The sequence below is a fragment of the Brevundimonas sp. AC546 genome (genome assembly GCF_979258305.1).
The window spans coordinates 2,795,103-3,012,294 of the sequence record NZ_OZ409849.1 but is presented as its reverse complement, the minus strand read 5'-3'; the positions used below and the strand labels follow the sequence as shown (position 1 = coordinate 3,012,294).

Genomic DNA, 217,192 nt, shown 5'->3' with positions numbered 1-217,192 from the left:
CTTTCTCAAAGACTCACGATCAGCGAGAAGCGGTCACGCGTCAGCCCGCGATGTAAGTGCGCAAACTCGCCGCCTCCTGGGCGTGCTCCGCGATCTGGCATTTCACCACGTCGCCTATGGAGATGACGCCGACCAGTCGTTTGGCCTGCATCACCGGCAGATGCCGGATGCGCCGATCGGTCATCCGGGTCATCAGGGCCGACATCTCCTCGCCCGGCTCGGCGAAGATCACCTTGGCGGTCATATAGTCGGCGACCGGCCGATCCAGCGCCCCGGCGCCATCGGCGGCCAGGGCCTTGACCACGTCCCGCTCGGAAAACACCCCGACGACATGGTCGCCGTCACAGACGACCAGCGCCCCGACCCGTTTCTGCTCCAGCTCTGCGCACGCTCGCGTCACCGTCAGGTCGGGCGCGATGGAGAAAACGGCGTTTCCCTTGGTCTTGAGGATCTCGGCGACGAACATCGCGGCTCCTTCTCTCTATAAGAGACGACCGCAGGGCCGGGATGGCGACAGGGCCGCTCGGGAACCGATGATCGCTCAGCCGGCGTCAGGAAGCAAACGCCCCGGTCAGACGTCGACGACGACGCCCTTGCCGAATAGACGCGCCAGCGGCCCGATTGCCAGGAAGCCGACTACGAAGCCGACCGCGTGGGCTTCCCAGGCGATGCGCGCGCCCTCGGCGCCCGGCGCATAACCGATCAGGCCGGTCACCGCATTGACGGCCATCCAGGCGATGGCCGCGCCGATCACATGGCGGTCGGTCAGAGCCAGCACCCTGCCCTGCCCACCCATCAACCGCGTCGCCGCCCCGATCAGGCCGAACACGGCGCCCGACGCCCCGACCATCGGCTCGGACGAACCCCAGTGGATCAGCCCATAGCCCAGCGCCGCCAGCACGCCGCACGCCACATAGAAGAGCAGGAAGACCGTCGGCCCCATCCTGCCGCCGAACAGCCGTGCGACCGGCGAGCCGAATGCGACCGCCGCGACCGCATTCATGATGGCGTGGGTCCAGCCGCCGTGCAGCAACATGGCCGTCAGCAGTCCGCCCCAGCGTCCCTGCTCCAGATCGGCAGGCGCGAAGGCCATGCTCATTCCCATGTCGGGCAACTGCCGCTGGAAGTAGAACAGCACCGGCATCGACACCGCGATCAACAGCACGACCAGCGGGACGTTGAACGCCTTCTCTCTGGGCGGCTTGCCTTTGGGCGGACCGTCGAATCGACCGTGTGCGTCTGACATGGCGCACAAATGCTCAGTGACCCGCGTCACATCAAGCGCTTCTTAATAACCTTAATGCAGGTTGGGGTGCGGATCTCCCCTGGGGTCCGTCGTTCGTTTGCGCGCGAGGAACCCTGTAATGCCCGCCAAGAGGCTGTTTCTATCCACCGCCGTCATGGCCGTCGTCGCCGCAGCCAGCCTGCCGGCGGCCGCTCAGTCGACCGGTTCCGGGAGCGCCTCTCGCTTCCAGCAGGGCTACGGCGGCGCTCGCTCGGCCGCCAGCACCGCGACTACCGGCTATACCCGCGACGTGAACGGCAATCGCCTGATCGTCAACGGCATCATCCAGTCGGGCGCCTCATCCTATTCCAGCCAGTCAGGCGGCGTCGCCTCGGCCTATGCGGGCGCTGGCTCGTCCAGCAACGGCGGCACGACCATCGGCGGCTCCACCGCCATCGGCAATCAGCTGAACGTGGTGGTCCAGGGCAACCGCAACACCGTCATCGTCAACTCGACACAGACCAACACCGGCGCGATCAACGCCGGCACGGCCCTGAACGGGAACATCAACCTGCCATGAGCCGCCGCCATCTCATCAAAGGGGGAGCCGCTGTCTCGGCCGTCGCCCTGCTGCTCGCCGGCTGCGTCAGCCCGGTCGCGGGTCCATCGGGTCAATATGCGACCCCGATCGGCAATGCGCCGGTGACGGCCAACCCGACCCCGTATTCCGCCGCACTCTATTGCCTGGCCGACTACGCCCGTCGCTACAACCTGCCCTCGCCGCGCATGGCCGTGGGCCGGATCAGCGACTACACCGGCACGGTCTCTTCGGACGGCGGCCGCCAGATCACCGGCGGCGCCTCGCTGATGGCCAACTCGGCCCTGGCCAAGGCCGGCGCGCGGATCGTCGAACGCTACGACACCTCGGTGTCCGAGCTGGAACTGCGCTACGCCAACAACAAGCTGATCGGCGACCAGGCCCCCGACGCCCAAGGCCCCGAGGACACCCAATATCGCCGCATCCTGGCTGGCCAGGTGCCCGGCTCCGACTTCTATGTCGTCGGCGGCATCACCGAGGTGAACTACAACATCCGCTCCGGCGGCTTCGACATCGGTCAGGGCGAGATCAACTCCGCCCGCCCCGGTTCGACCATGCTGAACCACCGCGTCTATGTGATGAACATCGCCATGGACCTGCGCCTGGTCCAGACGACCACGCTGGAGGTCGTCGATGTCGTCTCCTATCAGAAGCAGATCATCGGCCGCGAGATCTCCGCCGGCGTGTTCGACTTCCTGAACGGCAATGTCTTCGACATCTCGGCCGGGACCGGCGGGATGGAGCCGACGCAGCTGGCCGTCCGCGCCCTGGTCGAACGGGCCACGGTCGAGTTCATGGCCAATCTCTATGGGGCGCCCGGTCCCGAAATCTGCCTCAACGCCGCCAACGATCCGCTCGGCGATTCCACCGTCGGTCCGACCGGCGGTTATTATCCGGCCTATCCCACTCAGGACACGAACAATGGCCAGACCCGCGCCGATCCGTCTCGCTGGAATGATAGCCGCGACGGCGACGTTCGCCGTTCTCGCTACTGAAGCGAGCGCGCAGCAGACGCCGGCCTGCGATCCGCAAGCCGGCGAAGCCTGTTCCAGCACCCAGATTCAGACCGGCGACGTCACCGGCCTGGTGGACATCGACCTGTCCGTCGATCAGGTGACCGTCAGCACCAGCGCCCAGGGCAATGCGCTCGCGGGCGGGGTGACGGCGGCGTCCGCCGGCCTGATCTCGCGCCAGACCATGACCGGCGCGACCGTGGCCCGCAGCAATGTGATCGTGAACGGCGAGGCCGACGGTCAGATCAGCGTCGAAACCACCGCGCGCGGCAACTATCTGGGCGTCACCACCGACCGTGCGACCTTCGCCGTCGATGCGACGCAATCCGCGACCGGCGACCGCGTCCAGGCCGGAACCTATGTCCAGGCGCCGGGCGGCCGGGTGCTCCAGGGCGGCTTCGCGACCAGCGCGGCCGTCGCCAACACCGTCGCCATGGGCGGCCCCTCCTCCTCCCTGACCGGCGTGATCGACCAGACCGCCCAGACCACCGTCTTCGCCGAGACCGTCGCCGACGTTCAGTACATCCCCGCGCCCGCGACTTTCTCGTCCCAGGCCGTCGCCAATGCGGTCCAGACCAACACCACCGGCGCCTCGCACCAGGACCTGGCCATCCGGCAATCCAACGCCGCCTCGACGACCGAGGCCCGCACCGACGTTTATGTGGATAACGCCTGGGATCTGACGGTCGGCGCCAACGCCGGCGCCAACCAAGCCATCACGGCCAACGCCGGCGGCTCGATGCTGATTGCAACGGACCAGACCAACGCCGGCCGCGTCCGCGCCGACGCCCGCGTCCAGACCAATCTCCAGGGTCAGACGGTGCTGGCCGCCCGCAGCGTCGCCAACGAGACCGTCGCCGGCAACAACGACATCTATCTGAAGCTGGACAACACCCAGTTGAACTCCGGCGGCGTCGAGGCCAACGCCACCTACGTCGGTGTCAACGGCTATGACGCGTATGTCGGCGCCGACGCGGTCGGCAATGCGGTGACCGGCTACGCCTGTACCCAGTGCGGCGGCGACGTCAACATCACCAACAACCAGACCAACAGCGGCAATGTCACCGCAACCACCAGCGCCACCGTCGGCTCCGGCCGCACCGCCGTCGTCGGCGCCAACGCCGTCGGCAACACCGCCACCTTCTACGTCAGCCGCCCAGGAGGCTGATCCAAACATGACAAGTCGGTAAGGTTCGTCCGTCCGCCTTGCCGGGAAGGCAAGGTCACTTTACATATCCGACGCCGCTCCATCGGGGGTTGCGGTTTCGGAGTGATATCATGCGTTCTGCGCGCCATCTGCTGCTCGTCGCCGTCTCGGGACTGGCCCTGACCACAGGGGCGTTCGCCGCCCCCGCTTTCGCCCAGACAGCCGCCCCCGCCGCCTCGGCCGGCCAGGTCGCGCCGTCCGCCCCCTGGGCCCAGGCCGCCAGCGACATTCCCGCCGATCCGGCCGTCCGTTACGGCCTGCTGCCCAACGGCATGCGATACGCCCTGCTGCACAATGCGACACCTCCGGGCCAGGCCTCGTTCCGCCTGCGCATCGACGCCGGTTCGCTGATGGAGCGCGACGACCAGAAGGGTCTGGCCCACTTCATGGAGCACATGGCCTTCAACGGCACCAAGGACGTGCCGGAAAACGAGATGCTGCGCATTCTTGAACGCCTGGGCCTGGCCTTCGGCGCCGACACCAACGCCTTCACCAGCTTCGACCAGACCGCCTATATGCTGGAGTTGCCGAACACCAAGGACGAGACAGTCGATCCCAGCCTGCACATCCTGCGCGAGATGATGTCGGCCGCGCTCATGGAAACCACCGCCATCGATTCCGAGCGCGGCGTCATCGTCGGCGAGGAGCGCACTCGTGACACGCCGCAACTGCGCGTGCTGAAGACCCAGCTGGGTCTGCTGGCGCCCGGCCAGCGCCTGTCCGAACGCCTGCCGATCGGCGACCTCGACATCATCCGCACGGCCCCGCGCCAGCGGTTCGTCGATTTCTACGACGCCTATTACCGTCCCTCGCGCGCCACCTTCATCGCCGTGGGCGACTTCGACGTGGACGCGATGGAAGCCAAGGTCCGCACGGCCTTCGCCGACTGGAAACCCACCGCCGCCGATGGTCCCGAGCCCGACCTGGGGACCGTCGCCCCGCGTGAGCCCCAGACCAGCATTCTGGTCGAACCGGGCATACAGTCCTCGATCCAGCTCAACTGGATCAAGAACCCCGACCTGGAGCCCGACACCGTCGCCGAACGTGCGGCGGACATCCGTCGTGGCCTGGGCCTGGCCGTGCTGAACCGTCGCCTGGGCGAGATCGCCCGCGCCGACAACCCGCCCTTCATCGGCGCCGGCGCCGGCTATCAGTCGCTGTTCGACAGCCTGGATGCGGGGACCTTGTCGGTCGCCTTCAACCCCGGCGGCTGGCAGCGTGCGCTGGATAGCGTCGAACAGGAAAGCCGCCGTCTGGCGCAATACGGCGTGACCGACGCCGAGCTTCAGCGCGAGATCGCCAACACTCGCACCGCGCTTCAGAACGCCGTGGCCTCGGCCGCGACCCGTTCGACCCCCGCCCTGGCCACCGGCCTGCTGGGCGCCGTCAACGACGACCAGGTTTTCAGCGCGCCCCAGACCAATCTCGACCTCTTCAACAAGGCCGTCGAAGGCCTGACCGTCGATCAGGTCAACCAGGCGGCCAAGGCCGTGTTCGAGGGCCAGGGCCCGCTGGTGCTGTTCAGCTCGCCTGTCCCGGTCGAGGGCGGTGAAGCGGCCGTCACCGCCGCGCTGGAGGCCTCGCGCAACACCCCGATCCAGGCCCGCGCTGTCGAGGCCGAGCTGAAATGGCCCTACGACAACTTCGGCGCCCCTGCCGTCCCGGCGTCGCGCACCGAGGTCGCCGACCTGGGCGCCACCCTGGTCCGCTTCCCGAACGGCACGCTGCTGAATATCAAGAAGACCGACTTCCGCGCCGAACAAATTCTGGTCAGCGCCCGCACAGGTCTTGGCGAACTGGGCCTGCCTGCAGACACCCTGTCGCCCCTGTCGATGGCCAGCACCGTCCTGACGCCCGGCGGCCTGGGCAAGCTCAGCCTGGACGAGATCAACCGCGTCCTCAGCGGCCGGACCTACAGCGCCTCGGTCAACCAGGCCGGAGACGCCTATGTCTTCTCGGGCGCGACCAAGCCTGCCGACCTCCAGCTGGAGCTTCAGGTTCTGGCCGCCTACCTGACCGATCCCGGCCTTCGCGCCGCACCGTTCGAACAGACCAAGGCCATGTTCCCGCAGATCCTGGCCCAGCTGGGCGCCACGCCGCGCGGCGTGTTCCAGCGTGACGCCTCGGGCCTTCTGGCCGGCGGCGATGCGCGCGAGATGACCCCGACCGCCGAACAGATCGCCGCGATCCAGATCGACGACGTCCGAAACGGCGTCCGCTCGGCCCTGGCCCAGGGTCCGGTCGAGATCACCGTCGTCGGCGACGCGGACATCGACGCCGTCATCGCCGCCGTCGGCTCGACCTTCGGCGCCCTGCCCGCGCGCGGCGCCGAACCGACCCCGCCCGCCGGCTCGACCGAGCGCAAGTTCCCCGCACCCGTCGCCACGCCAGTCCAGTTGCATCACACAGGTCCGGCCGAACAGGCGCTGGGCTTCGTCGCCTGGCCGACCACCGATCAGATCGCGGACCGCAAGACCGCGCGTCAGTTGTCGATCCTGTCGGACGTGCTGCAACTGCGCCTGAACGACGAAATCCGCGAGAAACAGGGCCTGGCCTATTCGCCCAGCGCCGGCTCCAGCGCCTCGGACGTCTTCCCCGGCTACGGCTTCATCTCGGTGACGGCGGAAACGCCGCCGGCCGCCCTGCCCAAGCTGTTCGAAACGGTGGACGCCATCGCGGCCGACCTGCGCGACAACCCGGTCAGCGACGACGAGCTGAACCGCGCCCGTCGCCCCGCCGTCGAGCGCATCCGCCGCAGCATGGCCGACAACGGCTACTGGATGACCCAGTTGGCCGAGGCCCAGTCCAACCCGGCCACGCTGGACCAGACCCGCAGCCAGGTCGCCACCCTGGAAGCCGTCACCGCCGCCGACCTTCAGACCTTGGCCCGCCAGTATCTGAAGCCCGACGCCGCCTGGCGCGCCACCGTCACGGCCCAGCCCGCTGCAGCCCAGGCCGCCGCAGCTCAATAAGCGCCCAAGAAAAGGCCCCGGTTCTCGCGAACCGGGGCCAGTCGTCAGGATCGTCGACGGAGAGCCGACGGTCTTGTTATCTCACTTCCCGCCTGATCGGCGGCTGAACGGACGTGTTCGGCTCCCGTTCAGAACACCCGGCCGCCGACGCCGCCGTCCAGAGTGATGACCCCGGTCAGCACGGTCGCGCTCTCGACCTGTTCCTCGCGGTATTCGGTGTATTCCTCTTCGCGGTACATCGTAAGGATCTTCACCCCGGCGCCGTAGCGACGCAGCAGCGAACGCTCGTTGCAGTCGCGCTCGGGCTTCTCGGGACGGCATTCCAGCCTGCCCTCCGGCCCGTACCACAGCGCCTCGTGCTTGCGGCAGGTCAGGGTCGTGCCGTGGTCGAAGCTGATGTCGCCGTTATAGTCCGCGATGGTCGCCTGCAGCCACGTGCCCGACAGGCAGCGATAAAGCTCGCCGTCGAACCCGTCCGCGATCTCGCGATCAGGACGCACCTGCGAGGCGGGGTGCGGCACCTGACGGTCGTCGATGCAGACGGCCTGGATGACGACGCGCTTCATCATGCTGCGGAAGGCGCTGTAGGGCGTGCGGATGGTCTGGGCGACCATGCCCTCGACGGCCAGACCCTGGATCGTGGTCGGATAGGGCTGGTCCACGCTGACATAGGCCGCGCCGCCGCCCCCGCCGAAGCTGCCCGAGAAGCCGCCGGCCCGCGCGTTCAGATACGACCGGGCGCCCGAGTTGGCGTTTGCGCCCGCGTTCGCATTGGCGTTCGCACCCACATTGACGTTCACATTGACGTTGGTGTTGATGTTGCCGTTCCAGTTTCCACCGCCACCGCCACCGCAGTTTCCACCACCGCCGCAGGGCGGCGGCGCAGGCGGCGGAGGCGGCTCGCACGAGGTGCAGGGCGGCGGCTCGCAGCCGGACGTGCATTGCGCCAGGGCCGCGCCGGCGCCCGCCGAGACGGCAAGGCCAGCCGCCAGGCCCAGCATCCATTTCGTGATCCGCAGCCGCATCGGCGGGAACTCCCAAACGTATATTTCGTGTCGACTGGGCAAGACGCCGGCCGATCCTGCATTCACCAAAGCGACAAAAGCCTTTCGTTTCCGTTGATGACGCCTGCGCTTCGGGATGGCGCAATGCCGCATCCGTCTGCTAGACCGCCCGCATAATGACCGTCCGCGTCTCCATTCGCCTGATTTCGATTAGCCGCCCGGCGTAGCGCCGCAGGGGTCAGCCCCGCGCACGCCGGGAAGACCGCCCCGAGACGGGCGAACGAAGACAGCGACATAACTTTCACGACGCCGAGACTCTCCATGGCCGACGCCACCGAATCCACCGCCCGCGACTATCGCGACACCGTCTTCCTGCCCGAGACGCCCTTCCCCATGCGCGGCGGCCTGCCCCAGAAGGAGCCGGTCATCCTGGAACAGTGGGGCGACCTCTACGGAACGCTGCGCGCCGAGCGGCAGAAGCAGAACGCACCCCTCTACGTCCTGCACGACGGCCCGCCCTACGCCAACGGCGACATCCACATCGGCCATGCGCTGAACAAGACGCTGAAGGACTTCGTGGTCCGCAGCCGCTTCCTGTTGGGCTATGACGTCGACTACGTCCCCGGCTGGGACTGCCACGGCCTGCCGATCGAATGGAAGATCGAGGAACAGTTCCGCGCCAAGGGCCGCCGCAAGGACGAGGTCTCCAAGGACGAGTTCCGCGCCGCCTGTCGCGAATACGCAGGCAAATACATCGACCTGCAACGCGACCAGTTTAAACGGCTGGGCATCACAGGCGACTTCGCCAACCGCTACGCCACCATGGACTTCACGTCCGAGGCGGCCATCGTCGCCGAGTTCCACAAGTTCAAGAACTCGGGCCAACTGTATCGAGGGTCCAAGCCCGTCATGTGGTCGCCGGTCGAGCGCACGGCCCTAGCCGACGCCGAGATCGAGTACCACGACCACGTCAGCCCGACGATCTGGGTCAAGTTCCCGGTCACGGCCATGTCCGACGACCATCCCGACGACCTGCTGGCCTTCCGTTCCAGCACCCCGTCCATCGTCATCTGGACCACGACCCCGTGGACCATCCCGGCCAACCGCGCCATCTCCTACGGCCCCGAGATCGCCTATGGCCTCTATGAGGTCACGGCCATGGAAGAGGGTCTTGAGTTCGCGCCCTGGGCCAAGCCCGGCGACCGCCTGATCCTGGCCGACAAACTGGCCGAGGACGTGTTCAAGGCCGCCAAGATCGCCGCCTGGACCCGCGTCTACGACATCAACCCCTCCGGCCTGGAGACCGCCCACCCTCTGGCGGCTCTGGACAGCGGCTACGGCTTCTCCGTGCCGCTGCTGGCCGGCGACCACGTCACCGACGACGCGGGCACGGGCTTCGTCCACACCGCGCCGGGCCACGGCGCCGACGACTTCGAGGTCTGGAAGGCCCACGGTCATCATGAGGTGCCGGACACGGTCGATCCCGACGGCGCCTACTACCCCGGCGTCCCCCTGTTCGCAGGCCTCAAGGTGCTGGAGACCGAAGGCAAGAAGACCGGCAAATTCGGTCCCGCCAACGGCGCGGTGATGGAAAAGCTGATCGAGGCCGGCAACCTCCTGGCGCGCGGCCGGCTGGAACACTCCTATCCCCACTCGTGGCGTTCCAAGGCTCCGATCATCTTCCGCAACACCCCCCAGTGGTTCATCCGCATGGACGAGCCGCTGAAGTCCGGCGACACCCTGCGCGAAACCGCGTTGCAGGCCATCGATGCTGCGGCCTTCCACCCCGCCGCCGGCCGCAATCGCATCCGCTCGATGGTCGAGGGCCGTCCCGACTGGCTGGTCAGCCGCCAGCGCGCCTGGGGCACGCCGCTCGCCATGTTCATCGACAAACACACCGGCCAGCCTTTGCATGACGCCGAGGTCGACGCCCGCATCGTCGCCGCCGTCGCCGAACACGGCGCCGACATCTGGTTCACCGCGCCGGACAGCGACTTCCTCGGCGCCCACGACCCGGCCCGCTACGAAAAGGTCGAGGACATCCTCGACGTCTGGTTCGATTCCGGTTCGACCCACGCCTTCACCCTGGACCCGCGCACGCCGGAGAACGGCTATGCCGGCGACCGCCCGGCCCACTGGCCGGCCGACCTCTATCTGGAAGGCTCCGACCAGCACCGCGGCTGGTTCCAGTCGTCCCTGTTGGAGGGTTGCGGCACCCGCGGGCGGGCCCCGTTCAAGGCGGTCCTGACCCACGGCTTCACCCTCGACGAGAAGGGGGAGAAGATGTCCAAGTCCAAGGGCAACACCACCGATCCCCTGACCATCATCAAGGAAAGCGGCGCCGACATCCTGCGTCTGTGGGTCAGCCTAGTCGACTATTCGGAAGACCAGCGGATCGGCAAACAGATCCTCCAGACCACGGTCGACGCCTATCGCAAGCTTCGCAACACCGTCCGCTATCTCCTGGGCGCCCTGGCCGATTTCGACGAGGCCGAACGCCTGCCGCTGGACCAGATGCCGCCGCTGGAGAAGTTCATCCTCCACCGTTTGCACGAACTCGACGCCCAGGTCCGCACGGCCTACGGCGAATACCGGTTCCAGGACGTCGTGCGCCCGGTGCTGGAGTTCTGCTCCAACGACCTGTCGGCCCTCTATTTCGACATCCGCAAGGACGCCCTCTACTGCGATCGCCCCGACAGCCTGCGCCGTCGCGCCGCGCGCACGGTGATGGACGAGGTCTTCATGCGCCTGACCGCTTGGCTGGCCCCGTTGACCCCGTTCACCATGGAAGAGGCCTGGACGACGCGGTTCCCGGATGCGGGAACGAACTGCGCCCGGGTGATCCCTGAAACGCCGAATGAGTGGAACAACCCGGCCGAGGCCGCACGTTGGGCCGCGATCAACACGGTCCTCGAAGTGGTCAATGAATTGCTGGAAGCGGCTCGCCGTGAGAAGCTGATCGGCGGCGCCCTGGACGCCTGGCCCACGGTCACCGCTCCGGCTTCGGCCTTCGCGCCGTTCGAAGGCCTCGACGCCGCCGAGATCTTCCGCACCTCGGGCGCCGACCTGGTCGAAGGCGAGACCATCTCCGTCACCGTCGCCACCGCCGACCACCCCAAATGCGCCCGCTCCTGGCGCCGCGTCCCCGACGTCGGCTCCGACCCCGCCTACCCCGACCTCTCGGCCCGCGACGCCGGTGCGGTTCGGTACTGGGACGAGACGCACGCCTGAAGATATCCTTCTCCCCTTGCGGGGAGAAGGTCGCTCGCGCAGCGAGACGGATTAGGGGCTCGGCCCCTGGACCAGAACGGATCGAGTGTTCGGCCGCGCAAGGCGTGACAGCGAGCCGAGTCCCGCCTAAGCGTCCCGACATGGCCTACAAATCCCTGCGTGACTTCATCGACCAGCTGGAAGCCAAGGGCGAGCTGGTGCGGGTGTCCGAACCCGTCTCCACCGTGCTGGAGATGACCGAGATCCAGACCCGGCTGCTGAGGAACGGCGGGCCGGCGGTGTTGTTCGAAAAGCCGGTGATGCCGGACGGCACGATCAGCCCCATCCCCTGCCTGGCCAATCTGTTCGGCACGGTGAAGCGGGTCGCCATGGGTGTGACGCTGGAGGGTAAGGACCGGACGACGGCGGGCGAGCTGCGTGAGGTCGGGGAGCTGCTGGCCTTCCTGCGCAATCCGACGCCGCCGCGCGGCCTGGGCGACGCGATGGAGATGCTGCCGTTGATGCAGACCGTCATGTCGATGCGACCCAAGGTGGTGAAGAAGGCGCCGGTGCAGGAAGTGGTGCTGAAGGGCGATCAGATCGACCTGACCGCCCTGCCCGTCCAGTCGTGCTGGCCCGGCGAGCCGGCGCCCCTGATCACCTGGGGGCTGGTCGTGACCAAGGGGCCGTCGGACGACCGCGAGGACGATTTCAACCTGGGCATCTATCGGATGCAGGTGCTGGGCAAGGACAAGGCCATCATGCGCTGGCTGGCGCACCGGGGCGGCGCCCAACACTATGCCCGGCACAAGAAGGCTGGAAAGCGCGAGCCCCTGCCCTGCGCCGTCGTGCTGGGGGCCGATCCGGGCACGATCCTGGCGGCGGTGACGCCGGTGCCGGACACCTTGTCGGAGTACCAGTTCGCGGGCCTCATGCGGGGCGCCAAGGCCGAACTGGTCCCGTGCAAGACCGTGCCGCTGATGGTGCCGGCCCAGGCGGAGATCGTGCTGGAGGGGCATGTCCTGCTGGACGAGCATGAGGACGAAGGCCCGTACGGCGACCACACCGGCTATTACAACTCGGTCGAGAAGTTCCCGGTGTTTCAGGTCAGCGCCATCACCATGCGCAAGGACCCGATATATCTGACCACCTTCACGGGCCGCCCGCCTGACGAGCCGTCGGTGCTTGGCGAGGCGCTGAACGAGGTCTTCATTCCGCTGCTGCGCCAGCAGTTCCCCGAGATCACCGACTTCTGGCTGCCGCCCGAGGGGTGCAGCTATCGGATCGCCGTGGTGTCGATGAAGAAGGCCTATCCGGGCCATGCGAAGCGGGTGATGCTGGGCGTGTGGAGCTATCTGCGCCAGTTCATGTACACCAAGTGGGTCATCGTCGTGGACGACGACATCGACGCCCGCGACTGGAAGGACGTCATGTGGGCCATCTCGACCAAGATGGATCCGGCGCGCGACATCACCGTGATCGAATCCACGCCCATCGACTATCTGGACTTTGCGTCGCCCGAGAGCGGCCTGGGCTCCAAGATCGGCCTGGACGCCACCGACAAATGGCCGCCCGAGACCAAGCGCGAATGGGGTGAGGAAATCCGCATGGACGAGGCCGTGATCGAACGAGTGTCCGACATGTGGGACCGGCTCGGCCTGCCGGGTGATCAAACGCCGATCTGGAAATAGCGCGCAATCAAATACTTGCGATTTATTCGCAGTTAATTGGCGGTTTTCTGCGAACCCAACCTTGGCCGTGACGTTGTCCTTCTCCACGCGGTCAAGCTGAACCTTGACCGGTCCAGGAAGGGAAAACCACATGAAGTCTCGGACAGCTGTAAGCGCCATGGCCTTGGTCTGCGCGATGACGATGGGCCTTGCGGCCTGCGGACAGGGCGACGCCAAGGGCGGGGCCGAATCTCAGTCGGTGAAGGCCGCTGCGGGCAGCGAACTGACGCAGCAGAAGCTGGGACTCTATACCGAAGGCTTCAACAAGCTGATCGACGACAACTGGGGCGTGCCAACGAACTTCGACAATTATCAGAAGCTGGACATCCCGAACGCCGATCCGACCAGTTCGATCTACTTCCCCGAAAACATCACCACGCTGGAAACGGCGATCGAGAAGCTCAAGGAAGGCAAGGCCTTCGCGGGCGGAAACCAGAGCGAACGCGCCGAAGCGGCGGTGAACAAGCTGCTTCCTCAACTTGAGGCCCTGCTGGCCCAGTGGAAGACGCTGGACCCCTATTATGAATCCCGCGCCTATCGCGAGGATGGTCTGGCCAAGGGCAAGGCGGCCCACGCCGCGCTTATGACGGCTTATCAGGGCGCCATCGCAGGCATCGGGGAACTGGACGCCGCCCTGACCGAATACCAGCGCGCCAGCAACGCGGCCAAGATCGAGGCCCTGACCAAGGCCGGTCACCCCGCCGAGGCCAGCCTGATCGACGCCGTACAGAAGGCCGACCATTTCACCACCGCCGTCATCGAAGACAATACGGCCGAAGCGGATCGCCTGCTGCCCGAGTTCGTCGCCGCAGCCGCCAAGCTGCGCACGGCCGAAGCCGGCTTGCCCGCAGACAATGAGAACAAGTCCGAGTTCGGCTCCATCGCCGGTTATATCGACTCGATGATCGGCTCGTGGCGCGACTACAAGCAGAGCAAGAGCGACTATGAGCGCGAGAGCATTGTCGATGACTACAACCGCGCGGTCGAGCGCATGAACGACGTCGAAATGCCCGCCTGACCCAGTCTGCCTGACCACGGGGCGCCGCATCGCCCGACTGGCGATGCGGCGCCAAACGGTCTAGCTATCCTCTCCTGACATCGGGGGATGGCTGTGAGCGCGTTCGAATTCTTCTTCAGCTTCTATGGGCTGCTGCTGGGCCTGTCGGTCGCCGAACTGGTGGGCGCGTTCGCGCGGGTGCTGCATGAGAAGCAGCGGATCCGGTTCGGCTGGCTGACGCCGATGCTGGCCCTGTTCGTGGCCATCGACATCGCCACCTTCTGGAACCAGGCCTGGGTCATCTTCCGGGGCGCGCCGTTCAACACCTTCGTGCTGATCATCTCGCTGGCTATCGCCGCCACCTTCTATGTCGCCGCCAGCGTGACCTTCCCACGGGTGTCGGCGGAGGGCGGCCAGGAGCGGATGGATCTGGACGACCATTTCTGGTCCCACCGGCGGCTGGTGTTCGGCTGTATCCTGGCGGCAAACCTGATCGTGGCCGTTGTAGTGATCATCCTGGCCCAGCTCGATCCCGGCTTCGCCCAGATCGCCAGTTCTGTGCGCCTGTGGGCGGGCGTCGCAATTTTCGTGATCGGCACGGCGACGGCGGCGTTCGCGCCGTGGCGCAGGGTTGCGGTCGGAGCCTTGGTCATCGTGCTGCTCTACAGCCTGTGGGGCATGGCGAACTCGGCCGCATTGCTGGTCAAGGCCGGCGGGTGGGCGCCCGCGTTGGGCGGCGGCGGTTGAAACCTTGCCCGGCCCCTTGTCAGGGCCCTTCTTGTAAGCCGGGCGCAATCGGCTCACGAAAGGCCATGCAGTCCCCTCTTCTGGTTTCGGCCTTCCTTGCCGCCCTTGCCTGTAGCGTGAGCCCCGCCATGTCCCAGACGATCCCAAACACCGCCCCCTGGGACCAGGCCTTCCTGCCGCCCGCGCCGGCTTGGGACGGGGCGTCCAAGGCCCTGCTGCGCAACGCTAGCGACCCTTGGGTCACGGCGTTCGAGGCCGATCAGGGCCATGATTTCAGCCCCAACTACTTCGATACCCGCGCCTGGTTCGACCGTCTGGATCAGGCCAGCGACCTGATCCGAATCGAACAGTTCGGCGTCTCGCCCGAGGGACGGCCCATCTATGCGGTGATCGCATCCAAGGATGGCGCCGCCTTTGATCCGGCCAAGCCCGTGCTGATGATCCAGGCGGGCATCCATCCCGGCGAGATCGACGGCAAGGACGCAGGCATGATGCTGCTGCGCGACATCGCGTTTTACGGCAAGGACGCCCTGCTGGACCGGGTCAACCTGATCCTGATCCCGATCCTGTCGGTCGATGGCCATGAGCGGGCCAGCGCCTATTCCCGCCCCAACCAGCGCGGGCCGCGCATCCAGGGCTGGCGCAATACGGCGACCAACCAGAACCTGAACCGCGACTATCTGAAGCTGGACCAGCCCGAGATGCGCGCCGTGCGCGGCCTGATCCTGAAATACCGGCCGGATCTGTATGTGGACGTCCACGTCACCGACGGCATGGATTACCAGTACGACGTCACCTACGGCTTCAACGGCGAGGACGGGGCGTTCAGCCGCTCGCCGAACGGCTCGGCCTGGCTGGATTCGATCTTCAAGCCGGCGATGAACGCGGCGCTGGAGCGCGAGGGCCATATCCCCGGCGAGCTGGTTTTCGGCATGGATGACGACGAACCCAGGAAGGGGCTTTCGGACGGCGGCCTGGGCGAGCGGTTCTCCAACGGCTGGGGCTCGGCGGCGCATGTGCCGACCATCCTGATCGAGAACCACAGCCTGAAACCGCACGAGCAACGGGTCTTGGGCACCTATGTCTTCATCGAGGAGGCGATGCGGCTGCTGGCCGATCAGGGCGCGGGTCTGAGGGCCGCGACCGATCAGGACAAGGCCCTGCGCCCGGCGCAGATCCCCGCCAACTTCGAGGCCGACGAGACCCCGTCGTCGACCCGGCCGTTCAAGGGCATCCTGTACGAGATGTACGACAGCGCCGCCTCGGGCCGTCAGGAGATCCGCTGGCTGGGCCGGCCCGATCCCGAGCTGTGGCAGATGCCCTTCTATGGCTCTAAGCCGACCCTGACTCTGATCCGGCCGACCGCCTATTGGGTCCCCGGCTATCGCACCGACATCATCGAGCGGTTGAAGACCCACGGGATCGCGATGGAGACGGTTGAGGCGCCGCGCACCGTCAACCTGTCGATGCTGCGTCTGGTCGAGCCCAAGCTGGCCACCCGGACCAACGAGGGTCACGTCCAGGCCTCGGTGAAGACGGTCGAGGTGGAGAAGCGCGACTGGACGTATCCGACCGGCTCGGTCCGGGTGCCGACGGATCAGCCGTTGGGCGACATCGTCGTGTTGCTGCTTGAGCCGCAGTCCAGCGAGAGCTTCTTCGCCTGGGGCATGTTCCCCGAGGTCATGAGCCGGGTCGAATATATCGAGGCCTACGCCATCGCGCCGCTGGCGGACAAGATGATGGCGGCGGACCCCGCGCTGAAAGCCGAGTTCGAGGCGAAGGTCGCAGGCGATGCGGCGTTCGCGGCCGGTCCGCAGGCGCGTCTGGCCTGGTTCTACGAACGCACGCCCTTCTATGACGACCACTATCTGCTCTACCCCGTCGCGCGCGAGGACTGATCGATGACCACTCCCCTGATGTACGCCGTCCAGGCTGCCGCCCTGTGGAGCGGACTGCTGATCCTGATGATGCTGGTGCTGTCGGGCGTCGTGGTCAGCGGACGGCGCAAGCATATGGTGTCGTTCGGCGACGGCGGGAACGCTGACCTGATGGCCGCCAGCCGCGCCTTCGGCAATCTGGTGGAATATGGAACGCCGGGCATGGTCGCCATGTTGCTGCTGGCCGCCGTCGGCGCCCCGGCCTGGATGGTCCATGCGATGGGGGCGACCCTGCTGGCCGGACGCGTGATCCATGCGCTGGGCCTGCTGTTCCAGACCGGGCCGTCGCTGGGGCGGGTTATCGGCATGTTGTTGACCTGGGTGGCGTTGCTGAGCGCCGCCGTGGGCCTGATCGCCTTCGCCGTGGTGTGACGCGGTTGCGGTGCAGCAAGGCGTCCGCCATATCGGGGCATGACTGAAACCCTAACTGCGCCCGTTTCCACCGATCTTCTCAACGACATCGTCAAGGCGGCCCTGAGGGCCGGCGCCGACGCCGCCGAGGCGGTCAGCGCCGATCGACGCTCCCTGTCGGTCGGGGTGCGCAACGGAAAGCTGGAAGACGTCGAACGCGAGGAATCGCGCGACCTGGGCCTGAGGGTCTTCGTGGGCCAGCGCCAGGCGTCGGTGTCGGCTTCGGACCTGTCGTCCGCGACACAGGCGCGGTTGGTCGAGCGGGCGGTGGCCATGGCGCGTCTGGCGCCGGAAGACCCCCATGCCGGTTTCGCCCCCGAGGATCGGCTGGCGCGCGGGCCGTTCGTCGATCTGGACCTGTTCGATCCCACCGAGCGCAGCGCCCAGGTTCTGGAGCAGGTGTCGGCCGAGGCCGAGGCCGCGGCCCTGTCCGTGACGGGCGTGGCGCGGTCGGAAGGCGGACATGCCGGCTGGTCGTCGACCCGCTGGCGGCTAGTGACCTCGCACGGGTTCGACGGCGCCTATGAGGGTTCGGCCTTCTCGTTGGGCGCCGGCGTCATTGCGGAAAAGGACGGGGCGATGGAGCGTGGCGGCGAGAGCCGTTCGACCCGCCACCTGTCCGACCTGCCGGGCGCCGAACGGATCGGGCGCACCGCCGGCGAGCGCGCCGTGGCCCGCGTGGGACCGCGCAAGATCGCCTCGACCACCGCCCCCGTCATCTTCGACAACCGGATGGCAGGCCAGATCGTGTCGCCGGCGCTGGGCGCCATTTCCGGCCCCTCCATCGCGCGCGGCACATCCTTCCTGAAGGACCGGATGGGTCAGCGCGTGTTCGCCGAGGGGGTGACCCTGATCGACGACCCGTTCCGGCCGCGCGGCATGGGCTCCACCCCGTTCGACGACGAAGGCGTGGCGGTCGAGAAGCGCGCCCTGTTCGAGGATGGGGTGCTGACCACCTGGCTGTTGAACAGCGCCGCCGCCCGGCAGTTGGGGCTGGAATCGACCGGCCATGCGTCGCGGGGGCTGGCGGGGCCATCCGGCGTCTCGACCCACAATCTGCACATGGAGCCGGGCGAGCGGGATCTGGCGGGGCTGATGTCGGACGCCACGACCGGCCTGCTGGTCACCTCGATGTTCGGCCCTTCGCTGAACGGCAACACCGGCGACTGGTCCGCCGGGGTGTCGGGCTTCTGGTTCGAGAACGGCGTGATCGCCTATCCAGTCAGCGAGGTCACGGTGGCCGGCAAGCTGACCGACCTTTATCTGCGCATCCAGCGGGGGTCTGATCTGGAGTTCCGGGGCGGGTTCAACGTGCCCAGCCTGATGTTCGACGCGGTGGCCATCGCCGGCAAATGATCGACCTAAACGCCGACCTCGACCTGATCCGCCAGGCGGCCATCGACGCCGGGGCGCTGGCCCTTGCCGAGCGCGAGGCGGGGCTGAAGATCGAGTCCAAGGTCGGCGGCTCGCCCGTCACCAGCGGCGACCTGAAGGTGGACGCCATGCTGAAGGACCGGCTGCTGTCGGCCCGGCCCGAATATGGCTGGCTGTCGGAAGAGACGGCGGATTCGCCCGAGCGGTTGTCGAAGCGGCGCATCTTCATCGTCGATCCCATCGACGGCACCGTCGCCTATATGAAGCGGACGCCGTGGTGGTGCATTCCGATCGCCGTGGTCGAGGACGGCGAAGTCGTCGCCGCCGTCATCCATGCGCCCGAGGTGGACGAGACCTATGTCGCCACGCGCGGCGGCGGCGCCCGACGCAACGGCCGGCCAATCCATGCCTCGGATGTGGATATGCTGGAGGACGCGTCAGTGCTGGGCGATGCGCGACTGATCGAAGCGCCCTATTTCGACGAACCCTGGCCGCCGATGCGGTTCGAGAAGAGGAACGCCCTGGCCTATCGGATGGCGCTGGTCGCCGCCGGCGCCTTCGACGCCGCCCTGGCCCTGACGCCGAAATGGGACTGGGACGTCGCCGCCGGCTGCCTGATCGCCCAGGAGGCGGGGGCCAAGGTCAGCGATCACCACGGGCGGCCGTGGGCGTTCAACCGGCCGGATCCCCGCCAGGCCAGCCTGGTCTGTGCAGCCCCGATCATCCAGCCGATGATCGTGCGGCACTGTAAAAACGTGCCTTTATCGACCTAAGGCGAGGGCGGAAAAACCCCGCCCCACATTGATCCGAGGGCGTTCTCGGCCTATGCCGCGCGCAAAGCCCTCCCCCAGCCTTCTGGCCCAGCCTTCAGGATTTTCGATGACCGATCAGAACGCCATCCCGCCGCAACTTCTGCACATCGTCATCGGCGGCGAGCTTCGTCACCTGGGCGAGCCGACCTTCCGCGACCTGTCGCAGGTCGAGTTCGTCGGCGCCTTCGGCAGCTATGACGACGCCAAAAAGGCCTGGAAGGCCCGCGCCCAGGCGACCGTGGACAACGCCCACATGCGCTATTTCATCCTGCACGCCCACAAGCTGATCGACCCGCGCGGCGACGTCGTCTGAGTGCGACATCGGGGAGCCGAACCGGCTCCCCGATCCGACGTTTCAATCTGTATGCGAGAACGACCATGACCCTGGAACCGCAACAGATCTTTCAACTGGTCAGCCTGCTGGCGGTGCTGGCGCTGTTCAGCTTCTCGCTGCGCGGGCAGATCAACTACGCCCGCTGGTTCAAGAAGTGGGAGGCCGACCGCAAGGCCCGCCGCGACGCCGAACTGGCGGCCGAGGCGCGCGCGAATGGCGAAGGCGGCGAGGAGCGGAAGACCGGTCCCTGGGGCTGAGGCCCAACTCCTCATCAAATTCCGTCACCCTCGGGCTTGTCCCGAGGGCCCACTGTGGCGTTGACGCGATGAGAGAAGCGGGCTTCTGGCTGCGACACATCCAACGTTCGAATGCGCGGCAAGCCGTAGGCCCTCGGGACAAGCCCGAGGGTGACGGGTGGGTAGGTTTCGCCCCTACTCCCGCTTCAGCAGCCGTTCCGTCAGCAGCGTCCCCCACCAGTTGGCCTTGAACTCGGCCCGGATAGCCTTGGGATCGTAGTCGGGGCTGTCGATCCAATCGATGAAGCTGATCCCCTTTGGCTCGATCTCGGCGACGTATTTCTCCAGCGTATAGTCCAGCACGCCGGTTAGCCCCTCGCGCGAGTGCAGGTATTTCTTGGACAGCTGTTTCATGGCGACCGAGATCGGTTCGCCCAGGTGGAAGTGGCGATAGAAGACCGCCATCATCCCGGCCCGGTCTGCGCCGGACTTGCAATGGATCAGCACCGGATACTGGATCGTCTTGAACAGCTCGCGCGCGCGGTGGATGCGCACGGTCTCGGGCGGATCGCGCGAATCGAGCGGGGCGTCGATCAGGGTCAGGCCCAGCCGTTCGCAAGCCTCGCGCTCCAGCCAGTAATAGCCCTCGTCCCTCTCGCCGCGCAGGTTGATGACCGTGCGCACGCCCTTCTTCTTCCAATAGGCCAGCTGGCGCGGCGAGGGCTGGTTGGTGCGCACAAGGTCCGGCCCCAGCCAGTGGGCGTTGGAAAACGCCAGGCGCAGAAACGCGTGGTCGGCCCAGAAATAATGCCAATGCGCCCGAAAACGGCCCATCGCGGTCGAGAGGTCGAAGCGCGCCATGCCCGCCAGATAGCGATCCTGAGCCGCCGCGTCACCTCTGCCGGGTTGACTTAAACCGCAAGCCGTCCGACCGAGAGCCGATGACCGTCGCCGCCTCAGAGACCATGCCCCTTCGCGCCCTGCTGGCGCGGATCTGGCGCGACTACCTGTCCAAACACAAAGGATCTCTGATCCTGTCGGTGCTGTGCGCCGCGGCGACCGGCCTGCTGACGGCGGCGCTGCTGAAGCTGCTGGAGCCGGCGATCAACGGCCTGTTCCTGGGCGGGACCGAGCCGATCAGCATCTTCGGCGTCTTCAGCTTCCCCGCCGACAAGGCGGTGATCTGGATCCCGATCGCCATTCTGACCGTCGCCATGATGCGGACGCTGGCGGCGCTGGGCCAGGCGGCTTTGGTCAACCGGCTGGGCCACACCATCGTCGGCGACATCCAGATCCGCCTGTTCGGGGCCATGATCCGCGCCGACCTGGCGCGTCTGCGCAGCCAACATTCGGGCGGCTTCGTCTCGTCCGTTCTGTTCGACGCCAATATGGTGCGCGAGGCCTTCACCTCGGGCGTGGTCAACTACACCCAGAACCTGCTGACCCTGATCGCGGTGCTGATCTACATGGGGTTCATTGACTGGCAGCTGACCATGGTCGTGCTGCTGGGCGTGCCGTTGGTGGCGCTGGTGCTGCGCCGGTTCGGGCGCAAGACCCGCAAGGCCGCCGTCGGCGCCATGGCCGAGACCGAGAACCTGTCCACCGCCCTGATGGAGAATCTGGACGGGGTTCGCCTGATCAAGATCGAGAACCGCGAGGCCGCCGAACAGGACCGCGTCGCCGAGGTGGTGGCGCGACGCCAACGCCACGTGATCAAGGGCGCCAACGCCCGCGCCTTCGCCGGCCCGTCCAGCGATCTGGTGGCCTATATCGTCGTCGCCGCCGTCATGGCCTATGCCGGATGGCGCGCGCAGTCGGGCGAGATGACGGTGGGCGGGTTCGCGGCCTTCATCGGCATGTTGCTGGCTGCGGGCCAAGCGCTGCGCCAGGTGACCAATCTGGCGACGGTGATGAGCGAGGGCTTCACCGCCGCGCGTCGCCTGTTCGGCGCCCTGGGCATCGAGGCCGAGATTCGCGAGGCGCCGGACGCCGCGCCCCTGGTGCCCGGTCCGGTCGAGGTGGTGCTGGACCAGGTGTCCTTCGCCTATGCTCCCGGCGGGGCGCCGACGCTGAATGCGGTGTCGCTGCGGGTCGCGCCGGGCGAGACGGTGGCTCTGGTCGGGCCGTCAGGCGGGGGCAAGAGCACGATCCTGAGCCTGCTGCCGCGCTTCTATGACGTGACGGGCGGGGCGGTGACGATCAATGGCGCCGACGTGCGGTCCCTGCGCATCCACGATCTGCGCGACCATATCGCCCTGGTGACGCAGGAGCCCTTCCTGTTCGACGACACCATCGCCGCCAACATCGCCTATGGCCGGTCGGACGCCACCCAAGCCCAGATCGAGGAGGCCGCGCGGTCCGCCGCCGCCCACGACTTCATCACCGCCCTGCCCGAGGGGTATGAAACGCGTGCAGGCGAGGCGGGCCTGCGTCTGTCGGGCGGCCAGCGCCAGCGGATCGCCATCGCCCGCGCCTTCGTCAAGGACGCGCCCATCCTGCTGCTGGACGAAGCGACCAGCGCGCTGGACACCGAGAGCGAAGCCTTGGTCCAGGCGGCGCTGGAGAGGCTGATGCAGGGGCGCGCCACCCTGATGATCGCCCACCGGCTGTCGACTGTTCGCAATGCCGACCGCATCTATGTGATCGAAGCCGGTCGCGTGGTCGAGGAAGGGTCGCACGACGCCCTGGTCGCCAGGGGCGGCCTCTATTCCCGCCTGGCCCGCCAACAGTCGCTGGACGGCGTCCAGCCCACCGTCGAGACGGTCGCGTGAGGCCGCTGCGCAATCCCATCATCCAGTCCGCCTTGGCCTGGACCCTGGCGCAATGGATGCAGTTCTGCTTCGCCACCATCCGCTGGACGCACGAAAACCGCTCGGTCGCCGAAGAGGTCTGGCGCGCAGGCGGCGGCGTGCTGTGCGTCTTCTGGCATTCGCGCCTCGGCCTGGCTCCCGCCTCATGGCCGCAGGACGAGGCGCAACCGACCAAGGGGCTGATCTCCCTGTCAGCGGACGGTGAGTTCTTCGCCAAGGCGGTCGCGCGATTGGGGTTCCCCGCCGTGCGCGGATCGTCGGCCAACAAGGACAAGAGCGACCGAGCTAAGGGCGGATCTCGGGCGCTGCGTGACGGTCTGAAACAGTTGAAGGTCGGCGGCCTGGCCATCACGCCCGACGGGCCGCGAGGCCCGGCCAATGTCATGGCCGAGGGCTTGCCGCTGATGGCGAAGATGTCCAAAGCGCCGGCTCTGTTCATCGGCGTGTCGTGCAGCCCGGCGATCCGCCTGAACAGCTGGGACCGCGCCGTGCTTCCCCTGCCCTTCGCCAGGGGCGCCATCGTGTGGGACCGTGCCGACTATCCGCAGGTCGCCGACATGGCCGATGTGGTCGCCGACTGGACTGCGCGGCTGAACGCGGTCGAGGCGCGGGCCGATGCGATCACGGGCCTCAAGCCGTGACGCCGCTGCCGCTGATCGCCTACCGGCTGGCGACCCGCGCGCTGGAGCCGCTGGCGCCGCGCCTGCTGGACGCGCGTGCGCGGCGGGGCAAGGAAGACCCCGTGCGGGTGGACGAACGGATGGGCTTCACCCGCGCCGAACGACCGACGGGCGATCTGGTCTGGCTGCACGGCGTCAGCGTCGGCGAAAGCCTGTCGCTGCTGCCCGTGGTCGAGCGGTTCGTGAAGGCGCGGCCGGACCTGACGGTGCTGGTGACGTCCAGCACCGTGACCTCGGCCCGCATCCTGGCCGAACGCCTGCCGGCGGGCGTGATCCACCAATACGCGCCGGTCGATGCGCCGGGCGTGGTGGCGCGGTTCCTGGATCACTGGCGGCCCGGCTTGGCGGTCTTCGTCGAGAGTGAAATCTGGCCCAACCTTTTGCTGGAAGCGCAGCGGCGCGGCGTGAAGCTGGCCCTGGTCAGCGCGAGGATCACCGAAAAGACGGTCGAGGGCTGGGCGCGGTTTCCGGCCTCGGCGCGGGCGCTGACCGGCGCCTTTAATCTAATCCTGCCCCAGGACGCGACTTCGGCCCAACGGCTGGAAAGCATGGGCGCGCGGATCGACGGGCTGGTGAATCTCAAACTGTCGGGCGACCCGCTGCCGCACGACCCCGCCGCCTTCAGCCGCCTGTCCGCCGCCATAGGCGACCGGCCGGTGATCGTCGCCGCCAGCACACATGAGGGCGAGGAAGTCGCCATCGTGCGGGCGCTGGACAAGTTGGGCGATCGTGTCTGCCTGATCCTGGCCCCGCGCCATCCCGAGCGGGGGCCGCACATCGCCCAGGCATTGCAGCGCGAGGGTTACGCCTTCGCCATGCGCTCGCGCGGCGAGACCATCGGGCCGGACACCGACATCTATCTGGCCGACACCCTGAACGAGATGGGCCTGTTCCTGCGGCTGGCGGACGTGGTGGTGATGGGCGGTTCGTTCGCGCCCGCCATCGGCCTGCCGCCGGTCGGGGGGCACAATCCGCTGGAGCCGGCGCGACTGGGCAAACCGACGATCACGGGGCCGGATGCGTCCAACTGGGCGCCGGTGACTTCGGCTTTGTCGCAAGCGGGCGGGCTGGTTCTGGTTCAGGCGCCGTCCGACCTGCCCGGCGTGATCGAGCCGCTGCTGGCGGATCTGGACGCGGCCAAGGCCATGGGCGAGCGCGGACGCCGAGCGGCGGTGGAGGCCGGAGGCGGGCTGGACCGGCTGTGGGCGCTGCTGTCCCCGCTAATCCCGCAGAAGCAGGCCCGGCGATGAAGCTGAACACCCCGCGCTGGTGGTATGTCCGCGACAGCAACCACGCCCGGATGACGCGCACGGCGTTGAAACCGCTGGGCTGGATCTGGGCCGCCGTGACTGCGCGTCGGATCGCGCGGGCAGCGCCGGTCGATCCCGGGTGTGCGGTCATCTCGGTCGGCAATCTGACGGTGGGCGGATCGGGCAAGACGCCGGTGGCGCGCGAGACCCTGCGGCTGCTGCGCGCAGCGGGGGTTGAGGCGCAAGGCCTGTCGCGCGGCTATGGCGGGCGGCTGGAAGGTCCCGTGCGGGTCGATTCTCAAATCCATACGGCCGAGGATGTCGGGGACGAGCCGCTGATGCTGGCGCAGGCGTCGCCGGTCTGGATCGCGCGGGATCGCGTGGCGGGCGCCCAGGCCGCGGTCGCAGGCGGGGCGCTGGCCCTGGTGCTGGACGACGGACACCAGAACCCGACATTGAAGAAGACCGTCAGCCTGATCGTCGTGGACGGCGAGACGCGCGGCGACGAATGGCCGTTCGGCGACGGCTCGGTCTTCCCCTCCGGCCCGATGCGCGAGCCGCTGAAGGCGGGGCTGGCGAGGGCCGACGCCGTGGTGGTGATGCTGCCGACCGATGTCGAGGACGCCGATCCCGAACTGCTGGCGGTGTTCGGCGCCCTGCCCGTCTTCGTCGCGCGCCTGACGCCCGAGGGTGCGCCGCCGTCGGGGCCTCAGGTCGGGTTCGCCGGCATCGCCAAGCCGTGGAAGGTCGAGCGGTCCCTGAAGGCGGCGGGATGCGATCTGGCGGACTTCGTCCCCTTCCCCGACCATGCGGCCTATAGCGCCGCCGACATGAAGTTCCTGACAGACCGGGCGGCGGTGTTCGACGCCGGCCTGGTCACCACGGAAAAGGACTGGGTCCGGCTGACGCCCGACCAGCGTGCGCGCGTCACCGCCTGGCCGGTCGTCGCCCGTTTCGAGGACGAGGCGGCTTTCGCCGCCTTCCTGACCTCCAGGATTCAGTCGGCGCGATAGACCACGCCGGACTTCATCACGAACTTCATCCGTTCCAACTCGGTCACGTCCGACAGCGGATCGCCCGACACGGCGACGATGTCGGCAGGCATGCCCGGTGCGATCTTTCCGGCTTCGTTCGAAATCCGCAGGTGTTCGGCGGCGCCGACAGTGGCGGCCTGGATCGCCTCCAGCGGCGTCAGGCCGGCGCGGACCAGAAGCGCAAACTCTTGCGCATTGTCGCCGTGGGCCGAGACGCCGCTGTCTGTGCCGAAGGCGATCCTGACCCCACCCTCATGCGCACGGCGCGCCATGTCCAGCATCTTGGGTCCAGCCTCCAGCGCCTTTGCCGTCTGGGCCGGTGTGAAAAAGTTGTTAGGGCCCGACGCGACGCGAGCCACGAAATCGCCAGCCAGCAGGGTCGGGATCAGCCAGGCGCCGTTCGACTTGAACAGGCGGATCGACTGGTCGTCCAGATAGGTGCCGTGTTCGATGGAATCGCCGCCTGCCCGCAGGAAGGCGTTGATGCCGTCGACGCCGTGGGCGTGGGCGGTCACCTGGCGGCCCATGCGGTGGGCGCTCTCGACAATGGCGGACAGCTCGGGGTCGCTGAACTGCTGGTTCAGGCCGGCGGCGGTGTTGGACAGGACGCCGCCCGTCGCGGTGATCTTGATGATGTCGGCGCCGGCGCGAACCTGGGTGCGGACCGCGCGCATGCAATCCTCAGGCCCCGAGCAGATGCTCTCGGACGACAGCAGGTGCATGACGTCCTCGCGATAGCCGTTGACGTCGCCATGGCCGCCGTGGATCGACACCGACGATCCCGCCGCGATGATGCGCGGTCCGGGCACGTCGCCAGTCTTCACGGCATTCCTCAGGGCGAAGATCGCCTGGTTCGATGCGCCCAGATCCGCCACGGTGGTGAAGCCGGCCATCAGGGTCCGGCGGGCGTAGCGTGCGCCGACCATGGCCTGGTCCGCCTCGGACAGAGTGACCTCCTCCAGCCGTCCATTCGGGTTCTGCTGGCTAGTCAAATGGACGTGGCTGTCGATCAGTCCGGGCAGGACGAAGGCCTGTCTCAGGTCCACGACCTTGCCCTGAGACGCGTCGCCGACGAAGCCGTCGCGCACTTCGACGACTTGGTTCCCTCTGATCACGAGAGTTTTATCGCGCTGCACAACGCCGTTCGACGGGTCGGCCAGCAACCTTCCGGCTGCGACGAACGTTGTCGTGGGTTCGGACGAAACCCCAACGCCCGTGGGGCTTTGCTGGGCGTTGGCGCTCATGGCCGACGCCATCAGCGCCGCCAATGCGATTCCGAAACGCTTCATCGTTTTCTCCCCGCGACACGTTGGCCGCAAAAATGCCCCACAAGGCTCAGGTTGCCTCGCCCGTAACCAACTGAAACAAACACGCCTCAAGACCAACCGCAACGAGGGCGTCGCATGCGGCTATCGAGACGAGGGCTAATCCTGGGTGGATCGGCCATGCTGGCGGGATGCGCCAGCGCAAGCGCCACGGCGCCGTTGACCACGGCTCAGACCGGAACCCCGATCGCGATGCCTCAGGTCGGATTGCCGACCATCGAGACCGCAGCACTGACGCCTCCGCCGCTCGATCCGCGCGGTCACGTCCGCAAGGAGTTGATGGAGCGCGCCATGACCGCGCTGGACACCCATCACCATCGCCTGCCGCTGCGCGACCGGATGTATCTGGTCGATTTCCAGAAATTCTCGGGCGAGGAGCGGCTATACGAAGTCGATCTGGTCGCTGGCGAGGTCAAGGTCCTTCGCACCTGCCATGGTCGCGGCTCCGATCCGGCCCACACCGGCTTTGCCCAGCGGTTCTCGAATACGCCGGATTCCAACATGTCCTCGGTCGGCGCCTACGCGACGGCGGGCGCCAACTGGGGCGCTCAGCAGGGACCGAACGTCCTGCTGGACGGGCTGGAATACTCCAACGACAAGGCGCGCGCGCGAGCCATCATCATCCACGGCGCCGACTATGCCGACCCGGACTTCCTGGCGCGCGAAGGCAAGCTGGGCCGCAGCTACGGCTGTTTCTCAGTCGCCCACACCGACCTGCCAGGATTGCGCGAACGCATGGGCGAAGGCCGGCTGCTGTTCGCGGCGGCGTAGGGCTTAACGCTCGGGCCGTCGGGCCGAGTGCCGGATGGTGACGACTTCCACCCGATCGGCCAAGATCGCGTATCGGATCAGATAGGGCTTCACGAGCGTCAGTTCGCGCGTTCCATGAATAGCGGGCCGCCCTCTGTCTGCAAAATGCGCGAGGCTCTCGGCAGCCGCTTTCAATCGAATAAAGAAACGCGCCGCTGCGGCTGGATTGAAGTCGGCGATGTAGAGGCTGATGTCCTCCAGATCGCTCAGCGCCTGATCCGTCCAGACGACTAGCCGCATTTCGGCCGGGGCAGAGGATTGGCTGTTGACCAGGATTCGACCCAACGCATGACGGTTTCGTTGTCGACGACACGTCCTGCAGCAGCGTCCGCCAAACCCCGCAAGGTCGCCGCTTCGTCCGCCGCATCGTCAGGCGTGGAGAACAGGTCTTCGTCGTCGTGATCTAATGCAGGATCAGCCATAGGCCAGACCCTACCACACCCCGCCGATACGGTCAGCCCCGCTCCAGCGCCCGCCAGCCGATGTCGGAACGGTTGAAGCCGCCGGGCCAGTCGATCTTCTTGATGGCGGCATAGGCGCGTTCCCGCGCCTGGGCGATGTCGTCGCCCTCGGCGCAGACGTTCAGGACGCGACCGCCTGAGGCGGCCAGCAGCCCGTCGTCGCGACGCTTCGTTCCGGCATGGAAGACCTGAACGTGGGGCCCGAAATCCTGATCGGCGCCGCGGATGATCGAGCCTTCCAGCGGGCTGTCGGGATAGCCCTTGGCGGCCATGACCACGCAGATCACCGTCTGGGGCTTGAAGGCCGGCGAGGCCAGGCCCGAGACATCGCCGCGCGCGCAGCCCAACAGATAGGGCACGATGTCGCCGGCCATCCGCATCATCAGCACCTGGCATTCCGGGTCGCCGAAGCGGGCGTTGAACTCGACCACCTTGGGGCCTTCGTCGGTCGCCATCAGGCCGGCATAGAGGACGCCGCGATAGGGGGCGCCTTCCTCGGCCATCTTGCGGATGGTCGGCTGCACGATCAGCTCGTCGGTCTGCTGCACCAGGTCGGGCGTGAAGACGGGCGCGGGCGAATAGGCGCCCATACCGCCGGTGTTGGGCCCCAGATCGCCGTCGAAGGCGCGCTTGTGGTCCTGGGCGCCGCCGAACAGCAGGGCGCGCTGACCGTCGCACAGGGCGAACAGCGAGCCCTCCTCGCCGTCCATGAACTCCTCGATAACGACGCGGGCGCCGGCCGCGCCGAAACGGCCGCCCAGCATCCGTTCGATCTCGGCCTCTGCGTCGGGACGGTCGGGGCTGATGGCCACACCCTTGCCGGCGGCCAAGCCGTCGGCCTTGATGACGTAGGGCGGCTTGAACACGTCCAGCGCGGCCTTGGCGTCCTTGACGGTGTCATAGACGCCGTAACCGGCGGTCGGGATTTCGTGGCGCTCGAGGAAGGCCTTGGAAAAGGCTTTCGAGGTTTCCAGCTGCGCCGCCTTGGCCGTGGGGCCGAAGCAGGGGATGCCCGCCGAGGCCAGACGGTCGGCCAGACCAGCGGCCAGCGCCACCTCGGGTCCGACCACGACCAGGTCGGCCTTCATCTCGCGCGCCAGGGCGGCAAGGCCGTCGGCGTCGTCGGCCTTGATGGCGCGAAGCTCGCACAGCTTCTCGATGCCGGGGTTGCCGGGCGCGGCGATCAGGCGCGTGACCAGCGGCGACTGGGCGATCTTCCAGGCCAGGGCGTGTTCGCGGCCGCCCGATCCGACGAGAAGAATGTTCATGAGACCGGGCAATGACCGGCCGTCGCCGGCCGGTCAAGCACCCGTCAGACTTAACGCTGAATTCAGCGTGCGGGCGGCGTCCAGGCCGGCAGGGCCTGAAGCTGGCCCGGCGTCAGGTCGGTGACCAGATCCCTGTCGCCGTTGCGGTCGATCGGCCCCACGTCGCCAACGGGGACCAGCACCTTCATGTCGCCCGGTCCCTCCAGCTCGACCACCAGATGGGTCAGGGCGCCTGAGGCGTCCAGCACCAGGGTTTCGACATCGCCCAGATTGACATCGGCGCGCGAATACAGGTCCGCGTCCTCGAGCTGTTCGCGGGTCATGTTGAAGGCCAGGGCGGCGTTCGATGCCGCCGCATCGGCCTGTTGGTCCGGCAGGGCGACGGGCGCAGCGCCGGGCGCGGGCGCCTGGACGACATCGTCGTCGCGATCCGAACAGGCGACGACGGAGCCGGTTAGGCAGAGGACGGCGGCGAGCGGAATGAGACGGTTCATGGACTTCCTGACGATCTAGAGCAGGGCCGAGACGACATAGACGCCCAGTCCCAGCAGAATGATGCAGCCGACGATCAGCCACGGGCTCATGGCCCCGCCCTCAGCCGCACGTCGCGACAGGTCGCGCTCATGCGGGTCCTGGTCGGACGGGTCGGTGTCTGGTGGGTCGGCGGCCATGAAAGTCGAACGGCGCGGCGCGCGCGGCGTTCCCGCGCGGATCGACGCAGGCTAAGATGCTTCGATGAGCGACAACTCCTATGTGTTCGAAGGTCCGGCCGAGGCCCCTGCCCCGCGCGACAACAATCCGCCCCTGTCGATCTCGGAGCTGTCCTTTGCGTTGAAGCGCACGCTGGAGGAGCGGTTCGGCCATGTGCGGCTGAGGGGCGAGATCTCCAAGGTCAACCGCCACGCCTCGGGCCACATCTATTTGACGCTGAAGGACGACAAGTCCGCCATCGACGGCGTGGTGTGGAAGGGATCAGCGCGCGGCCTGGGCGTCCAGCCCGAGGCCGGGCTGGAGGTCATCGTCACCGGCAAGATCACCTCCTACCCGGCGCGGTCGTCGTATCAGATCGTGATCGAGAGCATGGAGGCGGCGGGGGCTGGCGCCCTCCTAGCCCAGTTGGAGCGGCTGAAACTTCGCCTGCGCGAGGAAGGTCTGTTCGAGCCGGGCCGCAAGAAGACCCTGCCCGCCTTCCCCGCCGTAATCGGCGTGATCACCAGCCCCACGGGCGCGGTGATCCGCGACGTGCTGCACCGGATCGCCGAACGCTGGCCGTGCCGCGTCATCGTCTGGCCTGTCGTGGTCCAGGGCGAATCGGCCTGCGGTCAGGTCTCAAACGCCATTCGCGGCTTCGATGCGATGACGCCGGACGGGCCGATCCCACGCCCGGACCTGCTGATCGTCGCGCGCGGCGGCGGGTCGGTCGAGGACCTGTGGTGCTTCAACGACGAAGGCCTGGCGCGCACGGTGGCGGCGGCGCGCATCCCCATCATCTCGGCCGTGGGTCACGAGACAGATACGACCCTGATCGACTTCGTGTCGGATCGGCGGGCGCCGACCCCGACCGGGGCAGCCGAGATGGCGACGCCGGTTCTGGCGGACCTCAGATATGCCGTCGCCGATATGGACCGGCGCATGGTCCAGGCCGGTGGTCGGCTGATCGAGGATCGACGCACGCGGCTGCGGGCCGTGGCGCGCGGCCTTCCGGCGCGGCCGGAGGATCTGCTGGCCCTGGCGCAACAGCGGCTGGATCACGTGTCGAGCCGTCTGGGGTCGGGGCTGCAACGCAACGTCGCCCTGCATGAACGACATCTGGCGGTGACGGGCGGCAAGCTGAGCCCGGCACTGCTGCGAACGCGGATCGAGCGGGGCCAGGACCGGCTGCGGGGCGCCGGCGACCGGCTGGGCGCGGCCCTTCAGGCCGGCGTGGCGCGAGGCGAGCGGCGGCTGCTGCAGGTCTCCGCCCGCCTGTCACCCGAACCGCTGCACCGGCGGCTGGATCAGCGCGAGGCCCGACTTGCGGCGGTCGGCGTGCGGCTGGACGGCGTCATGCCGCGTCGGCTGGAGCGGGACGCCGACCGTCTGGCCGCCCTGTCGCGGGCGCTGACGACGCTGGATCCCGGCCGACCCAAGCCCGGCTTCGCCCGCGTCGAGGATTCGGACGGCGGCTGGATCACTTCGGCCAGGGCGCTGGAGGCGGGTCAGGCCGTCCGGCTGGTGTTCGGCGACGGGTCTCAACCCGCAACCATCGACGGCGGCGAACCCCGCCCGGCGTCGCCGCGTCCGATCGTCAAGCCAAAGCCGCCCGCGGCCGGTCAGGGCAGTCTGTTCTGAAGCGCGCCGTTTTCCGCTTCGTCCCTGCGCCGCTTCCTGCTAACCGCCGCCGCATGAAGATCTCTCGCCTCGCCCTGACCGCCTACGCCTTTGCGCTGCTCATCATCGTGCTGGACCAGCTGACGAAGGCCTGGATCATCGACGGCCTGATGTTGCACGAGATCGGTCGCGTCCCGGTCCTGCCGCCCATCCTGAACTTCAGCTGGGTCGAGAACACCGGCGTCAGTTTCGGCCTGTTCGGCGGCGGCGAGGCGCGCTGGGGCCTGGCGATCTTCTCCATCGTCGTCTCGGCAGGCCTGGCCTGGTGGGCGACCCAGTCGAACCGCCGCCTGCTGATCACGGCCATCGGTTTCGTCATGGGCGGGGCGCTGGGCAATGTGATCGACCGGATCCGCTTCGGCTATGTGGTCGACTTCATCGACTTCTCGGGCACGGGCGTCTTCCCCTGGGTGTTCAACGTCGCCGACAGCGCCATCACCATCGGCGTGGTCCTGCTGATTCTGGACAGCCTGATCTCCGACAAGCCCGCGAAAGCCTGAAGGGGCTTTCCATTTTTCGAGCCTGATTCACGGCCTCGGCGGGATCGCCGCCTCGGCCGATCAGGCTCCGAGGTTGGCGTAGCCCCCGAAAAGTCGTAATCACCCCGTCTTCACTATGCCGACTGCGCCCCTTCGGCGCTTCTTGCATCAGCCGACCAGAGCCTGAAACCATGCGTATCCGCAGTGTCGCCGTCCTGACCCTCGTCGCCTCCTCCGCCCTCGCCGTCTCGGCCTGCGGCGGCCTGAAACAAGGCATCGGCCTGACCAAGGTCGTGCCAGACGAGTTCGTCACCGTCTCCACCGCCCCGCTCAGCATTCCGCCCGAGTACGGCCTGCGCCCGCCGGCGCCGGGCCAGCCGCGCCCGCAGGAACTGGCTCCCGAAAGCGCCGCGCGTCAGATCCTTCTGGGTCAGCGCCAGGCCGTCACCCGCACGCCGGGCGAGCAGGTCCTGGTGGCCCAGGCCGGCGGCGAACAGGCCGATCCCCTGGCCCGCTATGTCATCGACGACGAGTTCGGCGATCTGGCGCACAAGGACGAGAGCTTCGCCAACCGCCTGATGTTCTGGCGCAAGGACGACGCCTCGACCCAAGCCCCCACCACGCGTCAGACCGCCGAGGGCCAGAAGACCATCGACGCCACGACCGAGGCCGCGCGTCTACAAGCCCTGACCGGCGGCCAGCAGGCCATCACGATCCAGCCGCGCCGCAGCGGCGGTTTCAAGCTGCCCGGCCTGTAAGACGAAACAGCGGACGCTTGCCACGGCAGCGTCCGTCTTTATTGTAAACGGACCTGACCGGAGCCGTTTGCATGACCGACACCCTCGATATCGCCGCCCTGTCCGGGGTCGAGCAGCTTCGCCTCGGCCTGACCGGCGGTTTCATCGCGCCGATCGCGCGCACCGTCGGCTTCGAACTGACCGAGGTCGAGGAAGGCCGCGTGGTCTTCGAGGCCATCCCCACCGCCGCCGTCTACAATCCGCTGGGCAGTGTCCACGGCGGCTGGATCGCCACCGTGCTGGATTCGGCCTGCGGCTGCGTCGTCCATTCGACGCTGCGGCCAGGTCAGACCTATACGACGCTTGAGCTGAAGACCGTCTTTCACAAGGCGCTGACAGCAGGCACGCCCGTTCGCGCCGAGGGGCGGATCGTCCAGGCCGGCCGCCGCGCCGCCTTCGCCGAGGCCGATCTGCGTGGGACAGATGGCAAGCTGTACGCCACCGCCACCTCGACCTGTCTGGTCATGGAGCGTTAAGCGGCCAGCAAGCGTTTGCCGCGCCTCGCTTTAGCCGCTATCAGCGGCGAGCGTTGATGATCGGCCGCCGATCATCGTGCGCCCTCTCTCGCTGTCGGAAAAATAAGCTGATGCGTCGCGTGTTCACCGCCCTGGCCGCCCTCTCGATTGCGGCCTCCGCCCTGCCGGTCGCCGCCGAGGCCCAGACCTCGCCCCGCGACCGTGGGGGACAAGGCCAGCAGGCCTCGGGCGAAGAGGCAGCTCCCAGCCGCGCGCCGCGCATCGCCCCCTTGCGTCGCCGCGCCAATGCCGGCCCCTGCCCCTATGTGAAAATCCTCTACGACGCCGCCCGCTACGTCGAGCTGGAGGGCGGTCGCGCCGCCATTTCCAACGTCGGCTACACCGGCGAGATCGAAGGCATCACCTCGGACTGCGAATATCGCGAGGCCGATCCGATTCGCGTCGACATCGGCATGCTGTTCCAACTGGGCCGCGGGCCTCAGGCGACCAGCGACCAGCGCACCTATCGCTACTGGATCGCCGTGACGGAGCGGAACAACGCCATCCTGTCCAAGGAATATTTCGACCTGCCGGTGAACTTCGAAGGCCAGCGCACCGCCTCGGTCACCGAGGAACGCACCATCGTCATCCCGCGCGCCGGCGTGGACACCAGCGGCGGCAACTTCGAGATCCTGGTCGGTTTCGACGTAACGCCGGAAATGGCAGAGTTCAACCGCTCGGGCAGCCGCTTCCGCGTCAACGCCGGCGCGACGCCGGCCGCGCCTGCCCCTGCCGCCGCACCGAGCGAATAAATGGCTGATCTGAAGACCGTCCTCAGCGAAGCGGTCGCCGCCGCCTTCGCCGCCGAAGGCGTGGATGCGGCCCTGGCCCGCGTCACGCCGTCCGACCGTCCTGATTTGGCCGACTTCCAGTCGAACGGGGCCCTGGCCGCCGCCAAGGCGCTGAAAGCCAATCCGCGCGAACTGGCGACAAAGATCGCGGACCGCCTGACAGCCGATCCGCGCTTCACCTCGGTCGAGGTGGCGGGACCGGGTTTCATCAATCTGAAGCTCTCTGACGCGCTTCTGTCCGAACGCGCCGCCGAGGTCGCGGCCGACGCCGAGCACGCGGGCACCGCTGTCGTCGCCGATCCGCGCAAGGTGGTGATCGATTTCGGCGGTCCGAACGTGGCCAAGCCGATGCACGTCGGTCACCTGCGCAGCGCCATCATCGGCGAGAGCCTGAAACGGCTGTTCCGTTTCCGCGGCGATCACGTCACCGGCGACGCCCATTTCGGCGACTGGGGCTTCCAGATGGGGCTGCTGATCGTCGCCTGCGGCGACGAAGGCCTGGCCGAAGGTTTCATGGCCGAGGGCGACGGCCCCTTCCCGGCCGACAGTCCCGTGACCCTGGCCGACCTGGACCGGCTGTATCCGCTGGCCGCCGGCAAGGCCAAGGAAGACCCGGCCTTCCGCGACCGCGCCCGCAAGGCGACGGCCGAGCTGCAGAACGGTCGTCCCGGCTATCGCGCCCTGTGGTCGCATTTCGTGGCGGTCAGCCGCGAGGCGCTGAAGCGTGAATACGGCGACCTGTCGGTCGATTTCGACCTGTGGAACGGCGAGAGCGACGCCGATCCGCAGATGCCCGAAATGCTGGCGCACCTGAAGGCGACCGGCCTGCTGGTCGAGGACGACGGCGCCCAGGTGGTCCACGTCGCCAGGCCCGGCGAGACCCGCAAGAAGAAGCTGGCCGACGGTTCGGTGGTCGAGGCCCCCTCGCCCCCGCCCCTGCTGGTGATCAGCTCGGAAGGTTCGGCCATGTACGGCACCACCGACCTGGCCACGATCCTGGACCGCAAGAAGGCTCTGTCGCCCGACCTGGCCCTGTATGTCGTCGACGAGCGGCAGGCCGAACATTTCGAACAGGTGTTCCGCGCCGCCTATTTAGCCGGCTATGCCGAACAGGGCGCGCTGGAGCATCTCGGCTTCGGCACCATGAACGGTCAGGACGGCAAGCCCTTCAAGACCCGCGCGGGCGGTGTTCTGAAGCTGCGCGACCTGATCGACCAGGCGACGGACAAGGCGCGCGAGCGTCTGCACGAGGCCAAGCTGGGCGATGACCTGACCCCTGCCGAGTTCGAGGCCATCGCCCACAAGGTGGCCATCGCCGCCCTGAAGTTCGCGGACCTGTCGAACGCGCGCACCACCAGCTACGTCTTCGACCTCGACCGGTTCATGAGCTTCGAGGGCAAGACCGGGCCGTATCTGCTGTACCAGTCGGTCCGGATCAAATCGCTGCTGCGCAAGGGCGCCGAACAGGGACTGACGCCCGGCGCCATCGTCATCGCCGAACCGGCCGAGCGCGACCTGGCCCTGACGCTGGACGCCTTCAACACCGCCGTGTCCGACGCCTACGACAAGCGGATGCCGCACCTGGTGGCCGAGCACGCCTATCGCGTGGCGCAGTCCTTCTCGAAATTCTACGCCGCCTGCCCGGTGTTGGTCGCGCCGGACGAGGCGACCAAACGCTCGCGGCTGGCCCTGTCGGCGGCCGCATTGAGCCAACTGGAAATCGCCCTGAACCTGCTGGGGATCGACAACCCGGAGCGGATGTAGGTTAGACTGGGCGATGTCCTCCCGGAGATCGCCCATGTCGCTCGACACCTATATCGCCGGCCTGCCCAAGGCCGAACTGCACCTGCACATCGAGGGCAGCCTCGAACCCGAACTGATGTTCGAACTGGCGCAGCGCAACGGCGTCGCCATCCCCTATGACAGCGTCGAGGCCGTTCGGGCGGCCTATGATTTCTCGAACCTGCAGGACTTCCTCGACATCTATTACGCGGGCGCCGCCGTGCTGCTGACGCGCCGGGATTTCGAGGATCTGGCCTTCGCCTATTTCCAGCGCGCCGCCGCCGACAATGTGCGTCACGCCGAGATCTTCTTCGACCCCCAGACCCATACCGACCGGGGCGTGCCGTTCGGCGTGGTGGTCGAGGGGCTGATCGCGGGCATGGACCGGGCCAAGGCCGAACTGGGCGTGTCCTCCGGTCTGATCCTCAGCTTCCTGCGTCACCTGACCGAAGACGAGGCCTTCGCGACCCTGGAGGCGGCCAAGCCCTATCTGCATCATTTCATCGGCGTGGGACTGGATTCGTCGGAGGTCGGTCATCCGCCGTCCAAATTCCAGCGCGTCTTCGCCGCAGCCCGCGACCTGGGCCTGAAACTGTGCGCACACGCCGGCGAGGAGGGTCCGCCCGCTTATGTGCATGAGGCGCTGGACCTGCTGAACATCGACCGTATGGACCACGGCAATCGCTCGATGGAGGACGAGGCCTTGGTCGAGCGGCTGGCGCGCGAGCAGATGACCCTGACCGTCTGCCCGCTGTCGAACCTGAAGCTGTGCGTCGTTGACGACCTGAAGGACCACCCGGTGCCCGAGATGCTGCGCCGGGGCCTCCACGTCACCCTGAACTCGGACGACCCGTCCTATTTCGGCGGCTACGTGAACGACAACTACAGCCGACTGGCGGCGGCGGTCGGCCTGACGCGCGAGCAGGTGACGCTGCTGGCGCGCAACAGCTTCGAAGGATCGTTCCTGGGCGATGCGGAGAAGGCGGCGCGGATCGCGGAGGTGGAGGCGTACGCGAAGGCGAACTGACCCCTTTCGTCATCCTCCGGCGAGCGTAGCGAGACCGGGGGACCCAGCGGCGCGCGCGAGCGCGAACCTGTCACGAGCCTAATGTCCTACGGCCGTGCGGTGGATGGATTTCGCCTTCGGCGCCGCTGGGTCCCCCGCTCTGCGCCGCGAAGGCGCGGCTTGCCGGAGGATGACGAAAGAAGGAGTCAGCCCAGCAGTTCACCGGCCTCGATCTCCACCACCCCCAGCGCCCGAAAACTGTCCCGTGCCGCCGCCTCGGTCTGCGGGGCGATGGCGCGACTGGCGTCGGCGATCACCACGGCGTCGAAGCCTTCACGCACCGCGTCCTCAGCGGTGAAGCGGACGCAGTAGTCGAAGGCCAGCCCTGCCAGGAAGACACGGCTCACGCCCAGTTCGCGCAACAGGCCGACCAGGCCCGTCGGCGTCTTTTGATCGTTCTCGAAGAAGCCGGAATAGCTGTCTACCGCCGGATTATAACCTTTGCGGATCACGGCCAGGGCCTTGCGAACCGTAGGGGCAACGTCGGGCTGGAAATCGGCGCCGAGCGCGCCCTGAATGCAATGATCCGGCCACAGCATCTGGCGGCCATAGGCGACCTCGATCTCGGTGAAGGGCGCCGCGCCGGGGTGGTTGGAGGCGAACGAAATCTGGTCCGGCGTGTGCCAATCCTGCGTCACGATCACCCGGTCGAACCGTTCCGCCAGCCGATTGATCAGCGGCATGATCCTCGCTCCGCCCTCGACCGCCAGAGAACCGCCCTCGCAGAAATCGTTCTGCGGGTCGATGACCAGAAAGGCGTCTGTCGCCGCGATCTGCATCACACGCCCGCGTAGGCGTCGATCTCGTTGGCCGAGCCGAGCGCGACCGGGATGCGCTGGTGCAGATGCTCGGGCTGCACATCCAGGATCGGCTGCACGCCGTCCGTCGTCGCCTTGCCCCCGGCCTGTTCGACCAGAAAGGCCATCGGATTGCCCTCATACATCAGACGCAGCTTGCCCGGTTTGTTCGGCTCGCGTTTGTCCCACGGATAGAGGAAGACCCCGCCACGCATCAGAATACGGTGCACGTCCGCGACCATGGCGGCGACCCAGCGCATGTTGAAGTTTTTGCCGCGCGGACCGTCCTCGCCCTTCAGCAGGTCGCCGACATAGGTCTGCACCGGCTCGGACCAGTGGCGCAGGTTCGACATGTTGATGGCGAACTCCCTGGTGTCCGGCGAAATGGCGATGTCGTCGTGGGTCAGGATCCAGTCGCCCTCGTTCGACAGGGTGAACCCCTTCACGCCTGTGCCGGTCGTCAGCACCAGCATGGTCTGCGGGCCGTATACGGCATAGACGGCGGCGACCTGATTGCGGCCCGGCTGGAGGAAGTCGGCCTCGGCCGGGGTCGCGGTCGCGGACTTCAACACCGAGACGATGGTGCCGACGGGGGCGTTGATGTCGATGTTGGACGAGCCGTCCAGCGGGTCGAACAGCACCAGATATTCGCCCCCAGGATTGGTGGCCGGCTGGACCTCGTCCATCTCTTCCGACGCGACGCCGGCGACGACGGGGCTGGCCAGCAGGGCGTCGGTGAGCATGTCGTTGGTCATGACATCGAGCTTCTTCTGCTCCTCGTCCTGAACGTTGATCTGCCCTGAGGCGCCCAGCGCCCCGGCGAGAGCGCCGCCGGCGACCACGTCGCTGATGTCGGCGCAGGTGGCGGCGACGACGGTCAGGACCGTCTTCAGACCCTCCGGCGCATCCAGGTCGGCGATATGGGCGTCGAGGCTTGTGCGGGTCATGCTGTCGATCCGGTTCTAGGCTTTGCCCGTTCTTGGAGGGCGGGACGCGCAACGGCAAGACAGAAACCCTCTCCCGGTGGGAGAGGGCTTGAGCCTCGGAGAGCCGCAGGCGATCCGTAAGGCGAAAGGGTGAGGGTCGGGCGGTGCGAACTGGCCCACGACCCGCCCCTCATCCGGCCCTGCGGGCTACCTTCTCCCAACGGGAGAAGGACTCATTTCATCAGATCGGCAGGATCGCCGTTCCGAACGCCCGCTTCAGTTCATGCGCGGCGAAGGTCTGGGCCGCCATCGCATCCGGCAGCACCATCGCCATGCCGAAGAACTCGTGCGTCGAGCCGTGGAATGTCTTGTGGCGCACATCGACGCCCGCCTGTTCCAGCTTCTCGGCCAGCAGTTCGCCCTCGGTGCGCAGCGGATCGATCTCGGCGCAGATGACGGTCGAGGACGGCAGGCCGGCCAGGTTCGCCTTCTCGACGATGTTGATGCGAGAATCCTGAGCGTCGGCTTCATTGGCGAAGATGTGCTTCACGAACCACTGCATCATCGGCTTGTTCAGCGGCTTGGCGTCGGCGTTCTCGACATAGGACTCATTGTCCATGTCCACCCCCGCGACCGGATAGACCAGTACCTGATGCTTGGGCGCCGGCAGACCGGCGTCGCGCGCCATCATCGACACGCCGATGGCCAGGTTGCCGCCGGCGCTCTCGCCCATGACCGCCACCTTCTGCGGGTCGCCGTTGAAGCTCTGGGCGTTGTCCAGCACCCAGCGATAGGCGGCCAGGGCGTCGTCGTGGGCGGCGGGGAACTGATGCTCCGGCGCCTGGCGATAATGGACCGAGACCACGATCACGTCGGCCATTTTGGACACGCCGCGCGGGCCGCCGTCATAGACGTCCAGATCGGCGATCACGAAGCCGCCGCCGTGGAAATAGACCACGACCGGGTGCAGCTTGTTCTCGGAATGGTCATGCGGCTTGTAGATACGGGCCTGGATTGGGCCGCCGGCGCCGGGAATGGAGATGTCGGTGATCTTGACGCCCAGGTCGTCGGCCTTCGGATCCTTTCCGGCCTTTCGCAGCAGGGAATGGACGGCGTCGGTCGGGGTCGGCTGCTGGCGCGCTTCGGCCGGCGACAGGGTCTCGATCGGCTTGCCGCCAAGAGACGCCAGTTCGTCCAGCACCATCTGCATCGGGCCGTCGGCCTTGGCGGGAGTGTCACGCGGCTTGTCGTTGTCGCCGAACAGCTTGTCTATAATCGACATTTTGGAATTCCTGGGTTTCGAAAGAGGGTTCTTAACGACAACCCGCCCCACGCATCCTTGTTCCCCGACCGCTTGACTTGGGGCCAGAGTCGATGCCTTAGGTCGAGCGCTCTCGCGGGAGAGTTCGGAGTCTGGAAACAGGCCTCGACGCCGAAGGCGCAACCGCCCCGGAAACGCTCAGGCAAACGGACCGCGACAGCATACGGACGCTGGAAAGTCGCTCTCGATGGGCGCGCCGACGGAGCAAGGCGACATGATTTGGTCGCCGGAATCTCTCAGGCTTCAGGACAGCGGGGGCGCGAGGACGGCGGAGCTCCGCCACAACACGCGACCGTGAAAGCCTGAACCATGACCGACCAGACCCTGAAGACGACCGCTCTGAACGCCGCGCACCGCGCGCTGGGGGCCCGCATGGTGGGTTTCGGCGGCTATGACATGCCGGTCCAGTATGAAGGCGTTCTGGCCGAGCACCGCTGGACCCGCGAACACGCCGGCCTGTTCGACGTGTCGCACATGGGCCAGTGCAAAATCACCGGCGCGGACGCCACCGCCCAGTTCGAACGTTTCGTGCCCGGCGACTATGAAATCCTGAAGGCCGGCAAGCAGAAATATTCGCTGCTGCTGAACAAGGACGGCGGCATCATCGACGACCTGATGGCCGGCCGTCCCGACCATGACGGGCTGTTCGTCGTCGTCAACGCCGGCAACAAGGACGAGGACTTCGCCTTCTGGGAGGCGAACCTTGAAGGCGACGCCAAGCTGACGGTTCTGGACCGCGCCCTGATCGCCATTCAGGGCCCGGAAGCCGCCGAGGTCATGGCCGCGCACGAGCCGATCCTGGCCGAGATGGGCTTCATGGAATGCGCCCGCCTGATGCTGTTCGGCGCCGACTGCTATGTCTCACGCTCGGGCTACACCGGCGAAGACGGCTATGAGATTTCGGTCCCGGCCGACCAGGCCGAGCGCATCTGGAACACCATTCTGGAAGACGCCCGCGTCAAGCCGATCGGCCTGGGCGCCCGCGACAGCTTGCGTCTGGAAGCCGGCCTGCCGCTGCACGGCCACGACATCGACCCGACCACCTCGCCGGTCGAAGGCGCCCTGACCTTCGCCCTGTCCAAGTCGCGCAAGGAACGCGCCGACTTCAACGGCGCCGAGCGGATCATGCACGAATTGGCCGACAGCCCCTCGCGCGTCCGCATCGGCCTGATCGTCAAGGAAGGCGCCCCGGCCCGCGAAGGCGCCGAGATCGCCGACATGGATGGAAACGTCATCGGCAAGATCAGCTCGGGCGGCCCCTCCCCAACCCTGGGCAAGAATATCGCCATGGGCTTCGTGCCTCCCGCTTTTTCCGAGCTGGGCGCGGACCTGAAGGTCATCGTGCGCGGCAAGACCGCCGCCGCCGAAGTCGTCGCCATGCCCTTCGTGGCGCAACGCTATTACCGGAAGCCGAAGGCGTAACGCCCTCTCCTTCCGTCACCCTAGGCCTTGTGCCTAGGGTCCAGAAACACCGACGCCCGCCGTCGGATCACGGCTTCCGACACCGGGAGTCTGGATCTTAGGCACAAGGCCTAGGATGACGAGTTAGAGACAACACAGCCTGCTCCGGCCGGCTTCATTGAGGACAGACAGATGAAGTTCACCAAGGATCACGAGTGGGTCAGCCTGGACGGCGACATCGCCACCGTCGGCATCTCCAAACACGCCGCCGACGCCTTGGGCGACGTGGTGTTCGTCGAGGTGCCTGAGGTCGGCAAGACCGTCGCCAAGGGCGACAGCTTCGCCGTGGTCGAGAGCGTCAAGGCCGCCTCCGACGTCTACGCCCCCGTCTCGGGCGAAGTGGTCGAGGCCAACGACGCCCTGTCGACCGCCCCGGAAACCGTCAACTCGGCCGCCGAGGCCGACGGCTGGTTCGCCAGGATCAAGGTCTCGGACGCCTCGCAACTGGACGCCCTGATGGACCAGGCCGCCTACGACGCCTTCCTCGCCAGCCTGTAAGCGCCAGTGTTCACCGTCTTCTTCCGCAACTCGACGACGACGCCGTCCCAGCCCGGTTTAGGCCAGCTGGTGCAGGCGGCGCTCGCCGAGGCGGGTGCAGAATGGACGGGCGTGGAAGCGGAGCTGCGTCTTACGGACGGCGCGGTCCTTTACCTGTTCGGCGAGGACCTGAGCGACGGCATGCTGGCGGAGTATCCGGTGCTTACCGATACCGTGGCCGAAGCCCTCTATCGTATCGCCGACCGGACGAGCGCCTTCATCATCGGCGATCTGTTCAATCCCGTCGCGCTACGAACCCATGCCAGCGATGGCGAAGTGCGGGTTGCGGACATGAATATTCTGGGCCCCGATACCATCAAAGGTCCAGAGCAGTTGTACGCCGCGCTAGCTGAACTTTCGCCGAACGCCGAACAGCAAGAACCGGCGGCCCAGCGGAAGGTATTGCCCGTCCGCAAGCACCAACAGTCCTCTTCGCTGTTCTCAAGATTATCTGACCTCCTCTTCGGAAAATCCGTCTGATGCGCTACCTCCCCCTGACGCCCGACGACCGCACGGCGATGCTCGCCGCCATCGGCGCGAAATCGATCGACGACCTGTTCGTGGACGTGCCCCAGTCGGCGCGGCTGGACGGCCCCGTGGACCTGCCGCGCGTGGCGGGCGAGTTGGAGGTCGAACGCGCCCTCTCGGCCATGGCGGCCAAGAACGCCTCGGCCGGCGCCGTGCCCTTCTTCTGCGGCGCAGGGGCCTACAAGCACCACGTCCCGGCGACGGTGGATCACGTGATCCAGCGCTCGGAATTCCTGACCAGCTACACCCCCTATCAGCCGGAAATCGCGCAAGGCACGCTGCAATATCTGTACGAGTTCCAGACCCAGGTCGCCAACCTGACCGGCATGCCGGTGGCCAACGCCTCCCTCTATGACGGCTCGACCGCCATGGCCGAGGGCGTGCTGATGGCGACCCGCGTGACCCGCCGCAACAAGGCGGTGATCTCGGGCGGCGTCCACCCGCACTACGTCAAGGCGACCGAGACCGTGGTCCACGCCGTCGGCGTCGAGACCCTGGCCCTGCCCGCCGCTGTCGATGCCGAAGCCGCCGTGATCGACCAGATCGGTCCCGACACGGCCTGCGTCGTCGTCCAGACCCCCAACGTCTTCGGCACCGCCACCGACGTGACCAGGATCGCCGAGGCCGCCCACGCCGCCGGCGCCCTGCTGATCGTCGTGGTGACGGAAGCCGTGTCGATGGGCCTGCTGAAATCGCCCGGCGAGATGGGCGCCGACATCGTCGCAGCCGAGGGCCAGTCGATCGGCAACGCCCTGAACTTCGGCGGTCCTTACGTCGGCCTGTTCGCCACGCGCGAGAAGCTGATCCGCCAGATGCCGGGCCGCCTGACCGGCGAGACCGTGGACGCCGACGGCGAGCGCGGCTTCGTCCTGACCCTGTCCACGCGCGAGCAGCATATCCGTCGCGACAAGGCCACGTCGAACATCTGCACCAACTCGGGCCTCTGCACCCTGGCCTTCACCATCCACATGAGCCTGCTGGGCGAGACGGGCCTGCGCAAACTGGCCCTGCTCAACCACGAGAAGGCCGTGGCCACGCGCGACGCCTTGGCCGCCATCCCCGGCGTGGAAATCCTGACTTCGCGCTTCTTCAACGAGTTCGCGGTGCGCCTGCCCAGGAACGCGGCCGAGGTCGTGGACGCCTTGGCCGGTCACCACATCCTGGCCGGCGTGCCCTATAGCCGCCTGGCCCCCGACGCCGGCATGGACGATGTCCTGCTGGTCGCCGCGACCGAGACGACGCTGGATCACGACATCCAGATCCTCGCCAAGTCGCTCTCCAAAGTCCTCGGCGCGTAAGGGATAACGACCATGAGCACCATGAACACCGTCGGCCGCCCGACCGCCCCGAACGCCGTGACTTCCAGGCCCGCCACCCTGACCGGCGGCCGCGGCCTGTTGCAGGACGAGGCCCTGATCTTCGAGGGCGAAGGCTGGGGCAAGACCGGCGTCGATCTGCCGGAACCCAAGACCGACGGTTCCGACCTGGGCGACCTGGTCCGCAAGGATCCGATCGGCCTGCCCGGCCTGTCCGAGCCGGAAACCATGCGCCACTATGTGCGTCTCAGCCAAAAGAACCACGCCATCGACCTGGCCATCTATCCGCTGGGCTCATGCACGATGAAGCACAACCCGCGCCTGAACGAGAAGATGGCGCGCCTAGCCGGCTTCTCCGACATCCACCCGCTGCAACCGATCTCGACGGTGCAGGGCGCGCTGGAGCTGATGGACACGCTGGCCCACTGGCTGAAGACCCTGACCGGCATGCCCGCCGTCGCCCTGTCGCCCAAGGCGGGCGCGCACGGCGAACTGTGTGGCCTGATGGCCATCCGCGCCGCCCACGAGGCCTCGGGTCAGCATGAGAAGCGCCGCAAGGTGCTGGTGCCCACCAGCGCCCACGGCACCAACCCGGCCACGGCCGCCTTCGTCGGCTATACCGTCGTAGAGGTCGCCCAGACCGAGGACGGCCGCGTGGACGTCGCCGATCTGGCCGACAAGCTGGGTGACGACGTCGCCGCCATCATGGTGACCAACCCCAACACCTGCGGCCTGTTCGAGCGCGACATCCTGGAGATCAGCCGCCTGACGCACGAGGCCGGCGCCTACTTCTACTGCGACGGCGCCAACTTCAACGCCATCGTCGGCCGGGTCCGCCCCGGCGACCTGGGCGTCGATGCGATGCACATCAACCTGCACAAGACCTTCTCGACGCCGCACGGCGGCGGCGGTCCGGGCGCGGGTCCGGTGGTGCTGTCCGAAGCCTTGGCGCCCTTCGCCCCGGCCCCTTGGGTCGTGCATGACGACAACGGCTATCGCCTGGTCGAGCGCGAGGAGGACGAGGCCGTTCAGGCCTTCGGTCGCCTGTGCGCCTTCCAGGGCCAGATGGGCATGTATGTGCGCGCCCTGTCCTACATGATGTCGCACGGCGCCGACGGCCTGCGTCAGGTGGCGGAGGACGCCGTCCTGAACGCCAACTACATCAAGGCCCGCCTGTCGGACCTGATGTCGGCGGCCTTCCCCGACGGCCCCTGCATGCACGAGGCCCTGTTCGACGACGAATGGCTGAAGGGCACGGACATCACCACGCTCGACTTCGCCAAGGCGATGATCGACGAGGGCTTCCACCCGATGACCATGTATTTCCCGCTGGTCGTCCACGGCGCCATGCTGATCGAACCGACGGAGACCGAGTCCAAGGCCGAACTGGACCGCTTCATCCACGCCATGCGCTTGCTGGCCGAGGCAGCGAAGGCTGGCGACGTCGACCGCTTCAAGGGCGCCCCCTTCCATGCGCCGCTGAAGCGACTGGACGAAACCCGCGCCGCCCGCTCGCCGGTCCTGCGCTGGTCGGCTCCAGCAGGGTCGAACCAGGCGGCGTAAATATAAGCCCCGTCATCCTAGGGCTTGTCCCTAGGATCCAGACTCCCGGTTTCGACGAGCGCGCTCACTGCGGACGCATCGGCAGTCTGGATCCTCGCCACAAGGGCGAGGATGACGGCGGTTAAACAGCGATCTCTAACCCGCCGCCCGTCTCAGCGCCGCGAAGGCCGCGCGTCCGAACGTCTCGGGCGGTGCGTCGGGATTGGCCAGCCACGCGTCCAGCGACAGCTTCATGATGCTGACCGCCGTCCCGGCGACGACGCGGCAGGCGATGTCGTCGGACGCCAGGCCCTTGCGCGCCGCCAGGGCTTCGGCCAGCAGCCGCTCAACCTGTTCGTATTTCGCCTGGTCGCCCGCCCTCAGCGAGGGTGTGCCATGGATCAGGATGGCCACCGCCTTGGTCTCCTCGGACTGGGGCTGCTGCGCCAGATCGACGAAAGCGTTCTCCACCATATCCAGCAATGGCTCGTCTGCCGGCCGTGCCGCGATGGCGTCCGCGACCATCTGCGGAAATCCCGCCTTGGCCGAGAACACGATCTCCTCCTTCGACCCGAAATAGTTCAGCAGGGTTCGGCGCGACACATCCGCCGCCTGCGCCACCTCGTCCAGGGTCGTCGCCTCGAACCCCTTGTCGAGGAACAGGCGCATGCCCTCGGCCTGGATACGGGCATGCGTCTCCAGCCGTTTGCGTTCACGCAGGCCTTGATCGTTGACGGAAATCTTTTCTTGCACTTCTTGCATATTTGCACCGGATGCAGATATGCAAGCCGGAACCCTTCGAGACAACATCTTTCTGCGATAGGATAGCGAAATGACGACCTGGACCACAGCCGATATTCCCGACCAGAGCGGCAAGCTGGTCATCATCACCGGCGCGACCGGCGGTCTGGGCCTGGAAACCGCCCTGGTGCTGGCCGAAAAGGGGGCCGAGGTGGTGCTGGCGGCTCGCAATCCGACCAAGGGGGCCGAGGCCGAACGGCTGATCCGCGCGCGCCATCCCGGCGCCGATGTGCGATTCGACCTGCTGGACCTGGGTGACCTGGCGTGCGTGGCCGCCTTCGCTGATCGCCAGCTGACGGCGGGACGGCCGATCGACATCCTGATCAACAACGCCGGGGTCATGGCCCTGCCGACACGGCAGACCACGGCCGATGGGTTCGAGATGCAGTTCGGCACCAACTACCTGTCGCATTTCGCCCTGACGGGCCGCCTGCTGCCCCTGCTGACCCAAGGCCCTTCCAGACAAGAAGGGGCGCGCGTCGTCCAAATGTCCAGCATGGCCCATCGCGGCGGCCGGATTCTGCTGGACGACCTCAACTATGAAAAGACGGCCTACAAGCCGTGGCCGGTCTATCAACAGTCCAAACTGGCCATGCTGATGTTCGCCATCGAACTGGACCGGCGCAGCCAGGCTCAGGGCTGGAACCTGACCAGCGCGGCGGCCCACCCCGGCTTCGCCCGGACCGACCTGATCGCCAATGGTCCGGCCCAGTCGGGCGCCGGTGGGTTGATGATGGCGGCAGGGCGGCTGCTTCAGCCCTTCATCAGCCATTCCGGCGCGGACGGCGCCCTGCCGACGCTGTTGGCCGCCACCTGGCCCGCCGTAAAGGGCGGCGGCTATTACGGCCCCCGACGCATGATGGAAATGAAGGGACCGCCCGGCCCTGCCGAGATCAAGCCTCAGGCTCAGGACGCAGACGTGGCCCGCAGGCTCTGGACCGAATCCGAACGACTAACCGGCGTCCATTACGGCTGAGGCCGTGTCGCAGCGGCCACGGTCAGCGGCCTGCAGCGGATCATGACCAAAGCTTCATTCGCCGGACACCGATCCGCCATCGACGCAGGACCTTAAAAGGGTTGTGGCAAGGTCGTCACGGTCGCCTTTTCCTTTCCCGACGAGGGATCGGGCGGCGGTGGCGACCGTTGTCATGACGGCCTCCCCTCCCCATCTGGCGTATCCGTGACCTCCCTCTCCGTTCTCCTCGCACAGCCTTCGAAACCGCGCAGCCGCACGCTGCGTCTGGTGAAACGCTGGGCGCTGATGATCGGCGGCCTGTTCGTGGTGCTGCTGGGGATTCTGATCGCCCCCCTGCCGGGTCCCGGCGGGATTCCGGTCATCGCCGTGGGCCTGATGCTGATCCTGAAGAGCTCGTTCTGGGCCAAGCGTCAGTTCATCCGCGCCCAATACGCCCGCCCGAAATGGATCTATCCGTTCCGGAGACTCATGCGGAAAAAGCCGGAGTTCGCGCCGGTTTTCTGGCAACAGGCGCTGCGGGCCGAAAAGGTCGTGACCAAGCGGTCCGGTCGTCACCTTTCGCGCGGCCGCAAGCAGGTGCGACGGTATTTCCGCAAGCTTTTCCGCTAGTTAGAGACCATCTCGCGGTTGCGTTGCTGCAACCGCTAACCACAGGAACGTGAACACCAATCTCCCCAGTCAGGCGTATCCTGTCTGCGCGTTATCAGAGAACCACTCATGCGTTGGGAGGCGCTAAGGTCATGATGTCACGCGTAAAAAAGGGCATGATTGCGGGTGTTGCCGCGACCATCGCTGCGTCTCTGCTCGAAGTCCCGAATATGTTCCTCAACTGGTTTGATCCCTTCCAGGGGGTCATCGCCGGTATGATCGGCATGCCGGGCAACCTTGCTGTAGGATGGGTTATCCATGCCATCAGCGGGGTCTTCATCCTGGGACCCTTGTTCGGGATCCTGTGCCCGCGCTTGCCGACCGACACGTCGGAGACGAAAGGCATCGTCTTTGCCGTCGGCGCCTGGCTGGTGATGATGGCGGCCATCGTGATGTTCGGAAACTACCGGACCTTCACGGCGGGTTCCGGCTTTGGCACCATCGCCTGGCTGTTGGTCACCCACGCCGTGTTCGGCATCGTGCTGGGCAATGTCTATGCCCGGCTGGTGGCGCGCGAGAAGCGTATGGGCGGTGTCTACGTCGGCGGCGCCCACGCGCACTGACTTCACCATAGACGATCCAAGAAAAAGGCCCCCGACGGCGACGTCGGGGGCCTTGTTTCATTCAGCGTCACGCCGATCAGTTCAGGCGATCGCCTATCTGGGCGATGGCGCTGTCCAGCAGCGGATCCTTGGCGCCGCTGGCGATGCGGGCGGTCAGGATCTGTTCGGCGGTTCTGGCGGCCAGGTCTGCGGCGGCGGCCTTCACCTCGGCCGAGGCCTGAGCTTCGGCCTGAGCGATGCGGGTCTCGGCCATCTTCTGGCGACGGGCCAGTGTCTCTTCCAGCTTGGCCTTGGTCTCGATCTCAAGACGACGGGCGTCGGCTTCCGCCTGCGCCATCATCTCGGCGGCCTGAGCTTCGGCCTCGGCCTTCTCCTTGCGGATCTGGGCCAGCAGGGCCTCGGCCTCGGCGCGCAGGCGAGCGGCCTCGTCCAGGTCCGCCTGAATCTTGGCGGCCTTGGCGTCCAGGGCCTTGGCGGCGATCTTGGGCACGCCGGCGGCGACCAGGATGCCCAGGAAGATCAGCAGGCCGACGCCGACCCACAGCTCCGGGTTGGAAAGGCTGTAGAAATGGCCGAATTCGAGGAAGGCGGGCATATCAAGCGGCTCCCTTGAGCGCGGCGGCGACGTCGGCAGTGCTCGGCGCCTTGCCGGTCAGACGCTCGACCATGGCGGTCGCTGCGTCGTGGGCGATAGTGGTGACGTTGGCCATGGCCGCGTCGCGAGTCTTGCCGATGGAGGTTTCCGCTTCGGCGATGCGAGCATTCACGACCGCTTCTTCAGCGGCCTGGCGGGCATTGGCCTCTTCGGTCACCCGAGCCTTGGCTGCGGCTGCGGTGGCGCGTGCGTCGGCGCGGGCCTTGGCGACTTCGGCCTGAGCAACTGCGGCCTGCTCGGCGGCTTCGGCCTGAACTTGACGGGCCGTCGCGACGGCCGTGGAAATCGTGTCGGCGCGCTCGTCCATCACCTTGCGCATACGCGGGGCGAAGACCTTGGCGACCAGGAGGTAAAGGACGAAGAACAGGAGCAGCAGATAGGCGATCTGCCCGACCCAGTGCTGGGTCTCGAACTGCGGCAAACCTCCGGCTTCATGCTCGGAAACGGCGTGGGCCGTGTTCTCGGGCATATGTCCGGTTTGAACCGCGACGTCGGCGGCTTCTTCCACCGAAAGGACCGGCGGCGATGCTGAGGAGTGGGCGGCCATGTTCATCCGTCGTGAAAACAGTCGCGGCGGCGCGGACCATCAGGCCGCGCCGCCGCCGGTAGCAGTATCAGGCGATCAGCCCAACCAGGCCAGGATGCCCAGAACGAAGGACAGGATGCCCAGGGCTTCGACCAGAGCGGCGCCGACGAACAGGTTGCCGACTTGGCCGGCGGCAGCCGACGGGTTGCGCAGGGCGCCCGCCAGGAAGTTGCCGAAGATGTTGCCCACGCCGATGGCCGAGCCGAGCATGCCCAGGGTGGCCAGGCCGATACCGAAGTATTTGAAGGATTCAGCTTCCATGATGATTTCCTATTCCGTCTTTAGGTTGGTTGGTTTTTCAGGACTGGGTCGCGGCCTTAGTGGCCATGACCCAGGTTGACCACATCGTTGAGATAGATGCTGGCCAGAACGGCGAAAACGAAGGCCTGAAGGAAGGCCACGAGGAACTCCAGCGCAGTCAATCCGACCACCATACCCAGCGACAGGGCGGCGACCGGCAGGCCCAGCAGGCCCAGACCGCCGGCGGCGGCGAGGCCGCCCATCGACACGACAAAGCCGGCGAAGATCTTCAGCGCGATGTGGCCGCCCAGCATGTTGCCGAACAGACGAAGGGCGAGGGTGATCGGACGCAGCAGGAACGAGACGAACTCGATCGGCACGACCAAGAACATGACCGCCAGCGGAATGCCCGACGGGGCGAACAACTTGAAGAAGCCCAGGCCATGCTTGGCGAAGCCGATGCCGATGACCAGCAGTATGGTGATCAGGGCGAAGGTCGCGGTGACCGCCAGTTGGGACGTCGCCGTAAAGGTCAGGAACAGACCCAACAGGTTCATACCCAGGACCAGCATGAAGATGGTCAGGATGAACGGGAAATATTTGCGACCCTCATGACCGATGATCGAGTCGGTGACGCCGTCGATCAAACCGAACAATTGCTCGCCCGTCGCCTGAAGGCGGCCAGGAACGATCTTTGCGTTCGACGTGACCAGGGTCAGGAAGCCGACGACCAGCACGAAGGCGATCGTCATCGCCATATGCGAATTGGTGAAGGCAAGGCTGGTCTCGCCCACGAGCGGCAGGTTGACCGTACCGAAGTCCAAGCCCTGAAGGGGCGTGACTTTAAACTGATGAATCGGATCGGCCATGGGCCTTATCGGTCCTCGTCTTCGTCGGCTTCTTCGAACGGGATAGGCTTCGCCTCGACCCCCGCCGCCTTCGCCTGCGCCATCAGCCGGTTAGCCGTGCGACGCGCCATGTAAATCGATAGTGCGAAACCCAAAAGGATTCCGCCGATGATGCCCCACGGGGTGGTTCCAAGGAACCGATCCGCAAGAAAACCCAACCCCAGCCCCACCAGAACGCCGCCGATCAGATCGGCGATGATCTTGTAGGCCTCACTGGTCACCTTCTGGGCGGCCAGATGCGCATGCTCCTGCTGAGCGGTGCGCGTCTCCAGCGAGGATGCGCTTTCGTTGAGGCGTTTGATCGCCTCTTCGCGCGATTCCGTCATTGGGGACATGCCTGAAATGCTCAGCGCCGAACGACGTCCGGACGGGTCTGAATTCGGCGCGGAAACTAATCGTGAGCGGCCCATAGGTCAAGGCGTCGTGATCACGCTCTAAACCGTTGTAGAGCCTCGACTTTCGCCGCCTGCGGACAAGCCGTGACGATGCGCCGCTGTTCGCAGCGACAGAATCTCGCCCGTCGCGACGCGGGTCAGATGGCGATCAGGGCCGCAAACGACTAGGTTCACGGCCATGAATGCCCATGTTCCTCCCCCCGCTGCTCCGCTTCGCCCGATTTCGGTTCGGCTGGCGACGCCGCGCGGCTTTTGCGCGGGGGTGGACCGGGCGATCCAGATCGTCGAACGCGCCATCGAGAAGTTCGGCGCCCCCGTCTATGTGCGCCACGAGATCGTCCATAACCGCCATGTCGTCGAGCGGCTGAAGGTCATGGGCGCCGTCTTCGTCAAGGAATTGGACGAATGCCCCGACGACCGGCCCGTCGTCTTCTCGGCCCACGGGGTGCCCAAGTCGGTGCCCGCCACCGCCCGGGCGCGCGAACTGGTCTTCCTGGACGCGACCTGCCCCCTGGTGTCCAAGGTCCATGTCGAGGCCGAGCGCCACCACGCCGCCGGCAAGCACATCATCCTAATCGGCCATGCGGGCCACCCCGAGGTGATCGGCACCATGGGCCAACTGCCCGATGACGCCATCAGCCTGGTCGAGACCGAAGCCGACGCCGAATCGTTCGAACGCCCCGGCGACGCCCCCCTGGCCTATGCAACCCAGACCACCTTGTCGGTCGATGATACGGCGGGCATCCTGAAGGTGCTGAAGCGCCGCTTCCCCGAACTGCCCGACCCGCACAAGGAAGACATCTGCTACGCCACCACCAACCGCCAGGATGCGGTCAAGGTGCTGGGCGAGGGCTGCGAGCTGGTGCTGGTGGTCGGGTCCAAGAACTCGTCCAACTCGGTGCGGCTGGTCGAGGTGGCGATGCGCGCCGGCGCCGGCGCTTCCTATCTGGTGGACGATGCGTCCCAGGTGGACTGGTCCTGGTTCGACGGGGTCCAGACGGTCGGCGTCACCGCCGGCGCCTCTGCGCCCGAGCCGCTGATCGAGGCCCTGGTCGACGCCATCCGCGCGCGGTTCGACGCCACGGTGACCGAGGACGGCGGCGCGCGCGAGACCGTGACCTTCAAACTGCCGCGTCTGCTGACGGCCTAAACCACCGCCTGCAAAGGCAGGGCGACGCGGAAGGTGCTGCCGACGCCGGGTTCGGTCAAGACCTCGATCTTGCCGCCCATCAACGCCGCCAAACCATGCGCCGCCGTCAGTCCCAGGCCGAGGCCGTCGGCGGTGCGGGTGCTGCTGTCGTCGCCTTGGGTGAAGGCCTCGAACAGACGCGTCGCCTCGGCGGGCTCCATGCCGGGGCCGGTGTCCTGGACCTCCAACACCAGTTGATCGCCGGCGACGGCCCGAAGGGTGACCTGCCCCGTTTTGGTGAAGCGCACGGCGTTGTCGCTCAGCGCCGCCATCAGTTTCTCGACATGGACCGGATCGCCCAGCCATTCGCCTTCGGCGGCCTCGACGCCGATCTTCAGTCCCTTGGCCTCGGCCGCGCCGCGGAAGTCGTTGGCGACACGTTGCAGCAGGTTGTCAGGCCGGAACGGCCGTGTCTCCAGCGTCACCGCCCCGTCACGCAACCGCACCACGTCCAATAATTCCTCCACCAGCCGCAGTTGCTGACGTCCCGACGCCTTCAGGATTTCCAGCCGCTCGCGCTGCTGGGGCGTGACCAGGTCCGCCCCGATCACTTCGGCCATGCCCAGGACGCCGTTCAGCGGCGTGCGCAGTTCGTGGCTGACGTTCGACAGGAAGCGGGTCTTGGCCTGGTTCGCCGCCTCCGCCCGCTCCAGCGCCGCCGACAGGGCGACTTCGGACGCCTTCAGACGGCGCACATCGGCGGTCGTGTTCCAGAACAGGGACGCGGTCCCGATGATCAGCACGACGAACAGCAGCAACAACAGGGGGCCCGCGCGGGTCAGGATCTGATAGCCCGGCCGTTCCGGGGCCCAGACGACGCGGCCCAGCAGACCGCCGCCGGCGTCTCGCACATCGACCCCGGTCATGCCCTGAGGCGGCACGGCGTCGCCCGGCTGGAAATGCACATCGGTCAGCGCCAGTCGCGTCCGAAGCGGATCCAACTCCGCCAGAAAGGGCTTGAACGACGCGACGACGGGATCAGACACCGGCGTCGCGCCCGACGCCGTATGTCGAACGACAGTCGAGGCGCCCAGGACATGGATGTCGTCGCCGACGCGCACGAAAGCGGCCTTGAGGCGAACCCCTGCATCCGCCGTCACCGAGCGATCTCGCCCCGAGGCGTCCTGACGCAATCCATCGATCAGCGGCTGGGCTGCACGCCCGAATACTCCACCCTGCTCCGTCATCGCCGGCCGACCGTCTTTGCTGATGCGGAACAGGCGGCCTGTGGCGTCATAGCCCAGGGTGAAGCGATGCTTGTGCTGGGCGGCGTAGAAGGCGCCGAAGTTGCGATCGTACCAGGCCACGTCGCCCGTCGTCATATGATCGACCGCCTCGTCCCAGATCGAGGCCGTGGTCAGGTTTTCCTCTACCATCTCCAGCGCGCGCGTCAGGCGCAACTGCACCAGCGCCTCTTCCTTGCGCGCCTGGTGAGCGTCGATTCCCCGGCTGACCGTGGTCAGCACACCGACCATGCCGATGATGGACAAAAGCATCAGGATCACCGCAATCCTGAACGTGCTCCACGCTCGCCAACCCGATTTGAACACCACGCCACTCATGCAGTCTGGCTTAGACGGCGCTGACTAAGACGGCGTGAACGTGACGTAACGTCAGCGTGTCTCGCCGACGAAATCCTGGGCGAACTCGGGCGCGTCGTCGTCGATGGGCAGACTGCCGTCCTCGTCGTCGGCCTCGGAGGCGCGGCTCGGGTCCGGCACCTCGAAGCCCACGGGCAGCGACAGGTCCAAGAGGCCCGCGGCCTTCATCTCCTGAACGCCCGGCAGGTCGTACAGGGTCGCCAGGCCGAAATGTTCCAGGAATTTGTCCGTGGTGGCATAGGTGACGGGCCGCCCAGGCGTGCGCCGGCGTCCCCGCAAGCGCACGAACCCCATCTCCAGCAGTAGGTCCAGCGTGCCCTTGGAGATGGTCACGCCGCGCACGCTCTCGATCTCGGCGCGGGTGACAGGCTGGTGGTAGGCGATGATGGCCAGGGTTTCCAGCGCGGCCTTGGACAGGCGACGCGGCTCCTCGCGCTCCTGCGTCATCATGAAGGCCAGGTCCGGCGCGGTGCGGAACCGCCAGCGGTCGGCGACGCACTCCAGCTCCACCCCCCGCCCCTCATAGCGGGCGCGCAGGCCCGATATGGCGCGCGCGACGTTGCAGTTCTCGGGCAGGCGCGCGGCGATCTCGGCGGCCGTCAGCGGCCCGGCGGCGGCGAACAACAAGGCCTCGACCCGCCGCTCGATCTCGGCCTCGTCGGGTTGGAAGGCGAGGTCAGACATGAATTCTCCCCGCCATATGACCGTCATCCTCGCCCTCGTGGCGAGGATCCAGACTCCCGGTTTTTCCGAGGGTGCGCCCATGCCAGACACCCGGAGTTCGGATCCTAGGGACAAGCCCTAGGATGACGGACAGAGTGAGAGAAACCATCACGGCGTCAGCTCCAGCGGCTGCCCCTGCCCGCGCCGCTTCAGGAACAGCTCGGCGAACGCCTGCGTCTGTCGAATGTCCATCGCCCCCTCCTTCACCAGCTCCAGACTGGCCGACAGGGTCGAGGCCGTAAAGCTGGCCTGGCTGGGGCCTTCCTCGCCTTCACGATGCGGCGCCACCTGGTCCAGCGGGGTCCAGTCGGCCAGTTTCGGCATGATCTCGCGCAACCAATCGCGCGCGGCCTCCAGCGCAAAGGCCTCGACCCGCTGGCCGGGCGCATAGCGCCGCGCCTCCTCGCGCCGACGCTGCACCACATAGGCGCTCATCAGTTCGTACAGGCTGGCGTCGATCCGGTCGGACGGCACGATCACCGTCGCCTCGGGGTCGCCGCGCGTGAAGACGTCGCGCTTCAACTGGGGCCTCGCCATCAGCTGTTCGACCGAGCGGCGCATGGCTTCCAGCTTCTGCAGGCGGAAGGCCAGGGCGGCGGCCATCTCCTCAGCCGGCGGCTCCTCGCCCTTGTCTTTCTCGGTGCGCGGCAACAGCAGCCGCGACTTCAGATAGGCCAGCCACGAGGCCATCACGAGGTAATCCGCCGCCAGGGCGAAATTCCGCCGCCGCGCCTCATGCACGAAGGCCAGATACTGTTCCGCCAACTGCGTGATCGACAGCTTCAGCAGATCGACCTTTTGGTTTCGCGCCAATGCCAGCAGCACGTGCAGCGGCCCCTCATACCCGTCCAGATCGACGACGAAGGCCTCGCGATCCTCGACCTCGGCGACGGCCGTAAAATCAAGATTGGGCTGGAAAGCTTCGGACATTTCCTTGGCCTAGCGCGCTTCGCGCTGCTTGAGGCCGGGACGGTCTAGGCGGCTCATGCTTGCGCCTCCCCCACGTCCGGCCCCTTGGCGACATCCAGCCGACCGCCCATGGCCTCGAAGAACCGCGCATGGGCCGCCACGGGATCCAGCGGTTCGGGGACGCGAACGATCCGCGCCATCGCCGCCTCGGCTCGCGCCTTCGTCCTGCCCTTCAGCCTGCCGGTCGCCTCGGCCACGGCCTGCATCTCGGCCATGTCGCCGTTGCAGTGCAGGACCACGTCGCAGCCCGCCTTCAGCGACAGATGCGTCCGCTCGCCCAACGATCCGCTCAGCGCCTGCATCGACAGGTCGTCGGTCATGATCAGGCCGGAGAAGCCCAGATGCTCGCGCATCATCTTCACCGCCTTCTTCGACTGTGTCGCCGGCCGCTTCTTGTCCACAGCGGTGAAGACGATGTGCGCCGTCATGGCCAGGGGCATGTCCGACAACGCCTTGAATGGCGCAAAGTCCCAGCCGTCCAGCGTCTCGAAATCGGCATGGACCGTCGGCAGGTCTTCATGGCTATCGGCGAAGGCGCGGCCATGGCCCGGCATATGTTTGATGCAGGGCAGCACCCCGCCCGCCAGCAGCCCTTCCGCTGCCGCCCGGCCCAGCAGGGTCACGGCCTGCGGATCCTGGCCATAGGCGCGGTCGCCCACGATGTCGTGGGCGCCGGGCACAGGCACGTCCAGCACCGGCAGCAGATCGACGTTGATCCCGACCTCGCGCAGGTCGTGCGCCATCAACCGCGCGCCCAACCGCGCCAGCTCGCGCGCCGCCAGCGGATCGTCGGTCGCCTTCAGATAGGCGTTCCCCGGCGGATATTTGGGCCAGTGCGGCGGCCCCATACGCTGGACCCGCCCCCCCTCCTGATCGATCAGGATGGGCGCCTCGGGATCGCCTATCGACGCCCGCAGTTCGTCGGTCAGCGCCCGCACCTGCTCCGGCGTGTCGATATTGCGCCGGAACAGGATGAAGCCCCACGGCCGCGCCTCGGCGAAGAAGGCCCGCTCGTCATCGGTCAGCCGATGGCCCGAACAGCCGTAGATGGCGGCGGAGGTCATATCCCCCTTACCTTACAATCCGTCATCCTAGGGCTTGTCCCTAGGATCCAAACTCCCGGTGTCAGCCGCAGTGCGACCAGATCAGACACCGGGAGTTCTGGATCCTCGCCACAAGGGCGAGGATGACGAAAACGCGTGGTGTCTCACCGAACGATGCAGTCCCGCCCGGCGGCCTTCAGCGCGTTGCAGAAGGCGACAGCCCGCTCGCGCGACAGGCCCGAGAAGGCCGTGCGGTACAGGGTCGAACCGCTGGACGAGGTCACTTCGGTCACGCGCTTTTCGGCGCCCGAGGCGAACGAGCCGAACCGGCCGGCGACGGCGGCGTATTCGCGGTCGGCGATCTCGGTCGAGGAGAAGGCGCCGATCTGCACCGAGGCCGAACCGCCCGCAGCAGCCGGGGCCTTGTTCGCCGGAGCGGCGACAGGCGGCGCGGTCGTCGGACGCGGCGTCGGCGTGGCGGGGGTCGCGGCCTTGGCGGGCGGCAGGCCCTGTCCGGTCGGGGCGGCGGTTGGCGGCGCGGCCGGGCGCGGCTGGGGCGTCTCGGGCGGCGGGGTGAAGGTCACGGGCGCGTCGGTCGTCTCGCCCTCGTCGCGATAGACGCGTACGCCGGCGGCCGGATCGATCGGCTGGGCGTCCACGGGCGGCGCCGACTTCATGTCGCCGACGGGCTGGCCCACGGCGGGCGGCGCGTCGGTCGAGGCGCGCATGCCCGAGCGATAGAAGAAGATCACGGCGACGATCAGCAGCAGCAGGACCACCGCGCTGATGATCAACGTGACCGGCGGGGCCTTGCCCCCGCCCGAGCCGACGTTGCGGCCGCTGCGCGGATCATAGGAATTGCGACGGAACGGCAGGTCGTCATCGGTCGGGGGCGTATAGGCGCCCCGGCCCGGCTTGTTGTCGTCTTCAAAGGACATTGTCGCGCTCCGCCGTCTGTCAGGCGCGCGAATCGGCGCGCCGAACGATCACTCTACGCCCCCGCGTGCATCTTTCGAATCACAGATCGAGGGCGAGGTCGAGGCTGAACAGTTTCTGGTGCACTTCTATGGCGTAACGGTCCGTCATGCCGGCGATATAGTCGCAGACCGCCCGCGCCCGCTGCGTCCGGTCGCGGGTCAGGGCAGGCGTGCTCCATTCCGGCGGCATGACCTCCGGCTCGGCCATGAACAGCTCGAACAGTTGCGACAGCACCCGCCGCGCCTGGCTGCGCGTCCGGTTGACCCGGTAGTGGCGATACATCCGCTCGAACAGGAACTTCCTCAGGATGGCCAGGTCGGCGTGCATTTCAGACGAGAAATCCACCATCGTCCGTTTCGCCGTGCGCACGTCCTCGGTCGTGACGATCCGGTCGTCTTCCAGCCGCCGCGCCGTCTCGGCCAGCACGTCCTCGACCATGACGCCAATCATCCGCCGCACCGCCTCGATCCTCAGCATCCGATCGTCGATGTCGGGATAGTCGCGCCGAACCTGCGCCAGCATAGGCCCGATCAGCGGCACCTGATCCAGGTCCTGCAAGGTGATCAGCCCCGCCTGAACCCCGTCGTCCACATCGTGGTTGTTGTAGGCGATGTCGTCGGCGACGGCCGCGCACTGGGCCTCCAGCGAGGCGAAGGTCCCGAGCCGCAGGTCCCATCCCGCCTCGCCGCCGGCCGCATAGGGCCGCACCACCGACCAGGCCGGTTCGTCCAGCCGGTGCGACACCGGGCCGTTGTGTTTGATGACCCCCTCGACCGTCTCCCAGCTCAGGTTCAGCCCGTCGAACTGCGGATAGCGGTTCTCCAGCTCGGTCACGACGCGGAAGCTCTGGACGTTGTGGTCGAACCCGCCGTGGTCGCGCATCTGCACCACCAGCTCGTCCTCGCCAGCATGGGCGAAGGGCGGGTGGCCCAGGTCGTGCGCCAGAGCGATGGTCTCGGCTAAATCATCGTCCAGCCTCAGCGCATGCGCCAGCGACCGCGCGATCTGGGCCACCTCCAGCGAATGGGTCAGGCGAGTGCGGTAATGATCGCCCTCGTGCGCCACGAAGACCTGGGTCTTCTCCTTCAGCCGCCGAAACGCCGTCGCATGGATGATCCGGTCGCGGTCGCGCGCAAAGGCGGTGCGCGTGCGACTGGCCGGCTCTGGAACGCGGCGCCCCAGGGTCAGGTCGGCGCGTTCGGCATAGGTGGCGAGGTCTGTCTGGCTCAACTCATCAACTTTGAGACTGCTTTGATGCGGGCGGCCCTTTTCGAACGCCCTTGCGGGCCTCATATAGACAGCCGTGAGCACCGTCCAATCCACAGAACCGTCCACACCCGCCTTCAGCGTCGCCACGCGCGCGCCGGAAGGCATCGTCCTGGCCGCCAGCGCCGCCAAACGCCTGGCCAAGCTGGGCGCGGTCGAGGGCAAGACCCTGATGCTGCGCGTCGCCGTCGATGGCGGCGGCTGTTCGGGCTTCCAGTATCGGTTCGAACTGGTCGAGACGGCCGAGGATGACGACCTGCACATCCAGGCCGACGGCCAGGCCGCCCTGATCGACCCCGTGTCGGTCCCGTTCCTGAAAAACTCCGAGATCGCCTACGTCGATGAACTCGCCGGCGCACAGTTCGTCGTCCGAAACCCCAACGCCGCCTCCAGCTGCGGCTGCGGCGTCAGCTTCTCGATCGGATAAGCGCCCAGGCCGTCGCGACGACGGTCGAGGCCAGCAGGGCCGAGAACACCCCATCCCACGCCCCGTCCTGCAACAGCGCGCCGACCAGGCCGATCAGGCTGAGGCCGAACAGGACTATGGGCGTGCGAAAGATGGCCCACAGGCTCAGATCCTTGCGGTTATGATGATGGCGGCTCATGACTTCCGCCGTCCCTTGCCCAGCCACAGGTAGAGACCCGACCCCAGGATCACGATGGTCGCGATGTCCAGCAGCGCCCACAGGATCTTCAGCGCCAACCCGCCGTAATCTCCGAAATGCAGCGGCTGCGACAGCGACAGCGTCTTCACATACCAGGGCATCTGCGCCACCGCCGCCAGTTCCCCTGTCCGCGCATCGATCAGGGCGGGCGTGGTCATGTGCGTCGTCAGCGGCGTGTCGCCATGGAAGAAGACGGCATAGTGGTGATCGGTCGAATAGTCGGTCCCCGGAAACGCCACGAACTGCAACTGCATCCCCGGCAGAGCCGCCTTGGCCCGCTCAACCGCCGCATCCAGCGAGGCCCGCTGGCCCGCCGGCGCCGGGGCGTCATAAGCCTGGGTCAGCTCCTTCAGCGCCGTATCCTTCCAATAGGCCAGGATCGGCGTCGCCAGGGTGTTGACCACCCCCGTCACCCCGACCACCAGCAGCCAGGCCACCGTCACGACGCCCAGCAGGTTGTGATAGTCCAGCCACCGCGTCCGCGCGGCCTTCTTCACCCGCACCGTGCCGAACGGCAGCCGCCGCATGAAGGGCGCATACAGCACCACCCCCGACACCACAGCGACGACCAGCAGCAGGCCCATCGCGCCCAGGAACAGCATCCCCGGCAGACCCAGGAACATGTCGGTGTGAAGCTGCAGCAGGAACTCCATCACAGGATGGCCGGCGACCAGGGGCGCGACCTCGCCGCTGGTCCGGTCGATGGGTTCGAAACTGTATTTTCCCGCCGGGGCGTCAGGCGCGCGGCTGGTGACATTCACCACCGGCCGGTCCTCGTCGAAGCTCATGAAAGCCGGGACCTCGCCCGGATGCCGCGCCAGTCCGGCCGCCAGAACCTCGTCCAGGGTCAGCAGCCGCCCTTGCGGGTTCTTCGGCTCCCACGGTTCGTGCAGCAGCACTTCGTTCAGCTCATGGCTGAACACCAGCGGCAGGCCGGTGACGCACAGCATCAGCAGGAACAGGGTCGAGACCAGGCTCGACCACTTGTGCGTCCAGGACCAGGCGCGGATGGTTCGGGCGTGCATCAGCCGACGCGGATCAGAACTCGGTCGAGACCGACAGGCGGAACGTGCGCGGCGCGCCCAACGTCAGATAGTTCGACCCCGGAAAACCTCCGACCGCGACCCACTGATCCTCGTCCGCGACATTCTCGACCCGCGCGCGCAGCGTCACCGGCTTGTCGCCCGCGACAAAGGCGTAGCGCACGCCCGCATCGAACCGGGTCCAGCTTTCCAGCTCCACCGTATTGGCGCCGTTCGCCGGCTGCGATCCGGTGTGAACGACCCGGCCTTCCAGCGTCAGGCCGTCGATGGCGCGCACGTCCCATTCAAGGTTCACATTGGCCTGGAAGTCCGGCACGCCGATAGCCGACTTACCGTCCAGCGAGGCGTCCAGGGCGCGGGTGATCTCCGCATCCAGCCAGGTCGCGCCGCCCAGGACGCGCAAACCTTGGACCGGCTCGCCGAAGACCGACAGCTCGACGCCCCGGTTCTCCTGTTCGCCGCCTGCCGAATAGGTCGTGCCGTCAAACAACTCGCTGGGCAGGGTCGTGCGGAAGACGCTCAGCGTGCCGCCGAACGATCCGCCGTCATACTTGACCCCGACCTCGGCCTGTTCACCTCGGAACGGCTCCAGCACCTCGCCTGCATTCGATACCGGCGCGCCATTGATCACCGTCGGCGCCGTCTTGCCCGGGATCAGGGCCTCGGAATAGTTGGCGTACAGCGACACCGCGTCGATCGGCCGATAGACCAGGGCGAACACCGGCGTCACCGCGTCGCTGGCATAGCCGCCGTTCCTGACGTTGGTGTCGTAGGTGTAGCCGCGCGTGTCGATCTCCTGATAGCGCGCGCCGATCGTGGCGATCAGCCGATCGTCCAGGAATGACAGCATGTCGGCGACGGCGAAGCTGGTCGTCTTGACCCGCCCGACCACGCCCGGATCGGTTAGCGAGCCCAGGCCGGACGCGGCGGGCGCCGGCACATAGACCGGATCGTTCAGCGTGCCGGCGTCAAAACCTCCAGAGAAGGCGTAGGAGTTCTTCTCGCGCGATTGCACCTGGGCGGCCGAGGCGACCAGACGGTGAGTGATCGGGCCGGTATCGAAGTCCGCCCGCACGCCGATGTCGGCCGAAAACACCTGGTCGCGACGCCCGTTGTCAAACCGGCTGCCGCTCAGCGAGCCGTCGGCGTCAGCGCGTGGATTGGCCAGGCTGTTGCGCTCCTTGCCGTCGCGCGCGCCCAAGGCGGCCCAGACGGAGACGGCGTCGGTCACATCGAACTCGCCCCGCACCGCGCCGAACAGTTGCTCTTCGTCCGTATAGGTCCAGGGCTGGGCGAAGTTCTTGTCCGCCGACGGCGGCGTGGGGATGGCGCCGTTCGGCGTCACCTGCGGACGCGGGTCGTCCAGCCGGTTCGACTGCCAACCCAGGTCGGCCGAGAACCGCGCGCGGTCGCCGCGGTGATCCAGCCCCAGGCCGACGACGCGCATCTCGCGCTGCTCGTGCTCGACGGCGCTCTCGCCATCGCGGCTGGCGACGTTCAGACGCAGGCCCCAGGCGTTGTCCTGACCAAAGCGACGCGACACGTCAGCGGCGGCGTAGATCTCGTCGCGCCCTTCCCAACCCGCCGTCAGCCGCGTCAGGGGCGCCTCGCCCGCACGCTTGGGCACCAGGTTCACCGCCCCGCCCACGCCGCTGCCGCCCGGCGCCGCGCCGTTCAGGAAGGCGGTCGCGCCACGGAAGACCTCGACCCGCTCCAGCAGTTCCGCCGCCACGAACTGACGCGGCAGAACGCCGTAAAGACCATTATAGGTCATGTCGTCCGAGAAGACCGGGAAGCCCCGGATGACATACAACTCCTGGAAGTTGCCAAACCCCTTGGACACCCGAACCGAAGGATCGTTCTGCAACACCTCCGACACGCTGCGCGCCTGCTGATTGCGGATCAGCTCTTCGGTATAGCTGCTGGTCGAGAACGGCGTATCCATCACGCCCAGGTTCCCCAGCAAACCGACCCGACCGCCGCGCGCCACCTGCCCGCCCGCCGCCGGCGCGGGCAACCGCACCTGCGACCCCGTCACGACGATCTCGCCCAGTTCCGTCGCCTCCTGAGCCAGGGCCGGCGTGGCCGCAGTCAGAGCCAGAAGGCTGGCGGCGCAGACGAAATGACGGGTAGAGCGAACCATAGTTTGCAACGCATTCTCAAAAACAGCAGATATGCTCCGCTCTCTACGCCCTGTTGCGAGCGTCTTGCAATGACACGGCGCGAACTGTCGCAGATGGAAATAGGGGATAAGGTGGTGTTCACAGCGCACAGGTTGCGTTTCTCGAACGCCTGACGGAGACCGCCATGCTCATGCTGCCCCCCGCCCTTCTCGCCGCAAGCCTGATCGCCGGCGCGGTCTCGACCGAGATCGCCCTGCCTGCCCAACCCGCGCCCCTGCACGCAACCCTGCTGGCGCCCGACAGCGCCACCGCCGTCGCCGTCATCCTGCCCGGCTCCGGTCCGACGGACCGTGATGGGAACAGCCCGCTGGGCGTCGCCGCCTCCACCTATCGCCTGCTGGCCGAGGGGCTGGCGGAACAGGGGATCGCCACCGTCCGCATCGACAAGCGCGGCATCGCCGCCAGCGCGGCGGCGGGACCGGCCGAGGCCGATCTGCGCTTCGACGCCTACGCCGCCGACGCCCGCGCCTGGGCGAAGGAGGCCGCAGCGCGCGCGGGCCTGCCCTGCGCCTGGCTGATCGGACACAGCGAAGGCGCCCTGGTCGCCCTGAAAGCGGTCGAAAACGACGACAAGATTTGCGGCCTGATCCTGCTGTCCGGCGCCGGTCGTCCGGCCGGCGTGGTGCTGCGCGAACAGCTGGCCACCCTGCCCGAGCCGATGAAAACCCAGGCCTTCGCCGCCCTGACCCAGCTTGAGGCCGGCCGCACCGTCGCCGACACGCCGCCTGCGCTGGCGGCCCTGTTCCGTCCTTCGGTCCAGCCCTATCTGATCTCGTGGCTGCCGCTGGACCCCGCCGCCCTGCTCGCCGCCTACGACGGCCCGGTCTTCATCGGCCAGGGCACCACCGACCTCCAGATCGGCGTAGTGGACGCCCAGGCCCTTGCCGCCGCCGACCCCAGGGCCACGCTGAAACTCTGGGGCGGCGTCAACCACGTCCTCAAGACCGCCCCCGCCGACCGCGCCGCCAATATGGCGACCTATGCCGATCCGGCCTTACCGCTGGCGTCGGGCGTGGCGGAGGATGTGGGCGCGTTCATTCAAGCGAACGGAAGGCGGTAGTTTCGCCTCAGAACTGACCTTCGCAGCGGCGCTTATGGGTAGGAAGCGGACGTTCAGAGTTGCGGCTCGCACGATCGGCCGCTTACTTTGTAAGCCAACGTCTGATCCATCGTCGTCACGTAGCCAACTTTACAGTCATTGGTCGTCCCATCTTGATGGGTCAGCCGGATGAAACCAGACCCCTCACAATTTTCGCGGTTGGCTCCGGCAAAGCGGGCTCCTGATTTTTCCAGCGACCATGTCGGCTGTTTGCACACGGAGACCCTAGCGGACACAACTGGGCTCGCCGCGTGCTGAGTCTCTACGGTATAGGTGTGCCTCACTGGTGAGCAGGCGGAGAGCAGGGCCGCTGATGCGATGATGAGACGTTTCATCGGGGCAGTGTCCTTGACGCTTCGAACGTCCGCAATAGGTCGATTTCAGGCTTGGGTTTCGCAGCCGAAAGCAGACGTTCGCCTACACCTCCCCCGCCGCTCCCCGCGCCTCATCCGCCAAGGCGAAGAACCGCTCCCGCACCTCGGCCGCAAAGGGGTTGTCGCGTTCGATGGCGCGGAAGACGGCGGGGCTGTCGTGGCGGACCATGTCGACGGCCTGCATCAGACGGTCGAAGCTGGCGGTGGTCATGCGCGTCGGCAGGGGCTCCATGGCCATCAGGACGCGGGCGATCAGGTGGGTCAGGCCCTGGACGGTGGCGGCCTCGCGGTCGTGATCCTCGGGACTGACCTGAAAGACCTTCAACCCCAGCGCCCGGCGGCAGAAGGCGGCGACGCGGCGCGCGTCCTTTTCGCCGCGCACCTCGCACACGGCGATACGCAGGCCCGCGATGCCGTCCTTGCCGCTCTGCGGGCCGAACAGCGGGTGGGTTCCGACGATCCGCACGCCGGGCGGCAGGAGGTCGGCCATAGCCTGCGCCGGCTTCACCTTCACCGACCCCACATCAATGACCAGGGCGTCGGGCGCCAGATGCGGACGGATGGCGATCAGCGTCGCCTCCAGCGCCTCGACCGGCACGGCCAGCACCACCGTCGGACAGGCGGCGGCGGTCGCCAGGTCGGTCAGGGTCGCGACGCCCTCGCCGCCCCCGACTCCAGGCGTCGCCGCCGGATCATGGGCCAGGATGTCGAACCAGGGCGACAGATGCCGCGCCGTCAGCCGCCCGAAGGCGCCGAAGCCGATCAGGCCGAGCTTGTCTCTCACCACCGTCACACCCGGCGCCTTCCCACCAACTTCCGTCATCCTCGGGCTTGACCCGAGGACCGGGTGCGGATCGGGCTGTGCGTTCGCCGCCGACGCAATGCGGCGGACCTTCCGATCCTCGGGTCAAGCCCGAGGATGACGGAGTAGAGTTTGATAACGGAGCGAAGCGCCCTCACAGCGTCTCCATGAACCGCACCGGCCGCCCGTGCGCCGATCCGATCAGTTCGCCGTCCTGCATCACCACCCGGCCGCGCACGATGGTCGCCATCGGCCAGCCGGTCGCCTCGACGCCGTCGAACGGGGTCCAGCCGCAGCGCGTGGCCTGCTGGTCGTGCGTAATCGTCCGCTTCGCCTTCAGATCGACGATGGTCAGGTCGGCGTCATAGCTGACGGCCATCCGACCCTTGTTGGCCGTGCCGAACACCCGCTGGGCGCCGGCCGAGGTCAGGTCGATGAACCGTTCCAAGCTCAACCGCCCATTGGCGACGTGCGTCAGCATCAGCGGCACCAGCGTCTGCACCCCCGGCATCCCCGACGGCGAGGCCGGATAGGGTTTGGCCTTCTCCTCTTTGGTGTGCGGCGCGTGGTCGGACCCCAGCACGTCGGCGACGCCCTGCTGCATGCCCCACAGCCACAGGGCGTCCACATGCTCCTGCGACCGGATCGGCGGGTTCATCTGGGCGTAGCTGCCCAGCCGCTCATAGGCCTCGGGCGCGACCAGGGTCAGGTGCTGGGGCGTGATCTCGACGGTGGCGACATCCTTGTGGAAGCGCAGATATTCCATCTCATCCCGGGTCGTGACGTGCAGCACATGGATGCGCGCGCCCGTCTCTTTCGCCAGACCGACCAGGCGCCGGGTCGAACGGATGGCGCTCTCGGCGTCGCGCACCTCGGGGTGGCTGGTCCAGTCGCCTGTGCGGGCCAGACCCCGCCGTTCGACCAGCCGGTATTCGTCCTCGGAATGAAAGGTGGCGCGCCGGCGCACGTTCGACAGGACCTTGCGCACCCCCTCGTCGTCGGCGATCAGCAGGTCGCCGGTCGAGGCGCCCATGAAGACCTTGACCCCGCAACACCCCGGCAGCCGCTCCAGCTCGCCCAGATAGTCCGCGTTCTCGTGCGTGCCGCCGACATAGAAGGCGTGGTCGGTCCACATCCGGTCCTTCGCCCGGACCAGCTTGTCGGCCATGGTGTCCGGGTCGGTGGTGTTGGGATTGGTGTTCGGCATCTCGAACACGGCGACGACCCCGCCCAGGGCCGCCGCGCGCGACCCGGTCTCCAGATCTTCCTTCCACTCCAGCCCCGGCTCGCGGAAGTGAACCTGGGTGTCGATCACGCCGGGCAGGACGGTCAGGCCCGTGGCGTCGAAAGTCTCGCCGGCCGAGGCCTGGCTCAGGTCGCCGATAAAGGCGATCTTGCCGTCGATCACGCCCACGTCGGCCAGGCCGCGCCCCGCATGGTTCGCCACCTCGCCGCCACGCACGATCAGGTCATAGGTCTGGGTCATCATCATCACCGTCACCCTCGGGCTTGTCCCGAGGGCCCATGGCGGCCGTCGCACGATCACCGAAATCGCACGCCGCGACCGACGCTTCAGGCTCGCTTATGCGGAAAGATGGGCCCTCGGGACAAGCCCGAGGGTGACGGAGTTTTTGTTCAGCCCCGCCCCTTCAACAGCCGCATCGACGCCTTCAGCACCCGTTCCCACGGCAGATCCATCATATGCTGGATCGCCTGGTTCAGGCGCGGATCCAGTTTCCTGAACTCTTCATAGGTGCGCGGCCCTCGCACGGCCTCGCCCTTCCAAGGTCCGCGCACGGCCTCGTCAGACGGCCCGAACACCGCCACCACCGGCGCGCCCGAGGCCGTCGCCAGATGGGTCCAGATCGAGTCCGCCCCGACGTACAGCGCCGATTTCGACAGGGCGGCTGCCGTCTGCAGCCGCGTCAGCCTGCCCTGCAGCTCGATCACCCGCGCGCGCGGCACGGCGTAGCGGATGGTGTGCGCCGCCTCGCGATCGATCTCCTCGCCCACGATCATCAGCCGCCCGCCCGCCAGCGGCCCATCGTCGGCCAGAAGCTTGGCCGCCACCTTGGCGTAGCGTTCGGCCGGCCAGCGCTTGCCCATCCATTCCACGCCCGGCCCGACCGCCAGAATGGGTCCGTTCCCGCCCGTCGCCGGGATCAGCGCCTGAACCTGGGCCAGCGTCTCGTCCGACACATACAGACGCGGCGCCGGAATCTCCTCGGGCTCCAGCTTCAGCACCGCCGCCGCCGCCTCGACCGCGTGCGGCCCCGGCGCATCCTTGCCCCGCACCGCCCGCTTGTGCCGCCTCAGCTTGCCCGACAGGTCCGAGCCGCGCATGTCCACGACCAGGCCCCATTTGGTCCCGCGCACCTGGTTCCACAGGGCGATCCATTCGAAATGGCCCTCGCGCTCCAGCACGATCAGCTTCGTCAGGCGCGGCGTGTCGGCGAACAGCGGCGCGCTGGCGGCAGATCCGACGATGGTGAAGGTCGCATCCGGCAGGCTCTCGACCAGATGCGCCAGCACGCCCGAGGACAGCACGGCGTCCTCGGCGTCCGCCTCGGCGATATACAGGATGGGAAACCGCCCGATCATCCGTTGACGGATACAGGGATTCTATCGGGGGTTCAGCGTCAAACGCGTGTTTCCACAGGCAGGTGCCATAGGCTAAAAGCTGCGCCCATGATCCAGACGCCCGATCCAGCCGCCACCGCCGCCCTCGAACGCTTCAAGGCCCAGCGCGTCACGGCCATCTATCGGCTGGACCTGATCGCCAAGGGCGCCACCATTTCCTACGAGGACGGCACGCCCGTGGACATGGTCTCCGAAAAGACCCGGCTCGAAGCCGTCGTCGCCGACATGGACCGCCGCATCGCACAGTTGGAACGCGCCCAAAAGACTGACGCCAAGGGGTGAGCCTTCCCCTTCTCCCCGGCCGGACCTGCGGCGGCTGTGTCGAATGCTGCCGGGTCATTCCGCTGGACCTGCCGGAACTGGCCAAGCCGACCGGCGAGCTGTGCGCCTATTGCGTCGACGGCGCCGGCTGTTCGGTCCACTCCATCCGGCCCAACACCTGCCGCATCTGGTTCTGCCTGTGGCGCGTGGTCGAACTGTCGGACGACTGGCGGCCGGACCTCAGCGGCGTCATCGTCCGCCCCGACGGGGTCGAGGACGGGATCATCACCCTGTACGTCCTGCGCCGCTCGGACTTCCTGGCCTCGACGGAGTTCTTCATGACCGTCGCCGGCTGGGTCGCCGAAGGGATCCAGGTGGCCCTCAGCATTCCCGGCCCGGTCGGAACCTATCCCGCCCGTGCGGTCGTCACCGACTGGCTGCGCCCGGCGATCGAGGACGGCGATCCCGCCGCCTTCCTGGCCCGAGTTCCTGCGCTCGCTCGATACGCTGGCCGAGCACGACTTCCAACCCGACGGCGTCGTTGCGCGATACGCCGTGACAACCCAGGATCGCCCGCCAGCTTAGCCGAAGCTTAAACCCTTGCCGCTATTCTGAAATCTGTGACGCCGCCGCTTTGAGAGACACGCCGGAAATGCAGGCCTGGGACGCGCTGCGACGCCCGATCTGGATGTTCGATCCGTCCGCCATGCGAGGCGTCTATGCGAACGCCGCCGCCCTGACGCTTTGGGGCTCCGACACCCTCGACGCTCTGCTGGCCCGCGACTTCAGCCAGATGTCCCCCGCCGTCCTGGCGCGCACCGAACGACTGGCGCGCGAGACGGCGAACGGCGAGACCCTGTCCGAACACTGGACCTTCTATCCGAACGGCCAGCCCCTGACGGTGACGGCGATCATCTCGACCTACTGGCTGGACGACGGCACGCCGGTCCTGCTGTTCGAGGCCGCCCCGATCGAGGTCGAGAGCGAAGAGCGTCGCGCGGTCGAGGCCCTGCGTCACACCTCCACCCTGATCTCCCTGTTCGACGGCGAAGGTCGGCCGCTGTTCTCCAACCCCGCGGCCTTTGCGGCCTATGGCTCGACCACCCATCCGTTCGAGGCCCGGTTCGCCGAACCCGAGCGCGCCCAGCCCATGCTGGCGGCGGCCCTGTCCGGCGACTTGGCGGCCGACGTCTGCGAGATCGTCACCCGCGACGGTCTGCGCTGGCACCACCTCGACGTCCGCCCGGTGATCGACCCGGTCACAGGGCAGCTGGGCCTCATGCTGACCGAGATCGACGTGACCGAACGGGTTGAAGCCGAACAGGCCCGCGTCGCCGCCGAACAAAAGACCGCCATGGCCGAGGCGCGGCAGAAGTTCCTGACCGACATGTCGCACGAACTGCGCACGCCGCTGAACTCGGTGATCGGCTTCTCGGACCTGCTGTCCAAGGCCGGTCTGGCCGAGGAACACGCCGACCACGCCGCCCGCATCAATGGCGCGGGCCAGCGTCTGTTGTCTGTGGTCAACGACATGATCGATCTGTCGGCCGACAACGTCGTTCCACTGCCGACGCCCGATGCCGTCATCGGCGAACCCGCGCCCACCAATGAAGACGCCGCCGCCCTGCGCGTCCTCTATGTCGACGATCACGACAGCAACCGCGCCCTGGTCATGGCCGTCATGTCCGCCCAAGGTATCCTGTGCGCCACCGCCGACGACGGCGCGCAAGGGGTCGATGCCGCCCGCGACGGCGACTGGGACGTGATCCTGATGGATATCCAGATGCCGGTGATGGACGGGGTCGATGCCACCCGCGCCATCCGCGCCCTGCCGGGGCTGGTCGGCCGCACGCCCATCCTGGCCCTGACCGCCAACACCCTGCCGGAACAGCTGATCCAGTATGAAGAGGCCGGCATGGACGACTGCATCGCCAAGCCGATGAACATCGTCGATCTGGTCACCCGCGTGTCGGCCTGGGGCGCCAGCGACTGGCGCAACTTCGATCCCCTGTTCGATCCCGAGGCCGCCGCCGTCGCCTAAATTCCGCGCGGCGTCTTCTGGACCCGCCGCCCGCGCCCTATCTTGCGCCCATGCCCATCGCCCGTCTCGACAGCCGCGCCCTCATCTCGATCACGGGCGAGGACGCGAAGCCCTTCCTGCACAATCTGCTGACCCAGGACGTAGAGACGCTGGCTGAAGGCGAACTCCGCTTCGGCGCTCTTCTGTCCCCGCCCGGCCGGCTGCTGTTCGACCTGTTCATCCTCGGCCAGGCGGACGGCGTCCTGCTGGATGTCGCGACTGAGCGCCGCGCCCCCCTGCTCCAACGCCTGTCGATGTACAAACTCCGCGCCAAGGTCCAGGTCGCCGCCGACGACCGCGCCGTCTTTGCCGCCTGGCCGGACGCGCCCGAGGGCTTCATCCCCGACCCGCGCACCCCGCTGATGGGCGGCCGTCTCTATGGCGTGGCGACGCCCGACGCGGCCCAGGCCGACTACGACGCCCACCGCCTGTCCATCGGCCTGCCCGACCCCACAGCCGACGCGCCCCAGGACAAGACCTATCCGATCGAGGCCGACTTCGACCTGCTGAACGGCATCGACTTCCAGAAGGGCTGTTTCGTCGGCCAGGAGACCACCTCGCGCATGAAACGCCGGGGAACGATCAAGAACCGGATGCTGCCGCTCGACTTCGACGGCCCGCCCCCCGCCTTCGGCGCCGAGGTGCTGAAGGGCGAACTGCGCGCGGGTGAGATCCTCTCCGGCCAAAACGGATCGGTCATGGCCCTGCTGCGGATCGACCGCCTCGACGGCGACCTGACCGTGGACGGCCGCCCTGTGCGCTTGCGCAAACCCGCCTGGATGGGCGAGGACGTCCTCCCCTCCTCCAACGCGTGAGTCCCCCATGAAGATCGCCGACCAGATCGTCCTCGTCACCGGCGGCGCACGCGGCGTCGGGGCCGCCGCCGTCCGCGCTTTCGCCCGCGAAGGCGCCCGCGTGATCATCAACTGGCGCGCCAGCGGCGAGGCCGCCGACGCCCTGGCCGCCGAAATCGGCGATCGCGCCGTCGCCCTCCAGGCCGACGTGACCGACCGCGCCGCCGTGGACGCCATGGTCGCCGCCGCGCAAAGCCATTTCGGCGCGCCCGTCACCACCGTGATCAACAACGCCCTGGACTACAGCTTCAACGGCGACGCCCGGTCGCAGATGACCGACATCGGCTGGGACGAACTGGCGGCCCAGTTCTCGACCGTCGTGCGCGGCGCGCTGAACGTCATCCAGGCGACCGCCCCCGGCATGGCGGCGGCCCGGTTCGGCCGCGTCGTCAACATCGGCACCAACCTGTTCCAGAACCCGGTCGTGCCCTATCACGACTACACCGCCGCCAAAGCCGCCCTGCTGTCGCTGACGCGCACCGCCGCCGGCGACCTCGGCCCCGACGGGATCACCGTCAACATGGTCTCGGGCGGCCTTCTGCGCACCACCGACGCCAGCGCCGCCACCCCCGAGGCCGTCTTCGACTTCATCGCCGGCATGACGCCGCTGCGGTCCGTGACCACCCCCGAAGAATTCGCCGACGCGGTCCTCTTCTTCGCCTCCCCCTGGAGCCGTGCGGTGACCGGCCAGAACCTGGTCGTGGACGGCGGATTGGTGCGGGACTGAACCACCGTCTCCTCCCCACTTCGTGGGGAGGTGGCGCGGCGCTCCTTAGCGCCGTGACGGAGGGGCTCTTCACCGCATCACCGCCGCCTGTGGGACTTCAAGAGCCCCTCCACCGCTTCGCGGTCTCCCTCCCCATTTCATGGGGAGGAGACGGTCTCCATCCTATTCTCTGAGGACATTCGACCAGATTTCAGAGCCTTATTAACCACCAGCGTCAATCGACCAACCCCTCCTCCAACCGCCCTTACAATGCGCGGGTTTAGGGCCGGAGGAGACGAAAACTTGGACTCGTTGGACTCGTTGGACTGTTTTTTTTCGCAGTCCAACTTCGCCCCGCCAAATTGCACTTTCTTGCACTTTGCACGCGTTTAGCGGGTGCAGTGCAATTCACCTCTCCGCCCCGATTTCAGACAATTGAGACTATTCAGACGGTCTTTTTTTCCACCGCCGAGTCCCCAAATCCCGCCTTCCCCTCACCAGAACAGACTGGCAACCTCCCGCCATGACCGACTCACACGCAGAAGGCCGCTGCGGCTGGTGCGGGACCACCGACCCGCTCTACATCGCCTATCACGACACCGAATGGGGCGTGCCCGAGCGCGACCCGCGCGCCCTGTGGGAGAAGCTGGTCCTCGACGGCTTCCAGGCCGGCCTCGCCTGGATCACCATCCTGAGAAAGCGCGAGGGCATCCGCGACGCCTTCGACGGTTTCGACCCCGAAATCGTCGCCCGCTACGGCGAGGACGACATCCAGCGCCTGCTGGGAGACGCCCGCATCATTCGCTCGCGCGCCAAGATCAACGCGGCCATCCGGGGCGCCCAGATCTGGCTGGAGATGCGCGATAACAACGAAGACTTCTCCGCCTGGCTCTGGTCCTTCGTCGACGGCGAACCGATCCAGACCACCCACGCCGACTTTCGCCAGGCCCCGACCCAGACCGAACAGTCGGTCGCCATGGCAAAGGCCCTCAAGAAACGCGGCTTTAACTTCTGCGGCCCGGTGATCGTCTATGCCTTCATGCAGGCCGTAGGCATGGTCAACGATCACCAGACGACCTGCTTCCGTCACGCCCAGGTTCGTGCGATGGCGGGCCATGGCTAGAGCCCCCTCAAACCCCAAGGCCTTCCCGACCCTCGCGCTGGAGACCGTGCTGATCCAGCGCGTCAACGGTCACGTCTGCGGCGTGGACGAGGCAGGGCGCGGACCGTGGGCCGGCCCCGTCTCGGCGGCGGCGGTGATCCTGAACCCTGACGACCTGCCGCCCGGCATCGACGATTCCAAGGCCCTGACCGAAAAGCGCCGCGCCGCGCTGGAGCCCGAGATCAAGGCCCGCGCCATCGCCTGGGGCGTCGGCTTCGCCTCGGTGGAGGAGATCGAGGACCTGAACATCCTGCACGCCACCGGCCTGGCCATGTGCCGCGCCATCGAGGCGCTTCAGGTCCAGCCGGTCGCGGCCCTGGTCGACGGCAACTACCGCTTCAAACTGCCGTGCGAAATCCAGACCGTGGTCGGCGGCGACGGCCTGTCGCTGTCGATCGCGGCGGCCTCGATCCTGGCCAAGACGGCGCGGGATCGACTGATGATCGATCTAGACGCCCAATACCCCGGCTACGGCTTCGCCAGCCACAAGGGTTACAACGCGCCGATCCACCAGAACGCCTTGAAAACATTAGGGCCTTGCCCCGCCCATCGGCGCAGCTGGTCGCCCATCAAGGCCCTACTTCAGGACGCCTGACGCCGCCTCAGATGTGCATGAAGCCGCCCAGCAGCGCACCCATCAGGGCCGCCACGGCGGCGCCGGCCAGCGCCATCATCCAGCGCGGCGGCGGGCTCAGTTCGGGTTCGAGATCGACGTGCTCGACCGGCTGCGTCGCCTCGTTCGGGCGGCTATAGCGGGCGGCGTTGTGGGTGAAGGTCGGCCGTGCATCGGCCGCCGGCGCATCCCGGCCCCATTCGGCCTCGGCGACACGCGGCGCCCACGAACGCGGTTCCGCCGCCGGCCGGACGCGGTAATCGTCGGTGCGATCGGTGGTCGGATAGGTGTGCGGGCGCGATTGCATAGTACCACAACGACACGCCGCGATTCGCGTTCCGCAACGCTCGCCTGTTGTTTTCCAAATGCTTAGGCGGCGACGGGCAGTTCGACCGGCCGATCCGTGACGACGAACAGGTGTTCGACGTTCCTCAGCCGCCCCACCTGACCGACCTTCTCGCCCTTGGGATTGTGGATGCCGATACGGGCGCCGACGTAACGCGGATGCGCCACTTCCAGCACCTGGACATGGCCCCGCGCCGACAGCATCTCGACCAGTTCGGCCCGGCTCAAATAGCCCTCGTCATTGAAGCTGACGATCAGGTTCGGCGCCTTGACTCGCTCGATCACCGTCCGCAGCGCGGGTCCGATCCCCGGCCGGCTGTTGAAGGGGCTCTTGCGCGTCCTGACGTCCACCCGCTTGTTGGCGATCCCATAGGTCTCGGGCCGGTCCCACAGCACCAGGCTTTCCCAGCAGTGGTAGTTGGCCAGATAGGAATGCTGGTTATAGGGCGGGTCCAGATAGACGAGGTCGGCCTCGACCTGTTCGGCGATCTCGATCGCATCGCCCTGCGTCGCCCGGCATGGCCTGCCGTCCACCGCCGCGACCATGTCCGGCGTCCTCAGCGCCAGCGTCTTCAGCGCCCGGGGCGCCCACTGTTTCATATAGGCCATCTGAACCCCGGCGGTGGAATCCACCCGGTCCGCCGCCTCCATCAAACTGACCAGCACGATGGCCTTCAGCTCCGGCTCCAGCCCCATGGCCTCGATCCGATCGCGCATGGCGTCGATGCGCGCGCCGTTGTCGGGGTGGAAGTAGCGGGCGTCCTGGCAAAAGGCTTGGGTGAACCATCCCGCCTGCGGCTTCACCGTCCGCAACTCGGCCAGCACGATCTCGACCCTCTCGGCCCAGCGGTCGCGATCCGCCTGGACATAGGCGGTCGCCAAGGCGTGGGCATAGGCGTTGTAGTCGTTCGACCAGACCTGAAACCCCTGCTTCTTCAACGCATGACCGACCCGCGCCGTGCCCGAGAACAGGTCGCACACCCGCCCGCCCTGGGGCAGGACGCCGGCGACGGCGCCCGTCACATGGCCCAGCAAGGCGCGCTTGGAGCCGATGTATTTGATCATGACGCGGCGCGACTTATCCGCCCACCATAGCCGGTTCGCGCTCGACAGGGAGAGGCCGCACGAAGCCGAATGCGGTTCCGCGCATTTCCAGACAAGACGCGGTGTGCTGGTGTGCGCATGGTGGCGTGAAACGTTTCCAGGAGCCGAACATGGCGATGACTGTCGCAGACCTGCTGGCCAAGACCCTGGCCTCGGCCGGCGTGCGCCGAATATGGGGCGTCACGGGCGACAGCCTGAACGGGCTGAACGACAGCCTGCGCCGGTTCGACGACATCCAGTGGATGCATGTCCGCCACGAGGAGACCGCCGCCTTCGCCGCCGGCGCAGAGGCGGCGATCACCGGCGAACTGGCGGTCTGCGCCGGCAGTTGCGGGCCGGGCAACCTGCATCTGATCAACGGTCTTTTCGACTGTCATCGCAACCGGGTTCCGGTGCTGGCCATCGCCGCCCACATCCCTTCCTCCGAGATCGGTCTGGGCTATTTTCAGGAGACCCATCCGCAGGAACTGTTCCGCGAATGCAGCGACTTCTGCGAACTGGTGTCCAATCCGGCCCAGATGCCGGGCGTCCTGGCGCGCGCCCTGAACACCGCCGTCGGCAAGGGCGGGGTGGCGGTGATCGTCTTGCCCGGCGACGTGGCCCTGGCTCATGCGCCCGATGGCGCCTCGCCCGACTGGAGCCCGCCGGGCAAGCCCCGCATCAGCCCTGCTCTGTCCGACGTCGCGCGCGCGGCCGAACTGCTGAACGGCGCCGACAAGGTCACCATCCTGGCCGGCAGCGGCTGCGCCGGCGCACACGACCAGGTCCTGGCCCTGGCCGAGGCGCTTCAGGCCCCGGTGGTTCACGCCCTGCGCGGCAAGGAGCATGTCGAATGGGACAATCCCTATGACGTCGGCATGACCGGCCTGATCGGCTTCTCGTCCGGCTATCACGCCATGATGAACTGCGACGCCCTGGTCATGCTGGGCACCGACTTCCCTTATCGCAACTTCTATCCGTCCGACGCCAAGATCATCCAGATCGACCACGACCCGTCCAGCCTGGGCAAGCGCGCCCACCTGGCCCAGGGCGTGGTCGGTGACGTGGCCGAAGCCGTCGCCGCCCTGCTGCCCCAGCTGAAGCCTGAGCGGTCGTCGCGCTTCCTCGACGCCGCGCGCAAACACTATGGCGAAGCGCGAAAAGGCCTGGACGACCTGGCCCGCCTCTCGTCCAGGGGCCGCCCGATCCATCCGCAATATGTGGCCGAGGTCGTCAGCCGCCTGGCCTCCGACGACGCGATCTTCACCGCCGACGTCGGCACCCCGACCGTCTGGGCGGCGCGCTATCTGAAGATGAACGGTCGGCGCCGGCTCTTGGGATCGTTCAATCACGGCTCCATGGCCAATGCGATGCTGCAAGGCATCGGCGCCCAGGCCGCCGCGCCGGAGCGGCAGGTGATCTCCCTGTCGGGCGACGGCGGCTTCACCATGATGATGGGCGATTTCATCAGCCTGACCCAGCTGGGTCTGCCGCTGAAGGTGATCGTATTCAACAACGGCTCGCTGGGCTTCGTCGCCATGGAGATGAAGGCCGCCGGCTTCCTGGACACCGGGACGGACCTTCAGAACCCCGACTTCGCCGCCATGGCGACGGCCATGGGGATCAAGGCCTTCCGGGTCGAGGAGTCCGACCAGTTGGAGGACGCCATCGCCCAAGCTATGGCCCACCCCGGCCCCGCCCTGGTCGATGTCGTCACCGCCAGCCAGGAACTGGTCATCCCGCCCAAGATCAAGCTGGAACAGGCCAAGGGCTTCAGCCTGTTCATGCTGAAAGCCATCATGAACGGTCGTGGCGACGAGGTGCTGGAACTGGCCCGCACCAACCTCTAGCAATCTGGTGCGGGCGGCCGGGCTTGAACCGGCAAGGACTTTCGTCCGGCAGATTTTAAGTCTGCTGCGTCTACCAGTTTCGCCACGCCCGCGAGCCGGTCCGGCTCCTATAGACAGAAGCGGACCGGGTCTCCAAGCGCTCTAGTGCGAAGGGGTCGCGGCGGACGTGGCCGCCGGCTTCATCGCGCGGAAATCCACGTCGGAATCGGCGATCAGCCACAGCAGGCCGGCCCAGGCGGCGACGTTCTGGTTCAGTTGCGCCGGGTCGATCTTATCCAGGGTGTCGTTGGCGGTGTGGTGCAGGTCGAAATAGCGGGTTCCATCCTGGGCCAGGCCAAAGAAGGGCACGCCCAGCGGACCCATCGGGCCGACATCGACGCCGCCTTCGGTCTCGACTCGATCCGAGGCGAGGACGCCGATCGGATAGAGGACGCGGGTCGCGGCCTTCTGGAAGTCGGAGCCCTGGGCGCCCGCGGGCAGGCGCAGGGCGTAGACGCGGTCGGCGCCGAAATCGCTCTCGCCGGCGATGATGTGCTTGTCCAGCGCCGCGCCTTGGGCCTTCGCATAGACGCCGCCGCCGTTGCCGGTCTGGGGCGTCGGCTGGGAGACCTCTTCCGAACCATAGAAGATCACCCGCAGGGTCCGTGCGGGACGACGTCCGCTGTCGGCGATGGCCTTGGCCGCCGCGACCGTGATGGCGCCGCCTGCGCCGTCGTCGATGGCGCCGGTGCCCAGGTCCCAGCTGTCCATATGCGAGCCCAGCACGATGATCTCGTCCGGCCGGGTGGCGCCGGGCAGATCGCCGATCACGTTCTGACTGGTGGTCCGGTAGGTGTGGGCGGTCGAGGTCAGGCGCATCCGCACCGGCTGACCCAGGGCGACCAGACGGCTGACCTGATCGGCGTCGGGCGCGGCCAGGGCGAAGGCCGGGATGGTCGGCTTGCCGTCCACATAGCGGGTCGTGCCGGTGTGGGGCATGCGGTCCTCGTCCGAACCGACCGAACGCATGACGAAGGCCGATGCGCCCTTGGCCGCCGCCACGCCGGGGCCGGCGCCGCGCACGCGGGTCTGGGGACCATAGCCGGAGCCGTCCTGCATGGGGTGCATCTGGCCCAGATCGACATAGACGATCTTGCCGCGCACGGCGGCGTCAGGCGCGGCCTGTAAATCCTCGAAGGTGGAGAAGCGGACGATCTCGGCCTCGACGCCATTGCGCGGCGTGGCGGGCGAATGGCCCAGAGCGGCCGCGACCAGGGCCTGGGCGTGGTCGCCGACGATGGCGGCCGAGCTTTCGCCCCGCTCCCAGCCGACCAGCGGGAACTCTTCGATGTGGACGTTCTGGAAGCCATTGGCGCGTAGATAGTCGGCGGCCCAGGTGGCGGCCTGCTGTTCCGAGCGCGAGCCGGCCGGGCGCGCACCGAACCGCGTCGTCAGCTGGGTGACATAGTCCATGGCGATGTTGGAGCGCATCGCCGCGTCGCGCACGACGATAGCCTGCTCCACCGTCGCGGCATCCTGGGCGTTGGCCACGGGGGCGAAGGCGACGAGACCCAGCGCGACGGCGCTGGCGGTCAGCAGACGGATAGACATGAGGTAGGCTCCGGACTCAGCAAGAGCCGGAACCTAGGTAGGTTCAGTCGTTCTGGAAATAGGGTTCGACCGTGCCCTGCAGCTTCACGGTCAGGGCCTTGCCCTTGCGGTCCACGCGGTTGCCCAGCGCCAGACGGACCCAGCCCTCGGAGACGCAGTATTCCTCGACATTGGTCTTTTCCTCGCCCTTGAAGCGGATGCCGACGCCGCGTTGCAGCACCTCGGCGTCGTGATGGGGGCTGGACGGATCGACCGAGAGGCGATCGGGAGGCGTGTCGGACATGGTCTTCGAGCGAGCTCAGTTTTTCAGCAAGGCGCGGTGATAGACGCGCGCGGGCCTCATGCCAATGCGAAACCGGGCGGCGGCGTGCTTATGGCAGCAGATGATAGTGATGGGCAACGGCGACAATCATCACGGTTCCCGCCGTCGGAACAGCCAGGATGATGGCGCGGCGCAGACGATGCGCGACGTAAAGCAGTTCGCCGATCATGGCGGATCCTCGATGCAGTCTCTCTCTCACGGAGCGTTCGAAGATGATTGGTCGAAGTGTTTCCCCTGTCGAGACGAAACGTCCGCTCAGGGTCACACTTAAGGTTACTGCACAGTTTGGCGCGGCTGGGCGTTGGGGGCGTCAGAGGGCTGATAGGCCTGAGGGCCGGCCGGCGGCGTGGCGGCGGGCGTCGTCGGACGACGCGCAGGGGTCGCAGCCGGGCGACGGGCGGGCGTGGCGGCGGGACGAGAGGCAGCCGGCCGGGGCGTCGGACGGGTGGCGGGCGTAGCGGTCGCAGCGGTCGGCTGAGCGACCGGCGTGGGTGCTGGTGTTGCGGCGGCGGGCGTCGCAGCCGGCGGCGGGGTGGCGGCTTCCGCGGCGGCGGCGCGGGCGGCCATCTGCTGGGCCTGGAAGCGAGCGGCCAGCTTCTCGGTCAGTTCCTTGGCCTGGGGCGCCGTCATCTGTGCCATGATGGCGGCCAGGGTGCGCGGCCGCATGGCGGCGGCGACGGGCAGGCGCACGCGGTCCTCCAGCGTCGCCATGACCGGGGCAGCTTCCTTGGGTCGCATGGCGGAATAGACCTGGACCAGGCGGTCGATCTCGGCCTTCTCGCGCTCGTCCACCTGACCCAGCATCTGCTTCATCTCGGCCTTCAGGGCGGCCAGGGCCTGGATCTTGGCCTCCAGCTTCTGTTCGGCGGCGACCATCAGCGGCAGGGTGGTGGCGAAGTCCTGATCGCGGGCGTCCAGCGCCGCGCGGCGTTGCGACAGCGACTGGATGATCTTCAGTTCGGCGGGCGAAATCCCGGCCTGCTGGGCCAGTTGTTCGGGCGACAGGGCTGAGCAAGTGCCCGGCAGGACAGGTTTGACCGGCGCCCCGGCTGCGGCGGGCGCCGCCTCCTCGGCCCAGGCCTTGGCGCCGTCGAACAGGCCGGGCGCCACGCCGATGGCGCGCACGGCGACCACCCCGCCGATGGCGATGGCGATCAGAGGCAGAAGGCGGGGTAGACGGGCCATGAAATGGGGTTCCGAACTCAGGCGGCGAACAGGTCGTCGTCGAGATTACGACGCGCGGCGTTGAGGCTTTGTTTGGCGGAATGGTTAGCGGAGCGTCCAGCCGTCAGGGCCTGGACGATGGCGGCGATATTGTCGCGACCGGCCGGGGCGGCGCTCGCGGCGGCGCGGCGGCTGGTCGAGGCGCTGGTCGAGGGGCTGGCCAGACCCTGGATACGCTCGGCCAGAGCCGCCATGCGCTCGGCGCGTTCCTCATCTTCGGTCGCGGTCACGGCTGGAGAGGCCACGGCGGCAGGCGCGCGGCGGACCGGCTCGTCCTCGACGACCCGAACGGGCGCGACGGCAGGGGCGCGGGCGATCAGGGTTTCGAGCTGGGCCTTCACCTCACGCGCCTTGATGATGCGGTCGTGCAGCAGGTCCGTTTCCTGGCCTGAGGCGCGCAGGGTCGCCAGGGCATTCTCGGCGCGACCGGCGGCGGCGTTCAGCTCGGTCACCGCCTGGGCGAAAGCCAGTTGTCCGGCGCGCAGAGCGGCCAGCTTGCGTTCCAGCTTGATGCCGTAGCCGACCGCTGCGACCAGCAGCAGCATCAGCACCGCATCCATGATCATTCCGGCCATCAGACATTCACTCCCAGGCGGGCGGCGACTTCGGGATTGACCGGCCCTTCGACGCGTATGGCGATGTGCTGACCCTTGCGACCCATGCGGCCGGTGGTCAGGGGTATGGAGCCGGCGCGGATCGAGACCTCCGAATCCGGCGTGGCGTTCAGCATCAAGGTGTCGCCGACCTTGAGGTCCAGCACGCTGGACAGGGGCATCATCTGCTCGTCCAGGACGGCGCGGACCTCGGTCTCGGTCGTCCAGAGCTCGGTGGCCAAGTGGCCTTCCCAGATGTTGTCGCGGCCGAACTTCTCGCCCATGAACTGCTGCAGCAGCATCTTGCGGATCGGCTCCAGCGTCGCATAGGGCAGCAGCAGTTCGATCCGGCCGCCGCGATCCTCCATGTCGATGCGCAGCTTGATCAGGATGGCGGCGTTGGCCGGGCGCGCGATGGCGGCGAAGCGCGGATTGGTCTCCAGCCGGTCCAGGTTGAAGTGGACGGGCGTCAGCGGTTCGAACGCCTGGCGGGCGTCGTTCAGCACGACCTCGACCATCCGCTGCACCAGCACCCGTTCGATGGTGGTGTACGGCCGCCCTTCGATCCGCAGCGCCGCCGTGCCGCGGCGACCGCCCAGCAGCACGTCCACAATCGAATAGATCAGGTTGGAATCGACCGTCAGCAGGCCGTAGTTGTCCAGCTCCTCGGCCCGAAACACCGCCAGGATGGCCGGAAGCGGGATCGAGTTCAGATAGTCGCCGAACCGGATCGACGAGATGTTGTCCAGGCTGACTTCGACATTGTCGGAGGTGAAGTTGCGAAGGCTGGTCGTCATCAACCGCACCAGGCGGTCGAACACGATCTCCAGCATCGGCAGCCGCTCGTAGGAAACGAGCGCGGAGTTGATGATCGCCCGGATGCCCGAGCGTTCGGAGCCGTCGTCGTCGCCCAGATCGAAGCCCAGCAGGCTGTCGATCTCGTCCTGGTTCAGGACGCGTTCGGACATGGCGTCGCCGGGATCGCCTAGACCGCCGAACGGGTCGAGCTGGGCTGCGTCGGTCATGCCTATTGCACCAGCATTTCTTCGATCAGCACGGCGTCGATCTTGCCCGGCGCAGCGATCAGATTGACGCGGCGCAGGATCTCGGCCCGCAGCTGATAGGTGCCGGCCGACCCGCTCAGATCCTCGGGACGCAGCTCGCGCACGAAGCCGGTGAACATGTCCTGCAGGCGCGGCATCTCTTCCTGCAGATGGGTCGCCACCTCGGCGTCCTGCATCTCCAGCGTCAGCTTCAGCTTCAGGAAGGTCGGACGACCGTCGGGCGACTGAATGTTCATGACCATGTCAGGCAGGGTGTAGAAGGTGACGCCGTCAGGCCCCGGCGCGATGACGCCCAGCGACGGGTCCGCCTCGCCGCCCTCGCCGCCGCCGCCGTGACCGCCGGCTTCTTTCTTTTCTTCCTTGCCGTGATCGGCCTTCTTGTCAGACTTCTCTTCGCCGTGACCCGCCTCGGCTTCGGCGCCGTGCGCTTCTGCGGGCTTGGGCTTCAGCATGAAGAAGGCGGCGGCCCCGCCTCCTCCCAGGACCAACAGCGCGACAGGCGCGATGATGAACAGCAGCGGCAGCTTCTTTTTCTTGGGTGCGGCGGCGTCGTCGCCTTCGATGGTGGCCTCGCCCTCCTTCACGGCAGGCAGATTGGCGTCCGCAGCGGGATCACCCTTCTTCTTGCCAAACTTGAACATGCGCGCGCCCCGGAGACTCTCTCATGACGAGGATCGTCGGGTTTGGTTAACGCGACGTTTACAATGGGCAGGATTTGCCGGGTCATCTGAGGCTAGATGCCGCTGAGACCCGCATTCCGCCTGGATTAACCCTGTTGGCACGGCCGTTGCGAGGGACGAGAGCGAAGGAGCACGCTTCTCGTGGAAAACGCCGCCTATATTGGACTGTCACGCCAGATGACGCTGCGCCGCGAACTGGACATCGTGGCCAACAACGTCGCCAACGCCAACACGACCGGCTTCAAGGTCGAGCAGTTGATGCTGGGGACCGAGATCGGCCAGCGCGCCCGCAACGACTCCATCCGTCCCTCGGCCAGCTTCGTGCTGGACAACGGCGTGGGCCGCGACTTCGGCCAGGGGTCGATGCAGCAGACCGGCCGCGACCTGGACTTCGCCATCTCCGGCGAAGGGGCCTTCTTCACCGTGCGCGACGGCGCGAACGGCGAGGCCTACACCCGCGACGGCGCCTTCACGATGGACCCGGAAGGCCGCCTGACCACCAAACAGGGTCAGGCCGTCCTGGGGGGCGGGGCCGAGATTGTCCTGGACCCCAACCTGGGTGCGCCCAGCGTCGGCGCCGACGGCACCATCACCCAGGAAGGCCAGGTCACCGGTCGTCTGTCGGTCGTTCGTTTCGAGACGCTGGGCGTGCTCGAGAAGGGCGGCGACAGCCTGTACCGCAACGGCTCCAACGCCCAGCCGATCGAGGCGGCCGACGCCCAGGTCCATCAGGGCGCTCTGGAATCCTCCAACGTCAATCCGTTGATCGAAATCACCAATCTCGTCGAAATCAGCCGCGCCTATGAGAGCATTTCGCGGTTGATCGAAAACACCAACGACCTCAGCCGTCGCGCCGTCGAGCGCCTCGGCAAGGCCGCTTAAGGGAGCCCCGAACCATGCGCGCACTTCGCACCGCCGCCTCGGGCATGTTGGCCCAGCAACTGAACGTGGAGGTCATCTCCAACAACATCGCCAACATGAACACGGTGGGCTTCAAGAAGCAGCGCGCCGAGTTCCAGGACCTGCTCTATCAGAACGTCGAACGCATGGGAGCCCAGTCCTCGGCGGCCGGAACCGTGGTCCCGACCGGCATCCAGATCGGCGCGGGCGTCAAGGCCGGCGCGGTTTACCGGGTCACCGAACAGGGCACGCCCCAGGCGACCGGCAACCCCTATGACATGGCCATCGACGGCAAGGGCTATTTCCAGATCACCCTGCCCTCGGGCGAGATCGGCTACACCCGCGCCGGCAACCTGCAGGTCAGTCCGGAAGGCCAGATCGTCACCGACGACGGCTATCTGCTGGAACCCGCCATCACCGTTCCGCAGGACACGACCAAGATCTCGATCTCCAAGACCGGCTTGGTTCAGGTGACGCAGGACGGGCAGACCGACCCCACCACGGTCGGGCAGATCGAACTGGCCAACTTCTTCAACGAAGCCGGCCTGGAAGCCATCGGCGACAACCTGTTGCTGGAAACCGCCGCCTCGGGCCCGGCCATCGTCGGCACGCCCGGTGACATCGGCTTCGGCCAGATCCTGCAATCCTACACCGAGGCGTCGAACGTGGACGCGGTGTCGGAGATCAGCTCGCTGATCGTGGCCCAGCGGGCCTACGAGATGAACTCCAAGGTCATCAGCACCGCCGACCAGATGCTGTCGGTCGCCTCGCAAGTGAAGAGCTGAGCCATGATGCTGATCCGCTCCCTCCTGCTCGTCGCCGCCGTCAGCGCCGTGTCCAGCGTCGCATTCGCCGGCCCCGTCGTCCTGCGCGCCAATCCCGTCGATGAAGACGGCCGGGTCACCCTGGGCGACCTGTTCGAAGGCGCGGGCGCCTCAGCCAATGTCGCCGTCGCCGAACGCGTCGGCCCTTCGGTCGTGCTGGAAGCCGGCCAGCTTCAGGCCCTGGCCCGCCAGGCCGGCCTCGACTGGAGCAATCCCAACGGTCTGCGCCGCGTCGCCGTGCGTCGCGCCGCCGGTCCGGTGCAAACGGCGTCGGACGCGGCGTTCCAGCCCTCATCTCAATCCGCCACGCAGCCGGTCGCTCGCGCCGCCTATCGCCCCGGCGCCGCGTCTCAGGTCATCGCCCGCAACGACATGGTGCGCGTCACCTATCAGGTCGGCGGCGTGAACCTGGCCGTCATGGGCAAGGCCATGCGCAGCGCCAGCCTGGGCGAGCCCGTCGCCATCATGAACACCACCTCCAACCGCGTCATCGATGCAGTCGCTTCCGGTCCCGGCCAGGCTATCGCCGGCCCCGGAGCCGACAGCGCCCGCGCCAATCCCCAACAGTTCGCCGCCCGCTAGGGAATCCTCGTCATGCGTAAAGCCATCCTGATCCTCGCCGTCCTGACGCCACTGGCCGCCTGCTCGACCGTCGCCGAGACGGTGCGTGGTCCCGAACTGGCCCCCATCGGCTATCCCGCCGCCCTGATCCCGGCGCAACAAGCCTATCTGCCGGCGCGCGAGACCGCGCCCGCCAGCGCCAACAGCCTGTGGCGCACCGGCGCCCGCACCTTCTTCGGCGACCAGCGCGCGCGTCACATCGGCGACATCCTGACGGTCAAGATCGACATCGACGACCGCGCGCAGACCCAGAACTCGACCCAGCGCTCGCGCTCCAACAACATCACCAGCGGCGTCTCCAACCTGTTCGGCCTGGAAAGCAGCCTGGGCCGCGCCTTCCCCGGCGGTTTCGATCCCTCCGCCATGATCGGCATGGAGGGCGACCTGAAATCGGCGGGCTCCGGCACGGTCAATCGCGCCGAAAAGGTATCGCTGACCATCGCCGCCGTCGTCACCGACGTGCTCGCCAACGGCAATCTGGTGATCCAGGGTCGGCAGGAAGTGCGCACCAACCGCGAGGTCCGCGAGCTGACCGTCGCCGGCATCGTGCGCCCCGAGGACATTTCCTCGGCCAACGCCATCAACCACACCCAGATCGCCGAGGCCCGCATCTCCTACGGCGGCCGCGGCGACGTCAGCCGCGTTCAGGCGCCGCCGGTGGGTCAGGCTCTTGTGGAGCGGTTCAGCCCGTTCTGACGGGCCAACCCACGGGGCGTGAACCGTTGACGGATAACCGCGTTCAGCCTGTACGAACGTGCAGGAGGCCTGCGGCTGTCTGATCTATTGCGGTTATGGCCCGGGCTGACGACATTGAGGGCGACGCGGCGATGCGCGTTGTCGGCGGGGGCTGACAAATGATGCTTATTCTTTCCGCCGTGATGGCGGTCGCCCTGCAGGCCGCGCCCACGGCCGGCTGGACCTGGAGCCTGTATGAGGGCGAGGGGCCGATGGTCCTGGCAAACGATATTCCCGACACCGCTGAGCTGCGCGCCACCCTGCAGTGCCAGCCAGCTTCGGGTACCGTCTCCGTCGCCGTCTATGGCGAGGATGCGACGGCCGGTTTCGCTCGCATCACCGCAGGCGGCATGACCGCCACCAGCGAGGCGCGCGTCGGGCGCGGCGGCAAGCTGGAGACCGCGATTCCGGTCGATCATCCCGCATTTTCTGCCTTCGTCGCCGACGGGCGCATGACGATCACCGTGGGCGACGACGCCGACACGATCACCGTCGAACGCCCCCACCTGGCCAAGCTTCGTCGCTTCGCCGACCGCTGCGCCGGATAGGAAGCCCATGCGTCTGTCTCGCCTGATCCTGACCCTGATCGCCCTGTCCGCCTTGGCGGCATGCGCCACCAACACGTCCCCTCCGGTCGCAAATCTGGAGGCGGCGGGTCCCGCCCCCGCCCCCATGCCCGGCTACGACTGGTTCCTGAACCGCGACGGGCAGGAGGCTATCCTGGCTTACGGCGTCGCCAATAGCGACGAGGTCAAACTGCACCTGCTCTGCCAGGCCGGCTCCGGCGCGCTGGAGTTGACGGCAGCCAGCGACAAGCCCAGCCGTGAAATCCATCTCGAATCCGGCGGCGACACCGAACGCTATCGCGCATCGTCCGAACCGGCGGGCGTCCATGACGGCGAACTTCTGACCGCCAGAGCCACGACCAAGGATCCAGTCTTCCAGCGTTTCCGCCGCCTGGGCTGGATCGCCTCCTGGTCGGACGAGGAACGCCATATCTACGCCGCCCATCCGGCCGCCAAGGCGGGAATCGAGCAGTTCTTCACCGTCTGCGGTTGACGCATCGATCCGGCTCGGCTTGCCTGCGCCCCCTAACTGGAGGGGCGTGATGAAGTTTTCCCATTTGGCCATCGCGGCCTTGCTCGCGAGCGCGTCGCCGCTGGTCGCCGTGGCCCAGACGCCGCCCGCCGCCGTTGCAGCGACGCCGGCGGACACGGCGCTGAACGCGCTGATCGTCGATTACGAGGCCTATCTGAAATCTGTCGATCCCTTTTCGGCTGGCGGCGAAGGCGATGTCGAGGCGATGGGGCGGGTGCCCGACCTGTCGCGCACGTTCGAAATGGCCCAGCGCGCGCCGCTGGAAGGCTTCGTGCGACGGCTGAACGCCATCGACCCGGCAAGTCTTTCCCACGCCGGCGGCATCAACCATGCCTTCCTGCTCTACACCCTGAACCGCAGCCTCGAAGGGCTGGATTACGACACCAGCCGCCTGGCGTTCGACGCCGAGGGCGGGCCCGGAACCTGGGCGCTGTATATCGGCGGCGGCACGCGCTTGAACTCCGTCGCGGAGGCCGAGGCCTATATTCGCCGCATCCGGGGCTTCGGGACCATCTACGCCCAGACGACCGACAATGCCCGACGCGGGCTGGACACTGGCCTGATCCAGGCGCGTTCGGTGACCGAAAGCGCCCTGACGCTGGCGCGCAACGACGTGGCGATCAAGCCCGATGCAGAGCCCCTGCTCAAACCCCTGACCACCCTGCCCTCGACCGTGTCACAAGCAGACAAGAACCGGCTGACGACGGCGACGACTGCGGCGGTGGCGGAGGCGATCGTGCCAGCCCGTCAAGCCTGGCTGACCTTCCTGCAGGATGACTATCTGCCGAAAGCGCCGGTAGAGCCAGGCATCGGCAATCGGCCAGGCGGCAAGGAACTTTACGCTTATCTGGTGCGCGGCCACACGACCACCGACCTGACGCCGGACCATATCCATCAGATCGGGCTGGACGAGGTCGCCCGCATTCGCGCCCGCATGGAAGTCGAGATGAAGGCGTCGGGCTGGACCGGTGATTTCGCCGGCTTCCTGAACTTCCTCCGCACCGATCCACAGTTCTATGCGACCAGCCGCGAAGGCTTGCTGCAACAGGCGTCGGAGATGGCCAAGCGCGCCGACGGCGGCCTGCCGCCTCTGTTCGCCACCCTGCCCCGCCTGACCTATGACGTGCAGCCGGTGCCGCCGCAGATCGAGGAAAACTACACCACCGGCCGCTATAACGGCGGCTCTATGCAGAACGGCGTCGCCGCCCATTACATCGTCAACACGTCCAAGCTGGACCAGCGCCCGCTGTACGAACTGCCCGCCTTGACGTTGCACGAGGCCGTGCCCGGCCACCACCTCCAGATCGCCTTACAGCAGGAGGCGCCCGGCCAACCCTATTTCCGCCGGCAGGCCAATGTCAGCGCCTATACCGAGGGCTGGGGGCTATACGCCGAGTATCTCGGCGAGGAGATGGGCTTCTACCGCACGCCCTATGAGCGGTTCGGCCGGTTGTCCTACGAGATGTGGCGCGCCTGTCGCCTGGTCGCCGACACCGGCCTGCATTGGATGGGCTGGACCGAGGAACAGGCCCGCGCCTGTTTCCGCGACAACTCGGCCCTGGCGCCGCACAACATCGAGACCGAGCTTCAGCGCTACATCGGCTGGCCGGGCCAGGCCACGGCCTACAAGATCGGCGAGATCCGCCTGCGCGAGATTCGGGCGCGCGCCGAGCGGGAGTTGGGTCCGAAGTTCAACGTCCGCACCTTCCACGACGCCCTGCTGGTCGAAGGCCCGCTGCCGCTGGCGCTGCTGGACCAGCGCATGGATGCGTGGATCGCGGATCAGAAGGCGAAGTAGCGGGACATCGTCTCCTCCCCGCTTTGCGGGGAGGTGGCTCGGAGCGAAGCGGAGAGACGGAGGGGTTCTTGGCCGCATCACCGGTTTCAGTGGGATTTCAAGAGCCCCTCCACCGCTTCGCGGTCCCCCTCCCCATTTCATGGGGAGGAGACGATGTTTTTACGCCCAGTCCGGAACCGGCAAACCCTTCGACCGCAGGAATTCCGGATTGAACAGCTTGGACGCATAACGCGACCCGGGATCGCACAGGCAGGTCACGATGGTCTTCCCCGGCCCGATTTCCTTGGCCAACCGCAAAACCCCGGCGACGTTGACCCCGGCCGAGCCGCCCAGTGACAGACCTTCGTGTTTCACCAGATCAAACAGGATCGGCAAGAACTCCGCATCCTCGATCCGGTAGGCGTGATCGGGCCGGAAGCCCTCCAGGTTGCCCGTGATCCGCGCCACCCCGATGCCCTCGGTGATCGACGAGCCCTCGCCCGTCATCTCACTCTTGTTGAACCAGTTGAACATGGCCGCGCCGGCCGGGTCGGCCAGGGCGATGGTCACGTCCGGGTTCTTCTCGCGCAGATAGGCAGAGACGCCTGAAATCGTGCCGCCTGACCCGACGGCCGAGACGAAGGCGTCGACCTTGCCGTCCGTCTGAGCCCAGATCTCCGGGCCGGTAGTCGTGTAGTGGGCGTCGCGGTTGGCGGTGTTGTCGAACTGGTTGGCCCAGATCGCCCCGGCCTCTTCGCCGTCGTTCAGCTCGGCCGCCAGACGCCCGGAATAATGGACGAAATGGTTGGGGCTTGAGAAGGGCGCGGCGTCCACCTCGACCAGGCGCGCGCCCAGCGACCGGATAGCCGACTTCTTCTCTTCCGACTGGGTGCGCGGAATGACGATCACCACTGGATGGCCCAAAGCCGCACCGACCAGGGCCAGGCCGATGCCGGTGTTGCCGGCCGTGCCCTCGACGATGGTCCCGCCAGGCTTCAGCGCGCCAGACGCCCGTGCGCCCTGGACGATCGACAGGGCGGCGCGGTCCTTGATCGAACCGCCGGGGTTCATGAACTCGGCCTTGCCCAGGATTTCGCACCCCGTCTGCTCGGACAGGCGGTTCAGGCGCACCAGCGGCGTATTGCCGATCAGGTCGATGACGGACTTGGTGACGGACACGTTTCAGCTTTCAGGCGAGGTCGAACGGGAGACGATCAGGCCGCGACCTGACGCCTGCCTAGGTGGATGCCGCACTCGACCTTGTCCATCCCCGACCAACGCCCGGCGCGCGTATCTTCGCCGTCCTGAACCGCGCGGGTGCACGGCCAGCAGCCGATGGAGCGATAGCCCTGCTCGACCAGCGGGTGACGCGGCAGGTCGTTCTCGTCCAGCCAGGCCTCGACGTCGTCGGCGTCCCAGTTCGCCAGCGGATTGATCCGCAGCACCCCGTCCAGCACCTCGAACGGTTTCAACTTGGCCCGCGTCGCGGCCTGATAGCGTTTGCGCCCGGTGATGACGGCATTGAACCCGGCCGTCGCCCGCGCCAGGGGCCGCACCTTCCGCAAGTCGCAGCAGGCGTCGGCGTTCGTCTTCCAAAGGTCGTCGCGGGCATCCAACGTCGCCTTCTCGCCCGCATCCGGCGTGACCAGCCGCACGTCGGTCAGGCCCAGGACCTTGGTCAGTTGGGTGCGATAGGACAGGGTCTGGAGGAAATGCTGGCCGGTCTCCAGGAAGACCACCGGCACGGTCTTGTTCTCGCTGGCGATGATGTCCAGCAAGGCGGCGGACTCGGCGCCGAAGGACGAGATGGCGCCGACCCGCAGACCCAGCGCCGGGTCCAGCGCCGCCTTCACGATCTCGGACGCGTCCTTGCCTGCCGTCTCGCGGTTCAGCCGATCGGCCAGCGCGTCCAGATCGCGATCGTTGGACGCCGCACGCCGCCGCTGCCAGATGGTCGGCGCGGGATCGACGGCGGGCTGATAGGATGCGCTGAACGCTTGGTCCATCCGGTCCCAGGCGGCGCCGTCCGCATCGTCCGCCAGCTCCACGGCATCGAAGCCCGAGCGGCGCAGGTGTCGCGACTGGTCGGGCAATACCTTGCCCGCCGCGATCAGACGCCCGGCATAGCCGCGCTCGCGCAGCACCGCCGCCAGCGAGAAGCCACGCCCGTCGCGGAAGGCGTCGAACTCCAGCACCAGCGTGTCTTCATTGGCGGCGGCCGCCTCGACCTCCGCCAACGGCGTGGTGACCGACAGGCGCAGCCCGTTCTGAATGCCTTCAAGCCGTTGCATCGAGCGTCTCGTATATGGCGTCACGGAAGGGGTCGGGACCGACACGGCGCACCGTGTCGATGAACCGCTCGCCCTCGGCGCGGATTTGTAGATAGCGATCCAGAGTCCGCTGGATCGCGGGCGCGACCTCGTCGGCAGGCAGGCTCTTGCCCACGATGTCGCCCAGCGCCGCCTGCTCGTCGGGCGAACCGCCGACGGTGATCTGGTAGTATTCCTCGCCCTTCCGATCGACGCCCAAGACGCCGATGTGGCCGACGTGGTGGTGGCCGCAGGCGTTGATGCAGCCGCTCATATTGATCCGGACTGGCCCCAGCCGTTCCTGATAGTCCATGTCCGCCAACCGCTTCGACAGGGCCTGGGCCACCGGGATCGACCGGGCGTTGGCCAGGCTGCAATAGTCCAGTCCCGGACAGGCGATGACGTCGGTCGCCAGATCGGCGTTGGCCGTCGCCAGCCCCGCCTCCAGCAGCGCCCGCCACAGCGCCGGCACGTCGTCCAGCTTTACATGCGGCAGGACCAGATTCTGCTCATAGGCGGCGCGCAGTTCATCGAAGGAATAGCGTTCGGCCAGGTCCGCCACCGCGTCCATCTGATCCGCTGTGATGTCGCCCGGCACGCCCCCGACCGGCTTCAGCGACACCACCACGGAGGCATAGCCCGCCTGCCGGTGACGGCGCACATTGTTGCGCGCGAACCGGGCGAAGTCGGGATCGGCCAACAGGGCGCGGTCGAACGGCGCGCTGGCCTTGCGCAGGTCCTCGAACGGCGGCGGGGCGAAATAGGCCTGGATTCGTGCGGCCTCGTCCTCGGGAATCCGCAGGTCTTCATGGCGCAGGGTGGCGTAGTGCTTGTCCACCTCCTCGCGGAAGGCTTCCAGCCCGACAGAGGCGACCAGGATCTTGATCCGCGCCTTGTGAATGTTGTCGCGTCGCCCCAGCAGGTTCCAGGCCCGCAGGATGGCGGTCAGATAGGCCAGCAGGTCCGCCGCAGGGATGGCCGGGGCGATCTCTTGGGCGATATGGGGAAGGCGCCCTTGGCCCCCGCCGACAAAGACGCGGAAGGCGGTCCCGCCGTCGGCGCCCTTCACGATCTGCAGCCCCACGTCATGGGTCCGGATCGCCGCCCGGTCCTTCTCGGCCCCGATCACCGCGATCTTGAACTTGCGCGGCAGGAAGCTGAATTCCGGGTGGATGGTCGACCATTGGCGGATGATCTCGCACCAGGGACGCGGGTCTTCGATCTCGTCGTCGGCGGCGCCGGCGAAGACGTCCGTCGTGGTGTTGCGGATGCAGTTGCCGCTGGTCTGGATGGCGTGCATCTCGACATCGGCCAGATCGCTCAGGATGGCCGGCAGGTCGGTCAGGGCCGGCCAGTTGTACTGGATGTTCGTGCGCGTGGTGAAGTGGCCGTAGCCCTTGTCATAGGTGCGCGCGATATGGCCCAGCCGCCGCATCTGGCGGCTGTTGAACGTCCCATAGGGAATGGCGACCCGCAGCATATAGGCGTGCAGTTGCAGATAGACGCCGTTCATCAGCCGCAGCGGCTTGAACTCGTCCTCGGTCAGGGCGCCGGACGCGCGGCGAGCGACCTGGTCGGAAAACTCCTCGACCCGTTCACGCACCAGGGCATGGTCGAACTCGTCATAGCGATACATCAGGCCACGCCTCCCGCGACGCTGTGGCCCACCGTCGGCCCGGCCGAACGGATGCGCTCCTTCAGCCGGTCACGGCCTGAGGGCGTATGGCCCTCCACCTCGACGGCATAGGGATTGACGAAGACATCAGGTCGTCCGGCGACCTCGGCCAGCACGATCTCGGCCGTGGCCTCGTCCAGCACCGAGGCCTGGTCGATGCGCTCGACCGGCTGGTTGTCGACGCCCGCATAGATGACGCGGCCGTCCGACAGGCGGTTTGCGGTCACGATCTTCACGCCGCGAACTCCGCCCGAACGTCCAGTTGGGCCGCCGAGAAGGCCGCCGTCTCGCCAACGAACAGCAAGGCCGGTCCCGTCAGATTGGCCCCGCGCACCAGAACGCCCAGCCCGTCCAGTCGTCCGGTCAGAACCCGCTCGTCCGGTCGGCTGCCGTTCTCGACGATGGCGACGGGGGTCGAGCCCAGACGCCCGGCCGCGATCAGCTTGGTCGCAGTCTCCTCGGCGCGATCCGACCCCATGTAGATGGCCAGGGTGTGGTTCGGCCCGGCCAGCCGCGACCAGTCGGCATCCACGCCGCCCGGCTTGGCCTGGGCCGTCACGAAGGTCACCGCCTGGGCGTGGTCGCGATGGGTCAGGGGAATGCCTGCCGAGGCCGCGCAAGCCAGGGCCGCCGTCACGCCGGGCACGACGAAGACCGGCACGCCGGCCGCCCGCATGGCGTCCAGCTCCTCGCCGCCACGACCGAAGACGAAGGGGTCGCCGCCCTTCAGCCGCACGACCCGATGACCGGCGCGGGCTTCTTCGATCATCAGAGCCTCGATCTGATCCTGCGGCACCGAATGTTCGCCGCGCGCCTTGCCGACATACAGCCGCTTGGCGTCGCGGCGCGCCCGCTCCAGCACCGCCTCGGGCACCAGACGGTCGTGGATGATGACGTCGGCGTCCTGCAACACCCTCAACGCCTTCAGCGTCAGCAGTTCAGGATCGCCCGGCCCGGCGCCGACAATATGGACCACGCCCTGTTCCGGCGCTGCCGAGTTCAGCAGGCGCAGCATCTCGCGCCGCGCCTCGGCCGTCCGACCTTCGGCCGCCAGCGTCACGGCCGGCCCCCGAAAGGCCCTTTCCCAAAACCGGCGGCGCGCCATGAAGTCCGGCACGCTGGCCTTGACCGTGTCGCGCAGCTCGCGCGCCAACCGCGCCACATTGGCCAGGCCGGCCGGCAGCACGCCCTCGATCGCCGTGCGGATGTCGCGCGCCAGGATGGGCGCCGATCCACCGGTCGCCACGCCGATCACGACCTCGTCGCGGTCGATCAGGGCCGGGGTCTGGAAGTCGCTCAGATGCGGCTTGTCTACGACATTGACCTGAGCCCCCGCCGCCCGCGCCAAGGCGCTCAGCCGCGCCAGTTCGTCCGCATCGTCCAGCGCCATGAAGACCAGTCGCGCGCCTGCCAGGTCGCCAGCCTCTGGCGTGCGCAGCACCGGTTCGGGCGCCGTCAACGGCGTCTCGATCTTGGGGGGCGCGCCGTCGGGGGCGAACCACACCACCTCCGCCGGCGTGTTCAGGAACAGTCGCAGCTTCGCCAGAGCGGGCTCGCCGCCGCCGATGATCACGACCTTTACGGCCTCCAGCGGGATGGAGGCGAGGAATACACGCATCGTCTTGCTTTCAGGGCCGTCGTGAGAGGAAAGAGGGACGACGGCAGGGCGCGAACCTTCGTCTTCCCCGTCCAGAGCCGCAAACCAGATTGCCTTTGTCTCGCTGATAGGATTTCTATCCGTGATGGTCCGATCCCTGCTCCCACTCAACGCCCTGCGCGCCTTCGAGGCTGCTGCCCGGCATCTGAACTTCTCGCGCGCCGCCGACGAATTGTCGGTGACGCCCGGCGCGGTCAGCCAGCAGATCCGCCTGCTGGAAGACATCGTCGGCGGCCCCTTGTTCGTGCGCGAGGCGCGCGGGCTTCAGTTGACCGACCTTGGCCGCTCGTCCGTGCCGCTGTTGCGTGAGGGGTTCGAACGGCTGATGGACGCCTCGGCCCTGTTGCGAGAGCCGCCGCGTCGCAAACAGGTGTCGATCAGCGTGGCGCCCGGCTTCGCCTCCAAATGGCTGATGCCGCGCATGGACGACTTCCACACCGCGCATCCCGAGATCGAGCTGTGGATCTCGGCCGACATGGAGCCGGCGGACCTGACTGAGGGCAAGGTGGACCTGGCCGTCCGATACGGTCCGGGCGACTATCCCGGCCTGACGGTCGATCGGCTGATGACGGAAACGGTGCTGCCCGTCTGCGCGCCGTCGTTGATGGACGGCGACAAGCCGATCCGGAAACCCGCCGACCTGATCGGCCACACCCTGTTGCACGACATGTCCAACGACGGCGATCCCAGCCGGCCGGACTGGGCCATGTGGCTGAAAGCGCGGGGCGTGCGTCACCCCGATCCGCGTCGGGGTTCGCGGTTCAACCAGTCGGGCCTGCTGATCGAGGCCGCCATATCGGGACGCGGCGTGGCCCTGGCCAAACGCACCTTGGCCCAGGCGGACCTGGCGTCGGGGCGGCTGGTAGCGCCCTTCCCGGACGGCTCGGAAGCGGTCGGCTTCGCCTATTACGTCGTCCAGCCCCGCGACCGCCCGCCGTCGCCCAGCGCGACCGCCTTCGTCGGCTGGTTGAAGAAACAGGCCGTGGATCACGACAATACGATGGGTCAGCTGTAGGCTCAGGCCTCATATTGAAAAGGACATCCGCCATGGCTGACGACAAGGCCCCTCGCCTCGCGGTCCTGATCGACGCGGAGAACGCCTCCGCCCGGATCGCAGAGGCGCTGTTCAGCGAGATCGCCACCTTGGGCGAGGCCTCGGCGCGGCGCATCTACGGCGATTTCGCCAGCCCGCAGATCGCTGGCTGGACGCGGGTCCTGGCCCGTTTCGCCATCCAGCCTCAGCAGAATTTCGCCAACACCAAGGGCAAGAACTCCGGCGACATCGCCCTGGTCATCGACGCGATGGACCTGCTGCATTCGGGGCGGTTCGACGGCTTCTGCCTGGTGTCGTCCGACGCCGATTTCACCCGCCTGGCGGCGCGCATCCGCGAGGAAGGCGTCGATGTCTATGGTTTCGGCGAGCAGAAGACGCCCGAAAGCTTCCGCCAGGCCTGCACCCGCTTCATCTATACCGAGAACCTGATCGCGCCGGTTCCGGTCGATGCGGGCGCCAAGTCGCCGGTCGCCGAAGCGCCGGCGACCAAGCGCAAGCCGTCCGAGGCGGCGCGTCTGATCGCGGCCATCATCGCCGATATGGACGAGGACGGCGACGGCTGGGTGGCGGTGGGCGGCATCGGCAATCGGCTGCGCAACGCCCACCCCGACTTCGACCAGCGCACCTATGGCTACGCCAAACTGTCGGACCTGATCCGCGCAACCGGCCGGTTCGAGGTGGAGACCGGCGAGCGCGGCGCGATGCGGATTCGCGACCGCGCCTGACGAAGTTACGCGCGGGCGGCCTGACTGGCGGACGCGCCCAGGGCCTGAAGCGCGGCGGCGGCGATGTGTTCGGCGTTCAGGCCGGCCTGGGCATACATGGCCATCGGCGCATCCTGATCCTGGAAGACATCCGGCAGGTTCAGGGTGCGTATCTTCAGCCCGCCATCCAGCGCGCCCTTTTCGGCCAGCAGTTGCAGCACGAAGGCGCCGAAGCCGCCCATGGCGCCTTCTTCGACCGTGATCAGGGCCTCGTGCTCACGTGCCAGGCGCAGGATCAGGTCGGCGTCCAGCGGCTTGGCGAACCGGGCGTCCGCCACCGTCGCCGACACGCCCTTGGCCGCCAGCACGTCCGCCGCCTTTAGCGATTCCTGCAGGCGTGTGCCCAAGGACAGGATGGCGACCGACGTGCCCTCGCGCACGATGCGACCCTTGCCGATTTCCAGCGGGGCGGCCAGTTCGGGAATCTCAACGCCCACGCCATCGCCGCGCGGATAGCGGAAAGCGCTGGGCCGGTCGTCGATGGCCAGCGAGGTCGAGATCATCGCCGCCAGCTCCGCCTCGTCGGCGGCGGCCATCAGCACCATGCCGGGCAGCGCTCCCATGAAGCCGATGTCGAACGATCCGGCGTGGGTCGCCCCATCCGACCCGACCAGACCCGCGCGGTCCATGGCGAACCGCACCGGCAGCGACTGGATCGCCACATCGTGCACGACCTGGTCGTACCCGCGTTGCAGGAAGGTGGAATAGATGGCGCAGACCGGTTTCATCCCGTCCGCCGCCAGCCCGGCCGCGAACGTCACCGCATGCTGTTCGGCGATGCCGACGTCATAGGTGCGCTCGGGGAAGGCCTGTCCGAACAGGTCCAGCCCCGTACCGGACGGCATGGCCGCCGTGATCGCCACGATCGACGGATCGACCTTGGCGTGTTTAATCAGCTCGGTCCCGAACACCTTGGTGTAGCTGGGCGTGTTGGAGATGGCCTTGGCCTGTTTGCCTGATACCACGTCGAACTTGACCACGGCGTGCAGCTTGTCGGCGCTGCTTTCGGCGGGGACATAGCCCTTGCCCTTCTGCGTCACGACGTGGACCAGAACCGGCCGGTCCTCGATGGCGGCTGCCTTCTTCAGGATCGGCACCAGATTGTCCATGTCGTGGCCGTCGATGGGGCCGACGTAATAGAAGCCCAGCTCCTCGAAGAAGGTGCCGCCGGTGACCATGCCGCGCGCATATTCCTCGGCCTTCTTGGCCGCCTTGCGGAACGGGCGCGGCAGATGCTGGGCGACGGATTTCCCCAGTCGGCGCACGTTCTGATAGGCCCCGCCCGACACCAGACCGGCCAGATAGGCGCTCATCCCGCCCACCGGCGGCGCGATGGACATGTCGTTGTCGTTCAGGATGACCATTAACTGGCCGCTGGTCGCCTCGGCGGCGTTGTTCATCGCCTCATAGGCCATGCCGGCGGACATGGAGCCGTCGCCGATCACCGCCACGACGCGGTTCTTCTCGCCCTTCTGATCGCGCGCGGCGGCGAAGCCCAGGGCGGCGCTGATCGAGGTCGAGGCGTGGGCGGCGCCGAAGGGGTCGTATTCGCTCTCGCTGCGCTTGGTGAAGCCCGAGAGGCCGCCGCCCTGGCGCAGGGTGCGGATGCGGTCGCGTCGCCCCGTCAGGATTTTGTGCGGATAGCACTGGTGACCGACGTCCCAGATCAGGATGTCCTTGGGCGTCTCGAACACATGGTGCAGCGCCGTGGTCAGCTCGACCACGCCCAGGCCCGCGCCCAGATGGCCGCCCGTAACGGACACCGCATCGATCGTCTCGGCGCGCACTTCCTGCGCCAGCTGTTTCAGCTGGGCGATATCGAAGGCCCGAGTGTCGGCCGGGAAGTTGACGGTGTCGAGAAGCGGGGTGTCGGGCATCTGGGATATCTAATCCGGGACGACTGCTTAGGCGAGCGTCCATGTTGTCGTAGGGGTCTTCTTTCAATCCCCGAAAGGCTGTTTCGGTCCCGAAAGTTGGACGGCCAATCTTGCGGAATCCCCCCTTGTGGAAATCCAGATCAAACCGTCCGTGGCCGTCGCAATCAATTTGTCGAGCCACAGAAAGCCCGCGCGACGCCGCGCTCTGACAGCGAAATCGAGGTGTTCGAGTTCTTCGAACTGAATATCGCGAATTACTTTCGCAAGCACCGGATCATGCGTCGTCGCCCATGCGATCTGCTCGTCCAAATGCTTATGCACAGTCCTCTCGACGGCTTCCGTGCAAGCCAGAATCGCCTCGCGTCCTAACAATGCCGACGCCAGTCCAAGGATTCCGCCCCCGACCGTCCATATCCACATCATGCGGCAGGGCTTGGCTTGTCGCGCGGGCATCAACGCGCGGAAGCGCATTTGGTGGGTCAATTCGTGCGACAGCGCCTCACTAAGAAATGTCGTCAGATCAGGAGCCCGCCACTTCGCGACGCCAATCTGTGCGCGATAGATGAGGATCGCACCCGACTCACCGCCATGGTTCACACGCAGAATACGGGCCGAAATGGTCGCATTCCAAGCCAAGGCTTCAGGACCGGCGCTTTAGCACAAAGTCCACGCTGGCTTTGAGGATTTCGGCGTCCTCGCCGAACGGCTCCAAGTGCGACCGGGCCTGGTTGGCGAGATGCGCGACCCTGTGTCGCGCTGCTTCCAGACCCAGCAGGGTGACGAAGTTGGTCTTGCCCAGGGCCGCGTCCTTGCCGCCCGCCGCCTTGCCCATCTCCTCGGCCGAGCCTTCGGCGTCCAGCAGGTCGTCGACGATCTGGTAGGCCAGGCCGACATCGTGGGCGAAGCTGATCAGGGCATGCTGCTGCGACATCGAGGCGTCGGCGATGATCAGGGGGATTTCGAACGCATAGGCGAACAGGGCGCCCGTCTTCAGCCGCTGCATCCGCGCGACGCCGCCCAGGTCGTCGCGCACGCCCAGCAGATCGATCATCTGACCGCCCGCCATGCCCCTTGCGCCAGACGCCAGCGACAGCCGCGCCGCCAGTTCGCAGCGCACGGCCGCATCGTCGTGGGTGTCCTCGTGCAGGATGATGTCGAAGGCGGCGGTCTGAAGCGCGTCGCCCGCCAGCACGGCCGTCGCCTCGTCATAGGCGCGGTGGACGGTGGGACGACCCCGGCGCATGTCGTCGTCGTCCATGCACGGCAGGTCGTCGTGAACCAGGCTGTAGGCGTGGACGCATTCCAGGGCGCAGGCGGCGCGCAGCACCGACCGCTCGTCGATGTCGAACAGGCGCGCGGCCTCCAGCGCAAAGAACGGCCGCAACCGCTTGCCGGGGCCAAGCGCCGCATAACGCATCGCCTCGGTCAGGCGCGATTCCGGGCCTTCGGCGCGCGGCAGCAGTTCATCCAGAGCGACCGTGACCAGATCGGCGACCTCGGCCACGCGATCGATCACCGCCTGCTCGGGCGAGTTAGCGGCGATGACGCGGTTCAAGACGACCGACCGTTCATTCGAACGACGCCGCCTCGACACCCTTGGCCTGGCCGTCGGGGCCGACGACGATCTTCTCGACACGCAGTTGCGCCGCCTTCAGGCGCGCCTCGCAATGGGCCTTCAGCTTGGCGCCCTCTTCGTACAGGGCGATGGATTCTTCCAGCGGCGCCTGGCCGGACTCCAGGCGGGACACGATGGTCTCCAGACGCTGCAGGGCGTCTTCGAAGCTGAGATCGGCGGGGATGGCGGCGGCGGTGTCGGTCATGGGGCGGACCCTAAAGGCCCGCACGGGCCGCATCAACGGCGGATGCGGCTATCGTTTTTCGTAACGCCGCTGCGACCAGTATTTGAAACCCTGGTTCTGGACCAATTTCCAGCCGTCCGCCTTCAGCGCACGACCGACCATATGGTTGAAATAGCCGTGGGCGAAGACCAGCACATCCTGGCCGCTCTCGGCCCGCGCGATCAACTTCTGCGCCGCCTGATCGGCCCGCGCCTCGGCCTGGGCGCGGGTTTCCTGGCCATCGTGATGGTCGAAGGCGTGCCACCAGAAACGCGACACCACGCCCCACCATTTGGGCGACAGCTTGATCCATTCAGGAATGGGCGGCGGCGGCAGAGGCGCCTCGATGAACATGACGTCGGCCATGACTTCGCGCCCGGCGGCGACCGCTGCGGCGGTTTCCTGGGCGCGCTGGCGCGTGGAGGCGTAGATGGCGCCGGCCCCTTGCGCAGCGGCGACCAGTTCCGGCGGCGGCGTCTGACCGCCCAGAAGGCCACCTATCTCGTATTTCGCCCACCACTCGCCGTACTGGCGCGCCGTGATCATGCATTTACGCGACAGCGCCGGCTCGCCGTGGCGCGTCAGGATGATGGCGCCGGGACGCAGGGCCACGAGCGCGCCGACGGATGCCGCGGCATCAGGCGGGGACACGGACGGTTCGGTCGAATCGAGGGACAGGGCGGGGGCTGACATGACAAACGGACGGGCCTTTGGTTTCAAGGCGTTATGCGTCCTCAGTCCTCCCCGAGCGCGGCGACGTGGGCGACCGCAGAGCGGCCTAGTCCTTCAAGGTCGTAACCGCCCTCAAGCGCCGACACAACCTTGCCCGAACACGTCCGACGCGCGACCTCCAGAATTGCGCGTGTCGCCCAAGCGAAATCCTCGGCCTCCAGCGACTGATGCGCCAGCGGATCGCGCCTGTGGGCGTCGAAACCGGCCGAGATCAGGATCAGGTCGGGCCGGAACGATTCCAGCGCCGGCATCAGCCCGCCGGCGAAGGTTGCACGCCAGTTTTCCCGCGCCGCATGGGGCGCCACCGGGGCGTTGACGATATTGCCCACGCCCGTTTCAGACGCCGCGCCCGTGCCGGGATAGAGCGGCATCTGGTGGATGGAGGCCAGGAACAGGCTGTCGTCGTCTTCGAACGCCGCCTGGGTGCCGTTGCCGTGGTGGACGTCGAAATCCACCACCGCCACGCGCGCCGTCCCTTCGGATTGAGCCACGCGCGCCGCGACGGCGACGGAGGAGAACAGGCAGAACCCCATGGCCCGATCCGGCTCGGCATGGTGGCCCGGCGGGCGCACGGCGGCGAAGGCGCGGTTCATCTCGCCCCGCACTACGGCCCGCACCGCGTCGATCGCCGCTCCCGCCGCCAGCCGCGCGGCCGGCACGCTGCCCGGCGACAGGACGGTGTCGGCGTCAAGCTGGATCATCCCCTCGACCGGCGACGCCTCCAGCAGGCGCGCGACATAGGCGGCCGGATGCACCCGCTCCAGATCCGCGACCTCGGCCGTGGTCGCGGCGCGTCGGTCGTTGGCGAGCCCGGCGTCAGCCAACGCCTCCAGCACCGCCTTCAGCCGCTCGGGACTCTCGGGATGGCCCGCGCCCGGCGTGTGGGACAGCATCGACGGGTGGGTGAAGATCGGCACGGACATTGGAACGACGATACGCCTGCCATTCGCCCTTGTCGCCGGTGACGCGCAGGCCATCCCGCTGTAGAGCCGGGCCATGACCGAGATCATGATCCGCCCCGCCCGCCCCGGCGACGCCGCCGCCCTGGGCGCCCTGGGCCGCCAGACCTTCATCGACACCTTCGTCGAGGGGTTCGGCATCCCCTATCCCGAGGCCGATCTGAACGCCTTCCTGGACGCCAGCTTCGATACCGAACCGACGCTGAAGAAGCTGGCCGAGCCGGGCGCCGCCTGGTGGGTGGCGGAACGAGACGGCGAACTGCTGGCCTTCGCCAACGCAGGCCCCAACGGATTGCCACACCCAGAGGCCCGCCCCGAACACATGGAACTGCGCCGTCTCTATGTGTCCAAGACCGCCCAAGGTTTGGGCCTGGGCACGCAACTGCTGACCCTGTCGCTAGACTGGATGGACGCCCATACGAAAGGTCCGCTGTGGATCGGCGTCTGGAGCGGCAACGACAAGGCCCAGCGCCTCTACGCCGCCTACGGCTTCGAGAAGGCCGGCCAATACGAATACCCCGTCGGCGCCTGGCGCGACCACGAGTTCATCTTGCGGCGCGGATAGACTATATTGTCGATATGACCCGCGCCGAACTGCTGGAAAAACTGCGCGACCTGAAGCCCTGGCTCGAAGAGCAGGGCATCGTCAACGTGCGCCTGTTCGGCAGCTACGCCCGCGATGAAGCCGGACCGGACAGCGATGTCGATCTGCTGGTGGACTTGTCGCAACCGTTGGGTCTGCGGTTCTATAGTCTTGCCGAGGAATTGACGGACAAGGTCGGCAAGGAGGTTGACCTGCTTACGTCGAAGGGCCTCCGCAATCCCTACGTCCGCGCATCCGCGTTGAGGGATTGTGTTGAGATCTGACCGCGCAGACCGCGGCCTTTTGGCGGATATCCACGAATCGACCGATTTGATTTCGCGCTACATCGACGGACTTTCATTCGACGCGTTCGAAGCCGATTCTCTGCGACGGGATGCGACGGCCTTCAGACTTTTGATCATCGGAGAGGCGGCAGGAAAATTGTCCCCCGCCGTGACTGAAAAGCTTCCTGACATCGACTGGCGCGGCATGTTGGGCCTTCGCCACCGATTGGCGCACGATTACGGATCAACCGACTTCAGCGTCATCTGGGCCATCGCCAGCATCGAAGTTCCCCGTTTGGCGCAAGGGCTCGAAAACCTCTGATGCTGCTGCCCTTCTTCACCGCCCTGCGCGACGCCAAGGTCCCGGTGTCGATGAAGGAATGGCTCCATCTGATGGAGGCCATGGATCGCGATCTGGCGGGGCGCGAGGTCGAGACCTTCTATCACCTGTCACGCGCCGTCCTGGTCAAGGACGAGAAACATTATGATCGGTTCGATCAGGTGTTCGGGACGGTGTTCAAGGGGGTGGAGTCGGTCGGCGCGGGCGAGGACCTGACGACCGACATTCCCGAGGACTGGCTGCGGCTGCTGAACGAGAAATATCTGACCGAAGAAGAGAAGGCTCAGATCGAGGCGCTAGGCGGGTTCGACAAGCTGATGAAGACGCTACAACAGCGGCTGGAAGAACAGCATGAACGCCATTCGGGCGGCTCCAAATGGATCGGCACGGGCGGGACCAGCCCCTTCGGTCATGGCGGCTACAATCCCGAAGGCGTGCGCATTGGCGGGCCGGGCAAGCACGGCCGGGCGGTCAAGGTGTGGGAGAAGCGCGAGTTCAAAAATCTGGACGACACGGTCGAGCTGGGCACGCGCAACATCAAGGTGGCGCTTCGTCGTCTGCGCCGCTTCGCGCGGCAGGGAGCGGCCGAGGAACTGGACATCGACGGCACCATCGACGGCACGGCCCGCCAGGGCTGGCTGGACATCCAGATGCGGCCCGAGCGGCGCAACACGATCAAGGTACTGCTGTTCCTCGACATCGGGGGCTCGATGGACGGCCATATCAAACTGGTCGAGGAACTGTTTTCGGCGGCCAAGACCGAATTCAAGAACCTGGAGTTCTTTTACTTCCACAACTGCCTCTACGAAGGCGTCTGGAAGGACAACCGGCGTCGGCACACCGAGCGGATCGCGACCTGGGACCTGCTGCACAAATATCCCGGCGACTGGCGCGCCATCTTCGTGGGGGATGCGACCATGTCCCCCTATGAGATCACCATGCCGGGCGGTTCGGTCGAGCACTGGAACGAGGAGGCCGGCGCCGTCTGGATGAAGCGGGCGCGCCAGCAGTGGGAGAAGTCGGTATGGCTGAACCCGGTGCAAGAACGCTATTGGGACTATACCGCCTCGGTCGGCCTGCTGCGCGAGGTGATGGAGCAGCGGATGTTTCCCCTGACGCTGGAAGGGCTCGACAAGGCGATGCGCGCCCTGACAAGGTAGGGTTCGCGTCCTGGGCGAGTTCTGCCCGGCGTATTGTTTCGAGGGGCCTTGTCCATGATCGCCGCCGCATTCGCCCTGCTTCTGTTTCAGCAACCTGCCCCGACCGTGGTGTGGGCGGCGCCTGCGCCAGACGCCGTGGTCGAGACACCCGCGCCGACGGTTCACCATTCCGTCCCGGCGTGGGGCCTGGCCGACCCGTTCGGCTTCGAGCGCGCACGGTGCAGTCCGCTGGTGCGCGGCGCCAAGTCGATGGAGGTCTGCCAGACCGAGGTGCGCGAACAGTTGGCGCTGGCCATGGGACCCGACCTGCCCGAGGCCCTGCGTCCCGTCGGCATGGCGGGCGACTGCCAGATGATCCGGGCTGACGCCGGCGGCTCGGCCTATGCCGTTCAGTGCGGGCCGCAATCGCGCGCGGCCAGCGCTCCATCGTCCTTGCGGGAAATGGATTGCCGCCCCCGTCCGGTCGAAGGCGGTTTCAGTTCGGAATGCCGCCCAGTCGACACAAGGACCAGCAAGGGCCTGTCGATCAATCTCTGGGGCGACAAGGACTGATCGCAACGCAGGAACGCCGCCCGCTTTCACGGACGGCGCCTCGTCTCTTCGCGCAGTTCTAGTGAGGCTTAGGCCTTGTCGCGGAAGCTGTCCTTGACGCCGCCGACGGCGTTCTGGACCTTGCCTTCGACCTGATCGGCCTTGCCTTCGGCTTGCAATTTGGTGTCGCCGGTTACCTTGCCAGCAGCTTCCTTGATCTTGCCGCCCATATTCTTGGCGGCGCCTTCGATACGGTCGTTATCAGCCATCTAGGCTCTCCTCTTTCATCGCCCCGACATGCGTTGCGGGTTGAAAAGAAAACGAGAAAGGCCCGGGCCCGTTCCGTAAGGCTCAGCTTGGTCGACGTAGCCAGACGGCGACCGCCCAGGCGTGGGAATCATGACGCAGCCGGGAAATGGCGAAGGTGGCGTCCAGCCAGACCAGTGTGTGGTCGTCCTCGCATTTGGCGGCCGGGTTTTCGGCCGTGACCGTCGCCGTCCAGAACCCGCCGACGTTGTTCACCGGCTCGCGCGTCGAGCGCACGAAATATTGGCTGGCCTCGGCGATGCGATTCAGCGGCGTGATCGTCAGGCCAGTCTCCTCGACGAACTCGCGCGTCAGGGCCTGGACCTCGGTCTCCTCGACATCGAGCCCCCCGCCCGGCAGGTCAAAATAGGGACCCGTCTCACGCTCGACGCGCACGCAGGCGATCAGGCCGTCACGTTCAACGATGCCGAACGCCGTGGCGCGGTGACGATAGTCTGAAACGGGATTACGAACGCCGAACTGCAACATCACGAACTCTGACCCCTAGAGGTCGAACGACAACCGGGCGCGCACGCCCTTGTGAGCGCCGTCGAACTCGACAGCGGAGCGCAGTCCCGACGCCATCGCCGAGATGATCTTGCCGCCCAGGCCCGTGCCCTTGGGCGTGCCGTCGCCCATGCCAGGACCGTCGTCCTCGACCATCAGAGCCACGCGACTGTCGCCCTCGCGGCGCAGATGGACGCGGATTTCGCCGCCCTGCCCCGGGGTGTAGGCGTATTTGACCGCGTTGGTGACAAGTTCGGTGACGATCACGCCGATGGACACCGCTTGATCGGTCGTGACCGACAGAGGCTCGGCATCCAGCGTCAACCGGGGCGATCCCTCGTCCGGACCGATGGACTTGGACAGTTCGTCCATCAATCCCACCAAATACTCGTCCATGGCGACGCTGCTCATGTCGCCGGACGTGTAGAGGCGACGGTGGACGTGGGCGACCGCCTCGATGCGCGCCTGCGATTCGCGCAAGGCGTCCTTGGCGCCTTGGTCGGTGATGTGTCGCATCTGCAGCGACATGAAGCTGGACACCAGTTGCAGCGAGTTGCCGACGCGGTGGTTGACCTCGCGCAGCATGGCCTCGGCCCGGTCGCGCGCCAGGCGGATTTCTTCCTGGGCGAGGTCGTTCTCGCGTTGCAGCCGACGCCGCAGCAGGGCGTCTTCCAGCGCGGCGCGCAGCAGGGAAGTAAAGTCCTCCGACACGTCCTTGATGACATAGTCGGCGGCGCCCGCTCGAAGAGCCGCAACCGCGATCCGTCCATCCTGCGCGCCCGTCACATAGACGACGGGCGGTGGTTCGTTCAGCGCAAGGATGTCGGGCAGCACATCCAGGCCGTCGCGCGTCGGCATATAGTGGTCCAGGGCGCAGACATCGTATGCGTTGGACCGAAGAAGCTCCAACCCCGCATCCCCATCGGGCGCGCAGGTGACGGCATAGCCGTGACGCCCGAACTCCTTCTCGACCAGCCGAGACAGGCCCCGGTCGTCGTCGATATAGAGCAGGCGAATGGCCTGGGGCGTGTGGATCACTCGATCTCCGGCGCCTGGATGACCGACAGGAACAAGCCAAGCTGGCGGATGGCGCCGGCGAAGGATTCATAATCGACGGGCTTGGTGATGTAGACGTTGCAGCCTAGGTCGTAGCAGCGCTGGATCTCGACCTTGTCGTCCGTCGTCGTCAGAACCACGACCGGCGCGCGCTTCAGGCGGTCGTTGCCCTTCACCTTCTCCAGAATGTCAGTTCCCGACATATCAGGCAGATTCAGGTCAAGCAGGATCAACAGCGGGCCATTGGCCAGGATCTCGTCGCTGAACAGATAGTCCAACGCCGCGCCGCCTTCATCGAAATGCTTGATTTCGTTGTTGATGTTGGCCCGGCGGATGTTCTTTTCGATCAGCTTGGCGTGGCCGTGGTCGTCTTCGACCATGATGATTTTGACGGGTTGCGTCACAGCGCGCCTCCGGGTTCTGCTACGATCAGTCGTTTGGGGAATTTCAGCAAGAAAGTCGAGCCCTTACCTAGCTCGGACTCGACGTCGATAGTGCCGCCGATGCGGCGAACGCTGTTGCGCACGAAGGCAAGCCCCAGCCCTTCACCCGAGCGATCCTGCTTGCCGGACCGGCGGAACAGCTCGAAGATCCGTTCGTGGTCGCGCGGCGCGATGCCGCGTCCGTTGTCGGCGACCCGATAGACGACCCAGCCGCCCGGCACGTCCTCGCCCGACACCACGATCTCGCCCGATCGGCTCGCGTCCAGATATTTGACGGCGTTGTCGATCAGATTGCCGACGATCTGCTCCATCGAAAGGCGGTCGCTGTCGATGCTGGGCAGGTCCTGAACCTCGATCCGCGCACCGGACGCCTCGGTCTGGTGGTGGACGCTGTCGGCGATGTTCTGGGCCATGGCTGTCATGTCCAAGGTCTCAGGCGCCAGGTTGCGACGCCCCTCGCGCGAAAGCTTCAGGATGGCGTTGATCAGCCGGTCCATCTTTTCGGTCGAGGCGCGGATGAAGCCGATAGCCTCGGGCATGTCCTCGCGCACCGCCATGACCACGTCGGAATCGACGACGCGCGTCTTTTCGGCCTCTTCGATCGCCTGGTTTATGACCTTGCCGGCCTGCTCCAGTTCGGAGGTGTAGCCCATCACATTCACCAGAGGCGCGCGCAGGTCGTGGCTGACGATGTAGGCGAAGCGCTGGATTTCCTCGTTGGCGCGCATCAGGTCGCCAGTGCGTTCGCGGACCTTGTCTTCCAGTCCGGCGTTGGCGGCATCCAGTGTCGCGCGGGCGCTCTGGATTTCCGAGACGTAGCGACGCACCATCCAGGCTGACAGCAGCGCCAGCACGATCACCAGCAGGCCCCCTATGGCGTTCATCGTCACCGTCAGCACGCCGAACTGTTCCGACGCCCTCCTCCGTTCAGTGATACGGGCGGACTTGAGCGCGTCGAAGGCGTCCACGGCGGCCCGCAGCTCGTCCATGTAGCGCTTGCCCTCGCCGGAGCGGACGGACTGGATCGCCTGGCCAATTCTTCCCTGCTGCGCCAGCGTCACGGTCCGTTCCATCTCGGCCCACTTCATGTCGGCCAGGCGATGGATGCGGTCGATCGGCGCCTTCAGCGTTGGATCCTGCGCTGCTCCTTCGTCGAGGAAGGCGATGGCTGGCTTCATCTCCTCCTGCGCCTGCCGATAGGGCTGCAGGAAGTCGCTACGCCCGGTCAGCAGGAAGCCACGCTGTGCGGTTTCGGCATTCAACATGGAGATCAGGGTGGTGCGTGATGCACGCCGCATCTGCTGGGCGTGCTCGATCGTTTCATTTACCGACGCCGTTCGCTGAATCATCACGAACGTAGTGGCATTGACAAGGATCAGCAGCCCGAAGACCAGGATCAGAATGGCCGACATCGAGCGCGCTAACGACGACGTGCGGGTGAAGTCGCGCAATCGCGACCATTGGGACCGGGGACTTGGGATCATGACGGTGGAGCTTTAGCGGCGTGGTGCGCCGCGTCAAACGTCAAACTGTTTCTGCCGCGTTTACAGGCCGTTGTTAGACTTGGCCCAGTGTACGCAAACGTGCCTTCGGATGAATTTCGTTCTGGCTCATCACGACGGTTTGCCCCCGGAACCGCTCGATGATCGACCGGACGTAGGGTCGGGTCATCGGCCCCGTCAGCAGCACGGGATTCTCGCCCATCATGGCGATCCGCTCGAAGGTGTCGCGGACGGCGCGGATGAAGTCCTGAAGCCGCGACGGCGCCATCGCCAACTGCTTGTCCTCGCCCTGACCGATCAGGCTTTCGGCGAAGGCGTTTTCCCATTCCGGCGACAAGGTCACGATCGGCAAGGCGCCCTCGCCGTCCTTGTTCTGCCAGCATAGCTGGCGGCCCAGGCGCGCGCGAACGTGTTCGACCAGGGTGGTGACGCTGGTGCTGTGCGGCGCCGCCTCGGCCAGGCCTTCCAGGATGGCGGGCAGGTCGCGGATCGACACCTTCTCGCGCAGCAGCGCCTGAAGCACGCGTTGCAGAGTAGTGACCGTGACGACGCTGGGGACCAGTTCCTCGACCAGCTTCTTCTCTTCGGTCCCCAAGTCCTTCAGCAGCTTCTGCACCTCCGCATAGGACAGCAGGTCCGCCATGTTTTCCTTCAGGATCTCGGTCAGGTGGGTGGTCAGCACCGTGGACGGATCGACCAGGGTATAGCCCCGGAATGTCGCCTCCTCGCGCATCCCTTCTTCGATCCAGGTGGCGGGCAGACCGAAGGCCGGCTCGCGCATGTGCTCGCCCGGCAGTTCGACCTGACGCCCCGACGGATCCATCGCCATCAGATGCCCTAGGCGCACCTCGCCCGCGCCGCTCTCCATCTCCTTGATGCGGATCGCGTAGCCCTGGGTGGGTAGGCGCATGTTGTCGAGGATGCGCACCTGGGGAATGACGAAGCCGTATTCCTGAGCCAGCGAACGACGCAAGGCGCGGATCTGATCGGTCAGGCGGCGGCCTTCCAGATCGTTGATCAGGCTGAGTAGCGAATAGCCCAGCTCGATCTTCACCTCGTCGATGGTCAGGATGTTGGCGATCGGTTCTTCGACATCCTCCTTGGGCTTGGCGGCGGCGGCGGTCGCGGCGATCTCGGCCTCGGTCGGCTGCGGCTTCAGCCTGTTGCGGCCCAGCCTCCAAGCCATGAAACCCGAGCCGATCGCCAAGGCCGCGAACGGCAGCAGAGGCATGCCGGGGATCAGGCCGATCAGGCCGGCTGCACCCGACACCACGCCCAGCGACACCGGGTTGGTGGCCAGTTGGGTGACCATGGCCTTGTCCGCCGTGCCCTCGACGCCCGCCTTGGACACCAGGAAGCCGGCGGCGATGGAGATGATGATGGCCGGAACCTGCGTCACCAAGCCGTCGCCGATGGTCAGCTGGACATAGGTGTTGGCAGCCTCCATCGCCGGCATGCCGTGCTGCAGCGTGCCGATCAGGATGCCGCCGATGGCGTTGATGAAGGTGATGATCAGGCCTGCGACGGCGTCGCCGCGCACGAATTTGGACGCGCCGTCCATTGCGCCGAAGAAGGTCGATTCCTGCTCCAGCTCCTTGCGACGCAGCTTGGCCTGCTCCTCGGTGATCAGGCCGCTGGACAGATCGGCGTCGATGGCCATCTGCTTGCCCGGCATGGAGTCCAGGGTGAAGCGGGCGGACACTTCGGCGATCCGGGTCGAACCCTTGGTGATGACGACGAAGTTCACCACCAGGATGATGGCGAAGATGATCACCCCGATGATGAAGTTGCCGCCCATCATCAGCTGACCGAAGGCGTTGATCACCTGACCGGCGGCGTCGTGGCCTTCCTGGCCATGGGTCAGGATCAGACGCGTCGAGGCCAGGTTCAGACCCAGGCGGAACAGGGTCGAGACCAGCAGCACGGTGGGGAAGATGGCGAAGTCCAGCGGCCGCTTCATCATCACGGCCGTCATCAGGATCAGCACAGACGAGACCAGCGAGATCGCCAGCAGTAGGTCCAGAAGCATTTTCGGGACCGGCAGGATCAGCAGCATGATCACGCCGATCACGCCGACAGCCATCAGCACTTCGCCGCGGTTGACCCAGCCCAAGACGTCGCGCCCGGTGGGGCGCGCCATGCCGTCCTTCATCATGGTGGGTGTGTCAGTCACGGCCCAGCGCCTTCAGGGCGCGGCGCGTCGCCTCGGCGATCACGGCGTCGCGTTGATCGTCGGTCGCCTCGGACGCGCCGGTGAAATAGGCGGCCAACAGAACCGGCGAACCCGACAGCGGCGTCAGCATGCCGATGTCGTTGGTCGCGCCGTTGGATCCGGTCCCGGTCTTGTGCGCGACGGTCCAGCCCTGGGGCGCGCCCGCCTTGATGCGGTTCGCACCCGTAGGCGAGGCGATCATCCAGCCGCTGATCAGTTGATCATGCGCCGGCGTCAGCCGATCACTGAACGCCAGCTCGCGGATGTTGGCGATAGTCTGGTCCGGCAGGCAGGTGTCGCGCGGATCGTTGGGCAGGGCGGTGTTCAGGTCCGGCTCCAGGCGCGAGATGACGGTGGTTGTGTCGCCGAACGTCGGCCACCACGAACGCCATACGGCGATTCCACCCATTTCGCGGATCAGGATATTGGCCGCCGGATTGTCGCTGACCTCGACCGCCGCCTGCATCAGTTCGCGGATCGTCAGGGTGCGGCCGATGGCTTTTTCGGTCACCGGCGCGTGGGGGATCATGTCCGCCCGCGTGATCGCGACGGCGCGGTCCAACTGTTCTTCCTCGCGCTGCACCCGCTCCAGCGTGGCGACGGCGAGGAAGGCCTTGAAGGTCGAGCAGAAGGCGAACCGCTCCTGGCCGCGCCAGGACACCCGACGCTGGCTTCCGACATCCAGAGCCGCCACGCCCAGCCGTCCGCCATGGCGCTCTTCCAGATCGTTCAGCAGAAAGGGTTGCGGGGCCTCCTCGGCCTTGGGTTCGTCGCGTTGCGGATAGCAGCCGGCAAGCGCCAGCGCGCCCGCCCCGCCGATCAGCGTCCTGCGATCGAACCCGGTCGCCATCCTCAGGCCGCGTAGCCCGAGGCCGAGACGCCGCTCATGGGCGCAGGAATGGCTGTGCCCTCATCGGAATATTCGTTCAGCTTGTTGCGCAGGGTGCGGATCGAGATGCCCAGGATATTGGCCGCATGGGTGCGGTTGCCCAGGCAGTGGGTCAGGGTGTCCAGGATCAGCGTCTTTTCCATCGCCGCCACCGTCTGGCCCACGAAGCTGCGGGTCACGGCGTCGGCGGCTTGGGCGGCGCGGGCGGCGATGCCCCCCTGCCCGCCGTCATAGGCATTGCCCGTCATCGCGCCGCCTTGACCCGACAGCGGCTGACCGTCCGGCAGGCGGATGGCGTCCACGTCGATCTCGGAGCCGACCGCCAGCAGCACCGCGCGGTGCATGGCGTTTTCAAGCTCGCGGACGTTGCCGGGCCAGCGATGGGCGGCGATGGCGTGGCGCGCCTGGGCCGAGATCGGGCGAACCGGCACGCCGTTGGCGGCGGCGTATTTCTTGATGAAGTGGTCGGCCAGAACGACGATGTCGCCAGGACGTTCGCGCAATGACGGCAGGCGCAGGTTCACCACGTTCAGGCGATATAGCAGGTCCTCGCGGAACACGCCTTCCGCCACGGCCTTGGCGAGATCGCGGTTCGAGGTGGCGATGATGCGGATGTTGACCGAGACCGGCTTGGAGCCGCCGACGCGGTCGATGACCCGCTCTTGGATGGCGCGCAGCAGCTTGGCCTGAAGCCGGGCGTCCATCTCCGAGATTTCGTCCAGCAGCAGCGTGCCGCCGTCGGCTTCCTCGAACTTGCCGATGCGGCGCGCGACGGCGCCGGTGAAGGCGCCCTTCTCGTGCCCGAACAGTTCGGATTCCAGCAGGTTGTCGGGAATGGCGGCGCAGTTGACGCTGATGAAAGGGCGTTCGGCGCGGCGCGAATGCTCGTGCAGATACCGGGCCATCACCTCCTTGCCGACGCCGCTTTCGCCGGTGATCAGGATCGAGGCTTCCGAGCGCGCGACCTGGTCGGCCAGTTGCAGCACCGCCTTCATCGACGGGTCGGCCGAGATCATCGGCTTTTCGTCGTCTGCGACGGCCGACAGGACGGCGGCGATCAGTTCCGCATCGGGCGGAAGCGGGATGAACTCCTTGGCGCCGGCCTTGATCGCGGCGGCGGCCTCGCGTGCATCGGCGTCGATGCCGAAGGCCACGACCGGGATGGTGATCCGCTCGGCCTCGTTGGCGGCGATCAGGGCGGCGATGTCCAGCTTGTAATCGACCATCAGCAGGTCCGCGCCCTGCCCCCGGCGCAGTTGTTCGGTCGCCTGGTCGGCGCGCTCGACGTGATTAACCTTGGCGCCGTGCGCCATTGCCATCTTCACCGCCGAAGCGAGCTGCCCGCTCAGTCTGCCTACCACCAGAAGACGCATCGTTCTTCTCCTCTAATCTCTGTTTCGAACGCGTCGCCGCTTAGGCGCCGCTGTCCTCGGTCTTGATGATTTCCGTCATGGTCACGCCCAGCCGGTCGTCGACGACGACGACCTCGCCGCGCGCGATCAGGCGGTTGTTGACGAAGATGTCGATCGCCTCGCCGACCTTGCGGTCCAGCTCCAGCACCGATCCCTTGTTCAGCTTCAGCAGCTGGGCCACCGACATGTGCGACTTGCCCAGAACGGCCGAGATGTTGACCGGCACGTCGAAGACGGTGGCCAGATCGGCGGCGGTCTTGTCGCCGTGATCGTCGATCGGCGGCGGGCCGGAAAGGCTGGAGAATTCCTCCAGCGCCAGATCGTCGGATGCCATCAGAACATGCTCCTATCGACGGGAAGGGATTCGGCGTGTCCAGCCTCGGCAGCCAAGGCGGCCGTCAGCGCCTCGGCGACACGGTCGGCGGACCCCTTGGGATCATGATCGGCGCGACCGTCGGCCCATTCCAGTTGGAAGGCTGTCTGCGCCATGCCCGATTCGTCGCGGAAGGCGACCACGCCGGTGAAGCCGCTGTCGGCGCAGGCCTGCTGGATCAGGGCGCGCGCCTCGTCGTCCAGGCCCGCGGTCCGCACCACCAGGCGAGGCGAGGCGTCGATCTCCTGCGCCAGCATCTCCAGCGCGGCCTTCAGCGGCGCCTGCGGGAAACGCTCCAGCGCGGCCCCGCCGATGGCGCGGGCGGCTGCCAAGGCCAGGGCGGCGGACTGTTCACGATGGGCCTGAGCCACGGCCTTCAGCGTCGGCACGGCCGAGGCCACCGACTGGGCGATGTTGCTCAGGGCCAGGGCGCGGATGTGCTCGATCTCGCCCAGCGCCTGCTGACGCGCTTCCAGCCGGCCTTGCGCCACCAAGGCCTCGACCTCGGCGGGCAGATACGAGCGCTTGGCCGGCGTCCAGGCGCCGGGACGCACCACCGTGCCGTCTGCGTCGAACTCGGTGTCGAAAGCGAAGAGGTGACGGATTTCGGGGGACTGGGTCATATCAGTAGATCAGCTCGTCGTCGGAGCCTTGGCCGGCCAGCATGATGTCGCCCTTGGCGGCCAGGTCCTTGGCCACCTGAACCATCGCCATCTGCGCCGCATCGACGTCCTTCAGACGCACCGGGCCCATCGATTCCATGTCTTCGCGCATGATCTTGGAGGCGCGTTCGGACATGTTGGAGAAGAACATCTCGCGCAGCCCCTCCGAGGCGCCCTTCAGCGCCAGGCCCAGCGAATCCTTGTCCACGCCGCGCAGCAGGGTCTGGACGCCGCCGGGATCCAGCTTGGACAGATCCTCAAACACGAACATCAGGGCGCGGATGCGCTCGGCCGACTCGCGATTGCGCTCTTCCAGGGCGCCGATGAATCGGGCTTCGGTCTGACGGTCGAAGCTGTTGAAGATGTCTGCCATCATCTCGTGGCTGTCGCGCTTGGACGTGCGCGCCAGGTTCGACATGAATTCGGTGCGCAGCGTCGCCTCGATCTTGTCCAGTATTTCGCGCTGCACCGGCTCCATCCGCAGCATGCGCTGCACGCACTCCAGGGCGAAATCTTCGGGCAGGCTGGTCAGCACGCGGGCGGCGTGATCTGAGCGCACCTTGGACAGGATGACGGCGACCGTCTGGGGGTATTCGTTCTTCAGATAGTTGGCGAGGACGGCCTCGTTCACATTGCCCAGCTTGTCCCACATGGTGCGACCGGCCGGCCCCCGGATCTCTTCCATCAGGCCGTCGACGCGATCCTTGGGCAGGAAGGCAGCCAGCAGCTTCTGCGTCTGTTCGTAGCTGCCCATGACCGAGCCCGAGCCTGACAGGCCCGAGACGAACTCGATCATCAGGGCCTCGACGGCCTCGGCGCTGACATTGCCCAGCGTCGCCATGGCCTGCGAGATCTCCTTGACCTCGTCGTCGTCCAGACGCTCCCACAGGGCGGTGTGCTCTTCGCCCAGCGCCAGCAGGATGACGGCGGCCTTCTCCGGCCCCGTCAGCTTGTTGGGGTCGTCGATCGCAGCCTTCTTGTTGACCAGCTTCGCCATCAGCCTTCGGCCACCCAGGTGCGCAGGATGCCGGCGGCGTCATCGGGATGGGCCTGGACGAAGTCGGCGACCTTCTTGACCGAGGATGCCTTCACCTGACCCTCGATACGGGCGATGTCGATTTTCTGGTCCATCTCGGTCGGGGCGGGCAGCTGAACCAGTTGGGGCTGTCCGTCGGCGCCGATCACCGTTGTCGTCACCGCCGTCACCGGCATGCCGTTGGCGCCGATGACGGCCGGCAGGTTCGTCCCGCCCGATGCCGTCTTCAGCAACGGACGCAGTACGAAGAAGATCAACAGCAGGGCGACGACCGTCAGTATGCCCAGCTCGACGAAGCGCATGATGTCGTTCTTGGAGAAGTCCAGCAGCGACGACTTGCCCTCCAGGCCGCCGGCGATGCCGGTGTCGTGGTTGAAGCGGACGTTGATGACCTCGATCTTGTCGCCGCGCGTCTCGTCGATGCCGGCGGCGGCGGCGACCAGAGACTTGATCTGGGCGATCTCCTCGGCCGTGCGCGGTGCATAGGTCGGCTCGCCCTTGCCGTCGGCGGCAGGCGTCCACTTGCCGTCCACGGCGACGGCGACGGCCAGCTTCTTGACCTCGCCCGGTTCCTTGGTCGTGGTCGTGGTGGTCTTGGAGATTTCGTAGTTGGTGGTCTCGGCGTTCTCGGTGTTGGTCGAGCCGGCCGGGGTCGCGCCGGGCGCCGCGCCGCCGGGGATATTGTTCGTGGCGGTGACGCCGCCGTCGGGCTGGGCGGTGTTGTCTGCGGATTGCGAGCCGTTGGTGGTGGTCGAGCGGACGACCTGGCCATCGGGATCGAACTTCTCTTCCTGGGTGGTCGCGCGGCTCTGATCGATGTCGGCCGTCACTTGCACACGGGCGGAACCGATGCCGACGACGCCTTCGACGATGTCCTTGATGCGCGCCTGAAGCTGGCTCTCGGTATTGCCCTTGGCCTCGGCGGCGGAGGCCGAGGAGAAGGCGCCGTCGTCGCTGCCCGCGGCCAAGGTGCGGTTGTTCTGATCGGCGACGGTGACGCGGTCCGGCTTCAGGTTCGGCACCGACGAGGCCACCAGGTTGCGGATCGCCCGCACCTGATCCGCACTCAGGTCACGGCCGCCAAGCCCCACCAGAACGGCAGCGGTCGGATCGCCAGCGGCGGAGGTGAACATCTCGCGGCGCGGCATGGTGATGTGGACGCGGGCGGCGGTGATGCCGCGCATCGACATGATGGTGCGCGACAGTTCGCCCTGCAGCGCGCGCTGCTCGTTCAACTGCTGCTGGAACTCGGTCTGGCCCAGGACGGACTGATTGTCGAACAGCTCGTAGCCGACCGACCCCGAGGTCACGAGGCCCTTCTCGGCCACCAGCATCCGCGCCGTGCCCACGTCGTCGCGGTTGACCATGACGGTCGAGCCGTCGCCCTTGGACGTGTATTTGATACCGGCCTGATCCAGGGCGGTGGTGATCTCGCTGGCTTCGCGCAGATCGAGGTTGGAATAGAGCAGCGCGTCGGGCGCCTGGCCCATGCGCAGCATGACGGCGACCAGCACGGCAGCCACGCCCGCGGCGACGCCGAGGACCGCGGCCAGACGGCCGATCCCGAACTTCTGCAACGCCGCTGTGAAGCCGCCCACGCGTCCCCGCCCCATACACGCGGGAGACACAAACGCCCCGCTAGGCAGAAAATGCCGCCTTGATGGTAAACGTCGCGTTAAGAGACGTTTACGGGCGTGCCGAAGATCGGGCTTCCAACTGTGGCAACACCGCCGGCGCACCCGACGGCAGGGCCGCCTTAGGATCCTTCAGCCAGGACACCACGTCGCGATAGACGATCTCGGCGTCCAGATCGCGGTTCAGCAGATGCCAGCCGTTCGGATACCAGGCCGTGCGCAGCGTGCCACCCTCGGCCTCGGCGTGGCGCAAGGCCAGCCGCATCGGCCCCCTCTTCACCACCTCGTCATGGGCGCCGTACATCAGAATGGCGTCGCCCCGGATGCGGCCCAGGCTGCGCGACGAGGTCTCCATCAGATCGACCAGCCCATAGACGGTGTCGAACCGCGTCGCGAGAATGCTCATCGGATCGCGCCCGTTGCGGATCAGCTCCAGCGTATTGGACGAGGCGTGGATGTCGCGGGTGATGAACTCGGGCGGTTCCAGCGCCACGTCGCCCAGCGCCCGCGCGGCGATATTCAGCGCCGTGCTGTTCAACGGCCCTTGCGTCGACCAGCCCCAGACGCCGGGGGCCAGCAACACCACCCGATCCGCATCCGGCGGATTGTCCGAACCAAAGGCCGCCGCCGTCACCGACCCACCCATGCTCTCGCCCACCACGGCGATGACGGCGTTGGGATAACGAGCCCGAGCCATGGCTGTGATCTCGCGCAGGTCGTCGGTCATTCTCTGTTCGCCGGCCCACTCGCCCCGCCCCGGCGCCGCGCCGAACCCGCGCTGGTCGTAGGACCAGGTCTCGATCCCCTGCTCGGCCCACCACGGCCCCGCCAGACGGAAGCTGGCGTCGTGGTCGTTCATGCCGTGAAGCGCCACGATCACCGCCCAGGGCGCGCGATCTGTCGGCCCCCAGTGCAGGTAGGGCAGCCGCGCACCGTCCGACATGACAAGCGCACGATCCTCGACGTGAGAGCCGACGAACCCGACGGGCGGCGTCAATGCCGGCTGAATATAGGGCGTGGCGCAGGCGGACAGGACGAGCGTGGCCGCAAGCGGGACCAGTCTGGAGAATTTCACGACCATTCGTCCCCTACGACCTCACGACAGAACTGGATCGCGGCGTTCGCGAGACTCAGCGGAAGTCAGAATGCCCCGACCCCGTTCCCGCAGATAAGGAACCACCTCAGCCTCGAACCAAGGGTTCCTCCTCAGCCAAGCCGTGTTGCGCCAGGACGGATGCGGCAGCGCCAGCAGGTCAGGGGCATATTCACGCCACGCCTGCACCGTCTCGGTCATGTTCCGCTTGGCCCGATCCCCCAGCGCCCAGGCCTGGGCATAGCCGCCGACCAGCAGGGTCAGCTCCATCTGCGGCAGGGCCTCCAGCAACTGCGGCCGCCAAAGCTCGGCACACCGCGTCGGCGGTGGATAGTCCCCGCCTTTGGGCGCCGTGCCGGGATAGCAGAAGGCCTGGGCCGCCACCCCGATGCGGTGATCGGCGTAGAAGGTCTCGTAGTCCACGCCCATCCAGTCGCGCAGCCTATCACCCGACGGGTCGGTGAATGGCAGGCCGCTTTCGTGCACTCGCCGCCCCGGAGCCTGGCCGCAGATCAGCAGCCGCGTCTCGGGAAAGACCCGCACCACCGGACGCGGCGTGTGCGGCAACACGCCCGCGCAGGCGCGACAGGCGCGGATGTCGCTCAGGACCTCTTCGAGATCAGTCGTCATCGCCCTCGACGACCGACGGGCGGCGGCTCAGCGCTAGGGCCGTCTCTTCCTCGGTCGCTTGACGCAGGCGCGTCACGCCGCGAACGTGGTCCGGGTCGACCGGCTTGCCCTTCTTGGTGATGGTCAGCTTGCCCTGGCGCATCAGGCTCAGCGCGATGGCGCGGACCTTGGGCAACATGCGCTGCCACTGCTCCGGCTGTAGCTCTTTGGCCACTTCGGCGGGCTCAATGCTCTTGCCGGGCTCCAGCGCGGCAATTTTGTTCAGGATTGCGGTTTCGATCGGATCGCTCATTGCGCCTATATGCTGCAACGCACGCCCATAAGTAAGGCCGAGTCTGCATGCCCAAGAAAATCACCATCACCGAAGGCGAGTTCGCCGGTTGGCAGACCTACGATCTGCACGACACCTTCGACACCGTCGTCGGCCCATTCTACGGCAAGCCCGACGCCGACGGGCACATGCGCTGCGCCTTTCGCGCCGAGCAGAAGCACATGAACGCAGGCGATCGGATGCATGGCGGCTGCCTGATGACCTTCGCCGACATCGCCATGTTCCAGATCGCCTATCAGGAGATGGAGGGCGCCTCGGGCGTCACGGTCCAATTGGACTCCACCTTCATCGACGGCGGCTATGTCGGCGAACTGATCGAAGCGACGGGCCAGGTCACCAAGGCGGGCAAGAGCCTGATCTTCGTGCGCGGCCAGATCAACACCGGCGAGCGCCTGCTGATGACCTTCTCCGGCGTCATCCGCAAGTTCACGCCCCGGTGACGGACTACAGCCGCAGTTTCGGCGGTGCGGCCCTGGGCGCCCGGCTGCGCCGCGCCTCCGAACGGATCGATCGCGATGGCACGCGCGTCTATGCAGCTCAGGGGATCGCGTTCGAGCAGCGCTGGTACGGGATCCTGCGCCAGTTGGTCGAACACAACCGGCCCATGGCGGTGGGCGAGATCGCCGCCATCTTGAAGATCACTCACGCCTCCGTCAGCGAGGCCAGCCGCTCGATGGACAAGGCCGGCCTGATCGCCTCCACGACCGCCCCCGAGGACGCCCGCCGCCGCTTGCTGCATCTCACGGCCAAGGGGAACGCTCTTGCGGCCGAACTGGCCCCCCTGTGGGCCGCCTTTAATAGTGCGGCGATGGAGTTGAATGCCGAGGCCGGAGACCTGGTCGATCTGCTCGACCGTCTCGATGACGCCTTGGACCGCCACTCCATGTTCGACCGGATCCTGTCCAAAATTTCACTGGACCCAAACGAGGCCGAAGACGAATAGGTAGGTCCCTACGCATTCTTGGGATGGAGCCTGAGGCCATGATCATTTCCCGCCGCCTGCTGCTGGGTGCAGCCGCCGCCTCCTCGGTCTCGGCCTGTGCGGGCTTGCCCCGTCCCTCGGCCGTGGACGCTACGCAAGTTTATCGCGACGCCATCGTGATCAACGGCAATCTGATCCTGCCCATCGATCCCGACACGCCTCTGGACAAGGAGACGCGCGACATCATCAAGGCGTCGGGCCTGACGGCGGCCAAACTGACCATCGGCGGATCCGGCGGCGAGACACGGGCCGAAACCGCCGCCTCCATCGCCGTCATCGACAAGACCGTGGCGCTGAACCCCGACGTCTACATGAAGATCGCCTCGACGGCCGACTTCGCCCGCGCCAAGGCGGCCGGCAAGCTGGGCATCATCTATTCGTTCGAAGCGGCCGAAATGCTGGAAGGCGACATCGACGCCATCGACCAGTTCCACGCCGCCGGCGTGCTGGTGATGGGCCTGAGCTACAACCTGACCACCCCCTTCGCCTCGGGCACGATGTCGCCGATCTCCACAGGCCTCACGGACCTGGGCCATGAGGCGGTGGGCCGCATGAACGCCCGTGGCGTCACGGTCGATGTCAGCCACAGCGACGAACCTTCGAGCCTGGGCGCGATCGCTGCGTCCAAGAAGCCGGTGCTGGTCACCCATGCCGGCGCCAGCGCCGTGCACGCCCATCCCCGCAACAAATCCGACCGGCTGATGCGCGCCCTGGCCCTGGGCGGCGGCGTCATGGGCATTTACGAACTCAGCTATCTGACGACCGCGCCGGCCCAGCCCTCGCTGGACGTCTATTTCGCCCACCTGACCCACGCCCTGGAAATCTGCGGCGAGGACCATGTCGGGATCGGCAGCGACGCCCTGCTCTGGCCGTTCGACACCTCGCCCGAAAGCATGGCCCAGTGGAATGAAAGCCTGGAACAGCGAAAGGCCTCGGGCGTCGCCGCGCCGGGCGAAGGGCCGCCGCCGTTCGTGACGGAACTGAACCGCCCCGACCGATGCGCCGTCATCGCCGACGGCCTGGCCAAGCGAGGCTATCGCGCCCGGAGCATCGACAAGATCCTGGGCGGCAACTTCCAGCGTGTCTTCGCCGAGACCTGGACGGCCTGAGGCCGCCCCGGCCGTGTTCGATCAGCCGAACACGGCCGCCGGCATGACCCCGACGATGGCTGCGCTCATGGCCGTGGCCATGAAGCCGGCGAACAGGGCCTTCCAGATCAGGCCCAGCACCTCTTCGCGCCGCTCGGGCATCAGCACCGACAGGCCGGTCACGGTGATCCCGACCGAGCCGATGTTGGCGAAGCCGCACAGGGCGTATGTCATCAGCATCCGGGTGCGCTCGCTCATGGCGTCAGCCGGGATCTTGCCCAGGTCGATGAAGGCCACGAACTCGGTCAGCGCCAGTTTGACGCCCAGCAACAAGCCCGCCTGCCCCGCCTCACGCGCATCGACGCCGATCAGCCAGGCCAGAGGCGTCAGCAGGACGCCAAGAATACGCTCGACCGTCAGCGGCTCGCCGAAGACGATGAAGCCGCCCAGCATGACGTTGACCAGGGCCACCAGGGCCACGAAGACGATCAGCACCGCCGAGATGTTCAACACCACCATCAGGCCGTCCGACGTGCCCTTCGAGATGGCGTCGATGGCGCTGTCGTATTTCAGCGCCGAGTCGTAGCTGATGGCCTGGGCGGCCTCCTTGTTGGGTTCCGGCACCATGATCCGCGCCAGCAACACGCCGGCCGGGGCCGAGACGATGGAGGCCACCAGCACGTGGCCGGCGGCGTTGGGCAGGGTCTGCGACAGGATGCTGGCGTAGGCGACCATGGTCGAACCGGCGACCGTCGCCAGGCCCACGGTCATCATCAGGAAGATTTCGGACCGGCTCAACTTGTCCAGATAGGCCTTGATGACGATCGGGCTCTCGATGGTTCCAAGGAAGATGTTGGCCGCCACAGCCAGGGCCGAGGCCCCGCCCAAGCCCATGGTCCGCTGGAAAAGCAGGCCAAAGCCGCGGATCAGCCACTTCAAGATCTTCCAGTGCCACAGCAACGCCGACAGGGCCGAGATCACCATGATCAGCGGCAAGACATTGAAGGCGAAGGTGAACAGGGCGCCTTCGTTCTGCACCGCATAGGGCTGATCACCGCCGCCCAGATAGCCGAACACGAACCGCGTCCCCTGGGCCGTCGCCACCGCCAGGCCGTCGATGGCGCCCGTCACCGCCGTCAGGACGGCGCGCGATCCCGGAATGGCGAACAGGGCCAGGACCAGACCGGCCTGAACCAGCACGGCGCCGATCGCCAGCTTCCACGGGAACACACGACGGTTCTCGGAAAACGCCCAGCAGACGGCGACGATGACAACCAGGCCGAACAGGCTCTGGAGGTTCAGGAGGCTGAACATGAAAGACGATCCCCGTATCCGGCGGGTCCGCCGGTCTCACCCCGCTTCAAGGACAAAGTGACGCGGCTGGCAAGAGGCCCGGGTGGATCAGTCGATCTTCAGCAACCGATCCAGGCTGATGGCGCCCGGCCCACGCGCGATCAGATAGGCCAGCGGACCGGCCCAGAGCAGGTGCGTCGGCCAGCCGCCCGGCTCGATGAACACTTGGATCACCAGGGTCATGAACAGCAAGGCCGCCGCCGCCGGGCGGGTCACCAGACCCAGCACGATCAGGATCGGGAACAGGTGCTCGGAATAGGTCGCCATATGGGCCGCCACGTCGGGCGACAGCAGGGGCACGCGATATTCCTCGGCGAACAGATACTGGGTCGAGGGCGTGATGGTGAGCAGCCCCTCGACCTTGGTCCGGCCCGACAGGAAGAAGGGCGCGGCGATCCCGACGCGCAGCAGCAGGGCCAGCCCCGCCTCCGGCACGGCGGCGGTGATCCTCTGGTGGATTTGGGTGACGGGGTTCATGGTCGGACCTTGGTGTTCGGGGTTGAATTGAAGACGCCGCGCGCCAGCAGGCCGGCGAACAGGGCGGGAAGATCGGCATTGGGCCGGGCGTCCTTGGCCGCCGCTGCAGCGACGCCGAACGGCCGCCCCTTGCGGCAGGCGTCCAGGAAGGCCCATTCGGCCCGCGTCACCCGATCCGCCTCGACCACCCTGCCCGGCCGGCGAACCAGCAAGCCCTCAGGCTCGGCGCGCCAGTCGAGCGGAACCTCGGTCTGGGGATATCGGTGCGCCAGCCACAGCGATGGGGCGGTCCACTCGAACCAGAACAGCCGGACCGATGGATGCAGCCGCCCTGTCATCCCGGCCAGCCCCAGCCCCAGGGCGCCGGCCTGTCGCGCATCCAGCGGCGCGGCGTCCTCGGCCAGATGCGCCTCGGTCCAGGCCCTATCCAGCCGCGCGCAGGGGGCAAGATAGGCCATGTCCCGCGCCGGCTCGAACCGCGCCAGCCAATCGGGGAAGTTCACTCCGTAGTCCGCCATGACCGGCGCGTCGCCGGGCTGTTGTTCTACGAAGTCGCGGGCGGCGGCGCGGAACCATTCCTCGCCGACCATCTGCAACACGGTCGGATAGTTGGCCTCCAGGGCGTCGATTCGTCCCTTGAGCGCGGTGTTGCGATAGACGGCCAGGGCGCCCAGCGTCCGGTCGCCCGGCTCCAGGTGGGGCCACAAGGCGTCGAAATCCCCGCTCAGGGCCGCATCGAAGGCAGCGTGAAAGGCGGTCATAAAAGGATCTCCACGGCGGCCAGCGCCTGGGCGGCGCGCGCCTGTTCGGCCAGCAGCACCGAGAATTCAGGAATGTCGCCGTCACGCTCGACCAGCGTGGGCCGGGCGCCAATGCGCGACACCAATCGGTCGTGCAGAGCCCAGACGGCCTCGGACACCGGGGCGTCATGGCTGTCGATCAACAGGGCCTCGCCCCAGACCGGGTCAGGGCGATGGCCCGCCAGATGGATTTCACCGACCAGCTCGCCCGGCACGGCGTCCAGCCAGGCCTCGGCCAGGAACCCCATGTTGGAGGCGCTGACATGGACATTGTTCACGTCGATCAGCAGGCCGCAGCCCGTGCGGCGAGCGATCTCGACCAGGAAATCCACCTCGTCCCAGTCATGATCGGCCAGGGCCAGATAGGCGGACGGGTTCTCGATCAACAAGGGCCGTCCCAGGGCGCGCTGCGCCTCGTCCACATGGTCGCACACCAGGGTCAGCATCTCGCGGCTGCGCGGCACGGGCAGAAGATCGGGGTGATAGACCCCGCCGCGTCGCGACCAGGCCAGATGCTCGGACACCACGAAGGGTTCGAACCGGTCGATCAGGGCGCGGAAGCGGGCCAGATGCTCGACATCAGGCCTTTCGTCGCCGGCCAGGGACATTCCCACCCCGTGCAGCGATAGCGGCCACGCGGCGCGCATCGTCTCCAGCCACGACAGGCGAGGACCGCCGGCGACCATGTAGTTCTCGGGATGAACCTCGAACCACAGGCCGCTCTGGGCTCCGACCGCCGGACAGGCCGCGGCCTCCGAATAGTGCTGGGGCTTCAGACCCAGTCCAGCGGTCGGAAACGGGGACATCAGCGGTTCGGGATCGCGGTCAGCGAACCATTGCCCTTGGGCGTCTGGATCGAGGCGCAGGTGCCCTTGGCGACCAGCTTCCAGGAGTTGCCCTGATAGTCGCGAACCGACGTGGCGGCGCAGGTCGTGCCGGGACCGGCGGCGCAATCGTTCTGACCGGCCTTGGCCACGCCGTAGCATTTTTCCATCGCGTTCTCTTGTTGCGCGGTAGGACGGTTTTGCGCGGCGGCGGCGTTTGCGCCGAGAGCCAGCAGGGCGCCTGCGCCGATCATCATCTTGAGAGGGGTGTTCATGGGATCGTTTCCTGTGTGAGGGTCGATCCGTGGCGGATCGGCCTGACAGGAAAGGGTTCGATGTCGATGCGGCGAATGTTACCGAAAATATTTCGACCGATTTTCACGCCGACCCTGTAACCTCCGTCCTGTCCGGCGCGAATGGGGAACTGCGTGGTCGACAAGGAAGCCGAGCTCAAACGTCTGATGTTGCGGGGCCTCGATGGAGATCCCGTGGCCTGGCGCGCCCTTCTGTCCGAAATGCGCGGCGCTCTGACGCCCTTCTTCAAACGTCGCCTGATCGGCCATGAAGCCGATGCGGAGGATCTTGTGCAGGACTGCCTGATCGCCATTCATGCCAAGCGCGCGACCTATGATCGGTCGCTGCCGTTTACGGCCTGGGCCTATGCGATCGCCCGCTACAAGCTGATCGACCACTTCCGTCGCCAGGGTCGCCGCCACGACGTGCCGCTGGAGGAGGCGTCGGTTCTGCTGGCCGAGCATACCGTCGAAGACGGCGTGGTCCGGCGCGATCTGAAGAAGGTTCTGTCCATCCTGCCGCTGCGCCAGCGCCGCCTGGTCGAAGACGTCCGCATCGGCGGCTTCAGCCTGGCCGAGGCCGCCGCCCGCAACGGCTTCACCGAGGGCGCGGCCAAGGTCAGCGTCCACCGTTCCATGAAGACGCTGGTCGCCAGCGTGGACTCCCATGAAGACTGACGACCTCATCGACGCCCTGGCTGCGGGTCTTGAGCCGGCCAAGCCCGCTCGACCCAACCCCGCCCTGCTGGCGGTGTCCGTCCTTGCAGCCGTCACGGCGGTGATCCTGCTGCTGGGTGTGCGCCCCGACCTGGGTCAGGCGCTTCAGGCGCCGACGCCGTGGTTGAAGGCGATCTACACGGCGGCGCTCGCCGGAACCGCGATCTGGTTGGCGACGCGCCTGGGCCGACCCGGCGTCGATCCGCGCCCAGCAGCCGTCGCCTTGATGTCTATCGTCGGCGTCGTGGTTCTGTGGGGCGGGATCGAAATGAGCCTGACGCCGCCCGACCAACGCCTGGCGAGTTGGCTGGGCCAGACCTGGACCATCTGCGGGCGCAACATTCTGCTGGTCTCGGCCTTCGCCGCGCCGCTGGTCTTCCTGTCCGTGCGCAAGCTTGCGCCGACACGTCCTGCGGCGGCCGGACTGGCCCTGGGCATGGCGGCGGGCGGTATCGCCGCCACAGCCTACGGCCTGCTGCATTGCGGAGAAGCCACTGCCGCCTTCGTCGCCACCTGGTATACGTTGGGCGTCGCGACGGCGGGCCTGATCGGCGCCGCCGTCGGCCGCTTCGCCCTGCGTTGGTAGAGCCTTAGAGCTGGCCGCGCACCAGCTTGCCGTAGTGGTCCATCAGGTCCAGCGACAGGGCGCCGGGGGTGAAGCGATACTCGCCTACTTCGGCGACCGGCGTCACTTCGACGGCGGTGCCGGTCAGGAAGCACTCGGAGAAGTCCGACAGTTCTTCCGGCAGGATGTCGCGCACCACGACCTCGATGCCCTTCTCGTGGGCGATCTCGATCACTGTCTGGCGGGTGATGCCGTCCAGGATGTGCTCGACCTTGGGCGTGTGGATGACGCCGTCCTTGATGAAGAAGACGTTGGCGCCGGTTGCCTCGGCGACATAGCCGCGCCAGTCCAGCATCAGGGCGTCGGCGAAACCGTTACGCTCTGCTGTGTTCTTGGACATGGTGCAGATCATGTACAGACCCGCCGCCTTGGCCGTCGTCGGCGCCGTCGCCGGATCGGGACGACGCCACTTGGACCATTCCAGACGCAGGCCGCGCGCCTTGACCTCGGGGTCGAAATAGCTGGGCCAGTCCCACACGGCGATGGCCAGATGGACCTTGTTGTTCAGGGCCGAAACGCTGGTCTGTTCCGGGCCGAGGTAGGCGACGGGACGGACGTAGCAGTCCGTCAGGCCGTTCTTGGCGCAGGTTTCCTTACAGAAGGCGTCGATTTCAGCGACGCTGTAGGGTATCTCGAAATCGAGCAGGTTGGCGGACCGCTTCAGGCGCTCGGAATGCTGCGTCAGCTTGAAGATTTCGCCAGCGTACATACGCTCACCCTCGAAGACCGACGAGCCATAGTGCAGGGCATGGGTCAGAACGTGCGTTTTCGCTTCCCTCCAGGGGACGAAATCGCCATTCACCCAGATCCAGCCGTCACGATCGTCGAAAGGAACGAAGGCCATTGAAATACGTCTCCCGCGAAATTGACGGTGTTAGAGCCTCACGAATCGCTCAGGTCAACGCCGGAAGCGGGGGAAACGTCGCATGAGCATGACGGAATCGCGCTCGCACGGCCGTTCAGGCCCCATCGCCGGCCCCGGCGTGGGCCGCCATCTGTTGATTGTCGATGACGACGATCGCATCCGCGAGCTGCTGAAGGAATTCCTGGCGCGCGAGGGCTACCGGGTCACCGGCGCCGCCCACGCCGCCGCCGCCAAGCGGATGATGGAACTGATCGAATTCGACCTGGTCGTGCTGGACGTCATGATGCCGGGCGAAAGCGGGCTGGACCTGACCAGCTGGGTTCGCGGCAAGGCCGAACTGTCCAAGACGCCGGTGCTGCTACTGACCGCACGCGGCGATCCCGAGGACCGGATCGAGGGCCTGTCGCGCGGCGCCGACGACTATATGTCCAAGCCCTTCGAACCGCGAGAGTTGGTCCTGCGTATCGACGCCATCCTGCGCCGCACCGGGGGCAAGCCGATCGGTCCCAAGGAGGTCAAGCTGGGCGCCGCCGTCTTCGACATGGAACGGCTGGAACTGATCCGCGACGGCGCGCCCCAGCGCCTGACCGAGGCGGAGGCGCAACTGCTCAAGACCCTGGCCTTGCACGCCCATGCCCCCGTCGAACGAATGAGCCTGTCGCCAGACACCGCCGACATCACCGGCCGCGCCGTGGACGTTCAGGTCACCCGCCTGCGCCGCAAACTGGAAGTCGACCCCAAGAACCCGCGCTATCTCCAGACGGTGCGCGGCGTCGGCTATATGCTGGCGCCCGACTGATCCGATGCGGCTGCTGCCCGCCTATCTGTGGCCGCGGTTCCTGAAGCGGCGCCTGCCGACCTCGCTGTGGGGCCGGTCGCTGCTGATCATCGTCTTGCCGGTGCTGGTCATGCAGATGGCGGTGACCTGGGTCTTCTTCGACGCCCACTGGCAGACCGTCACCGCCCGCCTGTCCGAAGGGCTAGCCGGCGACATCGCCTGGGCCGTCGAAAGCTATGAGGACGATCCCAGCCCCGCGAACCTGGACAAGCTGGCCAATCGCGCCGAACGGTCCATGTCCCTGTCCATCGTGCTCCAGGAAGGCCGCACCCTGCCGACGGAGGAGCGGCGCGGCGCCATCGGCGTTGTGGACCGGGTGCTGGACCGTGCGCTGGATGCCCGTCTGGACCGGCCCTACTGGTTCGACACCACCCGCTATCCCGCCTATGTCGACATTCAGGTGCAGGAGCCTCAGGGCGTCCTGCGCATCATCGCCCCGCGTGAGCGCGCCGTGGCGACCCAGGCCCATATATTCGTCCTGTGGCTGGCAGTCGCGACCGTCCTGCTGATGGGTGTCGCCATCCTGTTCATCCGCAATCAGGTCCGCGCGATCGAACGGCTGGCAGATGCGGCCGAGGCCTTCGGGCGCGGCGAGACCGTGCCCCGATTCAAGCCGCACGGCGCGCGAGAGGTTCGCGCCGCCGCCGTCGCCTTCATGGCCATGCGCGACCGGATTCAGCGCCACATCGACCAGCGCACCGCCCTGCTCGCCTCGGTCAGCCACGATCTGCGCACGCCCCTGACCCGTCTTCGTCTCGAACTGGCCCTGGCCCCGCCGTTCAAGCGCCAGGCCGCCATGCGCGGCGACCTGGACGAGATGGAGCATATGATCGACGAATACCTCGACTTTGCCCGAGGCGAGGCGGGCGAGCCGCCCAAGCCGGTGTCGATCTCCGATCTGCTCAAGGCGGCGGGCGAAGACGCCCGACGCGCCGGCGCCGAGGTTCAGGTTTTGGTCCCCGAGGGCATGACGGCGTCCGTGCGCCCGCTGGCCTTCAAGCGCGCGCTGGTGAACTTAGCCGGCAACGCCGCCTCGCACGGCGAGCACGTGCGCCTGTCGGGCCGCGCCCTGGCGTCCGGCGGTTTGGAAATCATCGTCGAGGACGACGGGCCAGGCATCCCCGAGGCAATGTATGACGAGGCGTTCCGCCCCTTCTCCCGCCTGGACGATTCCCGCAATCAGAACCGCAAGGGCGTCGGTCTGGGCCTGGCCATCGCCCGCGACGTGGCGCGCGGTCACGGCGGCGACGTCACCCTGGACCGCAGCGACCTGGGCGGGCTGAAGGCCACCATCCGCGTGCCGGGAACCGTCACGGTCGCCGAGACGGCCTGAGGCATTTCAGCTTTCGTCGGCCAGGGTCTGGCGAAACGGCGCCGCAAGGGTCATCTTGGTTCCGACAGGGCTTGGAGATGAATTCGATGCGTAGACTTGCCTTCTTTGCACCCCTCGCCGCGACCCTTGCAGCCGCCGCCATGGCCCAGGCGCAAGCCCCGACCGTGAACGTTACGGTTGGCCCGGAACTTCAGCGTCAGGTCGAAAAGCTCGGCGATCGCGAGGTCAACGAACAGATCGCCGGCCTTCAGGCAGAAGTCGGCAAGGCGTTGGAGCAACGCTACCCCGGCGCCACGGCCAATCTGATCCTGACCGACCTGAAGCCGAACCGCCCGACCATGGAGCAGGTGCGCCAGACGCCGGGCCTCGACCCGATCAACAGCATCTCGATCGGCGGCGCCGCCATCAAGGGCGAGATCGTCACGGCGGACGGCCAGACCCGGCCGGTGAACTATTCCTACTTCTCGCCCAACATCGCCGATGTCTGGGGCTACAGCGTCTGGCGCGACGCCGACCGCGCGTTCGAGCGCTTCGGCAATCAGATCGAGCGCGGGCGCTTCTAACCCATTTCGCGGTTGCGTTTCACCGCCGCCGCGACCGTCTCGTCCAGCATCGCCGTCAGGCGGCCGTCCTTCGCCATGGCGTCCAGCCCGGCGCGGGTCGAGCCGCCGGGCGAGGCGATCCGGCCGATAAGGGCCTCCAGCCCATCGTCGCCCATCGAATCCGCTGCGGACCTCAGGGTCGCGCGCGCCAGCACATCCGCCGTCGCCGCATCCAGACCCGCCGCCTCCCCGGCCCGCGCTAGGGCTTCGGTGAAGGCGTAGAAATAGGCCGCGCCCGATCCGGCCACCGCCGTCGCCGCATCCATCAGGGATTCGTCGGTCAGCACCACAGTTTCGGCCATCGGCTCGAACAGCGCGCGCCCGACGCCCTCGGCTCGCGCATCCGCCGACCAGACCGAGGCCACGCCGCGTCCCCGCGACACGCCGGTCGTCGGCATCACCCGCACGATGGGCCAGCCGCCGATCCCTTCCGCCAACGTCGGCGCGGTCACGCCCGCCATCACCGACAGGATTACGGCCCGGTCGTTCAGAAAGGGCGCCAACGGAGCCATCACCTCGCGCCACAGGGCCGGCTTGACCGCCAGCACGATGACGCCGGCCTCGGTCAGCGTCTCCAGCGGCGGATTGATCCGCGCCCCCTTCGCCCGCGCAGCCTCGGCGGCCGGCTTCTCCGATGGACTGAGAATGATCAGGTCGGATGCCGCCACAGTCTCGGTCAGCAGCCAGCCTTCAAGAATGGCGGACCCCAGTCGGCCGCAGCCGACCAGAGCGATGGGACCAGTCGCGGCCATCAGGCAGTGCCGACGGTCTCGAACAGGCAGGCGTCGATGGCCTCCTGCGGCTTCTTGTTCCCGCGCACCATGAAGTCGAAGGCGGGGTAGTAGCGGTCCGATGCCTCGATGGCGGCGTCGATCATGGATGCGGCCTGGGCCAGGGTCGGGCGCTCGCCCATGGGCAGGGCCAGCGAGTGACGGAAGACGATCTCGCCGTCCTCGGCCCAGACCTCGAAATGGCCCATCCAGGTGCGCTGGTTGATCAGGCCGACCAGCTCATAGGCCGCCGTCTTGCGGCTCTTGGCCACCTTCAGATCCAGCGCGCAGCACAGCTGAAGGCAGTCGCCCTCGGGCCGCCAGGCGAACCACAGCTCATAATCCTTCCAGTCGCCGGCCAGGGCAAAGGCCAGATCGCCGTCGTCGGTGCGGTCGAACGGAAGATTCTCGGCCGTAAGAACATGCTCGACGACCTCAAGCGGGTCGAAGGGCACGTCCATTTCCTCTGGCCGGGCGATATCCATCAATTGTCTCGATTCGAGCTGCATCCGCGAGAATCGCGGGCGTTAACAGAACGGTAAGCCTGTTCGCAGATTCGGCTCAACCGGCTGCGTCCCCGGGTTGAGTTCCATCTGTGGACGTTCCCTTCGCAGGCTTCGCGGCCGGCTTTTTCGCTGCCTTCAGCTCTGCGATCTCGGCCCGCAGGGCGGCGATCTCGTCCTTCAGCACATCGAATTCGTCGCGGCGGACCAGGTCCATCTCGGCGGCGATCCGGTCGGCCTGCCCGCGCCAGGCGGTCTTGGCCTCTTCGCCTGCGGCCTGAGCCAAGCCCATGGCGCCGGTCGTCAGCTTGGCGAACTCGTCCAGGATGGGATTGCGGGTCTGCATGGCGGCTCCGACCTCAACGTCGTTAACGAAGGTTCACCGACTATGGTGAACGAAACCTTTCTTTCTGCTGCTTCGCGGACGCCATCAAGGCGTTGTTATTCGTCTTCACAGGCGACGGACGCAGCGACGCTTGCTAAACCGCCTTTCAGAGACTGCCCTTCACAGGAACGCCCCTTGCCCTTTCCCGAATTCGATCCGGTCCTGATCCACCTCGGACCGCTTCCGATCCGCTGGTACGCCCTGGCCTATGTCGCCGGTATCGTTCTGGGCTGGTGGTACGCCGCGCGCCTGGTCAAGACCCAGCGGCTGTGGGCTCCGGGCAAGCCGCCGGTCACCACGACGCAACTGGACGACCTGGTGCTGTGGATCGTGCTGGGCATCATCCTGGGCGGCCGCCTCGGCTACGCCCTCTTCTACAAGCCGGTCATGTACGGCCAGCTGTTCACCGGCCAGACGCTGGGCGAACGGTTCGAACTGTTCCAGCTCTGGACCGGTGGCATGAGCTTCCACGGCGGCTTCCTGGGCGTGGTCGTGGCCATCGTCCTCTATGCCCGCTCGCAAAAGATCGACATGCTGCGCCTCGGCGACCTCGTTGCGCCCGTGGTGCCGATCGGCCTGATGTTCGGCCGCCTGGCCAACTTCATCAACGGCGAGCTGTGGGGCCGCGAGACGACCGTTCCCTGGGCCGTGCGGTTCTGCAACGCTCGCATCGAACAGATGTACGGCTTCTGCCCCGCCGGCGACGCGCCCCGTCACCCCAGCCAGCTCTACGAAGCCGGCCTGGAGGGGATCGTCCTGCTCTCCGTCCTGTCCATCGCGATCTGGAAGTTCGATCTGCTCAAGAAGCCCGGCTACATCACCGGCCTGTTCCTGGTCGGCTACGGCGTCTGCCGCGCCGCGCTGGAGAATGTGCGCGAGCCGGACTTCGGCATGCCCGACTTCCCGCTGGGTCTGACCATGGGGATGATGCTGTCGATCCCGATGATCCTGGTCGGCGGCTGGCTGATCTGGCGCGCCTGGAAGCGGCCGCCCGTCGAAGCATGAGCGAGGTCGAAACCCTCAAGACCCGTCTGGCGCGAGAGATCGCCCTGACGGGTCCGATGACGGTCGCCGACTACGTGACCCGCTGCCTGCACGATCCCAAGGGCGGTTACTATGCCTCGCGTCCTGACCTGGGCGCACGCGGCGACTTCATCACCGCCCCCCTGGTCAGCCAGATGTTCGGCGAACTGATCGGCCTGTGGGCGGTCGAGACCTGGAACCGCCTGGGCGCCCCCGAGCGGTTCCGCCTGGTCGAGGTCGGCCCCGGCGACGGCACATTGATGAGCGACGCCCTGCGCGCCGCCCGCCTGGTTCCCGGCTTCCTGGAAGCCTGCGACCTGATCCTGATCGAGCCCAGCGCCCCCTTGCGCGATCTTCAGGCCAAGGCTTTGGCCGGCGCCGACCTGTCGCCGCGCTGGGTGCGCGACCTGACGCGGATCGAGACCGACGCCCCCGTCATCCTGATCGCCAACGAGGTGCTGGACTGCATGCCCGCGCGCCAATTCGTCCGCACCGACGGCGGCTGGGCCGAGCGGCGCATCGGCGTCACCGACGACGGCGACCTGATCTTCGGCCTGACCGCCATCTCCGGCGGCTTCCAAAAGCCGGACTTCGACATTGCGCCGGGCGGCATACTGGAAATCTCGGAGCAGCAGGCCCTCTTCGGCCGCGACCTGGGCCTGTTGATGAAGGCCGCCTCGGGCGCCGCCCTGCTGATCGACTACGGCCGCGCCCGGCCCGAGGCCGGCGACACGCTTCAGGCCCTGCGCCGTCACCAGAAGGTAGATCCGCTGTCGATACCGGGCGAAGCCGACCTGACCCAGTGGGCCGATTTTCCCCTGGTCATGGAGGCCGCAGTTCGCACCGGCGCCGACGTCACCGGCTGCCTGCCCCAGGGCAAGTTCCTGCGTCTGCTGGGCATCCAGGCCCGCGCCGAGGCCCTCACGACCAGCCGACCCGCCGCCGCCGCCGTCATCGCGCGCCAGCTCGACCGCCTGACCGGCGACGACCAGATGGGAAGCCTGTTCAAGGCCGCAGCGATCTTCGCGCCCCGGTCCCTGGTCGTGCCGGGCTGGGACGCCTGATATAGGTGGGAGCATGAGCGATCTGGCCCCCATCACCCACCCGCTTCTGACCGCCGCCGGCATCGCCCACGGCTTCTTCACCCGAGCGGGCGGCGTCTCGACCGGCATCTACGAAGGCCTGAACGCCGGCGTCGGCTCAAAGGACGATCCCGCCGCCGTCGTCGAGAACCGCCGCCGCGTCGCCGCCCATTTCGGCGCCGACGCCGACCATCTGAACGGCTGCTACCAGATCCATTCCGCCGTCGCCCGCGTGGCGGAAGGCCCATGGCATGGCGACCGGCCCGAGGGGGACGCCGTCGTCTCGGCCGAGCCCGGCATCCTGTGTTCGGTCCTGACTGCCGACTGCGCGCCGGTGCTGCTGGCCGATCCCGAGACCCGCATCGTCGCCGCCGTCCATGCCGGCTGGAAAGGCGCGCTGGGCGGCGTAGTCCATTCCGCCGTCGCCGCCATGCAGGCCCTGGGCGCCGATCCCCGCCGCACCCTGGCCGTCGTCGGCCCGTGCATCGCCCCCGCCAGCTACGAGGTCGGCGTCGATTTCGAGGACCGCTTCACCCACCACGACCCCGGCGCCGACCGCTTCTTCCAGCCCGGCGAGACCGACGACAAACGCCAGTTCGACCTGCCCGGCTTTGTCCTTTGGCGGCTGCAACAGGCCGGCGTCGGCCAAGCAGTCTGGACCGGCCATGACACCTGCGCGGATGCGGAACGCTTCTTCTCCAACCGCCGCGCCTTCCAGCACGGCGAACCGGATTTCGGACGGTTGATCTCGGTGATCGGGGTCTGAAATAGGACCTCGCGCCTTTTGTGAGCCGTCATCCTAGGTCTTGTGCCTAGGATCCAGAGTCCCGGTGTCGCCAGCGGTGCGCACCATCGTCGAACGAGTCTATGGATCCTAGGCACAAGGCCTAGGATGACAACTTAATAGGGGCGGTGAATTCAAAGAGTGCGCGACTGTGGGGCGCAGAAAGCGTTGCCCGCCCTCAGCCCACGCGCGCCAGCTCCGGCACGCGCGTCACTTCACGCCACGCATGCGGCGCAGCCAACAAGGCTCGCACCAGACGGTTGTTCAGCGCGTGACCGGCCTTGTAGCCCTCGTAGCGGCCCAGCAGGGGCGCGCCCAGGACATACAGATCGCCGATCGCGTCCAGCGCCTTGTGACGCACGAATTCGCGTTCTATGCGCAGGCCGCCGGGGTTCAGTATCTCGTCGCCGTCGATCACCACGGCGTTCTCCAGCGAGCCGCCGCGCGCCAGGCCCGCCTGACGCAGGGCCTCGACCTCATGGGCGAAGCCGAAGGTGCGGCAGGCCATGATTTCCTTACGGAAGGTCGGCTCGTCCACGACGAAGTCGATGATCTGGTTGCCGATTATGGCCGACGGAAAGTCGATCTCGAACCGCATCTCGTAACGGTCGCAAGGCAGCAGGGCCGCGTGCTTGTCGCCTTCGGTGACGTGGACCGTCTCCAGGATCTCGATATAACGCTGCGGCGTCGGCTGCGGACGGAAACCGGCCCGGTCCAGCAGTTGAACGAACTCCAGCGCCGAGCCGTCCAGGATCGGTAGTTCCGGCCCATCGACCTCGACCACGGCGTTCGACACGCCCAGTGCGGCGAAGGCCGCCATCAGATGCTCGATGGTCGACAGGCGAACGCCCGCACCGTTCTCGATCATGGTGTTCAGGCGGGCGTCCACGACGGCCTCGCCCGACACCGGAATACGGTTGTCGCGGTCAGTGATGTCGGTGCGCACGAAGACGATGCCCGTGCCCGAGGGCGCAGGCCGAACCGCCAGCCGCACACGACGGCCGGTGTGCACCCCGACGCCGGCGATGATGGCCGGGGCGACGATGGTGTGTTCGTGATGGTCGTTTCTGACCGACAAACTCAAACTCGCTCTTCGTTATGCGCGCCGCACCCCGTGCGGATTACGCCCTAGGTTTCATGTAGCGGGCATGCCGCAACTGCGAAATCAAAGTCCGGTTTCGGATTGTTTCGGTCTGGGACGCCGCTGGAAACGAAGAACGCCCCGGAGCCGGGCTCCGGGGCGTTCCATCGTCACTTGGGTTGTCTAGTTGGCCAGACGGCGGAGAAAGGATGGGATTTCCAGGTCGTCATCGGCCTGTCCCGCCTCCGGTTCCGATTGCTGCGCCGGCTGGGCCGCTCCACGCATCTGATGCGTCGGTTGCGGCGCATAGGAGGCCTCGTGCTGAGGCTGGGTGCGCTTGCCGCGACCGAACAGGCTCCAGCCGCTGCGGCGGTGATCGCGATCGTCATAACCGTCGTCGGCCTGGGGCTGCGCGACAGGCGCGGCGCGTTCACGCTCGGCGTACAGGTCGCCTTGCGGCGCGACGCGAGGGGCCGGGGCGCGGGTCTCATATTCCTCGACCCACGGATCGACGATGGGGTCCAGGGCGCGCGGCTGCTGTTCGGCGACGCGGATCACCGGCTCGGGACGCGGTTCCGGCTCGCGAGCTGCAGGGGCCTGAAAGGTCGGCACGACCGGCGCCGCCTCGATGCGGGGCTCGGGCGCACGCGGGGCTTCCGCACGGACCGGCTCGCGATACGCATCCCGCGTCGGCTCCGGCGAACGCGACTGCTGCGTGCCGTACAGGCCGCCGGCCGAACGGCGGGCGTCATGACCGGCCAGAGGCGCGCTGGCGGCCGGTGGGGCGATAGGTTCGATACGCTTGATCTCGCCCTCGTCCATGCCGGTGGCCACGACCGAGACGCGGATCTTGCCGTCCAGGGCCGGATCGAAGGCCGCGCCGAAGATGATGTTGGCGTCGCCGTCCACCTCGGCCGAGATGGCGTTGGCGGCCTCATCGACTTCCAGCAGGGTCATGTCCAGACCGCCGGTGATGTTCACCAGCACGGCCTTGGCGCCCTTCAGCGAGGTCTCGTCCAGCAGCGGGTTGGCGATGGCGTTCTGGGCGGCCAGCAAGGCGCGGTCGTCGCCCGAGGCCTCGCCCGTGCCCATCATCGCCTTGCCCATCTCGGACATCACGGCGCGCACGTCGGCGAAGTCCAGGTTGATCAGGCCCGGCAGGATCATCAGGTCGGTGATCGAACGCACGCCCGAGTGCAGCACCTGGTCGGCCATGCCGAAGGCGTCGGCGAAGGTGGTGCGTTCGTTGGCGACGCGGAACAGGTTCTGGTTCGGAATGACGATCAGGGTGTCGACATAGCGCTGCAGCTCGGCGACGCCCGCGTCGGCCAGGCGCATCCGGTGACGGCCTTCGAAGGTGAAGGGCTTGGTCACGACGCCGACGGTTAGGATGCCGCGGTCACGCGCGCATTTGGCGATGACGGGGGCCGCGCCGGTGCCGGTGCCGCCGCCCATGCCGCAGGTGATGAACACCATGTGCGCACCTTCCAGGTGCTGATGGATTTCGTCGGCGGATTCCTCGGCGGCGTTCATGCCGACTTCGGGGTGCGCGCCGGCGCCCAGGCCCTGGGTGATGGTCTCGCCCAGTTGAATGCGGCGATCCGTCTTGGCGAAGCTGAGGTGCTGCGCGTCGGTGTTGGCCACGACGAACTCGACCCCTTCGAGGCCGGCGTCGATCATGTTGTTCACGGCGTTTCCGCCTGCGCCGCCGACGCCGAACACGACGATACGGGGCTTCAGTTCAGTGTGTTGCGGCTTGACCAATGAGAGCGACATTTCTTTTTCCGACCTGCTGACCCGCCCCTTCAAACCAACCGACCGCCCCGCCGAATCGCTTTGGTTATGAGCGCGTTAAGGATTGCGCCCATGAAGGTTAAGAGAAGGTTACGGCGATAATGTGAGTCGGCTTGCATGAAAGCATAAAAGCCAGCTTTGCTGGAGCTTTGCACACAAAAATGGGGCAGGCCAAAGCCTGCCCCTCTCATGTCGCAACGACTGGAAGCTCAGAGGCCGCCGGGTCCACAATCGTTCTTCATGAAGTCTTCGACGCTGGTTAGGATGCTGGCGAAGTTCGCAGGCGTCCAGGTGTTCAGCGTGTGCTCCATGTCCGGAAGGATCGTCAGCTTCACCGGCTTGCCCGCCGCTCTCATAGCGGAGGCCATAGCTTCCGATTCGGCTGGCAGCACTCGAGTGTCGCGATCTCCCGTATAAAGGAATAGCGGCACGTTAATTTCGCTGACGCGGCGCAGCGGGTCTTCGCCGTCGGCGGTCGGATGCTGAAACTCGCGCAGGAACCGACTGTTGTAGGTGCCCTTCTTGAATAGGGCGATCGTCGCAGGCCCGGCGCCGGCGGCGGCGCACTGATAGATGTTGTTCGAGCGAACGGCCGCCATCATTGAGGCATAGCCGCCATAGGAATAGCCGTGCATGGCGATGCGATCCGACGCCGCGACGCCCTGAGCGATCAGGTAACGCGCACCATCGTCGTTATCGTCCTGCATCTTGCGGCCCCATTCGCGGTCGCCGGCGCGCCACAACCGCTCGCCCCAGCCTTGCGAACCGCGGAACTGAGGCTGCAGCACGGCATAGCCGCGCGCGGCGAAATACTGGGTCCATCCCGACACGTCCCAAGACAGGTTGTCCCGCGCCCAAGGCCCGCCATGCGGCGTGATAATTGTCGGATAGGGTCCGGCGCCATAAATGGCGGGATCCGGCTTGGTCAGAAACGCCGGGATCATGAGGCCGTCACGCGCTTCGTACTGGATCAGCGTCGTTTCACCCAAAGACGCATCTTGCAGCTCAGGATAGGCGCGCCCCAACAGACGCACCCGACCGCCTGTCAGAATGTAATATTCGGGAGGAACACGCGGTCCCGATTTGGCGATAATGATCGTCGAGCGATCGTCTGACGTCGCAGACAGAGACACATCCGCACCGTCTCCTACTGAAAATCGGCTGCGCTCACCCGTTTCGATATCAGTCCACGAAACAGGAACGGTGGTGATGTTCAACGCCTGGCGCAGGTCCTTGAAGGCTTGGTCCAATGCGGGATCTGTATAGAAGCTGCGCGGTCGCTCTCCGTCATAGGTAAAGCCGACCACCTCGCCGAAATCATTCGGCGCACGCGAACGAATGACGCCGCCGGCGTCAAACAACGGGTGAGCGAAGGCGATCTCGCCGAACTGACGTTCGCGAATTTTGTACTCATAAATGGCGGAACGATCACGTCCTTCGGTCTTGCTGACAAACACGATGTTTGGATCGTTCGAGAAACCGACGATTTCGATCGGCTGGCGATCGCGTGCATAATAACGGAAGTGCTCAGACCATTCGCCGTTGTCGGGGTTCTTCAGCCACTGACCGATGTAGGCGGCGCCGTTGTCGAAATCGAACTGCGACTTGGCGCGGATTTCACCATCAAGGTCGGCGATCTCGCCGCTGAAGCGTTCGGACCCTCTTTCGATCCGTTCTGCCCGGCCCGTGTAGAGATTGAGCTTGTACTTATCGCCTCGCATGGGATCAGACACGATGACGTTCTGCGGATCTTGCGGCAGGTCGCTTATCAAGCCCCCCACGCCGACGATCGCTTGCTGAGTGTCGGTGAGACCGTCGAAGCGCAAGGAATTCCTTGCCGGCTGTCCTTCCAGTGTCAGGACCAGCGACCGCTGCAGAAAGCTGCGTTCACGCTGGCCATTGAATGGATTGAAGTCCCTCAGTTGCTGAGTGGTGACAAAGATGCGGTCATTCTTGATGAACTGTACGCCAACCACCTCCGCCCGCTCGTCGTCCGAACCGATAATGAAGGGCGGCTTGTCCATGTCGGCCGTGGTCCACAGAGCCACAACCCGCTTTTGGCCGTCAGGCGAAATTACGGCGACAACATGCTTGCCATCAGGCGAGACATCGACTGACGCGATGGCAGGCCGCCGGGCGAACGCCGTTGCAGGCGGCGGGCTAGCGGCGGCCTGAATAACGTTTGCCGCAGCTGGCCCAGCGGCGCTGAGGATCAACATCACGCCTCCAGCCGCACATATTAAGTTTTTAATCTTCATGTTCAATATCTTACGGCCCGCATAAACGTGCCCTCCCCGAAGAACCAACAGCGCTATCCAAGCACTCGACCCCACCGCTGCGCAAGCCCAGCCGTCGATTGCCGCAGACCGGCATTTTGTTACAGGCGTGTGATAACAATGTAACATAAGTCGTTAACTCGCCACCTCCACGCCACATTTGGCTTGGTTTGATCCAACTTTGAAGGCAGAGAACACCGTCCGTTGATGCGTGATCGGCGTGTCCAAATTTGTTGGGGAACCCTTAAATATGAAGTTCAACAGGAAAAACCTGCTTGCAACCACAGTCATAGCCGGCTTTGCCGTTGTGGCTCCTTCGCTGGCGATGGCCCAGACGGCCCAGACGCAGCAGCAGGAAGAAGCCGCCCAAGTCGACGAGGTCGTCGTCACAGGATCGCGTATCCGTCGCAACGAATACAGCAGCTCTCAGCCGATCCAGGTGATCACCGCGGAACAGTCGGCGCTGGAAGGCCTGGCTGACACGACCGAGATTCTGCAATCTTCGTCTGCCGCTAACAATGCAACGCAGATCAACAACTTCTTCACCGGGTTCGTGACCACTGGCGGCCCTGGCGTTAACACCATTTCACTGCGCGGTCTGGGTGAGCAACGCACTCTCGTTCTGGTGAACGGCCGTCGCGTTGGTCCTGCGGGCGTTCGCGGAACCGTTGGTCCGACCGACCTGAACACCATTCCGTCGTCGCAGATCGAGCGCGTTGAAATCCTCACCGATGGCGCATCGTCGATCTATGGCTCGGATGCCGTCGCCGGCGTCATCAACATCATCACTAAAACCAATCAGGATGGCGGCAACGTCGAGTTCTATACGAACCAACCTTTCGAAAGCGGCGGCGCCGAATATCGCGTCAACGGCAGCTTTGGAAAGTCGTTCGACCGCGGCTACATTACTGCGGGCGCCGACTACTACGAGCGCAAAGAACTTCTGTTTGGAGATCGCGAGTACTTCCAGTGCCCGCAGGAATTCAACTTCCTCGACGCCAACCAGACCATTCGCGGCGACGTCATCGACCCGACCACGGGGACATACAAGTGCACAGGCACCCTTAACGCCATCCTTCGCACCCAGTTTGCTGGCGGCGGAGCTAACCGGGCTGGCGACTTCATCTTCAGCCCCACCGCCGTCGCTGGCGGCGGCTATACGAACTGTGACACCGCAGGCTTCCACCTAGTCGCTGGCGGCACCGGCGCCTGCTCCATCACTGCCCAGCCGACCGCCGTACGTCGCGCCGCATTGGCCGAGTATCCGCTCCACAGCGACCGCTATGACAGCCGCACCGCCATCTCACCGGTCAAGCGCACTAGCCTCAGCCTGTTTGGCGGTTACGATCTGACGCCGAATATCGAGATGTTTGGCGAGTTGCTGTACAATAAGCGCGAGTCCGAACAACATAGCTGGCGGCAGCTGTTCCCGACCACCACGCCCATGCACTCGCTCAATCCCTTCGGCGGCGTCTGCAACGGCACCAGCGGCATCGGATGCCACTACACCACTCCGGTCGCGTTGGTGAACTCCGACGACAAGCAGGAAGTGGAATACTGGCGTGGCGTCGGCGGTTTCCGCGGCAACTTCGAACTTGCCAACCGCAACTGGGATTGGGAACTTTCTGGCCAGTACAGCCGCTCCAAAGGCACCTATGGCAGCAACTTCTTCTACAACGACCGCGTTGAAGCGGCTGCAGGTTTGTTGGCTTGGCAAGGTCTTGACCTGAACGGCGATGTTGTCGACGCCAATGGAGACGGTGAACCCGACTACCGCGACGATGCCTTCGTGGCGGCTGGAAATTGCGACGTCTTCGTTCTGACCACCGCGACTTCATGCCCGACCGGTGGTGTGAATTGGTACAGCCAAAATCTGGTTGAGAATGGCCAGCTAACGGCGGAGGAAGAAGCCTTCCTTCTGGGTTATGAAGAAGGCACCACCACGTACGAACACGCTTACATCGAAGGCGTGATCTCGGGCGAGTTGTTCAACTTGCCAGCCGGCGCCGTCGGCGCCGCTTTGGGCTTCCACATCCGCAAGGAAGAGATCGACGACAACCCGGGCGAACAACAGCGCAACGGCAACCTCTGGGGTCAAACCGCTGCTGGTCGCACAACGGGTTCCGACACCGTCAAGGAATTGTTCGGCGAACTGGACATCCCGCTTCTGCGGGCCATGCCGTTGGCCAACGAGTTGACGCTGAACGTATCCGGCCGCTACTCCGATTATGACTCGTATGGTGAGAATTCGACCTACAAGGTCGGGCTGAACTGGGCCATTACGCCGGAATACCGCATCCGTGCTTCATACGGCACGTCGTTCCGCGCCCCGGCCCTGTATGAACTGTATCTGGCCAACCAGACCAGCTTCCTGGGCCAAGGCTCCGTCGATCCCTGCATCAACTATCAGGACTCGACCAACGACGTGCTTCGGGCCAACTGCGCGGCTTCCGGTGTTCCGGAAGAGTATACCGCTGCCGGAGCGTCGTCCGCTCTCATCACTACGGGCGGCGGCATCGGAATCCTCGAGCCGGAGACGGCCGAATCGACCTCGGTCGGCTTCATCTGGACGCCGTCGTTCACCAATCTGAGCATCGCGCTGGATTACTGGAAGATCGAGATCAAGGATCAGGTGGCTCAGTTCGGCGCCAACAACATCATCTCGGGCTGCCTCACTTCGGAAAACTTCCCCAACGAAGCGCTCTGCCAACTGTTCACGCGCGACTTGGATCCGGATTCGACCCGATATCTGCAGATCACGGACGTCAACGACAGCTACGTGAACATCTCGCAGCAGATGAGCGAAGGTCTCGACCTGAATATCCGCTACACCAAGGAATTCTCGGTGGGTGACCTGACCCTGAATGGTCGCGCCAGCTATATTCTTGACTGGACGCAGCAGACCTTTGGTGATGCCGAAGCTTCGCAACTAGAGGGTCAAATCGGCAACCCAGAACTTAACGGCCAAGTTTCGGCTCGTTTTGATCGGGGTGACTGGACCGGCTTCTACAGCATCGACTTCGTGGGTGAGACGGACAACGCGCCGTTCTTTGCTGTCCCGGGGAACACGGGCACCTACCTGGGTCAACCGGTCTGGTATCAACGCGCCACGCCGTTCTACATGAGCCACAACATGTCGATCCGCCGTCGCGTGGATGACATCACCATCCAACTCGGCGTTCGGAACATCTTCGACGAGAACCCGCCGTTGGTGTCGGCTCAAAGCGGATCGAGCCGGATCGGCAACACGCCTCTGGCCAGCCAGTACGACTGGCAGGGCCGTGCGGCGACCTTCACGATCTCTTACTCGTTCTGATCAAAAGTCGCTTCGGCGACTGACCATGATTGAAGGGCGGCAGGTTTTCCTGCCGCCCTTTTTTTAATTGAGTTAGGAAGCGACGATCCCAGTCGCATGGGCTGAACGGCGCCTACGCTTGGGGATTCGTTGGTGCTGACGCAATCACCGCAACGCTCAAATAATAAGTTAAAGCGGCGGCTCGCGCAGATGGCGCTAGAGGTTGTCGCGCAACCAGCCCGCCACACGTCCCACGACGTTGCCGCGGTGGATCCTTGGTGCATCCGCAGCCGTAATCTGTCGCGCCATCAGCTTGCGGGCCGACACGGCCTCACGCGGCCCATAGGCGGCGCGCAGCAGGACGCCCGCAGTGGCGCAGAAGGCGGGGCCGGAGGCGGCGTCGGCCAAATGTGGCGCCCGTTGGGGTTTTCCGAGGCGTACGGGGCGGTCGAAGACGCGCACCGCCAGTTCGCGCACGCCGTTCAGCTGGCTGGCGCCGCCGGTCAGGACCAGGCCCGCGCCGGGTTCGAGGCCCACGCCGGCGTTCTTCAGCCGGTCGCGCAGCAGTTCGAGGGTTTCCTCGACGCGCGGGGCGATGACGGTCTTCAGCATGGCGCGCGGTACGATGACCGGGCCGGCCGAGGCGTCCTCGCCTCGCGGCGGGGCCTCCAGCATCTCGCGGTCTTCGTTGGCGCTGGCCATGGCCGAGCCGTGCAGGGTCTTGAGCCGTTCGGCGCCCGCCTTGGACGTCGACAGGCCGCGCGCGATGTCGGAGGTGACGTGGTCGCCGCCGACGTTCAGGCTTTCGATATGCAGCAGAGACCGCCCGCCCCACACGGCGGCGCTGGTCGAGCCGCCGCCCATGTCGATACAGACGGCGCCCAGGTCCATCTCGTCTTCTTCCAGCGCGGCCAGCGACGACACGACGGGCGCAGCGGCCACGCCCTGCAGGTCCAAATGCGCCAGTTCCAGGCAGTGGCTCAGGGTCGTGAAGACGTTCTCGGCCATGGACACGACCAGCAGGTCCAGCCCCAGCGATCCGCCCCGCATAGCGCGCGGATCATGCACGCCGCGCGCGCCGTCCACCGACCAGGCGATGGGCAGGACGTGGATCGGGCGGCGATTGGGCAGGCGGATTTGGGCCAGGGCCATGCCGATGGCGCGCGCCAGGTCGGCGTCCCCGACCGGATTGGCGCCCAGGGACACCCGCGCCTGCACTCGGTGGCTGGCCATCTGGCCGATGGCGGTCGTGACGACGACGCCGGAGACCGGGCTCTGGGCCGCGCGCTCGGCGCGCTCGACGGCGTGGCCGATGGCCTGGGCGGCCTCGTCCATATTGATGATCGCTCCGCCCTTCACGCCCTTGGACTGGACATGGCTGGCGCCGGCGACGCGGATGGTGCGGTCGGCGTGGCGCACGCCGTCGGGCTTCATGATGAAGCACGAGACCTTGGACTGGCCGATATCCAGCGCCGCGATCACGGGCGCGCGACCGGCGCGAGGATCCATGCCCCGACCCTGATCGTTCGCCGCGCCGCGTTGCTTCGTCATGTCTCTACGGTCCTTAGGCGTCGCCGACAGGTCGCACCGCGACCTCGTCCGGGGTTCTGAGATCGACACGGGCGAAGCCCAGGTCGAGCAGGCGTTCGCGCTGGTCCAGCGCATCGAGGCGGATCAGGGCCGCCTCCTGTTCGGTGGCGGGCAGCTGGATCAGGCTTCCGTCCTTGAGGCGCAGGTCCCAGCGGCGCTCGTCCACGCGCACCAGAGCGTCCACCATCCCCATCAGACGCGGACGCTGAGCCAACAACGGCAGGATCTCGCCCGCCGCCACATCGGCGCCCTTGCCCACGACCAACGGCAGGGTCGGATAGCGGCGCGCATCGGCGCCGGCGATCACTTCGCCGCGCGCATCAATGACCTTGATCTGACCGGCTTCCTGCCACACGGCGAGGCGGTCGTGTTCCTTGACCTCGACGATCAGGGTGTCGGGCAACAGGCGCACCACGCGCGCCTCCTTGACCCAGCCCACGCCCTGAACCCGCGTGCGAATGGCGTCCAGATCCAGGCTGGTGATCGGCTGGCCGGAGTAGAGACCCAGCGCCTGCTGGATCGCCGGTTCTGCCTCGGGCGAGGCGCCGGTGATGTGCACCCGCTTCAGCGTCAGGCCCATGCCGGCCGTCAGATTGTCGATTCCGTGCGAGACCGACGCGCCGATCCGCTCGGCGCGCGCCCCCGTGGCCAGAACCCCGACCAGCAGCAGCGCGCCGGCGCCCAGGGCGATCACGGCGGTGCGGGGTGAAATATCGACACGGCCGATGGCGGCCATCTTGCCGGGAATGGCGGACGCGTTCTTGGCCCCGCCCCGCGACCGCCCTCCCCCTTTGGGAGCCGCGCCGCGTTGGGGAGCCTGATTAGAACTCTGTCGCCGACCGCCGCGAACTACCGCGGGCATGAGGCGTCCTCCACCATCCACCGAACCAGATCGTCATAGCTCATCCCGGTGTAGGCCGCCTGCTCGGGTGCGAGCGAAGTCGGGGTCATGCCGGGCTGAGTGTTGACCTCCAACAGGACCAGATCGTCCTTAACATCGTCATAACGGAAGTCGGATCGCGACACCCCGCGGCACCCCATGGCGACGTGCGCGGCCTCGGCCTGACGCATCGCCATCTCGAAGACGGCGGGCGGCAAGACGGCGGGCAGGACGTGCACCGACCCGCCCGGCGCATATTTGGCCTCGTAGTCGTAGAAGCCCTTGGTCGGGGTGATGTCGGTGACGGTCAGGGCGCGCGGGCCGGCCGGTTCGCCCAGCACGGTGACGCACAGTTCCTTGCCGGCGATGTAGGGTTCGACCACTACCTGCTCGCCATAGGTCCATTCCGGGTAGCCGACCTCGGCCTGCGGACCATTGGCCCCTTCCGGCACCAGGAAGACCCCGACGGAAGAGCCCTCGGCGTTCGGCTTGATGATATAGGGCGGGTCGATGACGTGACGACTGGCGACCTCGTGGCGATCATACAGACCGCCGCCCGGCACCTTGATGCCCGCCGCCCGCAACACCGCCTTGGACTTCTCCTTGTCCATCGCCAGGGCCGAGGCCAGCACGCCGGAATGACTATAGGGGATCTTCAGCGTTTCCAGCACGCCCTGGACGCAGCCGTCCTCACCCCAGGCGCCGTGCAGGCAGTTCAGCACCACATCGGGCTTGATCAGGCCGGATAGCACATTGGCCAGGTCGCGCCCGGCGTCCACGCGACTGACGCGCACGCCCTGTCGCTCCAGCGCCTGCGCGCACTGCTCGCCCGAGGAGAGCGAAACCTCCCGCTCGGCGGAAAGGCCGCCCAGTAGGACGGCGACATGAAGGTCTTTGAAAGCGCGGGTCATGACGTCTCCGATTGCGGCCTACATGTTTAACAAGCCATCAACCTTCTCGCCCCCGCGATTGAAATTTTGTGGTTAGATCGCCCGACCGATCCGCTTGATCTCCCACTCCAACTGAACGCCGGCCTTGGCCAGGACATCGGCGCGCACAGCCTCGCCCAGGCCCTCGATGTCGGCGGCGGTGGCGTCGCCGGGATTGATCATGAAGTTGGAATGGAGGTCGCTGAACATGGCCCCGCCACCGGTCTCGGCGCGCAGCTTGCCACGCCAGCCGGCCTCGTCCACCAGTTTCCACGACGAATGGCCGGGCGGGTTCTTGAAGGTCGAGCCGCCGGTCTTCTGCCGGATAGGCTGGGTGGTCTCGCGGCGGCTAGTGATTTCGCCGATGCGGGCGGCGACGGCTTCGGGCGCATCCGGCGTGCCGCGATAAGTCGCCTCGATCCAAATGATGTCGGTCGGGACCTCGGAATGGCGGTAGGTGTAGCCGAAGTCGGCTAGGGCGTAATCAAGCCGCTGGCCCTTGCGGTTCAGCCCCCAGGCCGAGACCAGCACGTCCTTGGTCTCCGAGCCATAGCAGCCGGCGTTCATGGTCAGGGCGCCGCCGATGGTTCCGGGAATGCCGGCATAGAACTCCAACCGGGCGAGGCCTGCCTTGGCCGAGGCCTTGGCCACCATGGAGTCCAGCGCGCCGGCCCCGGCGGTGATCGTGTCGCCATCCGTCGTGATCTGCGCCCAATGTCTTCCGGCCAGTCGGATCACCACCCCCTCGACCCCGCCGTCGCGCACGATGACGTTCGAACCGACGCCCAGGACAGTCACGGGCGCAGCCGGGTCCAGCGCTTTGAGGAAATCGGCGAGATCGTCCGCGTCGGCGGGGATGAACAGGGCGTCGGCCGCGCCGCCCACCCGAAACCAGGTGTAGGGGCCCAGCGGTTCGTCACGCAGCAGCTTGCCGCGCACGGCAGGGAGGTCATCACTCAAGGTCATGCGATGTCCGATAAAGGCGCCGGCCCCGAAGTCAAAGCATAGACGAACAAGGCCGCTGGCCTGCCCCGTCCTGCATCGCCTAGGGTCGCATCATGAAACCCGTTCAAGTGGTCAAGATTCTCGCTCTCTCCATGGTTCTGACGGCGGTCGTGCTGATGGGCTGGATCGGGCTGGTCTACGCCGTAAACACCTACACTGCGATCGCCATCACCGCCGAGGAAGTCCTGAACCTGATTCTGGTCGGGTTCGTCGCCGTAATCGGTCTGCCCATCCTGCACGCCGCGACCCATCGATGGTTCTGGCACATCCGACGCAAGCAGGCGGCTGGCGAATTCCTGCTCGGCGAGGAGATGCCAGGCTTTGGTTCAGAGCCTACCCAGCCACCTCCACGCATCAAGTGGGGGGCGCGCCAGATCGCCGTCTACACCATCCTGTATCTGGTCGGAATGAGCTCGTTGATCGCCGCCTACGCGCCCTTGGGCCATCAAGAAGCACTGACGTCCTTCCTGTGGCGGTTCAGCGCAGGCCGAGCATCTTTTTCCAGCCTGGTTCAACTGGTCATCGTCTTCTTGCCGATGGCGCTAAGTTTTGCCTGCCTTGTGCCATTGTTCGAAGCGGACCGGAAACGGCTTGCCGCCGGAGGCCTGAATGAACATGAGGCGCTCAGCATCCGTGGTCGACAGGAGTGGCTGTCCTCTTTCGCCACCGCATTCGTGATGGCTGGCTTCCTGGCCTTCATCGCGGGCAATATGATTCTCGTTCATCTCTGAGGCGCGGACCGTCAGCCGTTCAACGCTTCCAACTGTTCCGGCAGCGCATAGGCCCAGGACGTGATGTCGCCGGCGCCCAGCAGGACGACCAGATCGCCCGTCTTCGCTTCGCCCGCGATCACGGCCGGCAGAACCTCGACGCCGTCCAGCGCTTGAACCGAGCGGTGACCGAAGCGGCGGACGCCGTCCACCAGCGCATGCTTGTCCACCCCGTCCAGTGGCGCCTCGCCCGCTGCATAGACGTCGGCCACGAGCACCGCGTCGGCGTCCGAGAAACAGGTCGAAAACTCTTCCATCAGGTCGCGCAGGCGGGTGTAGCGGTGCGGCTGGACCACGGCGATGACGCGGCCGTCGCCCTCGGCGTTCTGGACCACCTGGCGCGCCGCCTTCAGGACGGCGGCGATCTCGACTGGGTGGTGGCCGTAATCATCGACAATGCGCACGCCCCCGACCACGCCCGTGGTGGTGAAGCGGCGCTTGACCCCGCCGAAGCCGGCCAGACCGGTCCGGATCGCCTCGTCGGCCACGTTCAGCTCGCGCGCCACGGCGATGGCGGCCAGGGCGTTGGCGATGTTGTGCCCCCCGGCCATGGGCAGATACAGGCCGTCGATCCGCGTCTCGTCGGCATCCGCGCCCGCCCCGTGGAAGACCACGTCGAACCGGCAGCCGTCCGCGCCCATGTCGATGTTCTCGGCCCGCACCATGGCCTGCGGATTGACGCCGTAGGTCACCAGCCGCCGGTTATCGATGGCGGCGACCAGCCGCTGCACCTCCGGGTGATCCAGGCAGACGGCGGCGAAACCGTAGAAGGGGATGTTCTCGACGAAATCGACGAACGCCTTCCGCACCCCGTCGAAGTCGCCGTAGTGGTCCAGGTGCTCGGGATCGATATTGGTGACGATGGCCGCCGTCGATTTCAGGCGCAGGAAGCTGCCGTCGCTCTCGTCCGCCTCGACCACGATCCAGTCGCCGTCTCCGACCTTGGCGTTGGTGCCATAGGCGTTGATGATGCCGCCGTTGACCACCGTCGGGTCCAGCCCAGCCGCGTCCAGCAACGCCGCGACCATCGAGGTCGTCGTGGTCTTGCCGTGTGTGCCGCCGACCGCGATCGAGAATTGCAACCGCATCAGTTCGGCCAGCATCTCGGCCCGGCGCACCAGCGGGATGCGACGCTCTCGCGCCGTCTTCATCTCGGGGTTCTCGGCCTTGACCGCCGTCGAATAGACGACGGCCGAGACACCCTCGCCCACATGGGTGGCGTCATGACCAATGAAGATGCGGGCGCCCAGCTGCTCCAGGCGTTCCGTATTGGCGCTGGCCTTGGCGTCCGAGCCCTGCACCGAATAGCCGATCTTCAGCATGATCTCGGCGATGCCGCTCATGCCGATGCCGCCGATGCCGACGAAATGGACGGGACCGAGGTCGAACGGGACGGGGCGAAGGCGTGCGATCATCAAAGCGTCATAGACGCGGCCTCGCCCCATGCGAAGGGTGCGCCGCATGCAGAGCGCACTTTTCTGAGGGGATCAGGACGCGACGCCCGCACGCCCCATCCTGGGCGACAGACTGGCCGCCAGAAGATGCACATCGTGCGCCCGCATCCGCTCGAAGTTGCCCAGCCCCAGAGCCAGGGCGCGCATGATCTCGGTCTGGCGCGTGTGTTCGGGATGGGCGGGCAAGGACGATTCCGCCCGCGCCAGTTCTGCATCCAGTTCGGCCATCATATGAGCCAGTATTCCGTCGTTCATCTCGTCCTCCATCACACCGCCGACCGCCGAGAACGGTTAGAGCATGACGAGAACAAATGCGGAACATGCTACGTGAGCGAGACTGTGGATGATCGTCTCATCCTGCATGGGAGACCACGGCTCAAAAGGAAAAAGGGCCGGGCGATGCGTCGCCCGGCCCTTTGCTCCTGTCGTTACGCGAACCCCATCAGCTGTCGGCTTGCCAGCCGCCAGCCAGCGCCCGGAACAGGGCGATCTGGTAGGTGGTGACCAGGGCGTCCGACTGGGCCAAGGCCGCGTCGGCTGCGGCTTGCGTGCGTTGGGCGTCCAGCACCAGCAGGAAGCTATCGGCGCCAGCGTTGAAGCGCAGACGCGACAGGTCGGCGGCGCGGGCCGCCTGGTCGCGCGCCTCGGTCAGAGCTGCACGTCGGTCCAGTTCATTGGCGTAGTTGGACAGGGCCGTTTCCGTCTCCTGCAGCGCCGTCAGCACCGTCTGGTCGAAGGTGGCGAGCGCCGCGTCCGACCGGGCCCCGGCGGCCTTGATCTGGGCGCGCGCAGCGAAGACGTTGGGGAACGACCAGCTGATCAGCGGACCGAAGCTGAAGCGGAAGTTCTGGTCGTCGCTCAGTTCGCCGGATTCCAGCGCCGTGGAGCCGATTGAGCCGCCCAGGCTGATCTGCGGGAAGAGGTTGGCGGTGGCCACGTTCACGCGAGCGGCGGCGGCGGCCAGATTGGCTTCGGCCTCGCGCACGTCGGGGCGACGCGCCAAGAGGGCAGCGCCGTCGCCCACCGGGATCGGCTGGGTCAGTTGCGGCGGACGAACGCAGGCGGCGGCGGCCTGGCTGGCCTCGGCGGGGGTGACCCCGGTCAAGGTAGCCAGGCGGAACAGCGCCTCGTTGCGGGCCGCGCGCAGGGTCGGCAGGGTCGCCGCCGTCTGAGCCAGGGCCGCGCGGGCGCTGGCCACGTCCAGCCCGGTGCCGGCCCCGCCGTCGAGCAGGGTCTGGGTCAGCTCAGCGGTGTTGCGTTGCAGCTCCAGCGTCCGTTCGGCGACCGCGATTTGCGCATTGGCCGAGCAGGTGTCGGCATAGGCGCGGGTCGTCTCGGCCGCGACCGTGACCTGGACCGTGGCCAGGGCGGCCTCGGCGGCGCGGGCGTCGGCGCGGGCGGCGCGGATGGTGGATTCCACCCGGCCGAACAGGTCGATCTCGTACGACGCCTGAAGACCGACATCATAGGTGTCGATCTCGGGCGCATCCTGACCGGCGGGCAGGCCTTGGACCGTGGCGGCCGACGCGCGGCTGCGCTGGGCTTGGGCGCTGGTCGTCGTGGTCGGGAAACGACCCACGCGGGCCTCCGACAGCGACGCCCGAACGGCGCGCAGGTTGGCGAAGGCGGCTTCGAGCTGGTTGTTCTCGGCGAAGGCCTGCTGGATCAGGGCGTCCAGCGTCGGGTCTTCATATAGCCGCCACCAGTCGTCGCGCGCCGCAGCGGTCGAGACGGTGGGGCTGGCCGAGCCGACGAAGCCTCCCGTCCCGGCCACGGGCAGGTCGGCGACGGGCGCCTTGGGCCCGACCGCGCAGGCGGCAAGCAGGGCGCTCGAAGCTGCGGCGGTCAGGAGGCTGAGGGTCTTGTTGCGGGTCATCAGATGTCCCCTCCCCGGCCGGTCGCGGGCGCCGGAGCGTTCGGATCGGTCAGGTCGCTGGTTTCGTCGTAACGCACCGGTGTCTCAGGCGTCGTGGTGGGTTTGGGCTTTTGGCCCTGCGGCAGCTTCGAGGACAGCCAGCGGCTGACCACATAGAAGACCGGCGTGAAGATCAGGCCGAAGAAGGTCACGCCCAGCATGCCCGAGAAGACGGACGTGCCCAGCGATTGCCTCATCTCCGCGCCCGGACCCGTCGCCAGCATCAGCGGCACGACGCCGAGGATGAAGGCGAACGAAGTCATCAGGATCGGACGCAGACGGGTCTTGGCGGCGGCTACCGCAGCCTCGAACCGGTTCATGCCCTGCTCTTCTTCGGCTTGCTTGGCGAACTCGACGATCAGGATGGCGTTCTTGGCCGCCAAGGCGATCAGAACGACGAGCCCGATCTGGACCAGGATGTTGTTGTCCAGCCCCCGCAGGTTCACCCCGATGATGGCCGCCAGCAAACACATCGGCACGATCAGAATGACCGCCAGCGGAAGCGTGAACGCTTCATACTGAGCCGCCAGCACCAGGAAGACGAACACCACCGCCATCACGAAGATGAGTGTCGCGCCCGAACCGGCCGCCTTCTGCTGATAGGCCAGGCCCGTCCATTCGTACGAGAAGCCTTGGGGCAGGGTCTGCGCGGCCATGTTCTCCATGATCTGCAGCGCCTCGCCGGACGACACGCCCGCCGCCGCATTGCCCTGAAGCTCGGCGGCCGGGAACAGGTTGTAACGCACGATCCGGGCCGGCCCCGAGTCGTTCACCAGGTTTGCGACCGAACCGATCGGCACCATGGCCCCCGACGACGACTTGGTCTTCAGGTTGGCGATGTCGGCGATGTCGTCGCGGGACTGCGGCTCCGCTTGCGCCGTCACCCGGAAGGTGCGGCCCAGCATGTTGAAGTCGTTGACGTAGGACGAGCCCAGATAGACCCCCAGCGTGTCGAACACGGCGCTGGGCTGGACGCCCATCATCAGCGCCTTGCCACGATCGACGTCGGCGGTGATGCGCGGCGAGGCGGTGTTGTAGGTCGAGAAGACCTGGCTGACCTCGGTCGGCGCCTGGGCGGCGGCGCCCATCATGGCGAAGGTCGCGCCTTCCAGCGGACGATAGCCGGCGCCTTCGCGATCCTGGATCATCATCGAGAAGCCGTTGCCGGTGCCCAGACCCTGCACCGCCGGCGGGGCGATGACGAAGATCTGCGCGTCCTCGATTTGACCGGTGGCCTGGGTGATGGCCCCGGCCAGGGCCGTGGCGGCCTCTTTCTTGGAACGCTCCTCAAACCCGTCCAGACGCACAAAGATTGTGGCGGCGTTGGAGCCGAACGAGAAGCTGGAGCCGTCCAGGCCTGCAAAGGCCACGGTGCCGTTCACCCCAGGCGTGCCTTGAATGATCTTGCTCGCGCGTTCCATCACCGCCTGCGTGCGATCCAGCGAGGCGCCGGCCGGCAGTTGGATGACGCCGATCAGGAAGCCTTGATCCTGCTCGGGAATGAAGCCCGAAGGCGTGTCGATCAGGCGCCAGGCCGTCAGACCCAGCAGACCGGCGTAGATGATGAGCACCAGACCGACCGTACGCACCAGACGCGCCGTCAGACGACCGTAGCGGTCCGACAGCCAGTCGAAGCCTTCGTTGAACTTACGTCCAGCCCAGCCGCCGTAATAGACGACCGTGCCCAGAACGCCCGGCTTGCGAGCGTGCTCGTGGTCCTTCTTGTGCGGCTTCAGCAGCAGGGCGGCCATGGCCGGCGACAGCGTCAGAGACACGAACAGCGAGATGACCGATGCCGAGGCGATCACGACCGCGAACTGGCGATAGAAGATGCCGGGGATGCCGGGCAGGAACATGGTCGGCACGAACACCGAAACCAGCACCAGGCCGATGGCGATCAGCGCGCCGGACACTTCCTCCATCGCGCGATAGGCCGCCTCTTTTGGCGTGAGGCCCTCGCTGATGGCCCGCTCCACATTCTCGACCACCACGATGGCGTCATCGACGACGATGCCGACCGCGAGGACGAGGGCGAACAGGGACAGGGAGTTGATCGAATAGCCCAGCGCCAGCTGCACCGCGAAGGTGCCGACCAGGGCGACGGGGATGGCGATGATCGGGATGATGGCCGCGCGCCAGGTCTGAAGGAAGACCATGATGACGATGACGACCAGGATGACGGCTTCGACCAGCGTATGCTGAACCGACTCCACCGAGGCGGCGACGAACTCGGTCGGATTGTACGGAACCGAGATGTTCATGCCGGCCGGCAGTTCGGCCTTAACGGCCTCGACCTCGGCCAGGACGCGTTCAGCCGTACCCAGCGCGTTCGCGCCCGGTTGCTGTACGATAGCCAGACCAACGCCGCGTTGACCGTCGAAGAAGCCGCGGATGCCGTAATCTTGCGCACCCAGTTCGATCCGCGCCACGTCGCGCAGATAGGTCACACGCCCTTCGGCGTCCGTCTTGAGGATGACCTTGGAGAACTCTTCTGGATCGGTCAGACGGCCCTGAACCTGGACCGGCAGTTGGAAGGAGGCGGCGCTGTTCGCGAACGGCGGCTGGCCGATGGAGCCGGCGGCGGCCTGGACGTTCTGGGCCCGCAGGGCGGCGACGATCTCGGGGCCTGTCAGACCACGCTCGGCCGCCTTGGCCGGGTCGATCCAGACACGCATCGAATAGTTGCCGCCACCGAACACCTGCACCGCACCAACGCCTTCGATGCGCAGCAGACGGTCCCGTAGCGTCGAGTTGCCGTAGTTCCCGACATAGTCGTTATCCAGCGTTCCGTCGGGCGACGTCAGCCCCAGGATCATCAGGAAGCCGCTCTCGGCCTTGTTGACCACGACGCCCGTCTGACGAACCGCCTCGGGAAGGCGGGGTTCGGCCAGTGCGACCCGGTTCTGGACGAGCACCTGTGCGGAATCGAGGTCCGTTCCGGGCTGGAATGTCACGGTGATCGCCACCGCCCCGTCCGATGTGGACGAGGAGGTGATGTAGAGCATGTTCTCGACGCCGTTCACCTCCTGCTCGATGGGGGCGGCGACGGTCTCGGCCAGGGTCTCAGCCGAGGCGCCGGGATAGGCGGCGTTGATGGTGATCGTCGGCGGCGCGATCTCCGGATACTGCGACAGGGGCAGCAGCGGATAGGCGGCGATGCCGATGATGGAGATCACCACCGCGATCACGGCCGCGAAGATCGGCCGGTCGATGAAGAAGCGGGAGATGTTCATGGCTTAGCCAGCGGGAATGGAGTTGGCGAACGAGGCGCTGGACGCCGGGGCCGCCTGGGTGACCGGCGCTTGCGAAGCGTCGGCCGCGACCGGCTGGATCTGACCGTTCTTGGGTGTGACCTTCGATCCCGGCTGGGCCGCGCGTTGCAGGCCGGCGATGATGACGCGGTCGGTCGGGGCCAGGCCCGAACGCACCACGCGCAGACCCTGCACGATCGGGCCGAGCTGAACCGCCTTGTTCGTCACGGTGCCGTCGGCGTTGACCACGGCGACGGTGCGGCGGGCCTGATCCGTGCCGATGGCCGAATCCGGCACCAGCAGGGCGTTATAGGAACCGGCGCCGGCGACCTGGGCGCTGCCGAACATGCCAGGGCGCAGGAAGCCGTCAGCGTTGGGCAGGATGGCGCGCAGGCGGATGACGCCCGACGCGGTGTCCACGGCGTTGTCAGAGAAGTCGAGACGGCCGGTGTGCTTGTAGGTGCTCTCGTCCTGCAGGCGAACGTTGACCGCCGCGCCCTGATTGGCGCCGCCCTCACGCAGATACTTCAGCAGCACCGCTTCCGAACCGTCGAAGACGAAGTGGATCGGCCCGCCCGAGATGATGGTGGTCAGCACGTCGCCCGCCGAAGATCCGCCGGCGATGACATTGCCCGGATCGACCCGACGATCGGACACGCGGCCCGAGGTCGGCGCGGTCACGCGGGTGTAGTCCAGGTTCAGACGGGCCGTGCGCACGGCGGCGTTGGCGGCCGCCAGGTTGGCCTGGGCCGCGTCGACAGCGGCCTTGTTGGAATCATACTCGGCCTTTGACACCGCCTGCGAGGCCAGCAGGGTCTCGCTGCGGGCCAGGTTGGCGCGGCTCAACGTGACCTGCGACTGCATCTGGGTCACCTGGGCCTGGGCCTGGGCCAGAGCGGCCTGGGCCGGACGCGGATCCAGCGTGAACAGCAGTTGGCCGCGCTGGACCATCTGACCGTCGCGGAAGTGAACCGCCTGGATATAGCCGCCGACGCGGGCGCGCACGTCCACGCTCTCGACCGCTTCGAAGCGGCCCGTGAATTCGTCCCAGTCACGCACCTGCTGCTGCAAGGGCGTGGCCACCGTCACCGGTGGCGCGCCTTGCGCCGGAGCCTCCGCCTTGGGGGAACAACCATAAAGCGCACCCGTCGCCATGACGGATACGGCCGCAATCTTCAGCCCGCGCATCTGCGCAATCTCCCTGTCGGAGGTGAAATCCCAGTCGTGCGGACATAGGCCGATGGGGAGTCGGCCTTGTCAACGCGTGGTGACTTAATGGTCGGAGCCGTGGCGCTTGTCAACAGGCGTTGACAAAGCCATATGTGATCTACGGTTATTCACCTGTGGAGTGTCATCACCTTGTTATGTCCCGGCCCACGCCCGAGAAACGCCGCCGCGACGCGCACGGCTATTCTCGATGCTGCGCGTGAAAGATTCGCGGCGGACAGCTATGACGACGTGGGCATGCGCGACATTGCCCGGGACGTAGGCGTCGATGCCGCGCTGATCAGCCGCTATTTCGGCTCCAAGGACGACTTGTTCCTGGCCGCACTGGACAGCTGCGGCGACGGCAGCGCGCTCATGCAGGGCGAGAAAGCCGATTTCGGCCGGCGCGTGGCGCACGAGATCGTCTTCGAACCCAAGAAGGCCGACAAGCTCAAAGGCATGTCCATCATGCTGCGCTCCATTGGCTCCGCCAAGGCGTCGGACATGGTCCAGACCACCTGCACCGCGCGGTTCTTCGGCCCGCTGGAGGAATGGCTCAGCGGACCGAACGCGACCGTGCGCGCCCGACTGCTGGCCGGCTTCATCATGGGTATGTCCGTCAGCCGCGAGCTGGGCGGCGGCAGTTTCAACATCGAACCGGCCCAGTGCGAGGAGATGCGCGACCGGCTGGCGCCCATCCTTCAGGCCCTGATCGACGGCTGATCTGACCCGGGAATGCAAAAGGGCGCGGAGGAAAACCTCCGCGCCCTTTGTCTTGTCCGACGACCAGCCTCAGTGCGAGGCGGTCGAGGTCACTTCGGCCCGCGCCTTGGTGCGAATGCAGGCGATGGCGAAGACTGTCAGGCCGACATAGCCCAGCATCGGCACGATGAAGGCCGGTTGCAACCTGCCCGCCGCATCGGCGATGTGCGCTGCGACCTGAGGCAAGAGAGCGCCGCCGATGATGCCGAAGACCAGCAAACCCGAAGTCGCCGAGGTCGGCGCGGTAGACCGCTCCAGCGTCAGGGTGAAGATGGTCGGGAACATGATCGAGTTGAACAGGCCGATCGACAGCACGGCGTAGGCCGCCGTCGGACCGCCGATCTGACTGACGATCAGGCACAGGATGCCCGCCGCCACGGTACAGACGGCCAGCACGATGCCGGGACGAACCTTGGTGAGGACAGCCGAACCGATAAACCGGCCGACCATGGCGCCGCCCCAGTAGAGGGCGACCATCTTGCCCGCTGTCTCGATAGGGGCGTTCAGGATGTCGGGGCTTTCTAGGAAGTTGGTCAGCATGCCGCCGATGGCGACTTCCGACCCGACATAAAGGAAGATCGCCAGGGCGCCGAAGACCGCCCAGGGCGAGGACAGGGCCTTCAGCGGCGACACCGCTTCGGTCGAGGCCGGCGCGGCGGCGTTGATCTTCTTGCGCGCCGTGAAGATGAAGACGGCGACCAGGGCGAAGAAGGATCCCATGCCCAGGAAGGCCATGTCGATGCTGCGCAAGGACTCGGTGCGCGTGGCGACGGTGACGACGGCCCCGGCGGCGAAGACGCCACCCGTCAGCAGGACGTGCGACCCCAGCCACGGGCCGATCGTCGTGCCCAGCGAGTTGAAGGCCTGAGACAGGTTCAGTCGGCTGGACGCGCCCTTGGGGCTGCCCAGTTCGGCGACCAGCGGATTGGCTGCGACCTGCAACAGGGTGACGCCAGAGGCGATGACGAACAGGGCGATCAGCACGCCGGGATACCAGTCGGCGGCCGTGGCGGCCGGCACGATCAGACAGCCGGCGACCATAACGATCAGTGCGCCGATGATCGAACGGCTATAGCCCAGCTTGCTCAGCACCGACGCGGCCGGCAGCGACATCAACCCATAGGCGATGAACCAGGCGAAGGTCGTCAGGAAGGCCTCGGCGTTGTTCAGATCGAACACGCGCTTCACCGCTGCGATCAGCGGATCGATCAGCGAGGTGGCGAAGCCCCAGGCGAAGAACAGCGTGGTGACATAGGCGAAGGCCAGGCCTGCGCCCTGGCGTTTTCCGGCGTCCGGAACGGTCATGGATGTGATCCCCCAGTGAACAAAAACGGCCGCGCTGTTGTCGCACGGTTCTCGTCTCGCTTGGTTCCGACATCACGCCCCATGCGTCCAGCCGAAAAGCGCCGACTGTAACGAAACTTTTCCACCACGTGTGGGGTCAGGCAAAGAAAAGGGCCGCCTCGCGAACGGGGCGGCCCAAGTTTGCTCAGAAGAGAGGGGAGGAAATCAGAAGCGGTAGTTCATGCCGACCGCGAAGGTTCGGCCATAGCTCTGGTAGTCGATGGTCCGGCGCTCATCGCCATTTTCGAAGGTCTTGAACGGCTCGTCGGTCAGGTTGTTGACCTGGGCCAGGATCGACAGTCCCTCCAACGGACCGGACTGAAACTCATAGCCGACCTGGGCGTCCACGACGGTTTCCGCTGCGACCGAACGCAGGGTGCGACCATTGCCGAAGCCGGCGACCTCTCCCAGGTAATCCGAGCGGTGACGAGCGGAAACGCGGGTCTGGAAACCGTAGCGCTCATAATAGAGCGTGCCGTTGATGACCGTTTCTGACAGGCCGGGCATGGTGGTCGGCGGGTTCAACGGGTCGGGCTGGACCTCGCTGTCCGTCTGCGAGGCGCTGAACAGGCCCCCGAAGCCTTCCAGCGCCGGATGGAAGATGTCGAAGGGCGCCGAGACCGAGAATTCCAGACCCTTGATCCAGCCGCCTTCGCCGTTCTCGGGCGTCGAGATGATGCCCTCGTTGATCACCGGAGTGACGCCGCCGGTCGGGTAACCGGTGAAGTCGAAGATGCGGTTGTAGGTATAAACGTAGCTTTCCAGGTGCTTGTAGAAGGCGGCCAGCGAGACGTAGCCCTTGCGGTTCGCAAAATACTTCTCGAACGAGACGTCGACCACGTCGGCGATGAAGGGCTTGAGTTCAGGATTGCCGCCGCCGCCGCCCCACGGAGAGTTCTGGGTCGGGGTCGCCGAGGCGTTGTTGTTGCCCGCGTTGAACGAGAAGTTCCGCGAGGCGCGCATATCGTCCATGCGCGGACGGGCCAGGGTGCGAGCCACAGCGAAGCGGGCGAACAGGTCGTCGCCGACTTCCAAGATGAAGTTCGAGCTCGGCAAGATCTCCAGATATTTGGCGCCGCCCGTGAGCTCAGCGACGGCGGCGACGCCATCGCTGATCTGCTGCGCCTCGAAGCCGCGGCCTTCCTGATCGGTGTAGACGAACTGCATGCCGACGTTGCCGGTCAGCGCGCGACCGAACAGGTTGTGATCGATGTTGGCGCGGATATAGGCGGTCGAGACCTTTTCGGTCACATCCCAGTTGCCGGCGGCGACGTCAGCGTTCGGGTTGCGAACTCGATCCAGCAAGCCGCTGTTGGCCAGGCCGAGCGCGTCGTAGCTCAGCACCTGCGAAATGCCGAGGTAGCCCAGATCAGTCGGATCCAGCAGATATTCCGATGGCACCGTCAGATCGCCGCCGCCGGGGACGCCGAGGTAATACTGGTCGTTGACGAAGCTCTTCGTGCGTTCCGAATAGTTCGCACCGAAGTCGATGGACTTGAACGGGCTCTGGTGCAGTTCACGCGTGGCGGTGAAGCGAACGGCCTTGATTTCGTCCTCGATGGACGGGGTGTTCATATAGCCGACTTGACCGCCCGGAATGACGTCCGAGCCCCAGCCCTGGGCCGAGGTGATGCGGATCAGGGACGGATCGGCATAGTTCAGCTGGCTGGTGAACCGCGTCACGCCGTCGTCGGTCAGCTCGAAACCCAGGGTGTCCAGCGCGCCGTTGATGTTGCGCCCAGTGCCGGCGTTGGTTTCCAGGATGATGTCGTTGCGCTCGACCTTCGAGTAGTTGACGTCCAGACCCAGGGTCCAGTCATCGTTCGCCACAAACTCGGTGTTCCAGCCCAGGGCCGTGATATTGCTGTCGCGCTTGTTCAGGTCGTTGCGGACGACGCCTTTGATATTGTCCCAGGTGCCGGCGACGATCATGCCGTCCTCGACCGTGTAGCCGGGACGAAGCGACGGGGCCGGACGGCAGACCGCCGACGGCACGTTCACAGTGCAGTCCCCGGCCGAACCGCCCCAGGCCAGCGGGAACTCGATGCCGCGCAGGACCTGGGTGTTCTTGAACTCGGAATAGAAAGCGTCGATCGTGGAGTGGATGCGGTCGTTCGGGCGCCATTCCAGCACGCCCATATAACCGTCGCGCTCTAGCTCCGACGACATGACGTAGGGCTTGACGCCGCCGGTCACCAGATTTCCGTCGGTATAGTTCGGATAGCCCCAGCTGTTGAACCGCTCGGACTGATAGGGCGAGCTCATGTGGGCGTAACCCAGGGCGACGCCCAGCGTGCCGTCTAGGAACTGGTCGATGTAGGAGATGGTGTAGCGGTCGCCCTTGTCGGTCGTGCCCGAGTTCAGGGCACCGATGTCGTTCCACTCATGACGATAGTTTACCGCCAACGCCTGACGACCATAAGCCAACGGGCGCACGGTGCGCAGATCGACCGTGCCCGCGAGACCTTGGCCGACCAAGGCGGCGTCAGGGGTCTTGTAGACGGTCACACCGCCCAGCAGTTCCGACGGAAACTGGTCGAACTCCACGCCGCGGTTGTCGCCGGTCGTGACCAGTTCGCGCCCGTTCAGCAGCGCAGTGGTGAAGTCGGGACCGAGGCCCCGGATCGAGATGGCCTGGCTGCGGCCATCGAGGCGCTGCGAGGTCACGCCCGGCAGGCGGGCCAGGGATTCGGCGATCGACACGTCCGGCAGCTTGCCGATGTCCTCGGCCGAGATGACTTCAACGATCGAGGTGTTGGCGGCCTTGGCTGCGATCGACGCCTCGATGGAGCGGCGGATGCCGGTGACGACGATCTCGCCAACTTCGGTCGCCTGATCGTTGGCTGGGGCAGTTGCTGTGGCGGTCTGCGCTTGCGCGGCGCCGACCGACATCATGGCGGCTGCGCCGAAGGCGACGCCGGATAGCAGGCGCGCGCGCCGGTTGAGACGTTGGAACATGGTCATCCTCCCTGGGGCTGATCGCGTTTCTGAGCGTCGCGATCTGAAGCCGTCGCAAAAATATGCAAATCTTTGGCAAGGTTGCAAGCAGTTAATATTATGGCCTGATTTCGGCCCTCCCCCGGCGTCGCTTCACGCCCTTACAGACTAGATAGGCGGCAACGAACGGCGACGCTTGCGCTGCGCTGCAGCAAATTAAACCCGCGTTGACAGGCCTGGCCATTGCTGCAAAATCTTGCAAATCGATCTGGAAGGCTTTGCATTTTCCAGACGGCAGGGAGTGAGCATCATGAGGAACAGCACCGCCGTCCGAAACGGACTGCACGCCATGGCCGCCGCAGCGAGCCTGCTGCTCGCCTCTAACGCCAGCGCCGACAGCCTGGCCGACCTGCGCCAGCGCCTGCCTCAGGACGAGGTGATCTATTTCCTGCTGCCGGACCGGTTCGCCAACGGCGATCCGTCGAACGACAACGGCGGCTATTCTGCCGAGCGGCTGAAGAGCGGCTTTGATCCGTCGGACGCCGACTTCTACCACGGCGGCGATCTGGCGGGCGTGACGCAGCGGCTGGACTATATCCAGGGCCTGGGCGCCACGGCGGTCTGGCTGGCTCCAGTCTTCAAGAACAAGCCGGTCCAGTCGCACGGCGACTACACCGGCGCGGCGCATCACGGATACTGGATCACCGACTTCACGGCCGTGGATCCGCATTTCGGCGACGCGGCGACGATGCGCGCCCTGGTCGAGGCGGCTCATGCGCGCGGCATGAAAGTCTATCTGGACATCGTCGCCAACCACACGGCCGACGTGATCCAGCACCGCGAATGCCCCGAGGGGCGCTGCGCCTATCGCAATCGCGCTGACTATCCCTACACCCGCCGGGGCGGCGTCGATGGCGCGCCGATCAACGAAGGCTTCGACGGCCGCGACTTCTCGCGCCTTACACGGCCCGACTACGCCTATACGCCCTATGTTCCGGCCGGCGAGGAGAACGCCAAGGTCCCGGCCTGGCTGAACGACCCGATCCACTACCATAACCGGGGCGAGAGCACTTTTACCGGCGAAAGCGGCCTGGACGGGGACTTCGCCGGCCTGGACGACCTGCTGACCGAGGACCCGGTGGTGATCCAGGGCATGATCGACATCTTCGGCGGCTGGATCGACAAATACGGGATCGACGGCTTCCGCATCGACACCGCTCGCCATGTGAACCCGGAGTTCTGGCAGGCCTTCATCCCCGCCATGATCGCCCGCGCCGAGGCCAAGGGGATCCCGAACTTCCATATCTTCGGCGAGGTGTACGATACCGATCCGGCGGTGACCGCTCGATTCACGCGGGCGGACGGCTATCCGGCTGTTCTGGACTTCCCCTTCCAGAAACAGGCCGTGGACGTGGCGGCCGGCAAGGTCGGGACCAACGCTCTGACCAAGCTGTTCGACGCAGATGTCATCTACGCGGACGGCGCGGCCACGGCGGCCATCCTGCCGACCTTCCTGGGCAACCACGACATGGGCCGGGTCGGCTTCTTCGTGAAACAGGCCAACCCGAACGCCGACGACGCCGAACTGCTGGCGCGCATTAAGATGGCCCACGCCCTGATGATGTTCAGCCGGGGCGTGCCCACACTCTATTACGGCGACGAACAGGGCTTCGCCGGGGCGGGCGGCTACGGAAACTCACGTCAGGACATGTGGCCCAGCCAGACGCCCGTCTATCGCGACACCACCCCGGTCGGCGGTCGCCAGCCCGCCTATTCCACCGAGGCCCCGCTGTACCAAGCCATCGCCGAAATGGCCCGCATCCGCGCCGCCGAACCCGCCCTGCGACGCGGCCGTCAGGTCGTGCGCGCCTATGGCGACAAGCCCGGCCTGTTCGCCATGTCCCGCCTGGGCGAAGACGGCGGTGAGATCCTGGTCCTGGTCAACAGTTCGACCACCCCCGTCGCGGCTCAGGTCGAGGTGGAGCCAAGCTCGCTTCGGTGGCAGGGTCTGCGCGGCGAGTGCGCGGCCCAATCTTCCGCGCCCGCCAGTGTCGCCGTTCGCGTCCCTCCCCTCGATTACCTCGTCTGCAAGAGCGTTCCGTGACCGCCCAGCCTCTCGACCTTTCCACGGCTGACGCCGCGCCCGCGCTTGCGCACGACTGGTGGCGGGGCGCGGTTCTGTACCAGATCTATCCGCGCAGCTTTGCGGACTCCAACGACGACGGCGTCGGCGACCTCAAGGGGATCACCCAGCACCTGGATCACGTGGCCTCCCTGGGCGTGGACGGGATCTGGCTGTCGCCCTTCTTCACGTCGCCGATGAAGGACTTCGGTTATGACGTGTCGGACTATTGCGACATCGATCCGATCTTCGGCGACCTCGACGACTTCGACGCCCTGATCGCGCGCGCCCATGCGCTGGGCCTGAAGGTCGTCATCGACCAGGTCTTCTCCCACACGTCGGACGAACACCCCTGGTTCATCGACAGCCGCGCCAGCCGAAACGGCGAACATGCGGACTGGTACGTCTGGGCCGACGCCAAGCCGGACGGTTCGCCGCCGTCGAACTGGCAGTCGGTGTTTGGCGGCCCCGCCTGGACCTGGGATGCGCGACGGGGCCAGTATTACATGCACAACTTCCTGACCTCTCAGCCTCAGTTGAACGTCAGGAACCCTGCGGTGCAGGACGCCCTGATCGCGGCGGCTCGGTTCTGGCTGGACCGGGGCGTGGACGGCTTCCGGCTGGATGCGATCAACTTCGCCATCCACGACCCCAGCCTGCGCGACAATCCCCCAATCGCAGACGGCAAAAAGCGGACGCGACCATTCGACTTCCAGGACAAGATCTACAACCAGTCCCACCCCGACATCATCGGCTTCCTGAACCGCGTCCGCGCCCTGACCGACAGCTATGAGGGCCGCTTCACGGTGGCTGAGGTCGGCGGCGACCACGCCGACCGCGAGATGAAGGAATTCACCGCCGGGAACGACCGCCTGCACTCGGCCTATGGCTTCCTCTACCTGTACGCCGACACCCTGATGAGCGAACTGATCGGCGTGGGCGACAGCATGTGGCCGGATCGCCAGGGCGAGGGCTGGCCCTCCTGGACCTTCTCGAACCACGATGCGCCGCGCGCGGTGTCGCGCTGGGCGCAAGGGCGCGACGAGAAGGCCTTTTCGGAAATGGCCTTGCTGCTGCTGATGTGCCTGCGCGGCAATGTCTTCGTCTATCAGGGCGAGGAGCTGGGCCTGCCCCAGGCCCAGGTGCCGTTCGAGCGGCTGGTCGATCCGGAGGCCATCGCCAACTGGCCCCTGACCCTGGGCCGGGACGGGGCCCGCACCCCGATCCCCTGGATGGCGTCGGCGCCCAACGCCGGCTTCTCGACGGTCGAGCCCTGGCTGCCGGTCGATCCGCGCCATCTGCCGCTGGCGGTGGACGCGCAGGAGGCGGACCTGACATCGGTCCTGCACGCCGCGCGTCGCATCATCGCCCTGCGTCACGCCCATCCTGCGCTGCGCATCGGCTGGCTGGAACTGGTCGAGGGGCCGAAGGATCTGCTGGTCTTCCACCGCTTCGAGCGCGCGGATGGCGGCGAACGCCTGCTGTGCGTGTTCAACCTCAGCCATGCCCCCATCGACTGGTCGCCGCCCAAAGGCGCGCGTCTGATCGAGGCGGTGAACTGGACCGAGGCGGATGGCGTCCTGCTGCAGCCGCTGGCGGGCCTGCTGTTCGCCGACGCCGGATGACGGGTTCAGCCGCCGCAGGTCTCGCGAACGATCAACTCGGTCGGAACGCGCTCGGATCGGCCTGCTGCGGCGCCGCCGTGGTCAAGCAGTTTGGACACCATCAACCGGCCGGCCTTCATCGTATCCTGAGCGATGGTGCTGAGGGCCGGGCGCGAATAGCGGCTGAACGGCACATTGTCGAAACCGATGACCGAGACCTGGCCCGGCACGTCGATGCCTGCGTGCAGCAGGGCGCGCACGGCGCCCAGGGCGATCTGGTCGGACGCGGCCACCACGCCGTCGAAGACGGCGCCGCGCCGGATCAGGGCGTCCACCGTAGCCTCGGCCGACTCGACCTCGAAATGGGCCGACACGATCAGGTCCGGATCCACCGCCAGCTTGGCCTGGCTCAGCGCGTCCAGATAGCCGCGGTGCCGTTGCATCGCCTCGGGCGGATCCAGGTCGCCCAGGAAGACGATGCGCGTTCGCCCCAGCCGCGCCAGGTGCAGCGTCGCACGACGTCCGCCCGAGATATTGTCCGAGCCGATGGAGCAGTAGTCCTGATCCGGCAGTTCGGCTCCCCAGACGACGAACCGATGGTCGGCGTCCACCAGTCGGTTGAAGGCCGAATGCAGGCTGGATTGACCCAGGAAGATCACTCCGTCCGCGCGGCTGGTGTTCAGCGCGGCGGACAGCTCGTCATAGTTGGCGGGCGAGATATGGCTCATCAACAGGTCGCAGCCGCGCTCGCGCGCCGCCTCGCCTACCCCGGCCAGCAGTTCCAGGAAGAACGGATCGCTGAGGCGCCCTTCCCGACCCTGCGGACGCGGCACGACAAGGGCGATGGTGCCCTGAGCGCCGATGGGGCCGGCAGGCATGTGACGGCGGAACGGATAGTCGTGCTCCTTCGCCAGCTTCCAGATCGTCTGTTTGGTGCGGTCGTTGACGGCGGGGCTGTCGTTCAGCGCGCGCGAGGCGGTGGCGATGGACACGCCGGCCAGGCGGGCGATGTCTTCCAGACGGGTGGTCTTGCGGCTCAAGGTCGCGGGTCCTCACAACAGCGTTTCGGCGCTGCAAATTTTTCTGCAAATATTTCAGCCACCGTTCGCAGCGGTTGGCAAGAGGCGGCGTAACGGAGTTCCCATGATGAAACGCAGATCCTTCCTGGCCCTCGGCGGTGTGTCGATCCTGGCGTTCGGAGCGACCGGCGTGCGCGCCCAGACGACGCCGACCCACGCCCGCGCCAGCTCGCCCGGCGGGGTGCTGACGGTCGAAGCTTTCACGGACAACGACGGCCGGCCGATGTATTCGGTCCTGCGCCAGGGGCGGGTCGTGGTCGCCCCGTCCAAGCTGGGCTTCCTGCTCACCGACGCCCCCGCCATCGAGCGTGGCCTGGCGATCACCGCCAGCCGGCCGGTCATGGTGGACGACACCTGGGAACAGCCGTGGGGCGAGCGTCGCTTCATCCGCAACCACTACAACGAATGGCGCGTCAGCTATGCCGAGACAGCGGGCCTGCAACGCCGCGTGGACGTGGTGTTTCGCCTGTATGACGACGGCCTGGGCTTCCGTTACGAGTTCCCGGAACAGTCCGCGTTGAAGACCGTCCGCATCGGGTCGGAGATCACCGAGTTCAACCTGGCCGAAAACGGCGAGGCCCTCTGGTGCCCCGCTTGGGAATGGAACCGCGAGGAATACCTTTACAGCCGCACCCCCATCGACGCGGTGGGCAGCGCCCAGACCCCGATGACGGTCAAGGGCCAGTCGGGCTTGCACGTCTCGATCCATGAGGCCGCCTGCATCGACTACGCCGGCATGAACCTGCGCCGCTCCGAGGGCACCAACTTCCGCGCCCAGCTGACGCCCGGCCTGATCAACGCCGCCGTGGTGCGCGAGGCCCCGTTCAACACCCCGTGGCGCACGCTTCAGATTTCGGACAGCGCGGCGGGCCTGATCGATTCCAGCCTGATCCTGAACCTGAACGAGCCCAACAAGCTGGGCGACGTCAGCTGGTTCAAGCCGATGAAATATGTCGGCGTCTGGTGGGAGATGCACCTGGAGCTGAAGAGCTGGAACTCCGGTCCCAAGCACGGCGCCACCACCGAGAATGCGATCAAACACATCGACTTCGCCGCCAAGCACGGCTTCGGCGGCGTGCTGGTAGAGGGCTGGAACAAGGGTTGGGACGGCCAGTGGTTCGCCAACGGTTCGGACTTCAGCTTCACCGAGGCCTATCCCGATTTCGACATCGAGGCGGTGTGCGCCCACGCCCGATCCAAGGGCGTGCAGCTGATCGGCCACCACGAGACCGGCGGCAACGCCTTCCATTATGAGCAGCAGCTCGAACCGGCGATGGCCCTGTATGAACGCCTCGGCGTCCATTCGGTGAAGACCGGATATGTGGCTGACGCCCAGGGCGCGCGCGTCGCCGGGCCGGACGGCCAGATGGTCATGGCCTGGCACGAGAGCCAGGCAATGGCGCAGCACCATATGAAGGTCGTCGAGGCCGGCGCCCGCCACAAGGTCGCGATCAACGCCCACGAGCCGTTCAAGGACACGGGCCTGCGCCGGACCTATCCGAACATCATCAGCCGCGAGGGCCAGCGGGGCATGGAATATTCGGCCTGGGGCAACCCCGGCAATCCGCCCGAGCACGAGCCGAACCTGGTCTTCACCCGCCTGCTGGCCGGACCGATGGACTATACACCCGGCATCTTCGGCATGGAGACGCGCAGCCCCGGCGGCGTGCAGACGACCTGGGCGAAGCAGTTGGCCCTCTACGTCGTCATCTACAGCCCGATCCAGATGGCCGCCGACCTGCTGGTCAACTACGAGGCCAATCCGGGTCCGTTCCAGTTCATCAAGGACGTGCCCTGCGACTGGGCCGAGACCCGCGTGCTGGCGGCCGAGATTGGGGATCATGTCGCTATCGCCCGGAAGGACCGGGCGTCGGACGTCTGGGCCCTGGGCGCCATCACCGACGAGCACCCGCGCGTCCTGACCGCCCCCCTCGACTTCCTGGACGCCGGCCGTCGCTACCGCGCCGAGATCTACCGCGACGGACCGGACGCCGACTACAAAGGCAAGCGCGAGGACATCGTCATCGAACAGCGCGAGGTCACGTCGGCCGACGTCCTGACCCTGGCCCTGGCGCCCGGCGGCGGTCAGGCGATCCGCTTCGTGCCGGTCGGAAGGGCGCGTCGCAGATGACTACTCTGGCGTATTCCCTATCGTCGAAATCACCGCGAAATTCGTCGTCGAATTCTCTCATGCGTATCACCCCCTTTTCGTCATCCTCGGGCTTGTCCCGAGGATCCAGACTCCCGGTGCTTGCCAGTGCTTGTCATCCTAAACGGAGCGTCTGGGTCCTGAGCGCAAGGTCCAGGATGACGGCGATGAGGGGACGTAGCGCATGACCCTCCTCGCCCACCGCCCGCGCCTGTCCGGCCTGGCGATCTGGAACATGTGCGTCGGCTTTTTCGGCATCCAGATCGGCTTCGGTCTGCAGAACGCCAACACCAGCCGCATTTTTCAGACCCTGGGCGCCGAGGTCGACAGCCTGGCCATCCTCTGGATCGCCGCGCCGCTGACGGGCCTGCTGGTCCAGCCGATCATCGGCCATTTCAGCGACAAGACCTGGACCCGGTTCGGGCGACGCCGTCCCTATTTCCTGGTCGGAGCCATCGCCACCACCCTGGCCCTGATCGCCATGCCCAACAGCCCCAGCCTGTGGTTCGCCGCGGCCATGTTGTGGATCATGGACGCCTCGATCAACATCACAATGGAGCCGTTCCGCGCCTTCGTCGGCGACAATCTGCCGGAAGAACAGCGCACCGCCGGCTATGCGATGCAAAGCTTCTTCATCGGCGCCGGGGCGGTCTTCGCCTCGACCCTGCCGTGGCTGCTGTCCAACGTCTTCAACATCGCCTCGACGGCCGAGGCCGGCGTCGTGCCCCTGTCGGTCAAAATCGCCTTCTACGTCGGCGCCGTCGGCCTGTTCGCAGCCGTGCTGTGGACTGTGCTCAGCACCAAGGAATACAGCCCCGAACAGATCGCCGCCTTCGAACGCGCCAAGCAGGAAGCGCTGGGCGCCCCCGCTGACGACGGCCCCGAGGCGCCGGCCCGCAGCGTCCAGGGCTGGATGACCTCCGGCCTAGTCTGCGCCGTCTTGGGCGCGCTGGCCTTCGTGCTGATTTCGGTGCTGGATCTGGAAAAGGAACTGCTGGTCCTGGCCGGTTTCTTCGCCGGTTTCGGCCTGCTTCAGATCGCTGTCGGCATGATGCAGCGTCGTCGCATCACGAACGCCGCGACCGAGATCCTGAACGACATCTTCAGCATGCCCGAGACGATGCGCGGCCTGGCGGTCGTCCAGTTCTTCAGCTGGTTCGCCCTGTTCGCCATGTGGATCTACACCACCGCCGCCGTGACCCGCGTCCATTACGGCACGACCGACACGACCTCGGCCGCATACGCCACGGGCGCCGACTGGGTCGGGGTTCTGTTCGGGGTCTATAACGGCGTGGCGGCCCTGGCGGCCTTCACCCTGCCGGTGCTGGCCAAGCGCATCGGCCGCAAGGCGACCCACGCCCTGATGCTGCTGCTGGGGGCGGCGGGCCTGTTCGGCGTCTTCGTCATTCGAGATCCGGCCCTGCTGTGGCTGCCGATGATCGGCATCGGCTTCGCCTGGGCCTCGATCGTCTCGATGCCCTACGCCATCCTGTCGGCGGCGGTGCCTGACCGGAAAATGGGCGTCTATATGGGCGTCTTCAACATCTTCATCGTCGTGCCCCAACTGCTGGCCGCCACCGTCCTGGGCCTGATCCTCAAGACCCTGTTCGACGGTCAGGCGATCTGGGCCCTGGTGCTCGGCGCCGTCTCCTTCGTGCTGGCTGCGGTCAGCGCGCTGTTCGTCCGCGAGTCCCGCTCGCTTTCCCCCACGCGCAATCCGTGAGGACCTCCATGCGTATGTCAAAGACCCTCCGCCTCGCCGGCGTCGCCAGCCTGGCCCTCGCCTCGGCCGCTTCCGCCCAGTCGGTGGCCCCCGGCACACCGGGCGCCCCACCCGTGTGGTCCAGCGCCGCCAAGACCGGCGCGGGCGCATCCTATGAAGCCTATGTCGACGGCCAATATCGCGACGGCGGCCCGACCGGGGCGGTGTCAAAGGTCTGGTTCTCCATCGCCGACGGCGTCCTGACCGAGACCATGTACGGCCTTATCCACGAGGCCCAGATCAAGGCCCTGCGCTTCGCCCTCGTCACGCCGGAAGGCCTGGCGCTGGAGGGTGACGACACCACGGCCAGGACCGAATACCTGCACGTGGACGCGCAGGGTCGCCCCCTGTCGCCCGCCTACAAGGTCACGACCCGCGACAAGGCCGGCCGGTTCGAGATCGAGAAGCGCATCTTCACCGACCCAGACCGCAACGCCCTGGTTCTGCGGGTTCAAATCACCGCACTGAGCGGCGAGGCCACGCCCTATCTGCTGCTGGAGCCGCACATCGCCAACACCGGCGTCGAGGATCGCGGAGCCGTGACGCCCCAAGGCTTCCACGCCTGGGAAGGCGACACGCACCTGGTGCTCAAACCCAGCGAGGCCTTTGCCGCCGCCAGCGTCGGCTTCGTCGGCGCCTCGGACGGGCTGACAGATCTGCAGGACAGCAAGCTGGACTGGAACTACGCCTCGACCGGCGAGACCGCCGGCAACACGATGATGACCGGCGCCCTGCCGACCCTCCGTATGGGCCAAAGCGTTAGCCGCGACTTCGTCATCGGCTTCGGCGACAGCGAGGCGTCGGCCCAGGCGGCGGCGGACGGCGCCTTTGCAACGGGGCTGGACGAGGTGCTGGCGCGCTTCAACGGCGAGGGTGAGCGCGTCGGCTGGGAAGACTATGTCGCCTCGCTGACCGAACTGCCGCGCATCGCCGAGCAGGCGACGGACGGCGGCAAGCTGGCCTATGCCTCGGCTTTGATGCTGAAGGTGCAGGAAGACCGCACCCATGCCGGCGCCCTGATCGCGTCCCTGTCAAACCCGTGGGGCGACACGGTGGACGCGTCCAAATCCTCGACCGGTTACAAGGCCGTCTGGCCGCGCGACTTCTACCAAGTGGCGATGGCCTTGGCGGCCTTGGGCGACAAGGAGACGCCGCTGGCGGCCTTCAACTATCTGCCCCAGGTCCAGGTCGGCCCGAACACGCCAGGCAATACCGGCGTCGGCGGCTGGTTCCTGCAGAAGACCCACGTCGATGGCGAACTGGAATGGGTCGCGGTTCAGCTGGACCAGACGGCCATGCCGATCATGCTGGGCTATCGTCTGTGGAAGATGGGCTGGCTGTCCGACGCCCAGATGACCGAGCACTATCAGTCCATGCTGAAACCGGCCGCCGACTTCCTGGTGGACGGCGGCAAGATCGGGCTGTTGTGGAACGATGCCGAGATCAAGCCGCCCTTCACCCAGCAGGAACGCTGGGAGGAGCAGCAGGGCTATTCGCCGTCCAGCACCGCCGCCGTGGTCGCCGGCCTGACGGTCGCCGCCGAAATGGCCCGCGCCTCGGGCGATGCGACGGGCGCCACGCGGTATCAGATCGCCGCCGACAGCTATGCGTCCAAGATCGAAGACCGGATGTTCACCACCAACGGCGACTTCGGCGATGGACGCTACTTCATCCGCATCACCCAGAACGAGAATCCCAACGATAAGGCCCCGATCGGGGTCGCCAACGGCCAGATCGCTCCGGCCGAGGACCGGGTCGTGGACGGCGGCTTCCTGGAACTGGTCCGCTATGGCGTGCGCAAGGCCGACGATCCGCATATCCTGGCCACCCTGCCCGTCTATGACGACCAGTCGCTGGAGCCGCTGTATCGCGTTCGATACGACTTCGGTCCCGAAGGCGACAAGACGCCGGGCTGGCGGCGTTACGGCGTCGATGGCTATGGCGAGGATCATCTGACCGGCGCCAACTATGGCGTCGGCGGCGAGATGAGCCCCGGCCAGCGCGGCCGAGTCTGGCCCTTCTTCACCGGCGAGCGCGGTCACTATGAGCTGGCCCGCGTCAGCGTAAACGGCGCCCCATCCGCCGCCGACATCGCCGCCATCCGCCAGACCTATGTGCGCGGAATGGAGCGGTTCGCAAACGGCGGCCTGATGCTGGCTGAACAGGTCTGGGACGGCGTCGGCGATCCGACGACCAAGACTTACGCCTTGGGCCAGAACACGGACTCGGCCACGCCCCTGGCCTGGACTCATGCCGAATACCTGAAACTGCTGCGGTCGCTGGCTGACGGTAAGGTCTGGGACAGCTACGACCCGGTCCACGACCGTTACGCCCGATAAGAAAAAAGGCCCCGGAGATCGCTCTCCGGGGCCTTTCTTTCTGGTCGCTCGATCAGAATGCGAACTTGACGCCCGCTACGACCCGATCTTCAGCGCCGGGCACGCCCTTCACATCTGTATCGTGATAGCGAACGTCGATGCCGACGGCAGGGTCGATTGCGTATGTGACGCCGACGTTCCACGTCGCGTAGTCGTCACTGACGTCCAGAAACTGCTGACCAACTGCGCCGGAAATCGTCACCTTCTCGATCGGCGAAAACGCGCCATTCAGCTCAACGTAGGTCGCCGCTTCATCGACACCGAAGAAATCTGGCGAGTAGTAGACCGCCGCCCCGAAGGTTGCTGGGCCGATCGCTCGCGACGCAGCCGCTTTGAACTCGACGTAGTTATAGTCTGCGCCATCAGGCTCCTTGGGATAAAGGTAACCGATCACCCCGAAGTCTAGGGCATAGCCAGCAGTCTCGGTGCGGTAACCACCGTAAAAATCGACTTCAGCGCCGGTGTCGTCGCCGAAATCTACGTTGGACGCCCAGGCCCCGGCGTAAAAGGAGCCGTAGGTCGCGTCCACGCCGCCCTGAAGTGCAGCATTCTCATTCGTCTGGCTAAAACCACGGAAGACGTAGTCGCTGACGATGCCGACATTCGCCGACAGTTTTAGTTCCTCCGCCGAGGCGGGCGCCGCGAGGCCGATCAGGCCCATGGCGAGCGTTGCGGCGGCGGCCGCGCGGATGGTGGTCTTCTTCATAGTCTATCCCCTTGTTGTGCTTGTTTATTCGAGGTCAGAGAGGTCGGGCGCGGAATTAGGAGCCGCGCCCGATCTCCGTCAGTGTTCCAGCGCTTCGCCGTGAAGCGAGGTGTCCAGACCGGCGGCCTCTTCCGCCTCACTCACGCGCAGTCCCGTGGTGAACTTGCAGATGAACAGGATGATCAGCGTGCCGACGGCGCTGTAGACGATGGTCCACAGGAGCCCCAGCGCCTGGGCGCCGACATTGGCGCCTTCCGACAGGCTGTTGATCGCGGTCGTGGCGAACACGCCGGTCAGCAGGGCGCCGATCAGACCGCCTGCGCCGTGGATGCCGAAGGCGTCCAGGCTGTCATCGTAGCGCAGCAGTTTCTTGATCCACACCGACGAGGCGTAGCAGACCGGGCCGGCGATCAGACCGATGATCACTGCGCCCTTGGGATCCACGAAGCCGGCGGCCGGCGTGATGGCGACCAGACCCGCGACGACGCCCGACAGCATGCCGACCAGCGAGACCTTCTTCTTCTCGATGAACTCGACCAGCTTCCACGTCAGGGCGCCCGCAGCGGCGGCCAGAATGGTGTTCAGCAACGCCACGCCCATCAGGTCGTTGGCGGCGCCTGCGGAACCGGCGTTGAAGCCGATCCAGCCGACCAGCAGCAGCGAGGCGCCGATCATGGTCAGGACGGGATTGTGCGCCAGGATCGGCTCGACGCCATAACCCTTACGGCGACCCAGGAAGATGGCGCAGACAAGACCCGCGACACCCGAGTTGACGTGAACGACCGCGCCGCCGGCGAAGTCCAGCACGCCGGCCGAACCCAGGAAGCCGCCGCCCCACACCCAGTGGCAGATGGGCGCATAGACAAGCAGCGACCACAGGGCGGTGAACAGCAGCAGCGCCGAATATTTCATCCGCTCGGCAAAGGCGCCGGTCACCAGCGCAGGCGTGATGATGGCGAAAGTCATCTGGAAGGAGATGAACAGGAACTCGGGAATGCCCGGCAGCAGGGCGTTGGCGGTTTGCAGCGACACGCCGTTCAGGAACAGCACATCGAAGCTGCCGATATAAGGCTGAAGCCCCGCATTGGGATTGGCGCCGAAGGCCAGGCTGTAGCCGGCGATGAACCACACCAGAGACACCACGGCGAAGACGCCGACGGACTGGGTGATGGTGGCGATGACGTTCTTCTTGCGCACCATGCCGCCGTAGAACAGCGCCAGACCGGGGAGGGTCATCAGCAGAACAAGGGCGGTCGAGGTGCCCAGCCAGGATGCGCCTGCGCTGTCCAGCTCAAGCGCGGCCTGGTGGCCCAGCAGGGCAGGCGCGGCGTCCTGCGCATTGGCCGCGCCTGCGGCCATTAGACAGAGTGTTGGAAGAAGGAGCCCCGCGGCTCCCATAAGTCGTTTCGTTGTCCGCGACATGAGCTAGTACCCCCTATGCAATCTCGCAGTTGCGAAGATTTTACCGCATTTGCGATATGCGCAAGGGGCTAGACCGTGAACGGCGCAACTTTCTTGCAACGGTCACAGGTAAAAAGACGAAGACCGCACGATATTTCCATCATGCGGTCTTCTTTAGTTAAATTAAGGCCCGGACCGTCAAGGTTGGCGAACAGATTTTCGCAGCTCGTTCAGACAATCACGCCCAGTGCATCTGCACCCGGTGCGCCGCGGCCCAGTGAATGGCGCGAATGGCGTCGATGACGGCTTCGGTCGCCGCGCGCGTGCCCAGTGCGCCGCCCAGGTCGGCCGTCACGGCGCCGGCCGCCAGCACAGCGGCGACGGCGGCCTCGATCGAATCGGCCTCGTCCTCCAGCTTCAGGCTGTGGCGCAGCAGCAGGGCCGCCGACAGGATCGTGCCGACCGGGTTGGCCAGATCCTGACCCGCGATGTCCGGCGCCGAGCCGTGTATCGGTTCGAACAGACCCGGACCGCCCGCGCCCAGCGACGCCGACGGCAACAGGCCGATGGAGCCGCCCAGCACCGAAATCTCGTCCGACAGGATGTCGCCGAACATGTTCTCGGTCAGGATGACGTCGTATTCGCGCGGCTTCCTGATCAGGTGCATCGCCATGGAATCGACCAGGGCGTGCTCCAGCTCGATCTCGGGGAATTCCTCGGCATGAATGCGGGTCACGACCTCGCGCCACAGGCGGCTGGTCTCCATGACGTTCGCCTTGTCGACTGAGGTCACCTTGCCGCGGCGCTGACGTGCGGTCAGGAAGGCGGCGCGGGTGACGCGCTCGATCTCCGGCACCGTGTATTCGCACAGGTCGGTCGCGCGGTCGGCGGTGCGGGTCTTCTCGCCGAAATAGACGCCGCCGGTCAGTTCGCGGAAGACGATCAGATCGACGCCCTCGACGATCTCCTTCTTCAGCGGCGAGCGATGCGCCAGCACCGGCGAGACCTGCAGCGGGCGCAGGTTGGCGAACAGGCCCATGGCCTTGCGGATCGCCAGCAGGCCCTCTTCCGGCCGACGCTTGCCGCCGTCCCACTTCGGTCCGCCGACGGCGCCCAGCAGCACGGCGTCGGAGGCGACGCAGGCCGCGCGCGTGGCCTCGGGCAAAGGCTCGCCCGTCTCGTCGATGGCCGCACCGCCGATCAGGTGTTCGGAGAACTGGAAATCATGGCTGTAGAAGTCGCTGATGACCCGCAGCACGTCGCGCGCGGCGCGCGTCACCTCGGGTCCGACGCCGTCGCCGGGCAGCAGGACGATGTTGTAGGTCTTGGGGGCGGCGTTGGTCATCGGACGGTCTCTCTCGATCGCTCGTAGGCTTCGATCTCGGGCATGTTTGCTTGCAGCCAGCCCAGGGTGTCCACCCCGTCCAGCAGGCATTGGCGGGCGAAGGATTCGACCCCGAACGACACGGGTTCGGCATTGCCGCGCTGGATCTGCTTAGCCTGGAGGTCGATCGTGACCGGCTGGTCCGGTTGCGACGCCAGATCGTCCCAGACGGCCTGACTGACGACGATGGGCAGCAGGCCGTTTTTCAGGGCGTTCGATGTAAAAATGTCAGCGATCTCGGTCGAGATCACCGCCTTGAACCCATAGTCCAGTAGGGCCCAGGGGGCGTGTTCGCGCGACGAGCCGCAGGCGAAATTCTTGCCCGCCAGCAGGATGCGGTGCTGGGACGGGTCGATCCGGTTCAGGATGGCCTCGGGCTTTTCCGAACCATCTTCCTCATAGCGCCAGTCATGGAAGGCCGCCTTGCCCAGCCCCTCGCGCGTCGTCGTCGTCAGGAAGCGTGCCGGGATGATCTGGTCGGTGTCGATGTTGGCCTGGCTGAGCGTGACGGTTTTGGAGGTCAGCACCTGGAAGGGCTCAGACATTTTGCGCTCCTACCGTCTCGCGCGCGGCGCTCGACTGCTTGAGGGCGGCCGCCTCGTTCAGATAGACGCGCGGATCGGTCAGGACGCCGGCCACCGCCGTCGCCGCCGCCGTCGCAGGACTGGCCAGGATGGTGCGGGCGTCCTTGCCCTGGCGGCCTTCGAAGTTGCGGTTCGACGTGGATACGGCCAGTTGTCCCGGCGCGACGAAATCACCGTTCATGGCGATACACATCGAACAGCCCGGGATACGCCACTCGGCCCCGGCGGCGATGAAGACCTGATCCAGACCTTCCGCCTCGGCGTCGCGACGCACGGACTCGGAACCCGGCACCACCAGCATGCGCAGACCCGGCTTGACCTTGCGGCCGCGCAGCACGTCGGCGGCGGCGCGCAGATCCGGCAGTCGACCGTTGGTGCAGGAGCCGATGAAAACCACGTCCACCGGCTGGCTGGTCGTAGCCTCCCCGGCGGTGAAGCCCATATAGGCGATGGCCTTGCGGTCAGAATCCGACTGGGGCTGCGGCACGGGCGAACCGATGGGCGCACCGGCGTCCGGGGTCGTGCCCCAGGTCGCCATCGGGCGAATGGCGGCGCCGTCGAGCCGCACCTCTGCATCGAAGACCGCGCCCGGATCGCTGGACAGTTTCAGCCATTCGGCCGTCGCCGCGTCATAGTCGGCGGGGACGTGTTTCCTGCCGCGCAGCCAGTTGATGGTCGTCTGGTCCGGCGCGATCATGCCCGCTCGGGCGCCGGCCTCGATGGACATGTTGCACAGGGTCATCCGCCCTTCCATGTCCAGCGCGCGCACAGCCTCGCCAGCATATTCGATGACGTAGCCGGTGCCGCCGCCGAAGCCGATGGCGGCGATGACGGCCAGGGCGACATCCTTGCCCGACACGCCGGGGTGCAGTGCGCCGTCCACCGTCACCCGCATGGCCTTGGCCTTGCGCTGCAGCAGGCACTGGGTCGCCAGCACATGGCCGACCTCCGAGGTGCCGATGCCGAACGCCAGGGCCCCGAAGGCGCCGTGGGTGGCCGTGTGGCTGTCGCCGCAGACCACGGTCATCCCTGGCTGGGTCAGGCCCAGTTCCGGTCCCATGACATGCACCACGCCGCGGTCGTCCGAATCCCAACCCGCCAGCGGCACGCCGTGCGCGGCGCAGTTGCGCTCCAGCGTGTGCACCTGGGCCTCGGCCTGGGCGGTGACATAGGGTTTCAAGCCGTTCAGCCCCGCCGGCAGGGTCGGGGTCGAATGGTCCAGGGTCGCATAGGTCCGGTCCGGGCGACGCACCTTCAGCCCGCGCGCCTCGATCTCGCTGAAGGCCTGCGGACTGGTGACTTCGTGGACCAGGTGCAGGTCGATATACAGCACACCCGGCGTATCGGCCGTTTCCGACCGAACGACATGGGCGTGCCAGACCTTGTCGAACAGGGTTTTGGGATCAGGCATACTGGGCCACGACCTCGGACACGCCGTCGACCCGGTCGATGATGGCGATCAGCTCGGCATCGTTGATCTCGCCGATCTGGTCGGCGCGCTGCTTGAAACCGACGACTACAGCCGCCAGACGCTCGCCCTCGATGGGACGGCCGATGGTCTCGGCGCGCTTGGCGATGGCGTGGCGGCCCGAGTGTTTGCCCAGCACGAACCAGCTGCCCTCGAAGCCCACATCCTGGGGCCGCATGATCTCATAGGTGCGACTGTCGGCCAGCATGCCGTGCTGGTGAATGCCCGCCTCGTGGGCGAAGGCGTTGATGCCCACCACCGACTTGTTGCGGGCGATGACCGTCTCGGTGATCTCGCACAGAATCTTGGAGGCGCGCACCAGGTGGCGGCTGTCGGCGCCGGTCGTGACGCCGTAACGGTCCTCGCGGACCTTCAACGCCATGATGACCTCTTCGATCGAGGCGTTGCCGGCGCGTTCGCCGATGCCGTTGATCGCGCCCTCGACCTGACGCGCCCCGCCCTCGATGGCGGCCAGGGAGTTGGCGACCGCCATGCCCAGGTCGTCGTGGCAGTGGGCCGAAAAAATCACATGCGGATGGCGTTTATGGATGCGGGCGGACAGGGCCGCAAAACGCTCGCGCACCTCTTGCGGCGTCGCATAACCCACCGTGTCGGGCACGTTCAGCGTCCTGGCCCCGGCGTCGGCGGCGGCTTCCAGCACATCGGCCAGGAACTCCGGCTCGGTGCGGAAGGCGTCCTCGGTCGAGAACTCGACGTCGTCGAACAGGCTGCGGGCATATTCCACCGAACGCACCGCCGTCGACAGCACCTCGTTGGTGGACATCTTCAGCTTGGCGGTCCGGTGGATCGGGCTGGTGCCGATGAAGACATGGCAACGGCGGTGCGACCTGGGCGCCGGAGCCAAAGCGCGGAAGCTGGCGTCGATGTCCTTCTCGTTCGAGCGCGACAGGGAGCAGAAGACCGGCCCCTCGATCTCGCCCGCCACGCGGCGGATGCAGTCCTCGTCACCCGGCGAGGCGGCGGCGAAGCCGGCCTCGATAACGTCGACGCCCAGATCCTTTAGGACCTGGGCCATCTTCAGCTTGGCCTGGGCGCTCATCGAGAAGCCCGGAGCCTGTTCGCCATCCCGCATCGTCGTATCGAAGATGATCACGCGGTTCGGGTCCGCCGAAATCTCCTCGGTGCGGGATACGCTCGATACTCGTACCTCTTCGGGGGTAATCATTACGCGGCCTCGGATTGAATAATGTCGTTGCTGATGCGGCGCACGCCGAACAGCCGGTCGATCTGGCGACCCAGATTGTCCTTGCAACGGCCGGCGTCGCGGCCCCGCACGGTCATGGCGATGTGGCGAAAGGCGCCCTCGTCGGCCATGTTGATGCCGTCGATGTGGAAGCCCCGGCGCTCCACCAGGCCGATGAGACGCTGAAGCGAACCGTCCGCACGGTCGATCTGGATGTGGATCGTGTCGCTCATCTCAGGAGCCCTCCATCATTTCAGCATTGCTCTTGCCCGGCGGCACTAGTGGCCAGACATTGTCTCGGGGATCGATGACCACATGGGCCAGGCAGGGGCCGTCGGCGGCCAGCAGGCGCTGGATGCCGATGGACACCTGATCGCGGCGATCGATGCGGAAGGCCTCGATGCCGAAGGCTTCGGCGACCTTCACGAAGTCCGGATTGTCGGACAGGTCGATCTCGGAATAGTTCTCGGCGAAGAACAGCTCCTGCCACTGGCGCACCAGGCCCAGGGACGAGTTGTCGATCAGCACGATCTTCAGCGGGATGCCGTAACGCTTCAGCGTCGCCAGCTCCTGGATGTTCATCATGAAGCCGCCGTCGCCGGCGATGGTCACGACTGTCGCGGACGGATCGGCCAGCTTGGCGCCGATGCCTGCGGGCAGACCGAAGCCCATGGCGCCCAGGCCGCCCGAGGTGATGTGAGCTTCGGGCCGCGAGAAACGGCAATGCATGGCCGCCCACATCTGATGCTGGCCCACGTCGCAGGCGGCGACGAAATCATCGCCGGCCGCTTCGGAGATTTCCTTCAACAGGGCCGGGGCATAGACTCCCTCGCCCGGTGCATCATAGCGGTGCGCGCCGTCCTCGGCCGCGCGAGTGCAGTCGTCGGCCCAGGCCTGAATGTCCAACGCCGCGCCCGAACGCATCCGCTGCGTCAGGACCTCGACGCCCTCGCGCAGTTCGCCGACGACGGCGACATTGGCCGCGCGCAGCTTGCCGACTTCAGAGGTGTCGATGTCGAAGTGGACGATCCGGGCGTTGGGCGCGAACTCGGCCAGCTTGCCCGTCGCGCGGTCGTCGAACCGGGCGCCGACGACGATCAGCAGGTCGCTCTCCTGCACCGCATTGTTGGCGGCGCGGGTGCCGTGCATGCCCAGCATGCCCAGCATTCCCGGCGCATCCGTCGGGATGGTGCCCAAGGCGTTCAGGGTCGAGACCTGGGGGATGCCGGTGGCGGCGACGAAGGCGCGCAAGGCCTCGGTCGCGCCGCCGATCTTCACGCCCCCGCCGATATAGACCAACGGCTTCTTGGCCGCTCGGATCGCGGCCTCGGCGGCGGCGATGGCGTCGTGATCGACGCGCGCCGTCTCGTTCGGAATGGAAAAACCGTAGTCGTCGCCGGTCGTTTCGAACTGCACGTCCTTGGGCAGATCGACCAGAACCGGGCCGGGGCGACCCGACCGGGCGATATAAAAGGCTTCCTCGATCGCCGCCGGAACCTCGGCGGCCGAACGGACCAGGATCGAGTGTTTCACGATCGGCAGGGTGACGCCCAGGATGTCGATCTCCTGAAAGGCGTCGGTGCCCATCAACCCTTGCGCGACATTGCCGGTGATGCAGACGATCGGCACCGAATCCATCATCGCATTGGCGATGCCGGTGACCAAGTTGGTGGCGCCGGGACCCGAGGTGGCGATGCAGACCCCGACCCGGCCGCTCTTCCTTGCATAGGCGTCGGCCGAGAAGGCCGCGCCCTGCTCGTGGCGGACCAGGATGTGCTTCAGCCTGGATCCGGCCAGCGCGTCATAGACCGGCATGATGGCGCCGCCCGGATAACCGAACACCACCTCCACGCCCAGCCGCTCCAAGGTGGAGACCAGCAGGCGCGCGCCCGACTGGGGAACGGCCTCGGCTGAGGGTTTGAAGGCGGCGGCGGTCATCAGGATCATCCGGTCTTTACTGCTGGGCTCAGGCCGCTTCGGACTTGGGCGTGTTCAGCCAGGCCATCCGCTCGCGCAGACGGGCGCCGACCTGTTCGATCTGGCTTTCGCGGTCCGCCTTCAGCCAAGCTTCGTACTGCGGCTTGCCGGCCTCGTTCTCGGCGATCCAGTTGCGCGCGAAGGTGCCGTCCTGGATCTCTTCCAGGATGGTCTTCATGCGGGCCTTAGTCTCCTCGTTGACCACGCGCGGGCCGCTGGCGACGGCGCCGTATTTGGCCGTCTCCGAGATGAAGTGGTGCATCTTCGAGATGCCGCCTTCGTAGAACAGGTCCACGATCAGCTTCAGCTCGTGCAGGCACTCGAAATAGGCGATCTCGGGCTGGTAACCGGCCTCGACCAGGGTGTTGAAACCCTGGATGACCAGTTCCTTGGCGCCGCCGCACAGGACGGCCTGTTCGCCGAACAGATCGGTCTCGGTCTCTTCGCGGAAGGTGGTTTCCAGCAGGCCGCCGGTCGCGCCGCCATTGCCTTTGGCATAACCCATGGCCCGGTCGCGGGCCTTGCCGGTGACGTCCTTCTCGATGGCGAACAGGCTGGGCACGCCGCGACCGCGCTGGAACTCGCGACGGACCAGATCGCCCGGTCCCTTCGGCGCGACCAGGATCACGTCCATGTCGGCGCGCGGGGTGATGCGCTCGTAGATGATCGAGAAGCCGTGGGCGAACAGCAGGGCCGAGCCCTCCTTGGCGTTCGGCTCGATGATGTCGCGATAGACCTCGCCCTGGACCATGTCCGGGGTCAGGATGGCGATGATGTCCGCGCCCTTGACGGCTTCGGCCGGCTCGGCGGTCGCGACGCCGTCCTCGGTGGCGTGTTTCCAGCCCGTGCCGCCATGACGGACGCCAGCGACCACGTCATGGCCGCTGTCCTTCAGGTTCTGGGCGTGGGCGCGGCCTTGCGAGCCATAGCCGATGATGGCGATGCGCTGGCCGGCGATGGCGCCGGGGCGGATGTCTTCGTTGGTGTAGATGGTGATGGCCATGGGTCAGGCGTCCTGAGCAGCGTTGGTTTTGTGGCTTGCCGGGACTTGGGCCGGCGGCGGGTTGGGGATGGTGACGGCGCCCTGGGCCGCAGAGGAGACCGAGGCGCGGTATTTGGCGAAGACACCTCGCGCCGGGCGGACTACGTGGGGCGTAAAGCCCGCCCGGCGCGTCGCCAGATCGACATTGACGTCGATCCGGCGGTTGGTGACGTCGATGGTGATGCGGTCACCATCGCGAATGAGAGCGATCGGGCCGCCGACGGCGGCTTCCGGCGAAACGTGTCCGGCGACGAATCCGTAGCTGGCGCCCGAGAAACGGCCGTCGGTCAGCAGGGCGACATTGTCGATCTTGCGCCCCTTCAGGGCGGCGGTGACCTGCAGCATCTCGCGCATGCCCGGACCGCCCTTGGGTCCTTCGTAGCGGATGATGATGACGTCGCCCTCGCCGACCGAACCGTCCTGAACGGCGTGGAAAGCGTCTTCCTCGCTGTCGAAGACGCAGGCCGGACCTTCGAACGTGTCGACCTTGTGGCCCGTCAGCTTGATGACCGCGCCTTCGGGGGCGACATCGCCATAGATGACGGCGTAGCTGCCGCGCGCCATGACCGGGGCGTCGAAGCTGGTCACGACCACCTGGCCCGGCGTCTCCTCAGCCTCGGCGGCTTCGGCGAACAGGCTGCGGCCGGTGACGGTGGGGGTGTTCACGATCTTGCCGGCCTCGGCCATGCGTTGCGTGACCAGGCGCGTGCCGCCGGCGGCGAACAGGTGCGAGGCCAGGAAGCGGCCGCCCGGCTTCAGGTCGCAGATGACCGGCGCCTCGACGCAGGCCTGGTGGCAGTCCTCGACGCCGAAATCGACGCCGGCCTCCGCCGCAATGGCCGTCAGGTGCATGACCGCATTGGTCGACCCGCCCGAAGCCGAGACCGCGACGGCGGCGTTCTTCAGGCTGGCGCGGGTGATGTATTTGCGGGCCGTGTCGCCCGAGAAGACGCGCTCGACGATGATCCGGCCGCAACGTTCGCCTTCGGCCGCCTTGTTGGGATCGACGGCGGGCACGTCGTTGGCGCCCATCGGCGAGATGCCCATGACCGACAGGGCCATGGCCATGGTGTTGGCCGTGAACTGACCGCCGCAGGCGCCGGCGCCGGGGCAGACGGCTTGCTCGACCGCCTTCAAGCCCGCGTCGTCCAGCGCACCCGCCGAATGGGCGCCGATGGCCTCGAACACCTCTTGGACCGAGACTTCCTTCGTGCCGATCACGCCCGGCATGATGGTGCCGCCGTAATAGACCAGGCCGGGAATATCCATCCGCGCCAGGGCCATCGCCGCCGCCGGGATCGTCTTGTCGCAGCCCACGATGCAGACCACGCCGTCCAGCTGGTGGCCCTCGATGGCCAGTTCGATGCTGTCGGCGACGACCTCGCGGCTGATCAGCGACGCCTTCATGCCCGCCGTGCCCATCGAGATGCCGTCGGTGACGACGATGGTGTTGAAATCGACCGGATAGCCGCCCGCCGCGACGATGCCCGCCCGCACGTCCTTGGCCAAGCGGTCCAGGTGCATGTTGCACGGCGTGACGGTCGACCAGGTGTTGACGATGCCGATCATCGGCTTGTCGAAGTCGGCGTCCTGCATGCCGGCGGCGCGCAGATACGAACGGGCTGCGGCCCGGTTCGGGCCAGCCGTCACCGCCGCGCTGCGCGCGTTGGGCTTTCTGGGCTCTGAGGTAGAATCTTGCGTCATCGGTCCGGTTCTTTTGGAACCGCCAAGCACGAAAAACCCCGCTTCCTTTCGGGAGCGGGGTGGTGCGAGGCGATCCTGAGTGCGTTTAGGTCAGGTCGCGTGCATCCACGCCGCTTGCGTAAGCAGGCCGAGAAGTACGAGGGTAATGAGGAATACGGGGCTTTCCAGGCCGACAGGCGCGCGAACGGCCGCTGCCGCCTTCGCGGTTCGTCCCTTCGTCATGTCGCGCATCATCGTGGCCACGGGTGGCTCCCTGTTCTGACGCCAAGAAACCATAGCCGCCGGACAGGCACAACCCCTGTCGCAAAAATTTTGCGCGTTATCTCGAAAAGGACCGCCTCAAGGGTGTTTCTTGCCTGAAGCGGACAGCACCGCCTCTGGAAGCGAAACCGTCCATCACATCATGTTACGCGCGCGGGGTTGAAACCCATTCGCGACCGCTCCATTGAGACGCCCACCTATATAACGCTCGTCACACCGATCATAAGGAGCTTCCCCATGACCGTTCGCGTCGCCATCAATGGTTTCGGCCGCATTGGCCGCCTTGTCCTGCGCTCGATCGTCGAACACGGCCGCACGGATATCGAAGTCGTGGCGATCAACGATCTGGGGCCCGTCGAGACCAACGCCCACCTGTTCCGCTACGATTCGGTCCACGGCCGCTTCCCTGGCACGGTGACCTCGGGCGAAGACTGGATCGACGTCGGCACAGGCAAGATCAAGGTTACGGCGGAGCGCGACCCGGCCAACCTGCCGCACGCCGAACTGAAGGTGGACATCGCCTTCGAATGCACCGGCATCTTCACGTCCAAGGACAAGGCCAGCGCCCACCTGAAGGCCGGCGCAAAGCGCGTCCTGGTCTCGGCCCCCGCCGACGGCGCCGACAAGACCATCGTCTTCAAGGTCAACCATGAGGTCCTGACCGCCGACGACATCGTCGTGTCGAACGGTTCGTGCACCACCAACGCCCTGGCCCCGGTGGCCAAGGTGCTGAACGACCTGTTCGGCATCGAGCGCGGCTATATGACCACCATCCACTCCTACACCGGCGACCAGCCGACGCTGGATACGATGCACAAGGATCTGTACCGCGCCCGCGCCGCCGGCCTGTCGATGATCCCGACCTCGACCGGCGCCGCCAAGGCCCTGGGCCTGGTCCTGCCGGAACTGAAGGGCAAGCTGGACGGCTCGTCGATCCGTGTCCCGACCCCGAACGTTTCGGTCGTGGACCTGAAGGTCGTCTCCGGCCGCGACGTGACGGTCGAAGAGATCAACGCCGCGCTTCAGGCCGCCGCCGACGGTCCGATGAAGGGCGTGCTGTTTACGACGACCGACCCGCTGGTCTCGCACGACCTGAACCACATCGCCGCGTCGAGCACCGCCGCCCTGCCCCAGACCCAGGTCGTCGACGGCAAGCTGGCCCGCGTCCTCAGCTGGTACGACAACGAATGGGGCTTCGCGACCCGCATGGCCGACACGGCCCTGGTGATGGCGAAGTTCCTGTAAGCCGAAACCGTCTCCTCCCCACAGCGTGGGGAGGGGGACCACGACGTGGGGGAGGGGCTCTTCCTCCGCATAGAACTCGGGGCCAGAGCCCCTCCGTCACGGCGCAAGCGCGCCGCGCCACCTCCCCATCGCTTCGCGACAGGGAGGAGACAGGGAAACGACCATGACCTTCCGCACCCTCGACGACGCTCATGACCTCGCCGGCAAGACGGCCCTGGTCCGGGTGGACTTCAACGTCCCGATGGAGGGCGGCAAGGTCACGGACGACACCCGGCTGCGGGTGGCCCTGCCGACGATCCAGCGTCTGCGCGACGCCGGCGCCAAGGTCGCGCTGCTGGCCCACTTCGACCGCCCCAAGGGTCAACGCGTCCCGTCCATGAGCCTGAAGCCGGTCGTCCAGCCGCTGGAAGAACTGCTCGGCGCCCCCGTTCGCTTCGCCGACGACTGCATCGGCCCGGACGCCGTGGACGCCATCCGCGACCTGGACGCCGGCGGCGTAGTCCTGCTGGAGAACGTGCGCTTCCACGCCGCGGAAGAAGCCAATGATCCGGTCTTCGCCCAGAAACTGGCCGACCTGGGCGACCTCTACGTCAACGACGCCTTCTCGGCCGCCCACCGCGCCCATGCCTCGACCGAAGGGATCGCCCACCACATTCCCGCCTACGCCGGCGAATCCATGCGCCGCGAACTCGACGCCCTCGACGCCGCCCTAGGCAATCCGCAAAAGCCGGTCCTGGGCATCGTCGGCGGGGCCAAGGTTTCGACCAAGCTGGACCTGCTTAAGAACCTGGTCGGCAAGCTGGACCGGCTGGCCATCGGCGGCGGCATGGCCAACACCTTCCTGTTCGCCCAGGGCATCGACATCGGCGGCTCGCTGGCCGAACGCGACATGGCCGACACCGCGCGCGAGATCATGGCCGAGGCCGAGGCGCAGGGCTGCAAACTACTGCTTCCCGTCGATTTCGTGGTCGCGACCGAGGTCAAGCCCGGCGCTGCATCTCGCCCCGTCACCGCCGGCGCTACGCTGTCGGCCGACGACAAGATCCTAGACGCCGGCCCCGCCACGGTCGCGCGACTGCTGGAAGCCCTGACCGCCTCGAAGACCCTGATCTGGAACGGTCCGCTCGGCGTGTTCGAGGTACCGCCCTTCGACGCCGCCACCGTGACCGTCGCCCGTCATGCGGCCGCCTTGGCCAAGGCCGGCGTGCTGGTGGCCGTCGGCGGCGGCGGCGACACCGTCTCGGCCCTAAACCACGCGGGCGTCTCGAACGACATGACCTTCGTCTCCACCGCCGGCGGCGCCTTCCTGGAATGGATGGAGGGCAAACCCCTGCCCGGCGTCGAGGCCCTGCTCGCCTAATCGTCGGCGATGCAGGCGGATCTCGCCTGCGTCCCGGCCCTCCGAATCACGCTAAAACGGCTGTAACGCGGCGTGACTTCAGCACGCCGCGCGGCTAGTCTCTCGCCCAATCAAAAAAGACTACTCGGCTCAGGAGACTACCCAATGGCGCGCATCACGCTGCGACAGCTGCTCGACCACGCGGCAGAGAACGACTACGGCCTGCCCGCCTACAATATCAACAATATGGAACAGGGTCTGGCGATCATGGAGGCGGCCCATGAGGTCAATGCTCCCGTGATCATTCAAGCGAGCCGGGGCGCCCGGAACTACGCCAACGACATCGTCCTGGCCAAGCTGATCGACGCCCTTGCCGAGCTTTATCCGCACATCCCGGTCTGCATGCACCAGGACCACGGCAACGGCCCGGCGACCTGCGCCACCGCCATCCAGTACGGCTTTACGTCGGTGATGATGGACGGCTCGCTGGAAGAGGACGCCAAGACCCCCGCCTCCTACGACTACAACGTCGACGTCACCCGCCGCGTCACCGAAATGGCCCACGCCTGCGGCGTCTCGGTCGAGGGTGAACTGGGCGTGCTGGGCTCGCTGGAGACCGGCATGGGCGAGGCCGAAGACGGCCACGGCTTCGAAGGCAAGCTGGACCACTCGCAGCTGCTGACCGATCCGGACCAGGCCGTCGATTTCGTCGCCGCCACCAAGGTCGATGCGCTCGCCATCGCCATGGGCACCAGCCACGGCGCCTACAAGTTCTCGCGACAGCCGGACGGCGAAGTCCTGGCCATGAACGTGATCGAAGAAATCCACCGCCGCCTGCCCAACACCCACCTGGTGATGCACGGCTCGTCCTCGGTGCCGCAGGACCTGCAAGACATCATCAACCAGTACGGCGGTGAAATGCCCCAGACCTGGGGCGTGCCGGTCGAGGAGATCCAGCGCGGCATCAAGCACGGCGTGCGCAAGGTCAACATCGACACCGACAACCGCATGGCCATCACCGGCGCCATCCGTAAGGCTCTGGCTGAAAAGCCGGGCGAGTTCGATCCGCGCTTCTATCTGAAGCCCGCCAAGGAGGCGATGAAGAAGCTCTGCATGGAGCGCTACGTCCAGTTCGGCTGCGAGGGCCAGGCGTCCACGATCCGTCCGCTGTCCACCGCCCAGATGGCCAAACGCTACGCCTCGGGTGACCTGGACCCGTCCTTCCGCGGCGCGTCCGTCAAGGCCGCCTGATCGGGGCCGCCTGAGCCACGTCTAGACCGGGTAGCGGCCGCTCAGCTCGCGCCGCACCCGGCGAACCTCCCCTTCGGCCTGACCCAGTGCGTCGCGCGCGTCTCGAGCGTTGCGGCGCGCATCGCGGATTTCGCCCCGGACTTCCTGGATGCGATCGCGGATCCGGTCCCGCTCCTCGTCCGTCAGGCCCTCGCCCCGCAGTTCGTTCTGCTTGGCCTCCAGCTTGTCCTCGCGATTTTCGATCCGGTCCTCGGCGCTGCTCAGCGCGCTTTCCGCCGTCTCGAAGGCGTCCTCGACCGCATGCAGCCTCAGCCCGTCCTGATAGGCGGGCAGGAACGCCTGCTCCTCCTCCGGCCGACAGACCCCGTAATAGGTATTGCCCGCCCGCCCCTCGGCCCATCCCCGCTCGAAGGTGCAATAGGACCGCAATCCGTCCTGGCGCGCCGAGCCGTAGGCCGCCGGATTGGGCGCGACCTGATATTTGGCGCAGGCCTTGGCGTGATCGTCCAGCCGCGTGATCGGATAACCCGATGTTCCGTCGGCATAGCCCTTCTCGCCCTAGGCCCCGGCCAGGCACTGATCCTTGCTCATGGTCGTGCAACTGCCCAGCAGCGCCGCCACGGCGACCGCGCCCCCGGCGATCATCAACCGTGTCATCGGATACCCTCTTACGCCCCCAAGCTTGACTATCGCCCCACGTACGCCCCTCGCGCAAGCTGCCGGTCGTGCTAGGTAGGCCCGGTGTCCGACCCTGACCTGATCGACGACGAAGACCTGCCGCCCGCTTCCACCCCCGCCGAGGTGCTGGAGGCGCGCATCGACGCGTCCGGCGTTCGCCTGGACAAGGCCCTTGCCGACGCCTTTTCGCCCCTGTCGCGCGCCCGGCTGCAGGCCCTGCTGGCCGAAGGCGCTGTCACCCGCGACGGCACGGTCCTGACCGGCGGTTCGGCCAAGGCCCAGCCCGGCCTCTACGTCGTCGCCCTGCCGCCCGTCGCGCCCGCCACGCCCCAGCCGCAGGCCATCCCCTTGACCGTCCTCTACGAGGACGCCGAGCTGATCGTCATCGACAAGCCCGCAGGCATGGCCGCCCATCCGGCGCCCGGTACGCCCGACGGCACCCTGGTCAACGCCCTTCTGGCCCACTGCGGCGACAGCCTGTCGGGCATCGGCGGCGTCGCCCGCCCCGGCATCGTCCACCGGCTGGACAAGGACACCTCCGGCGTCATGGTCGCCGCAAAGACTGATCGCGCCCACCAAGGCCTGTCGGCCCTGTTCGCCACCCACGACATCGAGCGCACCTACATCGCCCTGACCCGCGGCGCCCCGTCGCCGTCCAAGGGGCGCATCGAAACCCGCATCGGCCGTTCCACCGGCGACCGCAAGAAGATGGCCGTGCTCAAGGCCGGTGGCCGCGAGGCTGTCACCGACTATGTCGTTCAGGCGACCTTCGGCGAACCGGCCAAGGCCGGCGGCGCCCCCATGGCCGCCCGCGTTGCCTGCACCCTGCACACCGGCCGCACCCACCAGATCCGCGTCCACCTGTCGTCGAAGGGCTCGCCCATTCTCGGCGACGCGACCTATGGCTCTGGCAGCCCCGCCATCCCCGTCCGCGCCGCCATCGCCGAGGCGGAGCTGTCGCGCCAAGCCCTCCACGCCGCCGTCCTGGGTTTCGTCCATCCCGCCACCGGCGAACAGATGCGCTTCGAAACCTCTCCTCCGACTGATATGCTGCGCCTCGAAGCCCTGCTGTCCGAACTCTGAGACCCGCCATGCTCGATCCCGAAATCCACGACAACGCCGAGCTGAAACGCTACGAACTGCCCGTCGACGGCGAGGTGGCGATCGTCACCTACAACCTGTCGCCGCCCAATCTGATGATCACCGAAACCCTGGTCCCGGAACGGCTCGAGGGCCAGGGGATCGCCAGCCGCCTGGCCAAACATGTGCTGGCCGACGCCAAGGCTCGGGACCTGCTGATCCTGCCGGTCTGCCCCTTCTTCTCGGCCTATCTTCAGAAACACCCAGAGCACGCCGAGGCGGTTCACCCGACCTATCGCGGCATCCTGGGGATCTAGGATCCGGCGCCGAACACCCCGGTCATGGCCATGACGAACAGGCCCACGATCGCAATGGCCGAAACGCCGGCGGCGACCGCCCCCACGGCCAGGACAACGATCAGACCCCGTTCGCGAGCGCTCTTTTTCATGGCGGCCATCTAACCGGTTCGGACTTCAAAGGTCCACGCGCGTCAACCGCACCGCCATCCATTGCCGCCCCGGCAAGGTCAGGGTCGGACGCGCCGGATCGCGGAAGAAGTATTTGGTGTCGTCGCGCTTTTGCATCGTGAACTCGCCCGGCACGGCCTCGACGGTCATGTTCCAGGTGTCGATCACATCGACCTTGAACCGCTCGCCGCCGACGATCTCGTCGCGCGGCAGATCGACCGCCCATTGCGTCGGCGCCGCGTCCCCGAAATAGCGCAGGTAGTACTGCCCTGGCACACCGCCCAGATGCTGCTCCCACCATTTGTCGATCGGCTCGATCCCCGGCTTGGGTCCTGCCTCCATGATCGTCTTCAGGAAGGCCATCCGCGGCGCGCTCTCGCCGCGCAGTTCGCCGCCCTCGCCCAGCCAGAACTCGCTCCCATCGACCGGGAAACATTCCGAATGGCCGACATAGGTCCCCGCGATCAGCCCGTGCCAGAAGGCCCGCACCATCTGCGGCCCGGTTAGGTTCCCCCACCGCTCATCCAGCGACCCCTCGTAGCAGACCTCGTCGAAGATCACGGCCTTCTGCCAGACACTGCGATAGGTCTCGGCCCGCGCATCGTCCAGCACGGCCGAACCGTTCTGGATGCTGGAGTGCGTCACCCAGGGCTTGCCGTTGTCGTACAGCCTGCGCCAGTTATGGATCGACCGCAGCCTTCCGTATGGGTCGCTAGCCTGCACCAGTTGGAACAGCCGGTCCCAGTCCTCATCCGTCTTGGTCTTGAGGATGTCGAACTCGTTGGCCATCGACCACCAGACGTTCCGATAGGCCGCCAGCCGCGCCACGACATAGCGGACGTAGCGGTCGTCAGCCTCGGCCGGCATCTCGTCGAACCCATACTTGCCGTCGTAAGGGTGAAACAGGATCACGTCCGCCTGAATCCCCAGGGCGCCCAGCGCCGCGACGCAGGCCTCCAGCCGCCGGAAATAGGCCGGATCGAACCCCGTCAGGTCCCAGTCCTTATCCCCCGCCCCGGTCTTCTCGAATGGGAAAAGAGCCTCATTGGTCTTCACTGAGGCGTTGGGGAAGACCAGCATCCGCATCTTGTTGAACGGCGCGGTCTTCAGCGTCTCAAGCGTCTGCCGCCGCTTCGCCTCCGGCTGGTGCGTCCAGCCGTAAGCGGTCGTGCCGATCTGGCGGAACGACGTCCCGTCGGCGTGAGCGAAATGATAGGTCTCCACCAGCCCGACCGGCCCGTGATTGGCCGGCGACGGCCCCACCGCCTCGAACCGACCCGACCGACCGTTCAGCGCCGGAACAGCGCTTTCGCTGATCCAGCGCCACGCCCCCATCTCGGGCGGCGAGAACCGGATGCGCCAAATGCCGTCCCCGTCGAAAAAGCCAGGCGCCCGCACCGTGGTGCGACCGTCGGTGAATATCCCGACCACATCGACCGCGAAGGGATTGCCAGGGACCGTCGCCTCCAGTGCGACCTCAAACAGCCCCCAGCGCTCCACCCGTTCGGGCGTCGCCGCCTGCACCGTCCCCGCCACTCCCAGGGCCGCCGCCGTCGCCAGCGCGCCTCTGCGTGTCATTTCCCGTCCCATTCGCTCCTCCCCAGGAGTCATTTGTTACCGGTGTCATACATGGCGCAAAGCAACGGCGGCAAGCGCGTCAGCCTGCCGCGTCGGTACATCTTGAATAGCAACTGACAAAGTTCTATATAGGACGTCGAACGGCGCGAGTGGCGCCAGGGCCACGGTCACGCTTTCGTGTGACGATCCGCCTCTAAAAATGGTGGCAACCCATCGCTACTTCACCGGTTGAGGGGTGAGACGTCGGCGCACGCACCGTGGCCGATGACGAAGAGCCCGCTCGTTCAAGACGGTCGGAGGGACCTTTATATGGCTGCCAATAGTACGCTCGCGGTGATGTCGCCTGAACAAGGCCTGTCGCGTTATCTGACGGAAATCCGCAAGTTTCCGATGCTGACCAAGGACGAGGAGTTCATGCTGGCGAAGCGCTGGTCCGAGCACCAGGACGCCGAGAGCGCCCACCGTCTCGTGACCTCGCACCTTCGTCTGGTGGCCAAGATCGCCATGGGGTATCGCGGCTACGGCCTGCCGATCGGCGAAGTGATCTCCGAGGGCAATGTCGGCCTGATGCAGGCCGTCAAAAAGTTCGACCCGGACAAGGGTTTCCGTCTGGCGACCTACGCCATGTGGTGGATCCGCGCCTCGATCCAGGAATACATCCTGCGCAGCTGGTCGCTCGTGAAGATGGGCACCACCGCCGCGCAGAAGAAGCTGTTCTTCAACCTGCGCAAGGCCAAGAGCCAGATCTCGGCCTTCGAGGAAGGCGACCTGCATCCCGAACACCTCTCCGCCATCGCCACGAAGCTGGGCGTCAGCGAGGAAGAGGTGACCAACATGAACCGTCGCCTCGGCGGCGACGCCTCGCTGAACGCGCCCCTGCGCGCCGACGGTGAAAGCGAGTGGCAGGACTGGCTGGCCGACGATACGGCCGTGTCCCAGGAAACCCAACTCGCCGAAGACGAGGAAAAGGGCATCCGTATGAGCCTCCTTCAAGAGGCCATGGAAGAACTGACCGACCGCGAGAAGCACATCCTCACGGAACGCCGCCTCAAGGACGACCCCGTCACCCTGGAAGAACTCGCCGGCCAGTACGGCGTGTCGCGCGAACGCGTGCGTCAGATCGAGGTCCGCGCCTTCGAGAAGCTGCAAAAGGCCATGCGCGCCGCCGCCGAAGAGCGGAACCTGGTCGACGCCTGATCGAGAATAACCTGTCGCGCTTTATCGGCGCGACAGGCCTCTATCGCCTCAAGACGCCCGCGCCATCGGGGCTGTTGCCTCTGCGGCCTTGGCCGTCGCGACCACGGCGCCGATCGGCTGGGCCAGCCCGACCTTGGTCACCTGACCGCCAGCCAGATAGGCCTGCAGCGTCGCCACGACCATCGCCAGCTTGGCATCGGCCGTCTTGATCGCCAGCCCGTTCAGCGTTTCCGCCTGCTGTCGAATGGCGCGGGTCGCTTGCGACGGATCCTGATCGAACTGCGCCATGGCCGAAATCAGGATGCGGATCGCCTGATCCTTCACCTCGGCCGGCCCACCGCCTGCCGAACCGTCGCTGCGTCGCTTGCGAGCACCGGAAAATTCGCCCGAGTTGAACCGCCGCCGATCCGGCCCGACATAGCCGACCGCCTCGATCCAGGGCCGGGGCTTCAACGCCACGTTCTCGACCCGCTTGAACAGGTCGCCGGTCGTGAACGGCTTTCTCAGGAACTCGTGAATGCCGGAATCACGCGCGCCCTTGATGGCGGCGGCGGTCGCCTCGCCCGTCACCATGATGATCGGCGACATACGGCACGCCATGCTGGACCGGCGTATCCGCCGCGCCAGCGTCTCGCCATTCAACGTCTCGCCAGACCGCTCGGTGAAGATCATGCCCGGCTCGACGTCACGCAACAGCTCCAGCGCCCGCTCCTCGTCGGTCTCGGCATAGACCTCGCGCGCGCCCATCCCCTTCATGATGTCCGTCAGCAGTCGTGCGGCCGACAGATTGGGATCGACGATGACCACCCGCCTTATGGCAGGTTCGATGCGGCTCAGGGTTCTGGTGTTTGCGGCGAACACGTCCGTCTCCCGGTTGGAGCCGTTATCCTTACCGCGCGCTGGTTAAAGCCTGTTGAATCAATGAAACCGCCGTCTCAGCCCTGGAACGGATCTCTCATCAAAATCGTATCGTCACGTTCCGGGCTGGTGGACAGCAGGGCCACCGGCGCGCCGATCAGCTCCTCGATCCTGCGCACGTATTTGATCGCATTGGCGTTGATGTCCTTGAAGCTGCGGACGCCGACAGTGCTTTCGCTCCAGCCTTCCAGTTCCTCGAACACCGGCTCGGCCGCCGCCTGGGCCTCCAGACTGGACGGCAGATAGTCCAGCACCTCGCCATCGACCTTGTAGCCGACGCAGATTTTCAGCGTCTTCAACCCGTCCAGCACGTCCAGCTTGGTCAGGGCGATGCCGTCGATGCCGTTGATCGCCACCGACTGGCGCACCAGCACGGCGTCGAACCAGCCACAGCGACGCGCCCGCCCCGTATTCACCCCGACCTCCCGGCCCACCGTCGCCAGATGTTCTCCGACCTCGTCGTCCAGCTCGCAGGCGAATGGGCCTTCGCCGACGCGCGTCGTATAGGCCTTCACGATCCCCAGCACATAGCCGACGCCGCGCGGACCGATGCCCGATCCCGCCGCCGCCTGACCCGCCACGGTGTTGGAACTGGTCACATAGGGATAGGTGCCGTGGTCCACGTCCAGGAAGGCGCCCTGCGCCCCCTCGAACAGAACCCGCTTGCCGTCCTTCTGCGCCTGATCCAGCACCCGCCACGCCGGCTTCACATAGGGCAGGATCTTGGGCGCGATCTCCAGCAACTGGGCCAACAGCGCATCCGGGTCGATCGGCTCCAGCCCCAGTCCCGCGCGCAGCGGATCGTGATGCGAGCGCAGGCGGTCGATCTTGACCTTCAGGTCGTCTTCATTGGCCAGGTCGCAGACGCGGATGGCCCGACGCCCCACCTTGTCCTCATAGGCCGGGCCGATGCCCCGCCCGGTCGTGCCGATCTTGGCGCCCGGCGCGCTCGCCGCCGCCTCGCGCGCCACGTCCAGCGCGGGGTGGATCGGCAGGATCAGACAGGCATTATCGGCGATCGTCAGGATGTCGGGGCTGATGGCCACGCCCTGGGCGACGATCTTCTCGATCTCGCCGACCAGATGCCAGGGATCGACGACCACGCCGTTGCCGATGATCGACGGCTTGCCCTGCACCACGCCGCTGGGCAGCAGCGCCAGCTTGTAGACCTTGCCGTCAACGACCAGCGTATGGCCCGCGTTGTGACCGCCCTGGAACCGCACGACCATGTCGGCGCGGTTGGACAGCCAGTCCACGATCTTGCCCTTGCCCTCGTCGCCCCACTGGGCGCCGACCACCGCTACGTTCGCCAAAGCACTTCTCCGCATTGAATGCGGGCGCAGCCTATAGCGGGGGAATCATCCGATGTCTCCGTAAGATCCTCCCCCGTTCTTCCCGGGGGAGGGGGACCACGAAGTGGTGGAGGGGGCGAACACAGACTCTGCCCCATGGCTAGGGCGCACGAAATCAATCGGAAAAGCCGGGCGCGCTATCCGCCCCCTCCACCATGCTGCGCATGGTCCCCCTCCCCCGTTACGCTACGCTTCTCGGGTGAGGACCAATTCCGAGACCGCCGTTTCGAACGCCCATTCCAGCCAAGGCGTCGCTGCAACCACATCCGCCGTCTCGACCGTGCAACCGCACCACAGGCGTAGTCCGGGCGGGGCGTTGCGGTGCGGTTCCATGTCGAACACCGCCGCCTCGCCTTCCAGCAGGGCCTTGAACCGCACGACGAAGGCTTTCTGCGCCTTGGCGTCCAGCGCGGCGATCCGCGCATCGGTGAACTTCAGACAGACCGAAGTCGTCGACCGGATTTCCGGCCGATCCGGCAGGAAGTCGATCCAGTCCGTACGCTTCACCCATTGCGCCAACGCGGCATAGTTGGCGTCCGTCCGCCGGATCAATTCCGACAGTCCGCCGATCCCCTTCGCCCAGTCCAGGGCGTCGATCCAGTCCTCGATGGTCAGGATCGAGAAGGTGTTGATCGCCACCCCGTCCGCCAGCGCCCGGTCGAACCGACCCTTTCCGTCCGTCAGGCGAAGCAGCTTGGGGATCGCCCGATCCGGCTGATACCCATCCAGCCGCTCGATCGCACGCGGCGACAGCACCATCACGCCGATGCCCGCCTCCCCGCCCAGCGCCTTCTGGAAGCTGAAGGTCACGACATCCAGCTTGTCGAACGGCAACGGCATGGCGAAGGTGGCCGAGGTCGCGTCGCAGATGGCCAGCCCCTCGCGGTCGTCGGCGATCCAGTCGGCGTCCGGCACGCGCACGCCCGAGGTGGTGCCGTTCCACGGAAACACCACGTCCCTGGACCAGTCCGCCTGGCTCAGATCCGGCAGTTCGCCCCACGGCGCCGTCAGCGCCTCGGGCTCCAGCCCCAGATGATCCTTCACGTCCGCCAGCCACGTCAGGCCGAAGTTCTCGAACGCGACCACCTGCACCGGCCGCTGCCCCAGCATGCCCCACAGCGCCGCCTCGACCGCCCCCGTGTCCGACCCCGGCGTATAGAGCATCACATGGCTCTCGGGGACTTCCAGCACTTCGCGCGTCAGCCGCAGGCCATGCGCAAACCGCTCCACCACCTCCGGCGCGCGTATGCCCCGTCCCAGCAGGTCGTGCGGCAGGCCCGCCAGGCTATAGCCCGGCCGTTTCGCCGTCGGCCCCGCCGAGAACCACGGCCGCGCCGGCTTCATATCAGGCTTCACGCTCATGCTCTTTCCCCTTGGCGCTACCGCGCTTCGCGCGGCTTGAGCGCGCTCAACGTCCCGGCGTATAGGGCCGCTTGGCCCGCCATTCCTCGGCGAACCGGGTCAGGGCCTCGTCCGGCTCGTCCGGCAGCGTCACCACCAGCCGCGCCAGCAGATCGCCCCGCTTTCCCGCCGCGAACGCCCCGCGCGCCTTCAGCCGCAGGATCTTGCCCGAATTCGAACCCGCCGGGATCGTCATCTGCACCACGCCCTCCGGCGTCGGCACCCGCACCTTGGCCCCCAGCACCGCGTCGGGAACCGACACCGGCAGGTCCATCGTCAGGTCCGCGCCGTCGCGCTTGTAGATCGGATGCGTCTCGATCTTCAGTTCGATCAGGGCGTCGCCGTTCTCGGCCCCGCGCCCCGGCGACCCCTGTCCACGCAGGCGGATGGTCTGGCCTTCCGCCGCCCCCTTGGGAATGGTGACGTCCAGCGTGCGCCCGTCCGAGAACTGAATCCGCCGCGTCGCCCCCGCGATGGCGTCCTCCAGGCTGATGTCCAGCGTCGCCTTCACGTCCTGGCCGCGCGCGGTGAAGTCCCGCGCGCCGCGCTGACGTCCGCCACCGCCGAACATGCCGAACAGGTCGTCCAGATCGACGCCGTCGAAACTGGCCCGGCCGCCCGGCCCGCCGCCGAAGCCGCCGCCCGCACCACCCTGGCCGAACGGACTGCCGCCCGCGCGACCGCCCCCGCCGAAGCCGCGATATTGGTCGTTTCCGTCGTTGTCGATCTGGCCGGCGTCGTATTTGGCCCGCTTCTCGGCGTCGCCCAGGATGTCGAAGGCCGCCGTCACCCGCTTGAACTTGTCCTCGGTGATCTTGTCACCCTGGTTCTTGTCGGGGTGCAGCTCCTTGGCGAGCTTGCGATACGCCTTCTTGACCTCGTCCGCGCTCGCGCCCTTCGAAACGCCCAGTTCCTTGTAGGGGTCGCCTGCCACGTCCGTTGTCGCTCCAACTGAAAAACCGAGAGGCGTCAGTTAAGCCATGCCCCGCCCCCCGCAAAGGGCCGGACCCGCCCTATTTGCTCAGATCAGCCCGATTTCCGCCTCCACACCCCAACCGAAGCCCTCGCCCCACTGCGCCACGACGATCCGGGCGCCCGCCTTCACGCCCTCGGGGAAGTCCACGGCCAGGTCCGCCGCATCATAAGATGCCGACAACCCCTCCAACTCCATCGTCCGAACCAAGACGCCGCCGTTAAGCACCCTCAGGCGGAACCGCATCGGATCGACCGCCGCCGGTTCGCCATCCCAGCCGTCGCCGAACAGCCGCACACGCGGCGTCCACCGGATCGTCAGCCCCGCCCCCTCCGCAGCGACCGCCAATCCCGCAGGCGACCACGGCCGGTCATACACGCCCCTCGACACGAACGCGGTCTCGGTGAACCCCGCCCCGCCTGGCGCCGCCCCGGCCGGACCCGCGCGACAGACCAGCGGCAGGCCACGCTCCCCCCGCCCGATCTCCGCCCGCGCCAGCCGGTCGTCCAGGAACACCACGACCGATCCCGCCCCGGCGCCGGTCCGCATCTCGACCTCGGTCCCCTGCTGCCCGCGCAACAGACCCGTCAGCCGCCATGTCCCCGGCCCGACCAGCACCGACGATCGATATTGCAGAACCTCCCAGCCCGCCGCTGTCTCGACCGCCAGCGCATTGCCGCCGCCCAGCACCGCCGCCGCGACCGCGCTCTCGGGCGCCGCCCCCTCGACCCGCACCACCAGCGCATTGGCCTCGTCCCAGCGATGCCGCACGCTCGGCGCCAAGGCCTCGACCAGCAGCCCGACCGTCGCCGACGTCTCCACATCCGCCCGCGCCGTCAGCATCTCGGCCGACGCCCCCGCATGCAGCCGCATCGTCCGCCAGGGTTCTGCCGCAACCGCCACGACCGGCCGCCCATCCTCCTCGCGCCCCATCAAGGGCGGCAGGTCCATCACCCTGACGAAGGGCGCCCCGATCACCGCCGGCGCCTCGCCCCCGCGCCAGACCCCGTCATCCTCGGCGATCCGCCGCATGAGCAAGGGCTCCAGCACCGCCGACGGCGTCTCATCCGCCGTCGTCCGCATCACGCGCCAGTCGCCAGTTGCACCGTTCAGCCGCACCCTGTCACCCGGCTCCAGCCGCAAGGCCTCCAACGGCCCCAGCGCCAAGGTCTTCGCCTCCACGCTTTCGCCGTCCAGCGCCCTTTCCGCAGCCGCCCTTGCCAGCCCGCCGCCGCACACCAGGGGCAGGTCCATATCCACCCCGCCGCCGGTCGCCGCTGCATCCTCCGACCGGACGACCACCGCCCCAGTCTGATAGTCCGCCGTCTCGTCGATGAACCGAACTCGCGCCTCGCCCGCCCGCGCCTCCAAAATCCGTGTCGCATCCTCCGCCGCCCCGTTTTCAGGCAAGGCCAACGCCTCTCCCGCGATCTCCACCACCGTCTCCACCCGCCCCAACACGGCGACCTTCCCGTCCCGCTCGGCCGCCACCGCGTCGAACGCCGCCAGCAGCGGCTCCAGCGCATCGCGCGTCCGCATCGGCCGGTCGATGACATAACCGGCCGCCGCCCCCTCCACGCCCTCGACCGCCATCTCCGCCGGCGACAGCCCACCCCACGCCAGCACCGCCTCGATCAGATCGCGCCCGTCACCCGCCAACCGCCCGTTCAGCCAGTGCCCGGCACGCCAAGCGCCTGCGTCGGCCCAGACATCGCCCCGCGACGGAAACGCCGGATACGGCCGCGCGTCCCAGCACCAGGCGTCCGCCGCCGCCAGCATCCGCCCGCCATAGATCGCCGAAACCGGATTGTTCTCAGGGTCCGCATAATGGCCCAGCACCGCCTCCAGCGCCGCCCGCTGCACCGCATCGTCGCGCGCCCCGGTCGATCCCGGCGGCAGATGGCTCTCAGTGCTCTTCGCATCCTGGAACAGGTTCGGCGCATTGCCGCCCCGATCCACCGCCGCACAGCCGAACTCCGACAGCCGCACCGGCTTCATCCCCGGAACCCAGGCCGTCGGCGTCGCGCGCCTCACCCCGCCCGGCCGGTCATGGTGCCGGTTCGACCACCATCCCTTCAGGTCCTTGGGCCGAAATACCCAGTCCTCGCCATACGCCCCATCGACGATGGGCGTGCGAACCTGCGCCGCCCGATCCGCCTCGTTCGCATAGAACCAGTCGAACCCGTCCTCGCCCGCGACACCCGCCGCCAGATAGGCCGTGCCCGCCGCCCCGCCGAACGCCGCCGCATCCACCCCGCCGTCGCCCGCACGCCAGTCGCTCAGCGGCGGATACCAGTCGATCGACACATGATCGATGTTGTCATCGGCCCACAGCGGATCGAGATGGAACACCACCTCCCCGCCCGCCTGCCGCCCGAAATACTCGCTCCAGTCCGCCGCATAGGACAGGGCGACATCCGGCCCCACGACCGCCCGACATTCCGCCGCCAGCGCTCGCAACTGCGCCACCGCCGGAAAGCCCCCGACCGCATCCCGCGTCCAGGTCACGCCCCGCATCTCCGACCCGATCAGCAGACCGTCCGCCCCCTCCTCGGCCGCGATCCGGGCGTAGTGCAGCGCCATCCGCCTCAGGCCCCAATCGCCCGCCCCGCCGAACAGGGCCGCGATCTCCGCCGTCGCCCCCGCTCCAGCGACGCCCGCCACACGCCCCCGCCACGGATAGCCGGGGCAGTCCATGAAGACGAACGGATACAGCGTAACCTCCACCCCTCGCGCCTTCAGCTCGCGGATCGCCTGACGCACGCTCTCGTCCGACGGCGTCCCGCCATAGGCCGGCGCCCCGTCCACCCGACTGACCTCATAGGCTTCGCCGCGTTCAACGCCCGCCACCGACCAGTCCATCGGCTCGGTCGGCTTGTCTCGCCGCTCCACCCCCGGCCGCACCCGGCATTCCCCCGCCCTCAAGTCGCTGCCGAACCACCCGACCACCAGACTGACCCGCTTCAGGTTCGGCAGTTGCGCCTGCAACTGATCCAGTGATGCGATCAGGTCCGCCCGGCCCTCGCCGTTATGAACATTCTCAGGCCGCGTCCGCGTCAGCCCCTCCCGTCGCACCACCGCCTCCGTCGCCAGAGCGAACTCCCCGGCGCCGGGGATCAGACACACCCCTTCCAGCAGGTCCTCCAGCCGCGCCGTCTGCCCCCTGGGCCGCCGGAACACCTCGAAACTCAGCTGCGGAACCCGGTCCCCGAACGGCCCCAGCGGCATATCCTCGAACACCACATATGCCGTGCCGCGATAGACCGGAGCATCCCGTTCGACCGCCTCGATCAGCGTATCCGGCATCTGCCCCTCGCCTCCGCGATGCACCCGCATCACGACGCCCGTCATGTCCATCAGCCGCCCGTCGGCCCAGACCCGCCCGACCCCGTCGATCTCGCCTTCACACAGCGCCACCGCGAAACTCAGCGAATAGACATAGTCGACCGTCTTCGGCCCGCCCTTGCCCGCCCGTCCCTTGGACTTGCCCTCCAGGAACCGTGCCGCCCAGATCACCTGACCCGTCACCCGCGCCCGCCCGAAGACGCAGGCCATCGGCGACCCTTCCGCCGTCCCCTGCACCTTCAGCGTCTCCAGCCGCGGCCCCACCTGCCGCGCCGGCCCCAGCGACCCCACCACGCGATTGTCGATCGCCCGCCCGATCGTCGAGCCGATCACCCTCCCAATCGGCCCGCCGACCTGCTGGCCGACCGCGCTCAGTACGACTTGCGCCATCTACGCCTCCTCAAAATCGTCTCCCTCCCCCGCGGGGGAGGGGGCCGCGCAGCGGCCGGGTGGGGGCGGCCCGGCACGGCCGCGCGGACCGCGCGTGTATCGCCCTGCCCGCCCCACCCGGTCTCGCCTACGGCTCGCCCTGCCCTCCCCGGTCGGGGAGGGAGATGTTCAATCCGGAAACCGGAACACCGCGACCAGCCGTCGCCGCCACCACACGCCCATCCAGCTCTCGACCACCGCCCGTCCCCAATAGGCGTGGATCATCCTCGGCTCCGGCCCCTCGACGTCGCTCAGGATGGCGCAATGCTTCACCGCCGCTCCCGGCGACATGCGAAACAGCACCACGTCCCCCGCCCGCATCTCATCGACCGCGACCGGCCTCAGCCACCGCCCCGCCGCCTCCAGCAGCGTCTCGCGACCGCCCGTCTCGGCCCAGTCCGCCGAATAGGCCGGCAAGACCTCCGGCTCCTCGCCCGCCACCTCGCGCCACACCCCTCGCACCAGCCCCAGACAATCCGCGCCCACGCCCCTTACGCTGGCCTGATGCCGATAGGGCGTGCCGAGCCAAGACCGGGCCGATGCAACGACAAGCGCACCAATCTCTCCCTCCCCCAGCGGGGGAGGGGGGTCGAGCCGGAGGCGAGACTGGGTGGGCAGGGCCAGGCGACCCGCGCCCGCTTCCCCTGCCGTCCCCACCCCGTCATCGCTGCGCGCTGACGACCCTCCCCCGCAGGGGGAGGGAGAAATCACCGCCCCGCCCCTCACCGCCGGCTCCCGCCGTCGTTCCGCGCGGTCCCCGCCGGATACGCCGTCAGGAAGTCGTCCCCCGGCACATCCGGAAACCCGCGAAAGTTCGCCCCATTCGCAAACGTCCCGACGCAGGTCGCCCACCGCTTGTCGCAGACCCGCCCCACAGTCTCGGCGACACCGCACCTCTGGTCCCCCAGCCGCGCGTCGCACATCCGCCCATAGGTCCGCCCGACCACCCGCTCCAGCTTCGCCAGCGGCCCTTCCAGTTCGGCCACAAACCCACCGCCTTCACGCCGGATCTTCGCCAGGGTCCCCGCCCATAGCCGCACCCTCAGATCCGGCTGTGCCCAGTCCACCCGCCACAACTCGACCGTCGCCGCATCGAACAATCCCGCCGCCACATCCGCTTCGCTGATCGCCTCATCATCCAGCGCCCCCGCCGCCGAGACCGACCCCGCCGCCAGCCCCACGGCGCTCTCGCCCGCCCCCGCCGTCCAGCCGCTCTCGGCGCGACAGACTGCGCCGTCCACGACCAGGTCCCGGTCGTGATCGGTGAACCCCATCACCGCCCCGTCGGCCCGCTCCAGCCGCCAGACATGACACAGCGTCGCCGCCCCGCTCTCGATGCGGGCAGCCATTTCTTCCGGTATGTTCCGCATGGTTCAGACCCGAACCTCGATCAGCGGCACCGCCGCCATCCGCCCGGCCTCGAAACTCTCCAGCGTCGTCTCGATCCGGTCCGAGTCGAACCGCACCGGCGTGTCGAACGCGAAGCCCGCCGTCACCACGACGCCCGCCCCCGGCGCGCTCTCCAGCGTCACCGCCCCCGTCGCCGCATCCACCGCGAACTCCGCCGCCTCGACGCCCCCGATGGCCACCCGCACCGATCCCTCGACCGGTTTGGCGATCGGCCGCTCCACGTCTCCATATCGCTTCATCAGACCGAACACCGTCCGCGCCCCGTCGCCGACGCCCAGCACCTGATCCTCGGCCGAGACCGTCCCGCCCGGCGCGCACGACTTGAAGTCGGCGAAGTCCTTGAACCGGAAGCCGTACAGCCGGCCCCGCCGCGCCTCGAAGAAGGCGACCAGCTCTGCCATGTCGTCTAGCGACCTCAGGTTCGCCCCGATCAGATACCGCCTGCGCCCCAGCGCCCAAGGCGTCGAACGCCGCTCGAACCCCGACGCCAGCGTCGTGATCTCCGTCCGACGCTCCACCCCGCCTGTGGAGCCGAACGCCAGCCGCGCGGGCAGGCGCACCTCGTGAAAAGCCATTGCTGTCTCCATTGTGGTCGCCCCCGTCTTCAGCCAAGGTTCGACGACGGCGCACCGGCCCCGTCCCCGGACAGAGACATGAGAAGCGATGTTCTGAGCTTGGATCCCACGACGGCGGCGCGAGCCCCCCATGCGCGGTGAAATTCTCCAGCACGATCCCGAAACCGGAGCCGGCCTGGTCAGCGGCGACGACCTCACGCGCTACGACTTTTCATCCCGGTCGCAAGATTTGGCGGTTGGGCGCCGCGTCGATTTCGTCGTCGCATCCGACGGCGCAGCGACCGACCTGATCGTTCTTCAGGACGCCCGCCCCCAGCCCGTCGTCATCGCGCCCGAGCCGGACCTGGGCCTGTGGGGCTATTTCCGGCGTTGCGTGACGACGAAATACGTCGACGGAAACGGGCGCGCCCGGCGCAAGGAATACTGGTCCTTCGCCCTGTTCCACACCCTCATCCTGTTCCTGCTCTTCACGCCCATCCTCGTTCTCGTGATCATCGATGCGGAGACGGGACGAGACATGCAGGCATTCGGCATGAGCGGCATCGCGCTGGTGGGCCTCGTCATGGCGGGGCTGATCCTCCCAGGCGTCACTGTTCTGATCCGCCGCTTTCACGATGTCGGCCTCAGCGGCTGGCTCGTCCTGATCGGCCTCATCCCCTACGTCGGTGGACTGTTCTTCTTCGTCGTTAGTCTTCTACCGTCTCAGCCGGCCGTGAATATCTACGGCGCACCACCCAAGGGCACGGGCCAAATCGCAATTTGAGAGAAATTCTCAGGAACCGTTCGCCAAGCTTGACCTTTCAGTCTTGCCCGGCGCACGTCGTCCGGCGAAGTTCGCAAACTGCCGCTCGGCGGCGACAACCCAGGAGACCTCCGTGCGCGGTGAAATTCTCAGCTACGACGCCACCATCGGCGCCGGCCTGATCAGCGGCGACGACGGCGCCCGTTACGACTTCACCTCGGCCGCGCTTCAGTCGCCGGCGGTGCCCGCCGCCGGCGTCCGCGTCGACTTCGTGCCCGAAGGCGGCGTCGCCACCCAAATCCTGATCCTCGCAGGCGCTGCGACCACCACCGGCGTCGCTGGCGGCTACGCCGCCTCGGCCGCCACTGGCGCGCCCGGCTCGGGCTTCGACTTCCAGTCCGCCATGCTGTCGTTCAACGGCCGCCTGCGCCGCTCGCATTTCTGGATCGGTTTCCTGATCGTCTTCGGCGCCAGCCTGGTGCTGGGCTGGATTCCCTTCCTCGGCGGGCTGATCTCCTTGGCGCTGATCTGGCCTAACCTGGCCATTTCGGTGAAACGCCTGCACGACATGGGGAAGAGCGGCTGGCTGGTCGCCATTCCATGGGTGGTCTCGACGATCCTGGTCATCGTCGGCTTCGTGATGATGTTCGCCGGAATCGCCGCCAGCGGCATGGATGAGAGCTATTACGAGGACAACCCGATGGCTGCCCTGTCCATCATGGGACCGGCGGTCGGCGCCTTCATCATCGCCTCGCTCGTCAACTTGGCCTTCCTTTTGTGGATCGGCATCACGGACAGCCAGAAGGGCGAGAACCGCTTCGGCCCGAATCCCAAGGGCGAATAAAAACGAGTGGCGAGTGACGAGTGGTCAGTGGCGAGACCCGCCGCATCCGCATCGTCGCTCGCCACTAACCACTCGCCACTCCTAACTACATCCTGCGCGCGCCCAGACTGACCGCCCGCGCCAGCATCTGGGCGATCTGCGCCTCGGATCGCAACAGGGCCGGAGCCCCCCCGTCCACCGCCACATTGACGGTGACCCCGCCGCCGGAAGCCGGCCCGATCTCGCCGCCCGTCGCGGGTCGAAACACCTCCGGCCCGCGCTCTCCGACCAGATAGGCCCCGCCGCCCAGCACCGGCCCGCCGTCCGCCCGCGCCCCGCCGAAACTGGACATCGCCGCCTGGATCGCGCCGCTCAATCCACCTTGTGACCCCGCCGCCGCATTGACGGCGTTCAGCACCGCCCGCGCCAGTTCGGCCAACGACACCTCCCCGTCCGCCGCCGCCCGCGCCAGCGACCGCGTCAGGCTTTCGCCCGCGCGCCCGAACGCCTCTTCGATGGCGTTGGCCGCATCCTGCGCCGGCGCCTTCAGCGCCTCCAGCGCCGTTCCGGCCTCCGCTGCCCTCAGCGCCACCTGATCGATACCGTCCCGCCCGAACTCATCCGCCATCCGGCCAACCCTCCATCAATCGCGCCAGCCCTTCGCGCCCCAAAGGCGCCAATCCGCGCGGGATTTCCGTCAACATCCGCCACTCCTTCAGCGACAGCCGCCAGAACGCCTCCGGCGCCACGCCCATCGCCGCCACCAGCCTCAGCATCTCGCCCCAGGGCGTCACCTCGCGGCCGCCGCAAACGCCTGCGCCACCGCGACCGCCGCCTCGCGCGGATCGACGCCGGCCACATCCGCCGCCTCCCCGCCCCCGCGCAACACCGCCGCCAGCACCACCATCAGATCCCTCGCCGACAGAGCCTTCATCCGCTCCGCCACCGCCGCCAGCCCATCGACGCCCAGCCCCGTCTCGATCTCCGCCAGCGCCCCCAGCGTCAGACATGCCCGGCGCCGCTCGCCGCCCAGCATCACCGCCGCCTCGCCCCGCGCGCCGTTCGTCATCAAATCCTCCCCCGTCGGGGGAGGGGGACCGCGGAGCGGTGGAGGGGGCCGGACGCCCCATCGCCGCCGAATGTCTGGCGCCGAATCCGCATCAGCCCCCTCCACCATGCTCTGCATGGTCCCCCTCCCCCGATGGGGGAGGATTTCATCCCGTTCATATCGCGCTGAATCCGATGGCCCCCGCGCTGGCCAGGCTCAGCGCAAAGGTCGCCTCCCCTTCGTGCTCGCCGGCGTATTCCAGCGCCGCCACCAGGAACGGCCCCTCCAGCACGCCGAAGTCCGGCACGATCAGCCGCCAGGTCTTGGCCGCCTGATCGAAGAAGGCCTCGCGCACCAGCGCATCCGACGCCGCATCACGAAAGATGCCCTGCCCCGACACCGTCGCCGACTTCACGCCCGCCCCCGCCAACAGCTCGCGCCACCGCCCGGCGCTGTCGCCGTCCGTCGCATCCACCGTCTTCGCGTTCAGCGAAATCGTCCGCGCCCTCAACCCCGCCACAGTCGTGAACACGCCCGGCGCGCCCTCGATCTTCAGCAGCATGTCCTTGCCCGCCTGTGCGGTCATTCTGTCCTCGCTTTGCTCATGAGTGGCGTGTGGCGAGTGACGAGTGGCGAGGAAGATCGTCGCAACGGGTCACCCGATGCGTCCGCCTCCTGGACCCAGCTCGCCACTCGCCACTAACCACTCGCCACTTCCTCAGTCACCGCCCTCAACCGCACCACCGCATAGGTCCGCCGCCCGTCGCCCGCCCGAAACACATCCGCAGACGTCGCCCTCAGCGTCGCCGTCCGCACGCCATCGGTCTCCAGCACCACGCCGTGCAGACACGCCCGCACCGCCGCCGCCACAGCCTTGGCCTCCTCCGACCCCGCGAACCGCGACACAGCCGTCAGGGTCAGTCTTTGCTCGACCCCGCCCCCGTCCGCCGCCACCGGCCGGCTCTCGCACCGCCCGATCACCAGATGCGGAAACTCGGCCCCCTCGGGCGCCTGATCGAAAACCCGCCCGCCCAACAGCGCCTGCACCGCCGGATCGCCCATCAGGGCCGCCAGCACCGCCTTCTGCAACGCGCTCTCGTGATCCCTCATCGCTCCCGCTCCAGATCCAGCTTCGCCCGACCCGGCCGCGCATCCTCGATCCCCAAGATCCGCCAGTCCGCCCCGCCGAACCGCAGCACCCGCCCGACCGACAGCCGGGGATCCTCCCGCGCCTCCGCCCCCATCGTCTCGACCGCCCGCCTCTGATCGCCCTCGCCGCGTTCGGTCCGCCTGCGCGCCCCGCACTTCAGCCAGGCCGACCCCACCGCCTCGAACGTCACGCTGCGCCCGCCGTAAGCCGTCCCGGCCTCCACCGGCTGGAACAGCCCCGCCAGCATTCTCACAACCGCACCACGCGATACGGCGAGATCCAGCCCTCGACCGGCTCGACCTCGACCGGCTCCCCGCGCTCATAGGCCCGCAGCACCAGCATCAGGATCGCCAGCCGCAACGGCGCCGGTGAGGTCGATGTCAGGCCCAGCCCCACATCCCCCTCGACCTTCGCCTGGGCCGCCTCGATCAAGGTCTGGATCAGCCCGTCCTCAGCCTCATGCTCGACCCTCAGAAACAGCTTCGCCTCCGCCACCGTCACCGGCTGCGCCATCCAGACCTCCATTGTCAGAAATCGCGTCTCCTCCCCATGCAATGGGGAGGGGGACCACGAAGTGGTGGAGGGGCTCTTTCCGCCGCACAGCTCGCGCGTTCAGAGCCCCTCCGTCACGGCGCAAAGAAGCGCCGCGCCACCTCCCCGCCGCTACGCGACAGGGAGGAGGCGATCAGCCCCGATCAGCTCGCGCTGAACTTCGTCACCTTGCCCCTCCGCGACTACGTCGCGGAGAACTTCATGACTTTCACAGCATCGAAGTTCTGCACCCCGCCGCCAACCCGCTTGGTCGTGTAGAACAGCAAATAGGGCTTGGCCGAATAGGGATCGCGCAGCACCCGCACCCCCGCCCGATCCACGATCAGATAGCCCCGCTGAAAGTCCCCGAACGCGATCGACAGACTGTTCGCCGCCACGTCCGGCATGGTCTCGATCTCGGTCACCGGATAGCCCAGCAGCGACGCCGTCTCGCCCAGCCGCGTCGCCGGCTGCCAGATATAGTTGCCGTCGGCGTCCTTGAACTTGCGCACGGCGGACACCGTCTTCCTGTTCATCACGAAGCGCCCGTTCGGCCGGTACTGAGCCTTGGGCGCATAGACCAGGTCGATCAGCCGATCCGCCGGACTGGTCGCCGCGAAACCGCCCGCAGCTCCCGACGCCACATAGCCGATCTGACCCCAGGCCTGGCCCGCGTCCGCCACGGTCGGATAGGTCAGGAAGCCCTTGGGCTTGTTCACCCCGTCGCCGTTGACGAAGGCGGCCGTCTCCTGCGCCGCGAAGGCGTCCTCGACCTCGGCCGCCAGCCATTCGTCCAAATCGACCATGGCGTCGTCCAGCAGGGCCTGGGTCGCCGCCGGATTGGCGTAGAGATCGGCCGACGGGAACTCGAGCAGGGCCAGGGTCGCCGGATCCGTCTCCGGTCGCGCCGCCGTCTCCGCCACCCAGCCGCAGGCCACGCCCGCCGTCGACACAGGCTTACGGAACACGCCGGCCGCCACCGTGCGCACCGTGGCGATCTCGCGCATCGGAGACGCCGCCATCAGCCGACGCTCGATGGCCCGCTCGGTCTCGTACGGCACGACATAGCCGCCCGAGGTCGCGCCGCCCGACAAGCCCGCCTTGACCTCCAGACCGCCCGCCAACTGAGGAGAGTGACCCGTCTTCAGATAGCCGTCCCACGCCGCCTTCGCCTCGGGCGCCCCCGAGACTGAGTTGCCCGGCTCGGCGGGCTCGCCCCCAATCACCGGACGCCGGCTCTGGCTCATCACCCGATCCAGTCGCGCCTGCGCCGCCGCCACCGCCTGATCGATGCGCGCCACCTTCTCCTCCAGCAGCACATCGGCCGCCGCCTTCTTCTCGATCTCGTCCAGCCGGACGTCGTTCGCCCCTTTGAACGCCTCGAACGCCGCCATCATCTCATGCACGACAGCGCGCGCCTCCGGCGAGCCGGAAGCCTGTTTGGTCTCTTTCATGATATCTCCGGTTGAAGAACCGCCTGTTGCGGTTAGGGTCGAGGCGTGACCGACACGACCTCAAAACTGATGGACGGCCTGCAGCGCTCCTGGCTGCTCAAGCTCGTCTGGGGATGGGCGCCGCTGGCGCCACTCGTCGTCATCGCCTTGGCCAAGCACTATTCAGGCCCGAGATCGGGTTGGCTTTCCGTGCTCCCGTTTCTGCTCTCTTGCGCAGGCCTAGCCGCCTATTGGGCTATTGGGCGGATCGACCGTCAGCAGAGACGCGCCCGCACTCGTGGCTTGTCTCCGCTCCAACGCGTGCAAATGTCCGACGAAACGAATGTGGTTTCACTAACCGAGACCCTTAGGATCACCGACAATCCGCCGATTGAGACCCTGCCCCGCCCGGTTCAAACGGCGGTCTCCATCTGGGGCGCTCCACTGCCTAAGTTCTTCTCGACCGGCCTTGCCGTGATGGACCTAGTCCTGATCATCCTGCTGATGACCATGATCATCATGGACGATCCGATGGGCGAGCTATCACGCCGTGCCGGAGGCCCACTTCTATCTTACTGGCCGGTCTTCACCGCGCTCGCCTTGACGCTCGTTTTGCTCCGTACGCGCGGACGACTCACCCGGATGCACCGCCAATACGTCGCTGAGGCCGAGACATCCGGCCGCCGTCCCTTCCCCGCTCTATGATGGCCGCCTGATGTCCCACCTCACGCCGCTCGAAAGCGCCGTCATGGACGCCATGGTCTGGCAGATGGGCGACAGCGTCCCCGACCTGGCGGCCCAGGCGGCTTCCAGCTCGCCGGGTATGCGTCGCAACACCGGCGCCGGCCTCTATTCCCGGATCGTCGTCGATGCGGACCGCATCGCCGCCAACCCGGACGCCACCGGCCTGTTCGGCACGGTCCATGTCATGGTCGGCGATCTGCCCGAACCCATCGGCTTCCAGATCGAGCTGCGCCAGGGCCGGCTGAGGGCCCTGCACGGCCAGAGCTATGGCCAGGACACCCGCGCCATCGATTTCTCCAGCACACCCTTCGGCGAGGTCTTCACCGTCGACGCCCGCGGCCAGTCCGTCCTCTATCGCCCCGCTTGGCGCGCGCCCGATCCCGTCGCCCCCAGGCCGAGACCCGCCGCCCGACCTGCCGTACAGGCCCAGCCCCTGACCAAGCACCCAGTCGCCGCCGCCAAGCCCGCCCACCCGGCCACGGCGTCCGCCGCCGCGCCCAGCCTGACCGAAATCCTCGCCAGCGCCTCCAACCCGACCGCCTCTCGCGCCGGAAAGCTGGCCCTGGTCTATCTCGGCGCCTATGCGCTGGCGGTGGTGTTCGTCCTGTTCGCCGAACTCGTCCTGCATCTCGGCTGGGTCTTCGCCGCCATCGTCGCCGCCTGGGCGCTGCGCTACATCCACAGCGCCAAGGGCCGCACCCAGATGTCCGACCTCGCCGACCGCCTTGACCGCAACGGCGCCTTCGAGGCCCTCAAGCCAAACTGAACCGCGCCCCCGGCAGCATCGGAAACGTCACGACCTTTCCTCGCACTTACACAGCGACCGGCTCCCGCTGGACACGCAAATGGATCGCGCCGACACTTGGCTAAGATGTTTGAACGAAGCGCCCATCTTTTGCTCGCCGGATTGGCTGCCCTCACCGCATCGCTCGCCTGCGACGTCGGCGCCGCCGTGGCTCAAGACGCAGAATGCTACGATGCCGAAGTCTCGGCTCGCATCGTTTCGCAGATACCGACTGTGTTCCCGGATAGTGACGATGGTTGGATCGTCATGAGTTGGCCCTGGATCGTCGATCTGGACGTAAACCGAGTTCATTCCGGTGATGCCCGCCGTGGGCGCATGACCGTTCTGGCGGTTCTACATACCTATTACCGCCGCGACCTTGGCTCGCGCCGCTGGAAACTGCGGCGCAACGATCTTGGAGGCTTTAATCTTCTTCGCGGCGCGGAAAATCTGACAACCCGATGTGCCGCCGATCAGCCGCCAGCGACAGCCTTCATCAAACCAGCTGTTGGCCAGACGCTCGAAGACCTCCGCCGCGAGGGCCGCGAGCACTACGGTCGCGACAACTGAAATCTTGCGCCGACCAAGGCCGGAAATACGACCAGCGAAACCTCCCACAGCTCGACCGCGCTCAGCACCCTCAGCCGGCCCTGACGCCGAGCCCGCGCCGTGCGGTATCCGATCGACAGTCCGTCCATCGCCCCCGCCCGGCTCAGCGCCCCGGCGAACCGCGCCTCGGCCGACCAGTCCTCGATCCGTCCGCGCACGAACAGGCCGCGCGCGTCCTCGACGATCTGCTCCCAGACCCCGACCGGCGCCCGCGCGTCGTGCTGGTTCAGCATCCGCACCCCCTCGGCGCCCGTCTTGGCCAGACTGTCCGCAAACGCCCCCGCCTGCACCACATCCCCGTTCAGATCCGCCACGCCCCACAGGGAGGCGTAGCCTTGGATTTGTAGTGGCGAGTGGCGAGTGGCGAGTGATGAGCGCTTCTCACTTCGCTCTGCTGTCTCGCCACTCGTCACTCGCTGCTCGCTACTCATTTCGCCCCCTCCAACCGTCGCTCGATCCGCTCCACGGCCGCCGCCGTCGCCTCGCCCTGGACCTCCAGCCGCGCCAGCCGTTCGGCGACCAGCCTCTGTTCCCCGACCCGCTGCTCCAGCGTCGCGATCCGCGCCGCCGCCCCGCCGGCCCAGACCAGGCCGCCAATGGTCTGCACCGCCACGGCGATCAGCAGCGCCGTCGGCACGCGCCGAATTTGATGTTCGGTCATCCGCCCAACCCCGCCATCCGCCTGCGCTCGTCATCCGTCAGGAAACTCGCCGCCTCCAGCCGCGCCCACAGGGCGTCCCGCTCGGGCTGCAGCGCCGCCACCGCCTCCAGGTCCGCCCGCACCTCGCACCCGGCGAACCGCGCGCCCAGCCAGCCCGTCATCGCCCCCGCCGCCTTCCTGACCAGCGGGATCACCGTCTGTCGCCAGAAGGCCGCATTGGCCTCGCGATAGTTGGCGTAGGTCGCGTCCCCAGGGATACCCAGCAGCTGCGGCGGCACCCCGAAGGCCAGGGCGATCTCGCGCGCCGCCGCATGTTTGCCGGCCGTAAAGTCCATCTCCGCCGGCGTCAGGCTCAGCGGCTTCCAGTCCATCCCGCCCTCCAGCAGGATCGGCCGCCCGGCGTTCGTCGCCCCGGCATAGACGTTCGACAACTGGTCCTTCAGCGCCTCGAACTGCCCGTCCGTCAGCCGCTCGCCATTGCGCGCCCCATAGACCAGCGCCCCCGACGGCCGCGCCGCATTGTCCAGCAGCGCTTTGTTCCAGGCGCCCGCCGCATTGTGCGCATCCACCCCCTGCGCCGCCGCCTCCATCGGCGACAGCCCGTACCAGTCGTCCAGCGGGTGCCACAGCTTCAGGTGCATCACCGGCGCCCAGCCGTCTGCCGCCCGCCCGATCCGAACCGAGCGTCCGTCCACGGAATAATCCCATGCCTCGGGCCAGCCCGACCGGCCAGGGACCACCTTCACCCGGTCCGACCGCAGCGCCCACAGCTCGTCCGGCGCCCCGTCCACATCCGCATCGCCGGTCGCCTCGACATAGGCGTTGCCCGACACCTGCAGCGCCCCATAGACCGCCTCCATCAACTCGGCCCCCGACTGTTCGGCATTGGGCCGGCGGATCAGTTTCGCCAGCGGATGCGCCTCGTCGCGCACCCCGTCCACGAACACCGCGAACGGCGCCGCAGCCGCCGCCTCGGCGATCATGCGGATGCAGCGATAGGCCACCGCATTCTTCTGATACCCCTCGCGCGCCAGGCTGGCGTAGTCGTTGGGCGTCCACCGCGGCCGGCCCACCCCCGACAGGGCGATCACCCCGCCCGCTCGGCTCTCCTTGCCCTCAGGCGCACGCACACGCCCCGCCTGGCCGAACGGCCACCGGATCGAAACCATCGTGTCAGTTTCCTTATTTTCGTCATCCTCGGGCTTGTCCCGAGGATCCAGACTCCCGGTCTTCGCCGGTCAGGCTCGGTGTTTCTGGATCCTAGGCACGAGGCCTAGGATGACGGCGTTGAAAACAACGTTCGTCGTTCTGGCGGCGTCATCAGCCGCAACACCGGCCGCTCCACCCACAGATGCACGACCACGCCCGCCGCCAAACTCGCCACCACAGTCAGCCCGACAACCGCATCCCCAGGCGCCACGACCATCCCGCTCTCGAACAGCCTTCCCAGAGCTCGGATCACAAGCACATGGACTAGATAGATCGAATAGGACGCATCCCCCATGAAGGCCGCCGCCCGCTCCAGCCGCCCCGGTGCCGCGTCCATCCGCTCCATCCGCACCAAACCGAACACCAGCAGCGCGCTGGGCAACCCCCAGATCAGCACCCGCCTCAACCCGTTCCACGGATCGTTCAGCGCTCGCACATCGTCGATCCCGCCATAGCCGATCACCAGCGTCAGCCCGAACCCAACCAGCGCCAGCCCGACCGCCCACAGCCCCGCCCCTCGCGGCGCCCTCCGCCAAACCGACGCGATCCCGACGCCCAGCAGAAACTCCAAAATGATCGGCGCGCCCCAGAACCTCAGCACCGGCGCCGCCACGACCAACCCGACCGCCAGCATCGCCGCATAGGCCGCGACCAACCCCCAGCCGACCCGCCGTCCACCGGCCATCGCCAACCCGAACCCGGCGTAGAACAGCATCTCGAAACACAGGGTCCACCCCGGCCCCAGCGCCGGAAACGTCAGCTCCGGTCCGCTGAACGGCCAGAACAGAAACGTCGCCGCCGCCACGTCGGGTGTCAGCGTCCCGCCCCGCGCCATCCCGATCAGGATCGGCAGCGACAGCAGCCAGTAAATCGGCGCCACCCGCCGAAACCGTCGCCACAGGAAGTCCCCGGCGGCCCGAACCCCGCCCTGCCCCCGCGTCGTCGTGGCGATGATGAAGCCGCTGATGACGAAGAACACGTCCACGCCCACGGCGCCGAAATCCTCCAGCGCGCTACCCGCCAGAACCGTCTCCAGCCCCAGCCGCGTCCCCGCCAGGTCCAGCGCATGGGCCACGACCACCGCCGTCGCCGCCGCGAACCGCAGCGCCTGCACCCCGTAAAACCGCTCCCCCATACGCCACGGTTAACACCGCGCGCGCAGAACCGACAACCTCAGATCATCACCCTTCCCCGCACCGCCTCGGCGATCCTGGCCTGGCCCGCCGCATTCGGATGGACGGCGTCGAACATCAGCCCGCTGGCGAAACCCCCGCCGAACAGGGCCGTCCCGTCGATGGGCGCCGCCAGCCCCCGCGCCGCCGCCACCTCGAACACGGCATCCCGGATCGCCCCCTGCGCCGCATAACTCGCCTTGCCCTGCACCGGGTCCGACGGACACCCTGTCATCAGCAGCACGTCCCCCGTCGTCAGGCACCGATCCACCAACAGCCCCAGCCCGGCCTTGTAGGTCGCAACCGCCGTCCCCGCATTCCAGTCGTTGATCGTCAGGCACACGAGCGACAGATCGGGCGCCGCCGCCGGGATCGAGCCATAGGCCCGGTACGGCTGGTCCGTCGTGATCCAGTCCGCGATCCTGGCCCCGCCCCATCCGGCGTTGATCACTCGCGCCCGCCGCACGTCCGACCGCCATCCGACCCCGCCCGCGATGAACACAGCCCCGCCCGAGGCCCAGCGCACCGTCACCGGCCCGCTCGTCTCGGGAAAGGCGACGGTCGCGACCTCCATCGACGCGGCCTTGGTCGTGTTCACGCTTGCGCGCACCACCCCGTCCGTCTCGACCGTCAACACCCCCAGCGCCGTATTGGTCACGGCCCACAGGTCGAACCGATCGACCGGCCCGTCGGGCTGAAAACTCCAGGCTCCGCCGGACGCCGCCGCGCCCGAGAACAGCTTTCCGCCCATCCCCGTCAGAGCATTGACGCCCCATCCCGCGCCCATCGTCACGCGCGAGTCATAGGCCCAATAGCCTCCGCTGGCCCCATCCGCCGCGCCTGCGCCCGCGACGCTGGCCGCCGAGGCCGGCAGCCCGCGCCCGCTCATCATCGCCGCCAGCCGCTCTGGCCAGGCGCCCGCCCGACCGTTCGGCGTCCACCCGCCGGAGACACCGCCAAACCCTTGCGTCACGCTGTCGCCGATGCACAACAGCCGCGCCTCGCGCCCGCCCGCCTGCATGGTCCGCACCGCCGCCGACCAGACGGGCAGGTCGCTCACGGCGAACCGCGACCGCCCCAACACCCCGCCCGGCGCCGTCGTCGCCGCCCCGATCTCGACGCCAGACATCAGTCGAAGGCCGCCACGATCTGCGTCGCCGTCGTCCCGGTCGCCAGCACGCGCCGCACCTGCACCGGCAACCAGCCCACGGGATGGTTGGCGAACGTCACCGCCTCCCCATCCTCGCTGCCGACCGTCAGCACACGGACATTGCCCGCCGAGCCGACATACAAAGCCTTGGCATAGGTCGTCAGATCGACCGTGTCGCTGGGCGCCACAGCCGCCGCGCGCCGCGCTGGCCCGCTCGCATCGCGCCCATGATTCAGCAGTCCGTCCCGCTCGGGAATGGCCGGCATCTCGTCTCTCCTGTTCCAACAAATTCTCCCTCCCCCTGCGGGGGAGGGTGGCTGAGCCGCAGGCGAAGCCGGGTGGGGGCGGCAAGGCGACCCATCACCGACCTCGCGCGATCAATCCGTGCGCCCCTGCCGGGCCGCCCCCACCCGGTCGCTCCGCGACCACCCTCCCCGGTACGGGGAGGGAAAAGACATTCACAGCCCGCGCACGCTCGGCCCCGCCGACTGCGGTCCCAGCATCAGCCGCGTGATCGCCCATACCAGAGCGTCCGCTCGATCCGGGCTGGGTCCGCCCTCGCACCCCAGGGCCAGCATTTCTTCCTCCAGCGCGGGAAAGGCATCGCAATGGACCACCCGCCCCTGTTCGTAGAGCAGGGCCACCGGCTCGGCCCGCGCCGCCTTGGACCGCGAGGCATGCACCATCTCGACCGGCGCGGGACAGTCGTTTGTCCTCAAGACCGCGCGCACCATGTCCCCGCCCTGGTTGCCCTCGGCGACCACCTCGTGCGCCCCGAAATCCCGCGCGGCCTGACAGACCGCCCCTGCCCAGCCGCCGGGCGACAGCCCCCGCACCGTCCGGTCGGCCAGCACGAAGGCCTGCCGACCCTTGCGACCGACCACCACGATCCCGCAGGCGTCGCCGCCCGCCGTCGCCGGCGGATCGACCGCCACCACCACCCGCTCCAGCTCGACCGGCCGCGCGCCCCTGGCCCGTTTCAGATCCTCGATGCGGAACAGGGCGCCTTCGCCCTCGACCACCAGGCCTTCCAGCTCCTGCGCCGCCAGCCGCGTCCCGCCATAGACGTCGTGCAGATGCGCCAGAAATCCGGGCGACAGGTTCTGCGCGTTCAGCGCCGTCGCCGCCCGCTCCGTCACCGTTCCGGCCTCGGCCATCAGCCGCCTCAGCGCAGGGATCGGCCGGGGCGTCGTCGTCACCGCCAGCAGCGGCTCGTCCCCCAGACGCAACCCGAACCTCAGGTTCGACAGCACCATCTCCGGCTTGCGCCAGGCGCAGAACTCGTCGGCCCAGGCCGCATGGAACTGCGGCCCCCTCAGACTGTCGGGATCCTCGGCCGAGAAGGCGTAGGCCGCCGACTGATTTTTCCACACCAGCCGACGCCGCCCCGCCTCCCAGCGCGGCCGGTCGCCCGGTTCCGCCAGCGCCTTGATCCCCGACGCCCCCTCCACCATCACCTCGCGCACGTCGTGCAGGGCGGGGCCGACCAGGGCCAGAGTGATGCCCGCTCTTTTGCGGGCCAGTTTGTCGATCCAGACCGACCCGGCGAAGGTCTTGCCCGACCCTCGCCCACCCAGCAGCAGCCAGGTCCGCAGGTCGTGATCAAGCGGCTTGATCTGGTGCTTCAGCAGCCGAACGTGATTGCGATGCAGCCTTAGCTCTTGCCCGTTCGTCGGCTTCGGCCTGCTTTTCTTCCATGATCCGGTCGAGCCGCTCGTATTCGACGAGGAGTTCTCCTCGGATTCGCTCGTCCTCTGCGGCGTCGTAGGTTCGTCCACCCATCTCGTCCTCTTCGTTGTCGCTCAGGCACAACAGCCGCATCGCCTCGACCGCCTTGGCCGAGCGCGCGATCACGCCGATCTGGCGCGCGACCTTTTCGGCTGCGGCCGCGTCCTCGATCTCTGTCTTGCAAACCTTCTGCGCGGCCTCTTCCATCTTGGCCTTCAGCATCAGGAACATCGGCTCCATCCACCCGGCGCAGGCCGCAGCAGTTCCGCGAGCGCCGCCACCGCCGCCCTCTCCGTCATCCCGATTTCCCGTCATGCCCAAACCATATCGCAGCAGCGTCCTCAGGCCGGAAGAACGCCCACATAATTCGCCAACGATTTGTTTTCTAAAGACTTCGACCAGCGTCATTGCGCTGGCTAGAGGGGGCTACCCTAGCAGCCTCAGCCCCGCTCCAGCATCCATTCCGGCGCCTCGAAATCCAGCGCATCCTCCGGCTCAGCCAGCGACAGCTCCGAAATCGTCTGCCCCCGCACCGACACCCCGGCCGTATGCACCGTCTCGCGACTACCCGAGATCAGGTGATGCCATCCCGCCAGCGGCCGCCCCTCGTGCAGCCGGCGATAGGCGCACGACAGGGGCATCCACCCCAGCGCCTCGATGTTTCCGGGCGTCAGCTTGATGCAGTCCGGCACCTGCGCCTTACGGTTCGCATAGTCCGAGCACGAACAGGCCTGGGAATCGAACAGCTTGCAGTGCACCCGCGTCGGAACGACGTCGCCCGTATCCTCGTCCTCGAACCGGATCACGCAGCACAGCCCGCAGCCGTCGCACAGCCCCTCCCATTCAGAAGGCGACATCTCGGCCAGGGTCTTGGTTTCCCAGTAGGGCTGCATGGCGCGCCTCATACGCGCCGCGTCGCCGCTTGTCACAGCCTCAATGCCCCACTGTCTTGGAGAACAGGTTGATCACCACCACCCCGCCGACGATCATCGTCAGCCCCGCGATGGCGGGCAGGTCCAGCCGTTGGCGGAACGCCACCGTCCCGATCACCGAGATCAAAACGACGCCCAGCCCGCTCCAGATCGCATAGGCGATCCCGACCGGCATCTGCCTCAGGGCGATCGACAGCAGGTAGAAGGCCAGGCCGTAACAGGCCGCCATCCCCGCCGTGGGCCAGGCCCTGCTGAACTGCTGCGAGGCCTGCAGCAGCGTCGTCCCCGCCACCTCCAGCGCAATGGCGCCCAGCAGCACCATCCATGTC

General features: G+C 66.9%; 213 protein-coding genes, 1 tRNA gene, 3 pseudogenes and 2 riboswitches (1 of these 219 running past the window's edge). Of the genes and pseudogenes, 89 read left to right on the top strand and 128 right to left on the bottom strand.

Features of this window, described 5'->3' with window-relative positions:
- Positions 1 to 40 precede the first annotated feature (40 nt).
- Both ACZZZD_RS14915 and ACZZZD_RS14910 read right to left on the bottom strand, forming a co-directional pair.
- Complete coding sequence (locus ACZZZD_RS14915) at positions 41 to 466, bottom strand: CBS domain-containing protein (RefSeq protein WP_463436035.1); 426 nt, start codon at positions 464 to 466, stop codon at positions 41 to 43.
- Positions 467 to 571: 105 nt separating this feature from the next.
- Positions 572 to 1,246, bottom strand: coding sequence for a rhomboid family intramembrane serine protease (locus ACZZZD_RS14910; RefSeq protein WP_463436034.1), 675 nt, complete (start codon positions 1,244 to 1,246; stop codon positions 572 to 574).
- 118 nt (positions 1,247 to 1,364) lie between these two features.
- Between ACZZZD_RS14910 and hfaA the strand changes: the two genes are divergently transcribed.
- The 4 genes from hfaA to ACZZZD_RS14890 all read left to right on the top strand — a co-directional run bounded on the left by hfaA (position 1,365) and on the right by ACZZZD_RS14890 (position 7,015).
- On the top strand, positions 1,365 to 1,805 hold the full coding sequence (gene hfaA / locus ACZZZD_RS14905; RefSeq protein WP_463436032.1) for a holdfast anchoring protein HfaA: 441 nt from the start codon (positions 1,365 to 1,367) through the stop codon (positions 1,803 to 1,805).
- On the top strand, positions 1,802 to 2,818 hold the full coding sequence (gene hfaB / locus ACZZZD_RS14900) for a holdfast anchoring protein HfaB (RefSeq protein ID WP_159845353.1): 1,017 nt from the start codon (positions 1,802 to 1,804) through the stop codon (positions 2,816 to 2,818). The genes hfaA and hfaB overlap by 4 nt, the downstream gene beginning before the upstream one ends.
- Complete coding sequence (hfaD, locus tag ACZZZD_RS14895) at positions 2,745 to 4,004, top strand: holdfast anchor protein HfaD (protein WP_463436030.1); 1,260 nt, start codon at positions 2,745 to 2,747, stop codon at positions 4,002 to 4,004. The genes hfaB and hfaD overlap by 74 nt, the downstream gene beginning before the upstream one ends.
- Positions 4,005 to 4,114: 110 nt before the next feature.
- On the top strand, positions 4,115 to 7,015 hold the full coding sequence (locus tag ACZZZD_RS14890) for a M16 family metallopeptidase (protein WP_463436028.1): 2,901 nt from the start codon (positions 4,115 to 4,117) through the stop codon (positions 7,013 to 7,015).
- A gap of 128 nt (positions 7,016 to 7,143) precedes the next feature.
- Here the strand turns inward: ACZZZD_RS14890 and ACZZZD_RS14885 are convergent, their stop codons facing one another.
- Complete coding sequence (locus ACZZZD_RS14885) at positions 7,144 to 8,040, bottom strand: hypothetical protein (RefSeq protein WP_463436026.1); 897 nt, start codon at positions 8,038 to 8,040, stop codon at positions 7,144 to 7,146.
- A 300-nt stretch (positions 8,041 to 8,340) separates the two neighbouring features.
- On the opposite strand from ACZZZD_RS14885, the gene ileS reads away from it, so the two are divergent.
- From ileS to ACZZZD_RS14835, 10 genes are all read left to right on the top strand, one after another.
- Positions 8,341 to 11,250: an isoleucine--tRNA ligase gene (gene ileS / locus ACZZZD_RS14880; RefSeq protein ID WP_463436024.1), complete on the top strand. Its 2,910-nt coding sequence runs from the start codon at positions 8,341 to 8,343 to the stop codon at positions 11,248 to 11,250.
- Positions 11,251 to 11,390: 140 nt separating this feature from the next.
- Positions 11,391 to 12,920 (top strand): UbiD family decarboxylase, encoded by a 1,530-nt coding sequence (locus ACZZZD_RS14875; RefSeq protein WP_463436022.1) that lies wholly within the window; start codon positions 11,391 to 11,393, stop codon positions 12,918 to 12,920.
- Positions 12,921 to 13,050: 130 nt separating this feature from the next.
- Positions 13,051 to 13,977, top strand: a complete 927-nt coding sequence (locus tag ACZZZD_RS14870; RefSeq protein WP_463436020.1) for a DUF3829 domain-containing protein — start codon at positions 13,051 to 13,053, stop codon at positions 13,975 to 13,977.
- A 93-nt stretch (positions 13,978 to 14,070) separates the two neighbouring features.
- Positions 14,071 to 14,703: a hypothetical protein gene (locus ACZZZD_RS14865; protein ID WP_463436018.1), complete on the top strand. Its 633-nt coding sequence runs from the start codon at positions 14,071 to 14,073 to the stop codon at positions 14,701 to 14,703.
- 128 nt (positions 14,704 to 14,831) lie between these two features.
- The gene (locus ACZZZD_RS14860; RefSeq protein ID WP_463436016.1) at positions 14,832 to 16,601 is read left to right on the top strand and encodes a M14 family metallopeptidase; all 1,770 of its coding nucleotides are present in this window, start codon (positions 14,832 to 14,834) and stop codon (positions 16,599 to 16,601) included.
- A 3-nt stretch (positions 16,602 to 16,604) separates the two neighbouring features.
- Positions 16,605 to 17,012, top strand: coding sequence for an MAPEG family protein (locus ACZZZD_RS14855; RefSeq protein ID WP_463436014.1), 408 nt, complete (start codon positions 16,605 to 16,607; stop codon positions 17,010 to 17,012).
- A gap of 39 nt (positions 17,013 to 17,051) precedes the next feature.
- Complete coding sequence (locus ACZZZD_RS14850; RefSeq protein WP_463436012.1) at positions 17,052 to 18,407, top strand: TldD/PmbA family protein; 1,356 nt, start codon at positions 17,052 to 17,054, stop codon at positions 18,405 to 18,407.
- Positions 18,404 to 19,198, top strand: a complete 795-nt coding sequence (locus tag ACZZZD_RS14845; protein ID WP_463436010.1) for a 3'(2'),5'-bisphosphate nucleotidase CysQ — start codon at positions 18,404 to 18,406, stop codon at positions 19,196 to 19,198. The genes ACZZZD_RS14850 and ACZZZD_RS14845 overlap by 4 nt, the downstream gene beginning before the upstream one ends.
- Positions 19,199 to 19,304: 106 nt before the next feature.
- A complete protein-coding gene (locus ACZZZD_RS14840; protein ID WP_463436008.1) occupies positions 19,305 to 19,550 on the top strand; it encodes a DUF4170 domain-containing protein in 246 nt (81 codons plus the stop codon).
- A gap of 65 nt (positions 19,551 to 19,615) precedes the next feature.
- Positions 19,616 to 19,828: a hypothetical protein gene (locus ACZZZD_RS14835; RefSeq protein WP_463436006.1), complete on the top strand. Its 213-nt coding sequence runs from the start codon at positions 19,616 to 19,618 to the stop codon at positions 19,826 to 19,828.
- A 174-nt stretch (positions 19,829 to 20,002) separates the two neighbouring features.
- Here ACZZZD_RS14835 and ACZZZD_RS14830 read toward each other — a convergent pair whose 3' ends face one another.
- Entirely contained in the window at positions 20,003 to 20,668 is a 666-nt protein-coding gene (locus ACZZZD_RS14830; protein ID WP_463436004.1) for a fused DSP-PTPase phosphatase/NAD kinase-like protein, read from the bottom strand.
- A gap of 80 nt (positions 20,669 to 20,748) precedes the next feature.
- On the opposite strand from ACZZZD_RS14830, the gene ACZZZD_RS14825 reads away from it, so the two are divergent.
- The 4 genes from ACZZZD_RS14825 to lpxK are packed head-to-tail and all read left to right on the top strand — an operon-like array spanning position 20,749 to position 25,560.
- A complete protein-coding gene (locus ACZZZD_RS14825) occupies positions 20,749 to 22,578 on the top strand; it encodes an ABC transporter ATP-binding protein (protein ID WP_463436002.1) in 1,830 nt (609 codons plus the stop codon).
- Positions 22,575 to 23,258, top strand: coding sequence for a lysophospholipid acyltransferase family protein (locus ACZZZD_RS14820; RefSeq protein WP_463436000.1), 684 nt, complete (start codon positions 22,575 to 22,577; stop codon positions 23,256 to 23,258). Before ACZZZD_RS14825 ends, ACZZZD_RS14820 begins: the two co-directional genes overlap by 4 nt.
- Positions 23,255 to 24,547, top strand: a complete 1,293-nt coding sequence (locus ACZZZD_RS14815) for a 3-deoxy-D-manno-octulosonic acid transferase (protein ID WP_463435998.1) — start codon at positions 23,255 to 23,257, stop codon at positions 24,545 to 24,547. Before ACZZZD_RS14820 ends, ACZZZD_RS14815 begins: the two co-directional genes overlap by 4 nt.
- Positions 24,544 to 25,560 carry a tetraacyldisaccharide 4'-kinase gene (gene lpxK, locus ACZZZD_RS14810; protein WP_463435996.1) on the top strand — a complete coding sequence of 339 codons (1,017 nt, stop codon included), beginning with the start codon at positions 24,544 to 24,546 and terminating at the stop codon, positions 25,558 to 25,560. Before ACZZZD_RS14815 ends, lpxK begins: the two co-directional genes overlap by 4 nt.
- Here the strand turns inward: lpxK and ACZZZD_RS14805 are convergent.
- A complete protein-coding gene (locus tag ACZZZD_RS14805; RefSeq protein ID WP_463435995.1) occupies positions 25,545 to 26,870 on the bottom strand; it encodes a metal-dependent hydrolase family protein in 1,326 nt (441 codons plus the stop codon). The genes lpxK and ACZZZD_RS14805 overlap by 16 nt on opposite strands.
- Positions 26,871 to 27,026: 156 nt before the next feature.
- Here ACZZZD_RS14805 and ACZZZD_RS14800 point away from each other — a divergent pair, with 156 nt between their 5' ends.
- Positions 27,027 to 27,677 carry a murein L,D-transpeptidase catalytic domain family protein gene (locus ACZZZD_RS14800; RefSeq protein WP_463435993.1) on the top strand — a complete coding sequence of 217 codons (651 nt, stop codon included), beginning with the start codon at positions 27,027 to 27,029 and terminating at the stop codon, positions 27,675 to 27,677.
- Between the two features lie 3 nt (positions 27,678 to 27,680).
- Here ACZZZD_RS14800 and ACZZZD_RS14795 read toward each other — a convergent pair whose 3' ends face one another.
- The 5 genes from ACZZZD_RS14795 to ACZZZD_RS14775 form a co-directional block, all read right to left on the bottom strand.
- A complete protein-coding gene (locus ACZZZD_RS14795) occupies positions 27,681 to 27,956 on the bottom strand; it encodes a type II toxin-antitoxin system RelE/ParE family toxin (protein WP_463435991.1) in 276 nt (91 codons plus the stop codon).
- Positions 27,947 to 28,138: a CopG family transcriptional regulator gene (locus ACZZZD_RS14790; protein ID WP_463435989.1), complete on the bottom strand. Its 192-nt coding sequence runs from the start codon at positions 28,136 to 28,138 to the stop codon at positions 27,947 to 27,949. Before ACZZZD_RS14790 ends, ACZZZD_RS14795 begins: the two co-directional genes overlap by 10 nt.
- 32 nt (positions 28,139 to 28,170) lie before the next feature.
- On the bottom strand, positions 28,171 to 29,445 hold the full coding sequence (purD, locus tag ACZZZD_RS14785; protein WP_463435987.1) for a phosphoribosylamine--glycine ligase: 1,275 nt from the start codon (positions 29,443 to 29,445) through the stop codon (positions 28,171 to 28,173).
- A 62-nt stretch (positions 29,446 to 29,507) separates the two neighbouring features.
- Positions 29,508 to 29,939: a hypothetical protein gene (locus ACZZZD_RS14780; RefSeq protein WP_463435985.1), complete on the bottom strand. Its 432-nt coding sequence runs from the start codon at positions 29,937 to 29,939 to the stop codon at positions 29,508 to 29,510.
- 15 nt (positions 29,940 to 29,954) lie between these two features.
- Positions 29,955 to 30,116: a hypothetical protein gene (locus tag ACZZZD_RS14775; RefSeq protein WP_463435983.1), complete on the bottom strand. Its 162-nt coding sequence runs from the start codon at positions 30,114 to 30,116 to the stop codon at positions 29,955 to 29,957.
- Positions 30,117 to 30,180: 64 nt separating this feature from the next.
- On the opposite strand from ACZZZD_RS14775, the gene xseA reads away from it, so the two are divergent.
- The 7 genes from xseA (at position 30,181) to ACZZZD_RS14740 (ending at position 37,206) form a co-directional block, all read left to right on the top strand.
- Complete coding sequence (xseA, locus tag ACZZZD_RS14770; RefSeq protein ID WP_463435981.1) at positions 30,181 to 31,776, top strand: exodeoxyribonuclease VII large subunit; 1,596 nt, start codon at positions 30,181 to 30,183, stop codon at positions 31,774 to 31,776.
- A gap of 53 nt (positions 31,777 to 31,829) precedes the next feature.
- Positions 31,830 to 32,315, top strand: coding sequence for a signal peptidase II (lspA, locus tag ACZZZD_RS14765; RefSeq protein ID WP_463435979.1), 486 nt, complete (start codon positions 31,830 to 31,832; stop codon positions 32,313 to 32,315).
- 170 nt (positions 32,316 to 32,485) lie between these two features.
- Complete coding sequence (locus tag ACZZZD_RS14760) at positions 32,486 to 33,052, top strand: DUF3035 domain-containing protein (protein WP_463435977.1); 567 nt, start codon at positions 32,486 to 32,488, stop codon at positions 33,050 to 33,052.
- Between the two features lie 71 nt (positions 33,053 to 33,123).
- Positions 33,124 to 33,567, top strand: coding sequence for a PaaI family thioesterase (locus ACZZZD_RS14755; protein WP_463435975.1), 444 nt, complete (start codon positions 33,124 to 33,126; stop codon positions 33,565 to 33,567).
- A 110-nt stretch (positions 33,568 to 33,677) separates the two neighbouring features.
- Positions 33,678 to 34,358, top strand: a complete 681-nt coding sequence (locus ACZZZD_RS14750; RefSeq protein WP_463435974.1) for a Tat pathway signal sequence domain protein — start codon at positions 33,678 to 33,680, stop codon at positions 34,356 to 34,358.
- Positions 34,359 to 36,161 carry an arginine--tRNA ligase gene (gene argS, locus ACZZZD_RS14745; RefSeq protein WP_463435972.1) on the top strand — a complete coding sequence of 601 codons (1,803 nt, stop codon included), beginning with the start codon at positions 34,359 to 34,361 and terminating at the stop codon, positions 36,159 to 36,161. It begins immediately after the preceding gene.
- Between the two features lie 13 nt (positions 36,162 to 36,174).
- The gene (locus ACZZZD_RS14740; protein WP_463435970.1) at positions 36,175 to 37,206 is read left to right on the top strand and encodes an adenosine deaminase; all 1,032 of its coding nucleotides are present in this window, start codon (positions 36,175 to 36,177) and stop codon (positions 37,204 to 37,206) included.
- Positions 37,207 to 37,391: 185 nt separating this feature from the next.
- On the opposite strand, the gene ACZZZD_RS14735 is transcribed toward ACZZZD_RS14740, so the two are convergent.
- From ACZZZD_RS14735 to ACZZZD_RS14725, 3 genes are all read right to left on the bottom strand, one after another.
- On the bottom strand, positions 37,392 to 38,024 hold the full coding sequence (locus tag ACZZZD_RS14735; RefSeq protein ID WP_463435969.1) for a nicotinamidase: 633 nt from the start codon (positions 38,022 to 38,024) through the stop codon (positions 37,392 to 37,394).
- Positions 38,024 to 38,989, bottom strand: coding sequence for a class 1 fructose-bisphosphatase (locus ACZZZD_RS14730; protein ID WP_463435967.1), 966 nt, complete (start codon positions 38,987 to 38,989; stop codon positions 38,024 to 38,026). Before ACZZZD_RS14730 ends, ACZZZD_RS14735 begins: the two co-directional genes overlap by 1 nt.
- 220 nt (positions 38,990 to 39,209) lie before the next feature.
- Positions 39,210 to 40,250, bottom strand: coding sequence for an alpha/beta hydrolase (locus ACZZZD_RS14725; RefSeq protein WP_463435966.1), 1,041 nt, complete (start codon positions 40,248 to 40,250; stop codon positions 39,210 to 39,212).
- A gap of 105 nt (positions 40,251 to 40,355) precedes the next feature.
- A riboswitch (glycine riboswitch) is annotated at positions 40,356 to 40,453 on the top strand.
- A 4-nt stretch (positions 40,454 to 40,457) separates the two neighbouring features.
- Positions 40,458 to 40,543: riboswitch (glycine riboswitch) on the top strand.
- 55 nt (positions 40,544 to 40,598) lie between these two features.
- Between ACZZZD_RS14725 and gcvT the strand changes: the two genes are divergently transcribed.
- From gcvT to gcvPB, 5 genes are all read left to right on the top strand, one after another.
- Positions 40,599 to 41,711, top strand: coding sequence for a glycine cleavage system aminomethyltransferase GcvT (gcvT, locus tag ACZZZD_RS14720; protein ID WP_463435965.1), 1,113 nt, complete (start codon positions 40,599 to 40,601; stop codon positions 41,709 to 41,711).
- A gap of 171 nt (positions 41,712 to 41,882) precedes the next feature.
- Positions 41,883 to 42,248, top strand: a complete 366-nt coding sequence (gene gcvH, locus ACZZZD_RS14715; RefSeq protein WP_463435963.1) for a glycine cleavage system protein GcvH — start codon at positions 41,883 to 41,885, stop codon at positions 42,246 to 42,248.
- Between the two features lie 6 nt (positions 42,249 to 42,254).
- Positions 42,255 to 42,767 carry a hypothetical protein gene (locus ACZZZD_RS14710; RefSeq protein ID WP_463435962.1) on the top strand — a complete coding sequence of 171 codons (513 nt, stop codon included), beginning with the start codon at positions 42,255 to 42,257 and terminating at the stop codon, positions 42,765 to 42,767.
- A complete protein-coding gene (gcvPA, locus tag ACZZZD_RS14705) occupies positions 42,767 to 44,113 on the top strand; it encodes an aminomethyl-transferring glycine dehydrogenase subunit GcvPA (protein WP_463435960.1) in 1,347 nt (448 codons plus the stop codon). The genes ACZZZD_RS14710 and gcvPA overlap by 1 nt, the downstream gene beginning before the upstream one ends.
- 12 nt (positions 44,114 to 44,125) lie before the next feature.
- Positions 44,126 to 45,694: an aminomethyl-transferring glycine dehydrogenase subunit GcvPB gene (gcvPB, locus tag ACZZZD_RS14700; RefSeq protein WP_463435958.1), complete on the top strand. Its 1,569-nt coding sequence runs from the start codon at positions 44,126 to 44,128 to the stop codon at positions 45,692 to 45,694.
- Positions 45,695 to 45,829: 135 nt separating this feature from the next.
- Here the strand turns inward: gcvPB and ACZZZD_RS14695 are convergent, their stop codons facing one another.
- Positions 45,830 to 46,435 (bottom strand): TetR/AcrR family transcriptional regulator, encoded by a 606-nt coding sequence (locus ACZZZD_RS14695; protein ID WP_463435956.1) that lies wholly within the window; start codon positions 46,433 to 46,435, stop codon positions 45,830 to 45,832.
- 70 nt (positions 46,436 to 46,505) lie between these two features.
- Between ACZZZD_RS14695 and ACZZZD_RS14690 the strand changes: the two genes are divergently transcribed.
- The 3 genes from ACZZZD_RS14690 (at position 46,506) to ACZZZD_RS14680 (ending at position 48,661) form a co-directional block, all read left to right on the top strand.
- Positions 46,506 to 47,450 (top strand): SDR family oxidoreductase, encoded by a 945-nt coding sequence (locus ACZZZD_RS14690; protein ID WP_463435954.1) that lies wholly within the window; start codon positions 46,506 to 46,508, stop codon positions 47,448 to 47,450.
- A gap of 204 nt (positions 47,451 to 47,654) precedes the next feature.
- Complete coding sequence (locus ACZZZD_RS14685; RefSeq protein ID WP_463435952.1) at positions 47,655 to 48,059, top strand: hypothetical protein; 405 nt, start codon at positions 47,655 to 47,657, stop codon at positions 48,057 to 48,059.
- 131 nt (positions 48,060 to 48,190) lie between these two features.
- Complete coding sequence (locus ACZZZD_RS14680; protein WP_463435950.1) at positions 48,191 to 48,661, top strand: DUF6789 family protein; 471 nt, start codon at positions 48,191 to 48,193, stop codon at positions 48,659 to 48,661.
- Positions 48,662 to 48,737: 76 nt separating this feature from the next.
- Here the strand turns inward: ACZZZD_RS14680 and ACZZZD_RS14675 are convergent, their stop codons facing one another.
- The 5 genes from ACZZZD_RS14675 to ACZZZD_RS14655 form a co-directional block, all read right to left on the bottom strand.
- The gene (locus ACZZZD_RS14675; protein WP_463435948.1) at positions 48,738 to 49,256 is read right to left on the bottom strand and encodes a F0F1 ATP synthase subunit B; all 519 of its coding nucleotides are present in this window, start codon (positions 49,254 to 49,256) and stop codon (positions 48,738 to 48,740) included.
- Position 49,257: 1 nt separating this feature from the next.
- Complete coding sequence (locus tag ACZZZD_RS14670) at positions 49,258 to 49,863, bottom strand: F0F1 ATP synthase subunit B family protein (protein ID WP_463435947.1); 606 nt, start codon at positions 49,861 to 49,863, stop codon at positions 49,258 to 49,260.
- 75 nt (positions 49,864 to 49,938) lie between these two features.
- Positions 49,939 to 50,163 (bottom strand): F0F1 ATP synthase subunit C, encoded by a 225-nt coding sequence (locus ACZZZD_RS14665; protein ID WP_372693499.1) that lies wholly within the window; start codon positions 50,161 to 50,163, stop codon positions 49,939 to 49,941.
- A 56-nt stretch (positions 50,164 to 50,219) separates the two neighbouring features.
- A complete protein-coding gene (locus tag ACZZZD_RS14660) occupies positions 50,220 to 51,011 on the bottom strand; it encodes a F0F1 ATP synthase subunit A (RefSeq protein ID WP_463435945.1) in 792 nt (263 codons plus the stop codon).
- A 5-nt stretch (positions 51,012 to 51,016) separates the two neighbouring features.
- Entirely contained in the window at positions 51,017 to 51,460 is a 444-nt protein-coding gene (locus ACZZZD_RS14655; protein ID WP_463435944.1) for an AtpZ/AtpI family protein, read from the bottom strand.
- Between the two features lie 163 nt (positions 51,461 to 51,623).
- Between ACZZZD_RS14655 and ispH the strand changes: the two genes are divergently transcribed.
- Positions 51,624 to 52,595 (top strand): 4-hydroxy-3-methylbut-2-enyl diphosphate reductase, encoded by a 972-nt coding sequence (ispH, locus tag ACZZZD_RS14650; protein ID WP_463435942.1) that lies wholly within the window; start codon positions 51,624 to 51,626, stop codon positions 52,593 to 52,595.
- On the opposite strand, the gene ACZZZD_RS14645 is transcribed toward ispH, so the two are convergent.
- The 6 genes from ACZZZD_RS14645 to ACZZZD_RS14620 all read right to left on the bottom strand — a co-directional run bounded on the left by ACZZZD_RS14645 (position 52,592) and on the right by ACZZZD_RS14620 (position 59,178).
- A complete protein-coding gene (locus ACZZZD_RS14645; protein ID WP_463435940.1) occupies positions 52,592 to 54,130 on the bottom strand; it encodes a sensor histidine kinase in 1,539 nt (512 codons plus the stop codon). The genes ispH and ACZZZD_RS14645 overlap by 4 nt on opposite strands.
- 117 nt (positions 54,131 to 54,247) lie before the next feature.
- A complete protein-coding gene (gene scpB / locus ACZZZD_RS14640; protein WP_463435938.1) occupies positions 54,248 to 54,919 on the bottom strand; it encodes an SMC-Scp complex subunit ScpB in 672 nt (223 codons plus the stop codon).
- Positions 54,920 to 55,066: 147 nt separating this feature from the next.
- Positions 55,067 to 55,888, bottom strand: coding sequence for a segregation and condensation protein A (locus ACZZZD_RS14635; protein WP_463435936.1), 822 nt, complete (start codon positions 55,886 to 55,888; stop codon positions 55,067 to 55,069).
- Positions 55,889 to 55,941: 53 nt separating this feature from the next.
- Positions 55,942 to 56,991, bottom strand: a complete 1,050-nt coding sequence (gene nagZ, locus ACZZZD_RS14630; protein WP_463435934.1) for a beta-N-acetylhexosaminidase — start codon at positions 56,989 to 56,991, stop codon at positions 55,942 to 55,944.
- A 143-nt stretch (positions 56,992 to 57,134) separates the two neighbouring features.
- Entirely contained in the window at positions 57,135 to 57,908 is a 774-nt protein-coding gene (locus tag ACZZZD_RS14625; protein ID WP_463435932.1) for an SPOR domain-containing protein, read from the bottom strand.
- 79 nt (positions 57,909 to 57,987) lie between these two features.
- The gene (locus ACZZZD_RS14620) at positions 57,988 to 59,178 is read right to left on the bottom strand and encodes a deoxyguanosinetriphosphate triphosphohydrolase (protein WP_463435930.1); all 1,191 of its coding nucleotides are present in this window, start codon (positions 59,176 to 59,178) and stop codon (positions 57,988 to 57,990) included.
- Positions 59,179 to 59,320: 142 nt separating this feature from the next.
- Between ACZZZD_RS14620 and erpA the strand changes: the two genes are divergently transcribed.
- Positions 59,321 to 59,641, top strand: coding sequence for an iron-sulfur cluster insertion protein ErpA (gene erpA, locus ACZZZD_RS14615; protein WP_463436152.1), 321 nt, complete (start codon positions 59,321 to 59,323; stop codon positions 59,639 to 59,641).
- Here the strand turns inward: erpA and ACZZZD_RS14610 are convergent.
- From ACZZZD_RS14610 to ACZZZD_RS14600, 3 genes and pseudogenes are all read right to left on the bottom strand, one after another.
- Positions 59,622 to 59,819 (bottom strand): hypothetical protein, encoded by a 198-nt coding sequence (locus tag ACZZZD_RS14610; protein WP_463435928.1) that lies wholly within the window; start codon positions 59,817 to 59,819, stop codon positions 59,622 to 59,624. The genes erpA and ACZZZD_RS14610 overlap by 20 nt on opposite strands.
- Positions 59,816 to 61,008 (bottom strand): annotated as a pseudogene (locus ACZZZD_RS14605) (PepSY-associated TM helix domain-containing protein). Before ACZZZD_RS14605 ends, ACZZZD_RS14610 begins: the two are co-directional and overlap by 4 nt.
- A pseudogene (locus ACZZZD_RS14600) lies at positions 60,981 to 62,867 on the bottom strand (TonB-dependent receptor); the annotation flags it as partial. The pseudogenes ACZZZD_RS14605 and ACZZZD_RS14600, both read right to left, overlap by 28 nt.
- 362 nt (positions 62,868 to 63,229) lie before the next feature.
- Here ACZZZD_RS14600 and ACZZZD_RS14595 point away from each other — a divergent pair.
- On the top strand, positions 63,230 to 64,165 hold the full coding sequence (locus tag ACZZZD_RS14595; protein WP_463435927.1) for an alpha/beta hydrolase: 936 nt from the start codon (positions 63,230 to 63,232) through the stop codon (positions 64,163 to 64,165).
- Between the two features lie 456 nt (positions 64,166 to 64,621).
- Here ACZZZD_RS14595 and ACZZZD_RS14590 read toward each other — a convergent pair whose 3' ends face one another.
- From ACZZZD_RS14590 to ACZZZD_RS14580, 3 genes are all read right to left on the bottom strand, one after another.
- Positions 64,622 to 65,362 (bottom strand): prephenate dehydrogenase/arogenate dehydrogenase family protein, encoded by a 741-nt coding sequence (locus ACZZZD_RS14590; RefSeq protein WP_463435925.1) that lies wholly within the window; start codon positions 65,360 to 65,362, stop codon positions 64,622 to 64,624.
- Between the two features lie 172 nt (positions 65,363 to 65,534).
- Positions 65,535 to 66,866: a dihydroorotase gene (locus ACZZZD_RS14585; RefSeq protein ID WP_463436150.1), complete on the bottom strand. Its 1,332-nt coding sequence runs from the start codon at positions 66,864 to 66,866 to the stop codon at positions 65,535 to 65,537.
- Between the two features lie 149 nt (positions 66,867 to 67,015).
- A complete protein-coding gene (locus tag ACZZZD_RS14580) occupies positions 67,016 to 67,981 on the bottom strand; it encodes a glycosyltransferase family 9 protein (RefSeq protein WP_463435923.1) in 966 nt (321 codons plus the stop codon).
- Positions 67,982 to 68,068: 87 nt separating this feature from the next.
- Here ACZZZD_RS14580 and ACZZZD_RS14575 point away from each other — a divergent pair, with 87 nt between their 5' ends.
- From ACZZZD_RS14575 to ACZZZD_RS14545, 7 genes are all read left to right on the top strand, one after another.
- Entirely contained in the window at positions 68,069 to 68,302 is a 234-nt protein-coding gene (locus ACZZZD_RS14575) for a hypothetical protein (protein WP_463435921.1), read from the top strand.
- Entirely contained in the window at positions 68,299 to 68,877 is a 579-nt protein-coding gene (locus tag ACZZZD_RS14570) for a hypothetical protein (protein ID WP_463435919.1), read from the top strand. The genes ACZZZD_RS14575 and ACZZZD_RS14570 overlap by 4 nt, the downstream gene beginning before the upstream one ends.
- A 56-nt stretch (positions 68,878 to 68,933) precedes the next feature.
- Positions 68,934 to 70,322, top strand: a complete 1,389-nt coding sequence (locus ACZZZD_RS14565; RefSeq protein WP_463435917.1) for a hybrid sensor histidine kinase/response regulator — start codon at positions 68,934 to 68,936, stop codon at positions 70,320 to 70,322.
- 50 nt (positions 70,323 to 70,372) lie between these two features.
- Positions 70,373 to 71,176 carry a CAF17-like 4Fe-4S cluster assembly/insertion protein YgfZ gene (gene ygfZ, locus ACZZZD_RS14560; RefSeq protein ID WP_463435915.1) on the top strand — a complete coding sequence of 268 codons (804 nt, stop codon included), beginning with the start codon at positions 70,373 to 70,375 and terminating at the stop codon, positions 71,174 to 71,176.
- Positions 71,177 to 71,183: 7 nt separating this feature from the next.
- The gene (locus tag ACZZZD_RS14555; RefSeq protein WP_463435913.1) at positions 71,184 to 71,942 is read left to right on the top strand and encodes a 3-oxoacyl-ACP reductase; all 759 of its coding nucleotides are present in this window, start codon (positions 71,184 to 71,186) and stop codon (positions 71,940 to 71,942) included.
- A gap of 502 nt (positions 71,943 to 72,444) precedes the next feature.
- Positions 72,445 to 73,044 (top strand): DNA-3-methyladenine glycosylase I, encoded by a 600-nt coding sequence (locus tag ACZZZD_RS14550; RefSeq protein WP_463435911.1) that lies wholly within the window; start codon positions 72,445 to 72,447, stop codon positions 73,042 to 73,044.
- Complete coding sequence (locus ACZZZD_RS14545; protein ID WP_463435910.1) at positions 73,037 to 73,678, top strand: ribonuclease HII; 642 nt, start codon at positions 73,037 to 73,039, stop codon at positions 73,676 to 73,678. The genes ACZZZD_RS14550 and ACZZZD_RS14545 overlap by 8 nt, the downstream gene beginning before the upstream one ends.
- Before the next feature lie 7 nt (positions 73,679 to 73,685).
- On the opposite strand, the gene ACZZZD_RS14540 is transcribed toward ACZZZD_RS14545, so the two are convergent.
- Positions 73,686 to 74,003: a hypothetical protein gene (locus tag ACZZZD_RS14540; protein WP_463435908.1), complete on the bottom strand. Its 318-nt coding sequence runs from the start codon at positions 74,001 to 74,003 to the stop codon at positions 73,686 to 73,688.
- 62 nt (positions 74,004 to 74,065) lie between these two features.
- Positions 74,066 to 75,106, bottom strand: coding sequence for a DNA adenine methylase (locus ACZZZD_RS14535; protein ID WP_463435906.1), 1,041 nt, complete (start codon positions 75,104 to 75,106; stop codon positions 74,066 to 74,068).
- A gap of 149 nt (positions 75,107 to 75,255) precedes the next feature.
- On the opposite strand from ACZZZD_RS14535, the gene poxB reads away from it, so the two are divergent.
- A complete protein-coding gene (poxB, locus tag ACZZZD_RS14530) occupies positions 75,256 to 76,974 on the top strand; it encodes a ubiquinone-dependent pyruvate dehydrogenase (RefSeq protein WP_463435904.1) in 1,719 nt (572 codons plus the stop codon).
- A 5-nt stretch (positions 76,975 to 76,979) separates the two neighbouring features.
- Here the strand turns inward: poxB and ACZZZD_RS14525 are convergent.
- From ACZZZD_RS14525 to ACZZZD_RS14495, 7 genes are all read right to left on the bottom strand, one after another.
- Positions 76,980 to 77,066: transfer RNA gene (locus ACZZZD_RS14525), tRNA-Leu, on the bottom strand.
- A gap of 49 nt (positions 77,067 to 77,115) precedes the next feature.
- Positions 77,116 to 78,564, bottom strand: coding sequence for a M20/M25/M40 family metallo-hydrolase (locus ACZZZD_RS14520; protein WP_463435902.1), 1,449 nt, complete (start codon positions 78,562 to 78,564; stop codon positions 77,116 to 77,118).
- 43 nt (positions 78,565 to 78,607) lie between these two features.
- Positions 78,608 to 78,847 carry a DUF3297 family protein gene (locus ACZZZD_RS14515; protein WP_463435900.1) on the bottom strand — a complete coding sequence of 80 codons (240 nt, stop codon included), beginning with the start codon at positions 78,845 to 78,847 and terminating at the stop codon, positions 78,608 to 78,610.
- Between the two features lie 312 nt (positions 78,848 to 79,159).
- Positions 79,160 to 80,071, bottom strand: a complete 912-nt coding sequence (locus tag ACZZZD_RS14510) for a MotE family protein (RefSeq protein ID WP_463435899.1) — start codon at positions 80,069 to 80,071, stop codon at positions 79,160 to 79,162.
- A 17-nt stretch (positions 80,072 to 80,088) separates the two neighbouring features.
- Entirely contained in the window at positions 80,089 to 80,685 is a 597-nt protein-coding gene (locus ACZZZD_RS14505) for a DUF6468 domain-containing protein (protein WP_463435897.1), read from the bottom strand.
- Positions 80,685 to 81,728, bottom strand: a complete 1,044-nt coding sequence (gene fliM / locus ACZZZD_RS14500; protein WP_463435895.1) for a flagellar motor switch protein FliM — start codon at positions 81,726 to 81,728, stop codon at positions 80,685 to 80,687. The genes ACZZZD_RS14505 and fliM overlap by 1 nt, the downstream gene beginning before the upstream one ends.
- A 2-nt stretch (positions 81,729 to 81,730) precedes the next feature.
- A complete protein-coding gene (locus tag ACZZZD_RS14495) occupies positions 81,731 to 82,408 on the bottom strand; it encodes a flagellar basal body-associated FliL family protein (protein ID WP_463435893.1) in 678 nt (225 codons plus the stop codon).
- Positions 82,409 to 82,588: 180 nt separating this feature from the next.
- Here ACZZZD_RS14495 and flgF point away from each other — a divergent pair, with 180 nt between their 5' ends.
- The 7 genes from flgF to ACZZZD_RS14460 all read left to right on the top strand — a co-directional run bounded on the left by flgF (position 82,589) and on the right by ACZZZD_RS14460 (position 88,423).
- Positions 82,589 to 83,329 carry a flagellar basal-body rod protein FlgF gene (gene flgF, locus ACZZZD_RS14490; RefSeq protein WP_463435891.1) on the top strand — a complete coding sequence of 247 codons (741 nt, stop codon included), beginning with the start codon at positions 82,589 to 82,591 and terminating at the stop codon, positions 83,327 to 83,329.
- Between the two features lie 14 nt (positions 83,330 to 83,343).
- Positions 83,344 to 84,132 carry a flagellar basal-body rod protein FlgG gene (gene flgG / locus ACZZZD_RS14485; RefSeq protein ID WP_463435889.1) on the top strand — a complete coding sequence of 263 codons (789 nt, stop codon included), beginning with the start codon at positions 83,344 to 83,346 and terminating at the stop codon, positions 84,130 to 84,132.
- A 3-nt stretch (positions 84,133 to 84,135) separates the two neighbouring features.
- Positions 84,136 to 84,753 (top strand): flagella basal body P-ring formation protein FlgA, encoded by a 618-nt coding sequence (locus ACZZZD_RS14480; RefSeq protein ID WP_463435887.1) that lies wholly within the window; start codon positions 84,136 to 84,138, stop codon positions 84,751 to 84,753.
- Between the two features lie 12 nt (positions 84,754 to 84,765).
- Entirely contained in the window at positions 84,766 to 85,488 is a 723-nt protein-coding gene (flgH, locus tag ACZZZD_RS14475) for a flagellar basal body L-ring protein FlgH (RefSeq protein ID WP_463435886.1), read from the top strand.
- Positions 85,489 to 85,646: 158 nt separating this feature from the next.
- Positions 85,647 to 86,075 (top strand): hypothetical protein, encoded by a 429-nt coding sequence (locus ACZZZD_RS14470; protein WP_463435884.1) that lies wholly within the window; start codon positions 85,647 to 85,649, stop codon positions 86,073 to 86,075.
- Positions 86,076 to 86,082: 7 nt separating this feature from the next.
- Positions 86,083 to 86,586 carry a hypothetical protein gene (locus ACZZZD_RS14465; RefSeq protein WP_463435883.1) on the top strand — a complete coding sequence of 168 codons (504 nt, stop codon included), beginning with the start codon at positions 86,083 to 86,085 and terminating at the stop codon, positions 86,584 to 86,586.
- 49 nt (positions 86,587 to 86,635) lie between these two features.
- On the top strand, positions 86,636 to 88,423 hold the full coding sequence (locus tag ACZZZD_RS14460) for a DUF885 domain-containing protein (RefSeq protein WP_463435882.1): 1,788 nt from the start codon (positions 86,636 to 86,638) through the stop codon (positions 88,421 to 88,423).
- Positions 88,424 to 88,582: 159 nt separating this feature from the next.
- Here the strand turns inward: ACZZZD_RS14460 and ACZZZD_RS14455 are convergent, their stop codons facing one another.
- From ACZZZD_RS14455 to cysG, 5 genes are read right to left on the bottom strand one after another with little or no spacing between them, the layout of a single operon-like run.
- On the bottom strand, positions 88,583 to 89,581 hold the full coding sequence (locus tag ACZZZD_RS14455) for a cysteine synthase A (protein WP_463435880.1): 999 nt from the start codon (positions 89,579 to 89,581) through the stop codon (positions 88,583 to 88,585).
- 35 nt (positions 89,582 to 89,616) lie between these two features.
- Entirely contained in the window at positions 89,617 to 90,693 is a 1,077-nt protein-coding gene (locus ACZZZD_RS14450; protein WP_463435879.1) for a phosphoadenylyl-sulfate reductase, read from the bottom strand.
- Positions 90,680 to 92,347: a nitrite/sulfite reductase gene (locus ACZZZD_RS14445; RefSeq protein ID WP_463435878.1), complete on the bottom strand. Its 1,668-nt coding sequence runs from the start codon at positions 92,345 to 92,347 to the stop codon at positions 90,680 to 90,682. The genes ACZZZD_RS14450 and ACZZZD_RS14445 overlap by 14 nt, the downstream gene beginning before the upstream one ends.
- Positions 92,347 to 92,622 carry a DUF2849 domain-containing protein gene (locus ACZZZD_RS14440; RefSeq protein ID WP_463435876.1) on the bottom strand — a complete coding sequence of 92 codons (276 nt, stop codon included), beginning with the start codon at positions 92,620 to 92,622 and terminating at the stop codon, positions 92,347 to 92,349. Before ACZZZD_RS14440 ends, ACZZZD_RS14445 begins: the two co-directional genes overlap by 1 nt.
- Positions 92,619 to 94,004 carry a siroheme synthase CysG gene (gene cysG, locus ACZZZD_RS14435; protein ID WP_463435874.1) on the bottom strand — a complete coding sequence of 462 codons (1,386 nt, stop codon included), beginning with the start codon at positions 94,002 to 94,004 and terminating at the stop codon, positions 92,619 to 92,621. Before cysG ends, ACZZZD_RS14440 begins: the two co-directional genes overlap by 4 nt.
- A 124-nt stretch (positions 94,005 to 94,128) precedes the next feature.
- Here cysG and gcvA point away from each other — a divergent pair, with 124 nt between their 5' ends.
- Together gcvA and ACZZZD_RS14425 are read left to right on the top strand one after the other, a co-directional pair.
- A complete protein-coding gene (gene gcvA, locus ACZZZD_RS14430) occupies positions 94,129 to 95,058 on the top strand; it encodes a transcriptional regulator GcvA (protein ID WP_463436148.1) in 930 nt (309 codons plus the stop codon).
- A 32-nt stretch (positions 95,059 to 95,090) separates the two neighbouring features.
- Positions 95,091 to 95,822, top strand: a complete 732-nt coding sequence (locus ACZZZD_RS14425; RefSeq protein WP_055754124.1) for an NYN domain-containing protein — start codon at positions 95,091 to 95,093, stop codon at positions 95,820 to 95,822.
- 5 nt (positions 95,823 to 95,827) lie between these two features.
- On the opposite strand, the gene dxs is transcribed toward ACZZZD_RS14425, so the two are convergent.
- From dxs to ACZZZD_RS14395, 6 genes are all read right to left on the bottom strand, one after another.
- Entirely contained in the window at positions 95,828 to 97,738 is a 1,911-nt protein-coding gene (dxs, locus tag ACZZZD_RS14420) for a 1-deoxy-D-xylulose-5-phosphate synthase (RefSeq protein WP_463435870.1), read from the bottom strand.
- Between the two features lie 63 nt (positions 97,739 to 97,801).
- A complete protein-coding gene (locus ACZZZD_RS14415) occupies positions 97,802 to 98,374 on the bottom strand; it encodes a demethoxyubiquinone hydroxylase family protein (protein ID WP_463435868.1) in 573 nt (190 codons plus the stop codon).
- Positions 98,375 to 98,378: 4 nt separating this feature from the next.
- The gene (locus ACZZZD_RS14410; protein ID WP_463436146.1) at positions 98,379 to 99,254 is read right to left on the bottom strand and encodes a polyprenyl synthetase family protein; all 876 of its coding nucleotides are present in this window, start codon (positions 99,252 to 99,254) and stop codon (positions 98,379 to 98,381) included.
- 52 nt (positions 99,255 to 99,306) lie between these two features.
- Positions 99,307 to 99,558, bottom strand: a complete 252-nt coding sequence (locus ACZZZD_RS14405) for an exodeoxyribonuclease VII small subunit (protein ID WP_008260204.1) — start codon at positions 99,556 to 99,558, stop codon at positions 99,307 to 99,309.
- A 48-nt stretch (positions 99,559 to 99,606) separates the two neighbouring features.
- Complete coding sequence (locus ACZZZD_RS14400; RefSeq protein WP_463435864.1) at positions 99,607 to 100,269, bottom strand: histidine phosphatase family protein; 663 nt, start codon at positions 100,267 to 100,269, stop codon at positions 99,607 to 99,609.
- 41 nt (positions 100,270 to 100,310) lie between these two features.
- Positions 100,311 to 101,231 (bottom strand): histone deacetylase family protein, encoded by a 921-nt coding sequence (locus ACZZZD_RS14395; RefSeq protein WP_463435863.1) that lies wholly within the window; start codon positions 101,229 to 101,231, stop codon positions 100,311 to 100,313.
- A 73-nt stretch (positions 101,232 to 101,304) separates the two neighbouring features.
- Between ACZZZD_RS14395 and ACZZZD_RS14390 the strand changes: the two genes are divergently transcribed.
- From ACZZZD_RS14390 to ACZZZD_RS14370, 5 genes are read left to right on the top strand one after another with little or no spacing between them, the layout of a single operon-like run.
- Entirely contained in the window at positions 101,305 to 101,832 is a 528-nt protein-coding gene (locus ACZZZD_RS14390) for an N-acetyltransferase family protein (protein ID WP_463435862.1), read from the top strand.
- A 14-nt stretch (positions 101,833 to 101,846) separates the two neighbouring features.
- Entirely contained in the window at positions 101,847 to 102,134 is a 288-nt protein-coding gene (locus ACZZZD_RS14385) for a nucleotidyltransferase family protein (protein ID WP_463435860.1), read from the top strand.
- A gap of 19 nt (positions 102,135 to 102,153) precedes the next feature.
- On the top strand, positions 102,154 to 102,456 hold the full coding sequence (locus ACZZZD_RS14380; RefSeq protein WP_463435858.1) for a HepT-like ribonuclease domain-containing protein: 303 nt from the start codon (positions 102,154 to 102,156) through the stop codon (positions 102,454 to 102,456).
- Positions 102,456 to 103,634: a vWA domain-containing protein gene (locus ACZZZD_RS14375; RefSeq protein WP_463435856.1), complete on the top strand. Its 1,179-nt coding sequence runs from the start codon at positions 102,456 to 102,458 to the stop codon at positions 103,632 to 103,634. Before ACZZZD_RS14380 ends, ACZZZD_RS14375 begins: the two co-directional genes overlap by 1 nt.
- A 54-nt stretch (positions 103,635 to 103,688) precedes the next feature.
- Complete coding sequence (locus ACZZZD_RS14370; protein ID WP_463435854.1) at positions 103,689 to 104,186, top strand: hypothetical protein; 498 nt, start codon at positions 103,689 to 103,691, stop codon at positions 104,184 to 104,186.
- A 68-nt stretch (positions 104,187 to 104,254) separates the two neighbouring features.
- Here ACZZZD_RS14370 and ACZZZD_RS14365 read toward each other — a convergent pair whose 3' ends face one another.
- From ACZZZD_RS14365 to ACZZZD_RS14295, 15 genes are all read right to left on the bottom strand, one after another.
- Positions 104,255 to 104,434 (bottom strand): CsbD family protein, encoded by a 180-nt coding sequence (locus ACZZZD_RS14365; protein WP_463435852.1) that lies wholly within the window; start codon positions 104,432 to 104,434, stop codon positions 104,255 to 104,257.
- 82 nt (positions 104,435 to 104,516) lie between these two features.
- Positions 104,517 to 104,960: an NUDIX domain-containing protein gene (locus ACZZZD_RS14360; protein ID WP_463435850.1), complete on the bottom strand. Its 444-nt coding sequence runs from the start codon at positions 104,958 to 104,960 to the stop codon at positions 104,517 to 104,519.
- A 15-nt stretch (positions 104,961 to 104,975) separates the two neighbouring features.
- Positions 104,976 to 106,016 (bottom strand): sensor histidine kinase, encoded by a 1,041-nt coding sequence (locus ACZZZD_RS14355; RefSeq protein ID WP_463435848.1) that lies wholly within the window; start codon positions 106,014 to 106,016, stop codon positions 104,976 to 104,978.
- Complete coding sequence (locus ACZZZD_RS14350; protein ID WP_463435847.1) at positions 106,013 to 106,438, bottom strand: response regulator; 426 nt, start codon at positions 106,436 to 106,438, stop codon at positions 106,013 to 106,015. Before ACZZZD_RS14350 ends, ACZZZD_RS14355 begins: the two co-directional genes overlap by 4 nt.
- Positions 106,435 to 107,889, bottom strand: a complete 1,455-nt coding sequence (locus tag ACZZZD_RS14345) for a sensor histidine kinase (protein WP_463435845.1) — start codon at positions 107,887 to 107,889, stop codon at positions 106,435 to 106,437. Before ACZZZD_RS14345 ends, ACZZZD_RS14350 begins: the two co-directional genes overlap by 4 nt.
- 145 nt (positions 107,890 to 108,034) lie before the next feature.
- On the bottom strand, positions 108,035 to 110,134 hold the full coding sequence (flhA, locus tag ACZZZD_RS14340; RefSeq protein WP_463436144.1) for a flagellar biosynthesis protein FlhA: 2,100 nt from the start codon (positions 110,132 to 110,134) through the stop codon (positions 108,035 to 108,037).
- Positions 110,135 to 110,144: 10 nt separating this feature from the next.
- Entirely contained in the window at positions 110,145 to 111,041 is an 897-nt protein-coding gene (bla, locus tag ACZZZD_RS14335) for a class A beta-lactamase (RefSeq protein WP_463435844.1), read from the bottom strand.
- 2 nt (positions 111,042 to 111,043) lie between these two features.
- Entirely contained in the window at positions 111,044 to 112,453 is a 1,410-nt protein-coding gene (flbD, locus tag ACZZZD_RS14330) for a sigma-54-dependent transcriptional regulator FlbD (RefSeq protein ID WP_463435842.1), read from the bottom strand.
- A 40-nt stretch (positions 112,454 to 112,493) separates the two neighbouring features.
- Positions 112,494 to 112,826: a flagellar motor switch protein FliN gene (gene fliN, locus ACZZZD_RS14325; protein WP_135195017.1), complete on the bottom strand. Its 333-nt coding sequence runs from the start codon at positions 112,824 to 112,826 to the stop codon at positions 112,494 to 112,496.
- Positions 112,826 to 113,488: a FliH/SctL family protein gene (locus ACZZZD_RS14320; protein ID WP_463435840.1), complete on the bottom strand. Its 663-nt coding sequence runs from the start codon at positions 113,486 to 113,488 to the stop codon at positions 112,826 to 112,828. The genes fliN and ACZZZD_RS14320 overlap by 1 nt, the downstream gene beginning before the upstream one ends.
- Position 113,489: 1 nt before the next feature.
- Positions 113,490 to 114,524 (bottom strand): flagellar motor switch protein FliG, encoded by a 1,035-nt coding sequence (gene fliG, locus ACZZZD_RS14315; protein ID WP_135195015.1) that lies wholly within the window; start codon positions 114,522 to 114,524, stop codon positions 113,490 to 113,492.
- Positions 114,524 to 116,161 (bottom strand): flagellar basal-body MS-ring/collar protein FliF, encoded by a 1,638-nt coding sequence (gene fliF, locus ACZZZD_RS14310; RefSeq protein ID WP_463435839.1) that lies wholly within the window; start codon positions 116,159 to 116,161, stop codon positions 114,524 to 114,526. The genes fliG and fliF overlap by 1 nt, the downstream gene beginning before the upstream one ends.
- 88 nt (positions 116,162 to 116,249) lie before the next feature.
- Positions 116,250 to 117,272, bottom strand: coding sequence for an alpha/beta fold hydrolase (locus ACZZZD_RS14305; protein ID WP_463435838.1), 1,023 nt, complete (start codon positions 117,270 to 117,272; stop codon positions 116,250 to 116,252).
- A 21-nt stretch (positions 117,273 to 117,293) separates the two neighbouring features.
- The gene (locus ACZZZD_RS14300) at positions 117,294 to 117,920 is read right to left on the bottom strand and encodes a uracil-DNA glycosylase family protein (protein ID WP_463435836.1); all 627 of its coding nucleotides are present in this window, start codon (positions 117,918 to 117,920) and stop codon (positions 117,294 to 117,296) included.
- A complete protein-coding gene (locus ACZZZD_RS14295) occupies positions 117,910 to 118,212 on the bottom strand; it encodes a DUF3253 domain-containing protein (RefSeq protein WP_463435834.1) in 303 nt (100 codons plus the stop codon). Before ACZZZD_RS14295 ends, ACZZZD_RS14300 begins: the two co-directional genes overlap by 11 nt.
- A 47-nt stretch (positions 118,213 to 118,259) precedes the next feature.
- Between ACZZZD_RS14295 and ACZZZD_RS14290 the strand changes: the two genes are divergently transcribed.
- Genes ACZZZD_RS14290 through ACZZZD_RS14280 form a run of 3 tightly spaced genes read left to right on the top strand, consistent with a single transcriptional unit; the run spans position 118,260 to position 120,342 of the window.
- Positions 118,260 to 118,691, top strand: a complete 432-nt coding sequence (locus ACZZZD_RS14290) for a PaaI family thioesterase (RefSeq protein WP_463435832.1) — start codon at positions 118,260 to 118,262, stop codon at positions 118,689 to 118,691.
- On the top strand, positions 118,688 to 119,194 hold the full coding sequence (locus tag ACZZZD_RS14285; RefSeq protein ID WP_463435830.1) for a MarR family winged helix-turn-helix transcriptional regulator: 507 nt from the start codon (positions 118,688 to 118,690) through the stop codon (positions 119,192 to 119,194). The genes ACZZZD_RS14290 and ACZZZD_RS14285 overlap by 4 nt, the downstream gene beginning before the upstream one ends.
- Positions 119,195 to 119,232: 38 nt before the next feature.
- Positions 119,233 to 120,342, top strand: a complete 1,110-nt coding sequence (locus ACZZZD_RS14280) for a dipeptidase (RefSeq protein WP_463435828.1) — start codon at positions 119,233 to 119,235, stop codon at positions 120,340 to 120,342.
- A 21-nt stretch (positions 120,343 to 120,363) separates the two neighbouring features.
- Here the strand turns inward: ACZZZD_RS14280 and ACZZZD_RS14275 are convergent, their stop codons facing one another.
- The 5 genes from ACZZZD_RS14275 to ACZZZD_RS14255 all read right to left on the bottom strand — a co-directional run bounded on the left by ACZZZD_RS14275 (position 120,364) and on the right by ACZZZD_RS14255 (position 124,050).
- Positions 120,364 to 121,635, bottom strand: coding sequence for a NupC/NupG family nucleoside CNT transporter (locus tag ACZZZD_RS14275; RefSeq protein WP_463435827.1), 1,272 nt, complete (start codon positions 121,633 to 121,635; stop codon positions 120,364 to 120,366).
- Between the two features lie 87 nt (positions 121,636 to 121,722).
- Positions 121,723 to 122,151: a DoxX family protein gene (locus ACZZZD_RS14270; RefSeq protein ID WP_463435826.1), complete on the bottom strand. Its 429-nt coding sequence runs from the start codon at positions 122,149 to 122,151 to the stop codon at positions 121,723 to 121,725.
- Positions 122,148 to 122,912 carry an HvfC/BufC family peptide modification chaperone gene (locus tag ACZZZD_RS14265; protein ID WP_463435824.1) on the bottom strand — a complete coding sequence of 255 codons (765 nt, stop codon included), beginning with the start codon at positions 122,910 to 122,912 and terminating at the stop codon, positions 122,148 to 122,150. Before ACZZZD_RS14265 ends, ACZZZD_RS14270 begins: the two co-directional genes overlap by 4 nt.
- Entirely contained in the window at positions 122,909 to 123,757 is an 849-nt protein-coding gene (gene bufB, locus ACZZZD_RS14260) for an MNIO family bufferin maturase (RefSeq protein WP_463435822.1), read from the bottom strand. The genes ACZZZD_RS14265 and bufB overlap by 4 nt, the downstream gene beginning before the upstream one ends.
- Positions 123,757 to 124,050, bottom strand: coding sequence for a BufA1 family periplasmic bufferin-type metallophore (locus tag ACZZZD_RS14255; RefSeq protein WP_159849779.1), 294 nt, complete (start codon positions 124,048 to 124,050; stop codon positions 123,757 to 123,759). Before ACZZZD_RS14255 ends, bufB begins: the two co-directional genes overlap by 1 nt.
- Positions 124,051 to 124,203: 153 nt before the next feature.
- Here ACZZZD_RS14255 and ACZZZD_RS14250 point away from each other — a divergent pair, with 153 nt between their 5' ends.
- Entirely contained in the window at positions 124,204 to 124,746 is a 543-nt protein-coding gene (locus ACZZZD_RS14250; protein ID WP_159849777.1) for a sigma-70 family RNA polymerase sigma factor, read from the top strand.
- Positions 124,736 to 125,371 (top strand): NrsF family protein, encoded by a 636-nt coding sequence (locus ACZZZD_RS14245; RefSeq protein WP_463435820.1) that lies wholly within the window; start codon positions 124,736 to 124,738, stop codon positions 125,369 to 125,371. The genes ACZZZD_RS14250 and ACZZZD_RS14245 overlap by 11 nt, the downstream gene beginning before the upstream one ends.
- A gap of 4 nt (positions 125,372 to 125,375) precedes the next feature.
- On the opposite strand, the gene ACZZZD_RS14240 is transcribed toward ACZZZD_RS14245, so the two are convergent.
- Entirely contained in the window at positions 125,376 to 126,254 is an 879-nt protein-coding gene (locus ACZZZD_RS14240; protein WP_463435818.1) for a branched-chain amino acid aminotransferase, read from the bottom strand.
- A gap of 88 nt (positions 126,255 to 126,342) precedes the next feature.
- Between ACZZZD_RS14240 and ACZZZD_RS14235 the strand changes: the two genes are divergently transcribed.
- The 3 genes from ACZZZD_RS14235 to ACZZZD_RS14225 all read left to right on the top strand — a co-directional run bounded on the left by ACZZZD_RS14235 (position 126,343) and on the right by ACZZZD_RS14225 (position 129,009).
- A complete protein-coding gene (locus tag ACZZZD_RS14235; protein ID WP_463436142.1) occupies positions 126,343 to 127,074 on the top strand; it encodes a response regulator in 732 nt (243 codons plus the stop codon).
- 4 nt (positions 127,075 to 127,078) lie between these two features.
- On the top strand, positions 127,079 to 128,446 hold the full coding sequence (locus tag ACZZZD_RS14230; protein WP_463435816.1) for a sensor histidine kinase: 1,368 nt from the start codon (positions 127,079 to 127,081) through the stop codon (positions 128,444 to 128,446).
- An 86-nt stretch (positions 128,447 to 128,532) separates the two neighbouring features.
- Positions 128,533 to 129,009, top strand: a complete 477-nt coding sequence (locus ACZZZD_RS14225; protein WP_463435815.1) for a hypothetical protein — start codon at positions 128,533 to 128,535, stop codon at positions 129,007 to 129,009.
- Here the strand turns inward: ACZZZD_RS14225 and ACZZZD_RS14220 are convergent.
- From ACZZZD_RS14220 to ACZZZD_RS14210, 3 genes are all read right to left on the bottom strand, one after another.
- Entirely contained in the window at positions 129,006 to 129,800 is a 795-nt protein-coding gene (locus tag ACZZZD_RS14220) for a pyrroline-5-carboxylate reductase family protein (protein ID WP_463435814.1), read from the bottom strand. The genes ACZZZD_RS14225 and ACZZZD_RS14220 overlap by 4 nt on opposite strands.
- Positions 129,800 to 130,303: a type III secretion system chaperone family protein gene (locus ACZZZD_RS14215; protein WP_087119719.1), complete on the bottom strand. Its 504-nt coding sequence runs from the start codon at positions 130,301 to 130,303 to the stop codon at positions 129,800 to 129,802. The genes ACZZZD_RS14220 and ACZZZD_RS14215 overlap by 1 nt, the downstream gene beginning before the upstream one ends.
- 76 nt (positions 130,304 to 130,379) lie before the next feature.
- On the bottom strand, positions 130,380 to 130,667 hold the full coding sequence (locus tag ACZZZD_RS14210) for an accessory factor UbiK family protein (RefSeq protein ID WP_159849762.1): 288 nt from the start codon (positions 130,665 to 130,667) through the stop codon (positions 130,380 to 130,382).
- A gap of 174 nt (positions 130,668 to 130,841) precedes the next feature.
- Here ACZZZD_RS14210 and lgt point away from each other — a divergent pair, with 174 nt between their 5' ends.
- Genes lgt through pgeF form a run of 3 tightly spaced genes read left to right on the top strand, consistent with a single transcriptional unit; the run spans position 130,842 to position 133,577 of the window.
- Positions 130,842 to 131,711: a prolipoprotein diacylglyceryl transferase gene (gene lgt / locus ACZZZD_RS14205; RefSeq protein ID WP_463435812.1), complete on the top strand. Its 870-nt coding sequence runs from the start codon at positions 130,842 to 130,844 to the stop codon at positions 131,709 to 131,711.
- A complete protein-coding gene (locus ACZZZD_RS14200) occupies positions 131,708 to 132,793 on the top strand; it encodes a class I SAM-dependent methyltransferase (protein ID WP_463435810.1) in 1,086 nt (361 codons plus the stop codon). Before lgt ends, ACZZZD_RS14200 begins: the two co-directional genes overlap by 4 nt.
- A 13-nt stretch (positions 132,794 to 132,806) precedes the next feature.
- Complete coding sequence (pgeF, locus tag ACZZZD_RS14195; RefSeq protein WP_463435809.1) at positions 132,807 to 133,577, top strand: peptidoglycan editing factor PgeF; 771 nt, start codon at positions 132,807 to 132,809, stop codon at positions 133,575 to 133,577.
- 196 nt (positions 133,578 to 133,773) lie between these two features.
- Here the strand turns inward: pgeF and lpxC are convergent, their stop codons facing one another.
- From lpxC to ACZZZD_RS14180, 3 genes are all read right to left on the bottom strand, one after another.
- Positions 133,774 to 134,673, bottom strand: a complete 900-nt coding sequence (lpxC, locus tag ACZZZD_RS14190) for a UDP-3-O-acyl-N-acetylglucosamine deacetylase (protein ID WP_463435808.1) — start codon at positions 134,671 to 134,673, stop codon at positions 133,774 to 133,776.
- A 186-nt stretch (positions 134,674 to 134,859) separates the two neighbouring features.
- Positions 134,860 to 136,452, bottom strand: a complete 1,593-nt coding sequence (ftsZ, locus tag ACZZZD_RS14185; protein WP_463435806.1) for a cell division protein FtsZ — start codon at positions 136,450 to 136,452, stop codon at positions 134,860 to 134,862.
- A gap of 227 nt (positions 136,453 to 136,679) precedes the next feature.
- On the bottom strand, positions 136,680 to 138,728 hold the full coding sequence (locus ACZZZD_RS14180; protein ID WP_463435804.1) for an alpha/beta hydrolase family protein: 2,049 nt from the start codon (positions 138,726 to 138,728) through the stop codon (positions 136,680 to 136,682).
- Positions 138,729 to 138,996: 268 nt separating this feature from the next.
- On the opposite strand from ACZZZD_RS14180, the gene ACZZZD_RS14175 reads away from it, so the two are divergent.
- On the top strand, positions 138,997 to 142,062 hold the full coding sequence (locus ACZZZD_RS14175; RefSeq protein WP_463435802.1) for a TonB-dependent receptor plug domain-containing protein: 3,066 nt from the start codon (positions 138,997 to 138,999) through the stop codon (positions 142,060 to 142,062).
- 195 nt (positions 142,063 to 142,257) lie between these two features.
- On the opposite strand, the gene ftsA is transcribed toward ACZZZD_RS14175, so the two are convergent.
- The 4 genes from ftsA to murB all read right to left on the bottom strand — a co-directional run bounded on the left by ftsA (position 142,258) and on the right by murB (position 146,406).
- Complete coding sequence (ftsA, locus tag ACZZZD_RS14170; RefSeq protein ID WP_372693183.1) at positions 142,258 to 143,592, bottom strand: cell division protein FtsA; 1,335 nt, start codon at positions 143,590 to 143,592, stop codon at positions 142,258 to 142,260.
- A 13-nt stretch (positions 143,593 to 143,605) separates the two neighbouring features.
- Positions 143,606 to 144,493 (bottom strand): cell division protein FtsQ/DivIB, encoded by an 888-nt coding sequence (locus ACZZZD_RS14165; RefSeq protein WP_463435800.1) that lies wholly within the window; start codon positions 144,491 to 144,493, stop codon positions 143,606 to 143,608.
- Positions 144,481 to 145,422, bottom strand: a complete 942-nt coding sequence (locus tag ACZZZD_RS14160) for a D-alanine--D-alanine ligase (RefSeq protein ID WP_463435798.1) — start codon at positions 145,420 to 145,422, stop codon at positions 144,481 to 144,483. Before ACZZZD_RS14160 ends, ACZZZD_RS14165 begins: the two co-directional genes overlap by 13 nt.
- Positions 145,423 to 145,494: 72 nt before the next feature.
- Positions 145,495 to 146,406 carry a UDP-N-acetylmuramate dehydrogenase gene (gene murB / locus ACZZZD_RS14155; protein WP_463435797.1) on the bottom strand — a complete coding sequence of 304 codons (912 nt, stop codon included), beginning with the start codon at positions 146,404 to 146,406 and terminating at the stop codon, positions 145,495 to 145,497.
- Positions 146,407 to 146,498: 92 nt separating this feature from the next.
- Here murB and ACZZZD_RS14150 point away from each other — a divergent pair, with 92 nt between their 5' ends.
- The gene (locus ACZZZD_RS14150) at positions 146,499 to 147,176 is read left to right on the top strand and encodes a hypothetical protein (RefSeq protein ID WP_463435796.1); all 678 of its coding nucleotides are present in this window, start codon (positions 146,499 to 146,501) and stop codon (positions 147,174 to 147,176) included.
- An 11-nt stretch (positions 147,177 to 147,187) separates the two neighbouring features.
- On the opposite strand, the gene murC is transcribed toward ACZZZD_RS14150, so the two are convergent.
- The 5 genes from murC to ACZZZD_RS14125 all read right to left on the bottom strand — a co-directional run bounded on the left by murC (position 147,188) and on the right by ACZZZD_RS14125 (position 155,023).
- Positions 147,188 to 148,630 carry a UDP-N-acetylmuramate--L-alanine ligase gene (gene murC / locus ACZZZD_RS14145; protein ID WP_463436141.1) on the bottom strand — a complete coding sequence of 481 codons (1,443 nt, stop codon included), beginning with the start codon at positions 148,628 to 148,630 and terminating at the stop codon, positions 147,188 to 147,190.
- A gap of 72 nt (positions 148,631 to 148,702) precedes the next feature.
- Positions 148,703 to 148,924: a hypothetical protein gene (locus ACZZZD_RS14140; protein WP_463435794.1), complete on the bottom strand. Its 222-nt coding sequence runs from the start codon at positions 148,922 to 148,924 to the stop codon at positions 148,703 to 148,705.
- Positions 148,925 to 149,111: 187 nt separating this feature from the next.
- Positions 149,112 to 150,545: an efflux transporter outer membrane subunit gene (locus ACZZZD_RS14135; RefSeq protein WP_463435792.1), complete on the bottom strand. Its 1,434-nt coding sequence runs from the start codon at positions 150,543 to 150,545 to the stop codon at positions 149,112 to 149,114.
- Entirely contained in the window at positions 150,545 to 153,817 is a 3,273-nt protein-coding gene (locus ACZZZD_RS14130) for an efflux RND transporter permease subunit (RefSeq protein WP_463435790.1), read from the bottom strand. The genes ACZZZD_RS14135 and ACZZZD_RS14130 overlap by 1 nt, the downstream gene beginning before the upstream one ends.
- Positions 153,818 to 153,820: 3 nt before the next feature.
- On the bottom strand, positions 153,821 to 155,023 hold the full coding sequence (locus tag ACZZZD_RS14125; protein WP_463435789.1) for an efflux RND transporter periplasmic adaptor subunit: 1,203 nt from the start codon (positions 155,021 to 155,023) through the stop codon (positions 153,821 to 153,823).
- A gap of 171 nt (positions 155,024 to 155,194) precedes the next feature.
- Here ACZZZD_RS14125 and ACZZZD_RS14120 point away from each other — a divergent pair, with 171 nt between their 5' ends.
- Positions 155,195 to 155,764 carry a TetR family transcriptional regulator gene (locus ACZZZD_RS14120; RefSeq protein ID WP_463435788.1) on the top strand — a complete coding sequence of 190 codons (570 nt, stop codon included), beginning with the start codon at positions 155,195 to 155,197 and terminating at the stop codon, positions 155,762 to 155,764.
- A 69-nt stretch (positions 155,765 to 155,833) separates the two neighbouring features.
- Here ACZZZD_RS14120 and ACZZZD_RS14115 read toward each other — a convergent pair whose 3' ends face one another.
- Together ACZZZD_RS14115 and ACZZZD_RS14110 are read right to left on the bottom strand one after the other, a co-directional pair.
- On the bottom strand, positions 155,834 to 157,108 hold the full coding sequence (locus ACZZZD_RS14115; RefSeq protein WP_463435787.1) for a sugar MFS transporter: 1,275 nt from the start codon (positions 157,106 to 157,108) through the stop codon (positions 155,834 to 155,836).
- A gap of 204 nt (positions 157,109 to 157,312) precedes the next feature.
- Positions 157,313 to 160,105, bottom strand: a complete 2,793-nt coding sequence (locus ACZZZD_RS14110; protein WP_463435786.1) for a TonB-dependent receptor — start codon at positions 160,103 to 160,105, stop codon at positions 157,313 to 157,315.
- A gap of 289 nt (positions 160,106 to 160,394) precedes the next feature.
- Here ACZZZD_RS14110 and ACZZZD_RS14105 point away from each other — a divergent pair, with 289 nt between their 5' ends.
- On the top strand, positions 160,395 to 162,188 hold the full coding sequence (locus ACZZZD_RS14105) for an alpha-amylase family glycosyl hydrolase (protein WP_463435785.1): 1,794 nt from the start codon (positions 160,395 to 160,397) through the stop codon (positions 162,186 to 162,188).
- Positions 162,185 to 163,831: an alpha-amylase family glycosyl hydrolase gene (locus tag ACZZZD_RS14100; RefSeq protein ID WP_463435784.1), complete on the top strand. Its 1,647-nt coding sequence runs from the start codon at positions 162,185 to 162,187 to the stop codon at positions 163,829 to 163,831. The genes ACZZZD_RS14105 and ACZZZD_RS14100 overlap by 4 nt, the downstream gene beginning before the upstream one ends.
- A 5-nt stretch (positions 163,832 to 163,836) precedes the next feature.
- Here the strand turns inward: ACZZZD_RS14100 and ACZZZD_RS14095 are convergent, their stop codons facing one another.
- Complete coding sequence (locus tag ACZZZD_RS14095; protein WP_463435783.1) at positions 163,837 to 164,850, bottom strand: LacI family DNA-binding transcriptional regulator; 1,014 nt, start codon at positions 164,848 to 164,850, stop codon at positions 163,837 to 163,839.
- Positions 164,851 to 164,953: 103 nt separating this feature from the next.
- On the opposite strand from ACZZZD_RS14095, the gene ACZZZD_RS14090 reads away from it, so the two are divergent.
- From ACZZZD_RS14090 to ACZZZD_RS14080, 3 genes are all read left to right on the top strand, one after another.
- Positions 164,954 to 167,020 carry a glycoside hydrolase family 97 protein gene (locus ACZZZD_RS14090; RefSeq protein WP_463435782.1) on the top strand — a complete coding sequence of 689 codons (2,067 nt, stop codon included), beginning with the start codon at positions 164,954 to 164,956 and terminating at the stop codon, positions 167,018 to 167,020.
- 202 nt (positions 167,021 to 167,222) lie between these two features.
- Positions 167,223 to 168,761 (top strand): MFS transporter, encoded by a 1,539-nt coding sequence (locus ACZZZD_RS14085; protein WP_463435781.1) that lies wholly within the window; start codon positions 167,223 to 167,225, stop codon positions 168,759 to 168,761.
- 8 nt (positions 168,762 to 168,769) lie between these two features.
- Positions 168,770 to 171,139: a glucan 1,4-alpha-glucosidase gene (locus ACZZZD_RS14080; protein ID WP_463435780.1), complete on the top strand. Its 2,370-nt coding sequence runs from the start codon at positions 168,770 to 168,772 to the stop codon at positions 171,137 to 171,139.
- A gap of 52 nt (positions 171,140 to 171,191) precedes the next feature.
- Here ACZZZD_RS14080 and ACZZZD_RS14075 read toward each other — a convergent pair whose 3' ends face one another.
- The 10 genes from ACZZZD_RS14075 to ilvD form a co-directional block, all read right to left on the bottom strand.
- Positions 171,192 to 171,884 (bottom strand): TorF family putative porin, encoded by a 693-nt coding sequence (locus tag ACZZZD_RS14075; protein ID WP_463435779.1) that lies wholly within the window; start codon positions 171,882 to 171,884, stop codon positions 171,192 to 171,194.
- 78 nt (positions 171,885 to 171,962) lie between these two features.
- On the bottom strand, positions 171,963 to 173,243 hold the full coding sequence (locus ACZZZD_RS14070; RefSeq protein WP_463435778.1) for an ammonium transporter: 1,281 nt from the start codon (positions 173,241 to 173,243) through the stop codon (positions 171,963 to 171,965).
- A 280-nt stretch (positions 173,244 to 173,523) separates the two neighbouring features.
- Complete coding sequence (gene leuB, locus ACZZZD_RS14065; protein ID WP_463435777.1) at positions 173,524 to 174,630, bottom strand: 3-isopropylmalate dehydrogenase; 1,107 nt, start codon at positions 174,628 to 174,630, stop codon at positions 173,524 to 173,526.
- Entirely contained in the window at positions 174,627 to 175,214 is a 588-nt protein-coding gene (gene leuD / locus ACZZZD_RS14060; RefSeq protein ID WP_463435776.1) for a 3-isopropylmalate dehydratase small subunit, read from the bottom strand. The genes leuB and leuD overlap by 4 nt, the downstream gene beginning before the upstream one ends.
- A complete protein-coding gene (gene leuC, locus ACZZZD_RS14055; RefSeq protein ID WP_463435775.1) occupies positions 175,207 to 176,664 on the bottom strand; it encodes a 3-isopropylmalate dehydratase large subunit in 1,458 nt (485 codons plus the stop codon). Before leuC ends, leuD begins: the two co-directional genes overlap by 8 nt.
- Complete coding sequence (locus ACZZZD_RS14050) at positions 176,657 to 177,907, bottom strand: 2-isopropylmalate synthase (RefSeq protein WP_463435774.1); 1,251 nt, start codon at positions 177,905 to 177,907, stop codon at positions 176,657 to 176,659. Before ACZZZD_RS14050 ends, leuC begins: the two co-directional genes overlap by 8 nt.
- Complete coding sequence (locus ACZZZD_RS14045) at positions 177,907 to 178,158, bottom strand: ACT domain-containing protein (protein ID WP_463435773.1); 252 nt, start codon at positions 178,156 to 178,158, stop codon at positions 177,907 to 177,909. The genes ACZZZD_RS14050 and ACZZZD_RS14045 overlap by 1 nt, the downstream gene beginning before the upstream one ends.
- Before the next feature lies 1 nt (position 178,159).
- On the bottom strand, positions 178,160 to 179,872 hold the full coding sequence (ilvG, locus tag ACZZZD_RS14040; RefSeq protein ID WP_463435772.1) for an acetolactate synthase 2 catalytic subunit: 1,713 nt from the start codon (positions 179,870 to 179,872) through the stop codon (positions 178,160 to 178,162).
- 19 nt (positions 179,873 to 179,891) lie between these two features.
- Positions 179,892 to 180,905 carry a ketol-acid reductoisomerase gene (ilvC, locus tag ACZZZD_RS14035; protein ID WP_463435771.1) on the bottom strand — a complete coding sequence of 338 codons (1,014 nt, stop codon included), beginning with the start codon at positions 180,903 to 180,905 and terminating at the stop codon, positions 179,892 to 179,894.
- Between the two features lie 3 nt (positions 180,906 to 180,908).
- Complete coding sequence (gene ilvD / locus ACZZZD_RS14030) at positions 180,909 to 182,648, bottom strand: dihydroxy-acid dehydratase (RefSeq protein ID WP_463435770.1); 1,740 nt, start codon at positions 182,646 to 182,648, stop codon at positions 180,909 to 180,911.
- Positions 182,649 to 183,146: 498 nt separating this feature from the next.
- On the opposite strand from ilvD, the gene gap reads away from it, so the two are divergent.
- From gap to fba, 3 genes are all read left to right on the top strand, one after another.
- Positions 183,147 to 184,154, top strand: a complete 1,008-nt coding sequence (gap, locus tag ACZZZD_RS14025; RefSeq protein ID WP_463435769.1) for a type I glyceraldehyde-3-phosphate dehydrogenase — start codon at positions 183,147 to 183,149, stop codon at positions 184,152 to 184,154.
- 163 nt (positions 184,155 to 184,317) lie between these two features.
- Positions 184,318 to 185,514 carry a phosphoglycerate kinase gene (locus ACZZZD_RS14020; RefSeq protein WP_463435768.1) on the top strand — a complete coding sequence of 399 codons (1,197 nt, stop codon included), beginning with the start codon at positions 184,318 to 184,320 and terminating at the stop codon, positions 185,512 to 185,514.
- 144 nt (positions 185,515 to 185,658) lie between these two features.
- Positions 185,659 to 186,744: a class II fructose-bisphosphate aldolase gene (gene fba, locus ACZZZD_RS14015; RefSeq protein ID WP_159849712.1), complete on the top strand. Its 1,086-nt coding sequence runs from the start codon at positions 185,659 to 185,661 to the stop codon at positions 186,742 to 186,744.
- 21 nt (positions 186,745 to 186,765) lie between these two features.
- On the opposite strand, the pseudogene ACZZZD_RS14010 reads toward fba, so the two are convergent.
- Positions 186,766 to 187,284, bottom strand: a pseudogene (locus ACZZZD_RS14010) (DUF2799 domain-containing protein); the annotation flags it as partial.
- 201 nt (positions 187,285 to 187,485) lie between these two features.
- On the opposite strand from ACZZZD_RS14010, the gene ACZZZD_RS14005 reads away from it, so the two are divergent.
- Positions 187,486 to 188,505 carry an RluA family pseudouridine synthase gene (locus ACZZZD_RS14005; RefSeq protein WP_463435767.1) on the top strand — a complete coding sequence of 340 codons (1,020 nt, stop codon included), beginning with the start codon at positions 187,486 to 187,488 and terminating at the stop codon, positions 188,503 to 188,505.
- An 8-nt stretch (positions 188,506 to 188,513) separates the two neighbouring features.
- Positions 188,514 to 188,819, top strand: a complete 306-nt coding sequence (locus ACZZZD_RS14000; RefSeq protein WP_159849706.1) for a GNAT family N-acetyltransferase — start codon at positions 188,514 to 188,516, stop codon at positions 188,817 to 188,819.
- Here ACZZZD_RS14000 and ACZZZD_RS13995 read toward each other — a convergent pair.
- Together ACZZZD_RS13995 and ACZZZD_RS13990 are read right to left on the bottom strand one after the other, a co-directional pair.
- Positions 188,816 to 188,950, bottom strand: coding sequence for a hypothetical protein (locus ACZZZD_RS13995; RefSeq protein ID WP_463435766.1), 135 nt, complete (start codon positions 188,948 to 188,950; stop codon positions 188,816 to 188,818). The two genes, ACZZZD_RS14000 and ACZZZD_RS13995, sit on opposite strands and share 4 nt — an antisense overlap.
- 25 nt (positions 188,951 to 188,975) lie before the next feature.
- Positions 188,976 to 190,547 (bottom strand): DUF5605 domain-containing protein, encoded by a 1,572-nt coding sequence (locus tag ACZZZD_RS13990; RefSeq protein ID WP_463435765.1) that lies wholly within the window; start codon positions 190,545 to 190,547, stop codon positions 188,976 to 188,978.
- 309 nt (positions 190,548 to 190,856) lie between these two features.
- Here ACZZZD_RS13990 and rpoH point away from each other — a divergent pair, with 309 nt between their 5' ends.
- Positions 190,857 to 191,744, top strand: coding sequence for an RNA polymerase sigma factor RpoH (gene rpoH / locus ACZZZD_RS13985; protein ID WP_463435764.1), 888 nt, complete (start codon positions 190,857 to 190,859; stop codon positions 191,742 to 191,744).
- 48 nt (positions 191,745 to 191,792) lie between these two features.
- Here the strand turns inward: rpoH and ACZZZD_RS13980 are convergent, their stop codons facing one another.
- The 8 genes from ACZZZD_RS13980 to ACZZZD_RS13945 form a co-directional block, all read right to left on the bottom strand.
- Positions 191,793 to 192,605 carry a response regulator gene (locus ACZZZD_RS13980; RefSeq protein ID WP_463435763.1) on the bottom strand — a complete coding sequence of 271 codons (813 nt, stop codon included), beginning with the start codon at positions 192,603 to 192,605 and terminating at the stop codon, positions 191,793 to 191,795.
- Positions 192,606 to 192,679: 74 nt separating this feature from the next.
- Entirely contained in the window at positions 192,680 to 193,975 is a 1,296-nt protein-coding gene (locus ACZZZD_RS13975) for an adenylosuccinate synthase (RefSeq protein ID WP_463435762.1), read from the bottom strand.
- Between the two features lie 225 nt (positions 193,976 to 194,200).
- Complete coding sequence (locus tag ACZZZD_RS13970; protein ID WP_463435761.1) at positions 194,201 to 195,376, bottom strand: phosphoserine transaminase; 1,176 nt, start codon at positions 195,374 to 195,376, stop codon at positions 194,201 to 194,203.
- Between the two features lie 46 nt (positions 195,377 to 195,422).
- Positions 195,423 to 196,349: a DnaJ C-terminal domain-containing protein gene (locus ACZZZD_RS13965; protein ID WP_463435760.1), complete on the bottom strand. Its 927-nt coding sequence runs from the start codon at positions 196,347 to 196,349 to the stop codon at positions 195,423 to 195,425.
- An 87-nt stretch (positions 196,350 to 196,436) separates the two neighbouring features.
- Complete coding sequence (locus tag ACZZZD_RS13960) at positions 196,437 to 200,123, bottom strand: baseplate multidomain protein megatron (protein WP_463435759.1); 3,687 nt, start codon at positions 200,121 to 200,123, stop codon at positions 196,437 to 196,439.
- A gap of 168 nt (positions 200,124 to 200,291) precedes the next feature.
- Complete coding sequence (locus ACZZZD_RS13955; protein ID WP_463436140.1) at positions 200,292 to 200,723, bottom strand: NlpC/P60 family protein; 432 nt, start codon at positions 200,721 to 200,723, stop codon at positions 200,292 to 200,294.
- A 161-nt stretch (positions 200,724 to 200,884) separates the two neighbouring features.
- Positions 200,885 to 201,532 (bottom strand): baseplate hub domain-containing protein, encoded by a 648-nt coding sequence (locus tag ACZZZD_RS13950; protein ID WP_463435758.1) that lies wholly within the window; start codon positions 201,530 to 201,532, stop codon positions 200,885 to 200,887.
- Positions 201,533 to 201,535: 3 nt separating this feature from the next.
- The gene (locus ACZZZD_RS13945) at positions 201,536 to 202,147 is read right to left on the bottom strand and encodes a phage distal tail protein, Rcc01695 family (RefSeq protein WP_463435757.1); all 612 of its coding nucleotides are present in this window, start codon (positions 202,145 to 202,147) and stop codon (positions 201,536 to 201,538) included.
- A 130-nt stretch (positions 202,148 to 202,277) separates the two neighbouring features.
- Between ACZZZD_RS13945 and ACZZZD_RS13940 the strand changes: the two genes are divergently transcribed.
- Together ACZZZD_RS13940 and ACZZZD_RS13935 are read left to right on the top strand one after the other, a co-directional pair.
- Positions 202,278 to 202,910, top strand: coding sequence for a DUF805 domain-containing protein (locus ACZZZD_RS13940; protein WP_463435756.1), 633 nt, complete (start codon positions 202,278 to 202,280; stop codon positions 202,908 to 202,910).
- Between the two features lie 112 nt (positions 202,911 to 203,022).
- Positions 203,023 to 203,733, top strand: coding sequence for a DUF805 domain-containing protein (locus tag ACZZZD_RS13935; RefSeq protein WP_463435755.1), 711 nt, complete (start codon positions 203,023 to 203,025; stop codon positions 203,731 to 203,733).
- A gap of 85 nt (positions 203,734 to 203,818) precedes the next feature.
- Here ACZZZD_RS13935 and ACZZZD_RS13930 read toward each other — a convergent pair whose 3' ends face one another.
- The 8 genes from ACZZZD_RS13930 to ACZZZD_RS13895 form a co-directional block, all read right to left on the bottom strand.
- Positions 203,819 to 204,340 carry a phage tail tape measure protein gene (locus ACZZZD_RS13930; RefSeq protein ID WP_463435754.1) on the bottom strand — a complete coding sequence of 174 codons (522 nt, stop codon included), beginning with the start codon at positions 204,338 to 204,340 and terminating at the stop codon, positions 203,819 to 203,821.
- Positions 204,330 to 204,506, bottom strand: coding sequence for a phage tail assembly chaperone (locus tag ACZZZD_RS13925; protein ID WP_463435753.1), 177 nt, complete (start codon positions 204,504 to 204,506; stop codon positions 204,330 to 204,332). Before ACZZZD_RS13925 ends, ACZZZD_RS13930 begins: the two co-directional genes overlap by 11 nt.
- Complete coding sequence (locus ACZZZD_RS13920; protein WP_463435752.1) at positions 204,503 to 204,781, bottom strand: GTA-gp10 family protein; 279 nt, start codon at positions 204,779 to 204,781, stop codon at positions 204,503 to 204,505. Before ACZZZD_RS13920 ends, ACZZZD_RS13925 begins: the two co-directional genes overlap by 4 nt.
- A 154-nt stretch (positions 204,782 to 204,935) precedes the next feature.
- Positions 204,936 to 205,346: a phage major tail protein, TP901-1 family gene (locus ACZZZD_RS13915; RefSeq protein WP_463435751.1), complete on the bottom strand. Its 411-nt coding sequence runs from the start codon at positions 205,344 to 205,346 to the stop codon at positions 204,936 to 204,938.
- A 113-nt stretch (positions 205,347 to 205,459) separates the two neighbouring features.
- A complete protein-coding gene (locus ACZZZD_RS13910; RefSeq protein WP_463435750.1) occupies positions 205,460 to 205,870 on the bottom strand; it encodes a DUF3168 domain-containing protein in 411 nt (136 codons plus the stop codon).
- Positions 205,867 to 206,157 carry a phage head-tail adapter protein gene (locus ACZZZD_RS13905; protein ID WP_463435749.1) on the bottom strand — a complete coding sequence of 97 codons (291 nt, stop codon included), beginning with the start codon at positions 206,155 to 206,157 and terminating at the stop codon, positions 205,867 to 205,869. The genes ACZZZD_RS13910 and ACZZZD_RS13905 overlap by 4 nt, the downstream gene beginning before the upstream one ends.
- A 2-nt stretch (positions 206,158 to 206,159) precedes the next feature.
- Positions 206,160 to 206,423 (bottom strand): head-tail connector protein, encoded by a 264-nt coding sequence (locus tag ACZZZD_RS13900; protein ID WP_463435748.1) that lies wholly within the window; start codon positions 206,421 to 206,423, stop codon positions 206,160 to 206,162.
- A gap of 221 nt (positions 206,424 to 206,644) precedes the next feature.
- Positions 206,645 to 207,895 carry a phage major capsid protein gene (locus ACZZZD_RS13895; RefSeq protein WP_463435747.1) on the bottom strand — a complete coding sequence of 417 codons (1,251 nt, stop codon included), beginning with the start codon at positions 207,893 to 207,895 and terminating at the stop codon, positions 206,645 to 206,647.
- Positions 207,896 to 207,940: 45 nt separating this feature from the next.
- Here ACZZZD_RS13895 and ACZZZD_RS13890 point away from each other — a divergent pair, with 45 nt between their 5' ends.
- The 3 genes from ACZZZD_RS13890 (at position 207,941) to ACZZZD_RS13880 (ending at position 209,972) form a co-directional block, all read left to right on the top strand.
- Entirely contained in the window at positions 207,941 to 208,579 is a 639-nt protein-coding gene (locus ACZZZD_RS13890) for a hypothetical protein (protein WP_463435746.1), read from the top strand.
- Positions 208,580 to 208,589: 10 nt separating this feature from the next.
- Complete coding sequence (locus tag ACZZZD_RS13885) at positions 208,590 to 209,384, top strand: hypothetical protein (protein ID WP_463435745.1); 795 nt, start codon at positions 208,590 to 208,592, stop codon at positions 209,382 to 209,384.
- Positions 209,385 to 209,480: 96 nt separating this feature from the next.
- The gene (locus ACZZZD_RS13880; protein WP_463435744.1) at positions 209,481 to 209,972 is read left to right on the top strand and encodes a hypothetical protein; all 492 of its coding nucleotides are present in this window, start codon (positions 209,481 to 209,483) and stop codon (positions 209,970 to 209,972) included.
- Here the strand turns inward: ACZZZD_RS13880 and ACZZZD_RS13875 are convergent.
- From ACZZZD_RS13875 to ACZZZD_RS13835, 9 genes are all read right to left on the bottom strand, one after another.
- The gene (locus tag ACZZZD_RS13875) at positions 209,954 to 210,352 is read right to left on the bottom strand and encodes an HK97 family phage prohead protease (RefSeq protein ID WP_463436138.1); all 399 of its coding nucleotides are present in this window, start codon (positions 210,350 to 210,352) and stop codon (positions 209,954 to 209,956) included. The two genes, ACZZZD_RS13880 and ACZZZD_RS13875, sit on opposite strands and share 19 nt — an antisense overlap.
- Before the next feature lie 86 nt (positions 210,353 to 210,438).
- The gene (locus ACZZZD_RS13870; RefSeq protein WP_463435743.1) at positions 210,439 to 210,672 is read right to left on the bottom strand and encodes a hypothetical protein; all 234 of its coding nucleotides are present in this window, start codon (positions 210,670 to 210,672) and stop codon (positions 210,439 to 210,441) included.
- Positions 210,669 to 211,841 (bottom strand): phage portal protein, encoded by a 1,173-nt coding sequence (locus ACZZZD_RS13865; protein WP_463435742.1) that lies wholly within the window; start codon positions 211,839 to 211,841, stop codon positions 210,669 to 210,671. Before ACZZZD_RS13865 ends, ACZZZD_RS13870 begins: the two co-directional genes overlap by 4 nt.
- 104 nt (positions 211,842 to 211,945) lie before the next feature.
- Positions 211,946 to 213,016 (bottom strand): acyltransferase family protein, encoded by a 1,071-nt coding sequence (locus ACZZZD_RS13860; RefSeq protein WP_463435741.1) that lies wholly within the window; start codon positions 213,014 to 213,016, stop codon positions 211,946 to 211,948.
- A gap of 38 nt (positions 213,017 to 213,054) precedes the next feature.
- A complete protein-coding gene (locus ACZZZD_RS13855) occupies positions 213,055 to 214,182 on the bottom strand; it encodes an SGNH/GDSL hydrolase family protein (protein ID WP_463435740.1) in 1,128 nt (375 codons plus the stop codon).
- Entirely contained in the window at positions 214,182 to 214,469 is a 288-nt protein-coding gene (locus tag ACZZZD_RS13850) for a spike base protein, RCAP_Rcc01079 family (RefSeq protein WP_463435739.1), read from the bottom strand. The genes ACZZZD_RS13855 and ACZZZD_RS13850 overlap by 1 nt, the downstream gene beginning before the upstream one ends.
- A 192-nt stretch (positions 214,470 to 214,661) precedes the next feature.
- Positions 214,662 to 215,981: a DNA-packaging protein gene (locus tag ACZZZD_RS13845; protein WP_463435738.1), complete on the bottom strand. Its 1,320-nt coding sequence runs from the start codon at positions 215,979 to 215,981 to the stop codon at positions 214,662 to 214,664.
- A gap of 390 nt (positions 215,982 to 216,371) precedes the next feature.
- Positions 216,372 to 216,824: a YcgN family cysteine cluster protein gene (locus ACZZZD_RS13840; protein WP_463435737.1), complete on the bottom strand. Its 453-nt coding sequence runs from the start codon at positions 216,822 to 216,824 to the stop codon at positions 216,372 to 216,374.
- 40 nt (positions 216,825 to 216,864) lie between these two features.
- Positions 216,865 to 217,192 carry the 3' portion of a DMT family transporter gene (locus tag ACZZZD_RS13835; protein WP_463435736.1) on the bottom strand. The gene runs 11 nt beyond the window's last position, so the window shows 328 of its 339 coding nt (coding positions 12-339); the start codon falls outside the window, past its right edge; its stop codon occupies positions 216,865 to 216,867.

What these genes read in the sequence shown, in the direction of transcription:
- ACZZZD_RS14105 (WP_463435785.1), top strand. Translation starts at nt 160,395, where the DNA reads ATGAGGAACAGCACCGCCGTCCGAAACGGACTGCACGCCATGGCCGCC.
- ACZZZD_RS13850 (WP_463435739.1), bottom strand. Translation starts at nt 214,469, where the DNA reads ATGCCGGCCATTCCCGAGCGGGACGGACTGCTGAATCATGGGCGCGAT.
- ACZZZD_RS13970 (WP_463435761.1), bottom strand. Translation starts at nt 195,376, where the DNA reads ATGAGCGTGAAGCCTGATATGAAGCCGGCGCGGCCGTGGTTCTCGGCG.
- ACZZZD_RS14215 (WP_087119719.1), bottom strand. Translation starts at nt 130,303, where the DNA reads ATGGATATCGCCCGGCCAGAGGAAATGGACGTGCCCTTCGACCCGCTT.
- ACZZZD_RS14225 (WP_463435815.1), top strand. Translation starts at nt 128,533, where the DNA reads ATGCGTAGACTTGCCTTCTTTGCACCCCTCGCCGCGACCCTTGCAGCC.
- ACZZZD_RS14255 (WP_159849779.1), bottom strand. Translation starts at nt 124,050, where the DNA reads ATGAACACCCCTCTCAAGATGATGATCGGCGCAGGCGCCCTGCTGGCT.
- gcvA (WP_463436148.1), top strand. Translation starts at nt 94,129, where the DNA reads ATGGTCCGATCCCTGCTCCCACTCAACGCCCTGCGCGCCTTCGAGGCT.
- ACZZZD_RS14125 (WP_463435789.1), bottom strand. Translation starts at nt 155,023, where the DNA reads ATGCGCGGGCTGAAGATTGCGGCCGTATCCGTCATGGCGACGGGTGCG.
- leuD (WP_463435776.1), bottom strand. Translation starts at nt 175,214, where the DNA reads ATGTCTGAGCCCTTCCAGGTGCTGACCTCCAAAACCGTCACGCTCAGC.
- ACZZZD_RS14780 (WP_463435985.1), bottom strand. Translation starts at nt 29,939, where the DNA reads ATGAACCGTCTCATTCCGCTCGCCGCCGTCCTCTGCCTAACCGGCTCC.
- ygfZ (WP_463435915.1), top strand. Translation starts at nt 70,373, where the DNA reads ATGCCCATCGCCCGTCTCGACAGCCGCGCCCTCATCTCGATCACGGGC.
- ACZZZD_RS14775 (WP_463435983.1), bottom strand. Translation starts at nt 30,116, where the DNA reads ATGGCCGCCGACCCACCAGACACCGACCCGTCCGACCAGGACCCGCAT.
- ACZZZD_RS14830 (WP_463436004.1), bottom strand. Translation starts at nt 20,668, where the DNA reads ATGGCGCGCTTCGACCTCTCGACCGCGATGGGCCGTTTTCGGGCGCAT.
- ACZZZD_RS14520 (WP_463435902.1), bottom strand. Translation starts at nt 78,564, where the DNA reads ATGTCTATCCGTCTGCTGACCGCCAGCGCCGTCGCGCTGGGTCTCGTC.
- lspA (WP_463435979.1), top strand. Translation starts at nt 31,830, where the DNA reads ATGAAGATCTCTCGCCTCGCCCTGACCGCCTACGCCTTTGCGCTGCTC.
- ACZZZD_RS14270 (WP_463435826.1), bottom strand. Translation starts at nt 122,151, where the DNA reads ATGAACCCCGTCACCCAAATCCACCAGAGGATCACCGCCGCCGTGCCG.
- flbD (WP_463435842.1), bottom strand. Translation starts at nt 112,453, where the DNA reads ATGCGTCTTCTGGTGGTAGGCAGACTGAGCGGGCAGCTCGCTTCGGCG.
- xseA (WP_463435981.1), top strand. Translation starts at nt 30,181, where the DNA reads ATGAGCGACAACTCCTATGTGTTCGAAGGTCCGGCCGAGGCCCCTGCC.
- ACZZZD_RS14375 (WP_463435856.1), top strand. Translation starts at nt 102,456, where the DNA reads ATGCTGCTGCCCTTCTTCACCGCCCTGCGCGACGCCAAGGTCCCGGTG.
- ACZZZD_RS14790 (WP_463435989.1), bottom strand. Translation starts at nt 28,138, where the DNA reads ATGGCTGATCCTGCATTAGATCACGACGACGAAGACCTGTTCTCCACG.
- ispH (WP_463435942.1), top strand. Translation starts at nt 51,624, where the DNA reads ATGAATGCCCATGTTCCTCCCCCCGCTGCTCCGCTTCGCCCGATTTCG.
- ACZZZD_RS13840 (WP_463435737.1), bottom strand. Translation starts at nt 216,824, where the DNA reads ATGCAGCCCTACTGGGAAACCAAGACCCTGGCCGAGATGTCGCCTTCT.
- ACZZZD_RS14735 (WP_463435969.1), bottom strand. Translation starts at nt 38,024, where the DNA reads ATGCAGATCGCGGCGACAGACGCCTTTCTGGTCATCGACCCGCAGAAC.
- ACZZZD_RS14160 (WP_463435798.1), bottom strand. Translation starts at nt 145,422, where the DNA reads ATGACCCGCGCTTTCAAAGACCTTCATGTCGCCGTCCTACTGGGCGGC.
- ACZZZD_RS14300 (WP_463435836.1), bottom strand. Translation starts at nt 117,920, where the DNA reads ATGACGACTGATCTCGAAGAGGTCCTGAGCGACATCCGCGCCTGTCGC.
- ACZZZD_RS14365 (WP_463435852.1), bottom strand. Translation starts at nt 104,434, where the DNA reads ATGGCTGATAACGACCGTATCGAAGGCGCCGCCAAGAATATGGGCGGC.
- scpB (WP_463435938.1), bottom strand. Translation starts at nt 54,919, where the DNA reads ATGTCTGACCTCGCCTTCCAACCCGACGAGGCCGAGATCGAGCGGCGG.
- ACZZZD_RS14565 (WP_463435917.1), top strand. Translation starts at nt 68,934, where the DNA reads ATGCAGGCCTGGGACGCGCTGCGACGCCCGATCTGGATGTTCGATCCG.
- leuC (WP_463435775.1), bottom strand. Translation starts at nt 176,664, where the DNA reads ATGCCTGATCCCAAAACCCTGTTCGACAAGGTCTGGCACGCCCATGTC.
- nagZ (WP_463435934.1), bottom strand. Translation starts at nt 56,991, where the DNA reads ATGACCTCCGCCGCCATCTACGGCTGTTCGGGCCATCGGCTGACCGAT.
- ACZZZD_RS14860 (WP_463436016.1), top strand. Translation starts at nt 14,832, where the DNA reads ATGTCCCAGACGATCCCAAACACCGCCCCCTGGGACCAGGCCTTCCTG.
- ftsZ (WP_463435806.1), bottom strand. Translation starts at nt 136,452, where the DNA reads ATGTCGCTCTCATTGGTCAAGCCGCAACACACTGAACTGAAGCCCCGT.
- poxB (WP_463435904.1), top strand. Translation starts at nt 75,256, where the DNA reads ATGGCGATGACTGTCGCAGACCTGCTGGCCAAGACCCTGGCCTCGGCC.
- ACZZZD_RS14675 (WP_463435948.1), bottom strand. Translation starts at nt 49,256, where the DNA reads ATGCCCGCCTTCCTCGAATTCGGCCATTTCTACAGCCTTTCCAACCCG.
- ilvG (WP_463435772.1), bottom strand. Translation starts at nt 179,872, where the DNA reads ATGATCCTGATGACCGCCGCCGCCTTCAAACCCTCAGCCGAGGCCGTT.
- ACZZZD_RS14480 (WP_463435887.1), top strand. Translation starts at nt 84,136, where the DNA reads ATGATGCTGATCCGCTCCCTCCTGCTCGTCGCCGCCGTCAGCGCCGTG.
- ACZZZD_RS14835 (WP_463436006.1), top strand. Translation starts at nt 19,616, where the DNA reads ATGACCCTGGAACCGCAACAGATCTTTCAACTGGTCAGCCTGCTGGCG.
- ACZZZD_RS13930 (WP_463435754.1), bottom strand. Translation starts at nt 204,340, where the DNA reads ATGGCGGATGAGTTCGGGCGGGACGGTATCGATCAGGTGGCGCTGAGG.
- ACZZZD_RS14275 (WP_463435827.1), bottom strand. Translation starts at nt 121,635, where the DNA reads ATGTTCAGCCTCCTGAACCTCCAGAGCCTGTTCGGCCTGGTTGTCATC.
- flgG (WP_463435889.1), top strand. Translation starts at nt 83,344, where the DNA reads ATGCGCGCACTTCGCACCGCCGCCTCGGGCATGTTGGCCCAGCAACTG.
- ACZZZD_RS14555 (WP_463435913.1), top strand. Translation starts at nt 71,184, where the DNA reads ATGAAGATCGCCGACCAGATCGTCCTCGTCACCGGCGGCGCACGCGGC.
- ACZZZD_RS14090 (WP_463435782.1), top strand. Translation starts at nt 164,954, where the DNA reads ATGATGAAACGCAGATCCTTCCTGGCCCTCGGCGGTGTGTCGATCCTG.
- ACZZZD_RS14075 (WP_463435779.1), bottom strand. Translation starts at nt 171,884, where the DNA reads ATGAAGAAGACCACCATCCGCGCGGCCGCCGCCGCAACGCTCGCCATG.
- hfaD (WP_463436030.1), top strand. Translation starts at nt 2,745, where the DNA reads ATGGCCAGACCCGCGCCGATCCGTCTCGCTGGAATGATAGCCGCGACG.
- ACZZZD_RS14245 (WP_463435820.1), top strand. Translation starts at nt 124,736, where the DNA reads ATGAAGACTGACGACCTCATCGACGCCCTGGCTGCGGGTCTTGAGCCG.
- ACZZZD_RS14460 (WP_463435882.1), top strand. Translation starts at nt 86,636, where the DNA reads ATGAAGTTTTCCCATTTGGCCATCGCGGCCTTGCTCGCGAGCGCGTCG.
- purD (WP_463435987.1), bottom strand. Translation starts at nt 29,445, where the DNA reads ATGAACATTCTTCTCGTCGGATCGGGCGGCCGCGAACACGCCCTGGCC.
- ACZZZD_RS14845 (WP_463436010.1), top strand. Translation starts at nt 18,404, where the DNA reads ATGATCGACCTAAACGCCGACCTCGACCTGATCCGCCAGGCGGCCATC.
- fliN (WP_135195017.1), bottom strand. Translation starts at nt 112,826, where the DNA reads ATGGCATCCGACGATCTGGCGCTGGAGGAATTCTCCAGCCTTTCCGGC.
- ACZZZD_RS14595 (WP_463435927.1), top strand. Translation starts at nt 63,230, where the DNA reads ATGCTCATGCTGCCCCCCGCCCTTCTCGCCGCAAGCCTGATCGCCGGC.
- ACZZZD_RS14515 (WP_463435900.1), bottom strand. Translation starts at nt 78,847, where the DNA reads ATGTCCGACACGCCTCCCGATCGCCTCTCGGTCGATCCGTCCAGCCCC.
- ACZZZD_RS14610 (WP_463435928.1), bottom strand. Translation starts at nt 59,819, where the DNA reads ATGAGCCGCCATCATCATAACCGCAAGGATCTGAGCCTGTGGGCCATC.
- ACZZZD_RS14510 (WP_463435899.1), bottom strand. Translation starts at nt 80,071, where the DNA reads ATGGCCCGTCTACCCCGCCTTCTGCCTCTGATCGCCATCGCCATCGGC.
- ACZZZD_RS13870 (WP_463435743.1), bottom strand. Translation starts at nt 210,672, where the DNA reads ATGACCGAACATCAAATTCGGCGCGTGCCGACGGCGCTGCTGATCGCC.
- ACZZZD_RS14165 (WP_463435800.1), bottom strand. Translation starts at nt 144,493, where the DNA reads ATGCCCGCGGTAGTTCGCGGCGGTCGGCGACAGAGTTCTAATCAGGCT.
- ACZZZD_RS14505 (WP_463435897.1), bottom strand. Translation starts at nt 80,685, where the DNA reads ATGGCCGGAATGATCATGGATGCGGTGCTGATGCTGCTGCTGGTCGCA.
- ACZZZD_RS14295 (WP_463435834.1), bottom strand. Translation starts at nt 118,212, where the DNA reads ATGAGCGATCCGATCGAAACCGCAATCCTGAACAAAATTGCCGCGCTG.
- ACZZZD_RS14545 (WP_463435910.1), top strand. Translation starts at nt 73,037, where the DNA reads ATGGCTAGAGCCCCCTCAAACCCCAAGGCCTTCCCGACCCTCGCGCTG.
- ACZZZD_RS14135 (WP_463435792.1), bottom strand. Translation starts at nt 150,545, where the DNA reads ATGACCCGCAACAAGACCCTCAGCCTCCTGACCGCCGCAGCTTCGAGC.
- ACZZZD_RS14915 (WP_463436035.1), bottom strand. Translation starts at nt 466, where the DNA reads ATGTTCGTCGCCGAGATCCTCAAGACCAAGGGAAACGCCGTTTTCTCC.
- gcvPA (WP_463435960.1), top strand. Translation starts at nt 42,767, where the DNA reads ATGCGCTACCTCCCCCTGACGCCCGACGACCGCACGGCGATGCTCGCC.
- ACZZZD_RS13905 (WP_463435749.1), bottom strand. Translation starts at nt 206,157, where the DNA reads ATGCTGGCGGGGCTGTTCCAGCCGGTGGAGGCCGGGACGGCTTACGGC.
- ACZZZD_RS14385 (WP_463435860.1), top strand. Translation starts at nt 101,847, where the DNA reads ATGACCCGCGCCGAACTGCTGGAAAAACTGCGCGACCTGAAGCCCTGG.
- dxs (WP_463435870.1), bottom strand. Translation starts at nt 97,738, where the DNA reads ATGCCCGACACCCCGCTTCTCGACACCGTCAACTTCCCGGCCGACACT.
- ACZZZD_RS13915 (WP_463435751.1), bottom strand. Translation starts at nt 205,346, where the DNA reads ATGACCGCACAGGCGGGCAAGGACATGCTGCTGAAGATCGAGGGCGCG.
- ACZZZD_RS14445 (WP_463435878.1), bottom strand. Translation starts at nt 92,347, where the DNA reads ATGTATCGCTATGACGAGTTCGACCATGCCCTGGTGCGTGAACGGGTC.
- fliG (WP_135195015.1), bottom strand. Translation starts at nt 114,524, where the DNA reads ATGGCGAAGCTGGTCAACAAGAAGGCTGCGATCGACGACCCCAACAAG.
- ACZZZD_RS14220 (WP_463435814.1), bottom strand. Translation starts at nt 129,800, where the DNA reads ATGGCCGCGACTGGTCCCATCGCTCTGGTCGGCTGCGGCCGACTGGGG.
- ACZZZD_RS14840 (WP_463436008.1), top strand. Translation starts at nt 19,305, where the DNA reads ATGACCGATCAGAACGCCATCCCGCCGCAACTTCTGCACATCGTCATC.
- ACZZZD_RS14690 (WP_463435954.1), top strand. Translation starts at nt 46,506, where the DNA reads ATGACGACCTGGACCACAGCCGATATTCCCGACCAGAGCGGCAAGCTG.
- ACZZZD_RS13860 (WP_463435741.1), bottom strand. Translation starts at nt 213,016, where the DNA reads ATGGGGGAGCGGTTTTACGGGGTGCAGGCGCTGCGGTTCGCGGCGGCG.
- ACZZZD_RS14000 (WP_159849706.1), top strand. Translation starts at nt 188,514, where the DNA reads ATGCTCGATCCCGAAATCCACGACAACGCCGAGCTGAAACGCTACGAA.
- ilvC (WP_463435771.1), bottom strand. Translation starts at nt 180,905, where the DNA reads ATGGCCATCACCATCTACACCAACGAAGACATCCGCCCCGGCGCCATC.
- ilvD (WP_463435770.1), bottom strand. Translation starts at nt 182,648, where the DNA reads ATGACGCAAGATTCTACCTCAGAGCCCAGAAAGCCCAACGCGCGCAGC.
- ACZZZD_RS14175 (WP_463435802.1), top strand. Translation starts at nt 138,997, where the DNA reads ATGAAGTTCAACAGGAAAAACCTGCTTGCAACCACAGTCATAGCCGGC.
- ACZZZD_RS14290 (WP_463435832.1), top strand. Translation starts at nt 118,260, where the DNA reads ATGCCCAAGAAAATCACCATCACCGAAGGCGAGTTCGCCGGTTGGCAG.
- ACZZZD_RS14740 (WP_463435970.1), top strand. Translation starts at nt 36,175, where the DNA reads ATGTCCTCCCGGAGATCGCCCATGTCGCTCGACACCTATATCGCCGGC.
- ACZZZD_RS14825 (WP_463436002.1), top strand. Translation starts at nt 20,749, where the DNA reads ATGACCGTCGCCGCCTCAGAGACCATGCCCCTTCGCGCCCTGCTGGCG.
- ACZZZD_RS14465 (WP_463435883.1), top strand. Translation starts at nt 86,083, where the DNA reads ATGCGTCTGTCTCGCCTGATCCTGACCCTGATCGCCCTGTCCGCCTTG.
- bufB (WP_463435822.1), bottom strand. Translation starts at nt 123,757, where the DNA reads ATGTCCCCGTTTCCGACCGCTGGACTGGGTCTGAAGCCCCAGCACTAT.
- ACZZZD_RS14045 (WP_463435773.1), bottom strand. Translation starts at nt 178,158, where the DNA reads ATGAGCGACACGATCCACATCCAGATCGACCGTGCGGACGGTTCGCTT.
- ACZZZD_RS14150 (WP_463435796.1), top strand. Translation starts at nt 146,499, where the DNA reads ATGAAACCCGTTCAAGTGGTCAAGATTCTCGCTCTCTCCATGGTTCTG.
- ACZZZD_RS14085 (WP_463435781.1), top strand. Translation starts at nt 167,223, where the DNA reads ATGACCCTCCTCGCCCACCGCCCGCGCCTGTCCGGCCTGGCGATCTGG.
- ACZZZD_RS14390 (WP_463435862.1), top strand. Translation starts at nt 101,305, where the DNA reads ATGACCGAGATCATGATCCGCCCCGCCCGCCCCGGCGACGCCGCCGCC.
- ACZZZD_RS14870 (WP_463436020.1), top strand. Translation starts at nt 13,051, where the DNA reads ATGAAGTCTCGGACAGCTGTAAGCGCCATGGCCTTGGTCTGCGCGATG.
- ACZZZD_RS14540 (WP_463435908.1), bottom strand. Translation starts at nt 74,003, where the DNA reads ATGCAATCGCGCCCGCACACCTATCCGACCACCGATCGCACCGACGAT.
- ACZZZD_RS14795 (WP_463435991.1), bottom strand. Translation starts at nt 27,956, where the DNA reads ATGCGGCTAGTCGTCTGGACGGATCAGGCGCTGAGCGATCTGGAGGAC.
- fliM (WP_463435895.1), bottom strand. Translation starts at nt 81,728, where the DNA reads ATGACCGACGCAGCCCAGCTCGACCCGTTCGGCGGTCTAGGCGATCCC.
- ACZZZD_RS13865 (WP_463435742.1), bottom strand. Translation starts at nt 211,841, where the DNA reads ATGGTTTCGATCCGGTGGCCGTTCGGCCAGGCGGGGCGTGTGCGTGCG.
- ACZZZD_RS14115 (WP_463435787.1), bottom strand. Translation starts at nt 157,108, where the DNA reads ATGACCGTTCCGGACGCCGGAAAACGCCAGGGCGCAGGCCTGGCCTTC.
- ACZZZD_RS14110 (WP_463435786.1), bottom strand. Translation starts at nt 160,105, where the DNA reads ATGTTCCAACGTCTCAACCGGCGCGCGCGCCTGCTATCCGGCGTCGCC.
- ACZZZD_RS14235 (WP_463436142.1), top strand. Translation starts at nt 126,343, where the DNA reads ATGACGGAATCGCGCTCGCACGGCCGTTCAGGCCCCATCGCCGGCCCC.
- ACZZZD_RS14855 (WP_463436014.1), top strand. Translation starts at nt 16,605, where the DNA reads ATGACCACTCCCCTGATGTACGCCGTCCAGGCTGCCGCCCTGTGGAGC.
- ACZZZD_RS14360 (WP_463435850.1), bottom strand. Translation starts at nt 104,960, where the DNA reads ATGTTGCAGTTCGGCGTTCGTAATCCCGTTTCAGACTATCGTCACCGC.
- ACZZZD_RS13900 (WP_463435748.1), bottom strand. Translation starts at nt 206,423, where the DNA reads ATGGCGCAGCCGGTGACGGTGGCGGAGGCGAAGCTGTTTCTGAGGGTC.
- ACZZZD_RS14230 (WP_463435816.1), top strand. Translation starts at nt 127,079, where the DNA reads ATGCGGCTGCTGCCCGCCTATCTGTGGCCGCGGTTCCTGAAGCGGCGC.
- ACZZZD_RS14635 (WP_463435936.1), bottom strand. Translation starts at nt 55,888, where the DNA reads ATGTCCGAAGCTTTCCAGCCCAATCTTGATTTTACGGCCGTCGCCGAG.
- ACZZZD_RS14890 (WP_463436028.1), top strand. Translation starts at nt 4,115, where the DNA reads ATGCGTTCTGCGCGCCATCTGCTGCTCGTCGCCGTCTCGGGACTGGCC.
- ACZZZD_RS14805 (WP_463435995.1), bottom strand. Translation starts at nt 26,870, where the DNA reads ATGAAGCGTTTCGGAATCGCATTGGCGGCGCTGATGGCGTCGGCCATG.
- argS (WP_463435972.1), top strand. Translation starts at nt 34,359, where the DNA reads ATGGCTGATCTGAAGACCGTCCTCAGCGAAGCGGTCGCCGCCGCCTTC.
- ACZZZD_RS14655 (WP_463435944.1), bottom strand. Translation starts at nt 51,460, where the DNA reads ATGGGCCGCTCACGATTAGTTTCCGCGCCGAATTCAGACCCGTCCGGA.
- ACZZZD_RS14910 (WP_463436034.1), bottom strand. Translation starts at nt 1,246, where the DNA reads ATGTCAGACGCACACGGTCGATTCGACGGTCCGCCCAAAGGCAAGCCG.
- hfaA (WP_463436032.1), top strand. Translation starts at nt 1,365, where the DNA reads ATGCCCGCCAAGAGGCTGTTTCTATCCACCGCCGTCATGGCCGTCGTC.
- ACZZZD_RS14875 (WP_463436022.1), top strand. Translation starts at nt 11,391, where the DNA reads ATGGCCTACAAATCCCTGCGTGACTTCATCGACCAGCTGGAAGCCAAG.
- ACZZZD_RS14885 (WP_463436026.1), bottom strand. Translation starts at nt 8,040, where the DNA reads ATGCGGCTGCGGATCACGAAATGGATGCTGGGCCTGGCGGCTGGCCTT.
- ACZZZD_RS14670 (WP_463435947.1), bottom strand. Translation starts at nt 49,863, where the DNA reads ATGGCCGCCCACTCCTCAGCATCGCCGCCGGTCCTTTCGGTGGAAGAA.
- ACZZZD_RS14725 (WP_463435966.1), bottom strand. Translation starts at nt 40,250, where the DNA reads ATGTCGATTATAGACAAGCTGTTCGGCGACAACGACAAGCCGCGTGAC.
- rpoH (WP_463435764.1), top strand. Translation starts at nt 190,857, where the DNA reads ATGGCTGCCAATAGTACGCTCGCGGTGATGTCGCCTGAACAAGGCCTG.
- pgeF (WP_463435809.1), top strand. Translation starts at nt 132,807, where the DNA reads ATGAGCGATCTGGCCCCCATCACCCACCCGCTTCTGACCGCCGCCGGC.
- ACZZZD_RS14210 (WP_159849762.1), bottom strand. Translation starts at nt 130,667, where the DNA reads ATGCAGACCCGCAATCCCATCCTGGACGAGTTCGCCAAGCTGACGACC.
- ACZZZD_RS13910 (WP_463435750.1), bottom strand. Translation starts at nt 205,870, where the DNA reads ATGAGGGATCACGAGAGCGCGTTGCAGAAGGCGGTGCTGGCGGCCCTG.
- ACZZZD_RS14800 (WP_463435993.1), top strand. Translation starts at nt 27,027, where the DNA reads ATGCTGGCGGGATGCGCCAGCGCAAGCGCCACGGCGCCGTTGACCACG.
- ACZZZD_RS14400 (WP_463435864.1), bottom strand. Translation starts at nt 100,269, where the DNA reads ATGTCAGCCCCCGCCCTGTCCCTCGATTCGACCGAACCGTCCGTGTCC.
- ACZZZD_RS14395 (WP_463435863.1), bottom strand. Translation starts at nt 101,231, where the DNA reads ATGTCCGTGCCGATCTTCACCCACCCGTCGATGCTGTCCCACACGCCG.
- ACZZZD_RS14320 (WP_463435840.1), bottom strand. Translation starts at nt 113,488, where the DNA reads ATGACCCAGTCCCCCGAAATCCGTCACCTCTTCGCTTTCGACACCGAG.
- bla (WP_463435844.1), bottom strand. Translation starts at nt 111,041, where the DNA reads ATGGCGACCGGGTTCGATCGCAGGACGCTGATCGGCGGGGCGGGCGCG.
- ACZZZD_RS14140 (WP_463435794.1), bottom strand. Translation starts at nt 148,924, where the DNA reads ATGAACGACGGAATACTGGCTCATATGATGGCCGAACTGGATGCAGAA.
- cysG (WP_463435874.1), bottom strand. Translation starts at nt 94,004, where the DNA reads ATGCGTGTATTCCTCGCCTCCATCCCGCTGGAGGCCGTAAAGGTCGTG.
- ACZZZD_RS14370 (WP_463435854.1), top strand. Translation starts at nt 103,689, where the DNA reads ATGATCGCCGCCGCATTCGCCCTGCTTCTGTTTCAGCAACCTGCCCCG.
- ACZZZD_RS14575 (WP_463435921.1), top strand. Translation starts at nt 68,069, where the DNA reads ATGATCCAGACGCCCGATCCAGCCGCCACCGCCGCCCTCGAACGCTTC.
- ACZZZD_RS14625 (WP_463435932.1), bottom strand. Translation starts at nt 57,908, where the DNA reads ATGTCCTTTGAAGACGACAACAAGCCGGGCCGGGGCGCCTATACGCCC.
- ACZZZD_RS14345 (WP_463435845.1), bottom strand. Translation starts at nt 107,889, where the DNA reads ATGTCGGCCATTCTGATCCTGGTCTTCGGGCTGCTGATCCTTGTCAAT.
- ACZZZD_RS14580 (WP_463435923.1), bottom strand. Translation starts at nt 67,981, where the DNA reads ATGATCGGGCGGTTTCCCATCCTGTATATCGCCGAGGCGGACGCCGAG.
- murB (WP_463435797.1), bottom strand. Translation starts at nt 146,406, where the DNA reads ATGACCTTGAGTGATGACCTCCCTGCCGTGCGCGGCAAGCTGCTGCGT.
- leuB (WP_463435777.1), bottom strand. Translation starts at nt 174,630, where the DNA reads ATGACCAACGCCGCCCCCAAGACCTACAACATCGTCCTGCTGCCCGGC.
- ACZZZD_RS14020 (WP_463435768.1), top strand. Translation starts at nt 184,318, where the DNA reads ATGACCTTCCGCACCCTCGACGACGCTCATGACCTCGCCGGCAAGACG.
- ftsA (WP_372693183.1), bottom strand. Translation starts at nt 143,592, where the DNA reads ATGACGAAGCAACGCGGCGCGGCGAACGATCAGGGTCGGGGCATGGAT.
- flgH (WP_463435886.1), top strand. Translation starts at nt 84,766, where the DNA reads ATGCGTAAAGCCATCCTGATCCTCGCCGTCCTGACGCCACTGGCCGCC.
- ACZZZD_RS14645 (WP_463435940.1), bottom strand. Translation starts at nt 54,130, where the DNA reads ATGCTTTTGTCCATCATCGGCATGGTCGGTGTGCTGACCACGGTCAGC.
- ACZZZD_RS13945 (WP_463435757.1), bottom strand. Translation starts at nt 202,147, where the DNA reads ATGGCTTTTCACGAGGTGCGCCTGCCCGCGCGGCTGGCGTTCGGCTCC.
- ACZZZD_RS14665 (WP_372693499.1), bottom strand. Translation starts at nt 50,163, where the DNA reads ATGGAAGCTGAATCCTTCAAATACTTCGGTATCGGCCTGGCCACCCTG.
- ACZZZD_RS14050 (WP_463435774.1), bottom strand. Translation starts at nt 177,907, where the DNA reads ATGATTACCCCCGAAGAGGTACGAGTATCGAGCGTATCCCGCACCGAG.
- murC (WP_463436141.1), bottom strand. Translation starts at nt 148,630, where the DNA reads ATGATCGCACGCCTTCGCCCCGTCCCGTTCGACCTCGGTCCCGTCCAT.
- ACZZZD_RS14750 (WP_463435974.1), top strand. Translation starts at nt 33,678, where the DNA reads ATGCGTCGCGTGTTCACCGCCCTGGCCGCCCTCTCGATTGCGGCCTCC.
- ACZZZD_RS13960 (WP_463435759.1), bottom strand. Translation starts at nt 200,123, where the DNA reads ATGGCGCAAGTCGTACTGAGCGCGGTCGGCCAGCAGGTCGGCGGGCCG.
- ACZZZD_RS13920 (WP_463435752.1), bottom strand. Translation starts at nt 204,781, where the DNA reads ATGACGAACGGCGCGCGGGGCGAGGCGGCGGTGATGCTGGGCGGCGAG.
- gcvT (WP_463435965.1), top strand. Translation starts at nt 40,599, where the DNA reads ATGACCGACCAGACCCTGAAGACGACCGCTCTGAACGCCGCGCACCGC.
- ACZZZD_RS14280 (WP_463435828.1), top strand. Translation starts at nt 119,233, where the DNA reads ATGATCATTTCCCGCCGCCTGCTGCTGGGTGCAGCCGCCGCCTCCTCG.
- fba (WP_159849712.1), top strand. Translation starts at nt 185,659, where the DNA reads ATGGCGCGCATCACGCTGCGACAGCTGCTCGACCACGCGGCAGAGAAC.
- ACZZZD_RS14695 (WP_463435956.1), bottom strand. Translation starts at nt 46,435, where the DNA reads ATGCAAGAAGTGCAAGAAAAGATTTCCGTCAACGATCAAGGCCTGCGT.
- ACZZZD_RS13990 (WP_463435765.1), bottom strand. Translation starts at nt 190,547, where the DNA reads ATGACACGCAGAGGCGCGCTGGCGACGGCGGCGGCCCTGGGAGTGGCG.
- ACZZZD_RS14730 (WP_463435967.1), bottom strand. Translation starts at nt 38,989, where the DNA reads ATGACCCGCACAAGCCTCGACGCCCATATCGCCGACCTGGATGCGCCG.
- gcvH (WP_463435963.1), top strand. Translation starts at nt 41,883, where the DNA reads ATGAAGTTCACCAAGGATCACGAGTGGGTCAGCCTGGACGGCGACATC.
- ACZZZD_RS13855 (WP_463435740.1), bottom strand. Translation starts at nt 214,182, where the DNA reads ATGTCTGGCGTCGAGATCGGGGCGGCGACGACGGCGCCGGGCGGGGTG.
- ACZZZD_RS14240 (WP_463435818.1), bottom strand. Translation starts at nt 126,254, where the DNA reads ATGGCCTTCGTTCCTTTCGACGATCGTGACGGCTGGATCTGGGTGAAT.
- ACZZZD_RS14180 (WP_463435804.1), bottom strand. Translation starts at nt 138,728, where the DNA reads ATGAAGATTAAAAACTTAATATGTGCGGCTGGAGGCGTGATGTTGATC.
- ACZZZD_RS13950 (WP_463435758.1), bottom strand. Translation starts at nt 201,532, where the DNA reads ATGCGGAACATACCGGAAGAAATGGCTGCCCGCATCGAGAGCGGGGCG.
- gap (WP_463435769.1), top strand. Translation starts at nt 183,147, where the DNA reads ATGACCGTTCGCGTCGCCATCAATGGTTTCGGCCGCATTGGCCGCCTT.
- gcvPB (WP_463435958.1), top strand. Translation starts at nt 44,126, where the DNA reads ATGAGCACCATGAACACCGTCGGCCGCCCGACCGCCCCGAACGCCGTG.
- ACZZZD_RS14200 (WP_463435810.1), top strand. Translation starts at nt 131,708, where the DNA reads ATGAGCGAGGTCGAAACCCTCAAGACCCGTCTGGCGCGAGAGATCGCC.
- ACZZZD_RS14680 (WP_463435950.1), top strand. Translation starts at nt 48,191, where the DNA reads ATGATGTCACGCGTAAAAAAGGGCATGATTGCGGGTGTTGCCGCGACC.
- ACZZZD_RS14265 (WP_463435824.1), bottom strand. Translation starts at nt 122,912, where the DNA reads ATGACCGCCTTTCACGCTGCCTTCGATGCGGCCCTGAGCGGGGATTTC.
- ACZZZD_RS14425 (WP_055754124.1), top strand. Translation starts at nt 95,091, where the DNA reads ATGGCTGACGACAAGGCCCCTCGCCTCGCGGTCCTGATCGACGCGGAG.
- ACZZZD_RS14535 (WP_463435906.1), bottom strand. Translation starts at nt 75,106, where the DNA reads ATGATCAAATACATCGGCTCCAAGCGCGCCTTGCTGGGCCATGTGACG.
- ACZZZD_RS13895 (WP_463435747.1), bottom strand. Translation starts at nt 207,895, where the DNA reads ATGAAAGAGACCAAACAGGCTTCCGGCTCGCCGGAGGCGCGCGCTGTC.
- ACZZZD_RS13995 (WP_463435766.1), bottom strand. Translation starts at nt 188,950, where the DNA reads ATGAAAAAGAGCGCTCGCGAACGGGGTCTGATCGTTGTCCTGGCCGTG.
- ACZZZD_RS14080 (WP_463435780.1), top strand. Translation starts at nt 168,770, where the DNA reads ATGCGTATGTCAAAGACCCTCCGCCTCGCCGGCGTCGCCAGCCTGGCC.
- ACZZZD_RS14850 (WP_463436012.1), top strand. Translation starts at nt 17,052, where the DNA reads ATGACTGAAACCCTAACTGCGCCCGTTTCCACCGATCTTCTCAACGAC.
- flhA (WP_463436144.1), bottom strand. Translation starts at nt 110,134, where the DNA reads ATGATGAAGGACGGCATGGCGCGCCCCACCGGGCGCGACGTCTTGGGC.
- ACZZZD_RS13940 (WP_463435756.1), top strand. Translation starts at nt 202,278, where the DNA reads ATGCGCGGTGAAATTCTCCAGCACGATCCCGAAACCGGAGCCGGCCTG.
- ACZZZD_RS14550 (WP_463435911.1), top strand. Translation starts at nt 72,445, where the DNA reads ATGACCGACTCACACGCAGAAGGCCGCTGCGGCTGGTGCGGGACCACC.
- ileS (WP_463436024.1), top strand. Translation starts at nt 8,341, where the DNA reads ATGGCCGACGCCACCGAATCCACCGCCCGCGACTATCGCGACACCGTC.
- ACZZZD_RS14130 (WP_463435790.1), bottom strand. Translation starts at nt 153,817, where the DNA reads ATGAACATCTCCCGCTTCTTCATCGACCGGCCGATCTTCGCGGCCGTG.
- lpxK (WP_463435996.1), top strand. Translation starts at nt 24,544, where the DNA reads ATGAAGCTGAACACCCCGCGCTGGTGGTATGTCCGCGACAGCAACCAC.
- ACZZZD_RS14755 (WP_463435975.1), top strand. Translation starts at nt 33,124, where the DNA reads ATGACCGACACCCTCGATATCGCCGCCCTGTCCGGGGTCGAGCAGCTT.
- ACZZZD_RS13885 (WP_463435745.1), top strand. Translation starts at nt 208,590, where the DNA reads ATGTCCCACCTCACGCCGCTCGAAAGCGCCGTCATGGACGCCATGGTC.
- ACZZZD_RS14470 (WP_463435884.1), top strand. Translation starts at nt 85,647, where the DNA reads ATGATGCTTATTCTTTCCGCCGTGATGGCGGTCGCCCTGCAGGCCGCG.
- ACZZZD_RS14660 (WP_463435945.1), bottom strand. Translation starts at nt 51,011, where the DNA reads ATGGCCGATCCGATTCATCAGTTTAAAGTCACGCCCCTTCAGGGCTTG.
- ACZZZD_RS14760 (WP_463435977.1), top strand. Translation starts at nt 32,486, where the DNA reads ATGCGTATCCGCAGTGTCGCCGTCCTGACCCTCGTCGCCTCCTCCGCC.
- ACZZZD_RS14450 (WP_463435879.1), bottom strand. Translation starts at nt 90,693, where the DNA reads ATGCAACGGCTTGAAGGCATTCAGAACGGGCTGCGCCTGTCGGTCACC.
- hfaB (WP_159845353.1), top strand. Translation starts at nt 1,802, where the DNA reads ATGAGCCGCCGCCATCTCATCAAAGGGGGAGCCGCTGTCTCGGCCGTC.
- ACZZZD_RS14585 (WP_463436150.1), bottom strand. Translation starts at nt 66,866, where the DNA reads ATGACCCAGACCTATGACCTGATCGTGCGTGGCGGCGAGGTGGCGAAC.
- ACZZZD_RS14405 (WP_008260204.1), bottom strand. Translation starts at nt 99,558, where the DNA reads ATGACCGACACCGCCGCCGCCATCCCCGCCGATCTCAGCTTCGAAGAC.
- ACZZZD_RS14495 (WP_463435893.1), bottom strand. Translation starts at nt 82,408, where the DNA reads ATGTTCAAGTTTGGCAAGAAGAAGGGTGATCCCGCTGCGGACGCCAAT.
- ACZZZD_RS14070 (WP_463435778.1), bottom strand. Translation starts at nt 173,243, where the DNA reads ATGGCCGCAGGCGCGGCCAATGCGCAGGACGCCGCGCCTGCCCTGCTG.